Genomic DNA, 229,031 nt, shown 5'->3' with positions numbered 1-229,031 from the left:
GCTGAAAAATGATTACGTCACCGCCGCCCGCGCCCGCGGTCAAAGCGAGCGGCGCATTTTCTGGCGCCATGTCCTGCCTAACTCGCTGGTGCCCACGGTGAATCTGCTGGCGGTCAATATCGGCTGGCTGATCGGCAGCACGGTGGTGATCGAAAGCGTGTTCGCCATTCCGGGAATGGGACAACTGTTGGTAAAGGCTATTTTCAGCCGCGACTATATGGTGGTGCAGGGCGTGGTCATGGTCTTCGCGCTGGCTACGGTGACGGTGAATCTGCTGGCGGATTTACTCACCGTGGCGCTGGATCCGAGGGTAAAACAATGAGCCTGACCCCGGTCGTCCATCGCGTTCGTTACCGCTGGCTGCCGCGGCGGCATACCCTGACGGCAGGCGTGCTGATACTGGGGAACTGGCTATTGCTGGCGCTGCTGGCGCCGTGGATTGCCCCTTACGATCCGATTGCTCAACATCTGGAGGCCAGTCTGCTTCCGCCTGGCTTACCTCATCTGTTCGGCACCGATAATTTCGGACGCGATATCTTCTCGCGGGTGATCTGGGGGGCCAGAGTCGATCTGCAAATCTGCGTAATGGGGGTGATTTTCCCGTTTGTCATCGGCACGGCGATCGGCGCGCTCTCCGGCTATATCGGCGGGACGGTGGATGCTGTTGTGATGCGCGGCATTGATATTGTGCTGGCGTTTCCCTTTCTGGTGCTGATGCTGGCCATCATCGCCATTCTCGGCCCCGGCCTGAGCAGCTTTTATATCGCGATGGCGATGGTGGGATGGGTTTCCTATGCCCGGCTGGTGCGCGCCCAGGTCCTGACGCTGAAGCAGCGTGATTTTATGTTGGCGGCGCGCAGCCTGGGCTATAACCATGCCCGGATCCTGTTTATTCACCTGTTGCCCAATGCGCTGACCGGCTCGGTGGTGTTCGCCATGTCCGACTGCGTACTGGTGCTGCTCAACGGCGCCGCGGTAAGTTATCTGGGGCTGGGGGTTCAGCCACCGCTGGCGGAGTGGGGCGTGATGGTGGCGGAAGGACAAAGTTTTATTACCACCGCCTGGTGGATCACCGCCTTTCCCGGCCTGGCGATTGTGCTGCTGGCGATGGGCTTCAGCCTGCTGGCTGACGGACTGGGCGACAAGCTGGGAGAACGGCCATGACGCTATTGACGGTGTCGCAGTTAACCGTTGAAAATCCGCAGGGCATCGCGCTGGTCGATCGCGTCTCGCTGACGCTCGAACAGGGGGAAATTCTCGGTCTGGTGGGCGAAAGCGGATCCGGTAAAACCATTACCTGCCGGGCGCTGATGCGCCTGCTGCCCGGCGACGGGCTGCGTATCGCCGGAGGCGATATCCTGCTGTGCGATAAGTCGCTGCTGACGCTGAATGAACGGCAGATGACGGCCATGCGCGGACGGCAAATCGGCATGATTTTCCAGAACCCCGCCAGCCATCTCAATCCGGTGATGACCATCGGTCAGCAGATCGCCGAGAGCCGCCGCCTGCACTTTGCGGCCGGCCGTAGTGAAGCCCGAGAGCAGGCGGTGGCGCTGTTGCGCCAGGTCGGTATTGCCGATCCGCAGCGGCGGGTGGATAACTATCCCCATGAATTTTCCGGCGGCATGCGCCAGCGGGCGATGATCGCCGTGGCGCTGGCCTGCGAACCCGCCGTGCTGATTGCCGATGAACCGACGACGGCGCTGGACGTCACGGTACAAATGCAGATCCTACGCTTGCTGAACGAACTGCGCGATCGGCTGGGCATCGCGATTATCCTGATCACCCACGATCTGGGCGTGGTGGCGCAAACCTGCGATCGCATCGCCGTTATGTACGGCGGGCGGTTATGTGAAATCGGTGATAAGCGTCAGCTGCTGGCCGGGCCGTTACATCCGTATACCCGCGGACTGATTGACTGCCAGCCGGTCAGCGAAGGGGGCTATGGGCGGCTGCGGACCATTGCGGGGCAGCCGCCGCTCGCCGAGCGTTTCCCCTCCGGCTGCCGTTTTCACCCGCGTTGCCAGTACGCTCAAGGGGATTGTCGCTTCACGCAGCCGCCGATGCGGGCACAGCAGACGGCGCACGCCCACGGGGCTGCCTGTCACCATCCCTTGCCGCCCGGCATGCAGGCATGCGACGGGAGGGATAATGGTCAGTAAATCCCACCCGTTACTGGATATTGACGACCTGTCGGTCACGTTCCCCGTTTCCGGCGGCTTCGGCCTGCGAAAACGCCGTTTACAGGCGGTGAATCACGTCTCTTTGCATATCCATGCCGGGGAAACCTTTGGTCTGGTCGGCGAGTCCGGCAGCGGCAAGAGCACGCTGGGACGGGCGATCCTGCATCTGGAAACGCCCAGCGCGGGTCGGGTGCGCTTTGACGGACACCTGATTACCGGCGGTCTGAAAAGCGATATTGCCCGGCTGCGCCGACAAACGGCGATGATTTTTCAGGATCCGTTCTCATCGCTGAATCCGCGCCAGACCATCGGCGAGAGCATCGCCGAAGTCTTGCGGGTGCATCGAAAGGTCCCGCCGTCGGCCGTGGCCGCACGGGTAAGCGAACTGCTGACGCTGGTGGGGTTGCGGCCTGAACAGGCGGATCGGCGTCCGCAGGGACTAAGCGGCGGCCAGTGCCAGCGGGCGGGGATTGCGCGCGCGCTGGCGCTGGAGCCGCGGCTGATCGTCGCCGATGAATGCGTGGCGGCGCTGGATGTTTCCATTCAGGGACAGATTATCAATCTGCTGATGGATCTGCGCGAAAAAATGGGGCTGGCCGTCTTGTTTATCGCCCACGATCTGGCGATTGTGCGCCGCCTGTGCGATCGGGTGGCGGTGATGTATCTGGGGCGGATTGTGGAGGAGGGGCCGACCGAAGCCGTCTTTACCCTGCCGCTTCACCCCTATACCGCCGCGCTGGTGGCGGCCATACCTGAGATCGACCCCGAACGGCCGCTGCCCGTCAACCCGTTGCCGGGGGAGCCGCCGAGTCCCGTCGCGCTGCCGGCCGGCTGCGCCTTTCATCCCCGCTGCCCCTATGCCCTACCGTCGTGCCGTCAGGGCGCGGCGCCTGAAATGCGGCATTGTGCCGAGCATGCCTTCGCCTGCACGCTGAATCGGCGTGATGGCGTCTGGGTTTATCCGTAGACTGAGGGAAAACGAAATGAAGCAAAAACATTATAATATTGCCGCTGCCGGGCTGCTGCTGGCGCTAAGCGCCGTCGGTGAAATGGCGCAGGCGGCGGGGATCCTGACCATCGGCCGCCGTGAGGACAGCACCACTTTCGATCCGATCAAGTCGGCGCAGAACGCCGATAACTGGGTATTCTCAAATGTATTCGATCCGCTGGTGCGGGTGGATAGGAGCGGGACCAAACTGGAGCCAGGACTGGCGGAAAGCTGGACCGTGTCTGACGATGGCAAGGTATACACCCTGAAAATCCGCGATGCCAAATTCTCCGACGGTACGCCGGTCAGCGCCGGCGATGCGGCCTTCAGCCTGCTGCGCATCCGTGATAACGGCGAGTCGCTGTGGCGCGATTCCTACAGTATTATCGAGAAAGCCGAAGCGACCGATCCGCATACGCTGACGATCACGCTGAAGTCACCTTCGGCGCCATTTCTATCGCAACTGGCGCTGCCCAATGCGTCGGTTATTTCAGAGAAAGCGTTGATGGCGGAAGGCGAAGAGGCCTTTGCGGAAAAACCCGTGGGGTCCGGCGCCTTCAGCGTCAAGGAGTGGACGCGCGGCGAGAAAGTGGTGCTGGTGAAGAACCCTCACTTCTGGCAGGCCGACAGCGTCAGCCTGGATGGCGTGGAGTGGCTGACGCTGCCGGATGACAATACCCGGATGCTCAAAGTACAGGCCGGCGAACTGGATGCCGCGCTGTCGGTACCGTTTTCACGCATTGCCTCGTTGCAGAAGGATCCTAACCTGACCGTCGAACTGGATCGCTCCACGCGGGAAGATCACCTGCTGATAAATCATACCCGCGGCGCGCTGGCGAAAGCGGAAGTGCGCCAGGCGCTGGATTTCGCCATTGATAAGGATGCCATCGTCAAGACGGTGACGTTCGGCTATGGCAGCGTGGCGAACTCTTATATTCCGGCCGGCGCGCTTTATCACTATGCCGATAATCTGCGCCGCCCTTACGATCCTGAAAAGGCGAAAAAGATGCTGGCGGACGCCGGCGCCGGCGGACTCTCGCTGAACTACGTGGTGAACGCCGGTGACGAGGTCGATGAGCAGATAGCTATCCTATTGCAACAGCAATTGGCCCAGGCCGGGATAACGGTCAGGTTGCAAAAGGTCGATCCAAGCCAGAGCTGGGATATGCTGGTGGCGGGTGAATACGACATCTCCGTGATGTACTGGACCAACGATATTCTCGACCCCGATCAGAAAACCACCTTTGTGCTGGGGCATGACGCCAATAACAACTACATGACCCACTACCGTAATGACAAGGTGAAAGCGTTGGTGGCGGCGGCCCGCATCGAGATGGACCCGAAGAAACGCGAACAGATGTATATCGATTTGCAGAAAACGGCCAAGGCCGACGTTAACTGGATCGATCTCTACTACAGCCCCTACCGCAACGTCAGCCGGAAGAATATCAAAGGGTTTTATCAGAATCCGCTTGGTCGCTTCTTCCTGGAGGACACGGTAAAAGAGTGATAGATCGCTGTCTGAGGGATACCGGATAGGCGGTGAACGCTATCCGGTTTTCCCTGTTTTTCAGGTTTTCAGACCGCTGAAACGCCGCTCGACGGCCGCCATTTCCTCGCTCAGCCAGTCGCGGAACGCCTGATAGCGGCGATCGCCGTCGATAGGGCGGGCCGACAGAAGAATGTACTGACTGCCGTCCGGCTGAAATGGCGCCAGCGTCGCCAGTCGGCCATCGGTTAATTCCTGTTCCACCATAAACAGCGAGGCGATGGCGACGCCCAGCCCGCTTTCGGCCGCCTGCAACGTCAGATAAAAATGTTCAAAATAGCGATGCTGCCCAGCCTGATGCGCCCGCGGCAGCGACGTCCGCGCCTGCCAGATTTTCCAGGCGTCGGGACGCGATGCGGTATGCAAACAGGTGCTCAGCCTTTCACTATGCTCCCGGCGTATCGAACAGACGGGGGCGGTATATTCCGCAATAATCCGCTGTGAAAAATAGTGCTCGTCAAAGACGAAATCATCCCGCCGCAGCGCCATATCGACCCGGCTCTGCCCCAGGTCGATATTGCCTCCGGCCGCCAGCAGATGAATATCGATGTCCGGGTGGGCCTGCTTAAAAGCCGGCAGGCGGGGAATAAGGAAGCGCATGCACAGCGTTGGTTCGCAGGAAACCGTCAGCGGCGCATCGGGTTGCGACGATAGTTTGCCGATGGCGGCGGAAATCAGCGCCACGGCGCTGCTGCACGCCGGGTGCAGTTCACGGCCTTTCGCCGTCAGGCGGATGCCTCTGCCGTCGCGTTCAATCAAAGGGAAACCCAGATGCGCCTCCAGCGCTTTAATCTGTTTACTGATCGCGCCGTGGGTAAGGTGCAAATCCCGCGCGGCATCGGTCATGCTCAGGCGTTTGCCCACCACGTCAAAGGTATGCAACAGATTGAGCGGCGGGAGTTTTTTCGTCATTGGTGAGCGCTCGTCACAGGTGGATGTGAGTTATTATCGATTTTCCTGCGCGCCGTTTCCACTTATTACTTTATCTCCGCGTTATGAATAACTGACTGAGGATAACGGACGATATGGTTGAATTTTTAGCGGTGATGGCGATTACCTGTCTGGCGGTGATCAGCCCGGGGGCGGATTTCGCCATGGTGACGCGCAACAGTTTAACCGGCGGAAGAAAGGCGGGCATACTGACGGCGTCGGGCATTGCCGTGGGCGTACTGCTGCACGTCGCCTATACCCTGTTGGGGGTGGCGGCCATCATGAGCCAGACGCCGCAACTCTATACGCTGATCAAATATCTTGGCGCCGCCTATCTGCTGTATCTTGGCTATAAAACTTTTACCGCCACCCGACCGGGCAGGGACAGCGCCGGTATAACCAATCAGACGCTCGGCGGCTGGCGTTATTTTCGGCAGGGATTTTTTACTAACGCGTTAAACCCGAAAACCACCCTGTTTGTATTAAGCACTTTTTTGCAGCTGGTCAACCCGCAAACGCCGTTACTATATCAACTGGGCTACGGCGCTTTTATGTCGCTGGCGCATTTTGCCTGGTTCGGTTTGGTGGCGTTATTCCTGACCACGCCCGCGCTTCAGGAAAAGATCGACCGCGGTTACGCCTGGATTAATCGCGCGGTCGGCAGCGGGTTAATGATCCTGGCGGGTATGATGATACTGCACTGAGAGGTATTATGCGCCTCAGGTGTTTTACCCTGAGTAACTGAATATTATGGAAAACTATCTGCTTATTATCCGCCATACCCCTTCCTGGGTGTGGATTGTGCTGGCCTATCTGCTTTATGCCGGGATGAAAGCCCGCCGACCGAGGCAGCAGTCCCTGAGCCGCCTGCTGGTGCTGCCGCTGGTTTTTCTGTGCTGGGGCGTCGCCGCGCTTTTCCATACTTTGGCGATGGTTGAGGCCGCGGCCGGCGGCTTTTTGCTGGCGCTGATAATCGGCTTGGGCCTGGGATGGCGGTTGGGGAAAAACGCCGGCGTTTACCGGGAGGAGATCCGCCGCTTCGAGCGCGCCGGGTCGTCTGTGCCGCTGGCGTTAATGCTGTTGACCTTTGGTCTGCGGTTCTATTTTTCCATGCAACTGGCAAGATTCCCGGAACTGGCGAACAGCGTCCTGTTCTGTACGCTGTCCGGCGCCGCCGGGGGAATAACGGCGGGGATCTTCTGCGGCATCAGTATTCGTCTGCTAAATCAGATGCGCAACGTGCAGGTTCGCCACTGTTAAAGGAGAGAGCCAGCGGGCTTGTTAAACTTTGTCACAAAGCTTTTTCCGTTGCCTGAGTGCGCGGCGAACGGCGGTAAATTATAATTCGCCGGTCTCTCTCTTTTCATTTAACAGGATACTGTTTAAGCAGTTGAATAATGAATAAAAAATTCAAGCTCTCTTGGTTTGGTATGCTGTTGTTGTCAACCAATATGCTGGTTATCCCGCCGGTAACGGCGCAATCTCCCGCCAAAGCGGCGATTGCCGCGCATCAGGAAATCGCCTCCGGCAGCGCCATGGTGGTGGATTTACGCGATAACCGCGTACTCTATTCCAGTAATCCGGACGTGGTGGTCCCCATCGCCTCGGTGACCAAACTGATGACGGCGCTGGTGGTGCTGGACGCCAATCAGCCGTTGGACGAGGTGCTCGCCGTTGACATCAGCCAGACGGAGGAAATGAAAGGGGTTTATTCGCGCGTGCGTCTGAACAGCGAAATCAGCCGGCGCGATATGCTGCTGCTGGCGCTGATGTCGTCGGAAAACCGCGCCGCCGCCAGCCTGGCGCACCACTATCCGGGCGGTTATCGCGCCTTTATCGCCGCCATGAACGCCAAGGCGCGGGCATTGGGTATGAAACATACGCGCTATGTGGAGCCTACCGGGTTGTCCATTCATAACGTTTCCACCGCGCGCGACCTCACCCGGTTGCTTATCGCCAGCAAACAGTACCCTTTGCTCAGCCAGCTCAGCACCACCCATGAGAAAATGGTGACGTTTTCCCATCCGGCGTACGTCCTGCCGTTCCGTAATACCAATCACCTGGTGTATAAGGCGGACTGGAATATTCAGCTGACCAAAACGGGATTCACTAATCAGGCCGGGCACTGCCTGGTGATGCGCACCCTGATTAATCAGCGTCCGGTGGCGCTGGTGGTGCTGGACGCGTTTGGCAAATACACCCATTTCGCCGACGCCAGCCGGCTGCGCAAATGGATGGAAACCGGCAAGGTCAGCGCGGTTCCCACCGCCGCATTAAGCTACAAAAAACAGAAAGCGCTGGCTTCGCGGCAGCCTCAGACCATGGCCAGCGCCGATAGCGCGGGGATAGAGTAGCCGCCGGAGCGGCGGCGGTGAGATTTGCAGGCCCTGGCTCAGGGCCTCAGACCATTGACAAAGTAGCCATTGGTGATAGCAAATCCAAATCCGTCATTCCTGCGTAGGCAGGAATCTTCCTGATATCAACGCACTAGCTGAAAGCAGATCCCCGCCTACGCGGGGATGACTATGGCGGAGTGGGTTTGTCAGCAATCTGAGGCCCTGGCTCAGGGCCTTATTCGTCAGCCAGCGGCCCGTAAATCCTCGATAATCTCCCCGGCGCGGGCGACATCCTCTTCATGCTCCGGCTCACGCCAGGTTTCCGCCAGCGCATCTTCCAGCCAGCGCCGCATGGCCGGCTGGGCGAGCATATGCTGGCAGTAGGCTTCGGCTTGCGGCTCCACCGGCAACTGGTAGGTGCGAATGCGAAATACTACCGGGGCAAAAAAGGCGTCCGCGGCGGAAAAATCCTTCCCCGCCAGAAACGGGCCGCCGAAGCGGGTTAGGCCCTCCAGCCACAGCTCGTTAAGCCGTTTTAAATCGTTGCTCAACGCCGGGGGGATATCTTTTATTTTGACTTTTACGCCGCAGCTCATGGCGCAGCTGCTGCGCAGGGCGTTAAAGCCGGAATGCATTTCCGCCGCGGCGCAGCGCGCCCAGGCGCGGGCTTTGGCATCGGCGGGCCACACTTCCTTATGCCGCTCGGCAAGGTATTCGGTTATCGCCAGGGAGTCCCAGACGGTGGTGTCGCCGTCAATCAGGCAGGGCACTTTCGCCGAAGGGGAAAAGGCTTTAAAGGCGGGATTCGCCCCGGCGGAGACGAACGTCACCAGTTTCTCGGCAAAGGGAATGGACAGCGCCTGCAGCAATACCCAGGGGCGAAGCGACCAGGAGGAGTAGTTTTTATTGGCGATATACAGCTGATACATGTCTTATGCTCCTTATGCAAACAGAGCATTAGCATTAGCACGAAATACGCTGGAAATCATCCGGCGCGCCGAATCCATGGGAAGAATGTATATCCTGCGCAACGAATCGCATTATTTTTACAGTTTTTACTCAATCAAAGGTAAATAAATACACTATGATTACGCGCTGTGTATCCAAGTGCGTTGGCGTTGTCGGTGAATGCCGGGATCGGCGGTCATCATCCTGCCAGAGGTTATGGCGCAGCGGCTGACTTATCTACAAACCCGTCCTGATGCCGGGATTGACGAGATCCGTATAAAGAATGAAATGGCTTACTTCACTGACTATCGCTATTGGACTTGCCTGTAACCCGCTATTCGCTCAGGAAACCACCTCCGCTTCGCCATATGTTACACCGTCACACCAGCAGCGTAATGCCTTTGTCTCTGATTTAATAGAGAAAATGACGCTGAACGAAAAAATCGGCCAGCTCAGGCTGATCAGCGTCGGGGCGGATAATCCGAAAGAGGCCATTCGCGAGATGATCAGGAACGGTCAGGTCGGGGCGATTTTTAATACCGTCACGCGGCCCGATATCCGCGCCATGCAGGATCAGGTGATGCAGCTTAGCCGCCTGAAAATCCCTCTGTTTTTCGCCTACGACGTGGTGCACGGCCAGCGCACCATTTTCCCTATCGCGCTGGGGCTGGCATCCAGCTGGGATATGGACGCCATCGCCCTGAGCGGGCGTATCGCCGCCTATGAGGCCACGGAAGACGGCCTGAATATGACCTGGGCGCCGATGGTGGATATTACCCGCGACCCGCGCTGGGGGCGGGTATCCGAAGGCTTTGGCGAGGATACCTGGCTAACCAGTAAAATAGCCGGCGTGGTGGTAAAGGCTTTCCAGGGCGACGACCCGACGGCGCGCCATTCCCTGATGACCAGCGTGAAGCATTACGCGCTTTACGGCGCGGTGGAAGGCGGGCGCGACTACAACACCGTGGATATGAGCCTGCAGCGTATGTTTCAGGATTATATGCCGCCTTATAAAGCGGCGATCGATGCGGGCAGCGGCGGGGTGATGGTGGCGCTGAATTCGATTAACGGTACGCCGGCGACGAGCAACAGCTGGCTGCTGAAAGATATTCTGCGCGACCAGTGGCAATTTAAAGGGATCACCATTACCGATCACGGGGCGATTAAGGAGCTGATTAAGCACGGCGTGGCCGGCAACCCGCGCGATGCTTCCCTTCTGGCCCTGAAATCCGGCGTCGGCATGAGCATGAGCGATGAATATTTTATTCGCTATCTGCCCGAACTGGTCAAAAGCGGCGCGGTGAGCGAGCGGGAAATCGATGAGGCCTGCCGCCAGGTGCTGAACGTTAAATATGATATGGGGCTGTTCCAGGACCCATATCGCCATCTGGGGCCGGCGGACGCCGATCCGGTCGATACCAACGCGGAAAGCCGCTTACACCGGCTGGAAGCGCGTGAAGTGGCGCGCAAAAGCCTGGTGCTGCTGAAAAACCGCTTGCAGACGCTGCCGCTGAAAAAGCAGGGGACGATCGCCGTGGTCGGGCCGCTGGCCGACAGCAAGCGCGATACCATGGGAAGCTGGTCCGCCGCCGGCGTTACCCGGCAGACCATCACGGTTTATCAGGGCATCAGGAACGCGGTGGGCGGCAACGCCAGGGTTTTGTATGCCAAAGGCGCCAATATCAGCAATCATCAGGGGATTATTGATTTCCTCAATCTGTATGAAGAGGCGGTTCAGGTGGATAAACGCCCGCCGCAGGTGATCATTGACGAAGCGGTGCGGGCGGCGCGGCAGGCCGACGTGGTGGTGGCGGTGGTGGGGGAAGCGGCGGGCATGGCGCACGAAGCCTCCAGCCGTTCCAATATCGACCTGCCGCAAAGTCAGCGTGACCTGATCGCGGCACTGAAAGCCACCGGCAAGCCGCTGGTGCTGGTGCTGATGAACGGCCGCCCGCTGGCGCTGGTGCGTGAGGATCAACAGGCGGATGCGCTGCTGGAAACCTGGTTCAGCGGAACGGAAGGGGGCAACGCGATTGCGGACGTGCTGTTCGGCGACTATAACCCGTCCGGCAAACTGCCGATGTCTTTCCCGCGCTCCGTCGGTCAAATTCCCATTTACTATAACTATTTGCCCTCTGGCCGTCCCTATACGCCGGAAAATCCCGGCAAGTACACCTCGCACTATTATGACGAAGCCAACGGGCCGCTCTATCCGTTTGGCTACGGCCTGAGCTATACCACTTTCAGCGTATCGGACGTGCTCTTATCCAGCCGGACCATGCCGCGCAACGGCGTGGTAACGGCCAGCGTTACGGTGAAAAACACCGGCGAGCGGGCCGGCGAGACCGTGGTGCAGATGTATTTGCATGATGTGGTGGCATCCGTCAGCCGTCCGGTGAAAGAGCTGCGCGGTTTCCAAAAAGTGATGCTGCGGCCGGGAGAAGCGCGCACCCTCAGTTTCCCTATCGATCGGGACGCGCTGACATTCTACAATGCCCGTATGCAGCAGGTCGTCGAACCCGGTGAATACGATGTGTTTATCGGTCTGGATTCGCAGCGGGTTAAAAGCCGGCGTTTTACTATGCTATAACTGAACGTCGCGCCGCCGATGCGCCGTCGGCGGCGAATCAGGCCGTGTATGGCAATTGCCGAGGGAGGAAGTATGCCGTTGACGGAAGTCATTCTGGTTGATGAAAACGACAGGCCGACGGGCGTGATGGAAAAGCAGCAGGCGCACGTACAAGGCGCGTTGCATCGGGCGATAACCGTTTATATTTTCAATTCGCAACGGCAGCTATTGCTGCAGCGGCGAGCCAGGGCGAAATATCACAGCGGCGGGCTATGGAGCAATACCTGCTGTAGCCATCCGGCTCCGGGCGAGGAGACGCTTCAGGCGGCGCACCGCCGCCTGTATCAGGAAATGGGGCTGCGCTGCGCGCTCACGCCGATGTTTACGCTGAGTTACCGATTGCCGCTGAGCAATGGCTTGATTGAACACGAGTTCGGACACGTCTATTTCGGCATCACCGATGACATCCCTCAGCTCAATCCCGATGAAGCGGAGGAGTATCAGTATCTGTCGCTGGAGCAGATCGAACGGCGTATGGTTGCCTCGCCGGAGCTATTCACATCCTGGTTCAAACTGACATTCTCGCGTATCCCGGCTTACTGGTCGCAATTTCACGCGGCGCAGCGCCAGGGATAGCCTATCCTGCGGGGGACGATTAACCGCCGCGCACGATAATAATGTAACCCACCAGCATCACGCCGCCGACGCCGCCGATGGCGCACAGGGCAAACAGCCCGATAATGCCTGCTTTGCTTAAAGTCATCAGGTTATCCTTTGGTTAATTGCCCTGAATTATAAAGCCTCCGGCGCCTTAAACAAGGCGGGAATGGCATTCAGCGGTGAAACAGCAAGATTAAGCCGAAGACGAGCAAAATGACGCCGGCGCCGCGTTCGATAGGGGTCAGATAGCGCTCAAGCCGCCGCTGTACCAGCGGCAGCGTCATCAGCGCGGCCACCAGCAGATCCCAGCCAAGCACCACGGAGAACATCCATCCGCCGCTGACCATCTGCTGGGTTAGGGTGACGTGCGGACCGAGGATCGTGGTCATCAGGCTGATATAAAACAGCATATTCTTGGGGTTCAGCAGCGCGGATCCCAGCCCCAGCAGAATTTGCCGGGCAAAGGACGGGCGGCCGTCCGCCTGCTGCGCGGCCGCTAGCCGATGCGCTGCGCGGCTTTTCAGTAGTTGATAACCGATCCACAGCAGATAGCACGCGCCGCCCAGTTCCATAAGGGTAAACAGCCGCGTTGAGTGCTGTATGCCCGCCCAGCCGATGGCCGCCAGCAGAATATAAACGCCGTTTCCCAGCGCAATGCCCAGACAGATCCCGGCGCTGCCGCGTAAACGGTAACGGATGGCGTAAGCGGTCAACAGGAAGAAGTCTGGGCCGGGGCTAAGCAGAGCCACAAAATGAGCCAGCGCCAGCGCGGGAAAATTGGCGGGAAAAAATGTACCGATCGACATAACGATGACCTCGAAAAATGAACGGGGTCAGTCTAGGCCGTTGATGCCGCTATTTATTGTCAAATATTGATCGCCCCTGACGATACTGTCCGGGCGTTGCCGCCGTGTATCGTACGAAGATTTTATGGAAGTGGCTTTGATCGCAAAATCCGCTCTGATAGCCGGCATCGGCCAGCGGGACGCCTTTTTTCAGCAGGGTTTTGGCGTATTCAATCCGCGCATTATTAAGAAAAGCCATCGGCGTGATGCCGGTATCCTGGCGAAATCGCCGCACGATGGTTTCCCGCCGCACGTTCAACTCTTGCGCCAGGGTTTCCAGCGACGGCGCTTGCTGCAGGTTGCTCAACAGGCGCTGGCGCACGTGGCGCGTGGCAGGCTGAGCGGGCAAGGGGGCGGGCGGCGCGGGCGGGGAACAGTATCGCAGCAATAGCGGGGTAATCAACTGGTCCAGCGTTTGTCCGGCCGCCGCCTCCCCGCGATGCAACTGGCCTATCAGCCGTTGATAGCGGGCGAACAGCGCCGGGTCGCGCAGGGTGACGCAGCGGCAGTGCAGCGACGTAACCGGATATCCGCAGCCTTCGGACAGCCGTTTCAGGCACCACTCCGTGTCCAGATACAGCATATGATAGCTGCGGGTCTGGCCGGGCAGGGGATTACAGCTGTGCGGCTGGCGCGGGTCGATAAAAATCAGGTCGCCCGCCCGTAGCCGGCGTATCTCCCCGCGGTAGTGGCAGAGCGTCGAACCCTGTTCGATGGCGCCGATGGAGAACTGTTCATGGCTGTGGGTTTTATAGCCATGGCCGCTGCGCCAGGTCGAGCGGCTCTCCACGTGCGGCAGCAGCGGTGAAAACCAGTATGCTTGATCGATAGTATGAACGGATGACATGGTGAACGGCCCGCTATCAAAATAGACAGTTACCCTAATCGGCGCGCGGAAATTTGTCGAGCGGCGATATCGGCTGACCTTATGCCCGGTCTGTGGGACAATGGCGGTCGGATTGACTGAATACAGAGAATGCATGGCGCTGTCCCCCGCAATAAAACTGCAGATCGGCCAATGGTATAAGGCCCTGCAACAGCAGATCCCGGATTTTATTCCCCGCATACCCCAACGACAGATGATTGCCGAAGTGGCGAAAACGCTGGCGGGCGACTATCCGCGTCATTTGGCTATCGAAGCCCCGACCGGGGTGGGCAAAACGCTGTCATATTTGATCCCCGGCATCGCGGTCGGACGGGCGCAAGAAAAAACGCTGGTGGTCAGCACGGCGAACGTGGCCTTGCAGGATCAGATCTTCAGTAAGGATTTACCGCTGTTGCGCAAGTTTATCCCCGAACTGACCTTCACCGCGGCATTTGGCCGCGGGCGCTATGTGTGCCCGCGCAATCTGGCGATGCTGGCGACGGACGCTGATGCGCAGGGCGATTTAACCCTCTATCTGGGCGATGAGTTAGCGCCGTCCAGCCGCGAGGAGCAGGGCAAGTGCGCGCGTATCGCCAAAGCGTTGCAAGGCCATGCCTGGGACGGCCTGCGCGATCACTATCAGGAATCCATCGCCGACGGCCTGTGGCGCAAACTCAGCACCGACAAGGCCAATTGCCTGGGCCATAACTGCCATTATTTCCGCGAGTGCCCGTTTTTCATCGCCCGGCGCGAGATTGAAAACGCCGATGTGGTGGTGACCAACCACGCGCTGGTGATGGCGGCGATGGAAAGCGAATCGGTATTGCCGAACCCGAAACATATGCTGCTGGTGCTGGATGAAGGGCACCATATTCCCGACGTCGCCCGCGATACGCTGGAAATGTCCGGCGACGTTACGCCCGCCGCCATCACCGTACAGCTGGAACAGCTGGTGCAGCAGATTGGGCTGTGTATGGCGCAGTTTGCGCCGAAGTCGCCGCCGCGCCTGGCGCACGGCGAACGGCTGACCGCCCATTGCGAGGAGCTGCGCGACGCGGCGCAGTCGTTTGCTCAGCTGTGCGGGCTATTTTTGCCGCCGGAGAGCGCGGAAACCGAGTACCGCTTTCCGCTGGGAAAGATGCCGGAGGAGATGCGCGAAAACTGCATCCGCCTGTTTAAACTTACCGATAGTCTGCGCGGGCTGACGGAGTATATGCTCAACGACCTCAGCGAGAAAACCGGCAAACACGACGTGGTGCGTCTACACCAGACGCTGCTGAAAATGAGCCGGCTGCTGGGCTATCTGGAGTCGCTGAGCAAGCTGTGGCGTCTGGCGACGATGGAAAAATCCTCCAATGCGCCGGTATCCAAATGGCTCACCCGCGATATCCGCGAGGGACAAGGGCATCTGTTGCTGCACTGCGCCGGCATCCGCGTGTGCGACCAGTTGGAAAAGCTGTTGTGGAACAATGTGCCGCACGTGGTGATGACCTCGGCGACGCTACGGTCGCTGAACAGTTTCTCTCGTTTACAGGAGCTGTCCGGTCTGAATGAGCCGGCCGGCGACCGCTTCCTGGCGCTGGATTCGCCGTTTAATCACCGTGAACAGGGGCGTCTGGTGATCCCGAAAATGCGCCACGAACCGCTGCTGAAAAGCGAACCGCAGCATATCGCCGAAATGGCGTGCTTTTTCCGCGCCGAGCTGCAACGGGGCAAACATCGCGGCCTGTTGATGCTGTTCGCCAGCCAGCGCGCCATGCAGCTTTTTCTGACGCAGGTCGCCGACCTGCGGCTGATGTTGCTGGTTCAGGGCGATAAACCGCGCTATCGGCTGGTTGAGCTTCACCGCCAGCGGGTGAAGGAAGGACAGACCAGCGTACTTATCGGTTTGCAGTCTTTTGCCGAAGGACTGGATCTGAAAGGCGAACTGCTTTCCCAGGTGCATATCCATAAAATCGCCTTCCCGCCGATTGACAGCCCGATCATTCTGACGGAAGGTGAATGGCTGAAAAGCCTGAAACGTCAGCCGTTCGTGGTGCAAAGCCTCCCCAGCGCCTCATTCAGCCTTATTCAGCAGGTGGGGCGACTGATCCGCAGCCATGAGTGCTTCGGCGAAATCGTTATTTACGATCGCCGCCTGCTGACCAAAGGCTATGGCGGCCAGCTGCTTGCCGCGCTGCCCGTGTTTCCCATTGAGGAAAGGGAGATGCCATAATCTCTTTTTTGAGCGCGGTATCGACAAGATTGGCCGGTTCTTTTTGACTACACTTTATTTTCATCAGGATCAGGATAGTGACGCCGCCAGGAGAATATGACCCAACTGCCCCGGTATTTTTCGTTGAAAGTGCTCACCATTAACACCCATAAAGGCTTCACGGCGTTTAATCGCCGCTTTATTTTGCCTGAGCTGCGTGACGCGGTACGCACCGTCCGCGCGGATATCGTCTGTTTGCAGGAAGTGATGGGCGCCCATCAAGTTCATCCCTTGCACATAGAAAACTGGCCGGACACCACGCACTACGAATTCCTTGCCGACACCATCTGGAGCGACTACGCATACGGGCGCAACGCGGTCTATCCCGAAGGTCACCACGGTAATGCGGTATTGTCGCGCTTTCCCATTGCGCATTATGAAAATCACGATGTCTCAGTGGGTGAAAGCGAGAAGCGCGGGCTGCTGTATTGCCGGATTGCGCCGCCGGAGCTGGTTTTTCCCATTCATGTCGCCTCGGTGCATCTTGGCCTGTGGGAATCGCATCGCCGGGCGCAGCTAATGATGATGGCGAAATGGGTCAATTCACTGCCCGAAGGCGAACCGGTGGTGGTGGCGGGCGATTTCAACGACTGGCGCCAGCGCGCCAACCCTCTTTTGCAGGTCGAGGCCGGACTCGAGGAGATCTTCACCCGCACGCGCGGCAGACCCGCGCGCACTTTCCCGGTGGGCTTTCCCCTGTTGCGCCTCGATCGGATTTACGTGAAGAACGCTTATGCCAGTAGCCCGAGCGCGCTGGCTTTGCGCAACTGGCGTCATCTGTCCGACCATGCCCCTTTAAGTGCGGAAATACACTTATGAAATGTTCATGGCGAGAAGGAAATCGGATCACATTACTGGAAAATGGCGATGGTTATTATCCGGCGGTGTTTAACGCCATCGGCAATGCACGGAGTAAAGTCATCCTCGAAACCTTTATCTGGTTTGAAGATAACGTGGGCCGTCAGCTTCACGAGGTGGTATTGCACGCCGCACGACGCGGCGTGAAGGTGGAGGTGTTACTCGACGGTTACGGCTCGGCGGATTTGAGCGAAACGTTCGTCAATGAACTCACCTCTGCCGGCGTGGTGTTTCGTTACTACGATCCGCGTCCTCGCCTGTTTGGCATGCGCACCAATGTATTCCGGCGGCTGCACCGCAAAATTGTGGTGGTGGATGAAAGGGTGGCGTTTGTCGGCGGAATTAACTATTCCGACGAGCATATGTCCGACTACGGCCCGCAGGCCAAGCAGGATTACGCCGTGCAGGTTGAAGGACCGGTGGTGCGCGACATTTTGCTGTTTGAGCTGGAAAGCCTGTCCGGCCAGGCCGCCGCGCGCCGCTGGTGGGCGCGTCATCATCGCCCGCAAGAGAACCCGAAGCCCGGCGAAGCGCAGGCGTTGTTCGTCTGGCGCGACAATGAAGCGCATCGCGATGATATTGAGCGTCACTATCTGAAGATGCTGGCTAATGCAAAGCGCGAGGTGATTGTCGCCAACGCCTATTTCTTCCCCGGCTATCGCTTTCTGCATGCCATGCGCAACGCGGCGCGGCGCGGCGTGCGGGTGAAGCTTATCGTGCAGGGCGAGCCGGATATGCCGATCGTCAAAGTCGGCGCGAGTCTGCTGTACCGCTATCTGATGAAAGGCGGCGTGCGGATTTATGAATATCGCCGCCGCCCGCTGCACGGCAAAGTGGCGCTGATGGATGGGCACTGGGCGACGGTCGGCTCCAGCAATCTCGATCCTCTCAGTCTGTCGCTCAATCTGGAAGCCAACCTGATCATTCACGATCGCGCCTTTAACCAGACGCTGCGCGACAATCTCAACCATATTATCGCCAATGACTGCGTATGCGTGGATGAGTCGATGGTGCCGAAACGCACCTGGTGGAACCTGACCCAAAGCGTTGTGGTGTTCCACTTCCTGCGTTATTTCCCGGCATTGCTCGGCTGGCTGCCCGCCCATACGCCGAAGCTGGCGCAGGTGCCGCCCCCGGTGCAGCCGGAGATTGAAACCCAGGATCGCGTTAAAGCGGAAACCCAGGAGTGAAACCCTGATGTCAAAATCCCACCCGCGCCGGCGTCTGGCAATTGCCCGGCATGGGTCATTCTTTACATTATTAATCACAAAGCGAAGCATGCTATTTTCAAGAGATAAGCACCCAACGACGTCGCCGTTAACGAGAGGCCAGCATGGATTACACCAAGGTTATTAAAGAGGTCGGACGCGGTAAGAACCATGCCCGAGATTTGGATCAGGCAACCGCCTATGAACTTTACCGCCGTATGCTGGATGGGGACGTGCCGGAGCTTGAGCTGGGCGGGTTGCTGATCGCCTTTCGCATCAAAGGCGAATCTGAATCCGAGATGCTCGGTTTTTATCAGGCGATGAGCGAGCGGGTTCTGCGCCTGCGGCCGCCGGAGAAGGGGCCGATGCCGGTGGTGATCCCCAGCTATAACGGGGCGAGAAGACAGGCCAATCTGACGCCGCTGCTGGCGCTTCTGCTGGCGAAACTGGGTTATCCGGTGGTGGTACACGGCGTGAGCGACGATCCCACTCGCGTCACCAGCGCCGAGATATTGCACAATCTGGGGATCTCGGCGGTTGAAAGCGCCGAACAGGCGCAACGGCTGCTGGATAAGGGCGAGCCGCTGTTTATTCCCATCTCGTTGCTGTGTCCGCCAATCGACCGGCAGTTGCAGCTGCGCTGGCGTATGGGGGTGCGCAACAGCAGCCATACCCTGGCCAAGCTGGCCACGCCCTTTGCCGAAAGCGGCGCGCTGCGGCTCGCCAGCGTATCGCACCCCGAATATATCGCCCGCGTCGCCACGTTCTTTCGCGATATTGACGGGCGGGCGTTACTGATGCCCGGCACCGAGGGTGAAGTGTACGCCAGCCCGCAGCGCTGCCCGGAAATTCACTTTATACATCGGCAGAAAACGCAGGTTCTGCAACTGCGTCAGGATATCGCGCCGGCGCCGGACGGTTTGCCGATTGCCAAAGATGCGGCGACAACGGCGCGCTGGACGGCGCAATGTCTGGCGGGGGAGATAGCGTTGCCGCAGGCGATTCGTCTGCAACTGGCCAGCTGTTTGGTGGCCGGCGGCGACGCGCCGTCGATGGAGCAGGCGGTGGCAAGCATCAGAAAACGTCTGGGTTAAGAGAGAGGGAAAGCAATCATGCAACAGGCTGTAGATTATTTTAATGCGCTGAACCGTGACTATCTTGCGGTTCACCAAACCAAAGAAGATCTGTTCTGGCAGCTGTATATGGGAACCGGGGACGAGGAGGTATCGGCCCGCTTTTCCGCGGCGGAAAGCGCTTATAAACGTTTTATCGCCCAGCCGCAGCGACTGGTTGAGCTACGGCATCATCTTGCCGCGGTGGAAAATAGCCCGGCGAATGACGACCAGCGGGCGTTGCTGCACGGCCTGCGCGGGTGGTATCGATTTTTTGACTGCAACGTGATTGAAGATCCCAAGGCTCAGGCGCTGATGGATGAAATCATCGCGGCGGAAAGCGCGCTGTACGCCAGGCGTAAAAGCTATGAAATGACGCATCTGGATGCCAACGGCGAGCGGGTCGCGGCATCATTGGGCGAACTGCTGACCAACCAGGCGACGAATGATACCGAAGCGTATCGGCAGAGCTCGCAACAGGCGCTGCGCGACCTGGAACAATGGCTGCTGCGTAACGGTTTCCCTGAGCTGATCGGCCTGCGCAACCGCTTTGCCCGCCAGATGGGATACCGCAACTATTTCGATTACAAGGTGAATAAAACCGAGCGCATGACCCCGGAACAGCTTTTCGCCATTCTCGATCCTTTCGAAAAGCAAACCTGGGAGGCGAACGCCCGCAGCCTGAAGGAGTTGGCCGCCGCAAAGGGGCCGCAGGCATTGCAGCCGTGGAATATTCGCTATGCCAGCGCCGGCGACGTAACCCGTCAGCTCGATCCCTATTTCCCGTTCTCCGCCTCGCTGGAACGCTGGATAAACAGTTTCAAGCGTCTGCATATTGGCTTTAACGGGGCGGAAATGCAGCTCGACCTGTTGGTGCGCAAGGGCAAGTACGAAAATGGCTTTATGCACGGCCCGGTGCCGCCGTTTTATCAGCAGGGAGAGTGGATCCCGGCGCGGATTAATTTTACCAGCCTGGCGAAGCCGGATCAGGTCGGCAGCGGCGCCAGCGGCATCAATACCCTGTTCCATGAGGGCGGACACGCCGCGCATTTCGCCAATATTCGCCAGAACGCCCCCTGTTTTTCACAGGAGTTTCCGCCGACCTCCATGGCTTATGCGGAGACGCAGTCCATGTTCTGCGACAGCCTGCTGCACGATGCCGACTGGCTGAAACGCTATGCGAAAAACCGGCAGGGGGAGGTTATTCCCGATGAGCTGATCCGCGCCGATATCCGCACGCGCCAGCCGATGCGCGCCTTTAACGATCGCCATATTCTGCTGGTGCCCTATTTTGAATGGGAACTCTATTCCTGGAGCGACGAGCAGCGCACGCCGGAGGCGATAACCAAACTGGCGCGGGATATTGAACAGCGAATTCTGGGGATTGGCGGCAGCCCGCGGCCCACGCTGGCGATCCCCCATCTGCTGTCGATGGAGTCGGCCTGTTCCTATCAGGGATATCTGCTGGCGCTGATGGCGGTGGAGCAAACGCGGCATTACTTCCTGCAGCGGGACGGTTATCTGAGCGACAACGCGGCGATCGGCCCCGATCTGGCGCGGCATTACTGGCTGCCGGGCAATAGCGTCAGCCATGATGATACTTTGCGCAGTCTGACGGGCGAAGGTTTCAATCCCGCTTATCTGGCGCAGGCGTGTAACCTGACGGTGGAAGAAGCCTGGCAGCGAGCGGAAGCGGCCATCGCGCAGGCGTCGCAGCGCCCGCAGCCCGCGGCGGATTTCGACCTGGCCGCCCGCATTCGGATTGTCGACGGCAGCCGGGTGATTGCCGATAATCAACGGGGCGACGAGGTGATATGCCGGGATTTCGCCGCGTTTATCGAACGGGAATATGGTCGGTAGCAGGGATGGAAAGGGGGGATTCCCCCCTTTCAGGCCAGTGACAAAGTTCGATATTAGGGAGAGCGTGGCGAGGGGTCGTAGCGGCGTAAGCCGCCGGAGCGCCCCTCGGTACGGTCGGCCCGTGTATCTCAGGTTCACAGACGAGTTTGTCAGCAACCTCTTTTTGTCAGGATACGTGCTGTAAAAACTCGCGCAGGCGATCGCTCGGCGGGTTGCCAATCAGCGTTTCCGGGTCGCCATCTTCGGCGATGCGGCCTTTATCGATAAAGATCAGGCGCGAAGCCACCTTATGCGCAAACCCCACCTCGTGGGTAACGATAACCATAGTCATCCCTTCTTCCGCCAAATCCTTCATCACCGTCAGCACCTCATGGCGCAACTCAGGATCCAGCGCCGAGGTCGGTTCATCGAACAGCATCAGCTTAGGTTTCACGGCCAGGGCGCGCGCAATGGCGACGCGCTGCTGCTGACCGCCGGAAAGTTCGGACGGGTAGTGATGCGCCCTTTCAGAGAGTCCCACTTTCTCCAGCAGTTCCCGCGCCAGCTTTTCCGCCTGCGCTTTACTGGCGCCGCGTACCCGGATAGGGCCGAACGCCACGTTTTCCAGCGCGGTAAGATGCGGAAACAGGTAGAACTGCTGAAATACCATCCCGGCTTCCTGACGGATCAGACGCTCGTCAACCCGCGGATCGTTAACGCTCAGGCCGTCGACAATCAGCTCTCCGCTGGTAATCTCTTCCAGCTTGTTGATACAGCGCAACAGCGTGGATTTACCGGAGCCGGAAGGGCCGATAATCACTACCACTTCACCCTGATTAATCTTCAGATCGATGTCGTGTAAAACTTTGGTTTGACCAAAGTGTTTGGAAACATTTTTAAATTCAATCATATAATCTTAAGTCTTCTTTCCAGACGACGCAGGATAAAGCTGAGCACCAGCGTGATAAACAGATAAATCACCGCTACCGCGCTCCAGATTTCCAGCGCGCGGAAATTGCCGGCGATGATTTCCTGACCGGAACGGGTCAGTTCCGCCACGCCGATAACGATAAACAGCGAGGTGTCTTTGATGCTGATGATCCACTGATTGCCCAGCGGAGGCAGCATACGGCGCAGCGCCAGCGGCGCGATGACATGGCGCAGCGTATCCCGGCGGGACAATCCCAGCGCCAGTCCGGCCTCGCGGAAGCCATTGTGAATCGACAGCACTGAGCCGCGGGTGATTTCCGCGATGTAGGCGCCGGAGTTGATCATGATGGTGACCACGGCGGCGGCGAACGGATCGATGCGTACGGAGGTGAAAATCATCGGCAGGGCGAAATAAATAAACATCACCTGCACAACGATCGGCGTACCGCGGATGATTTCAATAAACACCAGTGCGATACGGCTGGAAAACCAGCCGCCGTAAGCGCGGGCAAAGCCCGCGAGAACACCGATAACCAAGCCGCCCAGCAGACCCAATACCGAGATCAGCAGGGTCATTTTCGCCCCTTCCAACAAAAGAGGCAGAGAAGGCCAGATGGCGCTCCAGTCAAACTGCATGGAATATCTCCAGATTAAAGCGGCGATTACTTAGGTTCAACGCCAAACCACTTTTTGTAGATCTCAGCATAGGTGCCGTTTTCCTGCAGTGTTTTCAGCGCGCCGTTGACTTTGTCGCGCAGGTCGCTGCCTTTCGGGAAAGCGATGCCGTATTGCTGTGCCTTGATGGAGTCGCCCACGGCTTTGAACTGGCCGTTACCGGCGGTTTTAATGAAGTAGAGGATGTTCGGCGTATCGTGCAGCACGGCGTCGGCGCGGTTGGTGCCTAATTCCATATAGGCGTTGTCAATGTTCGGGAACTGGCGCAGAGCTTTGGTCTTGATATTCGCTTTGGCGTAATCAACCGAACCGGTGCCGCCTTTTACCGCCAGCACTTTTCCCGCCAGATCTTGCTCGCTCTTGATGTCGTTGTTATCGGCCTTCACCATCACCAGCAGGCCGCTATTGTAATAACCGTCGGAGAAGTCGATGGCCTTTTTGCGCTCTTCGGTGATGGTGATGCCCGCCAACGCCAGATCCACATTACGGGTTTGCAGCGCGGGGATGATGCCGCCGAAATCCATCGGCTTCAGGGTATAGGTGACATTGAGCTGTTTGGCGATGGCGTCCCACAGGTCGATGTCAAAACCGACGTACTTGTCGCCCTGCTTGAATTCAAAGGGAACAAAGGCGGTGTCGGTGGCGACGATAAGTTGTTTCTCCGCCCCGTAGCTGGAAATACTCAGGGTCAGCGTCAACGCAGCCAAAGAGGCTTTCAGTAGTGATTTCATTAAATCCTTCCTAGTGTATCCGTTGTGAGAAATTTTTGGCAGACAGGTCATATATCAATAATACTATGAAATAAAAAACCTGTTAGAACAGAAGGTTGTTTACAGAATGCTGTGTTTCACCCGCTATATCCGCTTAATGACCGAGCCAACGGCACGGCTTATCGCCCATGTCGTTTATGCACGGCGTGGATATGATTAACCAATTTGTGCGGCGGATACAACCGATGTTTGGCGTCGTGGCGGATTATTGGGGGGGGGGCGTTAATTTTTTGAACGTCGGTTCGGGGATGGTACGCCAGTCGCTTGCGACGGCCTGAAAGGTGGCGGGCACGACGCCCGCCATAAAAAAAGGGCCGCATACGCGGCCCCGGTCTATCTTTTTTGGCTTAAAAGCGAAACTTACTCGATATTGGATTCGATAAACCACAGGAATTTATCCAGATCGCGCGATGCGGCGGTCAGGATATCGGCGCTATCTTCATCCTCGGTTTGGCCGATGCCTTTACGCACCGCGTTAGCGACGACGGCATAACGTTCCGCCAGCGCTTTAAGGTGATCTTGCACGCTGTGGATATTCGTCGGATAGCTTTTCAGATCGGTCTTTTCGTTAACGGCCTGCACCGTGCCCAGCGCGACACCGCCTAACTGAACGATACGTTCCGCCACGGTATCCTGATGGTCGGTAATGGCGGTACGGAAGCCGTCAAGCATTTCATGAACGGCGATAAAATTAGCGCCGCGCAGGTTCCAGTGCGCCTGCTTGGTGATCAGGGAAAGATCGATCAGATCCACTACCAGCTGACTTAACAGCTTGATAGTAGAGGTCTTGACTTCGTCATCCAAATCATTACGCGTGTAGATAAGATCGGAAGATGCGGGGTTTACCAGTTTAGCGGTACGCATAATATTTTCCTCATTATTTAATTGTTCGTAATCTTACTGTTCAACGGGGTTTATTATAGCAGCAATAAAGCAAAATTTTAAAAAGAATCACCTATTGAATAAATAGCTATGGCGAATATAAAATAACTTTTTATTATCAGGCTCTTTTAATGGCGTGCTTTTGGCTATAACTACTCGCGGTATCTATTGATGTCAATATCGACGTAAATGATAATTATTTAGGATAGGATATAATCGCATAGGTTGTCATTTATATTATATATCACAACGGCTGAAATAGCGCGGCAATGGGACCAGAATGAAAATCAACGTGGTGGGCACCAGCGGTAGCGGAAAATCGACCATCGCCAGAGGCCTGGCGCAGCGGCTGGGGGTTCCTTATATAGAAATGGATGCCTTGTTCTGGCGGGAAAACTGGCGGGAAAGCCCGGACAGCGAGTTTTTTCCGCGCCTTGAAACGGTATTGGCGGCGCAAAGCTGGGTGCTTGACGGCAACTATAACCGCACCCGCGATATCAAATGGCGCAACGTGGATGTTGTGGTCTGGGTGGACTATGGCTTTAGCCGTACGCTTTTTCAGGCGGTTTCCCGCGCCTGGCGGCGTTCATGGCGCAAAGAGGAGTTATGGGCGGGAACGGGAAACCGGGAATCATTTATGCGCAGTTTTTTCAGCCGCGACTCAATTATCATCTGGACGATAAAAACCTATTCTACGAATCGTAAACGCTATCTGGCGGATCTGTCCGACGCTCGTTACCGCCATATTCGTTTTATACCGTTACGCTCTCCACGGGAGAGCGAGGCGTTTTTGCGTCACTTTCCGCAGCGTGTCGGCCATTATAACGGGGAGTGATCAGGTTCTTTGTCGGCGAGTTCCGCCGGTTTAATGGTCAGGGTGGCGCCAATCGAGGCGGTGATAATAAAAATCAGCGCCATCCATTGGGTAAATGATAAATGTTCGCTGAGAAATAACAGGCCGGAAACGGCGGCGATCGCCGGCTCCATACTCATCAGGGTACTGAACGTTCTGGCCGGCAGGCGAGTTAACGCGACCATCTCGAGAGAATAGGGCAGCGCGGTGGAAAGAATAGCCACGGCAATACCCACTGGTAATATGGCGGATGAAAATAACGTCGCATCGGAATAGATCACGCCGATGGGGCAAAATACCGCCGCCGCAATGAAAGAGCCGACGGCAACGGTGCCGGGGCCGTGAATAGAGCCCGCTTTCTGTCCGAAAAGAATATATAGCGCCCAGCAGGCCCCCGCGCCAAGGGCGCATAGCGCACCCGGCATATCGACATTGCCGATATTATTTCCGAGCGGCAATAAGAACCATAATCCCAGAACGGCCAGAATAACCCATAAAAAATCAATCACCCTGCGTGATGATAACATGGCGACGGCAAGCGGGCCGGTAAATTCGAGGGCGACGGCGATACCCAGCGGGACGGTACGCAGTGAGAGGTAAAATAAAAAATTCATGCCTCCCAGGGTAATGCCGTAAATTAACAGCGGTAGGCGGTTGCTGCCAAAACGCATGCGCCACGGTTTAAAAATAAGGCACAGGATTAACGCGCCGATGCCCAGGCGTAGTGCGGTTACCCCGGAGGCGCCGATCAGCGGAAACACGCTCTTGGCCAGTGCCGCGCCGCTTTGTATCGATACCATCGACACAATAATGAGCAAAACGGGAAGCAACGCTGATAGACGGGGAGAAGGTAAGGTCATTTTTACGGCCTTGATAAAATGTAGAAAGAACGGCTGATATCAAAACCCGGTGCCGCCAGACTAACCAATTGTAAAGGATTTGCCGCGCTTATGCTTACTTTTATTGACCTTTATTTACGCTATATTTAATCGATTTGTTTTTTGACAAATCTCTTTGCATGCAAACTGAACGGAAAATTAAGAATATTCTGTTTTATTGACATGTTTTGAATTATTTTTTATTCTGGCTGTCAACTAAGAAAAGCTATTATAATTAGTGTACTAGGGCTACTTGAAAATATTTGTTACATCTAAGTTATGATTGAAAAATATTTATCAGGCGGCAAGTTCACTTTTTTTTTGTTATATTTACAGCGTTAGGTGTTCTTTCCAATAAAATAAATTCGAGGCTGTATATATGAAAAAAATCGCGTGTCTTTCAGCTCTGGCTTGTGTATTAGCCGTTAGCGCAGGTTCTGCATTGGCTGGTCAGAGTACCGTATCGGCAGGTTATGCTCAGGGTGATGCCCAGGGCGTAGTCAACAAGGCAAAAGGTTTTAACCTGAAATACCGTTACGAGTGGGATAATAGCCCGCTGGGCGCCATCGGTTCTTTCACCTATCTGGAAGATAGCAGCAGTGATGCTGATAGATACTATAACAAAGGTCAATATATCGGTATTACCGCCGGTCCCGCTTATCGTCTGAATGACTGGGCAAGCATTTACGGTGTTATCGGTTTAGGCCACGGCAAATATACCTATAACGGCGACAACGGTTCTGACAACAACAAGAATGACGATTATGGCTTCACCTACGGTGCCGGTCTGCAGTTCAACCCGATTGAGAACGTGGCGCTGGATTTGGGTTACGAGCAAAGCCGTATCCGCAGCGTTGACGTCGGTACCTGGGCCGTTGGCGTAGGTTATCGTTTCTAATCCATAGCTTCAGGCATTAGCCCTCAAGTTTGGTTGTTAAGAGTGTGTCTGCAAAATCCGCCTTCAGGGGCGGATTTTTTTTTACTGGTTTTGTCAGCGCGATCGGTGTAGTGTGCCGCGCCGATCGGCGGCATTGCTTTGACGCTGTCGCCCGGATGTAATCCAAACCTGAAATAACTTGCTGAGGTTTTTATATGGTTGTGGCATCACCACGCCGGACCCGCGTATTTATATTTATTACCGTCATCTTGCTGGGGCTAAATCTGCGGCCGGTGCTGGCGGGAATCGGACCGTTGCTGACGCAGATCCAGGCCGCCACGGGATTAAACGACACCATGGCCGGGCTGCTGACCACGTTGCCGGTATTTGCCATGGGATGGTGCGCGCTGTATGGCGGTCGGCTACAGTCGCGTCTCGGGGAATATCGCGGAATCGCCCTGGGGATTATGATTATCGCCATTGCGTGCAGCATGCGCTGGTGGATCAATAGCGCTGCGGGATTGCTGCTGACCGCGGCGCTAGCCGGAATCGGCATCGCCGTGATCCAGGCGCTGGTGCCGTCGTTTATCAAGCACCATTTCAATCGCCACAGTAGCCTGCTTATGGGGCTTTACACCACGGCGATAATGGGGGGCGCGGCCATTGCCGCTTCTTCCGTCTCTCCATTGGCGAATGCGTGGGGCTGGAAGAGCGCGCTGGCGTGCTGGGGAGTCATGGCGCTGATTGCGGCGGCGGCCTGGAAAATCATACCCCGGGCGTATAGGGAGAAAAACGAGGCTGTGACGGTCTCAACCGCGCATCGAACCTCAATGGACTGGCTGTTAATGGCGTTTTTCGGTATCGGCACCGGCGCTTATACGCTGGTTCTGGCATGGCTGCCCCCTTACTATATCCAACTGGGTTTGAGTTCGACGCAAAGCGGTTTAATGCTGGGCGGGCTGACGTTGACCGAAGTATCCGCAGGGCTGCTGGTATCGGCCTGCATCAACTATTTCCCCGATCGCCGCCGGTTGCTGTTGCCGGTACTCGCCATTCTGCTGGCGGGAATGATCGGATTGATCGTCGCTCCCCTGACGCTGACCTATGCCATCATCATTATGATAGGAATTGGCATCGGCGCATTGTTTCCTTTGTCGTTGATCGTTGCCCTGGATCAGGTTACCGATTCGCATAAGGCCGGGGCCTTGATGGGGTTTGTTCAAGGCGGGGGATATATTCTTGCCAGCCTGATGCCGCTTCTCGCCGGATTTATACGTCAACATACCGCGGGGTTGCAGCAGGCCTGGTTGATTATGGCGGTGGGCGTGGTGGTATTAATGATTATCGCCACCCGCTTCGCGCCGCTAAAACGGCGCTATGCCTGAGCGGGAGATATTTCCGCGCAAAGAGAAATAACGGACGAACGCCGACCAATTGACGATAAGCGGGGAAATGCGCTTATCGTCACGGCGTCTCTTGAGGACGGTAGCGCCACAGCCAGCGTCCGCTTTCCATCCGGCGGTAAAAAAGCACGCCGCGGACAACCCAGTCGAAACACATGCCCATCCACACGCCAATAACCCCAAATCCGAGAATAACGCCAAGAATATAGCCGGCGATAACCCGGCACCCCCACATGCCGGCCATGGCCACCCACATGGTATAGCTGGCGTCTTTCGCCCCTTTCAATCCGGCCGGCAGCACCCATGATGCCGCCCAGATCGGCGTAAAGAGCGCATTGAGCCAAATAAGATGTTTAACCACGCCAATAACTTCCGGTTCATTGGTGTAGAACGATGCCAGAAATCCGGCGCTGGGGATGGAAAATAGCGCCAGGAGGCACGAACCGATATTCGAAAGCCAGAAAATATAGTTCAACTGCCGGGTGGATTGCATGATTTGCCCTTTGCCTAACCGAGTACCCACAATAATGGTGGCGGCGGAGCCCAGCGAATTGCCGGGAAGGTTAATCAATCCCACAATTGAAAAGGCGATAAAATTCCCGGCAATGACTTCGGTGCCCATTCCGGCGACAAAACGTTGGGTTATCAGTTTACCGACGTTGAACATCACGGATTCAATGCTGGCGGGGATGCCAATACTGAGCACCTCATACAAAATGGCGGCGGTAAAAGGGGCGAAATAGGATTTGAACGGTATCCTGAGCGCGCCCTTAAAGCCGTGCATCAGCGTCAGGATAACGCACAGCGCACCGATATAACGGGCGAGGGTAATCCCGATGCCGGCGCCGATAAAACCGAGTCCGTCCCAGGCAGAAAAGCCATAAATCAACAGGCTGCTGATGACAATATTGAGGATATTCATCCCGATATTAATAACCATCGGCAATTTGGTATTACCCGCCCCGCGCAGCGCCCCGCATCCTACCAGCGTAATGGCCAGGGCAGGGTAGCCCCACACCGTCCAGCGCAGGAAGGTCAGGGCCAGGCTTTTGACATTGTCATTGGCCTGGCCGGCAATCAGATCGATAATCACCGCGCCGAAAAACTCGACCAATACCACCAGCAGGAACGACACCAAAACGAGCAGGGAGATGGATTGACTCGAAGCCGACCGGGCCTGCTTTCTGTTGCGTTGGCCCAGACTGAATGCCACGACGACGGCGGTACCCAGCGCGACAGCGGTAAAAAAAGCAATAATCAGCATATTAAAGCTATCGGCCAGACCGACGGCCGCCATCGCTTCTTTGCCCAGCCAGCTCACCAGAAAAGTGCTGAATACCCCCATCAGAACCACGCACAGGCCCTCGATAAAGATGGGAAAAGCAAGCGGCGAGATCTCTCGCCAGAACAGCACACGGTTTGAATATCGTTTCTTATACCAGTTTGTATCTGTTAGTTTTTTCATGAAACGGTCTTGGTTATACCCCGACTTTCCCTCGCCGAACGTTAATAACGGCAGCGTAGTACGCCCGCCATTCAGCAAATGGTGTTATTAATGCAAATGGGTTATCCGTGCGGCAAAAGGCGACCAATCAGGCCGCCCGAAAGCTAAAGCAGCGTAGTGTGCGATGGCCTGACGGTCGAATCCGCATTGCGTCATCTACTTACGATAAAATACGGATGATGTCGTCGGGTACACACCATCATTTTTTTGAAAAGTTCGATATTTATGCAACAGAGTATCAGCAGCAGGATCGATGCTCCAGTCGGATTTGATTATCGCCGATGAAATTGTGCATCCGACCAATAGTCCCGTCTGAATTGCACTAACCGTGCTGATTTTATTTTTTATGAATCACCACTTAAACGCCGATGAGTATGGAAAACAAATAACATGAGAGAAATTGAATTTATAGCGTAACTTGATGTTTTTGTTGCTTTCGTTATGAATTTATTTTTGTTCATATGACTAAACGTATAACTAAAGCGAAAAGTCATCCTGAGAAATAGTCTGTGCGTATCAGTCGAGTATCGTTTGATACGCTGATTTTTAGCGCTGGCCGTGTTGTAAATTTAACTTCGCTTGACGACGCGCCAACACCATCATTTTCCGGGTGTGTTGCCATAGAATGCCATCTAGCAACATAAACTCACGCCACTCGGCTGTACCAAAAGAAAGAGCGCTGCGCATCAATTCGCCCACACGTTCGGCAAGGAGCAGGTTTCTGACGCGCAGTAACTCCAGCGGTGTGAATTGCCCATGGTCACCAGCAAAAGGAAAGAATGCCTGGCGGCTGCGTTCTCCATGTTTCACCGTGGTTGTTCACCATTTTGACGGTAAACGCCTGTGCGTATGAAAGACGCGTAGAATCTGGATCATATTATTTTTCACGCGGTAGGGGATGATGTAGGGATAGTGCGTTAACACCAGTTCACGCGTTCCTGGCACACGACCAGGTCTTCCCATTGCTGGTTGTTGGGGTAATAATTTCGTTACCCTTTGAACTTCATCTGCAAACTGGCTGGCAGCCTGTAGATCGTCTTGAGCTATATAGAGGTACTCGGCTTCTAAATTGGCCGCGGCTTTACGCAGCCATTTAGTTTCCATGTCTTGCCGTTCCTAGCTTTTTAAAGATATTGTTCATCTCATCTGATGAGACAAAATCACCTGCATCGGCTTCTTTAATGGCTTGCTCGATCTCTGCAATCTGCCAGGCTTCTCGCGCAAGATAGTCTTCAATGGCTTGCCCGGCCAGAAAAGAGCGAGTACGTCCCGTGGCTTTAGCCAGAGCATCAAGCTGCGCGGTTGTTTCATCATTCAATCGAACGGACATAACACCCATACTTCCCCCCCAGTGAATTGTGTATTTTGTATACATTGTAGTTAGTTGGACTTGATGAGGCAAGCTACCTCTAGATGGTATCTAGTCCTTTGCATGAGAATTTATTTGTTTTCTAGTAGGTTGTGACGTTCAGGAACGAGATAAGATTTATTCTGTGGTTATACAACATACGCAGACTAACTCCTTTGACGGTTTCCTGTTTGCCGTTGGCCGGTATCGGTTCCAGCGCGTTGATGAAGTGGTAGGCGGTGAGTTGGGTGTGATTGGCATGATTCCAATGAACGGGAACATGTATTTTTCCAGCGAACGCAAGATATCATTAATGGTATTCCCGGCCAACGGTTGGGATTTTTTCACCTCGTACCAGTCAGTGGCAACTTTTTGAAAACGAAGCAAACCGCTAGATAACAGGCAACAAAAAACCCGCAAACTCAAAGAGAATGCGGGTTTCTGTGGGGTTTCCGGTAGTAAAGGATACTAACCGAAGATGTATTTGGTCGGCACGAGAGGATTTGAACCTCCGACCCCCGACACCCCATGACGGTGCGCTACCAGGCTGCGCTACGTGCCGATGCTATGGGCGCTTATACTACCTTTTATTGTCATGATTGCAATAGCTAAACCGAACGACTGCTTTAGATTTAGGCAGTTAGTTGGCAATAAAGCGTCTTTCATTGGTTAGCACCTGTAAAAGCAGGGCAAGCTGGGGTTTTTCATCATTCAGCTTACGTCCTTCCCGGTCGTAGGCGCGATAGCTGCCGTTACTTTCCAGCATAATGATTTGCTCCGGCGTGGTAATGGTTAAATCGCCGCCATCGCCATTCGCCAGCCAGTTATTGCTCCGCTGCGCCGAGAACAAATCCTCTCCCTGGGAATAATCGTCCGCGGCGTTTTTAACGTGCAGCAATCGTTGCATCAGGGTAGTCATGACGTCTTTGTTATCCGTCATTTTGCTAATCGTCTGCGCCGGCGTTCCCGGCCAGTGGACGATTAGCGGAATTTGCCATTGCGCGCGCTGGAAAATTTTTGCCCTATCTTGTTCGCCGAGATTTTTCTGCCTGGAGGTAATAATAACCACGGTTTTATCCAGTACATCCTTTTCCTGTAATGTGCTGATAATCCGGTCGATCTGTTGATCGGTATTCTGACGGTTCGTGGCAGTGCGCCGGGATTGTTCCGTCGCGGAGAGCTTTGCGGTTTCCCCGTCCTGTGAGGCACTGCCCAGCTCGATATAAGAGAACCAGGGCGCGGTGTTGCTATCGTGGTTCAGCCATTGCTGCCACTGCGCGGTAATCGCTGCGTCGCTCTGTTTCTGCGGCGCCGGCAAAGAGAAGTCGGACAGCAGCGCCTGGCGATAAAGCGGATTATCAAAGCCGTTGGTGGAGAACAGACCAAACTGATAACCCTGCTGACTTAACGCGGTCATCAGCGAGGAAGGTTTACGGGCGCTCAGAATGCCGTCCATATACGTCGTCGAGATCCCGTAGAACAGGTTAAATAACCCGGCATTCGGCTGGGTGCCCGAGTCGTAATGATCGCTAAAGCGGATATTCTGCTCGGCAAAGCGCGCCAAGCCCGGCATGCCGTGCTGGATAGCGTCGCTTTCGGCGTCGTCTATCACAATCATCAGCAGGTTATATCCGCTGCCGCTATCACGGAAGGCGATGTCGTTCAGCGGGTATTCCACCGTCATCGCTTCAGGGTTGCCTTGCTGCGCCAGACGGCGCTGATATTCCTGCGCGTCAAGCAGGCCGTGTTTTTCCAGAAAACGGCGTGCCGTCATGGGGTAGGAGAGCGGCAGGTTGGCGCGCTGCATGGTAATCGGACGGTAGAAATTGGCGTCCGCCCAGATGTACATCAGGTGCGAAGCGACAAACGCCGAGATAAAAACGCCCGCCAGGGGTTTGCCAAAGCTCTGGCGATTCAGGCTGCGCAGCTTTTGCCAGCACCAGGTGCCGAACAGCATTTCCACCATGAAAATAAGCGGGATACCGATAAACATCAGCTGCCAGTCGCGGGCAAGCTCGCTTTGATCCGGGTTGACCACCAACTCCCAGACGGTGGTGTTGAGATGAAGATGGAAGCGCGTGAAAACTTCAATATCAACCAGCAGCAGCGTCAGCCCCGTCGTCGCCAGCGCAGCGGAAAGAAAGCGCAGCAGACGCTGCGACATGACGATAAACGTCAGCGGGAAAACTATCAGCAGATAGGCGGCAAACCCGATAAAGCTGAAATGCCCGAGCCAGCTTACCAGTGCATAAATGCGGCCAAACAGCGAGGAGGGCCAATCGACAACAAACAGATACCGGCTACCCAGCCCCAGACTGAGCAAAATATTAAACAATGCGAACCAGTGTCCCCAACTGATCATCTGGGAAACTTTTTCACGGTAGCGCTGACGGTTGGTTACCATAAGTTGGTCAAAAATTAGTGAGCTTTATCTGCTTTTTTAATCGAAGCCTGTAATGCCTCGGCGAAAGAACCGGCCAGGACCTGACGTTGAGCCGGGGCAACGCTGGTATTAATCAGGTTGGTCACCATATTGCCCAGCACCATTAAAGCAAGATCGGTTGGCGCATGGTGCTTTTCCAGAACATTGACCAGTTCGGAGAGCAGTTGTTCAACGTGTTCGTCACTGTAACGGGATGATTGTGGCATAAGATGGTGTTTCTCCGGCGGTTAAAGTCGGATATCTTACCGTATAGGCTAGTCCTTTTCCGCACTTTTATCATTCTATACCGCATGCGTATATACAACAGGCTAAGCGAGGCTTTTCGGTTGCAGCCACCGCGCTTCGGTGTTTGAATACGCTCCTTGCCAAAAGGAGAGTTTATCATGAGTCTGGATATCGGCCAGATTGCCCTGCATCAGCTAATCAAACGCGACGAGCAAACGCTGGAAATGGTGTTGCGCGATTCCTTGTTGTCGACCAATGCGACAGTGGAAGAGATGATGGCTGAATTGCATCGCGTCTATAGCGCCAAGAATAAAGCTTACGGCTTGTTTAATGAGCAAAGTGAACTGGCGGACGCGCTTCGGGCCTGTCGTAAAGGGGATGAGGATTTTCTGGGCTTCACGCGGGCGGCTACCGGGCGCTTGCGCGATGAACTGGCCAAATACCCTTTTGCCGAGGGCGGCATTGTGCTGTTTTGCCAGTATCGTTATCTGGCCGTTGAATATTTGCTGATCGCGGTTCTCAATAGCTGCAACAGCATGCGGGTCAATGAGCAGCTTGATATCAGCAGTACGCATTATCTGGATATCAATCATGCGGATATTGTCGCGCGCATCGATTTGACCGAATGGGAAACCAACCCCGAGTCCACGCGTTACCTGACCTTTCTAAAAGGACGGGTAGGGCGGAAAGTCTCTGATTTTTTCATGGATTTTCTGGCGGCGGCGGAAGGGCTGGACACCAAAGCGCAAAACCGCGGCCTGCTGAAGGCGGTGGATGAGTACTGCGCCGATGCGCAGTTGGATAAAAACGAGCGTCAGAACTATCGTCAGCAGGTGTACAGCTATTGCAACGAGCAGTTGCAGTCGGGTGAGGAAATTCAGTTGCAGGCGCTATCGCAGGAGTTGGCGCCGCTGGGCGATAAAACGTTCCAGCAATTCTCAACCGAGCAGGGATATGAGCTGGAAGAGAGTTTCCCCGCCGATCGCAGTACGCTGCGGCAACTGACAAAATTTTCCGGCAGCGGCGGCGGCATCAGTTTGAATTTCGATGCGTTATTGCTGGGCGAGCGCATTTTCTGGGATCCGGCAACGGATACCTTGACCATCAAAGGTACGCCGCCGAATCTGCGCGACCAATTGCAGCGTCGTTTAACCGGCGGCAATCAGTAACCCTGCGGGCTGGCGTTGGATAAAAAGCCCTGGCGTCGGCGGGATTGACTCGCGCCCTCCATGGCGCTCGCCCTGCGGGCCGCCGTTGGCGGTCCAAAACGGCAGTCCTGCCGTTTTGTCGAACCCTGGCGAGGCTTCTCGTCAGTCCCATCAACATATAAAAGAAAACGCCCTTAGCTTTCGCTAAGGGCGTTTTCTTTTATATGGCGGTGAGGGAGGGATTCGAACCCTCGATACGTTTTCACGTATACACACTTTCCAGGCGTGCTCCTTCAGCCTCTCGGACACCTCACCGGGGGTTGCCGTACAGGTGGCAACGGGGCGCTACTATAGGCAGTCGCTCTACTTCGGTCAAGCAGTATTTGCTGGTTTCAGCTCATCTGGTCAAGCATTGAACTCCGGGGGATGACGGCGACCCGATATAAAGGATATTTATGCATTTTATTGTATAAAACATAAATCAACGGCCGAAAAAAACCACAGCGCAAATCAGCTGTGGTCTTGTCTCGTTGACTTTGGGTGCTGCTAAGCCAGCAGCCCCTTAATGTAACCGCTTAGCGCTTCATCTTTGCTGTTGGCGAAGAAGTATTCCTGGAATTTTGGACCGCTGATGGCGCCTTTGAGCAGATCCTGATCGATCCCTTTCAGAATGGTGATCAGATCCTTGTAGGCTACGGCCTTGACCGCATCCAGAATCTTCTTGTTGCGCTGTTCCGGAATAACGCGGTCGCGCGGATAACCCTGACCGCCTTCGCATTCGAACAGTTTTTCGAAGATATATTGCAGGTTCAGCTCCGCGCCCCAGCCAAAACCTTTGGCGAACGGCAGGGAGATGGCGTTACCGTCGTTGATCTGAGCAAACATATAGCCATCGGAGGGATCAACCACCAGACCGCAGATCACGCCAGGAAAAGAGTTACAGGCCAGCATCGCGCCAGCGCCGGTGCCACAGCCGGTTACCACGTAATCAGCGGCGCCGGCGTTGAGCAGAATCGCAGCCAGAATGCCGTTCTGCACATAAGTCAGCGGTGCGGCATCTTCGGCAGAATATTGACCGTAGTTGAAAACAGTGTGCCCCAGCGGCTCGACAACCTTGGTCAAGGTAGCGGCAATCAGTTCATTCTTGGCAGCCTGGCTGTTCTCATTAATAAGAGCAATTTTCATGTTCGTTCCTTTTTTGTGACAGACAACTACATTTTTTAAAACTGCATTTCAATTTATTGGATTCAGTATACCGTTTCAAAAATAAAGCGCAAATCATCGCAGCAAAGAATGCGCGGACGATAATGAAAGGGTCTTATACTTTTCATTGATATACATAACCTGACAAAAAAACGTCTGCCAGGTTTTACTATGGCATTGCAGCGTGTATATCTGTAACACGATTTCCTTGAGGTGGAAAAATGAATAAGTGGATACAACAGATTCAGGGGCTATTAGGCTCCGGCGGCCCTAAGCCGGGTAATCATCATCAGGGCGGCAGGAATGGCAATCTGGGCGATATGCTGAAGCCAGCCGCACTAGGGGGACTGGCCGGCGTGTTGTTATCGAATAAATCGGCCCGGAAAATAATGGGTTCCCTGGGTAAGAACGCATTGATTATCGGGGGCAGCGCCGCGGCTGGCGTTGTGCTATGGAATCAGTATAAAAAGCGGGTTCGGGATACGCATCAGGACGATCCGCAATTTGGCGTGCAGTCATCACCGGACAATATACGAGCCCGGCGTCTGATTCAGGCGCTGGTGTTTGCGGCCAAGAGCGACGGCCATATCGATGACGCCGAAAAACAGCGGATTGATGAAAATATCCGCCAACTGCAACTGGGCAGCGAAGCTCAGCAGTGGGTACAGGAGGCTATAGCGCAACCGCTCGATCCGGAGCTGTTAGCCAGAGATATCAAGAATGAGGAAGAAGCGCTGGAAGTCTATTTTCTGAGCAGCGCGGTGATTGATGTCGACCATTTTATGGAGAAAAGCTATCTGGACGCCTTGGCCGCGTCGTTGAAGATCCCTCAGGATGTCCGTCAGTCGATCGCCAATGAAATGAATAATCAGCAACAGCCGGGCCAGCAATAATAGCTCGGAACACGGCCTTGGTTACCGCGGGCGAACGGCCAGATGGCTTTTCGCCCGCGCATACATTCAGAAGGCGCTTGTGTCTTTGAACAGGCCGACTTTCAGCTCATTTGCCGTATAGATTAGGTGGCCGTCTACCAGCACTTCACCATCGGCAATACCCATAACCAGACGGCGGTTGATGACGCGTTTGAAATGAATACGATAGGTGACTTTTTTAGCGCTAGGCAAAACCTGCCCGGTGAATTTTACTTCACCTACGCCCAGCGCGCGTCCTTTCCCTTCGCCGCCCAGCCAACCCAGATAGAAGCCGACCAACTGCCACATGGCATCCAGACCCAGACAGCCGGGCATCACCGGATCGCCGATAAAATGGCAACCAAAGAACCACTGCTCAGGGTTGATATCCAGCTCCGCTTCCACGTAGCCTTTGCCATGAATGCCGCCGTCTTCGGTCATTTTTACCACACGGTCCATCATCAGCATATTGGGCGCCGGCAGCTGTGGTCCTTGCGGGCCAAACAGTTCACCGCGGCTGGAGGCAAGAAGGTCTTCTTTTGTATAGGATTCGCGTTTATCTACCATGTTCTCTGTAAGCCTTGTTTTAGTGAAGCACGCAGGTTAGCGTACAGATGTACGCTGAGCAAGTCCGTTACGTCTGGTTAAACCAGTTTGCTTAACGGAAAAACCACGGGAAACGCCGTCGTTCCTGCGGGTTGAGTTGGCCGATTCTTTCACGGATAGCGGCCAGCAAATTGGGCTGGTGAGTATCGTCGTAAGCCAGGTTTGTCAGTAATGATATCGCCTCCGGCGCGTTTTCCACCGGGAAGAGATGGAACTGGCCTTCGCGAACGGCGGCTACGACCTCTTCTTGCAGACATAAGTGACGCAGATTGGCCGCAGGTAGAATTACCCCCTGTTGCCCGGTTAAACCGCGACGCTGGCAAACTTCAAAGAAGCCTTCAATTTTTTCATTTACCCCGCCGATAGGCTGCACATGCCCGAATTGATCAACCGAACCGGTTACGGCAATCTGCTGATTAATCGGCTGCATGGCGAGGGCGCTGATCAGCGCGCTCAGTTCCGCCAGCGAAGCGCTATCGCCGTCAACTTCGCCATAGGATTGTTCAAAAACAATGGAGGCGGAGAAGGGAAGCTGTTGGTCGAGCTCTAATTCGGATATCAGGAACGCCTGCATAATCATCATGCCTTTGGCATGCAGATTTCCGCCAAGTTCGGCCTTGCGCTCAACATCGGTGAATTCGCCGTCACCGGGATGGACCACGCAACTGATGCGAGTCGGTTCGCCAAACGTCAGCGGGTAACCAGGATATTCCAGTACGGAAAGCCCGTTGACCTGCCCGATAACATAACCATCCGTTTCAATCAGGATTTGGCCCAGTTCAATTTCATCCTGCATACGTTCGCGCAGATAGCCCTCGCGCCAGCGGCGGGCGGTTACCGCGTCGATAAGCGTCTGAGCATTGATTTCCTGGCTTTGCGTATATAGAGCGGCATGCTTAAGCTCGTGGGTCAGCCATAGCGGACATAATGGCAGGCTACCTTGATCGCCGCTGTAGCGTACGGCCAGCTTAAAGAATTCAGGCCATGCATCGGCAGTCAGCATGGGCAGATGATTTTCCCGGCACAGTGAATTGATATAGGCGCACCAGCGCGCCATATCGTCGCTTTCAATCAGCTGTAGCTGTGTTTCAAATTCACCGTATACGGACACCGAGCCCAATTCCGGCTCCATGTCATGGATATCGCCTAAACTTTCCCGATCGCCGAGAATGATTAAGCGAATATCCATCGGCATGGGCGGAATATCGACGGGCAGCGGTTTGCGTTCATCAGGGGAAAGCCAGCGATATACCCTTTCGGCAATAATTTGCTTCAGGCGTAACCACATTAACGGCTGTGCCAGCAATGCCCTGGCGGAAAGAATCAGCGTGCCGCCGTTTACCTGATGGATCAATCCTGGATGGAGGGTGACTTCATCGCGAAAATAACGCACACATCCAAATAGTTGCTCTGCTTCAATCCATTCCTGACTGCAACAGGTGCTCTGTGAGGCAAAATTGTCACTAGCCTGGGTTGCCGACCGTATCTGAATATCGCTGCCTGCTACGATGTATTGACTGCCGTACAACGCGTCGGATTCAGGTCGGATGGCTTTCACGGCTCGTTCAATCAGCGCTATGTATTCGCTATTCTCCTGGGCTTTCAGCAGCATAAAGCGCGAAGGCGCGCGCGGGTGGCAAAAAAGCATCAAACTGTCGGCCAAACGCGGTTGGATAGCGGAAAATTCAGCAGAAGTAAGCTGTGCGGCCTGGTTGAATAACGTTTGATAAGGCGTATGGTTGGGCAGCAAATGCTGCCATGCGAGTCGGTTACTGGTCAAAGTGTCAAATATAATCGTCTAAAGGAAAAGCGTGATTATACAAGAATAATGCGGGCTGCACATGCGAAGCGTCATATGATAAAAAATGACCGCGCTCAATTAGCCAGATTTGGGCAAAAAACAGTCTTAAAAATAGCCAGAGAGTGGTGAAAGGCGGAAAAAAACTGCTATGCTAAGGCCAACGTTACGCGGTCACTGAAGACATATAGTATGAAATATCAACAATTAGAAAATCTTGAGTGCGGATGGAAATGGAAATACCTGGTTAAGAAGCACCGGGAAGGTGAGCAGATTAGCCGTTTCCTGGAGCTTAGCGCTGCTGAGGAGTCGGTGAATTTACTGCTGAAACTGGAAAATCAGCCGGTAAAGGTATTGGAATGGATCGAACAGTGTATGAATCCTGCGCTGGAAAACCGCATGAAGCAAACTATTCGTGCGCGGCGTAAACGTCATTTTGATGCCGAGCATCAGCATACCCGTAAGAAATCGATCGATTTGGAATATCTTGTCTGGCAACGTCTGGCGGGACTGGCGCAAAGGCGGGGTAGCACGTTATCGGATACCATTGTGCAACTGATTGAGGATGCCGAGCATAAAGAAAAATATGCCAGCCAGATGTCGCTGTTGAAACAGGATCTCAAGGCGATTCTGAATAAAGAAAGCGACTAGCTAAATACGGTTATTTGCTTATAAATTAAAAAAACCTCGCCGAAGCGAGGTTTTTTTCAGCGATAACAATTAAGCCTGAGGCTGAGTTACCACGTCTTTGATGCCTTTAACTTCGATCTCTACACGGCGATCCGGTGCCAGGCAGTCGATCAGCGCAGCGCGAGGTTTCACGTTGTCGCAGGTAGAACCGGTAACCGGGTCTGCTTCACCGTGGCCGCGAGCGGAGATTTTGTCTGCCGGGATACCTTTGGAAATCAGGTAATCGACAACGCTCTGTGCGCGTTTTTCAGACAGCGCCTGGTTGTACTGGTCGGAACCAATACGGTCAGTGAAGCCCAGAACGACAACGGAGCCGTCTTTCGGATCCAGAGAACTCAACTGGGAGTACAGCTGATCCAGTGATTGCTGGCCTTCCGCTTTCAGCGTGGATTTGTTGAAGTTGAACAGTACGTCAGACTTCAGGGTGAAACGCTTGGTTTCAACCACTGGAGCCGGTGCCGGGGCCGGAGCCGGGGCTACGTAGTTGTCATCTTGACCGAAACGGTAAGAAACACCAACGCTCAACAGGCCATTGTCAGGACGGCCGCCAACGGTAGCTGCATCGCCGATGTTGTTAACCCATTGGTATTCCAGACGAGTTGCCCAGTTTTTGTCGATGGCATATTCCAAACCGGCGGCAGCCAGCGGAGATACGCCGGTGTCGTTGTTGCTGTGCCCGACGTCATCACTGCTATCGACACGCCAAATGAAACCACCCAGACGGGTATAAACGTCCAGATCGGTGGCGACCGGATAGCTCAGTTTAGCCGCCAGTTGAACGCCTTGCGCTCTGAAGTCGCCGTGGTTGGCGCCGGTATATTTCATACGGCCCAGCCAGTCATAACCCAGTTCAAAGCCTAAATACTGATTGGCCTGGTAACCGAGGAACGCACCAGCACCCAGTTGGCTTTCATCCGGGTTGTTGGTTACTCGATAACCATTGCCATACAGAGCGGTATCGTGGTACTGGGACCAGCCCAGTTTACCACCGGTGTACCAGGTATTATCTTTAGGTGCGGCTTGAGCTACGGTAGCGAAGCCCGCCAGTGCCACTGCAATTGCGATAGCTGTTTTTTTCATTTTACGCCTCATTATCATCCAAACCGGCAATTAACGCGGAAGGTTAATAGACCTTTGGTTAAAATCCTTTAACAGGAGACCTTGCTCTTATTTATTACTCACTGCCAAATAGATTGGCGTTATAAAAGAGCAACTCCAGCGTGTTAAAGTCTACAACGTGATGAGAAACTTACAAGTATGATGTGATGAGCATCATGGAAAAATTAACGCTTCATACACATTTACTAACAAATAGTAGACGATTTTGACAGATATGGCCGGTTTTCGAATGAGTGAAAATACCAGAGAACCCCCGGAATGCGAGGGTTGCCGGGTAATATTCTAATTTTGCGCCAAACCGCATGAGAATATTCTTAATTTACTTAATGATACAATGTTGAGTGAATTTTCAGACTGGGAAGCAGTCTATAGGCGTCAAAATTTGTCTTTTCCGGACGCATGATGAAGCCATAAGAGTTTCCTGACAGGGCTGCCTGGCGCAATCTTACCTTCTCTTTTTCAGTCAAATCGTCGGGCAACCAGCACAGCACCGCACTGTAATTTCCCGTCAGCAGTGCCTTTTCCATGGCATCAACCGTCAATAGGGGGTTGATATGATTTAGCTGAACGATTTTATCCAGCGGCAGTCCAGACTGCTGCAACCAGGGGCGGCTAAGCTTCTGTTGGGGAGACAGCCAAAGCAGCCAGCGTGATTGCGCGCCTAACTGTTGCAAGAGCGGCAGCAGCAAATAGGTAACTATGGGTTGATCGGCATTGTAGACGATTTCGCTGATCATTCCACCGTTAGCCACAGAAGACGCCGTGGCCGATTGGTTACCGGAAAAGGGCGACGGTTGATCGTTGTAAGAACTGAGTGATTGAGTTCGCATAATTGAGTTCCACCCATAGCATTACTGTATGCACATACAGTATCTCCTGTATGGATGAAAATCAACCTGATTTTTTCAAAGCGCCTCGCATATTCAGCATGCAACGCTCGACAAGCCTATTTTATGTTTGAAGCTGCCTTTGCCCTGTGATTAATTACATGTTCCTGTAATTGATAATCCAATCTGACAGGGACAGATTATTTCAATACTAAGGATTACAGTAATGAAACAGTTAAGCGAAAAAAGGATTTTACAGTCTAAATGTCATTTTGCGTCTTTGGGGGAGATCACCTCGCGCTCCCAGTTTGGCGGCTACAGCATCGCAGCAAATAAAATTATTTTTGGGGTTGTGTCGGGGGGCGAACTCTATCTGCGCGCCGGCAAGAACGATGAAAAGCATTTTCGCGACCGCAATATGCCTCATCTGGTTTATACCAAGCGCGGAATGCCGTTTCCGTTGAATTATTACCTTGTCGATGAATCGCTATGGGAAAACCATGCGCAGCTGTTGCACTTTGCCGGTATGTCCCTGGCGGGCGCGCAATATGACAAGGCGGCTCAGAGCAGAGGCGGGCGCTTGAAGGATTTGCCCAATCTCAATCACGATCTTGAACGTCTGCTCTGGAAGGCGGGTATAAAGAACATCGATGAGTTACAGCAATACGGCGCCAAAACCAGCTATCTGAAATTGCGCAAAGTCAGAGCCAATCTGAGCGTCAATATATTGCTGGCGCTTGCCGGCGCGATATGCGGTACCCATCAGGCGGCATTGCCGAAAGGTATCCGCAAAGAGCTGCTGGAATGGTACGAGCGCCATGCGTCATCCTCGTTTAAAGGGCACGATCGTTGAGGCGCGGCGCTTATTCGTTGACTATTTTTTACCGCTTAACCATCTCATTTTTCAATTGAGTAAGCTTGGGCAATAGTTCAATGAGTAGACCAATCTGCTGAATAACCAAGAGCGCTTTGCTGTCTGGTTCCGGCGACAGGGATTGGATGCGGTCGGCTATGGCATCCAGTTCCTGGTTTATACGCGGGGTTTCCGTCTCATGATGATGCAACGCATCGTCAACGTAACCAACGGTATCATCAAGTAATTTAAGTATTTCCGCCGACGAAATTTTTTCTCGATGCGCGCCTAAGGTGGAGATATAACTCAGCAAGGTATGATTAAGGCACATCAAGCGAAAAGCACCGTCCATTTTCTGTTTGATGTGATGCGGTTCCGACGACATGTTGGAAACCACGGACGCTAATTCCGCATCGCAGTTGTGAGCATCCCGGCGGGCAATGCGGTATGCCAGGCTATTATCTTTACCCTGGCGGTATTGCGCCATCACCGCGGCAAGATATCGGCAATTGGCATCCAGCGTTTTATTGATAACGGCAGGTAGCCCGCGAAAGCGCCAGTCCGGCCAGATAAAGCTTACCGCCGCCCAGGCGATGGCGCACCCGATCAGGGTATCGATGACGCGCGGCGCCGCAACCTCAAAGCCTTCGCCCAGCAGATTGAAGCACAACAGCACCAATAGCGTAATAAACATGGTGGCGTGCGCATACTGCACGTGGCGAAAAGCAAAAAACAGCACGCCGCTGATCACGATAAGCGTCAGTTGCCCTTCAAGGGAGGGAACGAAGTATAAAATGGGCAGGCCGAGCAAAATACCTGTCAACGTACCGATGATTCTCAGGGCCAGCCGCCGTCGCGTTGCATTATAGTTGGGCTGACAAACAAACAGGCTCGTCAGCAGGATCCAATATCCATGCTGCATGCCGGTAATCTGAATAAAGGCATAGCCGCTGCAAAGCAACACCGACATGCGAACGGCATGACGAAACAGCGCCGACTGCGGCGTCAGATGGCGACCGAACCTTAGCCGAATATCGCTCCAACCGGTAATCTTGTCATCCGCCAGCGTATTTTCCGGATTGTTTTCCTGTTCGATGGTTTGTTCCGATTCAATGGTCGCCAGCTGCGCGTCGATGGCCCGCAAATTATTCAGAAGGTACTGTAACGCCTTGATTTGCGAGGCGTCGGCACCCTGGCTTGCAGTAATACGCGCCAGCGCTGATTCAAGATGGACGAAGGCGCGTTCAATACGGCTATCATGCTGATATTTTTGATGGAATAAGATAGACTGCGCCAGTTGCTGGCAGGCGCGGGCCTGCATTGAGAGTAAGCGCTGAAAACGAAACAGCACATCGCTATAGCGGAATTTTTCCCGCAGCTGCGGGTAATTGACATGCGACGAGCTGGCTCGCTCATGAATGTCCTGCGCGACGAAGTAGTAGTGCAGCGTGCGCCGGGTGCTTCTCTGGCCGCGGTCGCCCCGCAGACGCGTCAGCAATGACGATTTGGTCTGGTTCAGGGTCGCCACCACCTGACTGTTGATCATGGTGACTTCAATCAGCGGTTCGTCCGACTCTTCTTCAACATCGGGATCGAACAGATTGGCTTTGGCATCGAGATAGCGCGCAAGCTGCTGATAACACTGCGCCAGGTTCTCCTGTAGCGGGCGGATCGGGAAGATCAGGTGTCCGAACAGGGTGAGCAGGTTGTACCATAGCGCGCCTATCAGCAGCATGATGGGTTGTTGATACCAGGTGTCGTAAAGCGAAATCCCCAGCATGGTATATACCGCGATCAGCAGAGCGCCGAAGGCGATGGTGGCATAACGTTGTCCCAGAGCGCCGAGCAGGATAAAACCCCAGGTAGATAACGCCAGGCCGATGCCGAATAGCCAGGGATAGGGGAATAGCAGCTCTATCGAAACCGAGGCGATAAAGAAGCAGAGCAGGGTAATAAACAGGTTGCGCAGGCGTCCGGTCAGGCTATCGTCGAGATCGGCCAGCGCGGCGGCAACCACGCCCAGCGTCAGCGGGATTGTCGCCGTCGGCTGATCGAGCCACCAGGGAACGGCCGACGCGCCGGCAAGCGCGATAAATATACGGATGTTATACAGCCAGCTGCTGTTATAGACATAGCGGCGGATCCCGGGCGTGAATGCGAGCAACGATATATCCTCAGGCTCAGTTAACGATAGTGGCGACGGGCGTTTTCTTCTCTGGCTGCCTGGGCCATCTCCACTGATACCACGCGGCGACCGACCGGCCACAGCGCGATGGCGGCGATTTTAAAGTTGGCGATGCCAACCGGAATGCCGATGATGGTAATACATTGCGCAATGCCCGTAACGATATGCGACAGGCATAGCCACCAGCCAAAGAAAATAAACCAGAAGATGTTCAGCACGGCGCCGCCGGTGTTTAAAATGGCATTCCTGCCATCCGGGCGTAGTTCGTCAACGTGAACGGCCTCGTTGCCATAGGGCAACAGCGACAGCTTGGTGATCTCCCAGCATGAGCGCGTCAGCGGCAGCGTGAAGATCAGCAGGACGCTGACCACCGTAGCAAGAAGCCAGGATAAGGTGGTGAAAAAACCTCCCAGCACGAAATTAAGGATATTCAATACGGTGCGCATAGGTACTCCTGTATTCCCGAAACGACCAAACTCTATGATGATAAACGAATTATTACATTAACTGGCAAGATATCCTAACCTGTTTTTAGCGCTGGAGCCTAAATGCGGATAGCGGGTAAACTATGGCGATGGACGATAAAAATCTCACAATATTCATGGCGCAAAGATAATGGAACTTAAATCAACGGCTTTAGGTAAACATTTGGCGCAACACCCTTATAACCGGGTGAGGATGCTTAATGCGGGCGTCGAAGTGAGCGGCGATAGACATGAATACGTGCTCCCGTTCAACCAACTGCTCGATATTCATTGTAAAAGAGGGTTGGTATGGGGAGAGCTGGAGTTTGAATTGGCTGCCGGCAAAGTTGTGCGTTTACATGGCACGGAGTGGCAGGAAACGCAGGCGTTTTACCGTTATTTGGTTAAATCCTGGCAGGCGTGGAGCGAGGAAATGAGCCTGGTGAGCGCCGATGTGTTGCAAAAACAGGCGGACGAAATCCACGCGCTGGAACAGCAGGACGACTGGTTCGGCCGCAAGGCGCTGGAGCAGCTGCAGCAGAATATCCGCACCACGTTGGCCTCGCTTCCGCTGCCGGTTGCCCGGCTGGAATCATTTGAAATTTGCCGGGATAACCATCAGCTTTGCCAGCAGTGGCTTGAGCACGGAGCCAGGAAACGTACGGAATGCAATCAGCAGTGGATGGAGCGTTCGCTGGTGTCGCAGCAGGAATTTTTTCAATCGGTGGAAGCTACGGCGCTGAACGTCGCCCAGTGCAAGGCGGTAATGAATGGTGAAGATGCCGTTCTGGTGCTGGCGGGCGCCGGCAGTGGTAAAACGTCGGTGCTGGTGGCGCGCGCCGCCTGGTTGATGCATCGCGGGGACGCCGTTCCCGAACAGATTCTGCTGCTGGCGTTTGGGCGCAAGGCGGCGGAAGAAATGAATGAGCGAATTCATGCCCGGCTGCACACGGAAGATATTCAGGCGAAAACGTTTCATGCCCTGGCGTTGCATATCATCGAGCAGTCCAGCCGAAAAATTCCCCAGATTAGCCAACTGGAAAGCAATGGTAAAAAGCGCCGCGAATTACTGATACGCCACTGGCAGCAACAGTGCTCGGAGAAAAAGACGCAGGCCAAAGGCTGGCGGCAATGGCTGACGGAGGAACTGGCGTGGCCGATTCCCGAGGGGGACTTCTGGCGCGATCCGGCATTGGCCGAACGCCTGGCCGGTCGCCTGGAGCGCTGGATTGGTCTGATGCGCATGCACGGCGGCAGCCAGAGCGAGATGATTGAACAGGCGCCGGAAGCGCTTCGTTCGTCGTTTCAGCAGCGGATCCGACTGATGTCGCCTTTATTGAAAGCCTGGAAGAAGGCGCTGAAAGATGAAAATGCCGTAGACTTTTCCGGTTTGATCCATCAGGCGGTCAACCTGCTGGATAACGGGCGTTTTATCAGCCCGTGGAAACATATCCTGGTGGATGAGTTTCAGGATATCTCCCCTCAGCGCGCCCGTCTGTTATCCGCACTGCGCAGGAAAAACAGCAGAACATGCCTGTTTGCCGTGGGGGATGACTGGCAGGCCATCTATCGCTTCAGCGGGGCGGAACTGTCGCTGACAACCGCATTTGAACAAAACTTCGGCGTCAGTGAACAGTGCGCGCTGGATACGACCTATCGCTTTAATGAGCGTATCGGCGAAATCGCCAACCAGTTTATTCAGCAGAATCCTTATCAGCTGAAAAAACCGCTTAATAGCCTGAGTAAAGGGGATAAAAAGGCGGTGACGATCCTGCCTCAGGAACAGTTGGAACCGTTGCTGGATAAATTAAGCGGTTTCGTTAAGCCGGACGAGCGGGTGCTGCTTTTGGCCCGTTATCACCATTTACGTCCTCAGGTGTTGCAGAAAGCGGCGACAAAATGGCCGAATTTGCCTATCGACTTTATGACGGTTCATGCCAGTAAAGGTCAGCAGGCGGAATATGTGATTATAGTCGGTCTGCACGACGGTAAAGATGGTTTCCCCGCCCCCGCGCGCGAGTCCGTTCTTGAACAGGTGCTATTGCCCGAGCCTGAGGACTTTCCAGATGCGGAAGAGCGTCGTTTGCTGTATGTGGCGTTAACCAGGGCCAAGCACCGGGTCTGGTTGTTGCAGGATAGTAAAAATCCGTCGGTATTTATCGAACAGCTGCGCAAGCTGGGAGTGCCATCGCAGCGCAAACCCTGAAGCGCGGGGAATAAACAGGCCGGCGATGCGGCTGCGGCCTGCCGCTGCGAAAAGGCGTTATTTTAACCGCTCCTGAAGATATCGCTGATAGTCGGGGATGGCGATTTCGACAGGCTGTCTGAACAGCGCCGAGTTGATGAGAAAGTCAGCCGTCGAACGGTTGGTCGCCACCGGAATATTCCACACCGTGGCCAGCCGCAGCAGCGCTTTAACATCCGGATCGTGCGGCACGGCGTTGAGCGGATCCCAAAAGAAAATCATCAAATCTATTTTCCCTTCCGAGATCAGCGCACCGACCTGCTGGTCGCCCCCCATCGGCCCGCTCAGCATGCTCTTGACGGGAAGGCCGGTATTTATCTGGATCAGATTGCCGGTTGTCCCTGTCGCATAAAGCTGATGCTCGCTAAGCACGGCTTTATTGGTATCTACCCAGTTCAACAGCGATTGCTTACAGTGATCGTGCGCGACCAAAGCGATATGTTTATGCGCTGCAATGGTGCGGGTGGTGTACTCCATGGTTACGTCCTTCAGTCGGTAGGGTAAAACTGTCGATATGGCAAGACAGATTACGGAAACGCTGTTTCAGAGCAAAGCGATAAAAAGAAAAAATGCGAGCCGCCGCCGCAAATCCACGGTAACTGCGCGTAAAATCATCACTTTGCCGGCGTAATGGGTATTTGGGCAACGCCTCTCGCCGGGGGAAATATAGGATACACTATAAAGAGTGGCGTAAAAGAGGCAGAGCATGATGAAAGACAGCGATATTGAATCCGTACTGAAAACCGTAAAAACCATTGCGCTTGTCGGGGCCAGCGAGAAAACGACCCGGGCAAGTTACGGCGTCATGGCCTATCTGCTTGAGCAAGGTTATGAGGTGATACCGGTAAGCCCGAAACTGGCGGGGCAGACGTTGCAAGGGCAAAAAGTTTATGCCAGTTTGAGCGACATTCCCCAACCTGTTGATATGGTCGACGTGTTTCGTCAGCCGGAAGCGGCTTATGATATCGCCAAAGAGACGATAGCCATCGGGGCTAAAGTGTTATGGTTACAGCTCGGGGTGATAAATGAAGCGGCCGCCGTTCTGTCAAAAGATGCGGGCTTGCAGGTGGTCATGGACCGTTGCCCTAAAATTGAAATTCCCCGTCTGGGCCTGGAGAAATAAGCGCGGTATTTAACGCCGTTAGCGCCGCAACGGATAAATGCCGCCTGACCGGCCATACCGGCGCCAATCAGTGGCGCAGTTGCGGCGCTCGGCTCTGAATGACTTTAGCCAATTCATCCAATGAGGGATGATCGCCCAGGTAGGATTCTTCCTTGATCAACTGGGCTTCTGCCAGATAGGTATGAATAGGCTGCCCTGCGCCATCCTCCATTACCACATGATACCAAGGGGCCGTGCGCAGAGTGTCCTGAGCATCCAGTTCCTCCCACGCGGGGGCTTCCAGTGAATATTCGGGGTCGATATCGATAACCACACCCGGATACCCCAGCAGCTTATGACGAATCTGTTGTCCGATACCAAATTTACAGACGATCATATAACCTCCTGATAAATCTCTGACACACTCTAAATGGGGGATCGGTGGTTTTTTTCAAGTAGAGCGGGCGGCGGATAAGCTTGTTTTTGGCCCGGAATGCGACGGCTGAATACTATAATAATAGCATGACGACATTTTTCAGAAGATGCTATCAGGCCGTTTAATGAATGGCTGCATTACATAGAGAGGAGAGGGAGAATGCCGACAGTATCTATAGCCGCCTATGTTTACGGCGTGGTTCAAGGGGTTGGTTTTCGTTACAGTACCCAGCATCGGGCCGCGCAGTTGGGGCTTAGCGGCTATGTTCGCAACAGCAGCGACGGCAGCGTGGAAGTTATCGCCTGCGGGGAACATCAGGCGGTTGAACAATTGGTTGAATGGTTGAAACAGGGCGGCCCGCGCAGTGCCAGCGTGGAAAAAGTCCTCACCGAGCCGCACGATAAATTCGATTATAAAGGATTCAGCATTCGTTACTAAATGCTATATGCATTTCACCGGCTTGGGCAGGCCGGCAATCTTGGTCGCTTGCTTGGCGGGGCCTTTGGGGAACAGCCGATACAGATAACGGCTATTGCCTTTTTCTTCCCCATATTTTTGCGCCATCGCCTTCACCAACATGCGAATGGCCGGTGAGGTATTGAATTCCAGATAAAACGCCCGCACAAATCTAACCACCTCCCAGTGCGCATCCGTCAGTGGAATGCCTTCGCGCTCGGCCAATGCCGCGGCCAGGGCTTCGCTCCAGTCGGCGCTCTCCATCAGATATCCTTGCGCATCCGTTTCAATGATACGGCCTTCAAACTCCAACATATTTCCTCAAATACAATGTGACTTCGCGTCAGTTTAACAAAAATTTCTTTGGTCAAGAATATAGCGGCAATAAAACAAAGGCCCCGCATAAGCGAGGCCTGAGGTTGATATCGGGCGACGGTTAATCGTTACGCATAATGCCCAGAATGCTTAACAGGCTGACGAAAATATTATATATCGACACATACAGGCCGACGGTAGCCCGAATGTAGTTGGTTTCACCGCCGTGGATGATGTTGCTGGTTTCCCAGAGAATCGCACCGGCGGAGAACAGAATAAACAGCGAGCTGATAGCCAGATGCAGCGCCGGGATTTGCAGGAACAGGTTGGCAATCACCGCGACCACCAGTACCACGAAACCGGTCATCAACATCCCGGACAGGAAAGACATATCCTTGCGGGTGGTTAATACATAGGCCGAACAGCAGAAAAAGACCAGCGCCGTGCCGCCGAGGGCGAGCATGATAATATCGCCCGAGCCGGAAGATATCAGCGTGCTTAATAGCGGGCCCAGCGTGTAGCCCATAAAGCCCGTCAGCGCAAAGGCCGCCAGAATGCCGGCGGGACTATTCGCCAGCTTGTGGGTCAGAAACATCAAGCCATAAAAGCCGACCAGCATTAACAGCAATCCAGGCGCCGGCAGGTTAAGTACCGTACTGGCCGTGGCGGTGACGGCGGAAAAGCCTAATGTCAGCGATAGCAGGAAATAGGTATTACGCAGCACTTTATGGGTGCTGAGCAACGAGCTTTCGCGGGTTGATGAAACAACAATACGATCCATAGCAGCGACTCTCTCTTTAAGGGGGCCATATCCAACCCCAAAGAGTAAATAGTTACCGTACGTTATTAAAGGTGTTTTACCCTTCTTTACGCTGTAAATCGCTATATTTATGAACGTTATGGCGGTTTTGCGTCCGCCTGAATCACAAGAGATTATTTTTCAGGCAATTGAACGCAATGATGCTTTACAAGACCCAGCACTCTGTTTATAGTGCGCGTCATTGCGGAGGAGTGGCCGAGTGGTTGAAGGCACCGGTCTTGAAAACCGGCGACGCGAAAGCGTTCTAGAGTTCGAATCTCTACTCCTCCGCCAAACAATTCAACGGGTTAGCTTAGGCTAGCCCGCTTTCGTTTGGCTGTTGCCAGCATATCATCGTAGAATATCTTTCCTGATTGGCGGCCTATCCGGCGTCGGGTCGCCTTCGTTTCCCCATCGTAAATCAGTACCTGACCATCTAACTACTTCCTTTAATTACCAGCTTTAACCCAGATAGTTAAAAAATATTGTAGAATACCAGCCGCAATATATAAAAAATAAAAGGGTTATGGAATGCTTGAACTGTTTGATGTTAGCTACGATGAGCTGACTGGTAAGCACTCTGATGAGCTTTACCGGCTGAGGAAAAAAACCTTCAGCGATCGTCTCGGATGGGATGTGGTGTGCAGTTACGATATGGAATTCGATGAGTTCGATAATCCCGCCACGCGCTATATACTTGGACTGTGTGAAGGGCAGCTGATTTGCAGCGTGCGTTTTATCGGTCTTGACCGGCCGAATATGATAACTCACACTTTCCAGGAATGTTTCGGCGACGTAACGTTGCCGGCCTCAGGCGTTGAGTCAAGCCGGTTTTTTGTCGACAAGACTCGCGCACGACAGTTGCCTGGCTTACGTTATCCGGTAAGCCAGGCGCTGTTTCTCGCCATGATCAATTGGGCCCGTAGCCACGAGCGCAGCGCTATTCACACCATTGTGAGCCGGCCGATGCTGACTATCCTGAAGCGTTCGGGTTGGCGGATCAGGCCGCTCAAAGAGGCGTTTCTCAATGAGCGTGAGCGCATCTACCTGGTGTATCTCCCGACCGGTTCCGAAGACCAGGAAAGGATGGCGTCCGGGTTCGCCGCCTTGCCCGGATGTTCGCCCCAGTCCGTTATCACCTGGCCGCTGTCGCTGCCGGCATAATCAGATCCAGTTCAACGCCTAATCGGATGGCTTGACGGGCGTTGCTGACGCCCAGCTTGATGACGACATTTCCCATATGAAACTTTACCGTACTGACGGAGATGCCTGCGATTGCCGCAATATCCGCGTAGGTTTTTCCCATACTGGCCCAGTAAAGCACCTCATTTTCGCGCGGGGTAAAGATGGCTTTATTCTTGCTCTCGTCATTCTGTTGTCTGTCGGATGACGCCGAGCGGGCAAGCCGGTACATCTGCTCGTTAATATCAATCAGTAACGTCTGCAAAACCCCTCGTTCGGAAGAGAGATACTCTTCCAGCTCCCCCTGTTCGCGGCTGCCAATAATGACGGACAACAGAGCCAGATTGTTGAAATGGTCGTGCAGCACAAAGGTAAAGCCGTTGACGATGTTGTACTGTCGGGATAGAGAAAAGATTTTGGTGAACTTCAGATCGGACATCAGCGTGATATTTTCGTCCCATGCGAATGCCGAAGAGCGCTTAAAGGCCGTGAGTATAACCGGATCGATGAGTTGGAAATTATTCAGGCGATAAAGTTCGACCCATTCGTCAGGATAATTGGAAATTATAAGGATCTCTGACGGATTTTTTTTGCTGACGACCGTATAGGCGTATTTCGAACTGCCGGGCAGGGACAGTTTTCTGTCGATGTAGTCTCTGAGTGTATCTGTTACTATCTGATTTTTATCAAAAATTGAAAACATGCTGGCTCCCTGAAGGTCCAATTTTCCCTGGGGGTATAGGGAACTGTACTAAAGTCTAGGGCAGGTGAGTACTTAAGTACAGCTTACGGATCTTGATTCGCCCTATATAATAAATCTCGTTGTGTTGGAGAAAAAAAACCTGACCGCGACGGTCAGGCTGCCAATTCGGCCAACACCAGGGAAAAACTTTCCGGCCAGACGGGACATATAAAAAGTTACCGATGGCCGGTATTCACATTCTACACAACTGAATCCGCTAATCCTATCCATTCAGTGGACGTGTCGCTAAGCGAGTCTATCCGAACAGGCGCTGGAAATGCGCTGCCTTAAAGCCAAAATTGCTGAACCGGAAGAGGTTGCTCAATGTTGATTATCAACCAAAGCGTAGTAAGCGAGCGACACACTCTCATTGTGCAGATAAATTAACGTTATAGCGTGGCGGGTATCAGCTAAAGCGATTTTCTGCGCAGGGCAGGCAGCGCGTTGAGCCGGCTGTTGGGAAATTTTTCGCCCAACGGTCACCGGGCAAGGGGTTATGGCGCGGTTGGTTTTGCGTATAGAGCAGGGAAACATTGCTTATGCTTTGTTGGTTCGAGGCTCCTTTGGCAGAAAAAAGTGACCGCACTTGGGGCAGATAAGCGTGGTGTTGTTACGTATTTTGCTCCGTAGCTGCATAGTAACAAAAGAGCATTCCGGGCACGTGACGTTAACGGATGTGCTGCTGAACGTCTTTAGGGCATCAAAGATAGACATACCTTTCACCAATTCGATGTACGGGTAAACATTCTAACACTTAATATGTTTTCCTGATGAAGTTTTGTTGTTCCCCCTGAAATACAGTGCATTTAATCTAATTGGGGCTGCTAATTTAGCGTATTGTTTGTTTTTTATCACTATTCCGCTTTTTACAATGAGCAATATTAAAAGCAAGCGATGCCCGCAACGGTGATCCGCAGCTGAACTGCTCAAGGAAATATAAAAATATCTCTCTCGATCAGTTTATGCTTTTGACTTTGATCGTGATGCAAGGTAGGTGAAACCGTTGGTTGTAAATTGCCTAACCGGGTTTCTTAACAACGGATGAATTAATCAAGTATAAAAGTGGATCGCCTGTTGGGTGGTTTTCAAATCGCTATTCGGAGTCAGAGCATCCTTCCGTGGTGCTCTGATTAGACCAGAAAATCATCCTGTGTCTTATGGACGACCAGTTCCAGCAGGGCGCGGTACCTGTCCAAAACGGCTATATTGGTTTCGTTCTCAATCTTGCTAACTAACTTTGAAATGATAGATTTGTTGGTAACTGCATGACCGGAATGGATTATTTCATCAACGATATTGCCCAGTAATTCCATCTCGCTCATTGGAACCGCAGCCTTATAATAATCAGAAGTCTCTTTATCGGTTTGTGGGGAATCTGTATGCATTTATTTTTCCTTCTCAAATGGAATACGCCATATTACGAGGTTAAGTAAATATGGATGAAATTTTTTGAATAAAAAAGATGACGACCACGCGCCAGTTGCAGCACGACGCATTAACTTTAGTTCACCATTGCACATAACACCAGAAAGTATAAAAAATAAAAATTGGAAGATAAATCAATCTCTGTAAACCTGAAAAGCCGGCATGATAAATATGTAGTGGGTGATATTTACCTTATTACAGTTATGTGGAGCGTACCTGCCGCTTGGAGGATATGATAAAATCGTTGATAACCTGATATTTTATAAGGGGCGAAAAGATGCAGGTTCTGGTGGTTATTGATATGCAAAATGCCGTGTTTGAGACGCCGCGTTACCATAAGGAACTGATTGTTTCCCGCATCAACCAGCTTTCAGCTGCCGCACAGCGTACCGTTTTTATCCGGCATGAGGGCGAAGAGATACCGGCGGGGAGTAAAGGCTGGCAGATATTGCCTGAATTGAATCAGCCGCAAGGGAGTTTGTTTGTTAGCAAAACGGCCTGCGATGCATTTTATCGCACATCGTTTGCAGAGCTGCTCGAAGAGTTGGGCGCCAACCACCTGACGGTTTGCGGATGTGCGACTGACTACTGCGTCGATGCGACGGTTAAAAATGCCGCCAGCCGTGGCTATGCGCTGACTATCGCTTCTGACGCCCATACTACCGCCGATCGCGGCGCGTTGCGGGCTGAGCAATTGATCGCCCACTATAATGACGTATGGCATAATTTCATCATTCCTGGTAACACCATTCGTGTGAAAACAACCCGGGAAATTTTGACGGACTGGCAAGGCGGTTAAGCAATACGCGAGCGGCTTTGCTGGTCCTTACCGCACAAAGGTGAACAAGATCATGTTACTTGCCGGTAGGGCGAGCTACCCTTTGTATAATGGTTCACATAGGTAAGGAGCTATCATGTATACGACCATTTTAGTGCCGGTTGATATTGAAGAAGATGAATTGACCAGCAATGCGCTTGTCCATGTGGTAAGGCTGGCAAAAATATCCGGGGCGACGGTGCATCTTTTTCATGCGCTTCCGGATGCGTCGGCATTTTTGTCCGCCTATTCTTTCGGCATAAAAGAGTTTGAAAATGAGGCGGTAGTTAAAGCCAACGACAAACTGAAAGCCCTTGCTAAAACTATTGATCTTCCTTCATCCCGTTTGTCATTCAGCGTGAGTTTTGGTACGCCAAGAGATGAAGTGCTGCAGTTGGCTGAGGAAATCAATGCCGATCTGATCGTCGTGGGCTCACGTCGGCCCGATGTCAAAACCTATCTTCTTGGTTCGAATGCCGCGGCTATTGTGCGGCATGCTAAAACATCCGTATTGGTTGTTCGCTAGGCAGAGCCTTGCGGCTTATTCCCGTTACCCGGAATAAGCCGCGCTGGGTTATCTCAGCTGACTGTCTTTACTGCCGCGCCGGTTATAACCGCTGTTCTGCGAGTTTTTTTTATCGATTTCTTCCTGACACTGGATGCAATACCGCACGCCGGGTAAGGCCTGGCGACGGGCCTCCGGAATTGGAACGCCACATTCATCACAGTAGCGCGCGCTTTCCCCGTTATTTAACCGACTGCGGGCGCGTGCGACGGCATCATCCACGGTAGCGTCGATTTGATCTTGAACCGCCCCGTCATTTGCCCAGCCACTCGCCATCATTACCTCCAGAGAATAGTGAACCTTTGCTTAGTATTGGGGATATTTTGGCCGATTCAAGGCCGTACGGCCAGGTGTGGAGCAAGTTATCTTCGGCGAACGCCGCAGCGGCTAGAAAATGGAGAACAGCAAAACGACGGGAAAGCTCAGCGGCCAGGTGAGCCCTATCAGCAAAGAGGTCAGGAGCCGGATAGCCAGCGACTTATCCTTGCTTAGCAGGAACGTAATCACGAGCGAAATAGCAAAACCGATGAAGTAAATGAGTTTGATTAACTCCCACGGGGTTTGAGGCGGCACGTTTATTTCCTTTTTTTCTTATGCACCGCATATTCTATGCCGTTAATATTTCATGATCAATTAGTTAACCCGGAGATTGGGCAAACCGGAATTTAAAAATAGATAACGAGCCGCCGCCGGCGTTTACATGACGAAAATATTAAATTTTTGTTACGCTATGGACATTGTCTGAGGACTATCATAGCTTGGTGTTTTATCCGATGAGAAAGGTAATAAAATGAGTGAGATATCTAGCCTGTCGTTGAAAATCCCCTTGGATTTGAAAGAGAAGATTAAAGCCGCGGCACTGGAAAATGAGGTTTCAATCAGTGCTGAAGTGACCACACGGCTGCTGCGAAGTTTTGATAAGGGCAACAAGGCGCCCGCGTCGACAGCGGTTGATAACCAACATACCGAAGAGGCGGTTGAGGACCGGTTGACTGAGAAAGAAATAAAGAAAATCAGAGCATTACTTAAAGATAAGGCCAAAGGCAGCTCCAGGAAAAAATAGCGCCCGTCTTTACAGCATGTTATGTCACAACGATCGTGGCGTTAACGAATTGTGATATGGCAATGCTATTTGCCGTTAGCTAACGGCAAAATCTGCGATATTGATATTGATCAGTAAGGTTTCTCATATTTTTGCCGATAATGATTATACATATCATTTAAGGAGGCAATTATGTTAATGGGAACTCTTAAGGAAACGCTGGTTTTTGTACAAGATGATGATGATAGACTTCATCGGTATGAGATCTACAAGAGTGACCATAAAGGTGGGTATTTTGCTGTTATCTATACTCAGCAAACCGTCTTTTCTCATGATGTCGCCGTGGTCACCTGGGTCATTGATAATCCATACTGGCGTTTAAAATCACATTATATTCCCAATGCCCGTATGGAATGCGAAGCTCATTGGAAGGAAACATACCTGACTTTAATTGCCTGATATAAAAAAGAATGACATAGGTTATTATGTCATTCTTTTTTATCTTTTAATAATATTTACCTTTCTGAATTCTACTTTAATTATTATATTTCCATCAAACACAGATGCTTTTTTTTAATTATTTATAAATTTACTCTTTATTATTTCCTCTTTTATTTTATAGTAAATAACCCTACCTATCTTTTAAATGGGTAAGTTATAAAAAACCGATCGATTAAATAGATATGCAAGCCATGCAATATAGACGGGGAAGATATAAAGATTATTGTCTGAGTGCCGATACACTTTTGGGTGACATTAGGATTATGGCGATTAGCAGTTTGCTCTGACCGGTCCCGCTTCCTGTTTTCACCGTTACAAGCGTTGTTCGACGGTATCGCATCCTGGCGTATTTTTTAGATTTATCATTGGCTAATAAATACTCTGTCCAGGATTCATGCCTTTTTAAATATGAGAAGTAAATTGGAACTATCGGTATTTGGGCTTGATTATATTTTGCTCGGTCTTGCGTGAGACCGAGTGGCGTCTATTGTTCCAAATGCAGATGGAAAGGATGAATAAAGGAGATTTTAATGAGTTTATCCAACTGGCGTATAGGATATCGATTAGGGGCGGGGTTTGCTTTCCTGGTTTTAATGCTGCTGATTGTGGGAAGCGTTGCTATAACCATGCTGACTGATTTTAATAATAAAATGGATGATATTGTCACGCGGGATTATCCATTGACGGTGAAAAGCAATCAGCTGATTGATGAGTTAAACGCCTTTCTTAATAATCAACAGTTGCTGCTATTGCTGAAGTCAGAAGCAGAGGTTAACCAGCAACTGGAACTTACCAAAGCGAGTTCAGTAAAAGTATCTCAATTAATGGAATATCTGCACAAACATGTGGATGACGCAAGGTCGCTGGCGATATTGAGCTCCATCGGAGACATTCGCAGAGACTTCCTCGCCTCGGCCAATAAGCTGTCGGGGTTTGCCGTTGCGGGCGATCAGACCGGCGCAACGGCCGAGTATTTCAATGTTACCCGCGTCGTCCAGCAGAAGTACAAGGATAAGATTGCCGAGTTGATTGAATCGCAAGATGCCAAAATGGCGGCGTCGGCGCAGGATGTTGCTGAAAGCTACCGGGAAACCCGCACTCTTATGGCAATCGTCATCATTGCCAGCATCATCGCCGGGCTGATTATTGCCTCGCTGATCACCCGCAGCGTTACGCATCCGATACAGGAAGCGTTGGCGATCGCGGAGAATGTCTCTAAAGGCGATTTAACCTCGCAAATCCGTGTCACCCGTAAAGATGAAGCCGGGATGTTGCTGACGGCGTTGCATAATATGAATATCAGCCTGCGGCAAATCGTCAGCCAGGTGCGGGACGGCGCGGAGACGATTTCCAGCGCGGCATCGCAGATTGCGGCCGGTAACCAGGATCTTTCCGCCAGAACGGAGGAGCAGGCCAGTTCGCTGGAGGAAACGGCGTCGTCGATGGAACAGTTGACGTCGACGATAAAAAATACCGCCGACAATACGCTGCAGGCCACCGAGCTGGCCGCCGACACCTCGGAAACCGTGAAGAAAAGCGGCGCAATGATGGAGAAAGTGACGCAGGAAATGCGCGGCATCCGGGATTCGTCGCAGCGCATGGCCGAAATTATCGGCGTGATTGACGGCATCGCTTTCCAGACGAATATCCTGGCACTGAATGCCGCGGTAGAGGCGGCGAGGGCGGGCGAGCAGGGGCGGGGATTCGCCGTCGTCGCCAGCGAGGTTCGCGCCTTGGCGCAAAGAAGCGCTACCGCCGCCAAAGAGATTAAAGAGTTGATCGATGATTCCTTCAAGAAGGTTCAGGACGGTATGGGGCTGGTAGAGGACACCGGCGTCACGATGAATTCACTGGTGACCAATGTTCAGGGCGTTAACGGCATCATCAGTGAAATTGCTCAGGCGAGTCGTGAACAGAGCGACGGCATTAACCAGATTAACCTGGCCGTGGGGCAGATTGACACCACGACCCAGCAAAACGCGGCATTAGTTGAAGAATCCGCCGCCGCGGCGCTCTCTCTACAGGATCAGGCGCATAGCCTTACCCAAACGGTCAGCGTGTTTAAACTGGGTTCGGCGTATACGGGAGCGGCATCAGACAGAAAAGCGGCAACGGCGGTTCTGCCCTCCCCGGAAGAGACCGTTCCCGCGAAAGAGAAGAAAGCGGGAGAACTGGCGGATTGGGCGGCGTTTTAAGCTAATCCGGCATTATTCCTTACCATTTCTGCCCGCCATTGCCTAATCCAATGGCGGGCTTTTCCTGCCTGCCGCCTTTCAGGCGCTCGCCGGCGACGCTTAAAAGCGCATCCGTCGCTTTTTAATCAAGCGCCGTCTGACGCGTTACCGTTCGACTCCGCTGCCAGCGAATAACGTCAATCAATATAAAGAGCAGCAAACTGACGCCCATCACCGGCAGGCATATCGCCAGCAGGCAACTGACGGCTACCAGCAGTACCCTGGAGAAAAAATTCACCTGCAAGAGCGCGCCGGTCAGCGTTTTAACCGGATTATTGCCGTCGCCGTGCCGTGGCCGCCGCAGCCACCACATCCGGTATCCCCAGACAATCATGGTACAGAGGCCGAGACCGAAAGCGGCCAACAGAATCTGATTCGGCAGGCCGAACAATACGCCCATATGCGCATCAACCCCCCAGCGGGTCAGTTTGGCGGCCAGCGGAAAGGTGGTGAAATCCGTTTTGTCGACGATCTCCAGCGTCGCGGGATTAATGGCAACCGCATCAACCTGCGTCGGCCAGGCGCGGTCAATTTCTGAAACTGTCCACGCCTGGCCGGGTCTGGACGCGGGTTTTATTTCGATTTTTTTGGCATCAATGCCCGCGTCTCTGGCTATGGCCAATACCCGATCAAACATTTCAGGGGGATTATCGACAGCCTGAGGCATCGGCATCGGGGCGTGATGCTCCGCATGTTCATCCGCGGGCATATCCGCGGGCATAGTAGGGTGGCTATCGGCGCCATGGTGATGGGCCGATAGCGTCGCAGGTTCGCCGATAAGCTGGGTTTTCACCGCCGGGGTTTGCCAGCCTAACAGGCTACGCGCCACCGAAATATTGCTGCCGGCCCATTTTGACCAGGTCAGGCCGGTGGCGGAAAAAAACAGCAGGCCAAGCAGCAGGCATAGTCCCATAACGGTATGCCAGCGGCGCAAACGCCGCTTTTGCGCCGCCGGCGTCCGCGGCGCTTTTTTATTACGCCGTCTGCCCGTGGTCGCCGAATGCCGGGTGGCTCCCCAGATTAGCACCCCGCCCAACGCAGCGACCCATAGCCAGGAGGCGGCAAGTTCACTGTAATTTCGCCCGATATCACCGAGCAATAATCCCCGATGCAGGTAATCAAGCCAGGTACGGAAAGGCAGGATACCGCTGGTGCCATAGACGGTTTCATCGCCGCGAATTTCCAGCGATGCGGGATCGATAAAGATAGCCCTGCTTTCCGACGGCCCCAGTTCAGGAGAGGCGAACATCACCCTGGTGGTTTCGCCCGGTGCGGCCGCGGGGCGCAGCGCGGTTAATTGCGCCTTATGGCGATGTCCCAGCGCCGTCTGGGCGGCCAGGATCTGCGCTTCCAGCGATTGGGGCGCGCCATGACTTTGGGTAAAAAGCTGATGAGCGTAAAGCCGGTTTTCAATTTGCGGCGTCAGTACGTATAGCGTACCGGTAAGCGCGGCAATGAAAATAAAAGGCCCGACAAAAATACCGATATAAAAATGAAGACGGATAAATAAGGCGATCATCGCGGCACGTGGTGATACGGCGTCTGACGGCATTATCCCGGATAACGCGGCCGCGGGCGGCGATGCCTGAGTTTTGGAATGCGGCATAAAACACCTTCTGAAGTCGGTTGGCAGGAAAATGACCAGAACCAACGCCATACCTGTAAAAGGTATCGTTGTCTGGTTTGCTGGAGAAATGCCCGTAGGCTTACTGATATATATTCAGTAAGGGGGCGCGCGCGGCGCGGGCGAGACAAATCGCGTTAGCGGGATGATGCGGGAGGAGAAGGCTATCGCCCGGGTACGGGATAGAGTCGGCGTTAGTGCAAGGATAATGCCGCCGACGTCAGCCAACGCCGGGGTGTAAGAAAAGAGAACGCAATAGCCGCAGGCCGCATGATCCATCATTGATACGGGCTGGGGGTGAGAAGAAGGGGGCGTTTGACCATGACGCGCGCCGGAAATTTGATGTCCGGCGTGATGATGCTCTGCTGAAGCCGTTGCTATGCTTAAGGTTTGACTGATAGCGCGATCGTGGTGCGCCAGCGTTTGTGAAATCACTGGCGCAATGAAAATGGTCAGCGTGGCGAAGATAGCGAGCCAGGCTGGAAAACGTCGTCGTCGCAACAGGGACAAAAGCATAGCGAGATGATGTAAGCCGTATCGAATTCAGTGACGGATACTGTACCTTATCCGTGCGGTTTTCGTTATACAAATGTTTGTTTACCACATGTTTCCTGTGAATAAACGGCATCACGTGTTATTACATAAATACGGCCCGTCGCGTTCCATGCGTGGTGCGGATGGATAAATTACCCGGTTCGATAAACGGAATATTCCTGCAGCCAGATAGTACGGATATCCGATATTTTATGGATAGGTATGCTTAAAAATTATTAAGATTTTTCTTAGTTGGTCTTTTGGGGAGTAATTTTCAATTTTTTCAAACAATAAAGTCTTACTGATGCTGTCCGGATTGAGGGATGGGTTGCTCTTTGCGTAAACGCGGGACCGGTTTATCATCTATTGGCGCTCTCGTTGCTCAAACGCTGACCTATTATGATGAACCATACCTTTATCAAGTTGTCGGAAAGCTAACTTATCCATTACTATGGATTTAATTTGAAGCACACGTACAGGGGGAGTTGTGCTGGTTAATAAATGTGGATTTAAAAAGCGGGCCGTCGGCCTTCGCTGGCTTTCAGCGGTCGTCGTGTTGTCGTTAAGCGCCGCGCCGGCTTGGGCATTTTCGATTGACGATGTTGCTCAACAGGCGGAGAAGTTGGCGGCGAAAAGTTTTGAAGCGCCGAAGAGCAATCTTCCGGCACCGCTGCGTGATATGAAATTTGCCGACTATCAGCAAATTGTATTCAATCACGAAAAATCATACTGGAATACGTTGCAGACGCCGTTCAAATTACAGTTCTATCATCAGGGGATGTATTTTGATACGCCGGTAAAAATTAATGAAGTGACTGCCACAACGGTAAACGAGATTAAATATTCGGCAGATTACTTTAATTTTGGCTCGGTCAATCACGATCCCGAAACGGTGAAAAACCTTGGTTTCGCCGGTTTTAAAGTTCTCTATCCGATTAATATAGCGGATAAAGACGATGAAATTGTCAGTATGCTGGGCGCCAGTTATTTCCGTGTGGTCGGTAAAGGCCAGGTTTACGGCCTGTCCGCTCGCGGGCTGGCTATTGATACCGCGCTGCCTTCCGGTGAAGAGTTTCCGCGCTTTCGCGAGTTCTGGATCGAACAGCCGAAACCGAACGATAAACACCTGGTGATCTACGCATTGCTTGATTCGCCGCGCGCGACGGGCGCCTATCGCTTTGTGGTCTATCCGGGGGGCGACAGCGTTATTGACGTTCAGGCCAAAGTCTTCCTGCGGGACAAGGTCGGTAAGCTGGGCGTGGCGCCGCTTACCAGTATGTATTTGTTCGGGCCGAATCAGCCCACTTCAACGCAGAACTACCGCCCGGCGCTGCATGATTCAAACGGCTTGTCGATTCACGCCGGCAACGGCGAGTGGATTTGGCGGCCCTTGAATAATCCCCGGCATCTGGCGGTGAGTACCTATGCGGTGGAAAATCCGCAAGGATTTGGTTTGCTGCAGCGCGGCCGCGCTTTCTCCGCTTATGAAGATCTTGACGATCGCTACGATCTGCGTCCCAGCGGCTGGATTGAACCGAAAGGCGAGTGGGGCAAAGGTAAGGTCGAGCTGGTTGAAATTCCGACGGCGGATGAAACCAACGACAATATCGTCGCTTTCTGGACCCCGGACGTGTTGCCTGAAACCGGCAAGCCTCTGGAGCTGAAATATCGCCTGCGTTTCACCCGCGATGAAGAGAAACTGCATTCACCAGATGTCGCCTATGTTCAGCAGACCCGTCGCTCCACCGGGGATGTTAAACAGTCGAACCTGATCCGTCAGCCCGATGGCACTATTGCTTTTATCGTGGACTTTGTCGGACCGACGCTAAAAGCGCTGGATGAGGCAACCCCCGTTGCCTCTCAGGTCAGTATCGGCGAAAACGGCGAGATTGTTGAAAGCAGCGTTCGCTATAACCCGGTGACCCACGGCTGGCGTTTGACGCTGCGTTTGCGCGTGAAAGACACGAAACAGCCAACGGAAATGCGGGCTGCGCTGATTAATGGTGAAACAACATTGACTGAAACCTGGAGTTATCAGCTACCTGCCAATGAATAAGTCAACTTCCTCTCTCGATTACATCGAGAAATTGCCCTTGCCTGCCGAGCAGGCGAGGGTTCTGCGTGAAAAGCTCTCACCGTCAGAGATTATCGATCAATCGGCATTGCATCAGGCATTGGCCGGCGACGACCAGGTCCAGGCTCAGGCGGAAGAAGATGCCGCGCTGAGTTCGGTTCAGGCTCGTCTGGAAATGGCCTGGCCCGACGGCCTGAATAACGGCGCTCAACTGGGCAAGGATACGCAAGGGCGGACCGCATTGAAGGCGATGCCGACGATCGCGCGTTCCTCCATGTTTCCCGATGTCTGGCGTACTAATCCGCTGGTTCGCTGGTGGGAAAGTTTACTGGGCCGGACGGTGCCGCCTCGCCATCACACTACCCCAGAAGAGACCATCGCTGAAAACCGATGGCGCTTAGTGGGGACGGTACGGCGTTATATCCTGCTGATTCTGACGCTTTTTCAGACGGCGATTGCCACCTGGTATATGAAAACCATCCTGCCTTATCAAGGCTGGGCGCTGATCGATCCGTTTGAAATGGCCGGTCAGCCGTTGATGCAATCTTTCCTGCAACTGCTGCCGTATGTGTTGCAGAGCGGCATTCTTGTGCTGTTCGCGGTGCTGTTCTGCTGGGTTTCCGCCGGTTTCTGGACCGCCCTGATGGGGTTTCTGCAACTGCTGATCGGACGGGATAAGTACAGCATCTCTTCCACCACGGTTGGCGATGAGCCGCTCAATCCGGAACATCGTACCGCGCTTATCATGCCTATCTGCAACGAGGATGTCGCGCGGGTTTTTGCCGGCCTGCGCGCCACCTATGAATCCGTGGCCGCCACCGGGATGCTCGATCACTTCGATATCTATGTGTTGAGCGACAGTAACGATGCGGATACCTGCGTCGCCGAGCAGAAAGCCTGGATGGAGCTTTGCCGGGATGTGGGCGGGGCGGGACGAATCTTTTATCGCCGCCGCCGCCGCCGGGTAAAACGCAAGAGCGGCAACATTGATGATTTCTGCCGCCGTTGGGGCAGCCAGTACAGCTATATGGTTATTCTGGATGCGGACAGCGTCATGAGCGGCGAATGTCTGACCTCTCTCGTCCGGCTGATGGAAGCGAATCCGAACGCGGGGATTATCCAGTCCTCGCCGAAAGCGTCGGGCATGGATACGCTGTATGCGCGTTGTCAACAGTTCGCCACCCGCGTCTACGGTCCGTTATTTACCGCCGGGCTGCATTTTTGGCAACTGGGCGAATCCCATTACTGGGGCCACAACGCCATTATCCGGGTGAAACCCTTTATCGAGCACTGCGCGCTGGCGCCGTTGCCGGGCGAGGGTTCGTTCGCCGGCGCCATCCTTTCCCATGACTTTGTCGAAGCGGCATTGATGCGCCGTGCCGGATGGGGGGTGTGGATCGCCTATGACCTGCCGGGCAGCTATGAAGAGTTGCCGCCTAACCTGCTGGATGAGCTGAAACGCGATCGCCGCTGGTGTCACGGCAACCTGATGAACTTCCGGCTGTTCCTGGTTAAAGGCATGCACCCGGTTCACAGGGCGGTATTTCTGACCGGGGTGATGTCTTACCTGTCGGCGCCGCTATGGTTTATGTTCCTGATGCTGTCGACGGCTTTGCAGGTGGTGCATACCCTGATGGAACCGCAGTACTTTCTGCAGCCCAGACAGCTATTTCCGGTATGGCCGCAGTGGCGTCCGGAGTTGGCTATCGCGCTATTCTCCACCACGCTGGTGCTGCTGTTTTTACCGAAATTATTAAGCGTGATTCTGATTTGCGCCAAAGGCGCGAAGGCCTATGGCGGCGCTTTCCGGCTGTTTATTTCCCTGCTGATAGAGATGCTGTTCTCCGTGCTGCTGGCGCCGGTCAGAATGCTGTTTCATACCGTCTTTGTGGTTAGCGCTTTCCTTGGGTGGTCGGTACAGTGGAAATCGCCGCAGCGTGACGACGACGCCACCCCCTGGAAGGAAGCCTTTATTCGCCACGGTTCCCAATTAACCCTGGGGCTGGTTTGGGCGATAGGGATGGCGTGGCTGGATCTGCGTTTCCTGTGGTGGCTTTCGCCGATCGTCTTCTCATTGATTCTTTCGCCGTTTGTCTCGGTTTATTCCAGCCGCGCCACGCTGGGGCTGGCTTGTAAACGCGCCAAACTGTTGCTGATCCCTGAGGAATACGAACCGCCGCGCGAACTCGTGGCCACCGATGAGTATTGCCGGTTGAATCGTCAGCGCAAACTGGAGCATGGCTTTATTCAGGCGGTTTTTGATCCGTCGATCAATGCGCTGGCCAGCGCGATGGCCACTGCCCGTCATCGTTTCAGCCAGGCGATTGAAGCGGTACGCGAGCAGAACGTCAACGGTGCGCTGGGGCGCACACCGCAAGAGGTCGACAATAACCAGCGCCTGGCGCTGTTAAGCGATCCGGTGACGATATCCCGTCTCCATTACCGCTTATGGCAGCAGCCGGAACGGTACGCGGCGTGGTCCGACTATTACCGCGAATTACCGCCGCCGGTTATCAAGGGTTAATCGCTTTTAGGTTGATGACCCCCTCCCAGCCTCCCCCTTGCCAGGGGGAGGAGCTACAATCGTTGCTCCCTCCCCTGCGAAGGGGAGGGTTGGGGTGGGGTTAGCCGCCGATGGGATAACAACGCCCGGCCTGGCGGATTAATCCCCCGGCAGCTCAATTCTTTAGGAACGGCGCTGTAAACTTCGCCAGGAGTAAATCACGTTGAGCAGCACAACCAGCGCGGTAACGATAAACACCGCCCGGAAACCGTAGGTCGCGGAGATGGATGCGCCGATCAGCGGGCCCGCCACATTGCCCACATCGCGGAACGACTGGTTATAGCTGAATATCCGTCCGGCGACCTGGTTGGATGAATGATAAATCAGCAATGTCTGCACCGCCGGCAGTAACGCCCCGTCCGCCGCCCCCAGCAGGAAACGAAGCACGCCCAACTGCCAGGGTGTCTGAACAAAGGCCATTGGAATCAACAATAAAACCGATATAACCAGCATGGCGATCAGAATGCGCTCCGGGCCGATTCTGTCGCCCAACTTTCCCAATCTCGGCGCGCTGATAAGCGCGGATACGCCGGGAATGGCGGCGATCATACCGCTGATAAAGGCCAAATTTTGCGTATGCCCGGCTAAATCGCGAACGAATAGCGTGAGTATCGGCGACACCGATCCCGTGGCGACCTGAATAATCAACGTGGTAATAAACAGACTTAATACCAGCTTGGGGTTTTTCAGCGACGTCATCACCTGACGGCCGCTGAGCATGTCTTTTTTACGGATGGTGGTAAAACGTTCCCGAACGTAGATCAGGGTGATCAGAAAGCAGATAAACAGCACCGCGGCGGTGATGAAAAATACCGGGCGTAAGCCATAGGTATCCGCCAGATAGCCGCCGATCAGAGGGCCGATAAGCGCACCGCTCACGGCGCCGGTTGACAGCGTTCCCAGCGCCCATCCGCTTTTATTGCGCGGAACCTGAGTGGCGATTAATGCATTGGCGTTGGGAACAAACCCGCCCAGAATACCGAGGGCGGCGCGCAGGAACAGGAATTGCCATATATTTTGCGCCAGGCCCATAAGTATCATCACGATGCACATACCCAGCGCGGAGCGTAACAGCATCAGCTTACGGCCCTTGCGGTCGGCGAGTCGTCCCCAAAAAGGGGAGGCGATGGCGGAGAAGAGAAAGGTAATGCTGAAAACCACGCCGGACCACATATTCAGCGCTTCGTGACCGGTGACGCCAAGCTGTTCAACGTAGAGCGGAAGAAACGGCATGACCAGGCTGAATGCGGCTCCAGTGAAAAAACAGCCTAACCAGGCAACATAAAGATTACGCTTCCAATCAATAGGCTCCGCTTCTGGTGTCATAAGTTTCCGTTAACGTATTGCTGTTTTTATGGGTGAGGGCAGGCAAAAAGGTAAAAATCAGTTATTGCATAACAGGCTATCTATTAAGTATGAGCCGCTTAAATGATATCGGCAAGATAATCATCATAAGCCGGAGTCAGGCTGAAGACCATCCACGGCGCGCCGTGGATGGTCGCTTTATCAGGGTTAATAGAGCGATGCTTCGCCGTCCGGGCGGGTTTTAAAACGGCGATGCAACCACATATACTGATCGGGCGCCAACAGGATATTTCGCTCGACAATCTTATTCATCCAGGTCGCGGCGGCGGCTTCGCTGGCGAGAGGAATGCCCGTCTCAACCGGCTGAATCAGCAGCTCATAGCCCCTGCCTCGCGGCAGGCGGCGCGGCACAAAAGGCACAATGGCCGGCTTGGCCGCTTTGGCCAGCATATAGCTTCCCACCGTGGTGGCGGCTTTATCAACGGCAAACAGCGGTACGAATACGCTGCTGCGCGGACCATAATCATGATCGGGCGCGTACCAGATAATTTCACCCTGTCTAAGCGCCCGGATCATGCCTTTCAGATCCTTCCGGTCGAGCATCGATTTGTTGGAGCGCATTCTTCCCCAGGTCTGCAGCCAGTCAATCACTTTATTATCGTTAGGACGATAGACGCCAATGCCGGCATTATGAATACCGAAGATGCGAGCGCCCAGTTCCAGCGTCAGAAAATGCAGACCGATCAGCAAGATACCCTGATTTTCCTCACGTAACCGCCGGATATGCTCAAGTCCTTTTACCGTAAACCAGCGTTCTATACGCCAGTCGGGCCAGAACCAGGCCATGCCGGTTTCAAGTATCCCCATCCCAACGGCCTCAAAGTTTTTTCTGACCAATTCCTTGCGCTCGGCGGGCGGCATATCCGGAAAACATAGCTCAAGATTGCGGGTGGTGATTTCAACACGACGCGGCAGCAGGCGTACCGACAGATGACCGAGACCGGTGCCGATACGATACAGCAGGGGATAAGGTAGAAATACCACCAGATAAAGCATGCCGACGCCCAGCCAGGTTAACCAATAACGCGGGTGCAATAGTGAACGATTAAAAACAGGGATTTGTGTCATGGTCTCAGTATCAAATTCTGGTGCGTGCAGGCACTCGACTTGCAAAAGAATAAATGGAATCTCCACTCGACAGGATAGAGTATTGCGGCACTTTCATGGGAAAACAAATTTGTGAGGCGCTATAGCCCGATTTTTATACAAAAAACAAGTGAATATATAATAACATCAACAACCGGCGGTTGGTAATCGTTGCCGGCATCAGGATGGATAGGTCCGGCCAGCCGCTGATGCCGGGCCTCGTATCCAGACGGTCGCTTTGCTCGATCTTTTACTATAAGCATTCATATCCCGCCATCAATTTCACCTCCTGACAGCGATTGCGCTATCAGGTATGATGCCGGGCCGTTGCGCCGATCAGGATAAATCCGGCGCTGAGCGGTAACGATTAACCTCAATGAAGACAGGAAAGTACACCATGCCAGTGTTACATAACCGGGTTTCCAATGAGGAGCTGAAAGCGCGCATGCTGGCTGAAACCGAGCCGCGTACTACAGTCTCTTTCTATAAATATTTCACGCTAGACGATCCCAGGGCGTTCCGCGATCGTCTGTATACCCAGTTTGCGCCACTCAAGGTATTTGGCCGCATCTATATTGCGGCGGAAGGTATCAATGCGCAGATCAGCGTGCCGAATAATCGGTTCGCCGCCTTTAAAAACGTACTGTTCGCCGCCCATCCCGCGCTTGACCAGGTGCGGCTGAATATTGCGCTGGACGATGACGGCAAATCATTCTGGGTTCTGCGCATGAAAGTTCGCGACCGCATTGTGGCCGACGGCATTGATGACCCAACCTTTAATCCGGCGCACGTCGGGCAGTATCTGCAGGCCGAACAGGTCAACGCCATGGCGGACGACCCCGATACGCTATTCGTCGATATGCGTAATCATTATGAGTACGAGGTCGGACACTTTGAGAACGCGCTGGAAATCCCCTCGGATACCTTCCGCGAGCAGCTGCCGATGGCGGTGGAGATGCTCGATCATCAGCGGGATAAAAATATCGTCATGTACTGTACCGGGGGGATCCGCTGTGAGAAGGCGAGCGCTTATATGCTCCATCACGGTTTTAAACATGTTTACCATGTTGAGGGCGGCATTATCGAGTATGCCCGTCAGGCAAAAGCTCAAGGGCTGCCGCTGAAATTTATCGGCAAAAACTTTGTTTTTGATGAACGGCTGGGCGAACGCATTTCCGATGAGGTGATCGCCCATTGTCATCAGTGCGGCGCCGCTTGCGACAGCCATACCAACTGCCGTAATGAAGGCTGCCATCTGTTGTTTATCCAGTGCCCGGCGTGCGCGGAAAAATATGCCGGCTGCTGTAGCGCGGCCTGCCAGCAAGAGCGGCAATTGCCGCTGGAAGAGCAACGCGCCCGCCGCAGCGGCCGTGAAAACGGCATGAAGATTTTTAATAAATCGAAGGGATTATTGCAATCCACATTAGGTATTCCTTCATCGCCCGCGGAGGGGAAGGCAAAGGAATGATATTAAAAAGCCCTTTCATATAACTGAAAGGGCTTTAATCGCACGTGGCGCCAGGCGTTTATTTCTGACGCACGCCTTCGACGGAAATGATCAATTCAACCTCTTGAGACGCGGGTCCCAGGTCGGTGGTGATATTAAAGTCTTTCAGCTTGATGGTTCCTTCCGCTTCAAAGCCGGCGCGATAGTTTCCCCAGGGGTCGCTACCCTGGCCGATCAGTTTTGCGTCCAGCTTAACCGGTTTGGTTACGCCGTTTAAGGTCAGGTCGCCGGTGATATCGTACTCATCTCCGTCTTTTTTCACTTCCGTGGAGGTGAAGGTGGCTTGCGGGAACTTGGACACATTCAGGAAGTCCGCGCTGCGGATATGCTTGTCGCGCTCGGCGTGGTTGGTATCGACGCTGTTGGTGTTGATGGTGACATTCACCTTATCAGCCGCGGGGTTCTTTTCATCAAAAGTAAAACCCCCGTCAAAATCGTTAAAGCCGCCATAAATCCAGCTATAGCCCAGATGGTTGATGCGGAATTGAATAAACGCGTGCTGACCTTCCTTGTCGAACTTGTAATCGGCGGCCAGGGCCGCTCCGGCGGAAGCCAGCAGGGAAAAGGCGGTCAGGCCCAGTAGTGTTTTCTTCAGCATTGGTATTTCTCCATAAATCCAGAAAGTTAAGGGATGTGGCGACCCAACATCCGTTTCAACGTCGTATCACCATCTATAAAGTGGTGCTTTAATGCGGCCAAACCGTGCAGTACTGACAGAGCTACCACCACCCAGGCAAGATAAAGATGCACGGTGCCGGCAATATCGGCCTGATCCGTCAGGCCGCTTACTGTAGCCGGAATAGAAAACCAGCCAAAAACTGAAATCGGTTGTCCCTCTGCCGTGGATATCAGATAACCGCTGATAAGTATCGCAAACAGCACGACGTAGAGGGTAAGGTGCGCCAGCGTGGCGCTGATGCGGGTAAAGGTGGAATAACTGCTTAGCGGTCGTGGCGGGGGAGAAATGAAACGCCAGATAACCCGGAAGATCATCACGGCGAAAAGCAACATTCCGATGCTTTTATGGATTTCGGGCGCGCGGTGATACCACACATCATAATATCCCAACGTTACCATCCACAGCCCTAGCGCAAACATGCCATAAATGGTCAGCGCGGATGCCCAATGGAGAAGAATGCTGATATGACCGTAACGCGACGAGGTATTACGCCAAAGCATGTTGATGACTCCTTATCAGGTAACGTGAATACTGGGGCAAAACTAAACAGCTAGAAACACAAAATCAATATAAAATTGCCAATCATAACAATAACGCAACCTTGAACAGTTTTTTTGAATTTAAATTCATATCTTATTCAATCTAATTATTGCAATTAAGAAAGAAAATAAAACCGGCAGGGCCTGACTTTTCAAAAGCGATAGCGCGCGGGATAGCGGCGGACAGAAATATCAACGTTCACCCTCTATCTTATTCGCTGAATAATTATGTAACGGGTCACTATCGGCGGCGAGCCTGAGCTCTGGCTTTCAATGAACGGCGAGGGCGAAGAAAGGGAAAATGGCGGCTGGCGTTTAAAATAACAACACCGTCATAAAGACGGTGTTGTTATGGGCGGTTGTGAAGCAAAAAATCGATAAATCTGGTATAAAATAATATTAACAGCAATATCAATGGTTAATGCTTGCGATAATCAAGCGTCTGACAGTCTGTTGATTCAATCTTGGCAATGCCGGCTTCAAGTATATGTATAAGCTGTCTGGCTACATCCGTCGTTAACCATAACGTCCGGTCAACTTGCGCTTCATCTGGAGCCTGATCCGAGGTGGATAAATAGTGTAAACGGATCATCATGGCGTCATAACTGTCAACGGTACTGATGTCCCAACCTACAAGAGGATGTGTCTGAATAACTTCATTTTTTCTATCCATAAATACCCCTTATTGACTAGTTACCAACATGAGTGACTAACGAGGTTTAAGGTGGCTCCTTATTTAGAAGAGCTTTATTAGTATATCGCCGCTTATTTGATTTATGGGAAATATTTTCAAAAAAACTGCAAAAAAAAGCGTTGGGCGATAATTAAACAGTCTGGAGCGCGCATTTATTTGTCCCAGACTGGGGCGAGGAATAGGGAGAGATAACAGCGCTATTCGCTATTTAAACCGGCGTTTTTCTCCAGCGTGGCGGCGAAGTGGGCAAGATGTTTTTTCATCAAGGGATCCCGATTCTCATTTTGCGATTCCAGCTTCAGATTGTGGATCAGCAACTGGTTTGCTTTTTCATCAAGACAGAAGACCAGAGATGAAAAGGCAAGCTCCAATGCGTCAATTTTCCGCTGCTGTGCCCCGATCAACTCCAGCAGCTCACCGAATGTCATTGCTTCTTCTGGTTTTTCTACTGCCATAATCGCTATCCTCAGTCATAACTAACACGGTGGTGAAATGCCCGGTACCAATGGTTGTTACCGCGTATAACCAAATTTTTCAATAGACTACACAACATGCCAGAACGCGACGCATAAAGCGAGAGCCAGTCTTGCGGTGCATGGCATGAAATATGCCGACGCGATTATTCAGGTATAAACCAGTCGTCCGCGCTTTCCCAGGTTTCTTGCAGAATTTCGGATATACGCTCTTTGTCATCTTTGCCGGCGCCCAGCACGGTAAGGCTATTGCCCGCCGCGTAACGAACCTGAACCGGGATATCGGGGTACTGCACATGAATACGCCGTCCCAGTTCATTGGTCAGCGCCTCAATGGCGCCTGCCGGCAAAGGGGATGACTTCGCTATGGTAATGTCTACACGCATAATTGCCTCCGGTGTTTAACTGTTTATTTATACAGTTATTAAGCAGGGAGGACAAGCGGTGAAGAAAAATTCATCGCTGACTGAATCAGGTTATCACCTAAGCGTTGCGAACGGACCAGCCAAGGCGTTGTCCCGCGAGAAAGGGAATCAATGATTCATTCCCCAGTGAAATTTCCTCCGGGAAGGTCACCGGACTGCGGTAGAGTTCGATCCAGTCCTCATTCACCGGCAAACCATAAAAATGCGGGCCGTTCAATGAACAAAACGCCGCCAGTTTGTCCAACGCATTGATCTCATCAAAAACGGTCGCGTAGGCGCTTAATGCCGCCTGCGCATTAAACACCCCGGCACAGCCGCAGGCGGATTCTTTACGGTGTCTGGCATGGGGAGCGGAGTCGGTGCCGAGAAAAAGCCGGTTACAGCCGCTGGCGACGGCATCACGCAGCGCCTGCTGATGAGTATTCCTTTTCAGGATGGGCAGGCAGAACAGATGTGGGCGAATTCCGCCAACCAGCATATGGTTGCGGTTGAACATTAAATGCTGGGGGGTAATGGTGGCGGCAAGATACTCATTACCGGAGACGACATACTGCGCGGCTTCTTTGGTGGTAATGTGCTCGAAGACCACTTTCAACTCGGGAAACCGTCGACGCAGCGGCTCCATCACGGACTCGATAAACCGGGCTTCGCGATCAAAAATATCTACCGCGGGATCGGTCACTTCGCCATGAACCAACAGCGGCATGCCGATATTTTGCATCTTTTCCAGTATCGGGTGGATAGTGGCGATGTCGGTTACGCCGTGACTGGAGTTGGTGGTGGCATTGGCCGGATATAATTTTGCGGCGGTGAAAACGCCTTGCTCAAAGCCGCCGGCGATCTCGGCGGCGTCCAGCGAGTCGGTCAGGTAGCAGGTCATCAACGGCTGAAAATTATCCCCCTCGGGGATTGCAGCAAGAATGCGCCGCCGATAGGCGATGGCGCTCGCCACGCTGGTGATGGGCGGCGTCAGATTGGGCATCACGATGGCTCGGCCGAAAAAACGGCTGGTGTACGGAAGAACGGTTTCCAGCATCCGATCGTCGCGTAAATGAAGGTGCCAGTCGTCAGGGCGGGGGATTTTCAGCGTCTCGGGCAGTGCGGTCATGAAATGTGGCTCCGGCGGTCAGTGGGTTTCGGGACTGATACGGCGGGGAATAAGAATAAGGGCAAAGCTTGTTGAATGCATCCGTTTGTTGATGAATGCTTGAAATTAACCACGGATAGGCATTTCATACCTTATCTTTTGTAAATTAAATAAGGACTACCATGGAAATCCGCATCGTTGCCAGTTTACAGGCTAAAGCCGAGTTTATTGAAGAGGTTGGCGCCGCAGTGAAGCAAGTTGTGGCGCCCAGCCGTCAGGAGCCGGGCAACTTGCAATACGATCTGCATGAAGAGATCGGCAAGCCGGGAGCCTTTGTCTTTTTTGAGCGCTGGAAAAGTCAGGCGCTGCTGGACGAGCATGAACAGAGCGAGCACTTTCAGCATCTGGTGTCCCAGCTTGCAGGGAAAACCACCGCGATGGAGATAAAGCTGCTGCAATATCTGGACTGATAAAAAGGGAGCAGAGTTCAGCTCGCTGTCAGCAAGTCATAATAAAACACCCGCCGATTGGCGGGTGTTTTGTGCTATTGGCAACGCGGCGGATTATTCGCTTACCGCCGGCGGTTTGGTCGCCGGCGCCGTAGCCTGGTTAACTGCCGCGTGGCCGCCGGCGGCGCCTTTGCCGGCAAACTGATACTCAGGACGCCGCCAGTCGCTTTGACGCGCCGGTTCCGGCTGATAGTCCGGGGCCGGGGCTTTCGTCATCGGCGCCGCCGCGTGAAGCTTATAGCGAGGCGCAGCGGAAGCGCCGGCGTCGACCTGAGTTGGCTGAACGGCCGCCTCGGCAGGCGACTCGACCGCGGGGCTTGCCGCCGCCGTATCGCGCGCCGGGGAACCTGCCTCAGCTTCAGCCGCCGGCGTTTTTTCCTCCTCGACCGCCTGCGGCAGAGAAATCACTGCATCCGCCGGCGTCTCCGAGGCTGTTTCGACAGCCGCATCCGCCGGCGTCTCCGAGACCGTTTCAACAGCGATATCGGCCGGCGTCTCCAAGGCTGTTTCGACAGCAACATCGGCCGGTGTCTCTAAGGCTGTTTCAACGGCCGCGCTAGCGTCAATCGGCGCCTCTGCAGCAGAAATTTCCTCGGTTGCGTCGGTTGCCGCAACGGTGGCGTCATCCAGCGCCGCCGTCTCACTAACCGCGGCTTCATCCGCCGGCGTGTCCGTTTGGTCCGCGGCCGATGGTTCTTCCACGGCCAGAGGCGCGGGCTCTTGCGCTGCTGGCGGCACGACTTCTTCAGCCTGCTCCGCTTTAGCCGCCGCGGTAATCGTCTCATCCGCTGCGCTCGCCGGCTCCGCTTCTACCGTCGGCGTTTGCTGTGTTACGGTCTCGATAACCGGGACGGCGGCATCCACCACGGCCGGCAGCAGAGGCGTGGCGGCAGAAACGATATTCTCTTCCGCTGCCTGCTCCTCGGCCTGCTCCAACTGCGGGGATTGCGCGACAGGATAGCTAATCCATACTTTACCCGACGCGATTTCCGGCGAAGCGGAGGCGTATTCCAAGGATATCGGCGACTGCAATGGATAACGCTCATCACGGTAACGACGACGACGCTGACCGCTAACGCGCAGATGGCGCGGTGAACGGCGCGAGCGGCGCGGCATTCCACCGTTTTCGGCGTTGGCGCCGCGGTTGGCGTCAAAGGCCGAGGTATTTTCCGCCTCGTCATTGTCAGTGACAATCTGTTCATCGACGGGATTGGACTGCACCGGCGTCGTTTCAACCGCCAGTGCCGGCGTCACCTCTTCAACCGCGTCATCGCTTGCGGATTGCACGCGGATCTTCTGCGTCAGATGGCGACGCTGACGGCGCGGCATAACCTGCGCGGGCTTATCCTGTTCGTCGATGCTCTCTTCCGGTGCGTCGACCGCGGCCTCGATAACCGCGTTTTGCGCCTTCACTTCCTGCTGCTGGCGTTTTTCATCCGGACGACGACGCTGACGCTCCGCGCGCGGTTCACGACGCGGCTGTTCGTCGACGGCGGCTTTTTCAGTTACTTCTACCGCCGGTGTTTCAGCGACGACTTCGCTATGCTGCTGGCGTTTGTTGCGGCGTTGATCTTCGCGTGGTTCACGATTGTCGCGTGACCCGCGATCGCGGCGGTTATTGCCTTGACGGCGCGAATGACGACGTTCCTGACGTGGCGCATCACCGGCGTTCGCCGGCTCGTTTTTCTTCTCATCCGCGGTATCTACGGTTTCCACCGTCGGTTCGGCGGCGAAAATGCCTTTCAGGGCGCCGAGGAAACGGCTGACGATCCCCGACTGGGCAGGAGCCGCCTGGGCAGGCGCAGCGGCTTTTTCCACCGCCGGCGCTTTCTCTTCCGCCGGCATGTCAGGCATGGTGAAGGTGGCCAGCGCCGGCTGTTCGGGCAGTTTACGTTCTGCCGTCTGTTCTTCCTGCAATTGCTGCGCTTCGGTTTCCAGCAGCTGCGGCAACAGATAGCTGAGCGTGGGTTTCTCTTCGCCCTTGCGCACGCGCACCACGGAATAGTGCGGCGTTTGCATACCGTCATGGGGAACGATGATGGCGCGAACGCCGCCCTGACGGGTTTCGATGGCGTTGACCGCATCACGCTTCTCGTTCAGCAGATAGGAGGCAATCTGCACCGGGACGATGGCGTGAACTTCTTTGGTGTTTTCCTTCAGCGCTTCTTCTTCAATCAGACGCAGAATCGACAGCGAAAGCGATTCATTATCGCGCACGGTGCCGGTGCCGCCGCAGCGCGGGCAGACGTGATGGCTTGATTCGCCCAGCGACGGGCTGAGGCGCTGGCGGGACATCTCCAGCAGGCCGAAACGTGAAATCCGGCCGATTTGAATGCGGGCGCGATCCTGGCGTACGGAATCCCGCAGGCGGTTTTCCACTTCGCGCTGGTGGCGCACCGGCGTCATATCGATAAAGTCGATCACGATCAGTCCGCCCAGGTCGCGCAGCCGCAGCTGGCGGGCGATTTCATCCGCCGCTTCCAGGTTGGTATTGAACGCCGTCTCTTCAATATCGCCGCCGCGCGTCGCGCGCGCCGAGTTGATATCGATCGCCGTCAGGGCTTCCGTGGTATCGATAACGATGGAGCCGCCTGAAGGCAGGCGCACTTCGCGCTGGAAGGCGGATTCAATCTGGGACTCAATCTGATAGTGGCTGAACAGCGGGATTTCACCGCTGTAAAGTTTGATTTTACTGCTGAAGTCGGGGCGGCCCAGTGCGGCGATATGCTCTTTGGCGCGCTCGAGGATCTTGGGGTTGTCGATCAGAATTTCACCGATATCCGGACGCAAATAGTCGCGGAAAGCGCGCACAATCACGTTGCTTTCCTGGTGAATAAGGAACGGAGCCGGACGGCCTTCCGCCGCTTTCTTGATGGCTTCCCAGTGTTTCAGACGGAAAGCCAGATCCCATTGCAGCGCCTCGGCGGATTTACCCACGCCGGCGGTACGCACAATCAGCCCCATGCCGTCGGGCAACTGTAAAGAGCCCAGCGCCTCTTTCAGTTCGGTTCGATCGTCCCCCTCGATACGGCGTGAAATACCGCCGGCGCGAGGGTTGTTCGGCATCAGAACCAGATAGCTGCCGGCCAGGCTGATAAAGGTCGTCAGCGCCGCGCCTTTGTTGCCTCGCTCTTCTTTATCTACCTGAACAATGACTTCCTGACCTTCGCGCAAGACATCTTTGATGTTGGGACGACCGTGAGAGGAGTAGTTGCTGGGAAAATATTCGCGAGCGATCTCTTTGAGAGGGAGAAAACCGTGTCTTTCGGCGCCATAATCAACAAAAGCGGCTTCAAGACTGGGTTCAATACGGGTGATTTTACCTTTGTAGATATTCGCTTTCTTCTGTTCATGACCGGGACTTTCGATGTCCAAATCGTACAGTCGTTGGCCATCAACCAAGGCGACACGCAACTCTTCCTGTTGAGTCGCGTTAATCAACATTCTCTTCATCTTTAACTTACTCGTTATTTTTACTTACATTATTGATAGAGCTGCGGACAAAAGAACCGCATGACCGGAGTGAACCGATGGCCTCGTGGCTTATCGCAGGGACGTCAACCTCCCGGTTGTCGCCTGCATGGAGGCGCATTTTTCGGTAGCCTGTATTTCCTGATGGAAAACAGCGCGTTTACTGAGGGAACAGCTTCTGAATAATGTCGCCAGATCTGATTCCATTTGCCGGCCAAGCTGCAATCCGCAGCCCGCTAACTGCTTGATATCACATTACGTCTTACGCCATTGCTGCGTGTCTGCGTCATCAGGCAAACTTATTAATTCCGCAATTTTCCTTGTTTAACTGCAAATCAGCACGGAAAACGCGAAAAGCATTATTCCATTGCTGACACCGTTATAGCAAGGTGACTTTGCCCGCCAGTATAAAGATAGTGCGCGAACCGGTGGCGGCTGAGAGCAATTTCAGACAAACCTGTGGGTGCAACGCTATCTTCAACGGTCAGACTGACAGTTAAGCACAGAAAAAGAAGTGGCGCTATCCAAGCGCTCTATTTAGAATCGCGCATCATGAAAACAGACAACCCCACAGTACAATTCGTGACGATATCCGCCGATGAGGCCGGACAACGCATTGATAACTTTCTGCATACCCGCTTAAAAGGTGTGCCTAAAAGCATGGTTTATCGCATCCTGCGCAAAGGCGAGGTGCGGGTAAATAAAAAAAGGGTCAAGCCGGAATATAAGCTGCTGGGCGGGGATGAAATCCGCATTCCCCCGGTCAGACAGGCCGAACGCGACGATGCGCCAGTATCGGCCAGCCTGGGGAAAGTCGCCGCCCTGGCCGATTGCGTCCTCTATGAGGATGACCATCTGCTGGTGCTCAACAAGCCTTCCGGCACCGCGGTTCACGGCGGCAGCGGGCTGAGCTTCGGCGTGATTGAAGGGCTGCGCGCCCTGCGCCCGGAAGCGCGTTTTTTGGAGCTGGTTCACCGCCTCGATCGCGATACGTCCGGGGTGCTGCTGGTGGCCAAAAAGCGTTCGGCGCTGCGTTCGCTGCATGAACAACTGCGCCTTAAAGGGATGCAGAAAGACTATCTGGCGCTGGTGCGTGGTCAGTGGCAGTCCCATTGCAAGGTAGTACAGGCGCCGCTGCTTAAGAATATTCTGCAAAGCGGCGAGCGTATCGTGCGGGTCAATAGCGAAGGCAAGCCTTCCGAGACGCGCTTTAAGGTAGAAGAGCGTTTTGAGATGGCGACGTTGGTCCGCGCCAGTCCGGTCACCGGCAGAACCCATCAGATCCGGGTGCATACCCTGCATGCGGGTCATCCGATAGCCTTTGACGACCGTTACGGCGATCGCGACTTTGACCGTCAACTGGCGGGAACGGGGCTGAAACGCCTGTTTTTGCACGCTCAGGCGCTGCGTTTCGCACATCCCAATACGGGGGAAACGCTGCGTATCGAGGCGCCCCTGGACAATCAGCTGCGCCACTGCCTGCAAATACTGCGCAAGTCAAAGGCGTAGCGGGGCGATCCTTTGCGGGATAGCGGACCCGCCGCTATCCCGTTCGCGGGTTATATCGTCAGCGGATTAATCCCTTCAACCCGCAGCATCTGCGTCAGCGCGATTAAAGGAAGGCCGACCAGCGTATTGGGATCGCGCCCCGATAATTTATCGAACAGCGTAATGCCCAGCCCCTCGCTTTTAAAACTGCCGGCGCAGTTCCAGGGCCGCTCTTTTTCCAGATAGCCCTCTATTTCCTGCGGCGTCAGAGTTCGAAAATGGACCTCAAAGGGTTCGACCACCTGCTGTATCCGCTGGCTGGCGCTATTGAGCAGCGCCAAACCGGTAAAAAAAGTGACGCGCCGTCCGCTGGCCTGCTGTAGTTGCCGCACGGCGTTGGCCTTGTTATGCGGCTTTCCGGTAATCGCGTCATTTAAAACGCAAATCTGATCGGCGCCGATAATCAGGTGATTGGGGTAGCGCGCCGCCAGCGCGCGCGCCTTGCTTGCGGCCAGCCGGGCAACCAGTGTGACGGCGTCTTCGCCGGGGTACGGGGTTTCATCCACCTCGGGGGCCGCGCAGGTAAAAGGTAGATTGAGTTTTTCCAGCAGCGACCTACGGTAGGCCGAGGTTGACGCGAGAACGATCTGATACATAATTTTTTTATAAACCGTAGCGTAATGATGAAAGGCATTTTAAACTGTGCGCCGCTCCGGAAGCGAATATTGGTGAAAGGTGGTGCTTCACTGCCTTTTTCTTTGACTCTATGCCGTTACGACGTTAATATGCGCGCCCTATGCAAAAGGTAAAATTACCCCTAACCCTTGATGCGGTTCGCACTGCTCAAAAGCGTTTAGATTATGTCGGTATCTATACGTCCGAACAGGTGATGCGTGTTGCCGAGTCAGTGGTGAGTGTGGACGGTGATGTTCAGGCGTCTTTGTCTTTCAATATCGATAATCAACGCCTGGCGGTGATTGACGGTAGCGCGGATGTTAATGTCACATTAATGTGCCAGCGCTGCGGAAAGCCATTTGAGCATCAGGTTCATGCGACGTTTTGTTTTAGCCCGGTCATCAATGATGAACAGGCCGAAGCTTTACCGGAAGCGTACGAGCCGATCGAAGTCGATGAGTTTGGCGAAGTCGATCTGCTGGCAATGATTGAAGATGAAATCATCCTGACCTTGCCTATCGCTCCGGTACATGATTCTGAACACTGTGAAGTGTCCGAAGCGGACATGGTGTTCGGCGAGCTGCCTGCAGAGGCGGAAAAGCCGAATCCATTTTCCGTATTAGCCAGTTTAAAGCGTAAGTAATTTAAGGAGTAAGGTCCATGGCCGTACAACAAAACAAACCTAGCCGTTCCAAACGTGGTATGCGTCGTGCTCACGATGCGCTGACCACTTCTTCCGTATCCGTAGATAAAGTTTCCGGCGAAACTCACCTGCGTCACCACATCACTGCGGACGGTTACTACCGCGGTCGCAAGGTCATTGCCAAGTAATTCTTGCGAATTATCAGCAAGGCAATACCTTGACACGCCTAACTCTGGCGTTAGATGCGATGGGCGGGGATTTCGGTCCCTGCGTAACAGTGCCTGCTGCATTGCAGGCACTGGCTTCTAATCCAAATCTCAAGCTGATACTCGTTGGCGATCCTGCTGCGATTACTCCATTACTTGCCAAAGTCGATTCTGATTTGCTCTCCCGGTTAGAGATTATTCCGGCCGAATCGGTTATTGCCAGTGATGCACGGCCGTCGCAGGCCATCCGCGCCAGCCGCGGAACGTCGATGCGCATCGCGCTTGAACTGATTAAAGACGGAAAAGCGCAGGCTTGCGTCAGCGCGGGCAATACCGGCGCGCTGATGGGGCTGGCGAAGCTGCTTATCAAACCGCTTGACGGCATTGAACGGCCCGCGCTGGTTTCCGTACTGCCTCATCAGCAGCATGGCAAAACCGTGGTGCTGGATTTAGGCGCCAACGTCGTATGCGACAGCACCATGCTGGTCCAATTCGCGGTTATGGGGTCGGTAATGGCGGAGGAAGTGCTCGGGCTGCAAAACCCGCGGGTGGCGTTGCTGAACATCGGCGAAGAAGAGAGCAAAGGTTTGGATAACATCCGCGATGCGGCGGCCAAATTAAGAAATACGCCGGCGATTAACTATATTGGTTATCTTGAAGGTAACGAATTGCTGACCGGGAAAACGGATGTCATGGTCTGTGACGGTTTTGTGGGCAATGTCACGTTAAAGACCATGGAGGGTGTGGTCAGAATGTTTCTGTCGCTATTGAAACCCTCCTCTTCCGGCGCCGGGCGCGGGAAAAAGCAGTCCTGGTGGTTACGATGGCTGGGACGTTTGTTACAAAAACGTCTGGCCAGACGTTTCGGTCATTTGAACCCTGACCAATATAATGGTGCTTGTCTGTTAGGATTACGGGGAACCGTAATTAAAAGTCACGGGGCCGCAAACCAACGGGCGTTTGCGGTCGCCATCGCACAGGCGGCGCAGGCGGTACAACGGCAACTTCCCGAGCAAATTGCCGTCCGCTTGAAGGCTGTATTACCTAAGAGTGATTAAGCGTACATGTATACAAAAATAATCGGAACGGGCAGCTATCTGCCCGGGCAAATCAGGACCAACGCTGATTTAGAGAAGATGGTGGATACGTCCGACGAGTGGATCGTCACGCGGACCGGGATCCGTGAGCGGCGCATCGCCGCGCCGGATGAAAATGTGGCGACGATGGGTTACCATGCCGCGCAAAAAGCGCTGGAAATGGCGGACATTGATAAAGAGCAGGTCGGTTTGCTGATCGTGGCCACCACCTCCGCGACGCACGCTTTCCCCAGCGCGGCCTGCGAGGTTCAGCGGCTGCTCGGAATTAAAGATACCATCGCCTTTGATCTGGCCGCGGCCTGCGCGGGTTTTACCTACGCGCTCAGCGTTGCCGATCAGTACATCAAAAATGGCGCGGTGGATTATGCTTTGGTCATCGGTTCTGATACCTTATCGCGCACGCTGGACCCTGAAGATCGCGGTACGCTGATTCTGTTCGGCGACGGCGCGGGCGCCGTTTTACTGTCCGCGTCCGAGCAGCCAGGAATTTTGTCCACCCATCTGCATGCGGATGGGCGCTACGGCGAGCTGTTGACGCTGCCGCACCTGGATCGCAGCCATCCGGAAAATCCGGCCTATCTGACGATGGCCGGCAATGAAGTGTTTAAGGTCGCCGTGACCGAGCTGGCGCATATCGTTGAAGAAACGCTGCGCGCGTCTCAACTGGAGAAAAGCGAGCTGGACTGGCTGGTGCCTCATCAGGCTAATCTGCGCATTATCAGCGCCACGGCCAAAAAATTAGGCATGGGAATGGACAAGGTTGTGGTGACGCTGGATCGTCATGGCAATACGTCGGCGGCTTCCGTTCCCGCCGCGCTGGATGAAGCGGTGCGCGACGGTCGGATTAAACCGGGGCAGCTGGTTCTGCTGGAAGCATTCGGCGGCGGTTTTACCTGGGGCTCCGCGCTGGTTCGTTTTTGATTAAACAGGATTTTTAAAATGACGCAATTTGCAATGGTATTCCCGGGCCAGGGATCGCAAACCGTTGGCATGCTGGCCGAACTGGCGGCGGAATACCCGGTGATTACCGAGACGTTTGCCCAGGCCTCCGCCGTTTTAGGCTATGATCTGTGGCAGCTTACCCAGCAGGGGCCGGTTGAAGAACTGAATAAAACCTGGCAGACCCAGCCCGCGCTGTTGACGGCGTCCGTCGCCATCTGGCGCGTCTGGCAACAGCAGGGCGGGAAAACGCCCGCGCTGCTGGCCGGCCATAGTCTCGGCGAGTACTCCGCGCTGGTTTGCGCCGGCGTGCTGGATTTCCAGCAGGCGGTTCGCCTGGTTGAATTGCGCGGCAAACTTATGCAGGAAGCGGTGCCGGAAGGCGCCGGGGCGATGTACGCGATCATCGGTCTGGATAATGACGCCATCGTTAAAGCCTGTGACGAATCCGCGCAAGGGCAGGTGGTGTCGCCGGTAAACTTTAATTCCCCGGGACAGGTAGTGATCGCCGGGAACAAAGAGGCGGTCGAACGCGCCGGCGCGGCCTGTAAAGCGGCGGGCGCCAAACGCGCGCTGCCTTTGCCGGTAAGCGTTCCGTCGCACTGCGCGTTGATGGAGCCGGCGGCGAAAAAGCTGGCGGTCGCGCTTGAGTCCGTTGATTTCCATGAGCCGACCATCCCCGTGGTCAATAACGTCGATGCGCGGATTGAAACCTCGCCGGAAGCGATCCGCAGCGCGCTGGTGCGCCAGCTTCACCGTCCGGTGCGCTGGACCGAGTGCGTCGAATTTATCGCCTCCCAGGGCGTTGAATCGCTATTGGAAATCGGGCCGGGTAAAGTGCTTACCGGCTTGACTAAACGAATCGTTGCTACCCTGACAGCGGCCGCGGTGAACGATCCTGCTTCTCTGTCGGCGGCGCTTGAAAAATAACCATGGAGAAGACAATGGGTTTTGAAGGAAAAATTGCGCTGGTAACGGGCGCAAGCCGCGGAATAGGGCGGGCTATCGCAGAGACGCTAGTCGCTCGCGGGGCAAAAGTCATTGGTACTGCAACCAGCGATAAGGGTGCGGAAGCAATCAGCGCCTGGCTGGGCGAGAACGGTAAGGGTTATCGACTGAACGTCGCCGATGTGGCTTCAGTGGAAGAAACGCTGGCGCAGATTCGCGCCGAGTTTGGCGAAATCGATATTTTGATTAATAACGCCGGTATTACCCGCGATAATCTGCTGATGCGGATGAAAGAAGACGAATGGCAGGATATTCTGGATACCAATTTGACATCGGTATTCCGACTGTCTAAAGCTGTAATGCGCGCTATGATGAAAAAACGTTTTGGCCGTATCATTACCATCGGCTCGGTGGTCGGAACGATGGGTAATGCCGGGCAGGCAAACTACGCGGCGGCAAAGGCCGGGCTGATTGGTTTCAGCAAGTCCCTTGCGCGTGAAGTCGCCTCCCGTGGCATTACGGTTAACGTTGTTGCGCCTGGTTTTATTGAAACAGATATGACTCAGACGTTGACAGAAGAACAGCGAGCAGGCATTTTGAGCCAGGTTCCCGCTAACCGGCTTGGTGCCGCTAAAGAAATCGCCAGTGCTGTTGCATTTTTAGCCTCTGATGAGGCGGGTTACATTACCGGCGAAACATTGCATGTCAATGGCGGCATGTATATGATCTAAAAAGCACGACAATTATTTGCGTTATTTGCGGTGATAACCGCAAAATAGCACAAAATCGTGGTTCGACCAGCCGGGATTTTGTTGCATCTTTTTCAACATTTTATACACTACGAAAACCATCGCGAAAGCGAGTTTTGATAGGAAATTTAAGAGTATGAGCACTATCGAAGAACGCGTTAAGAAAATCATCGTTGAACAGCTTGGTGTTAAGCAGGAAGAAGTCGTAAACAATGCTTCTTTCGTTGACGACCTCGGCGCTGATTCTCTTGACACCGTTGAGCTGGTAATGGCGCTGGAAGAAGAATTTGATACAGAAATTCCAGACGAAGAAGCTGAAAAAATCACGACTGTTCAGGCAGCCATTGATTTTATTCAGGCTAACCAGCAGTAAGCGAACATATCTAGGCGGTCATTCGACCGCCTAAGTTTTTTGTCCCGCGGCGTCATATTTTCCCTCCCTGGAGGACAAGCGTGTCTAAGCGTCGAGTAGTTGTGACCGGACTGGGCATGTTATCTCCTGTCGGCAATACAGTTGAGTCCACCTGGAGTGCTCTTCTTGCCGGTCAGAGTGGCATCAGCCCGATCGACCATTTCGATACCAGTGCCTATGCAACCCGTTTTGCCGGGCTGGTAAAGGATTTTAACTGTGAGGAATTCATTTCGCGCAAAGAAGCGCGCAAGATGGATGCCTTTATCCAATACGGCATCGCCGCCGGCATTCAGGCCATGCGCGATTCCGGTCTTGAAGTAACGGAAGAGAACGCGCCGCGCATCGGTGCGGCGATCGGTTCCGGCATTGGCGGTCTGGGTCTTATTGAAGAGAACCACAGTTCGCTGGTGAAGGGCGGTCCGCGTAAAATCAGTCCGTTCTTCGTGCCTTCAACCATCGTCAACATGGTTGCCGGGCATCTCACCATCATGTACGGATTACGCGGTCCGAGCATTTCCATCGCCACCGCCTGTACCTCGGGCGTGCATAACATCGGCCATGCGGCGCGTATCATTGCCTATAACGACGCCGACGTCATGGTCGCCGGCGGCGCGGAAAAAGCCAGTACGCCGCTCGGCGTGGGTGGTTTTGGCGCGGCGCGCGCGCTATCGACCCGTAACGATAACCCGCAGGCGGCAAGCCGTCCGTGGGATAAAGACCGCGACGGTTTCGTGCTGGGAGACGGCGCCGGTATCATGGTGCTGGAAGAGTTCGAACACGCCAAAAAACGCGGCGCCAAGATTTATGCGGAAATCGTCGGGTTTGGCATGAGCAGCGACGCCTATCATATGACGTCGCCGCCGGCGGACGGCGCCGGAGCGGCGTTGGCGATGGAAAATACGCTGCGCGACGCGGGCATCGCGGCGTCGCAAATCGGTTATATCAACGCGCACGGCACGTCCACCTCCGCGGGTGACCGGGCTGAGACGCAGGCGGTCAAAGCCGTGTTCGGCGCAGATGCCGGTCGGGTATTGGTCAGCTCGACGAAATCGATGACCGGTCATTTGCTGGGCGCGGCCGGGGCGATAGAGTCGATCTTCAGCATCCTGGCGCTGCGCGATCAGGCGATCCCCCCGACAATCAATCTGGACAACCCGGATGAAGGCTGCGATCTGGATTTCGTGCCCCACGAGGCGCGTCAGGTGAGCAATCTGGAGTACACGTTGTGTAACTCCTTCGGTTTCGGCGGCACCAACGGTTCGCTATTATTCCGTAAGCTGTGATCGTCAACGTCTTGTAAAAAACCCGGTTTCCGGGTTTGAGGTTGCTGACAAACCCACTCCGCCATAGTCATCCCCGCGCAGGCGGGGATCTGCTTTCAGCTAATGCGTTGATATCAGGAAGATTCCTGCCTACGCAGGAATGACGGATTTGGATTCGCTATTACCGATGGCTACTTTGTCAATGGTCTGAAACCCGGTTTCCGGGTTTTTTTTGTGTTGTGACGAACCATTCGTGGTTGCCCCCCTACTTGCGCAAAATCGGACTGGGTGACTTGTGTGCCCCTCCCGTTTGCTGGCAAGCTGACGGCACGTAGCCGAAGGGAAGAGATAGATGCAGTGGATTAATGGTCGCATACAGGAACAGTTAGCGGTGTCGGATCGCGGCACCCAGTTTGGCGACGGGTGTTTTACCACCGCCCGAGTGCGCGATGGCGAGATCGTATGGCTTGACAGGCATCTGGCTCGCTTACGGCAGGCGGCGGAACGTTTGATGCTGCCCGCCATTGACTGGCCGTCATTGCGGCAGGAGATGAACCTGGCGGCGCAAGGTCGCAGTGAAGGCATCGTTAAGGTCATGCTTACCCGGGGAGCGGGCGGACGGGGATATGGCATTCAGGGCTGCGATAGCCCGACGCGGATCGTGATGCAGGCGGACTATCCCGGTCATTATGCCCATTGGCGCGAGCGGGGTATCAGCCTGCGCCTCAGTTCGGTTGCATTAGCCAGAAGCCGGTTGCTGGCGGGTATAAAGCATCTGAATCGCCTGGAACAGGTTCTGATTCGTATCGATCTAGAACAGCGCGCGGCCGATGAGGTCCTGGTGCTTGACACCGCCGGGACGCTGGTGGAATGCTGTGCGGCTAATTTGTTCTGGCGCAAGGGAAATCGCGTGTATACGCCGGATTTATCCTATGCCGGGGTGGATGGCGTAGCCAGACAACACATCATTTCACTGCTGGCGGGTTCTGATTTTGAACTGCGTATTGTTGCCGAGCCGGTAGACACGCTGGCGGATGCGGATGAGGTGATTATCTGTAACGCATTAATGCCGATTGTTCCCGTAAACCAGGCCGAGACCTGGCGTTATCGCTCCAGAGATCTGTACCGGTTTCTGAGCCCTGACCGTTAGCCGTTGGTTGATTTATGAACAAAAAGAAGATTGTTATTCTGCTGCCGGCGCTATTGTTGCTGGCCCTGTTGTTGCTGTGGCAGAGAGTACAGCAGTTTGCCGCTTCGCCGCTGGTCATCAAACAGGAAACCATTTTTACCCTCCCGGCCGGCACCGGCCGTGACGGATTGGAGAAATTACTGCTGGACCAGCAGGTGATCGCCGACGGAGCCCTGTTTCCCTGGCTGCTGCGCATTGAGCCGGAACTGGCGAACTTCAAGGCGGGAACCTACCGCTTTACGCCGGCGATGACGGTGCGCGAGATGCTGGCGCTGTTATCCAGCGGCAAAGAGGCGCAGTTCGCTATTCGCTTTGTTGAAGGCTCCCGCTTGAAGGAATGGCTCGAAACGCTGCGTCAGTCTCCCTATATTAAACATACGCTGGCGGATAAAAGCGTGCGTGAGATTGCCGAACAGTTGGGGATAAAGGATAAACCCAATCCGGAAGGGTGGTTCTATCCCGATACCTATATGTACACCGCCGATACCGCCGACAGCGCCTTGCTGCAACGCGCCCATCAGCGCATGAAGAAAACGGTGGACGAGGTATGGAAAGGGCGTGAGGATGGGTTACCCTATAAAACGCCCGATGAACTGTTAACCATGGCATCGGTGATCGAGAAAGAGACGGCGGTCAGCGCAGAACGCCCGCAGGTGGCGTCCGTTTTCGTCAACCGCCTGCGCGTCGGTATGCGGTTGCAAACCGATCCGACGGTTATTTACGGCATGGGTGACGCCTATACGGGCGTGATTACCCGCAAGGCGCTGGATACGCCGACGCCCTACAATACCTACGTGATTTCCGGTTTGCCGCCGACGCCGATAGCCATGCCGGGAAAAGCGTCGCTGGATGCGGCCGCGCATCCGGCTAAAACGTCGTACCTATACTTTGTGGCCGACGGCAAAGGCGGACACAGCTTCACCACCAACCTTGCAGACCATAATCGTGCTGTAAGGCAATACCGCTCAGCGTTAAAGGAACGGGATGGACAACAGTAAATTTATCGTCTTGGAAGGTTTGGAAGGCGCGGGGAAAACCAGCGCGCGCAACGTGGTGGTCGAGACGCTGGGCGAGTACGGCGTTGATAGGGTGATTTTTACCCGTGAACCCGGCGGCACGCCGCTGGCGGAAAAGCTGCGTGAGCTGATCAAGCAGGGGACGGCCGACGAGAAGGTGACGGATAAAGCCGAAATTCTGATGCTGTATGCCGCCCGCGTCCAACTGGTGGAAAATGTGATTAAACCGGCGCTGGCTCAGGGAAACTGGGTGATTGGCGACCGTCACGACCTCTCCTCCCAGGCCTATCAGGGAGGCGGGCGCGGCATCGACCCGCAGTTGCTGCTGTCGCTGCGCGACGCGGTGCTGGGGGATTTCCGCCCGGATCTGACGCTGTATCTCGACTTGCCGCCGGCGCTGGGGCTGCAACGCGCCCGTCAGCGCGGGGAACTGGACCGCATCGAGCAGGAGTCGTTCGCCTTTTTTGAGCGAACCCGCGCGCGCTATCAGGCGTTGGCGGCGCAGGATCGCAGCATCATCACCATCGATGCGTCGCAGCCGATGGCGAACGTCCGCGCCGACATTCAGGCGGTATTACGCCAGTGGCTGCGCGACCGGGGATTACACCCGCAGGAATACGCCTGATGGACTGGTATCCCTGGCTTAATGCGTCATACCGTCATCTGATCGGCCAATACCAGGCGGGGCGGGGGCACCACGCCATATTGCTGCATGCATTATCCGGCATGGGGGAGGACTCGCTGGTGTATGCGCTGAGCCGCTGGCTGATGTGCCTGCACCCGGAAGGGATGAAAAGTTGCGGCAAGTGCCATTCCTGTCATCTGATGATCGCCGGGACGCATCCTGACTGGTATGTGCTGAGCCCGGAAAAAGGCAAACAGAGCCTGGGGATCGACCCGGTGCGGGAAGTGCAGGATAAACTGTATCAGCACGCCCGACAGGGCGGATCGAAAGTGATATGGCTGCCGGCGGCGGAGCTGCTCACCGAAGCGGCGGCCAATGCGCTGCTTAAAACGCTGGAGGAACCGCCGCAGGGAACCTATTTTTTGTTTGGCTGCCGTGAGCCCGCTCGTCTGTTGGCGACGCTGCGCAGCCGCTGCCTGTATCATTATCTGGGCGTTCCGGATGAAACGCACAGCATCCTGTGGCTGAATTCGCGCCATCAGCATGATACGCAGGCGCTGCGCACCGCGTTAAGATTGCAGGCCGGCGCCCCGCTGGCGGCGGAGAAACTGTTGCAAGCGGAACGATGGCGGCAGCGTACGGCGCTATGCCAGGCCTTCTTCGCCGCGCTCTCCTCGCACGATCTGCTGTCGCTGACGCCGCAGCTTAATCATGATGATGCCGCCGAGCGTATTCACTGGCTGGCATCGCTGCTGCTGGATGCGCTGAAGTGGCAGCAGGGGGCGGGAGATCATCTGGTGAATCTGGATCAGGCGGCGTTGATTGAACGTCTGGCCAATGAATCCGCCAATCCTCAGCTACAGTACGAACTGCATCAATGGCTGGCCTGCCGGCAAAAATTACTGACGATAGCCGCGGTGAACCGTGAGCTATTATTAACCGAGCGCTTGCTTGACGGCGAACAGAGCCTGTCCACGCCTCTCCAGCGGCGCTTTAACCCCTTTTCCGCATAATCGATTTCGAGTAAATAGCATGTTGTTAGTTGATTCCCATTGCCATCTTGACGGGCTGGATTATCAGTCATTGCATAAAAACGTCGCCGACGTACTGGATAAAGCCAAACGGCGCGACGTTGGCTTCATCCTGGCGGTTGCCACTACGCTTCCCGGATTCCGCGCCATGACGCAGCTGATCGGCGAGCGGGATAACGTCGCCTTCTCCTGCGGCGTTCATCCGTTAAATCAGGATGCGCCCTACGATTACGCCGAGCTGCGCCGGCTTGCCGCGTCCGATAGCGTCGTGGCGCTGGGGGAGACGGGGCTGGATTACCACTATCAGGAAGAGACGAAAGCGCAGCAGCAGGCATCGTTTCGCGAGCACATTCGTATCGGCAATCAGCTGGACAAGCCGGTTATCGTCCATACCCGCGAGGCGCGGGAAGATACGCTGGCGATTCTGCAAGAAGAGCAGGCGGAGAAGTGCGGCGGCGTGCTGCACTGTTTTACCGAAGATTTAGCCACGGCGAAGACCCTGTTGGATATGGGGTTCTATATTTCGTTTTCCGGCATTGTCACATTCCGCACTGCGGAAGCGCTGCGCGAGGTGGCGCGCTATGTGCCGCTGGATCGGATGCTGATTGAAACGGATTCCCCCTGGCTGGCGCCGGTTCCTTATCGGGGACAGGAGAATCAGCCCGCCTATGTCCGTGATGTGGCGGAGTATTTGTCCGTATTGAAAGGCGTAACGCTGGAGAGTCTGGCGGCGGCCACCACCGAGAATTTTTCCCGTCTGTTCCATATCGATTCGGCACGGTTGACCACCGGGTAATAGTGGTTGAGAATAGCCGAGTTTTTTTGGGCTGTGTAATTAATAGCGCTAAATACGCACTCTGGATAAGGCTTTGCTCTCCGGGGGTGGGTGTTTTTTAGTCATATGTCATTAATAAGCTTAATTTATGCGCTTTTAAGACTTGCCGGCTTGTTGAAACGTGATAGCAGTCAAACACTGCCGGCGCTATTTATTTTACTCTGCGTAAAAATTAAAGGGGGCTAAGACACCCCGATAGGTAAAGGGTCTTTCCCCACCTTTACGCATATGAAGCATCAAGCAGTAAAAGTACTATTACTCAGGAGCACACTCAATTATGTTCAAGAATGCATTCGCAAACCTGCAAAAAGTAGGTAAGTCGCTAATGCTGCCGGTATCCGTATTGCCTATCGCAGGTATCCTGCTGGGCGTCGGGGCGGCAAATTTCAGCTGGCTACCTGCCGTTGTTTCTCACGTTATGGCGGAGGCCGGCGGGTCGGTTTTCGCCAATATGCCGCTGATTTTCGCTATTGGCGTGGCGCTGGGCTTCACCAATAACGACGGCGTATCGGCGCTGGCAGCGGTGGTGGCCTATGGCATCATGGTGAAAACCATGGCGGTGGTCGCCCCTCTGGTTCTGCATCTGTCGGCGGCGGAGATTGAATCCCAGCACCTGGCGGACACCGGGGTGCTAGGCGGTATCATCGCCGGCTCCATCGCGGCTTATATGTTTAACCGCTTTTATCGTATTCAACTGCCGGAATACCTCGGCTTCTTCGCCGGCAAACGTTTTGTGCCGATCATTTCCGGTCTGGCGGCGATCGTCCTGGGTATTGTGCTGTCATTTATCTGGCCGCCGGTGGGACGCGCCATTCAGGCGTTCTCCCAATGGGGCGCCTATCAGAACCCGGTGGTGGCGTTCGGCCTGTACGGCCTTGTTGAACGCTCGCTGGTGCCTTTCGGTCTGCACCACATCTGGAACGTGCCTTTCCAGATGCAGATTGGCGAATTCACCAACGCCGCCGGCCAGGTGTTCCACGGCGATATTCCGCGTTATATGGCGGGCGACCCGACCGCGGGTAAATTATCCGGCGGCTTCCTGTTCAAAATGTACGGTCTGCCGGCCGCCGCCATTGCCATCTGGCACTCCGCCAAACCGGAGAATCGTGCCAAAGTGGGCGGTATCATGATCTCCGCGGCGCTGACCTCTTTCCTTACCGGGATCACCGAGCCTATCGAGTTCTCGTTCCTGTTCGTGGCGCCGATTCTGTATGCGATCCATGCGATTCTGGCCGGTCTGGCGTTCCCGATTTGTATCCTGCTGGATATGCGTGACGGCACCAGCTTCTCGCACGGCCTGATCGACTTTGTGGTGCTGAGCGGCAACGGCAGCAATCTGTGGCTGTTCCCGATCGTCGGTCTGGGCTATGCGTTGATTTACTACACGGTGTTCCGCGTGCTGATTGCCAAGCTGAACCTGAAAACGCCCGGTCGCGAAGACTCGTCCTCCGAACAGGTCGCTCAGGGAAGCAGCGAAAGGGCGGCGGCGCTGGTTAGCGCGTTCGGCGGCAAAGAAAACATCACCAACCTGGATGCCTGCATTACTCGTCTGCGTGTGAGCGTGGCCGATGTATCAAAAGTCGATCAGGCTGGCTTGAAACAGTTGGGCGCGGCTGGCGTGGTAGTGGCCGGTTCTGGCGTTCAGGCGATTTTCGGCACCAAGTCCGATAACCTGAAAACCGATATGGACGAGTTCATTCGTAATAGCTAATTAGTTAGTTGGAAAGATTCAACAGGGCGAAAGCCTGTTAATGCCGGACGCTTAAGGTGTCCGGCGTTTTTTTAATGGATATGCAGCATACATCCTTGATTTTTTAGGGACAATCCCCGTCCCATCTCCGCATTAATACCGAGCGGCACGCCCACTTCCCCTGCCGCGCCATTTCCGGCTTTGACCTAAGAAAGTTAGATTAATACATTAAATCATTTAATGTTATTCGGTGGAAATCAGCAGAAAAACGCCCCCAATGGCCGCACGGCGTACTGTCTCTATTGCCGAAAAAATCGCACAGAAACGCGGATTATAGCAAAAAGAGGCCGTTTTATGATGCTATATGAAGTTAGCCATTCATATCAATATAACTTAAGTTAACGTCTGGGTTGATTCAGATCAATCCAGACCGGGCTTCCATTTGATTTAAGTGCATTAAAATAATTATAGTTTTTTTAAAATTTTTTTATAAAAAGGGAATGATTCATGTCTAGCCATCGCTCAATATCTTCGCCCAAGAAATTCATCATCGCAAAAGATCTTCTGCTGGACCCCAGCGCATATATTAAAGACTTTGGTCATCAGGCCCTTATTATCTGCGACGTTTTTTTTCTGGAGACGGTCAATTCAACCACTAAATTCAATCTGCAAAAAAACCATGTCGGTGGGGTCATTGAGAAATTCGCGGGCGAATGCACACAAAAAGAAGTCGACCGCCTGTGTCAAATAAGAGAAAAAAAAGGTTGTGACGTCATCGTTGGCATCGGCGGTGGCAAAACATTGGATGCGGCTAAAGCCGTGGCTTACCAACATAAAAAACCTGTCGTCATTGTTCCAACCATTGCTTCTACCGATGCCCCTTGTACCGCCCTGTCCGTCCTGTACAAAGAAAACGGTGAATTTGATAAGTACCTGTTCCTGCTGGAAAATCCGGATACCGTATTAGCCGATCCAAACGTCCTGGTGAAAGCGCCGGCGCGCTTTTTCTCCGCGGGCATCGGCGATGCGTTAGCCACCTACTTTGAAGCCCGCGCCTGCTACGGCGCTGACGGCCTGAACCTGATTTTAAGAAAACCATCGGTAACCGGTATGGCCATCGCCAAACTGTGCTTTGAGCAACTGAAAGCCAACGTCGAACTGGCAATGATTTCTGTGGAAAATAAAGTCAGTTCGCCGGCCTTCGAAGCCTGCCTGGAAGCCACCATTTATAACAGCGGCGTGGGCGCGGAGTCCGGCGGTTTGGCTGCGGCCCATGCGGTGAACAACGGCATGTCCGTGGTGCCGGAACTGCACAGGGCACAGCACGGTGAAAAGGTGGTCTTCGGTCTTTTAACGCAATTGGTGCTGGAAAATGCGCCGCAAGAAGAGCTGGAAGAGGTCATCAAAATAATCAAGATCGCCAAACTGCCGCTGTGTCTGGAAGACTTTGGTCTGATGGAATGGAAAGAAAAAGATTGGCGCGCCGTTGCTGAAGTTGCCTGCGCTGAAGGCGACACGATGAGCAACATGGTAAAAAAAGTTACGGCGAACGATGTCTATGACGCCATGAAGATTGCAGATTCGCTGGGTAAATACTATCGCGATAAATAAGCGGCCCTGTGGTTAACGTCGCTCGTTTAAAGGGCGTGATAGTGTAAAAAAGGTTCATGACTTTCATGGACCTTTTTTATGGCGTCGCTGGCGAAATATCCAGTTGCGACACAAATAGACGAAGAAGGTTGAAAGAAATGGAATATGTCACTCATACTGCCTACACGACTTTGATCCGCTCTGGTTTTAAAAAGGAAATCAATCATGGCTGAAGAAACCATTTTTAGTAAAATTATCCGCCGGGAAATTCCCGCCGATATCGTCTATCAGGATGAACTGGTGACCGCCTTTCGCGACATTTCGCCACGCACGCCGACCCATATTCTTATCGTGCCCAACGTATTGATCCCCACGGTTAATGACGCGACGGCCGAGCATGAAGCCGCGCTGGGGCGGATGATTACGGTTGCCGGGAAAATCGCCCGCCAGGAGGGGATTGCGGATGACGGCTATCGCCTGATTATCAACTGCAACCGGCACGGCGGGCAGGAGGTTTACCATGTCCATCTGCACCTGCTCGGCGGCCGCCCGTTAGGGCCTTTGCTGGCCGAGCGGACGTAATCGCCGATGCGCAATCCGCTGAGTCAATGTCTGTCGGTACTGTTGATGCTGGGGGTGCTGGCCGGTTGCGGCGCGCCCAGGGTGCTCACCATAAATGAACGCCAGACGCTGGTGCTGGATGCGCCGCTATTGTCGGCGGGGATTACCGCCGGGAATCCTTCACTGGCTAGGGTGAATGGTGAAAAACGCGCGTCTTCCGTCGTCAGCAATAGTACGCGCCGGCCGGTCACCGTACATTATCGTTTCTATTGGTATGACGACAAAGGCCTGGACGTATTGCCTTATGAAGCAGCCCGAACCGTGGTGATCCCGCCCGAGGCGGAGATCAGCGTGGTTTCGACGCGCGGCAACCCTGACGTGCGCCAGGTTCGCCTTCATCTGTTTTTATAATGGTGTGTTGAGAGAGGAAACATGAAAAAGTATCTATGGGTAGTGCTGGCGGCGCTGGTGTTGACGGGGTGTCCCAGCCGACCGCCGGAGCCCACGGAGCCGCCCGCGACGATTGAACCGGTAGAGCCGGAAGTCCCGATAACGCCGCCGCCGGGCGAGCAGGTTCCGCCGCCGCCCAAAATCCAGACGCTGAATTGGGATGCCAGCATTAATCCGCTGGTCGCCCAGATGTTGCAGGCGGGCGGCGTGGCGCCGGGCAGCATCCTGTTGCTGGACAGCGTAAAAAACAACACCAACGGGGCGTTGCCGACGGCGAAAGCCAATAGCGCGCTGTATAATGCGCTGTCGGCCAGCAATACCTTTACGCTGGTGCCGCGGGAACAGGTGAACGCCGCCAAGCAAACGCTGGGGCTGTCGGTTGACGATAGCCTGGGATCGCGCAGCAAGGCGATCGGCCTGGCCCGTTATGTCAGCGCGCAGTATGTGCTGTACAGCGACGTGAGCGGCGATGTGAAATCACCGGCGCTGGATATGCAACTGATGCTGGTGCAGACCGGCGAAATCGTCTGGTCGGGAAATGGTGAAGTCCAACGTTGAACAACGGCTTACCGCGGTTATCAGTAAGCACTTTCCGGCGGCCGAGTCCGCCGGTTTTCATTTATCTCCCGTCGGCGGATTAAGCAGCGAAAGCTGGCGTATCCGCTCGGCGCAATTCGATGGGCTGGCGCGTCCGCAGTCGGCGTCCGGGCGCCTGTCGGGCAGCGATCGGCAGCGCGAGTTTCGTCTGCTGCGGCAGATGGCGCGCGTGGGGCTGGCGCCGCGTCCGCTGTTGTGGCGGGACGGCTGGCTGATTATCGAGTGGGCGGCAGGGCGCGCGGCGACGGAAGCGGAGTTTTCCGCCGCGCTGAGCGATGGCGAATTGGCCGGTTATCTCGCCCAGATTCATCAGCGGCCGCCCAGCGGCTATTCGCTGGCCCTGAAGCCGCTGTTCGCCAGCCACTGGCAGCAGATGGACCATCGCCGCCGTTCACCGGCGCTGTTGCGGCTTCATCGCTATTTTCAGCACCGGGCGCTCCCCAAGCCGCTGGCGATTGCGCCGCTGCATCTGGACGTGCATGCGGACAACCTGTTGCTGAGCGATAAGCGGATGATGCTTATCGATTGGGAGTATGCGGCGGATGGCGACATCGCGCTGGAGCTGGCATTTATTGTGCGCGCCAATCAGCTGGACGACGAAACGCAGCGGCGTTTCCTGCAGCGCTATCACCAGCGGCGCCCGGGATTTTCCGTCGCGCGCCTGCAACGGCATACGGCGCAGTGGCTGCCGTGGGTCGATTATCTGGTGCTGATGTGGTTCGAAATCCGCTGGCGGCAGACCAGGCAGGAGAGGTTCCTGCAAGCGCTGGCGCCGCTGCGCCGGCGCCTGGGAATAGGCGAATAACGGCGCGCGAGTACAATATCGGCCCGATAGCGCATCAGGCCGGCATATCAATCAAATCAAGTAATCAATGAGGTTTTCCTTGGGTCCGGTAATGTTAGATGTCGCCAGCTATGAGCTGGATGCTGAAGATCGCGACGTATTAGCCCATCCGCTGGTTGGCGGCGTCATTTTATTCAGCCGAAATTTTCATGATGCGCAACAGCTGCGTGAACTGGTGCGGCAAATCCGTGCGGCGTCGCGTGAGCGTCTGGTGGTGGCGGTGGATCAGGAGGGCGGCCGGGTGCAGCGTTTCCGAGAGGGATTCACCTCCTTGCCGGCGGCCCAGGCGTTTGCCGCGTTGAACGCCGAGCCGGAAGCGTGCCGGCTGGCGCAAGAGGCCGGCTGGGTGATGGCGTCGGAGATGATCGCCATGGATATTGATATCAGCTTTGCGCCGGTGCTGGATATCGGCCACCAGAGCGCGGCGATAGGCGAGCGTTCGTTTCATGCGCAGCCGGAAAAAGCGCTGCAGATGGCGCAGCGCTTTATCGCCGGCATGCACGAAGCGGGAATGAAGGCGACGGGGAAACATTTTCCCGGCCACGGCGCGGTCAGCGCGGACTCGCATAAAGAGACGCCGCGCGATCCCCGGTCGCTGGATGAAATCCGCGCCCGTGATATGCTGATCTTCAGGGAATTGATTCAGCACCGGCGGTTGGACGCGATAATGCCCGCCCACGTTATTTATAGCGCGGCCGACCCGCGGCCGGCCAGCGGATCGCCGTTCTGGCTCAGGCAGGTGCTGCGCCAGGAGCTGGGGTTTGACGGGATCATCTTTTCTGATGACCTGTCGATGGAGGGGGCGGCGGTGATGGGAAGTTATCCGCAACGCGCGCAGGCGTCGCTGGATGCCGGGTGCGACATGATTCTGGTGTGTAATCACCGCGATGGGGCGGTAAGCATTTTGGATAACCTGTCTGCGGTCACGGCGGATCGACTGACCAGCTTATATCATCGGGGTTCTTTCTCCCGAGAACAGTTGCTGGCGTCGCCGCGCTGGAAGCAGGCCAATCAGGCCCTTACCGCGCTCAGCGCCCGCTGGCAGGCGCATAAAGAGAGCGGGAAATAGCGTCTTCCGCTACGCCGTGCGCGACGCGGCGTAGCAAAACAGGGTGAGGATAGCGATGATTATCTATTTGCATGGTTTTGATTCGACCAGTCCCGGCAACCATGAGAAGGTGCTGCAGCTGGAGTTTATTGATGATGACGTCCGGCTGCTGAGCTATAGCACGCTGCACCCGCGTCATGATATGCAACACCTGCTGAAGCAGGTAGATAAAATGATTCGGCAGGCCGACGATGAGCGTCCGCTGATATGCGGCGTCGGGCTGGGCGGCTTCTGGGCGGAGCGGGTTGGTTTCCTGTGCAATATCCGCCAGGTGATTTTCAATCCCAATCTATATCCGCATGAAAATATGGGCGGTAAAATCGATCGCCCGGAAGAGTATCTGGATATTGCGAACAAATGCGTCGCCAATTTCCGCGAGAAAAACCGCCGGCGCTGCCTGGCGATATTATCCCGCGAGGATGAAATGCTCGACAGCCGGCGCAGTGCGCAGGTACTGGGTGACTATTATGACATTATCTGGGATGAGGCGCAGACGCACAAATTCAAGAATATCTCTCCCCATCTGCAACGGATAAAATTATTTAAACTGCTGGATTGAACGCCAATCGGCCATTTCCCGTGCGTCGCCGCGGCAGGCTTGCTCTGGTGACGTTGTCACTATTTTTTCTCTTCTGCTACTACTAATTAGCTGAAATAAAAATGAAATTTCAGGCGGACAGACCCCTGAACTGAAAAAAAATTGATATATATCAATTTTGGTATGACCATATGACCCGGCATGCTATTCTTGCAGCAGATAGCCTATTTAACTTATGCGAACCCTATGTAATATAAGGATATTATTATTTTACCCTTTATTAACCATTGGTTCACAATTTAGGGGGTCATTTTGACAGTACCAAGCAAAAAAATCGTTATTGTCGGCGGGGGAGCCGGCGGACTTGAATTGGCGACCAGTCTGGGTCACAAGCTGGGCCGCAAGAAAAAAGCGCAGGTTACGCTGGTCGACCGCAATCACAGCCATCTGTGGAAACCGCTGCTGCATGAGGTCGCCACCGGATCGCTGGATGACGATATGGACGCGCTGAGCTATCTGGCTCACGCCCGCCATCATTATTTCCAGTTTCAACTGGGCATGCTGACGGATATCGATCGCCAGCAGCAGCATATCCAACTGGCTGAAATCTGCGACGAGCAGGGCGAGGTGCTGGTCGCCGCCCGCAAAATTCCTTATGACATTCTGGTTATCGCATTAGGCAGCACCTCCAATGACTTCGGTACGCCGGGGGTAAAAGAGCACTGCATTTTCCTGGATAACCCGAAACAGGCGCGGCGTTTTCATAATGAAATGCTGAACCTGTTCCTGAAGTTCACCGCCCGGACGGATGAAAAAGAGCGGGTCAATATCGCCATCGTGGGCGGCGGCGCCACCGGGGTGGAACTGTCCGCGGAGCTGCACAACGCGGTGAAACAGCTGCACAGCTACGGCTTTGACGGCCTGGATAAAGAGACGCTGAATGTGACGCTGGTGGAAGCGGGCGAGCGTATTCTGCCGGCATTGCCCGCGCGAATTTCCGCGGCCGCCCATCAGGAGCTGAGCAATATCGGCGTCAGGGTGCTGACCAACACGATGGTGACCAGCGCCGACGCAGGCGGGTTGAATACCAAAGGCGGCGAGTTTATCGAAGCCGATCTGATGGTATGGGCCGCCGGGATCAAGGCGCCTGACGCGATGAAAGAGATCGCCGGTCTGGAAACCAACCGCATCAATCAGCTGGTGGTGGAGCCGACCTTGCAGACCACCCGCGACGCCAATATTTTCGCCATTGGCGACTGCGCCTCCTGTCCGCAGGAAGGCGGCGGTTTTGTTCCGCCGCGGGCGCAGGCCGCTCACCAGATGGCATCGCGCTGCCATAGCAATATCCTGGCGCTATTGAACGGCCAGACGCTAAAACCGTACGTGTATAAAGATCACGGCTCGCTGGTTTCGCTGTCCAAATTCAGTACGGTCGGCAGCCTGATGGGCAATCTGATGCGCGGTTCGGTCATGATAGAAGGGCGCATTGCCCGTTTCGTCTATATCTCGCTCTACCGTATGCACCAGATTGCGTTGCACGGCTATGTTAAAACCGGCCTGATGATGCTGGTGGGCGGTATCAACCGGGTTATTCGTCCGCGCCTTAAATTGCACTGATACGGTAATTCTCCGCCGCCCGCCTTCCGCGGGCGGTTTTATTTCGTAGCGTCCGCCCGCCCTGCCATTCAGTATAAAATATCGCCTATTAATCATTCCCATTAAGATAATTCTTAAATGATGGTTTTTTGTTATCAAAAAAACATATTTGGTTAATAAGTCTTATTGCGGGAGTCAGAAACATTGTGCAGACTTCCCACTGTTTACAGGCGGCGTAGCACGCACGTCGCACATCCTGAATGCGGATCATTCACATTCGGGAGGAACCATCGGGCTCATCGCGTGAAACGCGAGTTGTACTGAATACAGGGCCGCAGATGGGGAATGCGTGGAAATATATTCGGGAGGTATCCTGTGAACAAATCAATGTTAGCGGGTGTGGGTATCGGTGTGGCTGCTGCATTGGGTGTGGCGGCGGTGGCGAGTATGGATGTGTTCTCATCCAAACCGCAATTCGCGCAGGTGCTTACGGCAACACCAATAAAAGAAACGGTAAAAACTCCTCGCCAGGAGTGTCGTAACGTTACCGTCACCAATCGTCGTCCGGTTCAGGATGAACATAAAATTACCGGCTCGGTGCTGGGCGCCGTGGCGGGCGGGGTGCTGGGACACCAGTTCGGCGGCGGTCGCGGCAAAGACGTGGCGACGGTCGCCGGTGCTTTGGCGGGCGGCTATGCCGGTAATAAAGTTCAGGGCAGTATGCAGGAAAACGATACCTACGCGACGACACAGCAGCGTTGTCAGACCGTGTACGACAAATCACAGAAAGTGCTGGGTTATGACGTCACCTATAAAATTGGCGATCAGCAGGGAAAAATCCGTATGGACCGCGATCCCGGAACGCAGATCCCGGTGGATAAAAACGGCCAGCTGATCCTTAACCAACAGAGCTGATCGCTTCAGCCCGGCTAATCTGTCTTTACGCTGCCCTGATAGCGCAATTCTCCGGGCAGCGTTTTTCTTTTATCACTCCCGACTTTGTTTGGCCTTGCGGTCCTGTGCGCGGTGACACTCGATTACAGAATGCGATCGTTCGGCGTTTTAAACAGCGCCTGCATATCGTCGGACATGGCAAAATTCATATTGATGTTTTTGGGCGGGATGGGCTGGGTAAACCAGCGCTGATACCATTTTTCCGCCTCGCCCGAGGTTTGCGCCTGCGCGATAGTCTCATCCATTAGCTTTTTAAAGGCGGGGTCGTTTTTGCGCAGCATGCAGCCATAGGCTTCGTGCGACTGCGGCGTACCGACGATTTCCCATTGATCGGGCTTCTTCGCCTTGGCGCGCTCACCGGCCAGCAGCGGGTCATCCATATAAAAAGCGACCGCGCGTCCGCTTTCCAGCGTGCGGAAGGCGTCGCTGTGATCCTTGGACGAGATGATGCGCATCTGCAGCTTGTTTTTATCATTCAACTGGTTGAGCAGAATTTCGTTGGTGGTGCCGGCGGTGGTGGTGACCGGTTTTCCTGACAGATCCTGAAAGTCATTGACACCGCTTCCCTTTTTGACCAGCAATTTTCCCCCGACGATAAAGATGGAGTTGGAGAAAGCGACCTGTTTCTGCCGTTCCGCATTATTGGTGGTGGAGCCGCATTCAAAATCAATGGTGCCGTTTTGCAACAGCGGAATACGCGTCTGTGAGGTAATGGGCAGCATTTTCACCGTCAGATTGGGCTCGTTAAGCTGTTTTTTCACCGCCTCGACGATCGCATTGGCATACTCCTGCGAGTAGCCGACGACTTTCTGCTGGTTATCGTAATAGGAGAAGGGCACGGAAGATTCACGATGCCCGACGACAATGGTACCGCTGTCCTTGATTTTTTTGAGCGTGTCGGCCGGAATCACTCCGTTTTCGCTGCCGGCGTCCGCGCCATAGGCCGTGTGGCAGACAAGTCCGATCAGAACCAGTGATACCCGTGTTGCTATTTTCATTATGTTCTCCGTGGTGATGTTTGAATTGTAGCCCTGGTGTGCGGCGAATGCGGTAGCGCCTAAATGGGGCCGCGGGATTTCAGGGTTATAAAGCAATATTAGTGCCATATGTCGGGCCCGGACAGGCGGCGACGGCATATCCCTGGCGATGGGCGGCGAAAGGCGGGCGCGGTATCGCCATAACGGCGGGAACATGAGGTCGGATAGAGGGAGGATAAGGGCCGAGCCCTGCGCTGCACTATCAGGGAGCGCTGATATGCACCATACGCCGGGAGAATACCGCCGGAGGGGCATCCCAGGGATAGCCTTATCCGGCACGAATGGGTTAATCGCGCGACAGAATTTCCGCCCAGCGGGCCAGTCCGGCGGTGACCGAGCCGAAGTCGTCGCCGCTGGCGAGGGGGATGCCGGGCAGCAACTGCGCGATGGCCTGGCGCAGCAGCGGCGAACGGGCGCTGCCGCCGGTCAGATAGATAACCTGCGGGCGGGTTTGGCTGCGGTGCAGCGCCAGTTCGATCTGCTGCTGAATACGCTGCAACGGCTGAGCGATGGCCGCACTTAGCTGGCTATTGTCGATGGCGGCGGTGACGCCCGGCTCGACAAAGTGCAGGTCGGCGCCGGCGAGTTCGGCGTCGGACAAGATGATTTTGCTCTCTTCCGCCAGTTGCACCAGACGATAGCCCAGCCGCTGGCGCCACACGGTCAGCAAACGTTTTACCGCCTCGGGCCGGCGGGCGTCGCGTATCATTTCGTTGATTAGCGTGCGGCACGCCGGGCTGTAAAAGTCTTTCTGCGCGGGGATATCGTTAATCGCCACCGCATTCCACCAGGGCTGCGCGGGAAGGGGGATGCCTTTCTCCGTGAGGCCGTTCAGTCCCAGCAGCGGCATTAGTTGCTTGAAGGCCAGCATGATATCCAGATCGTTGCCGCCCACCCGGCAGCCGCTGTGCCCCAACAGACTTTGCTGCCGGTCGCGCCGCCGATGCCACGCGGGGCCCATAAGCAGCATCGAGCAGTCGGTGGTGCCGCCGCCGATATCCACCACCAGCACGCGGGTCTCTTTATCGAGTCTGGCTTCAAAATCCAGCCCGGCGGCAACCGGTTCAAACTGGAACACCACCTGTTGAAAACCGGCGCGCCGCGCGGCGCGTTGCAGAATACCCAGCGCCTGCCGGTTAGCCTCTTCTCCGCCGCTGCTCTGGAAGTTAACCGGACGGCCGATCACCGCCCGAGTGACGGGTTGCGCGAGCTGCCGCTCGGCCTGCTGGCGAATATGCAACATCATGGCGCAGACCAGATCTTCGAACAGGGCGATCTGCTGAGGCTTCAGGCCGCTGGCGCCAAGAAAGGACTTGGGTGACTTAACGAACCAGGTTTCCTGCGGATCGGCGATATAGTGCTGCAATGCGGCCCGCCCGAACTTCACGCTTTCAGGCTGAACGCGGATATCCTCGTCGCGGTTATAGCCGATGGCGCGCCGCAGCAAGAGGGCGTTTTCGCCGCTGGTTTCGACCTGATGATGGCGCCACAGCCATTCGCTGACGGCTTCGCGCGTCGGGGCGCAGAGCAGCGAGGATAAATACGGGGAGTCGTTTTCCAGCGGCAGCAGCCGTGGCGCGCCGTCTTGCACCACCGCCACGGAACAATTGGCCGTGCCATAGTCAAAACCGATAAACATCCTGAATTACCCATGCCAAGGAAAAAGGGTGGGGACTTTACTGCGTTACTCTGCGGGTTGTAAAGGGGGATGTGTGCATCGCCCATCGGCGGCCAGATTTAAAGAATGAAAAAATCGTTCTATAATCAAAAAAGTCTAATACCATCGGTTATATTTTATGTAAAAAATAGAAACGATTATAATCCAGATGATGATAAGTGGGACTGAATAGTTCGGGATGAAATTAAGAATAAGATAAGCTCCAAGTACTATAAATGCAACAGGAATAAGATATATAAAAGATTGCAATAGCCATAATATAACAGCTTTCATTTTTTCAAAATCTCATATAGCGCATCCATGATTTTTTCTTCATTATTATCGCCGGATTTTACTTGATAAATAATTTTAGACATGTAAGGTTCGATTAGAAAATAGAGCATTTCAATGTTTTCTTTGTAGAGAGTCTGGTAATAATCAGCATCCTGATACTGAAGCTTTCTTGCTGCAGATGCCGCTACCTGAGCTTTAGCGTAAAGATTTGTCCCCGTAACAAACCATGAGGCAAAATTGTTAACCATTTTTACATGTGATTCATTGAAGTCTCTTGAACTCATTATGATTTTGGCGATGGTTATAGATAATGCCAATTTACTCGCTTTACCAGAAGAATATGCAGCAGCTTTACCCAGTAACCGTTCTATTTGGGATGAGATATTCTCAACGCCCTGCGGGCCAATGCGGGTTAATACTTTACGGAAGTATATTTCAACCATGTCCAAAACAACGTCGTTGCGATGATAAATCTCTCCCAACGCCATAACCAGTCGGGTATCTTCCCGCCACATATTCCGGCATGAACTACGGTAATATTCGTCTGGCATAAGACAGGAGCCATAGTTAACAAGGCGCTGGCTACCGGACTTAACATTGTATATAGTAGTCATCAGATTCGAATGTATGTCCTTTAATGTTTTTGTTAATGCCATTGCCAGTTTCTTGTTTGATTGCATTTGCAACTGCAAATATGTTTGGGACATTGTACGGTTCCTTGTATCATTCGGCTAAAATAGTGATCGATTATAGCGACCTCAAAGGATAAGCTCAAACATGTCCAGAGTAAAAATTGCCCTGATATACATTCTTACCGCAATTGTTTACTTCCTAATAATTCCTGACGTAATTATTCGTTCAATATCTTCTGAGCGTTTGGCCCAGCTTAGTGATGCGTTAAGCATTGGGGGATTTTTCAGCCCGCTTCTTTCACTTCTCATTTTCTTGGGAGCGATATCAATTCTACTGGCCTTTTTATCAGTATTCTTTTTTAGGAAGGTTCTTGTCGTTTTCCTGAAAAAATAAGATATCGAAATTAGATCGTATACGCCTTCGCATTTCAGTACCTTCCATATTTTCTTCGTACATGCGCGATCCCTCTGGCGGAGGTCCGGCATAGCCGGCCGCCCCGAGCATTCGGGCGGCCGGCTATGGAGTTACCGCGCGGTAGCCCGCTCGGAGGCGGAGCGCTCCTCTCGCCGGCAGGACGGCACGGCGTCGCAGTAGCGCGCCATCAGCTTCAGCGTGACCCCCGTTGGTCCAGCCGAAGCCGTCTTGCAGCGCATATTCGCCGCCGCCATGGAACAATTGGCCGTGCCATAGTCAAAACCGATAAACATCCTGAATTACCCATGCCAAGGAAAAAGGGTGGGGACTTTACTGCGTTACTCTGCGGGTTGTAAAGGGGGATATCAAGTATGGAGCAGGCCAGCGGTGAACAAAGGTACAGATTGATTTGCTTGGTTGGCTAATTCTTATAATAAATTATTATCATGCAAATTATTAATTTTATAATAATGGCGAATGTCCATGATAATTGTATATTAATTTAGGATTAGTCGATATTGACAGAATTAATGACTACAGTAGCATGTCCAAATTATTAACTGCTAACTGGTTGAAAATGTGGCAATACATGGAAAGTTTGAAGTCAATAACGCAGATTTCTCTCCGCTAACCCTGAATGGCGTAGGAGCGTTCATGGCGTTTTCTGGTGACGGGAATTATCGTAATCGCGGTGGTTGTACTTTGATACCTGACGCTGGCCCGATCCCTGCGGGTATGTACTGGATAGTGGATAGGCCTACCGGTGGATTAAAATCGATGGCCTATTCAGCACTGAAAGATCTTTATAACACCGCGGTTAAGTTAAATCCCAGCAATCATTTCGAATGGTTTGCATTGTACCGTGATGATGGTCAGATTGATGATTACACGTGGATAGAAGGTGTCAGCCGTGGGAATTTCCGCTTGCATCCGGTAGGGGGCGGCAACTTATCATTAGGATGCATCACGCTACAAAGAAAAACAGATTTTGCCATGTTGCGTAACGTTCTATTGAATACACAAAAAATACCGGTAAACAATAGTACTAAATTGATGGCGTATGGATCTATTGAGGTAATTACGCATGGCAAAACATGTGATGTATAAAATAGGTAAGGCAGCGATATTTATCGCCATCTTTTTTCTTGCGGCATGGACACTGCCCTATCCTGATTTATCGACAACTGAACAACAGCAAGCACTTATAGAACTCTCAAGAAAAATAGGTGCCCATGATTATGAAATGGTTTATATGGTTGCACATATATGCATCAATTTGATAGTTACTGTCATTATCTATGCCGTAGTGATTAATATATTCAAGCTATATAAGTCCCGTCAATGATAAACACCTCAAGGATTACAACGACAACGCCGTAATCCTTTTTATTCCACAGCACTAACAGGGTTACCGCGCGGCAGTCCCCTCGGAGGCGGAGCGTTCCTCTCGCCGGCAGGACGGCACGGCGTCGCAGTAGCGCGCCATCAGCTTCAGCGTGACCCCGTTGGTCCAGCCGAAGCCGTCTTGCAGCGCATATTCGCCGCCGCCACCGCCGCTGCCGAACCCTGCGCCCTCCACAACATATTTTTCCACCAGCTTATGCTCGGCGTCATACAGCTTTTGCACATTGGCCAGAAAGCGGGTGCCGATGGCCTGCGCCAGCGCGTCCTGGCCGTAGCGGCTGAAGCCCTCGACCGCGACCCATTGCAGCGGCGCCCATCCGTTCGGCGCGTCCCACTGCTGGCCGGTATTGACGGTGGTGGTGGTCAACCCGCCTTCTTTCAGCAGCTGATTGCGCACCGCCTCGCCGGTGGCCGCCGCCCGATCGCGCGGCGCGATGCCGACATACAGCGGAAATACCGCGGCCGCGGTGATCGGCTGCGTTATCTCCTGCCGGCGCCAGTCATAGTCGCTATAGTAGCCGTCCTGTTGATTCCACAGATAGCGGTTGACGGCCTGCCTGCGCTCATCGGCGACGCGCAGGAAGTGCTCCGCTTCCGCCTGATTGCCGGCGGCTTCGGCGCCGCGCGCCAGCGTCTGCTCCAGATGAAACAGCAGCGAGTTCAGGTCCACCGGAATAATATCGGTGGTGTGGATGGTGGAGAGATCGCGGGGATCGCGCAGCCAGCGCGAACTGAAGTCCCATCCCGACGCGGCGCCTGCGCGCAGATGGCGATAAACCTCGGCCGCCGGGCGATCCGCCGCCTGGGAGGCGGTGGTAATGTCTTCCATATAGGATTCGGTGCGCGGCGTATCGCGCTCATCCCAGTAGCGGTTCAGCACGCTGCCGTCGTCAAGGCGCACCACGCGATCGCCGGCCTGCCCGTTCGACAGCCCCAGACTTCCGCGCATCCAGTAGTGGTACTCTTTTTTCAACTGCGGCAGATAGCGGGCGTAGATCTTATCTCCCTGGTGCTGCGCCAGCAGTTCCACCATAAACGAGAAGAAGGGCGGCTGGGAACGACTGAGATAGTAGGTGCGGTTGCCGTTGGGAATATGGCCGTAGCGGTCGATTTCGTGGGCGAAGTTATCGGTCATATTGCGCACCAGCGTCCAGTTGCCGCTTTCCGCCAGACCCAGCATGGTGAAATAACTGTCCCAATAGTAAATCTCGCGAAAACGTCCGCCTGGCACCACATAGCTATGGGGCAGCGGCAGCAGCGAGTCGTATGGTTTCACCTGCCGGGTGGTGCGCGTCAGCACGCCCCACAGGCCGTCGATATGCTGACGCAGCATCTGCCCGGCGGGCGGGACGTAGGCTTCGCCTTCTTGCGGCAGGGTAAAATTGCTCTCGACGAAGCGTTGCAAATCGAAGCCGGGCGACGGTTTCTGCCGCGTATAGGCATCGAGGATGGCGACCGGGTCCCGGTTCGGCACGGCGTCGGCAAAGGTTTTCTGATCGGGGAACAGCTTGGCCCTTTGCACGTCGCTGAACAGCGGCCCCAGCAGCACATCGGGCGGCTGAGGAGCCGCAACCGTCGCGCCGGGCAGGCTGATTGTCGTCGCTTGTTGCGTCGCCGGCGCAGCGAGCGCGGAAAATGAAATGCCAAGGCTTAGCGCCAGAGCAAGGGGCGGCAGAGAGGTTTTTATTCCATGCGGGAAAGCGGAAAACATACGCAGATCTCCTTGTTTACGGCCGGTACGGCGGAACGCTGCATTCGGCTGTGAAATGCAACTTACTGAATAATTAAGCGTAGTCGGTCAGTGGCGGCGATTGCCGCCGACGGCGGTAAAAGTGAGGCGCAGTTCAAATTTTTCGCGGATAGCGGAGGATGGAGCCGGACGGCGGTGTGGCATTGGGCGTCGCCGCCCAATGCCACGGGAGGAGAGGAGAAAGCTATGCCGCCAGCGTATGCTGCGCCATATTGCTTAACAGCGCCTGGATAAACTCGATGCGCTGCGTCCGGGCGCTTAAATCCTTGATAAATTTCAGCCGCGTCGGCCCATCCAGACGATAAACGCCGGGGTTATGCTGCAGCAGACCGATCAGATGGGTCGGATCGACGCGGTTCTGTTCGCTGAATTCGATAAATCCGCCTTTTTCATGGCCTTCGATGCGTTTAATCCCCAGCGATTGCGCCTGCTGGCGCAGCGCCGCCACCTGCAACAGATGGCGCGCGGCGTCCGGCAACAGGCCGAAGCGGTCGATAAGCTCCACTTTCAGCTCTTCCAGCTCGGGCGGCCGTTTGGCGCTGGCGATGCGTTTGTAGAAAGAGAGCCGGGTATTGACGTCAGGAATAAAATCTTCCGGCAGCAGGGCGGGCAGGCGCAGCTCCACCTCGGTCTGGCTGCTGATCAGGTCTTCCAGCGAGGGTTCGCGGCCGGCCTTCAGGGCCTCGACGGCGCTCTCCAGCAGCTCCATATACAGCGAGAAGCCGACGCTGGTCATCTGCCCGCTCTGATCTTCGCCCAGCAGTTCGCCCGCCCCGCGAATTTCCAGATCGTGGGTGGCGAGGGCGAAGCCCGCCCCCAGATCTTCCAGCGAAGCGATCGCTTCCAGGCGCTTATGGGCGTCGCCGCTCATCGCCTTGGGATGCGGCGTCAGCAGGTAGGCATAGGCCTGATGATGGGAGCGCCCGACGCGGCCGCGCAGCTGGTGGAGCTGCGCCAGCCCGAAGTGGTCGGCCCGTTCAATGATAATGGTATTGGCGCTGGGAATATCGATGCCGGTTTCGATGATGGTGGTGCACACCAGCACGTTGAAGCGCTGGTGATGGAAATCGTTCATCACCCGTTCCAGATCCCGTTCGCGCATCTGGCCGTGGCCGATGGTAATGCGCGCCTCCGGCACCAGCTCCGCCAGACGCTGGGTGGCCTTTTCGATGTTTTCCACATCGTTGTAGAGGTAATAAACCTGGCCGCCGCGCAGGATTTCACGCAGGATGGCCTCGCGCACCACCAGATGGTCGTATTCGCGCACAAAGGTTTTCACCACCAGGCGGCGCGCCGGCGGGGTGGCGATAATCGACAGATCGCGCATGCCGCTCATGGCCATATTCAGCGTGCGGGGGATCGGCGTGGCGGTCAGGGTGAGAATATCCACGTTGGCGCGCATCGCCTTGATGCGTTCCTTGTGGCGCACGCCAAAGCGGTGTTCCTCATCCACCACCAGCAGCCCCAGATCGCGCCAGCGCACATCGCTCTGCAACAGCTTATGGGTGCCGATCAGAATATCGACCTTGCCTTCCTGGGTTTCTTGCAGAATCTGCGTCTGTTCGCGCGCGCTGCGGAAACGGGAGATCATCTCGATTTTGACCGGCCAGTTGGCGAAGCGATCGCGGAAATTGTCGTAGTGCTGCTGCGCCAGCAGGGTGGTGGGCACCAGCACCGCCACCTGTTTATGGTTTTCCACCGCCAGAAAGGCGGCGCGCATCGCGACTTCGGTTTTACCGAAACCCACGTCGCCGCACACCAGGCGATCCATCGCCAGCGGCCGGCACATATCGCTCAGCACCGCATTGATGGCCTGAGCCTGATCGGGGGTGGTTTCGAAAGGGAAGCTCTGGCAGAAAAGCTGATACTGCCCTTTGTCATGCCGGAAGGCGAAACCGCTTTTGACGGCGCGCTGGGCGTAGACGTCCAGCAGCTCGGCCGCCACGTCGCGCACTTTTTCCGCCGCCTTCTGCCGGGCGCGCGACCAGGCGTCGCCGCCCAGTTTGTGCAGCGGCGCGCTGTCGTCCGCGCCGCCGGCGTAACGGCTGATCAAATGCAGCGAGGAGACCGGCACGTAAAGCTTATCTTCCCCGGCATAGGTAAGAATCAGGTATTCGGCCTTAATGCCGCCCGCTTCCAGGGTGGTCAGGCCGGCATAGCGTCCCACGCCGTGTTCCAGATGCACCACCGGCTGGCCCGGCCGCAGCTCCGCCAGATTACGGATCAGGGTGTCGGTGTTTATCGCCCGGCGGCTATCCTGGCGCCGCCGGCTGACGCGCTCGCCCAGCAGATCGCTTTCGCAAATCAGCGCCCGCTGGCGCAGCGTATCGATAAAACCGTGCTCGCTGGCGCCGATAAGCAGCGAGGCGCGCTGCTCTTTGGCCTGTTCCAGACTCTCAATCGGTAGGGGATTAAGCTTGATGCGCGCCAGCAGTTCCTGCAGCGTTTCGCGCCGGCCCTCGCTTTCCACGGAAAAGATCACCGGCCCGTCAAATTGTTCGATAAAACGGCGCAGGGTATCCAGCGGGGCTTTGTGCTGCGGCTGGATGGCCAGATCGGGCAGCGGCAGATAGCCAAGATTCACATTGGCGACTTTATCCGCCAGGGTATCGGTGCGCAGCTGCACCCGCGGCCAGGCTTTCAGTTCGGCAAACAGGCTGTCGACCCGCAGCCACAGCGACTCTGGCGGCAGCAGCGGCCGCATCGGATCGACCCGGCGGCTCTCGAAGCGCTGCTGGATATCCTGCCAGAAGCGTTCGGCGCCCTGTTCGATATCGCCGGTGTTGACCACCAGCGTGTCGGCGGGAAAGTAGCTGAACAGCGAGGGCAGCGGCTGATTGAAAAACAGCGGCTGCCAGTATTCGATACCGGCGGGCCAGCTGCTTTTACTTACCTGCTGGTAAATGTGTTCCGCATCGCGACGCACCTCGAACTGCTCGCGCCACTGGCTGCGGAACAGTTCGATGGCGTTTTTGTCGGTGGGGAATTCGTGAGCGGGCAACAGATTGATCTGCGGCACCTCATTTAACGTGCGCTGGGTGTCGACGTCGAAAAGCCGCAGACTGTCGATTTCATCGTCAAAGAAATCAATCCGATAGGGCTCTTCGCTCCCCATGGGGAACAGGTCGAGCAGCGCGCCGCGCGTGGCGTACTCCCCGTGCGCCATCACCTGGTCGACGCTGCGGTAGCCCGCCTGCTCCAACTGGGAACGCAGCCTGTCGCGCGACAGACGCTGGCCTTTTTGCAGTATCAGCGCATGGCCGTGCAGGAAAGTATGCGGGCATACCCGCTGCATCAGGGTGTTGACCGGCAGGATCAGCACGCCGCGCTCCATCAGGGGCAAGCGGTACAGGGTGGAAAGACGGTTGGAGATAATTTCCTGATGGGGAGAAAAACTGTCGTAAGGCAGGGTTTCCCAATCCGGCAATGCCGTAACGGTCTGGGCGGTAAATTGCTGAATTTCATCGCGCAGGCGTAAGGCATTCTGCATATCGGGGGCGATAAGCACCACCAGTCCGGCATGGCGGTCAATAATCTCCGCGCATTCCACGGCGCAGGCGGCGCCGGTTAATTGTCCCAGCAGGCGTTGCTCGCCCGATTTGCGCGGCAAAGAATAACGGTATTTTTCAGGCATAATCTGATTATCAGGTCTCTACCCCGGCGTCCGCTAAGAAAAAGCCGGAGAGTGAGGGTGTTAGGGTTCCATAAAGCGGTACTACCCTTTATTATCCTTGATCACTTTGCTTTGGCAACCATATCCAGACGGATTTCATGTATCAACCTGTCGCATTATTTATTGGCCTGCGTTATATGCGCGGCCGCGCATCAGACCGCTTCGGGCGGTTTGTCTCCTGGTTATCGGCCATTGGCATCACCCTCGGGGTGATGGCGCTGGTAACCGTACTGTCGGTTATGAACGGTTTTGAGCGCGAACTGGAGGAGAATATCCTGGGGCTGATGCCGCAGGCGTTGATTACCAGCGCGCAGGGATCGCTCGATCCGCAAACTTATCCCGCATCGTCGCTGGATGCGCTTCAGGGCGTTAACCGCACGGCGCCCCTGACCACCGGCGAGGTGGTGCTGCAAAGCGCCCGCAGCGTCGCCGTGGGGGTTATGCTGGGCATCAACCCCGACGAAGCGGAGCCGCTGTCGCGCCATCTGGTGAACGTGCGGCAACAGCAGCTCCAGCCGGGGCAATATCAGGTTATTCTCGGTGAGCAGCTGGCGTCGCAGCTGGGGATAAAGCGCGGCGAACAGCTGCGCCTGATGGTGCCCAGCGCCAGCCAGCTCACGCCGATGGGGCGCATCCCCAGCCAGCGGCTGTTTACCGTGGCGGGCACCTTTTCCGCCGGCAGCGAGGTCGACGGTTATCAACTGCTGGTCAATCAGCAGGACGCCTCCCGGCTGATGCGCTATCCGGCGGGCAATATCACCGGCTGGCGTCTGTGGCTCGACCAGCCGCTGGCGGTGGATACCCTGAGCCGCCAGACATTGCCGGACGGGCTGGTGTGGAAAGACTGGCGCGAGCGCAAGGGCGAGTTGTTCCAGGCGGTGCGGATGGAAAAAAACATGATGGGACTGCTGCTGAGCCTGATTATCGCCGTCGCCGCCTTCAATATTATTACCTCACTGGGTCTGCTGGTGATGGAAAAACAGGGCGAGGTCGCCATTCTGCAAACGCAGGGGCTGACCCAACGTCAGATTATGACGGTGTTTATGGTGCAGGGGGGCAGCGCCGGGATCGTCGGGGCCTTATTAGGCGCGCTGCTGGGCGCGCTGTTGGCCAGCCAGCTCAATACGCTGATGCCGATGCTGGGATTATTGCTGGACGGCGCGGCGTTGCCGGTGGCGATAGAACCGCTGCAGGTGGTCGCCATCGCGCTGACCGCCATGGTCATTGCCCTGTTATCCACGCTGTATCCGTCGTGGCGCGCCGCCGCCGTTCAACCCGCTGAGGCTTTACGTTATGAATGATTTACTGCTGTTGCAGTGCAATGACCTGTGCAAGCGCTATCAGGAAGGCAAACTGTCGACGGATGTGCTGCGCAACGTCTCCTTTGAGATGCGCAGCGGGGAAATGATGGCGATTGTCGGCAGCTCGGGTTCCGGAAAAAGTACCTTATTGCATCTCTTGGGCGGGCTGGACTCGCCCACCTCCGGCGAGGTGATTTTTAAAGGCCAGCAGATGAGCCGGCTTTCCGCGGCGGAGAAGTCCGCGCTGCGCAACCGCGAACTGGGATTTATTTACCAGTTCCACCACCTGTTGCCGGATTTCACCGCGCTGGAAAATGTCGCCATGCCGCTGTTGATCGGCCATGTGCCGGCGGCGCAGGCGCAGGAAAAAGCGCGCGAAATGCTGGCGGCGGTCGGTCTGGAGACGCGCAGCCACCACCGGTCGGCGGAGCTGTCCGGCGGGGAACGGCAGCGCGTCGCCATCGCCCGCGCGCTGGTGAACAGCCCGTCGCTGGTGCTGGCGGACGAGCCGACCGGCAACCTCGATCAGCGCACGGCGGATACGATTTTTGAACTGCTGGGCGAACTGAACGCGCGCCAGGGAACGGCGTTTCTGGTGGTTACCCATGATTTACAGCTGGCGGGCCGCCTGAACCGCCAGTTGGAAATGCGCGACGGCCGGTTGCAGCAGGAAGTGACGCTGATGGGAGTGCCGCAATGACCTTTCCTCCGCTTTCCCTGCTGATCGGCCTGCGTTTCAGCCGCGGCCGGCGGCGCGGCGGCATGGTTTCGCTGATTTCGGTGATTTCGACGGTGGGTATCGCCCTGGGCGTGGCGGTGCTGATCGTCGGCTTAAGCGCGATGAACGGTTTCGAGCGCGAGTTGAAGGAGCGTATTCTGGCGGTGGTCCCTCACGGCGAAATCGAACCGGTTAACCAACCCTTTGACGGCTGGCGGTCGATTCTGCCCAAAATCGAGCAGGTGCCGGGCGTGGCGGCGGCGGCGCCCTATATCAATTTTACCGGTCTGCTGGAAAACGGCGCCAATCTGCGGGCCATTCAGGTGAAAGGCGTCGACCCGCAGCAGGAGAGCCGCCTCAGCGCCTTACCCCGGTTTGTGATGAACAACGCCTGGGCAAATTTTCGCGCCGGGGAACAGCAGGTGATTATCGGCCAGGGCGTGGCCAAGGCGCTGAACGTCAATGAGGGCGACTGGGTGACGGTAATGATCCCCAACAGCGACCCGCAGATGAAGCTGATGCAGCCAAAGCGTATCCGGCTGCAGGTCAGCGGCATTCTGCAGCTCAGCGGCCAGCTCGACCACAGCCTGGCGCTGGTGCCGCTGGCGGACGCGCAGCGCTATCTGGATATGGGGGAGAGCGTAACGGGGATCGCCATTAAAGCCGTGGACGTTTTCAGCGCCAATAAGCTGGTGCGCGATGCGGGCGAGGTCAGCAACGCCTACGTCTACATCCGCAGCTGGATCGGCACCTACGGCTATATGTACCGCGATATCCAGATGGTGCGCACCATTATGTATCTGGCGATGGTGCTGGTGATCGGCGTGGCCTGCTTCAATATCGTTTCCACGCTGGTGATGGCGGTGAAAGATAAAAGCGGCGATATCGCGGTGTTGCGCACCCTGGGCGCCACGGACGGGCTTATCCGCGCTATATTTGTCTGGTATGGCTTGCTCGCCGGGCTGCTGGGCAGCGTGCTCGGCGTGGCCGTGGGGGTGATCGCGACGCTGCAGCTGACCAATATCATTCGCGCCATCGAATCGATAACCGGTCATCGCTTTCTGTCGGGCGACATCTATTTTATTGATTTTCTGCCGTCGGAGCTGCACGTTATCGACGTTGTCAGCGTGCTGGCGACGGCGCTGGTGCTGAGTCTGATCGCCAGCTGGTATCCGGCGCGGCGCGCCAGCCGGATCGATCCCGCGCGGGTATTGAGCGGGCAGTAACCTGTAATACCCACACTCGGCGCCGTGCGGTGTGGGAATGAGCCATCAACCAGTAAGGGGCGGTCATGTACTACTACGGTTTTGACATGGGCGGTACAAAGATCGCGCTGGGCGTATTCGATGCCGAACTGAACCAGATTTGGCACAAGCGGGTCGCCACGCCGCGCAACAGTTATGAAACCCTGCTGAATACCCTGGTTGAGCTGACCAGGGAGGCCGACGCGCAGACCGGAACGGAAGGTAAAATCGGCATCGGCGTGCCGGGCATGCAGACCGGCAATAACGGCGCCCTGTTTACCGCCAATCTGCCGGCGACCATGGGACGGCCGTTAGGGCAGGATCTGAGTCATCTATTACAGCGCGAGATCCGCATCAACAACGACGCCAACTGCTTTGTCCTCTCCGAGGCCTGGAATGCGGAATTCCGCGCCTACCCGGTGGTGCTGGGGATGATCCTGGGCACCGGCGTCGGCGGCGGCCTGGTGGTGAACGGCCGCCCGGCGGACGGGCGCAACGGCATCACCGGCGAGCTCGGCCATTTCCGCCTGCCGTGCGACGCGCTGGATATTCTCGGTGAAGACATCCCGCGCGTGAAATGCGGCTGCGGACAGTCCGGCTGCATTGAAAACTATATTTCAGGCCGCGGCTTCGAGTGGCTGTACGCCCACTATTATCAACAGCCGTTGCCGGCCGTAACCATTATCCGCCACTATCGCGCCGGCGATGCCAATGCGCTGGCGTTCGTCGATCGCTTTATGGATCTGCTGGCGGCCTGTTTAGGCAATCTGTTGACCCTTATCGATCCCCACCTGCTGGTGCTGGGCGGCGGATTATCGAATTTCGATGAAATATATCAGATATTGCCCACGCGTTTGCCCGCGCGACTATTGCCGATCGCCAAACCGCCGCGCATCGAAAAGGCGCGCTATGGCGATGCGGGCGGCATTCGCGGCGCGGCTTTGCTACACTTAATGAATCAATAGCAGGAGCAGTTATGCATACGCATCAACGATTAGGACGCTTTCACAAAGGGAAACGTATGCGTCAGCAGCGTCTGCGTGCACGTATTTTTCATCGAGACTATCTGGCGGCAACCGAAGTGAAAAAACCACGAGTCGTTGTGTTAACCGGGGCGGGCGTTTCCGCGGAATCAGGCATCCGAACCTTTCGCGCGGCCGACGGCCTGTGGGAAGAGCACCGGGTTGAGGATGTCGCCACCCCGGAAGGTTTTCAGCGCAACCCCGAGCTGGTGCAGGCATTTTACAATGCCCGCCGTCGCCAGCTGCAGCAGCCGGAAATCGTGCCCAATGCGGCGCATCGGGCGCTGGCTAATCTGGAAACGCTGTTGGGGGATAATTTTTTACTTATCACGCAGAATATCGACAACCTGCACGAGCGCGCCGGCAGCCAGAGGATTATTCATATGCACGGCGAGTTGCTGAAGGTGCGTTGCTGCCAGAGCGGGCAGATTTTTGACTGGCCGGGCGATCTCTCCGCCGACGAACGCTGTCACTGCTGCCAGTTTCCCGCGCCATTGCGCCCGCATATCGTCTGGTTTGGCGAAATGCCGTTGGAAATGGAGCGGATTTATCAGGCGCTGGCGCAGGCCGACTATTTTATCGCCATCGGCACCTCGGGGCACGTCTATCCCGCCGCCGGGTTTGTGCATGAAGCGCATGCGCACGGCGCTTATACCATTGAGCTGAATCTTGAACCTAGCCAGGTGGAAAGCCAGTTCGATGAAAAAATCTATGGCCCGGCCGGCACGGTGGTGCCCGAATTCGTCAGCGCCTGGCTGACGCGACGGAAAAATATAGCATTTTAATGATTACGTTTTCGTTGCCCCGCCTTTTATTCGATTAGCGAATAACTAATAAACTTTATATTCTTTCCTTACAATGGCTGGCTCGGTAGGATCCCTCCGAGCCAGGTCATTAACACATTCTTTTGCGGCCGGATAGGATCATGTGACGATATCGGTGCACTGAGTTTATTGTAAGGTGTGATTTAACTCCTTAATAGTTGAGGAATAAAAATAATAATGGGATGTGCTTCATAATGATTACTCTCTCGAATGTCTCGAAAGTATTCGATAGTTCCACTGGCTCCATCCGCGCGGTTGAAGACGTTAGCCTGAGCGTTGAAACCGGGCAGATTTACGGCATCATCGGTTACAGCGGCGCCGGAAAAAGTACCCTGATCCGCCTGTTGAACGGTCTTGAAACCCCCACCAGCGGTTCGATCGTGGTCGACGGGCAGGATATCGCCAAAGCCAACGGCGCACAGCTGCGCGCGGCGCGTTTGCGCATCAGCATGGTTTTCCAGCACTTTAATTTGCTGTGGTCGCGAACGGTAAGTGAAAATATCGCCTTTTCGATGCAAATCGCCGGGGTCAAAAAAGCGCAAATCAAGGCTCGAGTGGCGGAACTGGTCGCCCTGGTGGGGCTGCAGGGCAGAGAAAACGCCTATCCTTCCCAGCTAAGCGGCGGACAAAAGCAGCGGGTGGGGATCGCCCGCGCATTGGCGAACAATCCTGTGGTGCTGCTGTGCGACGAAGCGACGTCCGCGCTCGATCCGCAAACCACCGACGCTATTCTTGATTTGCTGCTGGATATCAACCGCAAGCTGAATCTGACCATCGTGCTGATCACCCATGAGATGCACGTGGTACGCAAAATTTGTCAGCGCGTGGCGGTGATGGAAAACGGCCGCATCGTGGAGGAGGGCGCGGTGCTGGATGTCTTTACCCATCCTCAGCAGGCGATTACCCAGCAGTTTGTCAGGCAGGTGACGCAGTATGAAGAGACGCAGGAGAGCTTTAATCCGCTGCTGGTGGAGTCGCTGTCCGGCGCGGTGGTCAAACTGACCTTTGTCGGCGTACAAACCCAGCAGCCGGTGATTTCGGAATTGATCCAGCGTTACGGGCTGACCGTCAATATTTTGCACGGAAAAATAACCCAGACGTTAAATGGCGCATTTGGCGAACTCTATGTTCAGGTTGCAGGGAATCAACAGCAGCTGGAAAAAATGCTGGAATTGGTACAGGAAAAGAACATTACGGCCGAGGTGATTAAACATGCTTGAGAGACTGTTCCCTCACCTGCAGGTCGACCGCCTGCTTGCTGCGACCTATGAAACGATTTACATGACGGCCATCGCCGGGCTGGCGACCTTTGTGCTGGGGGTGATACTGGGCGTGCTGCTATTTCTCACCTCCCGCGGGCAACTGCTGCAAAATCGTCTGGTGTATTCGCTGGTTTCGGTGGTGGTCAACGTATTCCGTTCCATCCCGTTTATTATTTTGATTGTGCTGCTGATCCCCTTTACCCGGGTTATCGTCGGCACCATTTTAGGCGCTAACGCGGCCCTGCCGGCATTGATTATCGGCGCGGCGCCGTTTTACGCCCGCCTGGTGGAAATCGGCCTGCGCGAAGTGGATAAAGGGGTAATTGAAGCGGCCCGCTCGATGGGGGCCAGAATCAGTACCATCATTTTCAGGGTGCTATTGCCCGAGTCTTCACCGGCGCTGGTTTCCGGTATTACGGTCACGCTAATCGCGCTGGTGAGTTATACCGCTATGGCGGGTGTTATTGGGGCCGGAGGGCTGGGAAATCTGGCTTATCTGGAGGGTTTTCAACGCAATCACGGCGATGTGACGCTGGTGGCGACGATAATGATCCTGTTGCTGGTTTTCATTATCCAGTTTATCGGCGATACCGTAACGGCAATTCTTGATAAACGTTAATACCATAAAGGAATGATGATGATGAAGACGCGTAAAATTTTAATGCTGGCTTATGCCTCTCTGACCGCACTGAGTCTGACCGCGTTTTCAGCGGTCGCGGACACTAAACTGGTGGTGGGAGCGTCGAACGTTCCGCACGCCGAAATTCTTGAACAGGCGAAACCGATTCTGGCGAAAGAGGGCGTCGACCTCCAGATCCAGCGCTTTCAGGACTATATTCTGCCCAATACGGCGCTAGCCAGCCGTGATATCGACGCCAACTATTTCCAGCATGTTCCCTATCTGGAGAGCGTACTGAAAGATCACGCCGGCGATAAGAGCTACGATTTCGTCAATGCGGGAGCGATCCATATCGAACCGATCGGTATTTATTCCAAAAAGCACAAGAGCCTGCAGGATCTGCCGGAAAACGGCAAGATCATTCTCGGCGACGCGGTGGCTGAAGAAGGGCGTATCCTGTCCATCTTCGAAAAGGCGGGGGTGATTAAACTGAAACCGGAGGTCAAGCGCGTTGACGCCCGTATCAGCGATATCGTCGAGAACCCGAAAAAGCTGCAATTTCTGCCGAGCGTAGAGCGCGGCCTGTTGCCGCAGGTTTATGCCAATAACGAAGGGGATGCGGTGGTTATCAACGCCAACTACGCCATCGATGCGGGTCTGAATCCGACCAAAGATCCCATCGCGGTAGAGAGCGGTGAAGATAACCCGTATGCCAATATCATCACCGTTCATCGCGGCGACGAAAACAAACCGGAGATTAAAGCGCTGGTCAAGGTTCTGCACTCCAAGGAGATCCAGGACTTTATCAACCAGAAATATGCCGGCGCGGTTATTCCGGTAAATCAATAATCCCTTCTTTGCTCCCTCCCCTGAGAAGGGGAGGGTTGTGCCGCAGTACCATCCGCACATTCATTGATCTGATCAACGGCGAACGTGGCCGCGTGGTTAAAGAAACAGAACTCGCATTCATCGCAGCGGGCGTGCGCGGCGGCGGCTGATGGCGGGATATCGCGGGAACGCGATAGCCGTTGGATGGCACTGCGCAAAATCGTCAACATGGTCCTGGATCCTCGCTGAAGCCTGTCGGGACGGTCGCCGGTCATCAATAAATGAGAGCTGTTCTCATACGACTAATGTTAGCCGATATTTTGTCAAGCGCGGAATGGCGAATGTCAACGTGCGTCAACGGGCGCAGCGCGACAATCAGGCGCGGAAGCGGCCGCCAAAATCGGTTACCATAGCGCAGGCGCCTGTCGGGATGGGCGTCTTTCCTTTGTCGCGGATGGATTATGCAGCCTTTAAATTCGGGATATACCCGGTTAAAACAGCGGCAGCGCGTGCGGGATCGCCAGCGGTTAATCCTGCTGTTCCTGCTGACGCTGTCGACGCTGACCCTCGGCCTGTGCGCCGGCGAACGCTGGATTTGGCCGTTACACTGGCTGGATGAAAGCCAGCGCATCTTCGTCTGGCAGCTGCGTTTACCCAGAACCCTGGCGGTGATGCTGGTGGGGGCGAGTCTGGCGATGTGCGGCGCGGTGATGCAGGCTATTTTTGACAACCCGCTGGCCGAACCGGGGCTGCTGGGCGTCGCCAACGGCGCGGGGGTGGCGCTGGTGCTCAGCGTACTGCTGGGACAGGGCATGCTGCCGGTATGGGCGCTAAGCCTGAGCGCCATCGCCGGCGCGCTATTGATTACCTTTCTGCTGCTGCGCTTCGCCCGCCGGCACGTATCCAACGCCCGCCTGCTGCTGATTGGCGTGGCGCTGGGCATTATCTGCAGCGCGGTCATGACCTGGGCGGTCTATTTCAGCACCAGTCTGGATTTGCGTCAGCTGATGTACTGGATGATGGGCGGATTCAGCGGCATCGACTGGCGGCACGGCTGGCTGATGCTGGCCCTGTTGCCGCTGATCCTGTGGCTGAGCCGCCGGGGAGAGGTGCTGAACGGGCTGGCGCTGGGGGAGATAGCGGCGCGCCAACTGGGCGTGTCGGTCTACCGCTGGCGCAATCTGCTGGTGTGGGTGGTCGGCGCGCTGGTCGGGCTAAGCGTGGCGCTGGCGGGGGTGATCGGCTTTATCGGTTTGATTATTCCCCATATGCTGCGCCTGTGCGGGTTAACCGATCAGCGCTATCTATTAACCGGCTGCGCGCTGGCCGGCGGCTCGATTCTGATGCTGGCGGATACGCTGGCGCGTATCGCGCTGGCTTCCGCCGAGTTGCCGATTGGCGTAGTTACCGCTACGCTGGGAGCACCGTGGTTTATCTGGCTGTTGCTGCGCAACAGACTTTAGCGCTTCGCCACGCGGACAAAAATAAGTGATGACCTCCCATCTCGCAGGATAAAAAGGAACAAGACGATGAGTAATGAAATCTATGCTATTCCGCTGAAAACCATTACCGGGCAAGAGACGACGCTTGAGCCCTATCAGGGTAAGGTGGCGTTAATCGTCAACGTTGCCTCAAAGTGCGGGTTGACCAAACAGTACGACGCGCTGGAAAAAGTCTACCAAACCTATCGCGATAAGGGATTCGTGGTGCTGGGATTCCCGTCGAACGAATTCGCCGGGCAGGAGCCGGGCAGCGAGGAAGAGATTCAGGAATTTTGCCGCACGAACTTTGGCGTACAGTTCCCGCTGTTCAGCAAGATCGAAGTCAACGGCGCCGGCCGTCATCCGCTGTACCAGCTTTTGATCCGCGAGCAGCCGGAAGCCGAGGGTTCGCTGCTGAGCCCTTTTTACGCTCGCCTGGTCAATAAAGGCCGCAAACCGGCAAATCCGGAAGATATCTTATGGAATTTTGAAAAATTCCTGGTTGCCCGCGATGGCCGCGCGATCGCGCGTTTCTCCCCCGATATCGCCCCCGACGACGCGGTGATTATCAAGGCCATCGAAGCGGCGCTGGCGAAATAGTTGGCGCCGCACTCCGCACCCTTGCTGCAACTGCGGCAGGCGGGGGTTTTTCCCCGCCTGTCTCCGGTTGACGCCGCCTGCGGTTCCGGCCGGTTGCTGCACGTTATCGGCCCCAACGGCGCGGGGAAAAGCACCCTACTGGCCAGGATAGCGGGCATGCTTGCCGGCGAGGGGACGGTCTGTCTCTCCGGCCGGCCGCTGGAGGCGTGGTCCGCCCGGGATCTGGCGCTGCACCGGGCTTACCTTGCCCAGCAGCAGCCCCCGGTATCGATGATGCCGGTGTTCCAATACTTACGCCTGCACCAGCCGTCGCCGGCCGACGAGACGATTATCGAACGGGCCGTCGATTTTCTGGCCGACCGGCTGATGCTGGCCGACAAACTGACCCGCCCGCTGACCCGGCTTTCCGGCGGGGAGTGGCAGCGCGTCCGGCTGGCCGCCACGCTATTGCAGATCTGGCCGCAGGCCAATCCCCACGGCCGCCTGCTGCTGCTGGATGAACCCGCCAACAGCCTGGATGTGGCGCAGCAGGTCGCGCTGGACGATCTGCTGCGGCTGCTGTGCCGGTCGGGACTGACGGTGATTGTCTGCGCCCACGATCTGAACCACAGTCTGCACCATGCCGACGATATCTGGCTGATGTCCGGCGGGAAGCTGGTCGCCGCGGGAGAGACCGCGCAGGTTATGCAGCCGCAGACGCTGTCGTCCGTGTTCGGCGTCGATTTCCAGCGCTGCCTGGTTGACGGCCGCCACTGGCTGATACCCCGTCGCGCCTGACGTTCGGCGGCGGGAAACATCGCCTTTACTTGCCAGTTACGCCCTTTCAACGCTAAATTACATGCATATCATTCAGATAGTTATTCTCCGCCGGTTTTCTGCATCAATCCGCGGATTTTCAGGTAAAAAAGCATGATACGTCTAAAGCAGCTATTGATGTTGGCAAGCCTGATACTGGCGGGGTGCAGCAGTCATCGCAATCCGCCGCCGGATGCGCGCCTGAGCGATTCGATAATGGTGGTGGCGCAGTTGAACGATCAGCTGAATCAATGGTATCGCACGCCTTACCGCTATGGCGGTCTGAATCGTAACGGTATCGATTGTTCCGGCTTTGTCTACCTCACCTTCCGCGATCGCTTCGGCATCCGCCTGCCGCGCAGCACCGATGCGCAAACGGAAATAGGGGAACCCGTGGATCGCGACAGCCTGATGCCGGGCGATCTGCTGTTTTTCAAAACCGGCAGCGGCGGCAACGGGCTGCACGTGGGCATCTACGATAAAGACGACCAGTTTATCCACGCCTCCACCAGTCAGGGAGTCATCCGCTCATCGCTGGATAACGTCTATTGGAAGCGGGCATACTGGCAGGCCCGCCGTATCTGATTCGCCCTTGAGGGCGTCTATGGAGTCTTATGTCTTCTCTGCGTCTATTGCTCTCCGACTCTTTCGACCCGTGGTTTAATCTGGCGGTTGAGGAGTGCATCTTTCGGCAGATGCCGACCACGCAGCGGGTGCTGTTTTTATGGCGCAATGCGGAAACCGTGGTTATTGGCCGGGCGCAGAATCCGTGGAAAGAGTGTAATACGCGCCGCATGGCGCAGGACGGCATCAAACTGGCGCGGCGCAGCAGCGGGGGCGGGGCGGTATTTCACGATTTGGGCAATACCTGTTTCACCTTTATGGCGGGCAAGCCGGCATACGATAAAAGCGTTTCAACTCAAATCATCCTCAACGCTCTGGCGGCGCAGGGGATTAACGCCAGCGCCTCCGGCCGTAACGATCTGGTTATCGATACCGACGGCGGCCCGCGGAAAATATCGGGTTCCGCACACCGGGAAACCAAAGATCGCGGTTTTCATCATGGCACCCTGCTGTTGAACGCCGACCTGAGCCGTTTAGCGGATTATCTTAATCCCGATGTGAAAAAATTACAGGCGAAGGGAATTACCTCGGTGCGTTCGCGGGTCGCCAATCTGATTGAGCTATTACCGTCGATCGATCATCAGCAAATATGCCGGTCGGTGATAGCGTCCTTTTTTGATTATTACGCCGAACGCTGCGAGCCGGAAATTATTTCCCCCGCCGCCTTTCCGGATCTGCCGGGATTCAGCGAGCAGTTTGCCTGCCAGAGCAGCTGGCAGTGGAATTTCGGACAGGCGCCGGATTTTACCCATTTGCTGGATAAGCGCTTTGACTGGGGAGGCGTTGAATTACATTTTGACGTAGAGCGCGGCGTAATCGTCCGCAGCCAGATTTTTACCGACAGTTTACATCCGGCTCCGCTGGAAGCCCTGGCGGTGGCCCTGCGCGGCACGGCGTACCGGCCGGAAAATATGGCGGGTATTTGTCAGCAATTAAGCGTGGAATTTCCGCAACAGCACCACGAATTACAGCAAATGGCCGCGTGGCTGGCGGAAAGTATTGAGTAATATAAAATTAGTTTTATTTACATAAGCATACCGTTTTTTTAGAAAAACATTAAGGGGGTTTATATTATTTTTTACTTTAATGAAATTGTCTTTCTTGGTTTCGAAATTGTTTTTTAGTTATATATATTTTTCTTATCTTCAGAATCTTTATTTTTTAGCATTAATACAACACATAGTCGTATCATCAATACACTAATGGTGGCACAAGCGAGAGATTTGTATTTGCAGTGTTTCAAATTTTGTATGCTCGTAATAATGCTGTATAGTGTCGTTTATATTTCATGAATCTTGCATTCCTGATGTATTAACACAACGAGTTAGAACTTTTTGCTTTAAAAAATTGTGTAATATATAAAAAGAATGACAAGTGACATTAGTATAATTGAGATAATTAAATGTGCTTTTGCGTTAAATAAACAATGAATTGCAATAATAAGAGATACAGATATAGAAATATGAGCTATATACAGGAAAGTCCTTACCATCCTAATTATTATCTCTCTAGCAATGCTGGATAACTCCAGTGATTATACATTGGTTTAGGATTAGTGGACATTGACAATACATGGCGTATTTATATAATGTCGACACATCATATATTAACTGGTTGAAAATATGGCAATACATGGAAAGTTTGAAGTCAATAATGCTGATTTCTCCCCGCTAACCATGAATGGAGTAGGAACATTCATGGCGTTTTCTGGTAATGACAAGTACAGGAATAAGGGGGGATGTGTTCTCGTTCCAAATAATGGTCCTATTCCTGCAGGTAGGTACTGGATAGTTGATAGACCTACCGGTGGATTAAAATCAATTGCAAAATCTCTTGCAAAGGATCTCTGGAATTCAGTGGCTAAACAAAACCCATCAAACCATTTTGAATGGTTTGCACTATACCGTGATGATGGTCAAATTGATGACTACACATGGATAGAAGGGGTAAGTCGTGGAAATTTTAGACTTCATCCTATTGGTGGGGCTGGTTTATCATTAGGATGCATCACGTTACAAAGAAAAACAGATTTTTCCATGTTACGTAACATTTTATTGAATACACAAAAAATACCTGTAAATAATAGTGCTAAATTAATGGCATATGGATCTATTGAGGTAATTACTCATGGCAAAAACTGTGATGTATAAAATATATAAAACGATATTATTCATAGTGCTGTTTGTTGTCATTGCTAGGATGATTCCATATCCATCGCCACTATCATTTGAGCATCAACGGATGTTGATTAAGTTTTCAGAAAAGGTAGGATCGGATGATCCTGAGTTTGTTTACGTGTTATTATCTTCCGGCTTCAATCTAATCATTACAATAATCATTTATGTTGCAGTGATGAAGATAGCCAAACTATACCCTAAATAATTCGAGTTGCAGGAAGGCGGCGACGCAGCGAATCCCCAGGAGCTTATACCAGTAAGTGACTGGGGTGAGCGAGGAAAGCCAACGCGCATGCAGCTTGAAGTATGACGGGTATATGCCCTAAATAATTCGAGTTGCAGTATGACTACTCAGATTGAACTTTCGGAACCTCCGTCCGCAGATCGGCGCATCGTGCATAAAATCCCACCTACCAGCATTGATTCAGTTGTTCCGGTTTTGCCGGTTGTAGCGGATTAGGTACCGGAAGACGTTGCTTTCCCTTACGCCTGAAGTTCAGTTTCAACAGACAGTAAATCCAGTGCAGTCTCTTATGGGACGCATTCAGTAGTAGACGGCGTTTTTGTTTTTCAGTTTCCTCTGAGTGAAAAACATACAGCCCTGGTCTATAAAGTGGGGTAGTTAATTTTATAGGCTTTAGCTGCTGTATGCTTATCCGGCTGGAAGTGGACTATGTTAATGAGTATGTTTTCTGGCCTATTTATAGCCTGGAAGGGCGATTATTGGCCGTTGAAATGATCAGCCGGTTTAATAGCCGGTCCGGAAATCTGAGTATCCCGCCTGATATTCTTTTCAATATGCTGAATAAATCGCAAAAGCATGATTTTATTAAAGAACAGCTGGTTTTTATAAAAAATAATGCCGACTGGTTTATTGATAAGCGTATTCTGCTGGCGCTGAAAGTTGACGCTGAGACGGTGGATTTTCTGTTAACGTCAAAAACGGTGCGTAATGATATTAACGACCTGCCGTTCATTCAGTTGGAAATTAATGAGCTCTTTCCTGATTTGGCGCAGGGAAAAGAAAATGCCCGTCTTTTGAGATTGAGCAAATCATTTAATCTGTGGCTGGATAACTTTGGTTCGGGAAAAAACAACCTGAAACCGTTGCATGACGGCCTGCTTAATACGCTGAAAATGGATCAGCATCTGGTGGAGCATCTATTATCCCGAGCGGCGAACACGTTGATTATGGAGCCGTTATTACGGATCATTAAAAACTATTATCCGGGCGTGAGGGTTATTGTCAAAGGCATCGACACCCCGGATTGTCTGGCTAAAGTCAGGAATCTGAATATTGATGCGCTACAGGGCAATCTTTGGCCGGCGGTTCACTTCGATGAGCTGAAAACGCAGGTTGATTTTTCTCGATAAGCCTTGTTTTTACCCCCTGGTTATTCGGCGCTGCGGAATATCCCCACACTTGGCCGGGTGTTAATTCCGTAATGGCCGCTCTACACTTTCCCTTACAGGGGAGAAAACATGCCGCAGAAACTATCGTTCGTTAATCACTATTTCCATCAGCTGCCGGGGTTCTACACCGAGCTGCAGCCGACGCCGCTGCAGGGCGCGCGTCTGCTCTATTACAGCGGCGGACTGGCGGATGAGCTGGGGCTATCCGCACAATGGTTTACCCGCCGGCATGACGCGGTGTGGCGCGGCGAAGCGCTGTTGCCGGGCATGAAGCCGCTGGCCCAGGCGTACAGCGGCCATCAGTTCGGCATGTGGGCGGGGCAACTGGGCGACGGGCGCGGCATTCTGCTGGGCGAACAGCAGTTGGCGGACGGCCGCAGTATGGACTGGCATCTTAAAGGCGCCGGGCTGACGCCCTATTCCCGCATGGGGGACGGGCGCGCGGTGCTGCGCTCGGTTATCCGCGAGTTTCTGGCGTCCGAAGCCCTGCATCATCTGGGCATCCCGACGACGCGGGCGCTGACCATTGTCACCAGCGAGCAGGCGATAGCGCGCGAACGGGAAGAGCCGGGGGCGATGCTGCTGCGCGTAGCGGAAAGCCACGTGCGTTTCGGCCACTTCGAACATTTCTATTATCGCCGCGAAGGCGATAAGGTCCGCCAGTTGGCGGATTTCGTCATCGCCCGCCACTGGCCGCAGTGGCGGGATGAGCCGCTGCGCTATGCCTTATGGTTCGGCGATGTGGTGGAGCGCACGGCGCGGCTGATTGCCCACTGGCAGAGCGTCGGCTTTGCCCACGGCGTGTTGAATACCGACAATATGTCCATCCTCGGTTTAACCATTGATTACGGGCCGTTCGGCTTTCTGGATGATTACCAGCCGGACTATATCTGCAACCACTCCGACCATCAGGGGCGTTACGCCTTTGATAATCAACCGGCGGTCGGGCTGTGGAATCTGCATCGTCTGGCGCAGTCGCTGTCGGGGCTGATGGACACCGACGAGCTGGAAACGGCGCTGGCGCGTTACGAGCCGGCGCTGATGCAAAAATATGGCGAGCTGATGCGCGCCAAGCTGGGGCTGTTTACCGCGGATGCGGAAGACAACGCGATTCTGGTGGAGTTATTGCGCCTGATGCGGCAGGAGCGGCGCGACTATACCCGCACCTTCCGTCTGCTGGCCGACGGCGAACAAAGCGACGCGCTTTCGCCGCTGCGCGATGAGTTTATCGATCGTCCGGCGTTCGATAGCTGGTTTGCGGCTTACCGCAAACGCCTGGCGCGGGAACCGCAGCATGACGCCGCGCGCCGGCAGCGGATGAAGGCCGCCAATCCCAAATATATTCTGCGCAACTATCTGGCGCAGCAGGCCATCGAACGGGCGGAAAAAGAGGATATCAGCGTGCTGGCCCGCCTGCATCAGGCGCTTTGCCGGCCCTATGAGGAGCAGCCGGAGATGGACGATCTGGCGGCGTCGCCGCCGGAGTGGGGCAAGCATCTCGAGATATCCTGCTCCAGCTGACAGCCGGCCCGCTCCCTGACCGGCCGGCATTGGGCTACCGGCGCAGATGCACCTGCGGAATCGGGTAGTCGGGGTGCAGGCCGACGTTGAGATCGGCCTGATACCAGCGGGTCAGTATCTCCGTTTGCAGCACCTGATGCGGCGAGCCTTGCGCCACCAGTTTCCCCTGGTGCAGCAGCAGGATCCGGTCGGCGTACAGCGCGGCCAGATTCAGATCGTGCAGCACGCAGCAAACGGCCAGCGGCTGCTGCCGGGTCAGCTGTTTTAACAGGCGTAGCAGATGTTGCTGATGGTAGAGATCCAGCGCCGAGGTGGGTTCGTCAAGAAACAGCCAGCCCGGCGTCGGCTGCGGGTGCCACAGCTGTGCCAGCACGCGTGCCAGCTGTACGCGCTGCTGTTCGCCGCCGGAGAGGTGACTGTAATCGCGATTCGCCAGATCCAAACAGCCGGTCTGCTCCATCACCCGGCGGATAACGTCGTCATTCCGCCGGTCGCGTCCGTAAGGGGAGCGGCCCATGGCGACCACGTCGCGTACGCTGAAGGAGAAAGCCAGCCCACTGTGCTGACGCATCACCGCGCGGGTTTTCGCCAGCGCCTCCGGCACCCAATGGGAAAGCGGCTTACCGGCCAACAGACACTCCCCCTGATGCGGCGTCAAATAGCCGGTCAACAGGCGCAGCAGCGTGGACTTGCCCGCGCCGTTGGGACCGATAATCGCCACGATTTCGCCGCAGTTCACCTCCAGCGAAACCTCCTCGGTGAGGTAGCGTCCGCCGATATGGTAACTCAGATTATGGGCCACCAAGGCGTTATCCGGCCCGGCGTTATTCATTTCCGCGTCCTTTATGCTGCACGATCAGCCATAAAAAATAGGGGCCGCCGATCAGGCTGGTTAATAGCCCGACGGGCATCTCCGCCGGAGACAGCAACGTACGCGCCAGGGTGTCCGCCACCAGCAGCAGGCAGGCGCCCCCCAGTACCGAACCGGGAATAAGCCAGCGGTGGTCGGCGCCCAGATGCATGCGGATCAGATGAGGAACCACCAGCCCGATAAAGCCGATCACCCCGCTGACGGCAACCGCCACGCCCACCAGCAGCGAGCTTAGCAGCAACAGCGTATATTTGGTGCGCTTCACGTTAACGCCCAGATAGTGCGCCTCTTCGTCCCCCAGCTGTAACAGGTTTAAGCGGCGGGTCTGATACAGAGTGATCGCCATGGCGGGCAGCGCCAGCGTGGCCGCCACCAGTAGCATCGGCCACTGCGCCTGTCCCAGACTGCCCATGCCCCACAGAGAAAACTGACGCAGCTGCTGGTCGTTGCTGATATAGGTCAGCACGCCAACCGCCGCGCCGCACAGGGCGTTAAGGGCGATGCCGGCCAGCAAGAGCCGCGTCAGTCCGCCCTGTTCGCCGCGGCTAAGGATAAAAATGATCGCGGTAATCGCCAGACTGCCGACGAAGGCCGCCAGCATCGGGCTGTAAAGCGACATCAAGGGCGGCAGGCCGAGCGGCAGAACAATGGTCAGCGCCACGCACAGCGCCGCGCCGCTGCTGATCCCCAGCAGGCCGGGGTCGGCCAGCGGATTGCGAAACAGCCCCTGCATGATGCCCCCTGAACAGGCCAGCGCGCTGCCGACCAGAACGGCCAGCAGCACGCGGGGCAGGCGGATATGCAGCCAGATATGCCATAGCGGATCGTCCAGGGACGTCTGCCACAGCGTGTGAAACGATAGGTTGAGCGCGCCCAGGTTAGCCGCGCATATCATCAGCGCCAGCAGCAGCAACAGCAGCCCCGCCAGCCAATAACCGGGATGTAGCCGTGGCGTCATTTTATCTGTTCTGCGGCCTGGCGCAGCGTGGCCATCAGCGCCGGCGTCTCCAGCGTAAAGCCGAGTATCGCCATGTCGTCAACCACCAGCAGGCGGTTGTTTTTCCCCGCCGGCGTCAATGCCAGGCCCGGCAATTTCCAGATTTGCGCTTCGCCGCCCAGGCTCTTCAGCCCCTGGGTGGATATCACAATCAGGTCGGGAGCGCTGGCTATCACCCCTTCCTGCGATAACGGCTGATAGCGTTGGCTGCCCTGCATGGCATTGTGTAACCCGACGCTGCGGAAAATGGTATCGGCGGGGGTATTCTGTCCGGCCGCCATGGCCGTCATCCCGCCGTGGCTGAGGATAAAAAGCGCCTTGACCGGCAGCGGGGTGTCGGCGACCTTGTCCAACTGCCGGCGGTAAGCGTCAGTCAGCGCCTTGCCTTGCGCCTCTTTATCTAACGCCTGGGCAATGACGTTAATCTTTTGCGGCACGGTTTCCAGCGCCGGTTTGGCCGGCACATTGATCACCCGGGTGCCGCTTTCCGCCACCTGCTGCAACACCAGCGAGGGCTGCGACAGTTCGCTGGCAATCACCAGCGAGGGCTTCATCGCCAGAATGCCCTCGGTATTCAACTGGCGCATATAGCCCACGTCGGGAAGTCTTGTGGCGGCATCAGGATGCAGACTGGTGCTGTCTCTGGCGACCAGATCTTTTTCCGCGCCCAGCGCGTAGATGATTTCGGTAACGTCGCCGCCGACGGAGACAATGCGTTCCGCGGCCGAAACGCTGAGCGGCAGGAGCGTCAACAACGGCAATAGCCAGTTTTTCATGCGGCAAGATCCTTACGTGGTTTCAGCGCGGCTACCTGTTCGCGCCACTGCTGCTGTTCGGCGGTGCCTTCGGTGCGCTGGCCGAATAATTGCGCGATTTGCGTACCGTCCGCGGCATACAGTTCCAGACTGGTCACGATACCGTCGGCGGTCGGTTTGCGCGTGACCCAGCTCTCGGCGATGGCGTTCTCAATCAGATGCAGCGTGAAATCCTGATTAAAGATATTAATCCATTCGGCATGCTGCTCCACCCGTTCCACGCGTTCGATTTTACCGGTAAAAATCTGTACGCAGCCGCGGTTGCCAACAAATACCATAATTTCATTCTGCGCGTCTTTGGCGGCGAACAGGATCTGCGATAACGCGTGGTTATCGACCTGATAAGCCAGGTCGTCGCTGACGGCGCGGAACGCCTGCTGGCGGGTGAGATTGTAGCGCTTCAGCAGAATAAAGAACTGGTGAACGTCGGTCATCGCCCGCCAGTCGGCTTCGAATGCCGGGTTATGCTGCGCCGCCGGGGCGTCGGCCGCGTCGGCGACCGGCGGGCGGATAAGCAGCGCGGGGTTTTCGCCGCCGGCGAACGTCTCGATAAACTGCCGCCAGGCCTGGCTATCGGTGTCGTCGGTGGGGTAAACTTTCAGAATGGCGTCGCCCTGATGGTCGAAAAACTGAATGCTTTCACGCTCTCCGCGCGGCGTGGTTTCCCGCAGGAAGAAAGCGGAAGCCCAGGAGTGCAGAAATAGGCGTAAATCCAGCTCGCGCGGATTCAGGATCAGGCCGGCGTGGCCGTCCAGATGCTGATTGCGGTAATAACCGACGTGCTCGTGAACGGCGTACTCATTGCGCGTAATCGACTTGGTCTTGCCAACCTGCTCCAGCGCGCCGAGCCAGCTTTTGGCGTCCCCTTGCAGGCGCTGCGCGTCATGCCCGACGCGTGCGTGCGTCAATTCCGCTTCGCTGATGCCGAGCAGGCCGGCCAGATCGCGGGCGTATTTACGCGGATGCGCCGTTTTAGCCTCGAGGTATTGTTGGTAAAGTGAAGTCTGCATCATCGCTTCCTTATTCTTTGTCATAGTCACAGCATAGCCAGAAATTAATGAGAATCATTTTCATGTAACAAAAAAGTTACATCAAGTGAAATTTTCTTAATCCGTATGAAATGAAACCGCGGCCGTGGGATGGGGGAAAGGCAGGCTGACGGCGACGCGTTGTCCGGGCGTAAGCGCCGGGCGCGTCAGAGGACGAAGAGGATGGCCGCTTATAAAGCTAAACCGGACGGCCTTGCACGGGCCGTCCGGTTAGGGTTTCATCGACCGGATGGCGGATTAATTCAGTTGATAAATACCTGACTGCCAGGGCTGGAGTTCAAGTTTGCCGGCATTGGGCGGCACCTGTTCTTTTATGCCGCTTTCCAGCAGGGTTTTCTTGATTGAGAACGACTCAGGCAGCGCATAGCTGACGGGCTGTTCCCTGAAATTCACCACGATAAGATATTTCTCGCCGTCCAGAATACGGGTATAGGCATAGACGTCGTTATCATCGGGATCGAGATCCTGATAAGCGCCGTAGATTAATGCCGGGGTGGCGTGTCTGAGCGCAATCAATTGACGATAGAAGCTGTAAACGGAATGCGGATCTTTGCTCTGATCCGCGGCGTTGATTTCCTTATAGTTCGGGTTGACTTGGAACCACGGCGTGCCGGTGGTAAAGCCGGCATTGGCGGCGTCGCTCCACTGGAATGGCGTGCGGCTGTTGGCCCGGTTGGTTTTCTTGACGTTTTCCAGAAACTCTTGCGGCGACACTTTCCCGCTGGCGACCACCTCCTGCCAGTAGCCTTTAACGCCAAGATCGTTGAAATCTTCGATCGTTTGGAAAGGGTAGTTGGTCATCGCCAGTTCGTCCCCCTGATAAATAAAGGGCGTGGCCCGCTGGGTTAACGCCATCGTGGCCAGTGCCTTGGCGGAAAGTACGCGCCACTGCGGACGATCGTCCCCGAAGTGCGACACCAGGCGGGGATTATCGTGATTGTTCAGGAAAAAGGTATTCCAGCCATATTCCCCGGTCATGTTATTCAGACGGTTATTGATCTGACGGAATTGCGATAATCGCCAGGTTTTCTTGCGCCATCTCTCCTCTGACGAGCGGTCAACGCGGATCAGATCGAATAAAAAGGCCATATCCAATTCTTTGCGGCGTTGATCAATATATAGCGGAGCCTGCTCTATCGGCACCCCGAAGGTTTCTCCCACCGAGACGACGCCGTATTTGGCGAATACCTGCTGGTACATTTCCCGTAGATAGCGGTGCAGATTAGGCCCCTGGGTATAGGCCGCGGCGAAATTTTTCTGCTGATCAGGGGTTAAATCCGGGAAATCGGGAATTTTAGACAGCGTGGCAACCGTATCAATGCGCAGGCAGGTTACCCCCTTGTCGATCCAGAAGCGCATAATGTCATAGGCTTGTTGCCGTACCCGGGGATTATCCCAATTAAGGTCGGGCTGGGTGACGCCGAAATAATGCAGATAGTACTGACCGGTGGCGTCGTCTTTCCGCCAGGCGGAACCGCCAAAAAACGAAGGATAGTTATTGGGCGGGTTTCCCTCTTTGCCGTCACGCCAGAAGTAGTAGTCGCGATAAGGATTATCCCTGGATTTTTTACTTTCCACGAACCATTGATTCTGGTCGCTGCTATGGTTAACCACCACGTCGATCATCATATGCATGTCGCGTTTTTTCATTTCGGCTATCAGCAGCTCGAAATCTTCCATCGTGCCGTATTCGCGCATTATTTTGCGGTAGTCGCGGATATCGTAACCATTATCCACATTCGGCGAGTCATAGTGCGGATTAATCCAGATGCCGTTAACGCCGAGCTCTTTTAAATAATCCAGTTTTTCGATAATCCCTTTTAAGTCGCCAATGCCGTCGCCATTGCTGTCTTTAAATGAACGCGGATAAACCTGATAAAATACCGCCTCTTTCCACCACGCAGGATGGACCGACGTGCCATCGTTAATTGCCACAACGGATGAACTATCTATACTGTTATCCTGAGAAAATGCGCTGCATAAACCGGAGAAAGTCAAACTTGCCAGTAATATGGCGCTGAGTGTTAAACGTTTTTTTAGCATTATCATATAATAAATTTAATTACTTATAACTGGTTGTTTTTATGATGCTTAAATTATTAAGCGCCATGCCGTTTCACATAGGATATCAGGTACGGAGATAAAGTTAATTGCTATAAAAACTCTATAACGCAACCGCAATAAATCATATGTCTTGACTTTGAATTGCGCACTTTACCGGGTAATTAATGATGGTCAACTTATAGTTTAGTTCGGTAATCAGCGTATGCGGGAAAGGGTATGCCGGAGAATAGCGGAAAATAAAAAATTAGCGGGATGATAATATTAAATTTATTGTTAATCCAAGGTGATAAAAAGCGCTCAAATAATAATTTGAGCTTTAGGTGACGGCGTCACATTTAGTACATGCGACGACTCATGCCAAGAATATCAATGACTTTGGCGGAAATTTCCTCGACCGAATAATTGGTGGTATTGATGTATTTAATCTGGTGTTTGCGAAACAGCGCCTCGACCTCGTTCAACTCCATACGGCATTGGCGCAGGGAAGCATAGCGGCTGTTGCCCATCCGTTCTTCACGAATGGCCGCCAGCCGTTCGGCGTCGATGGTCAGCCCGAACAGCTTGTGCTGGAAAGGTTTTAACGCCTCAGGCAGCCGCAGGTTATCCATATCGTCGGCAATAAAAGGATAATTGGCGGCGCGAATACCGAACTGCATCGCCAGATAGAGGCTGGTGGGCGTTTTGCCGCAGCGCGATACGCCAAGCAGGATGACCTGAGCCTGATCGAGATTGCGCAGTGAAATACCGTCGTCATGAGCCAGCGTATAATCTATTGCGGCAATGCGCGCGTCATATTTACCCAGATTGTTGGCCGTCAGCCCATGGGTGCGGTTGGCGATCGGGGTGGGCGGAATATTGAGTTCTTCCTGTAAGGGGGCCACCAGCGCCTGCACGATATCCTGGCAGAACCCTTCGCTGCCGGTAATAATATTGCGCACCGTCGGGGTGACGATAGAATAAAAAACCAGCGGCCGCACGCCGCTCTGGTGATACAGGGTATTGATCTGCTCGCAAACGGCTTTGGCCCGCGCTTCACTCTCGACGAAAGGCAAGGTATAGCTGACGGTGTTCACCGGGAATTGCGACAGCACCGCATGGCCGAGCACTTCGGCGGTAATCGCCGTACCGTCCGAGACATAAAATACGCTTCTTTCCACCGGAACTCCTTATATGATTTTTGCCGCACGGCTCGTCAAAAAATATATTTTATAAATACTTTTATTAAAACGCTATTTCATTATATCAATGATAAAGATAATGAACTTTTACCCTATTGGATTTTTAGCTCATTAATCAATTCTGAGCCACGAAATGGTTTTTTTTACCCTGGTTGATCGATTCACCTGTCAATACTTTATAAATCGCTATGCTACGCTGATTACGTTGAGACCGATTCTTGACTGAATATTTCCATACCCTAAATTGTATGCAGAAAGGATTTTTCCGATGTCCAATAACGGCCCTGATTTGCGTAATGTCCTCTGGTATAACCAGCTTGGTATGCACGACGTTGAGCGGGTGGGGGGCAAAAATGCCTCTCTGGGTGAGATGATCACCAACCTTTCCGAACTTGGCGTTGCCGTTCCCAATGGTTTTGCGACAACGGCACAGGCGTTTAACGATTTTCTTAACCAAAGCGGTATCAACCAGCGTATCTATGAATTGCTGGATGATACCGACATTGACGATGTGAACCAACTGGCGAAGGCGGGTACGCAAATCCGCCAGTGGATTATCGATACGCCATTCCAGCCCGCGCTGGAGCAGGCGATCCGCACCGCGTACCAGCAGCTGGCCGAAGGGGAAAAAGATGCGTCCTTTGCCGTGCGCTCTTCCGCCACCGCGGAAGATATGCCGGATGCGTCCTTTGCCGGACAGCAGGAAACCTTCCTCAACGTTCAGGGCATCGAGGCGGTGATGACCGCGGTGAAGCACGTCTTTGCCTCTCTGTTTAACGATCGCGCCATTTCCTATCGCGTCCATCAGGGATACGACCACCGCGGCGTCGCGCTGTCGGCGGGGGTTCAGCGCATGGTGCGCTCCGATCTGGCCTCCGCCGGGGTGATGTTCACCATTGATACGGAATCCGGCTTTGATCAGGTGGTGTTTATTACCTCCGCCTATGGCCTGGGCGAGATGGTGGTGCAGGGGGCGGTGAACCCGGATGAGTTTTATGTGCATAAACCCACCCTGCGCGACAACCGGCCGGCCATTGTGCGCCGTAATATGGGGTCGAAGAAAATCCGCATGGTGTATGCCGACAGCCAGGAGCACGGCAAGCAGGTGCAGATCGAGGATGTGCCCGAGCAGCAGCGCGCCCGCTTCAGCCTGAGCGATGATGAAGTCCAGGCGTTGGCGCGCCAGGCGCTGCTGATTGAGCAACACTACGGCCGGCCGATGGATATCGAATGGGCGAAGGACGGTCACAGCGGCAAGCTGTATATCGTTCAGGCGCGTCCGGAAACCGTGCGTTCCAACGGTCAGGTGATGGAGCGCTATCATCTGCCGGCAGGGGGCGAGGTGCTGGTGGAGGGCCGGGCCATTGGTCATCGCATCGGCGCCGGCGAGGTGAAAGTCATTCAGAGTATCAGCGAAATGCACCTCATCAATGCCGGCGACGTGCTGGTTACCGACATGACCGACCCCGACTGGGAACCGATCATGAAGAAAGCGGCCGCCATCGTGACCAACCGCGGCGGGCGTACCTGCCATGCGGCGATTATTGCCCGCGAGCTGGGGATCCCGGCGGTGGTGGGCTGCGGGGACGCCACCGAACGGCTGAAAAACGCCCAGAAGGTGACCGTCTCCTGCGCGGAGGGCGATACCGGCTATGTTTATCGCGACCTGCTGGATTTCACGGTGAAAAGCTCGCAGATTGATGCGATGCCGGACCTGCCGCTGAAAATCATGATGAACGTCGGTAATCCCGATCGCGCGTTCGATTTCGCCTGTTTGCCGAACGAGGGCGTCGGGCTGGCCCGCCTGGAATTTATCATCAACCGGATGATTGGCGTGCATCCGCGCGCGCTGCTGGAGTTTGACCAGCAGACCCCGGAGCTGCAACGTGAAATCAAAGCGCTGATGAACGGCTATGACGATCCGGTGGAATTCTATATCGGCCGGCTGACGGAAGGCATTGCGACCCTGGGCGCGGCGTTCTCGCCGAAACGGGTGATCGTACGGCTGTCCGATTTTAAATCCAACGAGTACGCCAACCTGGTGGGCGGCGCGCACTACGAACCGGAAGAGGAAAATCCGATGCTGGGCTTCCGCGGGGCGGGGCGTTATGTTTCCCCGGATTTCAAAGCGTGCTTTGCGCTGGAATGCGCGGCGGTGAAGCGCGTCCGCAACGATATGGGGCTGAAGAACGTGGAGATTATGATCCCGTTCGTGCGCACCGTGGCGCAGGCGGAAGCGGTAATCGACGAACTGGCGCGCCAGGGGCTGCGGCGCGGCGAAGACGGACTGAAAATCATCATGATGTGCGAGATCCCCTCCAACTCGCTGTTGGCGGAGCAGTTTCTGGAGCACTTTGACGGCTTCTCCATCGGTTCCAACGACATGACCCAGCTGGCGCTGGGGCTGGATCGGGATTCCGGCGTGGTCTCCGAGCTGTTCGACGAACGCAACGACGCCGTCAAGGCATTGCTGTCAATGGCGATCAAGGCGGCGAAGAAACAGGGTAAATACGTGGGTATCTGCGGTCAGGGTCCTTCGGACCATGAAGATTTCGCCCTCTGGCTGATGGAGCAGGGCATCGACAGCCTGTCCCTTAACCCGGATACCGTGGTGCAGACCTGGCTGAATCTGGCCGAACACCAGTAACCCGGTAACATAAAACGCCCGGTAACCAAGCGTTACCGGGCGTTTTTTTAGCGGGCGATAAGAAAAGATTTGAACTGCGGCGTCATTACGGCGCTGAAGCCTTGATCGGTTTTGGTGATCAAGTAAACCGCCAGTCCCTGCCGCTCCGCCAGCTTTAACGCCTTTTCCGTGCCCAGCACCATTAACCCGGTGTCCCAGCCGTCGGCCTCCAGCGCCGTTGGCGCGATAACGGTAACCGAAACCAGCTGATGGGTGATGGGTTTGCCGCTCGCCGGATCGATGACGTGGGAATAGCGCTTGCCGTCCTGCTCAAAATAATTGCGGTAGCTGCCGGAGGTGCTGATGGCGTATCCCTGTAAATCCACCGCCGCCTGAATGGCGTTTTCCCGATCGGTCGGTTTCTGGATCGCCACGCGCCAGGGTACGCCTTCGGCATTGACCCCCCGGCTGGATATCGCGCCGCCCACGGAAACCAGATAGTTGCTGATGCCTTTGCGCAGCATCAACTGCGCCAGAACGTCGGCGCCGTAGCCTTCCCCCAGCGTCGACAGATCGACATAGAGGTCGGGGAGATCTTTTTGCAGCCATTCGCCGCGTTGATCGCTGAGCAGCCGAAGATGGCTTAGCCCGACGTTCTGCCGGGCCCGATCGATCTGCTGCTGGCTGGGGATGTGCGTCGGCTGTTTTTGCGGACCGAATCCCCACAGATTGACCAGCGGCCCGACGGTAATATCCATGGCGCCGTCGGTTGCTCTGCCGATACGCTGCGCCGCCAGAATAATGTCCGCCATGCCTTTGCTGACGGGTTGGGGCTCGCCGCCGCGATATTGATTGAATCGCGATAGCGTCGAGTCGTTGCGGTAGGTGGAAATCTCGTCATTGGCCTGCTCAAGCAAACCATCGATCTCCTGCTGCAGCCGTTCCTTGCTTTCCGCCACTTCGCCGCTGATTTTGACGCTATAGAAGGTGCCCATGGTTTTTCCCTCAATGGTCAGCAGCGGACGAGGGGCGGCGGCATGGGGGGCGCTATCGCAGGCCGCAAGCAGGCAGAGCAAACAACCAAGTAGTAATCCCCTGGCGAGAGTAGTCATGAAAAAAAACTCCTAGAAATAAAGCAAGGTGCTAACAAATAAAGCAAAGTGCGAGAAATGCAAATAGGAGATTAACAAAAACCTGGCCGACCGCAATTTATGGCGAGAAAAGCGATGGCGCGGCCTGAAGGGGAGATAAAAAAAAAGCCCACCTCAGGGGATGGGCAAAGACTACACACAGCAATTCGTTACTAACTCTGACGAGGAGGAAACCTCATTGGCAAACAGTAGGTTAAAGCTAGCTTTCAAATCTATGCTAGAGATTATGCTTAGCCGAGTCATTAAGAATCATCCTAATGGTTAATTGTTTTTTAAGAGTAGAGAAACGGTGTGGGGGGTTGCTGCCATAAAATTGCGGCGATAAATTATGATAAGCAAAATTTTTAGGAATAATCCCGAAAAAAATAGGCTAAATCATTAGTTTTGTTTATTTATTATAGGGCGGCGGCCGCGGAAGAACTCTTCCGTGGCCGCCGCTATTGCATGATGCCGCTTACTCTTTGCCGGTGTCCTGCTCAAGGGGAACAATTTTCCCCGGTTCGGGAATTTCCCTCATCCAGGCGAAAATCAGCCGGTAGGATACGGCAAGCACCACCGGTCCGATAAACAACCCGATCATGCCGAAGGCCAGCAATCCGCCGATTACGCCGCACAGAATTAACAGCAGCGGCAGGTCGGCTCCCAGGCGAATCAGCACCGGGCGGATAAAGTTATCAATGGTGCCGACCACGCAGCTCAGGACCAGCAGTACCGTTCCCCAGGTGGTGTCTCCGCTCCAGTAGAGCCAGATAATGGCCGGGATCAGTACCGGGAGCGGGCCCAACTGCACCAGGCAGAACAGAAACATCAGCACCGTCAGCAAGGTGGTGTACGGAATGCCGGAGATAAACAGCCCAAGGCCGCCCAGCAGCGACTGAACGATGGCGGTCACCACCACGCCCAGCGCCACGGCGCGAATGGACTGCGCCGCCAGGATCACCGCGGTATCGCCACGCTCCTGCCCGAGGCGGATAGCGAAATGGCGCACCGCTTTGGCGACGGCTTCCCCTTTATAGTAAAGCAGCGCGCTGAATAACAGCATCAGGGCGCAGTGCACCAGGAAGCGGCCGACGTGCGCGGCCTGCGCCACCAGCCAGGTGGCGGTTTTGCCCGCATAGGGCTGAATTTTGGAAAACAGGCCGCTGCCGCTGCTTTGCAGCAAGGTTTGCCAACCGCTGAAGAGCTTGTCTCCCACCAGCGGAATGGAGGTCAGCCACTCCAACTGCGGCAGTGAGAAGTTTTCCTGGCTGGCTCCCCAGCGCATCAGCGCCGAACTGTTGTCGATAGCGCTACTGACCAGTACGGCAATCGGCAATACGAACAGCAGAATCAGCAGCAACGTCATGGCAAGAACGGCCAGGGAACGTCGCCCCCATAGCAGATGTTGCAGTTTAATCATTAGCGGCCAGGTCGCGATGACCACCATAGAGGCCCAGGCAAAGCCCAGAATAAAGGGTTGCACCACCCAAAAGCAGGCGATGATCATAATGGCAATAAACAGCAGGCTAAATAATATTCTGGCCAGGTCGAAACGCTGTTGTTGAGATTTTCTTATCAATGAATAGTACCTCGGTAAATAGACATAATGTCTGAAAGCAAGGCCGCTTTGGCAAGGCGATGAAAGCGGCAATGATTTATCATGAGATATTTCCGTCGTTTTTAACAGTCCGTTGAACAGATTGTTGGTCAACGGGTGTAAACCCGCTACGCCATGTGTTTTTTATCGATTCAGCGGCGCGGCCGCGTGAAATATGATAAAACGTGGTAAGTCTGATGGTCGGATAAACGGACGGTTGGATTACAGGGATAGTTGGCGCAAATCGTTTCATCACAGACACCTAACGTCATATTGGCAAACATTTCTTGTACGGACAGGGTCAAAAAATAATGATCCCACAGATCTCTCAGTCACCCGGGCTGGTTCAGCCGGTGCTTAACTTTTTGGAAGCATTGAAACACAGTGGATTTACCGGCGATACGGCGACAAACTACGCCGATCGCCTGACGATGGCGACAGATAATAGTATCTATCAGCTGTTGCCGGATGCGGTGGTGTTTCCCCGCTCCACCGCCGACGTGGCGATTCTGGCGCGTCTGGCCGGGGAGGAACGCTTTCTCAGCCTGGCGTTCACGCCGCGCGGCGGCGGCACCGGAACCAACGGCCAGGCCCTGAATAAGGGCATCGTGGTGGATATGTCGCGCTATATGAACCGCATCCTGGAGATCAATCCGGAACAGGGGTGGGTCAGGGTCGAGGCCGGCGTGATCAAGGACCAGCTTAACCAGTATCTTAAACCGTTCGGCTACTTTTTCGCCCCGGAATTATCCACCAGCAACCGCGCCACGCTGGGCGGCATGATCAACACCGATGCCTCGGGACAAGGGTCGCTGGTGTACGGTAAAACCTCCGATCATGTGCTGGGCCTGCGCGCGCTGCTGCTCGGCGGTGAAATGCTGGATACGCAGGCTATGCCCGTGGCGCTGGCGGAGCAGCTGGCGCGGGAATCCTCGGCGGTCGGGCGGATTTATCATACGGTGCTGCACCGTTGCCGCGAGCAGCGCCAGCTGATTGTCGAAAAATTCCCCAAATTGAACCGCTTTCTTACCGGGTACGATTTGCGCCATGTTTTCAGCGATGATCTGCAAACCTTTGACCTGACGCGCATTCTTACCGGGGCCGAAGGAACGCTGGCGTTTATTACCGAAGCCAAGCTCGATATTACGCCGCTGCCGAAAGTGCGGCGGCTGGTGAACGTCAAATACGACTCTTTCAACTCGGCCCTGCGCAATGCGCCCTTTATGGTGGAAGCGCAGGCGCTGTCGGTGGAAACCGTGGACTCCAGCGTATTGAATCTGGCGCGCGAGGATATTGTCTGGCACTCCGTCAGCGAACTGATTACCGATGTGCCTGACCAGGAGATGCTGGGGCTGAATATCGTGGAGTTCGCCGGCGATGACGAAGCCTTGATCAACGAGCGGGTGCGCCAGCTGTGCCAACGGCTGGATGAGCTGCTGGCAAGCGGGGAGGCCGGGGTTATCGGCTATCAGACCTGTAACGATCTGGCGGACATTGAACGCATTTATGGCATGCGCAAAAAAGCGGTCGGTTTGCTGGGAAACAGTAAAGGGCAGGCGAAACCGATCCCGTTTGCCGAGGATACCTGCGTGCCGCCGCAGCATCTGGCGAATTATATCGCCGAATTTCGCGAACTGCTGGACAGCCACAATCTGACCTACGGCATGTTCGGCCACGTGGATGCGGGGGTGCTGCACGTGCGCCCGGCGCTGGATATGTGCGATCCGCAGCAGGAAATGCTGATGAAGCAGCTTTCCGATAAAATTGTGGCATTAACCGCGAAATACGGCGGTCTGCTATGGGGAGAGCACGGCAAAGGGTTCCGAGCCGAGTACAGCCCGGCGTTTTTCGGCCCCGAGCTGTATGCCGAGCTGCGGCGCATCAAAGCCGCGTTCGATCCCGATAACCGGCTCAATCCCGGTAAAATCTGCGCCCCGCTGGACCTGGATGCGCCGATGATGAAAGTGGACGCCGTCAAACGCGGCACCCACGATCGCACCATCCCGCTGGCGGTGCGTAGCTCTTTTCGCGGCGCGCTGGACTGTAACGGCAATGGCTTATGCTTCAATTTTGATGCCCGCAGCCCGATGTGCCCTTCGATGAAAATCACCGGCAACCGCATTCATTCGCCGAAAGGCCGGGCGACGCTGGTGCGCGAATGGCTGCGTTTGCTGGCGGAGCAGGGGGTAGATCCGCTGGAGCTGGAGCAACGGCTGCCGCAGCAGAAACTCAGCCTGAATACCCTGATTCAGAAAACCCGCAATAGCTGGTATGCCCGGCAGGGCGAGTATGATTTTTCCCATGAAGTGAAAGAGGCGATGTCGGGGTGCCTGGCCTGTAAAGCCTGCTCGACGCAGTGTCCGATCAAGATTGACGTACCCGGTTTTCGCTCCCGTTTCCTGCAGCTGTATCACACCCGCTATTTACGTCCGGCTCGGGATTATCTGGTGGCCGGGGTGGAAAGCTATGCGCCGCTGATGGCGCGCAGCCCCAGGACCTTCAACTTCTTTTTGAAAATGCCGTGGGTGAATGCGCTGAGCCGTCGGCAGATCGGCATGGTCGATCTGCCGTTGCTCTCTTCTCCCTCGCTGCGCCAGCAGTTCGCCGATCACCGCGCCGGTAAAACCACGCTGGAACAGCTGGAAAAATTGTCCGCGCAGGAGCGCCGGCAATATGTATTAATCGTCCAGGATCCCTTTACCAGCTATTATGATGCGCAGGTGGTGGCCGATTTTGTGCATCTGGTGGAAAAATTGCGCCTGAAACCGGTGCTGCTGCCGTTTTCTCCGAACGGCAAGGCGCAACATATTAAAGGCTTTTTGCAGCGCTTTGCCAAAACCGCGGCGAAAACCGCCGATTTCCTTAATCGCGTCGCCAGACTGGAGATACCGATGGTCGGCGTCGATCCGGCGCTGGTGTTGTGCTATCGCGACGAATACCGGGAGATCCTGGGGGATAAACGGGGCGACTTTAAGGTGCAGCTGGTGCACGAGTGGCTGATGACCTCGCTGGCGGGAAAAACCGCGCAGGCCGTCGCCGGCGAATGCTGGTATCTGTTCGGACACTGCACGGAAACCACCGCGTTGCCCGCCAGTACCCAACAGTGGGTGGATATTTTCTCCCGCTTCGGCGCCCGGCTGGAAAACGTCAGCGTCGGTTGTTGCGGCATGGCGGGAACCTACGGCCATGAAAGCAGCAATCTGGCGAACTCGCAGGGTATTTATGCGCTCTCCTGGCAACAGGCCCTGCAGAAGTTGCCGCAACGGCGCTGTCTGACCACCGGCTACTCCTGCCGCAGTCAGGTGAAACGGATGGAGGGGAGCGGGCTGCGTCATCCTCTACAGGCCTTGCTGGAGATTATCTGAATGCTATGGAAAAGACAGGTTACCCTCGAACAGCTTAATCAGCAGAGTCGGGGGTGTATGATTGGCTTCCTGGGGATCCGCTACACCCGGATAACGGACGATTGCCTGGAAGGGATGATGCCGGTGGAGGACCGTACCCGCCAGCCGTTCGGCCTGCTGCACGGCGGGGCGTCGGTGGTGCTGGCCGAGTCCCTCGGTTCGGTGGCCGGCTATCTGTGCACCGAAGGGGATCAACAGGTGGTGGGTATGGAGGTCAACGCCAATCATCTGCGCGCGGTGGTTGACGGCGAGGTGCGCGGCGTGTGCCGCGCTCTGCACGCCGGACGGCGCAATCAGGTATGGCAGATAGATATTTTCGATAGCCGGGATCGCCTGTGCTGCACCTCGCGCCTGACGACCGCGATAATTACGCCGTAGCCCTGACCGACAACCGCGCCGGCCGCATTTTGCCGTCCGCTGCGGTTGGTTGTCAGGTCGCGGCGCGCGCTATGGCCTATCAGGGCAAAAAGGGAACCCGCTTGACGAAATCGCTCTGGAAAGCGGTGGCTTTATCCCACGAGCCCTGCATGCTCAACTGGTGGCAGATGGTCTTTAGCGTATTGCGGGCGAAGTAGTAGCTCTGGACCCGGAACAGGTGACAGCGCTCCTCATTATTTATTTCTTTAATCAGCCGGTTATGCAATTTTACCAGGGCGTGTAGATAGCTGGCGTCGTCGCCGTTTCTCAGACACAGATCGACCATATCCATGCAGGCGTTATGATAGCGTCTCAAATGATCGATATGGCTTCCCGGCCGATTCAGGCGCGCCTCCGCCATATAGAAATCCACGGTGGCGTCGCGGATTTGGAATTTATATTCGTCAATCTGATGTTGCAGCCAGGCATTCACGGAAAGCATGGGATCTCAACCCTGAATATCAAATGATAATCATTATCATATTTATAAAAATAGTCGGGATCAATGGCTAAACGGACGGCTGATGAAATTAAATCATCATTTACTTTCCCTGTTTTATAAATAGGTATCCTCGATGAATGTTATACTAATGATAATAAATTGATAATTTTTCCCTGGGCGCGGCCGGCAAGGTGCATAATTTAGTCTTTATTTATCAATGGATTAACCTGAAATTTACCGGGCGATTTTCGCCGTGCAGGGCGATGCGCGCGGGCGGCGGCGGCCGCGTAAAAGCAAATGTTACGAATAGCCCTGCGAAACAAGAGGTTGAAGCTATATCCATTATCACTAACATTAGGGGAAACCAGCCTGAAACTGGTACCACACGTAATGAGGTATGCCTTATGCAAACGGAAAATGTAGGAACGTTTTCACTGGATGAAAATATCTGGCAGGGACTGACGCTGACGGACAGCGCGGCACGACAGATAACCAATTTAACGCGGCAGGATGGCGCGCTAATAGGTTTACGGCTTGGCGTCAAACAATCCGGCTGCGCCGGGTTTGGCTATGTACTGGATCTGGTGCGCGAGCCCGAACCGGATGACCTGGTATTCGAACGCGACGGCGCAAGACTTTACGTACCGCTAAAGGCGATGCCTTTTATTGATGGCACCGAGCTCGATTTTGTCCGTGAAGGGCTGAATCAGGTGTTCAAGTTTAATAATCCCAAAGCTCAGCATGCCTGCGGATGTGGCGAGAGCTTCGGCATTTAAGTGATGAAAATTATGGCACGTAGCACAGTAGATGTACCTGATGATGTCCAGATCTGGATGGGGGACGGCCGTTACAAAGAGGGCTTCTTCACCGAACTGGCGACGGATGAACTGGCACGCGGGATTAACGAAGACGTGGTCCGGGCGATTTCAGCCAAACGCAATGAACCGGAGTGGATGCTGGAGTTCCGCCTCAACGCCTTTCGGGCGTGGCAGGAAATGGAAGAGCCGCACTGGCTGAAAGCGCATTATGCCAAGCTCGACTATCAGGACTATAGCTATTATTCGGCGCCGTCCTGCGGTCACTGCGACGACACCTGCGACTCCCAGCCGGGCGCCACCCAGCAGTCCGGCATTGCCGAGGTCAATAATTACCTGACCAGCGAGGTTGAAAACGCCTTTAACCAGCTGGGCGTCCCGGTTCGCGAAGGCAAGTCGGTCGCGGTGGACGCCATTTTCGACTCCGTTTCCGTGGCGACGACCTACCGTCATGAACTGGCCGAGCAGGGCATCATTTTCTGTTCGTTCAGCGAGGCGATTCAGGAACACCCGGATCTGGTTCGCCAGTACCTCGGTACGGTGGTGCCTTCGAACGACAACTTCTTCGCCGCCTTGAACGCCGCGGTCGCCTCCGACGGCACCTTCGTCTATATCCCGAAAGGCGTGCGCTGTCCGATGGAGCTGTCCACCTATTTCCGCATTAACGCCGCTAAAACCGGGCAGTTTGAGCGCACCATCCTGATCGCCGACGACGACAGCTACGTCAGCTATATCGAGGGGTGCTCGGCGCCGGTGCGCGACAGCTATCAGCTGCATGCGGCGGTCGTCGAGGTGATCGTCAATAAAAACGCCGAAGTGAAATATTCCACCGTGCAAAACTGGTTTGCCGGTCAGGACGCCGAAGGCGGGATTCTGAACTTTGTCACCAAGCGGGCGCTGTGCGCCGGCGAGTATGCGAAAATGTCATGGACGCAATCGGAAACCGGTTCGGCCATTACCTGGAAATACCCCAGCGTGATTTTGCGCGGCGACAATTCGGTGGGCGAGTTTTTCTCCGTGGCGCTCACCAACGGTCGCCAGCAGGCGGATACCGGCACCAAGATGATTCATATCGGTAAAAACACCCGCTCGACCATTATCTCCAAAGGGATTTCCGCCGGACACAGCGAAAATACCTATCGCGGGCTGGTGAAAATCATGCCGAGCGCCACTAACGCGCGTAATTTTACCCAGTGCGACTCGATGCTGATCGGCAGCGACTGCGGCGCGCATACCTTCCCGTACGTGGAAGTGCGCAACAACACCGCGCAGTTGGAGCACGAGGCGACCACCTCGAAGATTGGCGACGATCAGCTGTTTTACTGCCTGCAGCGCGGCATCAGCGAAGATGACGCCATCTCGATGATCGTCAACGGCTTCTGCAAGGACGTTTTCTCTGAGCTGCCGCTGGAGTTTGCGGTCGAGGCGCAAAAGTTACTGGCGATTAGTCTGGAACATAGCGTGGGTTAATTCGTCGGTTGCCGATGTTTCTTATCATCGGTCACAAAAATGATGAGCGTCACCAGATGTAAGACGCCGGAAGGATAGAGCATGTTAAGTATTGAAAATCTGAAAGTCAGCGTAGAAGGCAAAGAAATCATTCAGGGGCTGAATCTCCAGGTCAAGCCGGGTGAGGTTCATGCCATTATGGGGCCGAACGGCTCCGGGAAAAGCACCCTCTCCGCGACGCTGGCCGGGCGCGAAGAGTATGAAGTGACCGACGGCACGGTGAGTTTTAAAGGCAAGGACCTGCTGGAGCTGGATCCGGAGGACCGGGCCGGCGAAGGCATCTTTATGGCGTTTCAGTATCCGGTGGAAATTCCCGGCGTCAGCAACCAGTTCTTCCTGCAAACCGCGGTCAACGCCGTGCGCAAATACCGCCAGTTGGAGCCTCTGGACCGGTTTGACTTCGCCGACTTTATCGAAGACAAAATCAAGCTGTTGAATATGCCGGAGGATTTGCTGACCCGTTCGGTGAACGTCGGTTTCTCCGGCGGCGAGAAGAAGCGTAACGACATTCTGCAAATGGCGGCGCTTGAGCCGGAGTTGTGCATTCTGGATGAAACCGATTCCGGCCTGGATATCGATGCGCTGAAAATTGTCGCCAACGGCGTGAATTCGCTGCGCGACCAGCAGCGCGCATTTATTATCGTCACGCACTACCAGCGCATTCTGGATTATATCCGGCCGGATTACGTTCACGTTCTGTATCAGGGGCGCATCGTTAAATCCGGGGATTTCTCGCTGGTGAAACAGTTGGAGGAGCAAGGCTATGGCTGGCTTACCGACCAACAATAAAACCAATACGCAGCGCAAACAGGAACAGGCCTTGCAGCAGTGGCATAACCTGTTTGAAACCTATAGCGCCCGGCGCTCGGCGGAGGCGCATCGGCACTGGCAGGAAGTGCAGCGCCTGGGGTTGCCGCAGCGTAAGCACGAGCACTGGAAATATACCCCGCTCGACGGGCTGCTGGCGCACGAGTTTGTGATCCCCGAGGCGTCGCGAGTCGACAGGGCGGCGCTGGATGCGCTGGCGCTGCCGGTTGACTGCTGGCGTCTGGTGTTTATTGACGGCGTATTCAACGAGCAGCTCAGCGATACCCAGTGGGGGCCTTACCAGGTTGATATCAACGCATCGCGCGCTCAGGGCGAACTGCCTGCCGCCATCCAGCCCGAGGTGTTTCTGCACCTGACGGAAAGCCTGGCCGCCGCCAGCACGCTGATCCGCCTGCCCGCCGGGCAGCAGGCGGAGAAACCGCTCTATTTGCTGCATATCAGCAGCGGCCGGGAGCAGGACTCCGCGCTGAACACCGTACACCACCGCCATCACCTGAACGTGGAGCGCGGCGCCGGCGCGCAGATTATCGAACACTACGTCAGCCTGGATGAGCAGGCGCACTTTACCGGCGCGCGCCTGACGATCAACGCCGGGGAAAACAGCCGGGTCGGCCATATCAAGCTGGCGTTTGAGGCGGCGGCCGGCTATCACTTTTCCCATAACGATCTGGCGCTGGCGCGTGACGCCCAGGTGCGCAGCCACAGCTTCCTGCTGGGCGCGGGGCTGACTCGTCACCACACCAGCGCGCAGTTGAACGGCGAAGGCGCCAATCTGGCGATTAACAGCCTTATCATGCCCGTCGGCAGCGAGGTTTGCGATACCCGCACCTATCTGGAGCATAACGACGGCTACGGCGAGAGCCGCCAGTTGCATAAAACCATTGTCAACGACCGCGCCAAGGCGGTGTTTAACGGTATGATCAAGGTCGCTCCCCGCGCGCTGAAAACCGACGGTCAGATGACCAACAATAACCTGCTGCTGGGGCGGTTAGCCGAAGTGGATACCAAGCCGCAGTTGGAAATCTATGCCGACGACGTGAAATGCAGCCACGGCGCCACCATCGGCCGCATGGACGAGGAGCAGCTGTTTTACCTGCGTTCACGCGGCATAACCCGACAGGACGCGCACCAGATGATCATCTTCGCTTTTGCCGCCGAACTGACGGAAGCCATTGCCGATGAGTCATTAAGGGATGTGATATTAAAACGTATTGCGCTGCGCCTGCCGAACGCACAGGCGGATTTATTGAAGGCTGAGCTATGACTTATCCAATCGAACGGGTCCGGGCCGATTTCCCGCTGCTGGCGACGGAAGTGAACGGACACCCCCTGGCTTATCTGGACAGCGCCGCCAGCGCACAAAAACCGCAGGCGGTGATTGACCGTGAAGCGGCGTTTTACCAGCATGAATACGCCGCCGTACATCGCGGCATTCATACCCTGAGCGCGCGGGCCACCAGCGCCATGGAGGGCGTGCGCGAACAGGTCGCCGCCTTTATCAATGCCGCATCGGCGGAAGAGATCGTCTTTGTGCGCGGCACCACGGAAGCCATTAACCTGGTGGCCAACAGCTACGGACATACCTTCCTCCAGCCCGGCGACAACCTGATCATTACCGAGATGGAGCATCACGCGAATATCGTTCCCTGGCAGATGCTGGCGCAGGCCAGGGGAATTGAAATCCGCGTAGTGCCGTTGGCGGCGGACGGAACGCTGGATCTTACCCGGCTTCCCGCCTTGCTGGACGAACGCACCCGGCTGGTGGCGGTGACGCATATTTCAAACGTGCTGGGCACCCTGAATCCGGTGAAAGAGATTATCGCGCAGGCAAAAGCCGCCGGGGCGGTGGTTCTGGTGGACGGCGCGCAGTCGATTATGCACCAGCCCGTCGACATGCGGGATCTGGATTGTGATTTCTTCGTCTTTTCCGGGCATAAAATCTACGGCCCGTCGGGGATCGGCGTGCTGTATGGCAAAAGCGCGCTGCTGCAGGCGATGCCGCCGTGGGAAGGCGGCGGGGCGATGATCCGCGAAGTCAGCCTGAGCGCCGGCACCACCTATGCCGATGCGCCATGGCGTTTTGAGGCCGGTTCGCCGAATACCGCCGGCATCATGGGGCTGGGCGCGGCGCTAAGCTATGTTACGGCGCTGGGACGCGAGGCGATCCAGCGCTATGAGTCCGCGCTGATGAGCTATGCGCTGGAGGCGCTGGCCCAGGTTCCTGATTTGACGCTGTACGGCCCGGCGGAGAGAAAGGGCGTTATCGCCTTTAACCTCGGGCAGCACCATGCCTATGATGTCGGCAGTTTCCTCGACCAGTATGGAATTGCGATTCGCACCGGTCACCACTGCGCGATGCCGCTGATGGAGCACTATGCCGTCTCCAGTATGTGCCGCGCCTCGCTGGCCGTTTATACTACCCGCGAAGAAGTAGACCGGCTGGTTGCCGGGTTGCAACGTATCCATCGATTACTGGGCAACTAAGCGCCGCTTTGCTGCCTGGGGAGGAAAAAATGGCAAGTCTGCCGGATCCGCAGAAATTGGCGCGTAATTTTTCGCGCTGTCATAACTGGGAAGAAAAATATCTTTATATTATTGAACTGGGCGCGCGGCTGGAGCCGCTGCCCGAGGCATGGCGCCGGCCGGAAAACCTGATTGCCGGTTGCCAGAGTCAGGTGTGGATAGTGATGCAGCCTGACGATCGGGGGCGGGTGACCCTGCATGGCGACAGCGACGCGGCCATCGTCAAAGGGCTGATCGCCGTGGTGTTCAGCCTGTATCAGGGGCTGAGCGCGCAGGAAATCGTTGCGCTGGACGTGCGTCCCTTCTTTCAGGAGCTGGCGCTGACCCAGCATCTGACGCCATCCCGCTCCCAGGGGTTGGAAGCCATGCTGCGGGCCATTCGCGCGCGCGCGGCGGGGTTGTCCTAAGCGTCCGCCCTTTATTTCTTATTTCCGCGAAAAAAACGCCCGGCCGTCAATGCGGGCGATTTTTTAATTGTGAAATATTATCCTGCTGATATTTCAGAATTAGTCCCGTAGATTTATCCCCCGCCAAAATTTATTCTGAAACGGATATTTGTAAAGAATTGAATATCAATCCCTTGATTTTCAAATAAAAGATAATTTTGTTACCACAATGCTAATATTGCATAAGCATGATACCGGTTGCTGAATAAAGAACCGGACATCGTTTATAAACCTGCATAAATCAGTGACGTAGGGAAATTTGTATGAAACGCGCGTTAACTTTACTTGGTCTGGTATTCGCCACGTATCTGGCAGGCAGCGGCGCGGCCGGCGCCACGGAATATCCGTTGCCGCCGCCGGGCAGCCGCCTTATCGGCGAGAACATCGCCTATACCGTCCCCGATGATGGCCGTCCGCTGGAAGCTATCGCCGCTGATTTCAAGATTGGCCTATTAGGGATGCTGGAAGCGAATCCCGGAACCGACCCCTATCTGCCGCAGGCCGGTTCGACCTTAACCATCCCCACGCAGATGCTGCTGCCGGATACGCCGCGTGAGGGCATAGTGGTCAACCTTGCGGAACTGCGGCTTTACTATTATCCGAAAGGCAAGAATACCGTCATCGTCTATCCCATCGGCATTGGTCAACTGGGACGCAAAACCCCGCTGATGGTCACCTCGATTTCGGAAAAGCGGGCTAATCCGACCTGGACGCCAACGGCGAATATCCGCAAGCATTATCTGGAAGAGCAGGGCATCACGCTGCCGGTGGTGGTGCCCGCCGGGCCGGATAACCCGATGGGGCTGTTCGCGTTACGCCTGGCGGCGCATGGCGGCGTGTACCTGATTCATGGCACCAATGCGAATTTTGGTATCGGCATGCGCGTCAGTTCCGGCTGCATCCGCTTGCGGCCCGAGGATATCGAAGCGTTGTTTAACGCCGTTCCGGTCGGTACGCGGGTGCAAATCGTCAATGATGCGATTAAAACATCGGTCGAGCCGGACGGAAAACGTTACGTAGAGGTTCATCAACCCTTGTCCAAAACCGATCAGGATGACCCGCAGACCATGCCGATCGGCATCAATAAAAAGACCAAGAAATTTATTGATGACGACGATACCGACGCCAAAACCGTTGCGGACGCCATCGTACGGCGTTCCGGTATGCCGGTGCTGGTCAATGTCGGTCAGGATATCAATACCTATCAGGAGCCTATTCAGTCGGCCGCTGAGGACGCAGAGACGCCGTCAGGCGCGCCGATCACCTCTGTCAGCGCCTCCCGGTAAGGTAACGCGCATAACCCGGCTGCGGACGTTCTGGAGCCGGGTTTGAAAGGGGCGCCCCGGCAAGCGAAAGCCGGTGAAGCGAAAAATGCAGACAAAAAAATGGCGCACACTGTGCGCCATTTTTACTACTTAACCAGTTCGATTACTTTTTGTAAGTGCGAACTTGGTTGTCCAGACGCTGGTTAGCACGAGCTGCGTCGTCTTTAGCAGCCTGTACGTCAGAGCGGATTGCGTTCACGTCGTTGCTCAGTTGGTCAACTTTAGCGTTCAGAGTCTGAACGTCAGAAGACAGCTGGTCAATTTTAGCGTTGCTGGAGCAACCAGCCAGCAGAGTAGAACCCAGAATTACCGCGCCCAGTACCAGTTTAGTACGATTCATTATTAATACCCTCTAGATTGAGTTAATCTCCATGTAGCGTTACAAGTATTACACAAACTTTTTTCTAATGAGAATAAATTTTTGATGAGAACATGCTTAATTTTGATCGTTCGCTCAAAGAAGCAGCGGGTTTTGCGGGGCAATGAAAAAAGTAAAGAAAACAGCGTCATTTCCATCGGAATAGTCCGAGCTTTGCGCTATTAAAGTTGTCTGTTAAATAAAAGGTATTAATTTAGCGCGCGGCGGATAAGCATGATAACCGCAGAATATAAAAAAGCGCCGTGAAAGGCGCTTTTTTAATATGTGAAAGCGTAACGGATTTACAGACGGTGCACCGACGCGGTATTGGTGGTGCCGCTTGGCACCAGCGCGCCGGAAACCATCACCACCACATCGCCGGCCTGCGCGTGGCCGCTGTTCAGCGCCGCTTCCTTACCTATACGGTAGAAATCATCGGTGGAGGCGATTTCTTTTACCAGCAGCGTATCCACGCCTTTGCTCAGCAGCAGCTGACGGGCGGTGATTTCATTGGTCGTCAGCGCCAGGATGCGGGCGTTGGGGAAGTATTTACGGATCGACTTGGCCGACTTGCCGCCGCTGGTCGCCACGACGATAAGCGGCGCATCCAGTTTCTCAGCCGTTTCAACCGCGCCGCGGCATACGGCTTCGGTGATACGCAGTTTGCCCACCGTCTTGATGGTATCCAGACGGGCTTTCATCACGGTGTCGGTACGACGGCAAATGGTCGCCATAATAGTAACGGACTCGAGCGGGTATTTCCCTTTGGCGCTTTCGCCGGACAGCATCACCGCATCGGTGCCGTCAATGATGGCGTTGGCGACGTCACCGGCTTCCGCGCGGGTAGGACGCGGGTTTTTAATCATCGAATCCAGCATCTGCGTCGCCGTGATAACGACTTTACGGGCCTGGTTACATTTCTCAATCATCATCTTTTGGGCGAAAATCACTTCTTCAACCGGAATTTCGACCCCGAGATCGCCGCGGGCAACCATAATGCCGTCGGACGCATCGAGAATTTCGTCAAAGTTGTTCAGACCTTCCTGGTTTTCGATCTTGGAAATGATCTGGATGTGTTCGCCGCCGTGCTGTTGCAGGTGCGCGCGAATTTCTTCAACATCGGAGCGTTTGCGGATAAAGGAAGCGGCAACGAAGTCGACGCCTTGTTCGCAGCCGAAAATCAGGTCGCGTTTGTCTTTTTCCGCCAGAGCCGGCAGCTGGATAGAGACGCCCGGCAGGTTAACGCCTTTGTTTTCGCCCAGATCGCCATTGTTGAGGACTTTACAAACGACTTCATTGCCGTTGATGGCGGTCACTTCCATGCCGATCAGGCCGTCATCCACCAGAACGGTGTTGCCGACGCTCAGATCTTCAGGGAAGCCGGTATAGGTCACCGCAACGCGCTGGCTATTGCCGATCACGCTCGCGTCGGTGGTGAAGGTGAACGTCTGGCCCGCGGTCAGTGAAACGTCGGCGCCGTTTTCCAGCTTCATGGTGCGGATTTCCGGTCCTTTGGTGTCGAGCAGAATAGCGGCCTGCTTACCGGTTTTTGCCAGCACGGCGCGCAGGTTTTTGATGCGCTGACCGTGTTCAGCGTAATCCCCGTGCGAGAAGTTCAGGCGCATAACATTCATGCCGGCGTTCAGCAGGTTGCTCAGCATTTCTTCTGATTCTGTTTTGGGCCCGATGGTGCAAACAATTTTTGTCTTTTTCATACGATAGCTTCTACAAGTTGTGATGGATAAAAAACGAGTGAACCGGCAGTGGTGATGCAGCGACTCCCGGAAAGAATGCGTTTGGCGACGGCCAGGAAGAAATAAGTATAGTTGATGAAGCGCGTAACCGATTACCGCGTTTGAGCAACGGGATAAGGGTAAACAATGCCTTTGATAACGATTTTAATGATAGTGGCACGTCGATTAGCTGAAACCATTCACTTGAAACAACGTTCCGTATTATAGTTATTAGTCAATGAGAAACAAGGTGGTAGAGGGCCTCAAGTCGCATATTTTAACCCGTTTACGCAAAAAAACGGTCGATTTGTGGTTTTTGCCAAGCTTTGTTGCGCAACTGCCCGTGTTCGGCCCCGTGCAATCGATAAGCGGAGGCGTCATCGCGTTGTACAATAATGTGTTCTCGATCACTTTTTTCCGCAAAAAAGAAAAGGATATGTAAACAGAATGTTTTCTTCCGATCGATATCACGTTTCTGTTCAGCCGGAGTTGAGAAGATTAGAAATAGTGGTAGCTTGTCCACCATTAAGGATTGTTACTGCGCAAGCAGGCAAGACCAGATATCCGCTTTCCCCGCGGGTGTCTGGTTTTTTTGTTTTCAGGGTATGAATAATGAAAATTGCCAAGATACTCAACAATAACGTCGTAACGGTTATCGACGAAAACAATAATGAGTCGGTTGTGATGGGCCGTGGGCTGGGTTTCAAGAAGCATACCGGCGATCGCCTTGATGAGTCTCTGGTCGAAAGAGTGTTCGTCATGAAAAGCGGGGAGTTGACGTCACGCCTGGAAGCGCTGCTTTCGGAGATCCCGCTGGAGGTGATCACCACCGCGGATAAAATTATTTCGCTGGCGAAAGAACGCCTGCCGGGAAAGTTGCAAAACAGCATCTATATCTCTTTGACCGATCACTGCCACTTTGCGATTGAACGGCACAAGCAAGGGGTCAATATCCGTAACGTGCTGCTATGGGAGATAAAGCGCCTCTATCCGAAAGAGTTCATGGTCGGCGTGGAGGCGCTGGACATTATCGAACGGCGCCTGTCGGTGCGGTTACCGGAAGATGAAGCCGGCTTTATTGCCTTGCATCTGGTGAATGCGCAGTTGGATAGCGAAATGCCGGAAGTGATTCATATCACCAAAATCATGCAGGAAATCCTGAATATCGTTAAATACCAGCTCAACCTGGATTATGATGAACAATCATTAAGCTATCATCGCTTCGTTACCCATCTCAAGTTTTTTGCCCAACGGCTGATTGGAAAAAATACGGTATCCAGCGATGACGAATCATTGCATGACGTCGTGAAGGAAAAATATCGCCTTGCCTATGGCTGCGCCGAAAAAATATCGACTTATATCGACCAGCAGTATCGGTACAGTTTGACTAAAGAGGAGTTGATGTTTCTGACAATTCATATTGAACGGGTAAGAACGGAGCTGTTGGGAAAAACCTAGATCGTAATATAAATAACAAGAAAATTTGCTGTTTATCACATAATGGTAATAAACGAAAATAAATTACTTGCATAGGAATTATGTTGGATAATAGAATTCAGGTATCGGTAGTTTTTAGAAAATCAGGATTGTAACTGTACGACTGAAATCCAGTAATACAGGCAAAACCTAAACCGTTTTTTCCTTGAGCCATTATGGTCAGGAGAGAATAACGGTTTAGGTTTTTTTTCGTCCGGAATAGTGATAAAAGTTAAAAATTTATTATTTATCATGTGGTTATTTAGTTTTAAGGATAGGCAATGAAATACAAGACATTAGCCAGTGAGATACTTGACGGGGTTGGCGGTAGTAGTAATGTTAATAGCGTATTACATTGCGCAACGCGACTGCGTTTTAAATTAAAGGATAGAAGCAGGGCGGATATTAATGCGCTTAAGGATAATCCCGGCATTATTATGGTTGTCGAAAGCGGCGGTCAGTTTCAGGTGGTCGTCGGTAACCATGTCAGTGAGGTTTATCAGGACCTGCTTGATGTGTCTGGTATAAGCGAAGACGCTAATTCAGAAGGTCAGGAAGGCAGTAATAATAATGAAAATATTCTTTCACGGCTTATTGATATTATTGCCGGTATTTTTACCCCGCTGATGGGGATTATGGCGGCCTCTGGTATTCTGAAGGGATTTTTAGCCCTGAGTCTGGCCTGCGGCTGGCTGGTGGAAAGTAGCGGAACCTATAAACTTTTATTTTCCGCCAGCGATTCATTATTCTATTTCTTCCCGATTATTCTCGGTTATACCGCCGGGAAAAAATTTGGCGGCAATCCTTTTGTGACCATGGCGATTGGCGGCGCGCTGGTGCATCCGACAATGTTGGCCGAGTTTAATGCCATGGCTGCGGCGGACTACCAGCCGCTGCATTTCCTCGGTATTCCCATCACCTTTATCAACTACGCGTCGTCGGTTATCCCGATTATCTTCGCCGCCTGGGTGTCCTGCCGGCTGGAAAAACCGCTGAACGCCTTTTTGCACGCCAATATCCGCAACTTTTTCACCCCGGCGCTATGCCTGATCATCACCGTGCCGCTGACGTTTTTAGCCATCGGACCGGTGACCACCTGGCTGAGCTTCCAGTTGGCGCACGGCTATCAGATCATTTATGGCTCCAGCTCGACCATCGCCGGCGGCTTTATGGGCGGCCTGTGGCAGGTGTTCGTGATGTTCGGCCTGCACTGGGGATTTGTGCCGCTGATGATCAACAACTTCAGCGCCCTGGGGCATGACACCCTGATCGCGGTGCTGACTCCGGCGGTGATGGCGCAGGCGGGCGCGGCGCTGGGCGTGTCCCTGCGCACCCGGGACGCGAAGCTGAAAGGCATCGCCGGCTCGGCGTTCCCGGCGGGGATTTTCGGTATCACCGAACCGGCCATCTATGGCGTCAACCTGCCCCTGCGCCGTCCGTTTATCTTCGGCTGCGTCGGCGGGGCGCTTGGCGGCGCCGTCGCCGGCTATTTCGGCACCACGCAGTACTCTTTCGGACTGCCCAGTATCTTCGCCTTTACGCAAATTATTCCTTCTACCGGGATGGATATGACCGTCTGGGGGGGCATTATCGGCACGGTAGTCGCTTTTGGGTTCGCTGCGCTGGCCAGCTATCTGTTTGGCATCAAAAAAGAACTCGTGCCTGAAGCCCCGGCGGTCGAGGCCGCGGCGGCACGCACGGCGTCAGCGCGCCGGCAGGCGGTGGGCAGTCCTATCAGCGGTGAGATCCTGCCATTGGAACAGGTTAACGATCAGACCTTTGCCAGCGGGCTGATGGGCAAAGGCATTGCCATCAAGCCGCAGGTCGGGCGGGTGGTTTCACCGGTCAACGGCACCGTCGCCTCGCTGTTTAAAACCAACCATGCGATAGGCCTGGAGTCTGATGACGGCGCCGAAGTGTTGATTCACATCGGGATCGATACGGTAAAACTGAACGGCCAGTATTTTACTCCCCACGTTAAAACCGGCGATACGGTCAGGCAGGGCGATTTGCTGGTGGAGTTTGATTATCAGGCCATTGAGGCGGCGGGGTATGACACCACCACGCCCGTCATTATTACCAACAGCGACGACTACGTTGATGTGCTGCCTGTGGCGGAAAATTCCGTACAGGAACAGGCGCCCTTATTAACGTTGATACGCTGACATAGCAACATTTCACACCCGAATTGGGAAGGAGATTAAAAATGAGCCACCGTTTTCCTGACGATTTTTTGTGGGGCGGCGCGATTGCGGCAAATCAGGTTGAAGGCGCTTATTTGACCGACGGCAAGGGGCTATCGACATCGGATTTGCAGCCCCATGGCATTTTTGGCGAGACAGTGGAAAGAACCGCCGGCGATAGCGGAATAAAGGACGTGGCAATCGATTTTTATCATCGCTACCCCGAAGATATCGCGCTGTTTGCCGAAATGGGCTTTAAGACTTTACGCACATCGATCGCCTGGACGCGTATTTTCCCACAGGGCGATGAAGCAACGCCGAACGAAGCCGGACTGGCATTTTACGATCGCCTGTTTGATGAAATGGCAAAATACGATATTAAGCCATTAGTGACGTTGTCACACTATGAAATGCCCTACGGATTGGTGCGCAACTACGGCGGCTGGGGCAGCCGCGACACCATAACCTTCTTTGAACGCTATGCGCGCACGGTATTTGAACGCTATCGGCATAAGGTAAAACACTGGCTGACGTTTAATGAAATCAACTGCGCGCTGCACGCGCCCTTTACCGGCGTCGGCCTGCCGTCGAATAGCAGCAAGCAGGCGATCTATCAGGCGATCCATCATCAGTTGGTGGCCAGCGCCAAAGCGGTGAAAGCCTGCCATGAGATCATTCCCGACGCCAAAATCGGCAATATGCTGCTGGGTTCAATGTTTTACCCATTAACCTGCAAACCTGCCGACGTTCTTAAAACCATGCAGCAAAACCGTGACTGGCTGTTTTTCGGCGATGTTCAGGTCAGAGGATACTACCCGGCCTATATGACGCGTTTCTTTAAAGAGCACGGCATTGATATCACCATCACCGGAGATGACCGGCAGGCGCTGCAGGAAACCATCGATTTCATTTCCTTTAGCTACTACATGACCGGCTGCGTCACCGCCGATGAAGAGCTGAATCGTCAAGCGCGCGGCAACATTTTGCAAATGGTGCCGAACCCGCATCTGGAAAGTTCCGAGTGGGGCTGGCAAATCGATCCTGAGGGTCTGCGTTATCTGCTGAACGAACTATACGACCGCTATCAGAAGCCGCTGTTTATCGTGGAGAACGGACTGGGAGCCAAGGATAAGGTGGAGGCGGACGGCAGCATTAACGACGACTACCGCATCAAGTACCTGAACGATCATCTGTATCAGGTGGGGGAAGCGCTGGCGGACGGCGTCGAGGTGCTGGGGTATACCTGCTGGGGACCCATCGACCTGGTGAGCGCCTCGAAGGCCGAGATGTCCAAGCGCTACGGTTTCATCCATGTCGATCGCGACGACCAGGGCAACGGCACTTTGGAACGCCGGCGCAAGAAGAGCTTTTACTGGTATCGGGACGTTATCAGCAGCAATGGGGATGCGCTGAAATAGCTGCGGCGTTTCCGTTTTCGCCGACGCGGCCTGCAGCGCGTCGGCTATCGATTTATCTCTGTTGGGCGGATATTGGCATGAATAGACGAGAATTACTGATAAAAGCCGCTGCGGTCGCTTCTTGTATCAAAGTCTTGCCGATTCAGGGGGCGCAGGCGAAAACCGACTCGCCGAGTAGGGCGAACATCGCTGACGCCGCGATGACGCCGGCTCAGCGTTATCTGCAACTGGCTGAATCCCTAAGGCCGGCGTTGCCGGAGGTGCCTTATCCGCCGCTGTCGGTGGTAGAGCCGAAAGCGGATAAAAGTCACATGCTGGGGTATGTCATGCAGAAAACCGCCAGCATCGATGCGTTGGCGCGGCGCGCTTTTAAAACGGGAGACAGCGTGATTGTCGATTTCGGCGATCATTACACGGGATTCTTAACGTTCGTTTTAGGTTGGAAGGACGTTTCCTGTGATTCTCCGGCACGTTTACGCCTGACCTTCGGCGAAGTGGTCACTGATGTTGCGGAACCCCTTTATCCTTATAACGGTTGGATTAGCGCGGCCTGGCTGCCGGAAGAGATCGTTAATGTCGATTTTCTGCCCGCGCCGGTAAGGATTGCCCGCCGGCAATCTTTTCGCTATGTGAAAATTGACGTGATTGCCACCTCGTCCAACTTTAGCGTCACATTTGATGATATCCAGGTTCAGGCGGTGTCATCGGCCGGCGAGGATAAGCACCTTCCGGCGCAGTATGACGGCGCATTGTGGCGGGATATCGATAAAGCCAGTATCAGGACGCTGCATGAATGTATGCAGACGGTTTTCGAAGATGGTCCGAAACGGGATCGCCGCCTATGGCTGGGCGATCTGCGCCTGCAGGCATTGGCTAACTATGTCAGTTTCAACAATACGGATTTGGTGCGCCGCTGTCTTTATCTGTTTGCCGGCCTGCAACGCGATGACGGTTATGTCACGGCATGTGTTTATGAAAAGCCCACGCCCAGAATAGGCGAAGTGGTATTGCTTGATTATGCCGCGCTGTTTGGCTGCGTTTTGCTGGATTATTTCCGTGCCAGTCAGGATAAAGCCACCGCCGTTGAACTGTGGCCGATAGCGAAAAAGCAAATCGATTTGCTGTTGCAACATGTTAATCAGCAAGGCGTTTTTATTGCGCCGGACAAAGATTATGTTTTTATCGACTGGAATAGCGGAGAGGATCAGGCCGCCGCAACACAAGGAATGGATAAACAGGCTGCCATGCAGGGGTTGCTGATTTATAGTTGTCGGCGTTTGGTGGAGCTGGCAGCGGCGATTCTCCCGACGGAAAATATGGACGGAGTAATTGAAAAAATAACAAAAATGACTGTTGCCGCCAAAAACGTATTTTATGATCCGACATTACAGCTATTTATTAGCGGGAAAAATCGACAAGTATCCTGGGCTTCCCAAATATGGATGGCATTGGCTAATGTATTGCCACAGCATGAAAGCGCCGTTTCCTTACGGAAAGTAATGGCGATGCCTGAGGCAATTCGGCCGCTGACTCCTTATTTATATCATCATATGGTTGATGCGCTGGTGCAAAGTGGGTTAACGGCACAGGCTAAAGAATTGGTCGAAAACTATTGGGGAGGAATGATAAAAGCGGGGACGGATACCTTCTGGGAAGCCTTTGATCCAAAGGATCCTCAAGCTTCGCCATATGGCAGTAAACAAATTAACAGTTATTGTCACGCGTGGAGTTGTACGCCATGTTATTTTATCCGAGATAAATTTAGGAAATAGAAAAACAGATATTACACAGGTACGGCTACCGCACGGCGGCTTTTTATTATAAATCGTTCATGGATGCTATTGATGGCATCACGGGTTATTTTTTTTATTTTAACTCTGTATTTTATTTGGAAAATATTATGCGTAAAAAACACTACCCTCTGAAACTTATTGTATTATTAATATCTTCAGCGATTTTATCTAATAGTGCGATAGCGGTAACGTTAACGATAGAAGAACGATTGGCCTTATTGGAAAAACAATTAGCAGAGAATAATCAAGAATTACAATCGACAAAAAAAGAACTACGAGAGTATAAAGCGCTAGCCGAACGCCGGCAGACGGCGGTCGCCGCCGGTAGTATTGAAAAACCGACGGGTCAGGAACGTATTGTCACCGAAGTAGTCCAGACACAGCCGGCGGGAACACCGCAGTCGGCGGCCGTGACGGAACAAAAATCGCTGACGCTGCATGAACTCAGCAAATTCATCAAAGATGATATTGGCTTCAACTATCGGGGATATTTCCGTTCAGGATGGGCGACCGGTACGCGCGGCGCGCCGAAGTCTTACGCGATCGGTTCGGTGGGGCGTTTCGGTAACGAAAACGGCGCCTGGTTCGATCTGGAATTGTCGCAGAAAGTCTATGATCAGAATGGAAAAACGGCTAAAGCCGTGGTTATGCTGGATGGTAATGTCGGTTTGCAATACAACGGCGGATGGTTTGACAAGGATTCGGAAAATGTACTGGCATTTTCAGATATTTATTTGACCACTAAGGGCTTTCTGCCATTCGCGCCGGAAGCGGATTTCTGGGTGGGCAAACACAATATGCCGGTCTATGAAATCCAGATGCTGGACTGGAAGAGTCACCGCACCAACGCGGGGGCCGGCGTCGGTATCGAAAATTGGCAGGTTGGGCCGGGTAAGGTGAATGTAGCGCTGACGCGTCAGGATCTTAACGCCCATGCGGTGGATTACGCGACGTCAGGTAATTCGCAGCAGGTCAATACCAACTCTATTGACTTGCGCTATAAAGAGCTTCCACTGTGGGATAAAGCTACGCTGGAGGTATTTGGCAGATATGCGATGGCTAACCATAACGACACCACGCGTAGCAAGGAAAATGACGGCAGCTATTACAGCGTGAAAGATTCCTGGCATGCCGGCGTTATTTTAAGGCAGAACTTCACTGACGGAGGGTTTAATGAGTTAACCCTGCAAGGGGCGGATAATTCCATCGCCAGCGGTTTTGCACTTATTTCCGACGCCAACCCGTCCTATGGTTATAATGACGACTATTATGGCGAGCACAGCTATGGAAAAGCGTTTCGCTTAATCTCTCAGGGTGAAAATTATTTACATCCTAAAGTTATCATGGCTAACGCTTTAGTCTATTCTCGCGGCAGTGATATATATAGTTATGATACCGGATCGCATACCTATTTTGAAAGTTTTCGCGCGGTTCTTCGTCCTGCATATATATGGGAAAACAATAATCAAACCGGTATTGAATTGGGATGGTTTGATCAGAAGAATAAACAGGGCGGTGCGGAATATCATGAATCTGGTTATAAAACCACGTTATTTCATACCATCAAAGTGGACACCAGTATGCTGAATTCTCGTCCTGAAATTCGTTTCTATGGCACTTATTTGAAGGCGTTGGATAATGAAATTAGTCAATTCCAGTTTGCAGATAGTAAGAGCGATCAATTTACCTTAGGCGTACAGGCGGAAGTCTGGTGGTAATAAGCGGCTGTTTAAATAACCGCCATTGGTGAGGTGATTGTCGGCGTCATTGGTGCAATATCTCATCAGCATATTTGAGAACATCCAGACATTGAATAAAGAGAGGGATATCTGGATGTCAATATAGAGAAGGGTTAATAATGAATAAACACAGTTTAATGAAGGTGAGACTTCGCGGCGTTGTTAGTCTATTTTTGTTCATGCTTCTGGGAGCGCCTGCGCTTGTTATCGCGCAGCCTCTCTTTGATGTCGTCGAACGCAAACAGGTACGGGTCATCATCAGCAGCGACGCCAAAAACGAGGCCGACGACGACTTCGCCGTGGCCCACGCGCTGCTGACGCCCACCTTTATCGTGAAAGGCGTGATCGCCGCGCACTACGCCAATACCGCCCCTTTGATGCGGCGCGACGCCGCCGGCAGCATGCAGGAGAGCTATCAGGAGCTGCAGCGGCTGACGCGGGTGATGGGCAAAACGGAGGTTCCCCTTTATCGCGGGGCGACGGCGGCGCTGAAAAAAGACGGCGTCAGCCCGGCGCTGAGCGAGGGGGCGCAGACGCTGATCCGCGAAGCGCTGCGTGCAGACGACAAGCCGCTGTTCGTACTGGTGCTGGGTCCGATCACCGACGTGGCGGCCGCGTTGCGGGCCGAACCGCGCATTGCTTCCAGGATGACGGTGGTATGGATCGGCGGCATGCCTTACCCGCAAGGCGGCTGGGAATACAATATGTTCAACGACCCTGTCGCCGCGAATGAGGTCTTTACGTCGCAGGTGGCGCTGTGGCAAGTGCCGCACAATGTCTATATGTCGGTCCGCGTCTCGCTGGCGGAGCTGGCCGCGCGCGTCAAACCGCAAGGTGAAACAGGGGAATATCTGTGGCGGCAGTTGGTTGATTTCAACAAGATGATTTCTGACGTTATCAAAGACATGCCCTGGCCGAAAAGCGAGGTATGGGTACTGGGGGACAACCCGGCCGTCTCTCTGCTGCTCGACGAGCATGAATACAACTATTCCCTGCGCGATGCGCCACGGCTCAACGACGATCTCACCTACGCGCCGCAGCCCGGCGCGCGCCAGATTCGCGTATATAACGCCGTTGACGCCCGTTTCACGCTGGAGGATTTCTACGCCAAGCTGGCGCTAACCTATGGGGATAAAAAATGAGCAACTCTACCCGCGCAGCGCTGAAGTACGCTCTGCTTGCCGGCGCGCTGCTCCCGTTGCCGGGCAATGCGGAGAATCAGGCCGTCGGCGATCAATTACTTTACGGGGTGGCCTATTACGACGAGTACATGCCCTACGATCGCCTGGACGCCGATATCAAGATGATGAAAGAGGCGGGCATTAACGTGGTGCGCATCGCCGAATCGACCTGGAGTTCGCTGGAAGTCGAAGAGGGCGTATTCAATTTCAGCCATATCGACCGTGTGTTGAACGCCATGGGGAAAGCGGGAATAAAAGTGATCGTCGGGACGCCGACCTATGCGGTGCCGAGTTGGCTGGTAAAAAAATACCCGGATATTCTGGCGGTAACCCCCCAGGGACAATATAAGTTCGGTCCGCGGCAGAATATGGATATCACCAACCCGGACTTTCGCCGTCACGCGGAAAACGTCATTCGAAAACTGATGCAGCATGTAAAAGATCACCCGGCGGTGATCGGCTATCAGGTCGACAATGAAACCAAGCATTATGATAGCAGCGGTCCCAATGTACAGGCGATGTTCGTCAAACATCTGCAACGGAAATTCCCGGATATCGCGGCGTTTAATCGTGATTTCGGCATGGATTACTGGAGCCACCGCATTAATAAATGGGACGATCTGTTATCGGTCGATGGAACCGTGAATGCCAGCATCGGCTCCGAGTTTTCGCTGTTCCAGCGCCAACTGGTGACGGATTACCTTAACTGGCAGATTAGCCTGGTGAAGGAGTACGCTCGCCCCGGGCAGTTTGTTACGCAGAATTTCGATCTGGACTGGCGCGGCTATTCCTATGGCATTCAGCCGCGGGTCGATCAGTTCAGCGCCGCGAAAAATCTGGATGTCGCGGGCGTGGATATCTATCACCCCACGCAGGATAAGCTTACCGGGGAGGAGATTGCCTTCGGCGGCGACCTGACTCGTTCAATGAAGCAGGGGAAAAACTACTACGTTATCGAAACGCAGGCGCAGGGATTTCCTGAATGGACGCCTTACCCCGGTCAGCTGCGCCTGCAGGCTTTCAGCCATATCGCCTCCGGCGCCAACATGGTGGCTTACTGGCACTGGAGCACCACGGCGAACTCGATAGAAACCTACTGGCGCGGGCTGCTGAATCAGGATTTTCAACCGAATGAAACCTATCGGGAGGCCAAAACCATCGGCGCGGATTTTGCCCGGCTGAGCCCGCAGCTGGTTAATCTGCAAAAAGATAACAAGGTGGCGCTGTATTTCAGCAATCAGGCGCTAACGGCGTTTAACTGGTTTAAATTCGGCTGGACGTCCACCATAGAATATAACGATGTGCTGCGGCCTTTTTATAATGCGCTGTACCGCATGAACGTGGGAACGGATTTCGTTGATTCGTCAACCGACGATCTCAGCCGCTATTCCATGCTGGTGGTTCCGGCGCTCTATTCGGCTTCGGACGCGGAACTGCGGCGTCTGAACGAGTATGTCAAACAGGGCGGTCATATCGTTTACACCTTCAAGAGCGGTTTTTCCGACCAGCATGTGAAAGTTCGCGCCACGCAACAGCCCGGTATTATCGCGCCGGCGGCGGGAATCGAATACAGCCAGGTGACTATCCCGGAAAATGTGGGGCTAAAGGACAACCCTTATCAGGTGACTGCGGAAGAGAATCAGGCGCGCTGGTGGATGGAGCTGATCAAACCGACAACGGCGAAAGTGCTGGCCAGCTACGATCATCCGGTATGGGGCCAATATGCCGCGGTAACCCGGAATCAGTACGGCAAGGGCGAGGCGACCTATATCGGGTTTATGCCCTCGGACGCGGTGATAGCAAAAATCATGGCGGACGCGGTGAAAAACGCCGGATTATGGGGACAAGATCAGCAGCTGACCTTCCCGCAGATCGTCCGGCACAGCACCAATCAGCAGGGAAAAGCGCTGCATTTTCTGTTTAACTACTCGGCCGCCGCCGCCCAGGTGACGTATCACTGGGAGGAGGGGAAAGAGCTGCTGAGCGATAAGCCGGTGAAGAAAAACCAATCGCTCACCCTGCCGGCCTGGGGAGTGAGTATTATCGAAGAAAATACCGTCCGGCGGTGATATTTTCACCTGGCGAACAGGCATGCCGTCGGCGTGCCTGTTTGCATCCGCTGGGGCTGGCGGGACTATGGCGGGACTACGGCAACGATTATTTTGCCATATCAGACCGCCTGAGCTGTAGCACCACGGAAAAACGTTCTTCCGGATGCACCGTCACCGAAATGACGAATGCCCGTCCGGTAACATCCAGATAATGCCGCACGATCTTCAGCGCGGCGGCGCCGGTTTTCAGCCGCAGCGCTTTCGCCATCGCGCCATTCGTCACGGTGCAGGCGCGGATCTCCTGCCGGACGCCCGCCACGCGTCGCCCAAAACGGTTCTCGATCAGCGAGCAGACCAGCGTGCCCGGCTGCCGGTGCACGTCCGCCACGATTTCCGCATAGTCCGGCTCGATATAGATATCGGTCCAGCCGATCGGCAGGCGCCCGCCTTCCTGCAGCCTCATGCCCGAAATGCGCAGCCACAGCCTGTCCGGGGAACAGGAAAGCTCTTTGGCCAGCTCGCCCGTCACTTGAATGGGGCCGATGCTCTGGACTGCGCGAATATGTTCCTTACCGAATTGGATCAGCTCATCAAGCGACGCCAGCGTCGGTTGAAAATCGTTGCGTACCTGAGTGGCGGTAACCCGTGTGCCGACATTTTTCCGGCGCGTAACCAGGCCGAGCTGTTGCAGCTCATTAAGGGCGGCACGCACGGTGTGGCGGCTGGTGCCATAGAGTTCGCACAGCTGGAGCTCGGTAGGCAACAGCGAACCCAGCGGAAAACCTCCCTGCGTAATACCTTCCATTAACTGGCGCGCCAGTTGGGTGTAGTTGAGTTTGCCCATTTTTATAACCGTTAAGCCATTTAAAATAATTATAAAACTAAGTGAATACGCGGTGCGTCACAGAATGTGAAAACGACTACTGTCCCGTAACAAAGAAACACATTATTTTCAAAATGTACGAACATATCGATACAAACAAGTTCGGACATATCGAGTGAGGGCTGCCGATGGTTCCCCATCTCAGGGTCCTCTGGTTACTTCTTTTTTTCTAAATCATGGGGGATACAAAACGCAATGAATACTTCCCATGTCACATCAGGCACAGCTAAACGGATACCTTGGTATCGCCGTCTGGGAACCCAGGTTTTCATCTCACTCATTCTGGGGATTGTCGTCGGCTTTATTTTTCCGTCATTCGCCACGCAATTCAAGCTGCTGGGCGATATGTTCCTCAATCTGATCAAGGCCGGCGTCGCGCCGCTGGTCTTCCTGACCATCGTTCACGGCATCGCCTCCGCGGGCGACGCCCGCAGCGCCGGGCGGGTAGGCTGGCGCGCTTTCGTCTACTTCGAAGTGGTGTCGACCTTCGCCCTGCTCCTGGGGCTGATCGCGGGTAATGTCATCAAGATCGGCAGCGGCATGTCGCCGCCGGAAAACGGCGCTCCCGCGCTGGATATCCAGGCGGCGACCACGCCCGGTTTCGGCGAATTTTTGCTGCATATCGTACCTGACAATTTCATCGGCGCCTTTGCCAAAGGGGAACTGTTACAGGTGGTGGTGCTGGCGGTAATGGTGGGTATCGGCATCCTCGCCATCCCGCTCGATCGGCGTAAGCGGGTCAACGACAGCCTGGATATGATCTCCGAAGTGCTGTTCGCGTTTATCAATCTGGTGATGAAGCTCGCGCCGCTGGGCACCTTCGGCGCGGTGGCCTACTCGGTGGGGAGCAACGGCTCCTCCGTACTGCTGGCCCTGGCGGAACTGGTGCTGGTGTTTTACGCGGTGATTGCGCTTTTCGTTATCCTCGGTATGGGGCTAATCGCCCGGCTGGCGGGATTTAGCATCTGGCGCTTCCTGCGCTATATCAAGGATGAGCTGATCATCGTCCTCGGCACCGCCTCCTCCGAAAGCGTTTTGCCGCGCATGCTGATCAAGCTCGAACGCCTGGGCTGCGCCAAGCAGACCGTGGGGCTGGTGCTGCCGACGGGCTACGCCTTTAACCTTGACGGCACATCCATCTTTATGTCCATGGGCGTGATGTTTATCTCCCATGCCTACGGCATTCCGCTGTCGCTGGAAACTCAGATCGGCATCCTGCTGCTGATGCTGCTGACCTCCAAAGGGGCCGCGACGGTTTCCGGCGGCTCGTTCGTGGTATTTGCCGCCACCGTGACATCGACCGGCATCCTGCCCGTTGAGGGGCTGGCGCTGATTTTCGGCGTCTACCGCTTTATGTCGATGGCGATCGCCACCTGCAACACCGTCGGCAACGGCGTGGCGACCGTGGTGGTCGCCAAATGGTCCGACACTTTCGACGCCAGGCAGGCCGAACGGCATCTCTACCCGGAGCTTTACCCGGACACGGCGCAGGAAGACGAAGCGTTGGATAATGGCGAAATGCTGCCCGAACATCAGGAGCCGGAGCAGTCATCGCCGCGGCCCTGAACGGCGCCGGCCGTATTCCCGGATAATGATGGAATATGGCCGCTGCGGCATAGTGATAGGCTAGATAACATGATGACAACGATAATCACATATTTCGCATATCGTTTGCAGGCAGCATAATCAGTATAAAAAGGCTTGTCGCCGCAGATAATTGAAAAACAACCGGCAGGCTCCAGCGCTCAGCCAGAAGACCGGCAATCGGGGGGGAAATCAACTGTCCGGCCGATATGAGGAAAAAAGTGATGCCGAATCCCACGGACGGCGAGTTTTGAAAGCAGGCGACGCTCCAGATCCCGTAAAGCGCGGTTATAAGAATGAAGGTTGCTCCGAAAGCCGTCGCCGAAAGCAATGTCGCGGCCGTGTTGGTTCCCCAGGCGAAGGCGGGCAGCGCAATGGCGGCAGCGATAGCGATCGTTGACCATTTTAATGTTTTTTTGAGTCCGTAACGGGTGACAAGATCGCCTGCGGCTCCGCCCATGATGCCCGCGATGCCGATGACGATCCAAAATAGCACGCCGTTGAGCGATGCTGTCCGCCCGCCGGCCGTAATAAGGTCGACCGAGAAAATCCAATAGACTGAGGTTGCAATGCCGAAAAGTAGGGCGCTTATAAATAGACGTCTAACCGATGGCTCCGTCAGTTTTTCTTTTACCAAATCAGCAATGGCCGTCCGATTAGACGCAGCCGCGTCCTTTGGCGTACCAGCCAACTCTTTTTTTGCCGCCGGCATGACAAAGAAACTCCATAAGGTGGCGGCGAAAGCGATGGCAGCGAAAAGAAGCCAGGCAGATTGCCAGCCTGTTCCGACAGTCAGCGCCAAGGGGCCCGATATCATAATGCCGAAACTTGTCCCGGAGTTGATTAAGGCATAGACGCGATTTTGGAACCTGGCCTGGCATAATTGTTTGATGGCGTCCGCCAGCGGAGGATAAGCGAGCCCTGGGCTACAGCCGGCAAGCATGACGCCGAGAGCAAGAACGGCGGATGAATTCGCCAAGGCGACAATTGTCATGCCGCTTGCCGCCGCCAATCCACCCAGAACGACCGGCAGTCGAACCCCCGCATAGCGCGAAAGCATCGGACTAAACAGCGTAGCCAAAAGATAACCGATGTATGAGCAACTGCCGATTGTACCGATAGCGACTTGTGAAAGGCCGAACTCCGATTTGATCGCCGGAACGAATAACCCGTAGCTATATCGTGCAAATCCGTAGGTCGAAGCAACGATCAGGAGTCCCGCGCCCACCAATTGAAATACTGGCGTATTTTGAGTGGTTTTGGAGCTATCCATTAAAGACGAACCGATAGCTGATAGACCACAGTCCGATCGCCACTGATGAATTCATATCATCCCCCGGCAAGATACTGGTTCACAAGATATTGCGCAGTCAGTTCAGCGGCCCGAAGAGGCCATTCGTCCATCAGGCTTTGAGCTTGAATAATCGCGCTGTCGAAAAGGCAATAGATCCCATTGGCTAATGCGTTGAAATGTTCTTGAGACAATAGCGGACGGTACACTCCCAACGCTTCTTCAGAAATTAAAACCCGTAACCGGTTTTTGTGTTCACGAACGCGTTCACGAATCGGACTGCGTTCGTCAGCGAACTCGCCGGCCGTATTGTTGAATCCACATCCACGGAAACCTTCCGTATTGATTTGGCTGCGCCACATGCTGAAAAGGGCGGATACTCGCCGTTGAGGCGTATCTGCGTCCATCAAACGCCGGCGTAATTCCGTGAGCCATAAGCTTTCACGCTCATTGAGCCAGGCTAAAATTAATAGTTCTTTGGAAGGAAAATGCTCATAAAAACTGGCCTTGGCGACGTTTGATTGCGCGATTATTTTATTGATGCCAACGGCGCGACATCCGTATTGGAAGAATAATTGCGATGCTGTGGCAAGAATGCGCTCTCGCGGTCCAGGGACATTTGAACGAATAGCCATAACGATATTCTCAAAACAGACAGACTTGTCTGATTGTGCATTTGAACATCGGCTATGTCAACGCCGCCGTCCCTATAGAAATAGCGGACTTACTGACGTCTCGCATTCACGATCATTTTGCCGGAACGCGACTACGGTCGGTGATGAATGCCAACAGCGATACCTTGATCGGGGGTCGATATAACACTTGAAAAGGCAAGGATGCCTATTTGCTCTCGACGCGGCCGAGTGGGTGGGGGGCCTGGTTCAACTCCGCGCAAGCGGCACGCCAGGCGGGATCTGCGGGATAGAGTGCCGTGCGCAAGTAAGCCCAGGTGAGCCGCCGAACCATAGCCACACGATCAGGATTCTCATCCGTTGTTTCCGTCACCAGATACCCGGAAATTCCCCCAAGCATATGCTCTGCTTCGTACAAGGTGAGTAGCCAATCGGCTCCAGGACTCAGGGTGTACGCATCGGTGAACCAATCTGGACCGCGAACCGTCAGCGGTGACCGATCGCGATCGCCGGCCACCACCAGCGTGGGCGTCGTCATCTCATCATAGTTGATATTTAGATACGGAAAATGCTCGGCGGCGAACGGGCTGAGATCGGCGCCGCCGCGCCCACCTGCGGCAAGCAGCACGCCGGCTTTGATCCGAGCGTCGGACAGCGCCTCATACTGCTTTCCGTCAGGATGCATCACCCTTGCCCCCAGCAGAACCCCCACGGTATGGGCGCCGAATGAATGGCCGACTGCGGCGATCCGCTCTCGGCCTAGGCGGCCTTCAAGCCCTGGAACCGCGCCCTCTATGACGTCGAGCTGGTCGAGAATGCGCTTCATATCCGCAATGCGAATTCGCCAGATCAACGGCCAGCGGGGGTCATCCGGCTTGAAGCCCAATCGCTTTGAGTCGGGAAAAGTGGGTTGAATGACGACGAAGCCGTGAGCCGCCCAGTAGTCCGCCAGGGGGGCATAGCCGTCCATTGAACTACCGAAGCCGTGCGCAAAGAGGATGATCGGAAGCTCGCGTCCGGTAACCGGGGCGGAAACCCGCAACTGCAATCGCTCACCGCGATCGGGCGCGGCCAGTACGACGGGGCAGACGGAAACAACGGCAGCAGGCGTATCAATAACACCGCCTGTGGTCGCAAAAGTCGCTTCGTTCGATTGCGCTGTGACCATACATCCTCCCTGGTTACTATTGAATACCTACATGATGATATGAGATTGAAGAAATGAGAAGTAGGCAGTTTCGCCGCACTAGCTAACATTGAGGTAACTATGAAAAAAGGGCAGAAGACGACGAAGAGTTCCGTCCCCATGATGTGCCAGAACGAAGAGTCGGAAGTGATGCGTCAGTTCCTGTCGAAGGTCGGGGATAAATGGAGCATTCTGCTGGTGGTGATGCTGGCCAGAACCCCAGACAATCGCGCGCGATTTTCCGAGTTGCAAAGGATGGTGGAAGGCATTTCCCAGCGGATGCTGACAACGACGCTTCGCAACCTGGAACGTGACGGCTTTCTGTCGCGGGAAGTATTTCCGCAGGTGCCGCCGCGAGTGGAATATGAACTTACCGAGCTTGGCCTCAGCCTGCTGGAACCGATGCAGCACCTGGTGCAGTGGATTGGCAGCAACTGGGATGCCATCAAAACAGCCAGACAGCGCTTTGATACGCGGCAGCATTAGCCAAAAGCGCCGCGATCGTCGATGCTGATTACTGGTCAGCGCGGGCTGGTGTCAGCGTACTTCCTTTCCGCAAGATCTGTAGCCACATCAATCTACTGGGACAAGTTCTAAGCTTTTCCAATATGCGCATTTCCTCTCACTCCGCCCATTTGTTAATAGTGTGTGTCTTTTAGTTTAATGATTTAGGGAGACTGCATGGAAATATACTGGTACCTCACGGCGCCAGACGGCCCGCAGCCGTGGACCTCATCGGGCAGTCGTCAGGTCAACTACGCCTACTTTCAGCAGATCGCCCGCGCCGTCGATCATCTGGGTTTTACCGGCGCGTTGCTTGCCACCGGCGCACACGATCCCTGGATTCTGGGCGCTGCGCTGATCCCCTACACCGAACGGATGAAGTTTCTAATCGCCATTCAGCCAGGTTTAATTTCACCGACGCTGCTGGCCAAGATGGCCGTTACTTTCAACCAGTTTTCCAAAGGCCGAGTGCTGCTGAATGTGGTGAGCGGGGATAAAAATACGCTCGGCGCCTACGGCCTGCACCTCGACCACGACGAACGCTACGACCTGAGCGACGAATTTCTTCAGGTGCTGCGTCCGCTGCTGGACGAAGAAACCGTCACCTTCGAGGGGCGGCATTTGCATATCGATAACGCCCGGCTGGCCTTGACCAATGGCGGCTACGCGCCGCCGCCGCTGTGGTTCGGCGGCTCGTCTGAAGCGGCGCAGGAAGTCGCCGCGAAGCACATCGATACCTATCTATCGTGGGGCGAAACGCCGCCGCAGGCGGCAGAGAAAATCGCCCAGGTAAAGGCGCGCGCTGAAAAGCACGGACGCCGCTTGCGATTTGGCATTCGCCTTTACGTCATCGTGCGCGAAACCGATGAACTCGCCTGGCAGGCCGTCGACGCGCTCTATGCCACCATGGACGACAAGGCTATCGAGGCGCGGCAACGGCTCGCCGGCGGCTCCGACTCCGTCGGCCAGTCGCGCATGAGCGCGCTGCACAACGACCGAAAACCCGCCGATCCGCGCGAGCTGGAGATTTATAGCGGCCTGTGGGCCGGCATCGGCCTGGTGCGGCCGGGGCCGGGCACCGCCATCGTCGGCAGTCCGGAAACCGTCGAACGCACGCTGCGCGCCTATCAGGACGCGGGCGTCGAGGTGTTTATTCTCTCGGGTTTTCCCCTGCTGGAAGAAGCCTATCGTTTCAGCGAACTGGTGTTGCCGCGCCTGGCGCTCGCCCCGGCGTCGGATAACGCCGATAACGCCTTCACCTGGAGCAACCTGTGGGATCGTCCGATCGACGCAGAGGGCAAGGCGCAATGAAAATACGTCTTGGCAGCCATCCCAATAACTTATCGCTATTTATCCTGCGTCACCGCGGCGCGATCGAACCACTGGCGGCGGCACGCGGCTGGCAGGTGGAGTGGCTGGATTATCAGCAGGGGGCGCGCAGCGGCGAGTGGCTGGCCGAAAACCGCGTCGATGTGGTCGGCACCGGTTCGACCCCGCCCATCACCGCGCAGACGGCGGGTCTGGCGGTGGCCTATCTCGCCAGTTCGCCGCCGCGCGACGCCAGTTGCGCATTACTGGCGCGCGCGGGGCAGGATCTCACCTCGCTGCGGGGGAAGCGACTGGCGGGGATGGTGGGCTCTTTTACCGATCACTTCCTTGCCCGCCTGCTGCAAAAGCAGGGCCTGCTGCGCGATGACGTTCAATTGCTGGACATTCAGGGCCAGTCGGCGCTGGATGCGCTGCTCGGCGGTGAAATCGACGGCTGGCTGGCGATTGACCCCTGGCTCACCCGCGCCCGCGCCGCGCCCGGTATCGTGACGCTGGCGTCGGTGGGTGACGAGATCGTCAATCGCTCGGTGTTCTGGACACGTCAGGCGTGGCTGAATCGCCATCCCGCCGCCGCCGCATGGGTGGTGCAAATACTGGGGGAAAACGATCGCTGGATTGTGCAGAATACTGACATCGCCGCGCGCCTGCTGGCCCGGCATCTCAATCCCGCCATTCGGACAACGGAGTGGCGACAGAGTCTGGCGGCGCGTCCGTGGGGGATTACTCCCGCTGACGACGCGCTAATCGCCGAACAGCAGCGGCAGGCGGACGACCTTTTTGCGGTGGGATTCATTCCTTCCGCCTTAACGCTTTTACATCGGAGAACAGCATGACATCCCGGATGACTCGCATCGCGCTTGGCGCGCTGCTGCTTTGCGCCGGCGCGGCCCACGCCGCCGAAACCATCACGTTGCGCATCGGCTTCCTGCACGGCCCCACCGATCTGGCGCTGGCAAAAGAGAAAGGCACGCTGGAAAAAGCGTTGGCGGCCCATCAGGTCAAGGTGGTGTGGGCGGGGCCTTTCTCCGCCGCCGCGCCCGCCTATGAGGCGTTGAATGCCGGTTCGATCGACCTCACCACCGGCAGTTCCACGGCGTTTGTCACCGCCATTGCCGCCGGTTCGCCGCTGCGCTTCTTCGCGTATCAGGCGATGCCCGCCGACGGCGAAGGCATTGTGGTGCGAAATGCCAGCGATATCCGTTCGCTTAACGACCTGCGCGGTAAAAAAGTGGCGGTGAATAAAGGCGGCACCGGCGAATATCTGCTATCTCGGGCGCTAAGCAGCGCCGGCATTGCGGAAAACGAGGTGCAAAAATCCTATCTTAGCCCGTCGGATACGGGCAGCGCCTTTGTCGGCGGCCACGTTGACGCCTGGGCGGTCTGGGATCCCTTCCTGTCGCTGGCGCAGCAGAGCTACGACGCGCGGTTGTTGAGCAACGGTAGGGAAGTGGGCTCGGAAAACGCCGCCGGCTACTTTGTCAGCGAGGCATTTTATCGCGCCCATCCGCAAGTACTGGCGTGGATCTATGAGGTGTTGCAGCAGGAGAACGCCTGGGCCAAGGCCCATCCGCTGGAGGCGGGCAAAATCTGGGCGGCGCAATTGGGACAGTTGGGGAATGGGCTGGCGGAACAGCTCGGCCGCGTCAACACGGTGCCGGTTACGCCGGTGGATGACGACGCCATCGCCCACATCGAGCATATCGCCGACTGGTATCTGCAACAGGGTCTTATCGCCAAGCGCCCGGATATTCGTCAGCACGTCGTCACCCTCGCGCCCTGAGGACTTACGGAGGCCCGCTCGCTGATAAAAGCGACGCGGGCCGTCGCCGAGCGTCGCTAAAAAGTTACTTTCCCGGCGATACGTCGCATCGCCGACGCTATCACCGCTCACATCCCGGCTAAAGCCGGGGAAAATCTGCTGTGAGCATCTCAATTTACCCATTCTATACATATTTTTAGCATAAAGAATTCGTTCTGGTTTCCATTCAGATGCCCTACGTTGTCCTGCGAAGGTAGGATGCAGATACCGAATCCGTGAATCGGCGCCGCGTTTGCCATATCCAATGCGCGCTTTATGCGCTCATCGTTCAACCCTCAGTTCCAGAGCCTGAGCCCGGCGAATTAGATTTATCGATAATCCGCCGGCGCTTGCCGTCTCTGCTTTTTTTAGCCAGGGAGTCCATCATGCGTTTGAAACCTGTTTTGCTGTTCCTCACGTTTGCCTGTGTCGGCGCTGGTCAGGCGCAGGCGCTTGACGATGTCACCGTTGCGTTAGCCATTCCTCCAGCGGTGCATGATGGCGCGCCCTATGCGGCGGCGGAAGAGTTGGGCCTGTTCAGGGAACAGGATTTGTCCGTGAAGCTGATTGTCTTTCAGGGCGCGGGGGCGCTGCTGCCGCAGGTCGCCAGTAAACGCGTCACCTTCGGTTATCCGGTATCGGAACCCGTGATTTCGAGCTATTTCAGCGGCAAAGATCCTTTGCCGGTGCGCTACTTTTATAATGGCGTGCCAAGCCAAACGATGGAATATACGGTTCTGGAGACGTCGCCTGTCAAAACGCTGGCCGACCTGAAAGATAAAACCATCGGCGTCGGGGCGTTGACCTGGGGAACCTTGCCCAATAGTCGCGCCGCGCTGCGGGTGGCGGGACTGGAGCCGGGAAAAAATGTTGAATTCGTGGCGGTCGGCGCGCTTGGCTCGGGTTTTCAGGCGTTGCGCGGTAAACAGGTGGACGCGCTCAATTTCAATAGCAGTTGGGGCGACATCCTTGAGTTCACGGGAACCCGTATCCGCCGGATAGCCTATCCCGCGGTGTTTCAGGAAACGCCGGGTAATGGCTTCATCGCCCATAACGATACGTTCAGAGACAACCCCGATCTGATACGTCGTTTCGGCCGGGCCTATACGCAGGCGCAATTCGTTTGCGAAATCAACCCGACGTTCTGCGTACAGGCGTTTTGGCGCCGCAACCCGGAAAGCCGACCCGCCGATGCCGAAGGAAAAGGTCTGGATGAGGCGGTAACGCTGCTGTCCAGACGTCTGCAACGCACGTTATACCGTGAGGACGGCAGCCGGCGTCAACCCGGTGAGTATGACCTCGGCGCCATTCGGCGCGCGATTGCGGCCATGGCGCAGGCGGGCGAGTTTCCACGTGCGGATGTGCCGGTGGAAAAGATATTTTCCAATGCGTTTGTCACGGCCTTCGATGATTTTGACAAGCATGCCCTGCGCCAACGGGCCGAGGCGGCGAAATGAGCGTTGTATGGGATATCGACATGATTGACGGGCCGATCGACCAGGTCAGAAAGATGCGTATCAGCGGGCTGGCGCCTGGGATCGCCCGGTTGTCGGCATCGCTGGCGCATCCGGACGGTAGCCTCTGGCGCAGCGAGGCGACGTTCAGTATCGCCGGGGACGGCCCCCATCCCGTGGCGATAGTCCTCAGCGGTTCCGGCGGCGGCGCGCCCGAACAGCGGGCCGCTCTGCTGGCGGCGCAAGAGGCCCGGGCATGAGCGCCGCATTGGAACTACGCCGGGTCGGCCTGACCTATGCGACCCGCAGAGGAGAGATTGACGCGCTGGACGGCATCGATCTGCGCGTGGCGCAGGGCGAATTCGTGGCGCTGCTGGGGCCGTCGGGATGCGGCAAGTCCACCGTGCTCAAACTGGCCGCCGGGCTGCTGTCGGCCACCAAAGGCGAGGTGTCGCTCTCGGGACAGGCGGTGACGGGGCCGGGCAGACACGCGGGCGTCGTGTTTCAGAAACCCAATCTTCTGCCCTGGAAAAGCGTGCTCGACAATGTACTGCTGCCTGCGCGCACCTTAGGTTTACCCGTCGCTCCGGCCCGTAAGCGCGCCCAGGATCTGCTTGAACTGGTGGGTCTGGCGGATTTTGCCGACGATTATCCTTTTGAACTATCGGGCGGTATGCAGCAGCGCGTAGGCATTGCGCGCATGCTGTTGCACGATCCGGAACTGTTGTTGATGGATGAGCCGTTTGCCGCGCTGGATGCGCTGTCGCGCGAAGCCCTGACGCTGGAACTACAGCGTATCTGGGGACAGCAGCAAAAATCGGTGCTGTTCATTACCCACAGTATCCAGGAAGCCGTATTCCTCGCCGACAGGGTGCTGGTGATGTCGCCGCGGCCGGGGAAGATAGTCGAAGATCTGGCGATTGGGTTACCGCGTCCGCGTAGCCTGGATACGCTGGCCGACGCCGAATTTACGGCATTATGTCAGCACCTACGGAGGCATTTCACCCATGCATAGGCTTCTGCCGTTATTGTATCCCCTGACCAGCCTGGCGTTGCTGGTGCTGATCTGGGATTTGGCCGTTCGTTTCTTCTCCATCCCGGATTATCTGCTGCCGCCGCCTGCCGCGGTATACCGGGCGTTGGCCGATGGTTTTAGCGATCGCAGCCTGTGGCCGCATATTGCGACGACGCTGGGCGAAACGCTAACCGGTTATGCGACTGGCAGCCTGCTGGCGGTGTTACTGGGCGTGGCGCTGGCCGAATCCCAAACCTTTGAACGGTTTGTCTACCCGCTGTTAATCGCTCTGCAAGCTACGCCAAAGGTTGCGCTGGGGCCGATTATCCTGGTCTGGTTCGGCTACGGAGCGGCGTCGAAGATCGTACTGGTTACGTTAGTGTGCTTTTTCCCGCTATTCGTCAATACCGTCAATGGCATCCGCCGTGCGGATACCGACCTGCTGGATGCCTGCCGCGCCTTCTCCGCATCGCGTTTATATCTGCTTTTTCACGTGAAACTTCCGTCGGCCGCCGGCGAGGTGTTTTCGGGGTTGCAGATTGGCGTGGCGCTGGCTCTGATTGGCGCGGTGGTCGCCGAGTTTCTGTCGGCCCAGCGCGGGCTGGGCTATCTGATCGCCTCCAGTTCCGTCAGCATGAATCTGTCCACCATGTTCGCGGGCGTTATCCTGTTGGCGCTGATCGGATTATGCGGCGCGCAGACCGTGCGCTGGCTGCAACGGCGGGTAATATTCTGGCAGCCGGACGCGGTACGGCGGCGCAGGCGCTGATTGATCGTCGCCTGCCAGATAGAGGGCCATAACGATTCTCTGGTCGAAGCTGCCCGTAGGGTAGCCGGCACGCTATGGTCCGCGGCCAGCGGTCATTAGTCTATTTTGGGATCTCGGCTGCGCTGCGGTTCGGCATCCCGCAGGGAACGCAGGACAGGGCGCGAGATAGGTAGAACGGTGCTTTGTGGGGTTCGTACCGCGCTTTTTTTTCCGTTAAGGCATTTGTAGGGCTGTGTGTTTAATTCGCAAAATCTGTACAACGAGCCGTGTTTCCAGCACGCGGTAAAAAATGACGTAATGTTTGTGAACGACTAATTCCCGCACATAATCCGGCAGACCGGGACGCGCTGGGTGGCCGAGCCAGGGATTATGTGCAAGCGGTAAAGTTTTACTGCGCAACGAGTTGCCGAATTCTGCAGCCCGGATCGGGTTATCTTGTGCGATATAATCGACAATGTTCTGTAAATCGGCTTCAGCTACAGGACGCCACACGATGGTGTAAATCTTTTCTGTCATCGATTAATCAGCCTGGTCTTTTTTATGCCGGGCTATCCGGGCTTCCATGCGGGCCATTACTTGCTCATGCGGAATGTCCGACCGAGGGTCATCGATGGCGTCTTGAATTTCTGACGCTAACCATCCTGCGTACGCTGCGGCCTGATGCGCTTTGCGCATTGCTTCAGATCTCCCTCGATTTCCCGGCGTACTGTTTTTTTCCTCCGGGTTCCACTCGCTGGCATCGAAATTACCCGTGGTGATCCCAACGTTGCGAAGCGTGTTTAACGCAGAGATCGGATTACCAAACCGGCGAGGCTCGCTGTTGCGTGCCGTAACTAATACTGCGCTGGCGCCGTTGCGCGTAGCGACGTGAACGATGAACGAACCGCCTTGTCCTTTCAGAGTCACGCCGGCAATGCCGCCAGCGCTATTTGCAACCCGTAATTGTTCAATCGTCATGCTTTGCATAATCGCCTCTCATAAAAGAACAAGAAAGAATCAAAGTTATGTTTGCACGTTTTATAGGAAACGTATAGTCAATGTTTAAAGTTTGCTGTACGTATAATGTGCAGCAGAGGTAGGGTAGAAAAGGATTATTCTCCGCAAGCGCTTTTGGTAGGATTTCACTGGAACGCGAGAGGGGGCATCTCGCCTATTTTCAGAGACCTATAGACGTTGTTGTATGTCTAAGGAGGAGAAATTGGTACGACCGAGTGGACTCGAACCACCGACCCCCACCATGTCAAGGTGGTGCTCTAACCAACTGAGCTACGGTCGTACAGGAGATGGCGCATTTTAATCACTGCTAACTAAATGTCTAACCGTTTGATTAAAATGCTTTTTTCATTCCAGCCTGTGGAATGGACGCTATTATGGCCTGCTCGGGGATGGATGGCAAGACCTTTGTCCATCCATCTATATCAGATGCTGAATGTTTAGCCGCTTTCGCCGCCTTAGTCGTCAAGGCGGCGAAAGCGGGCCGAAGTCAGCGCTGCATCCCCCAGCGTTTGATGGTGATGCGTTCGATGGTGGCGAAAATCAGCGTTTCCACCAGCAGACCGATAATGATCACCGATGCCAGACCGGCGAAAACCCGATCGGTATAGAGTTCGTTACGGTTCTGGAAAATATACCAGCCCAAACCCCCCTGGCCGCTGGAGGCGCCGAACACCAGTTCGGCGGCGATCAGCGTTCGCCAGGCAAAGGCCCAGCCGATCTTCAGGCCGGAAAGAATGGACGGCAACGCCGCCGGCATCAGGATGTGCCACACGTAGCGCAGTCCGCTTAATCCGTAGTTGCGTCCGGTCATGCGCAGCGTTTCGGATACCCCGAGGAAACCGGAGTAGGTGTTGAGCGCCATCGGCCACAATACGGAATGGATCAGCACGAAAATCAGGCTGTTGGTGCCAAGTCCGAACCACAGCAGAGCCAGCGGCAGCAGCGCGATGGCCGGCAGCGGATTTAGCATCGAGGTGAGCGTGGAAAGCAGGTCGCGTCCCAGCCGGGTGGAGACGGCCAGGGCGCTGAGCGCCAGAGCCAGCAGGGTGCCGATAATATAGCCTTTGACCAGCGTGCCGAGGGAGATGGCGATTTTCGCGGGCAGTTCGCCGCTGCGCATATCGTCGACAAACGCCGCGGCCGCCTGGGTGAAGGTGGGCAGCAGCAAATCGTTATCCTGCCAGCGCGCCGCGCCTTCCCACAGCAGCGCCAGCAGGATCAGCAGCAGGGTCTTGCGCACCCCGCTCAGGTTCCACAGGCGATTGAGCAACGGCAGCGGTTGGGCGACCTTGACGTCGGTCAGCGGAGCCAGATCTTTCAGATATTCCGGTCTGACGGGTGGAAGTTGACTCATGGTAAAACCTTTTCTATCTCATTATTAAACGGGGATCAGCGGGTATGCTGTCCGGCCAGTGAACGGAGCGGGGCGCTGTCCCCAGAGATCGCGGCCGGTTCCGGCTCCACCGGCTGGCCGGCGGGAAACAGCAGATCGTGAATGCGCCGCGCCGCCGTCTGGAACTCGCTGCCGCCTTCGCTATTATGGGCGAACTGATGGCTGTTGAGTTCGGCGCGCACCCGCCCCGGATGCGGCGAAAGCAACAGAATGCGGTTGCCCACCACCAGCGCTTCCTCTATGGAATGGGTGACGAACATCAGGGTGAAACGGACTTCATCCCACAGTTCCAGCAATTCTTGCTGCATTTTCCGGCGGGTCAGCGCATCCAGCGCGGCGAACGGCTCATCCATCAGCAGTACCTTCGGTTTCATCGCCAGCGCGCGGGCGATGGCCACGCGCTGCTTCATCCCGCCGGACAGAGTGTGCGGCCAGGCATTGGCGAAATCCGCCAGGCCGACCTTCTCCAGATAATAGAGCGCCTGATCCCGCGCTTCGGCGGCGGACAGCTTGCCGGTGACCCGCAGCGGGAACTGGGTGTTTTCCAGCACGGTTTTCCACGGCGGCAGTTGATCGAACTCCTGAAACACCATCATCCGGTCCGGGCCGGGTTTGGTGATTTCCTCTCCCTCCAGCAGGATACGGCCGTCGACCGGAGGCAGGAATCCGCCCACCGCTTTCAGCAGGCTGGACTTGCCGCAGCCCGAGGGACCGAGCAGGATAAAACGCTCGGCGGGAAAGATATCGAAACTGACGTCGTGGGTAGCGCGTACCCGACGTTCGCGGGTGGCGTATTCCAGACTGACCCCCTCCACCTGCAACAGCGGTGTCGTGGGGGGCGGCGATGACTGAAAAGGCATGATTTCCCCTCTCGTTATTATTCAGTATCCAGCGTGACGGACCGGCCGGCGCCGAGGCGGCCGACGGTTATCGTCACATCTGATGTGCATATTCCGCCGGGTCGATGGCGGCGTCTATTAATGTGAAATGCCGGCTGGCGACGGCTTCGCGCAGGGCGCGGTCGAACTCGTCGATATCGTTCACCCGTATGCCCCGCGCTCCCAGCGCTTGCGCCACGCCGGCGAAATCGGCGGCGCGGTAGCCTACGCCGCGCTCCGCCAGGCCGCTTTGGGACTGCTTCAGGCGGATCAGCGATAGCGCGGCGTCGTTAAGCACCACCACCACCAGCGGCAGATCCCGTTCGCCGGCCAGCGTCAACTCCCCCAGCGTCATCAGCAGGCCGCCATCCCCGGTCACGGCGACGACCGGCCGCTGCGGATATAGCGTCTGGGCGGCGATGGCCGCCGGCAGGCTGTAACCCATGCAGCAAAATCCGTTAGACTGCAGCAGCTGGTTGGGGCGGCGGCAGCGCAGGATATGGTTGGCCAGTATCCGGTGCGCGCCAACGTCCAGCGTCACCAGCCACTCATCGGTCATCTGAGCGTCGAGTACGCCGAAAAGCGCCGCCGGGCTGATGTCCCGATGGCTGACGCCTGGGGACAGCAGCTGCGCGATACGGGCGCGGTGCCGTTGGAAATCGGTCGCCTGCTCCGGCGGACGCGGATCGGGATCGCGCTCCCACGCCTGACGCAACCCTTGCAGGTTGCCGTGCAGATTGCCGTAGTACTCGAGACCGGCGGGAAACATCCGCTGATCCAGCGGCGCCCAGTCCAGAGTGAGTACCGATTTTTCGGCCGGCCAGGCATCCAGCCAGGCGTTGCGCAGTTCAATCGGATCGAATCCTATCAGCAGCAGCACGTCGGCGGCGTTGATGGCGTCGCGCTGCACCGCGTCCACCACCGGACTCAGCCCCAGCGCCCCGAGACAATGGGGATGGTATTCGCTGACGATGCCTTTGGCTTTGTAAGTGGTCAGGAACGGCAGTCCGCTGGCGTGAATAAAATCGCTCACCGCCTGCGGGCGCGGCCCGTACAGGGTGCCCTGACCAATCAGCGCCAGAGGGCGTCTGGCCTGCCGCAGCAGGGTGAGGATATGGTCGCGATCCTCTGACGACAGATAGCCGCCGGCGTGGCGCGCCTGCGGCGCATAGGCCGCTTCGTCGCTGGTAGCGCGGCTTACATCCGCCGCCACGTCGAGAAAAACCGGCCCCGGCGGATAGCGGGTGGCGATATCCAGCGCCTTGGCCGCCTGCTGCGCCGCGCGCGCCGGATTGAGCGTATCGGCATACAGGGTGATGGGCCGCATCAGAGCCAGCTGATCGATGATCTGATGGCTGTAAATGCCGCCCACATTCCGCTCGGCGCTGCCGCCAAGCACCAATAGCGCGCTGCGATCCTGCAATGCGCCGGCGATGCCCGACGCCATATTGGCCAATCCCGGCCCCAGCGCCGGCAGCACCACGCCGGGCGTGCCGGTCAGCCGATAGACCGCGTCGGCCATAAAGGCGCAGGACGGTTCCGAGCGGGCGAGCAGATAACGGATATCCCGCTCCTCGCAGGCGCGCATCAGTTCCAGTACGTCGTTGCCCGGAATACCGAAGACGAATCTGGCGCCGAAGTTGGCCAGCGTTTCGGCGACGGCGTCCGCCACCTTGCGGATGGCGGCAGGGCCGCCGATGCCCGCCGCGTTACCGGAGGATGGCTCGGCCGCCGCGCCGGTGCCGAAATCCAGCGACATCAATCAGCTCCCTGAGGCCACATGCGGATCGTCAAAGAAGTAATCCTTCACCGATTCGGGTTTGTTTTTGATGGCCCCCACGCGGTGCAGGAACTGCCCCAGCTGCAAGGTATTCTGCGGGGTGATGCTGAATTTCGACTCGGGACTTTTGAGGATATCCAGCAACAGTTTACGGTCGATTTTGGATTTGGTGATGCGGATAAAAGCATCGGCCGCTTCTTCAGGATTCTGCTCGGCAAATTCCGCCGCTTCGGCCAGGGCATTGACGAATACGCGGTAAGTGCGAGGATTTTCCTTGCGGAATTTTTCCGTGGTGTAAAGCACTACCGGGGAAGTAGGACCGCCCTGCACGTCATAAGAGTTCAGTACGATATGGGCGTTGGGGTTGCCGGCCAACTCCTGTTCCTGGAAAGGGGCGTTGCCGAAGTGGGCGGTGATTTCGGTGCCGGCGCTGATAATGGCCGCCGTGGCGTCGGGATGCGGCAGCGCCACCTGTAGTTTATCGAGGCGGTTGAATTCTTTATCTCCCCACAGTTTCGCCGAGGCCTGCTGCAGATAGCGCGACTGAACCGATACGCCTACCGCCGGCACCGCGATGCGATCCTTGTCGGTGAAGTCGGCGATGGTTTTCACGTTGGGATTGGTGCTGATCAGGTAGTAAGGAAACTGGCCGGTCGCCAGCACGGCCCGCACGTTCTGACGGTTTTTGGTGCGGTCCCACAGGGTAAACAGCGGGCCGATGCCGGCGCCGGCGATATCCACCGAGCCGGACAGCAGCGCATCGTTGACCGCCGCGCCGCCGGAAAGCTGCAGATAATCCACTTTGACTTCCAGCCCGTCGGCCTTGGCGTGCTTCTCAATCAGCTGTTTATCCTGCGCCACGTTAAGCAGCAGATAGACGATGCCGAACTGCTGCGCGATGCGCAACTGGCCTTCCGCATATGCCTGCGTCGGCAGGGCCAGGGCCGATGCCAGCAGGCTGACGGCCGAAGTCAGGCCGATCAGTTTGCGGGAAAAACGGCCGGTCGGACTCACCGCGCGATTTATTTTTTTCATACCCAGTACCCATTGGAAAGTGTGATAGACAAATTGGCCGATCAAAAGCGTTCGACGTCGAACGGGGAAATCTGCGTAAAATCTCGGGTCCGGGATTTATCTAACAAAATAGAAACAAAATTAAAAAATTTCCGGAGCCAGACATTTTAGCCAGATCATGAACTTGGCCAGGTTGATGATTAAATAAATATTATTTATTACATTAGTTAATATATTCCTGCGTTAAAGGAATATGAGGAGAAGCATAAGTTAACCCGCCGTTTCTGATAAAGCGCATTTTGTAATAAGCTATGTGTAATCGTTATTTCATTAGGTAAAATTAATACCCTCACAGAAAAAATGGATAAGTATCGGCTAGCTAATAACACGTTTCCCGTTTAGTGGCGAGTTTTTTATTATTGGCCTGCGCGCTGCGCCATCCGGGATAAATAAAAGAATGCTTCCATTATTGATAAGTGGGTAAATTTATCTTTTATTTTAGTTGGTTAGGTTGTTTTCCCGCGTGATGGCGGTTAAGCGAGCGCCGTCTGAGACGGTTTTTTGTCTTTTGCGAATTTTAGCTTTGCTTATTCATATTAATTGTTAGGATATTTAACCCTGTTAATTATAGTGTTTTATTGCGGCGGGTTTTTATCATCTATCTCGACGATGGTCTGACGGCGGTATTTTCTTACGGCGGTAGGATTAATTATTGCCGTTATTTGTTCTCGATAAATCGGCCGGCGGCAATTATCGTCGGCGATATCCATTCATAATATATAAGCGAAGGATTGGGGCCGGCGGAGCGTTTTTGGCCCGGATCATGCGGTGAGTCAAAAAAATAAATGGCTAACGAACAAAACACACTACGGGTAAAAATCGCCCGCGGCGGGCCGGGTGTCAGGCATGCGGTCTATTCGGTGCCCCGGCGGGATAATCAAACGGTGCTGGACGTGGTTACGGAAATCCAGCAGCGGCAGGATCCCACGCTGTCCTACCGTTTTTCATGCCGGGTCGGGGTGTGCGGCTCCTGCGCCGTGATGGTCAACGGCACCCCGCGCTGGGCCTGCCGCACGCACGTCAGCCGGGTGGCCGACAAGGGCGAACTGGTGCTGGAGCCGTTGCGCAATCTGCCGCCGATCAAGGATCTGGTGGTGGATATGCGCGAGTTTTTCACCAAGTGGCAACAGGCCGGCGGCGAGTTCAGCTCCGGCCGCAGCCGCGAGCAGGATCCGGCGCGAGTCGATCCGCAGGGTGCCCGGCGGCGCCTCGCCAGCGAGGCGATTGAATGCATCAACTGCGGCATTTGCTACGCCGCCTGCGACGTGGTGGCCTGGGATAAGCGCTACCTCGGTCCGGCCGCGCTGAATCGCGCCTGGACGCTGATCAATGATGAGCGGCACGAAGCGCACGCCGAAGTGAAAGCGCGCGTCGCCGAGGCCGGCGGCGTCAGCGCCTGCCATATGCAGGGAAATTGTATGGCCTGTTGTCCGGTGGGGCTGAGTCCGACCCGCAGCATCGCCGGTCTGAAACGGATTTCGCTGTGGCAATGGTTCGGTAAGGCGTGACCTATGGAAAGTAAACTGTTCCTTATTCAGCGCCTCAGTACCTTGCTGCTTATCCCTTTCGTACTGGTGCATGTGGGCGTGATGATCTACGCGACGCACAGCGGCCTGAGCGCCGGCGCCATCCTGGGGCGCACCCAGGGCAGCGTCGGCTGGCTGCTGTTCTATTCAACTTTCGTCCTCTGCGTCGCCGTGCATGCGCCGCTGGGCGTGCGCGCGGTGCTGAACGAGTGGACCGGCATCGGTTACCGCGCCGCGGACGGCATCAGCCTGGGGCTGGCGCTTCTGCTATTGATTCTTGGCATTCGGGCGGTTATCGCCGTGGGAGGGTTATGAACGCGTTACGCCGTCAAAAAGGCTATCTGGCGTTTATCGGCCACCGGCTGTCCGGGCTGGCGCTGACGCTGTTTCTACCGCTGCATTTTCTGGCGCTCGGCCTGGCGCTGGAGGGGGAAGCCGGACTGGAGCGCGTGATCCGCTTTAGCGATCTGCCGCTGGTGAAAGCGGCGGAGTGGGGGCTGGTGGTGGCGCTCTGTCTGCATGCCAGTTTCGGGCTGCGCCTGCTGGCGCTGGAAATACTGAACTGGAGTGATATCCGCCAGGCGCGCCTGGGCTGGATTGGCTGGGGCGCCGGCTTTTCCCTTATCGTCGGCACCGTCTTTATTATGGGGGTGCTCTAGCCGTGCAGTTTGAGAATCTGAAAACCGACATTCTGATCCTGGGTTCCGGCGGCGCCGGTCTGTTTGCCGCGCTGCACGCGCGCCGGGCGGATCCCTCGCTGGAAGTGACCGTCGCCACCAAGGGACTGCTGGGGAAAAGCGGCTGTACCCGGATGGTGCAGGGCGGTTATAACGTGGCGCTGGCGGCCGGCGATTCGATCGAGCGGCACGTGATGGACACCCTTAACGGCGGCAAATGGCTGCCCCGTCAGGATCTGGTGTGGCGGCTGGTGGAGGGCGCCATAGAGCGGGTGCGCGAACTGGAAAACGAAGTCGGCTGCTTTTTTGACCGCAACCCCGACGGCACCCTGCATCAGAAAGCTTTTGCCGGTCAGACCTTCGATCGCACGGTGCACAAGTCCGATCTGACGGGTATCGAGATCATCAACCGGCTGATGGAGAAGGTGCGCGGCGCGGGCGTGCGCGAGTTGGAAGAGCACCGCGCCATCGAGCTGATCCCGGCGGCGGACGGCGACGGCATCGCCGCGGTGCTGTTTATCGATCTGCGCAGCGGCGTCTACCGGCTGGTGCGTGCCAGGGCGGTGCTGCTGGCCACCGGCGCCGGCCCCACCATGTTTCGCTACCATACCCCTTCCGGCGAGAAAACCTGCGACGGTCTGGCGATGGCGCTGCGCTACGGTCTCAAACTGCGCGATATGGAGATGGTGCAGTTTCATCCCACCGGACTGCTGGGCGGGCCGGACACGCGCATGACCGGCACGGTGCTGGAAGAGGGGCTGCGCGGCGCCGGCGGCTATCTGCTCAACGGGCTGGGCGAGCGCTTTATGCAGCGCTACGATCCGCGCGGCGAACGCGCCACGCGCGATGTGGTCAGCCGGGGGATTTATGCCGAAATGCGCGCCGGGCGCACCGGCCCGATGGGCGGCATATTTATCCAGATGAAACATCTGGGCGAGGAGAAAGTGCGCCGGCTGTTTCCCGGCATGGTGTCCCGCTGCGCCGACTGCGGCTTCGATCTGGCGGGCGGACTGGTGGAAGTGGTGCCCACCGCGCACTATCTGATGGGCGGCGTGGAGTTCGACGCGGACTGCTCCACCGCCTCTCCCGGCCTGTATGTCGCCGGGGAGGATAGCGGCGGCGTACACGGCGCCAACCGGCTGGGAGGCAACGGCGTGGCCTGTTCCACGGTATTCGGCGGCATCGCCGGCGACGCCATGGCGGCCTACCTGCGGCAGGACGCGGGCTGGCGGGAACCGGATCGCGCACGCATCGAGGCGGGCATCGCCCGCGCCGAACGCGCTTTCGCCGCGCCGCCGGGACCGCTGGCCCCGCTGCGCGAGACGCTGGCGCAGACCATGTGGGATCGCGTGGGGGTGATGCGCACCCGGCAGGGCATCGAACGGGGCGCGGCGGCGCTGGAACAGTATGGGCGCGAACTGGCGGCTATCGGCGTGCGCGACGGCGAACGCCGCTACAACCTGAGCTGGCACGACTGGCTGAATACGGACAGCCAGCTGCTGATCGCCCGGACCATCGCCACGGCGGCGCTGGCGCGCAACGACAGCCGCGGGGCGCATTTTCGCGAAGACTTTCCCGCCGCCGGCGATCTCAACGCCAGCCGCTACACGCGCATCAGCAGCGTAGACGAGGGCGCGACGCTGACGCTGGAACAGGTGCCGGTGGCGTTTGATATCGTCACGCCGGGGGAAACCCTGCTGACGGAACCGCCCGTGCGGGAGGCGATATGACGCCGTTCAATCAGGAGAGGACATTATGAGCGTTGCCATCCAGCGGGTGGAGCAGGCCGCCTACGAGATCATGAAGCTGGCGGCCATCGATATCCCGGCGGATTATCGCGACAAAATCAAGTCCATGCGGCGCGAGGAGAGCGGCGCGCTGTCGCGTTTCGTGCTGGATACGATGATCGAAAACTGGCAGGCCGCCGGCGAGGATCGCCGGCCGATGTGCGCCGACACCGGGCTGCCGCGCTATTACGTCAAGTGGGGCAATAATGCGGCGGTGGATAGCGGCTTTATCGGCGTGGAGCGCGCGCTGCGCCGCGCCACCGCCCGGGCGACCCAGGATATTCCCCTGCGCCCCAACCGGGTTCATCCTTTATGGCGCACCGAGTTCAACAATAATGTGGGCATCAATGCGCCGGAAATCGAGTGGTCGTTCGAGCCGGACGCCGACTGGGTGGATATTACCACCGTGCATAAGGGCGGGCTGTTCGGCACCGACTACCGCATGCTGTTCCCCGGAGACGGCATCGACGGCATCAAGCGTTTCGCGCTGGACACCCTGATCGCCTTCGGCAAGCGCGGGCTGGCCTGCCAGCCGGCCATCGTCGGCATCGGCATCGGCGGCTCCAAGGATACCTGCATGCAGCTAGGCAAGCAGGCCGCCTGCCTGCGGGTGGTGGGCGACCGTAACCCGGACCCGCGCATCGCCGAACTGGAGCTGGAGATTCTGGCGCTGGGTAATTCGCTTGGCATGGGCGCCATGGGGCTGGCGGGGCGCTCGATGGTGGCGGATTGCCATATTGAAGTGGGCTATACCCATACCGGCGGCATGCCGGTCAGCCTGCATACCTTTTGTCTCGCTTCACGCCGCGCCACGGCGCGGGTTCATGCCGACGGCTCGGTCAGCTATCGCACCGACCCCGTCTGGTTCACCCCTTACCTACGACGCGAGAGTGTGGAATGGCCGGAAAATCTGACGAGTTGAAAGTGGTCGAGCTGACCTTGCCGGTCTCCGCTCAGGCGCTCGCCCAACTGGAAATCGGCACCGTGGTGTATCTGCGCGGCAATGTCTACACCGCCCGGGAAGGCGTCTACCGCATGATCCTCGATGAGGGGCGGCCGCTGCCGCTGGATCTGCGCGCGCTCAGCCTGGTGAATTTCCACTGTTCGCCCGCGGCGGCGCCGGACGGCGACGGCGGCTACCAGGTGGGCGCGGTTACCGCCACCGCCAGTTTCCGCTTTGCCCGCTGGATGGAGCGCTGGCTGTCGCTTAGCGGCAGCAATATCATTCTCGGCAAAGGGGGCATGCCGCTGGAGCAGTACCGTCAGGTGCTGGTGCCGGCCGGCGCCGTCTACCTGACCACGGTGGGCTATGGCACCGGCGCGCTGCTGGGGCGCGGCATCAAGCGGGTGATTGACGTGCACTGGCTGGAAGAGCTGGGCATCGCCCAGGCGATGTGGCTGTTTGAGGTGGAGCGCTTCGGCCCGTTTATCGTCGAGAGCGATTTGCGCGGCAACTCGCTGTTCGAACAGCACAATCAGATCATCAATGCCGGCATCGACGCCCTCTACCAGGGGCTGAAGCCGCCGACGCTGCACCGCTACGGCGAAACCGACGATCGCCGGCAGGAACTGATGTGAAAAAGCGGCGCCGCAGCGGCCCGCGCCGGGATTGCCGGCGCCGATGCCGCCCCGTGCGGTTCGCCGATCGGCGCAACGGTGGAATGATAATCTAAAATAAGTATTTATATAATCAGGTTGGCTATGGCTAAATAGCACACCTTTTCATTGAGTTAACCTGTTTATGTCGAACCTATTTCATTTCTCTCTTGCTTTGGTGGTTATCCTGGCGCTGGCTCTGCTGGTGAGCTACGACCGTAAAAAAATCCGCGTCCTCCGTCTGGTTCAGCTTATCGTGCTGGAAGCGGCGCTGGCGTTCTTCCTGCTGCATGCGCAAAGCGGGCTTTTCGTGGTGCGCAAGGTGGCGGGCTTTTTTGAAGCCCTGCTTGGCTATGCGGCGCAGGGCACGGATTTTGTCTTTGGCGGAATGAGTCAGCAGGGGCTGGCGTTTGTTTTCCTCGGCGTGCTGTGCCCGATTATTTTTATTTCGGCGCTGATCGGCATCCTGCAACACTGGCGCATTCTTCCGCTGCTGATCCGGGGAGTGGGCACCGTGCTGTCGAAAATCAACGGCATGGGCAAGCTGGAGTCGTTTAATGCGGTAAGCTCGCTGGCGCTGGGGCAGTCGGAAAATTTTATCGCCTACAAAGGCATTCTGGCCGACCTCTCGCCGCGGCGTCTCTACTCCATGACCGCCACGGCGATGTCGACGGTTTCCCTGTCCATCGTCGGGGCGTACATGACGCTTATCGATGCGCAATACGTGGTGGCGGCGCTGATACTGAACATGTTCAGCACCTTTATTATCCTGTCGGTCATCAATCCTTCCGCCCCCGGCGACGAGCCGGAAGTGCGGCTGGAAAAATTACATGAGTCGCAGACCTTCTTTGAAATGCTCGGCGAGTACATTCTGGCGGGATTCCGGGTGGCGATGATTATTCTGGCGATGCTGATTGGCTTTATCGCCCTGATCGGCGCCATTAACGCCGTCTTTTCCATGTTATTCGGCATGAGCTTCCAGCAGCTGCTCGGCTATGCATTCTATCCTTTGGCCTGGCTGGTGGGGATCCCGGCGCAGGACGCGTTCAAGGCGGGCGCCATTATGGCGACCAAAGTGGTCTCAACCGAGTTCATCGCCATGATCGAGCTGAAAAAAATCGTCGCCGAGATGTCGGCGCGCGGCGTGGGGATCCTGTCCGTCTTTCTGGTGTCGTTCGCCAACTTCGCGTCCATCGGCATTATCGCCGGTTCGATTAAAGGCTTGAACGAGCAGCAGGGCAATACGGTTTCCCGCTTCGGGTTGAAGCTGCTGTATGGCTCAACGCTGGTGAGCCTGCTGTCCGCGGCGTTCGCCGGGCTGGTTCTGTGAACGGCCATAGGGGATAAAGGCGGCAACCCCTGGCTTATTGATATTTCATGGATGATATCCGCCGGTATAACCATCTCGCATCGAGATAGGTCATCCTGAAATAAGGTAAGCGGGGGTTTTATTGTGAGCAATCAAGAAGAAGATAAAGCAGAACGTCCACATGGTCACGATCGCCTGCAACAGCGGCATAACCATGGGGAAGGGCGCGCGGCGGAACATGTTCATCCGCATGAACATCATCATGGGGAAGGACATCACTCTCATGAGCATAGCCATGGTGATGTGAAGGATTATCTGAAAGCGGTGGCCGAATACCGCAAATCCTTCCCTTCCAAGGCCGATGTCATACGGCTGACGCCCGATAACGCCGTCCGTGAGCTGCTGCAACATCTGGAACTGCGCGGCGTGGAAACGGTATTTGACCGTTTCGATAGCCAGAAGCCGCAGTGCCACTACGGCATTGCCGGTTCCTGCTGCCGTAATTGCATTATGGGGCCGTGCCGTATCACCAAAAAGTCGCCGCGCGGCGTGTGCGGCGCCGATGCGGATCTTATCGTGGCGCGTAACCTGCTGCGCATGATAGCGGCCGGCGTGGCGGCGCACGGCGCCAGAGGCCGCGAGGTGATGCTGGCGCTGAAAGCGGCGGCGGAGGGAACGCTGGACAAACCGATTATCGGCAGCGAAAAAGTGAAAAAATCCGCCGCGCTGCTGGGCATTGAAACCCACGATCGGCCGCTTAACGCGATAGCGCTGGAGCTGGCTAATCTGCTGCTGGAGGATTTATCCCGCACCGTTCCCGATAAACATAAAATGCTGGCGGCGTTCGCCGCCGGCGAGCGCCAGGAGGTCTGGCGCGAACAGGGGATCCTGCCGGTCAGCGCGATGCACGAAGTCTTTGAGTCCTTTCACCGCACCACCACCGGCACGGACGGCGACTGGGAAAATGTGATGAAACAGTTTCAGCGCTGCGGGCTGGCCTTTGCCTGGAGCAGCGTACTGGGGTCATCCATTGCGATGGATAGCCTTTTCGGCCTGCCGCAGCGCGGTACGGTGAAATGCAACGTCGGGGCGCTTAAAGCCAACCATGTCAATATCGCGCTGCACGGACATTCGCCGGTGCTGGTAAGCGAAATTGTAAAACAGGGAAGAGGCGAGCATTTTATCCGGCAGGCCAGGGCGCATGGCGCCGAGGGGATCGCTTTCTATGGCATCTGCTGCTCCGGCCTTTCCGCCATGTACCGCTACGGCGAGGTTATTCCGTTATCCAATGCGGTTGGCGCGGAGCTGATATTGGGAACGGGAGCGCTCGACCTCTGGGTGGCGGATGTGCAGGACGTTTTCCCCACCATCATGGAGGTGGCGCGCTGCTATCAGACCACCGTGGTGACCACCAGCGACTCGGCGCGGCTGCCCGGGGCCGAGTTTTACGGATATGACCATGAACATGCCAACTTCCATGAAACCGAACATCTTGCGCAGAAAATTGTTACCCGGGCGATAGAAAGTTTTGCTGCACGCCGCGATGTCCCGCGCAATATCCCGCAGTATGAAGTGGAGGCGGAAATCGGCTTTTCCGTTGAAAACATCACCGCCGGTTTCGGTTCGCTTTCTCCGTTGCTTGAAGCCCTGAAAAGCGGCGAGGTCGCCGGTATCGTTAATCTGGTGGGCTGCAGCAATCCCCGCGTGATTTATGAGAAGGCGGTGTACGACGTCGCGCAGAAGCTGATTGAGAATAACGTTCTGGTGCTGACCAACGGATGCGCTTCTTTTCCGCTGCTCAAATTGGGGCTGTGTCGCGGTCAGGCGCGTGAACTGGCGGGCGAGGGGTTAAGGCGTTTCCTGGCGCCCGACCTGCCGCCCGTCTGGCACATGGGAGAATGCCTGGATAACGCCCGCGCTTCCGCGCTGTTTAAAGGGCTGGCGGATGGGGCCGGACGCGCCCTCAAGGAGATGCCTTTCGCCTTTGCCAGTCCAGAGTGGTCCAATGAAAAAGGGCTGGCCGCGGCGGCCAGTTTCCGCTTACTCGGCATTAACTCCTATCATTGCGTCAAGGCGCCGATAGAGGCGTCGGAAAAGGTGCGGCGTTATCTGACGGAGGATTGCCAGATCCGTTTTGGCTCCACGATGGTGGTTGATGTGGACCCCGGGCGGCTGGCGGCTAAAATCGTCGCGGATCTGGCGCAGCGGCGTGAAAAATGGCTGGGCGGCATTGCGCTTTCCGACGCTTCCGCTTAGCGCTGTATGTCCGTTTTGGCGACGGCCGAGGAGCAGGCATCGGCTATTTATCCGCCTCGGGAAATTCATAGGGTTCTGTCGGCGACGCTTGTTCGCCGTCCGCCCCGGCGATTTTCCCCAGCGTAGGCTCCCGGCTCAGGCGCTCGGCCAGAAAGTGGATCAGCACGCTGAGTTTGGGCGGCAAATGGCGCGTCGGGGGATACAGTATCCACAGTTCGCCGCTGTAGTGGGTGAGGAATTGCCACTCCGGCAGCACCTGAACCACGCGCCCCTGCCGCAGGGCATGTCTGGCCGTGAAATAGGGCAGACTGCCGATGCCGATATGATGCAATACCGCATCCAGCCTGACGCCGGTGTGGTTGGCGGCGTAGCGCCCCTGAACGTTGACGCTGACATTTTTGCTTCCCTGACGAAATTTCCACCGCGAGTCCCCCGGCTCTTCGCCGAGGTAGATGCAGCTATGCGTCTTCAGGTCATGGGGATGGACGGGCGTGCCATGCCCGGCGAGGTATTGCGGCGTGGCGCACAGTAGATGGTCGATATCCAGCAGGCGCCGGCCCATCAGGCCCGGCGGCGGCCGGTCGGTGATGCGGATGGCGAGATCGACCCGATCGTCTATCAGGTCGACATAGCGGTCGTCCAGCAGCAGATTTACATCGACTTTCGGGTAACGGGCGAGGAAATCCGGCAGATGCGGATGGATCACGAAGCGTCCCACCGCTTTGGGCACGCTGAGCCGCACCGTTCCCTGTGGCTGGTTGCTGAATTGCCCGGATGTCGCCATCGCCGCCTGGGCGGCGTTCACCATATCCAGACAGTGGGCGTAAACCTCTCGGCCGCTGTCGCTCAGGCGCAGCTTGCGCGTCGTCCGTTGCAACAGCCGGGTACTCAGCGCTTTTTCCAGCCGGGCGACGGCGCGGCTGGCGGCAGACGGCGTCATCGCCAGCTGGCGCGCCGCTTCCGAGAAGCTGCCGGTCTCCACCACCTTGACAAAGACGGCCATCTCGCCCATCAGGTTCAGTATTTGATTTGTGCTCATCAGGCAAAAGTTATTTGGTTTTGCAACGGATTATCGCGATTAAAGATATTACATACAATAAAAAAATTAGCGTCGCCGGGGCGACTACTTATTGTATTGGAGCGGATATGTTGCATAACTACTGGAGCGAATTTCTGGGGCTGGCGTTGATTCACCTGCTGGTTGTGATCTCGCCGGGACCGGACTTTGCGGTGACGATTCGGCAAAGCGTGCGGTTTGGCCGGCTGGCCGGCATCTGCACGGCCATGGGGATCGGGGCGGGGATGTCGGTCCATGTGTTTTATACTCTGGTCGGCATCAGCGCGTTGCTGCACGCCACGCCCTGGCTGATGTCCGCGGCAACCTTGGCGGGCGGCGCTTATATCATCTATCTCGGCGTAAACTTCGTAAAGAGCAAACCGGCAGAGATGACATCGCTGGCCACAGACGATACCGCGCCGCTGGCGCAGGGAAAACGCCAGGCCTTTGTGATGGGGTTTATGACCAATGCGACCAACCCCAAGGCGACGCTGTTTTTTCTGGCGGTGTTCACCACCGTGGTGAGCAGCGCCACGCCGCTGTCAATACAGCTCTTTTACGGCGCGTGGATGTGCGCGGTCAATGCGGCATGGTTCGTGCTGGTGAGCGTCCTTTTCTCCACTCCGGCAATTCGCCGGCGGTTTGTGAGGCAGGGGCATTGGTTCGAGCGCTTTATGGGCGTGATGTTAATCGGCTATGCCGCCCGGCTGCTGTTTGTCAGTCTCTGAGCGCGCTAGCGCCAATCCGCCCGGATAATCAACCCTGCCGCATCGGCGCAGGCTCAGGCCGTTTGCGAAAACGACGGCGCGCGATAGTAGTTTTGCCGATCCAGCGCGCGGGCGAAGTCGCTGAGCGAGGCGGTCAGGCGGGCTTCCAGCGACGCGCTTAACAGCGGGGTGTGATCGTAGTGGGTAATCTGACTGTCTTCGGCGAAGACGCCGTGCAAGATTTCCTGCGCTTTCAGCGCATTCAGCACCGGTTTCAGGGCGTAATCCAGCGCCAGCATATGGTTGGACGATCCGCCGCTGGCCAGCGGCAAAATCACTTTATTTTCAAACGCCCGCTCCGGCAGCAGGTCAAGCAGGGTTTTCAGCGCCCCGGTAAAAGAGGCTTTGTACACCGGCGTGCTGATAATCACCCCGTCGGCGGCGGCCAACTGGTCGATAAAAACCTTTAACCCGGGGCTGTCGAATTTGGCGTACAGCAGATCTTCCGGATTAAAATTAAACAGGTTCCAGGGAATAACGTTAATACCCTTTTCTTCAAGCCATCGTTGGGAAAATGTCAGCAGCGCGCTTGAGCGGGAGGGAAAACGCGGACTGCCTGCCAGGGTAATAACGTTCATTCTATCTCCTAAAAATAACATCATGCTGAAGAGCGGCCGTAAGCCGCTCTATACTCATTAACGTGGTTTACAGTTGGTTAACTAATCTATTACCTGAGTGATAACAGTAGAAATATGATTTCCAGCTGTTTATATCTGGAATCCGCAAATAGCGGTTAAGAACGTCGCCGTGCCTGAGTGTTCCCCATAAATTGGAATATGTCACATTGGTGAATATTTCGTGCGCGATAAAGTCGCCATTTCTCTGTTACGACGTAGCACGCGCCCGACGCAGGGTGGTTCAAACGCCACCACACTACGAACCCGGGCTTGTGGCTGAAATCACGCCGCTGGCGCGGTTCCTTCGGCGGTCGCCCCCTTTCCCGAACCGCCAGTGACGGAATACTCGTCTCATCCCTGAGACTCGCCCTACCGGGCCAGCGCAAGCGCTGTTCAAAAACGCTCCCGGCGTTTTTGTCCGACGCGGCACTGGCTTGAGCAGCATCCATGCTGCTCATTCGCGGGGTCGTCCACCTCAGCGTAATTTCTTACGCCGTGGGGGGCGGGAACGATGTAAATACTGAGTTTGTACTTAATATCAGCAGGTTAAATATAGAGATATAAACAAGATATTTTTATGGGGAGCTATCAGCCCGACGGCGCTTAATATCTCCCGGAGCTATGCTCAGCATATAGCGGCGCCGACGGCGACGGCGAACCGGTGCGCCAAATGGCGTCGCGGATATTGATGGCGCGCGGCAGCAGGCCTAGGGCGAAAAAGCGATCGGCGATGATTTGCTGCTCGCGAATCACGTTGGTATTCATAAGCCGCGTTTTATTGCTGCGGCGCGACAGGGCCAGTTCCAGCGTGGCGCGCGGCAGGCCCAGTTCGGCCGAAAGCAGGGCGGTGGCTTCCGCCCGCTGATTGTCGATGTAATTCCCGGTTTTCTGCAATGCCGCGAACAGTTGCTGCAGGATATCCTCGGACCGTTCGGAAAACTGGCGCTGCGCCAGATAGAACTGCTGGTTCTGCACCCGCTGGCGGCCGTCGGCCAGCACCCGCAGATCGCCGTTGCGCTCGGCGTCGCTCAGCAGCGGGTCCCACATCAGCCAGGCGTCCACCGCCTGATAGTCGCTGGGCGCCAACGGGTATTTCGGCGGCGCGTAGATAATACGCACGTCCTGCAAGGTGAGCGCGTGTTCGTCGAGCAGTTGCAGCAACAGATAATGCACGTTGGAGCCTTTGTTGACGGCGATGCGTTTGCCGCGCAGCTCCGCGACGCTGGCGATGGGACTATCTTTGGTCACCAGCAGCGCCACGCTCTGCGGCGCCGGCGGCTCGTAGGCGACGTACACCAGCGGGCAGCCCTGGGACTGGGCGAAAATGGGGGGCACTTCGCCGGTGGTGCCGAAATCGATCTCGTCGCTGTGCAGCGCATGCAGCAGCTGCGGCCCCGCCGGGAATTCGCTCCACGACACGTTGATGCCCTGACCGGCGAACAGCGACTCCAGGCTTTGCCGCGCCTTCAGCACCCCCAGATTGCCGAACTTCTGATAGCCGATGCGCAGCTCGCGGTCGGGGGATGGCCCGGCGGCGGCGCAGCGCCGCGGCCAGTTCAGGCTCGACGCCGAACTCCGGCGCGGCTTGACCAGCCCCTGATGCGCCAGATGGGTGCGCAGGGTATTGCGGCTGATCCCCAGCATGGCCGCGGTCTGTAGCTGATTGCCGTTGCAGATGTCGAAAGCGTTGCGCACCAGCGATTGGGTAACCCGCTGGTAAATCTGCCCGACGTCGCTCTGCAGGTGGCGGCGGATAAAGCGGTCCAGCTCTTGCGTCTCCGTCGCGCCGGGTATTTCCGCGCTGCTGGTCAGGCGCAGCTGCTGGGGCGTGATCACCGATTCTTTGCTCAGCAGCACCGCGTTGTGCAGGGTATTTTCCAACTCGCGGATATTTCCCGGCCACGGGTAATCCATCAGCAGCTGATGCGCCTCCGCGGAGAGCTGGAGCTGCGGCCGCCCCAGGCGATGGGCGTACAGCGTGAGAAAATGCTCCGCCAGCAGCGGGATGTCCTCCTGGCGCTGACGCAGCGGCGGCAGGGTGACGGCCGCGACGTTAAGGCGATAGTAGAGATCTTCGCGGAAGCGTTTTTCGCGGATGGCGTGCGCCAAATCCACATGGGTGGCGGCAATCACCCGCACGTCGACCTTGATGGGCCGCCGCGAGCCGACGCGGGTGATCTCCCTCTCCTGCAACACCCGCAGCAGTTTAACCTGGAGCGACAGGCTAAGTTCGCCGATTTCATCCAGCAGCAGGGTGCCGCCTTCGGCCGCTTCAAACCATCCCTGGTGGGTTTCGGTCGCGCCGGTGAACGCGCCCTTCTGATGGCCGAACAGTTCCGCTTCCGCCAGGCTTTCATTCAGCGCGCCGCAGTTGACGGCCAGGAAAGGCCGCTGACGGCGCGGGCTGCTATGGTGCAGATAGCGGGCAACCACCTCTTTCCCGGTGCCGGTTTCACCAATGATCAGTACGGTGGCATCGGTGGGCGCCAGTTGATCCAGTACGTTCTGAAAGGCGATCGAGGCGGGATCGATCAGTACCGGCTTGTCCGAGGAAAAGGGGCGTGGGTTATGCATAAGTAGCTCCATGGTTGCAGCGGTGTGAAAATCCTATCCGAGTCGCTGGCAAAGGGCGAGAGCCTGGGGGGCGTAAAATGCTGCTTTTGCAGCAGCCGGGGTGGGGGATCTGTTGCAAATGCAGCAGGGGGTGGTCGAAGCCTGTTTTTTTAATCTATTGATTTTAATTGTTTTTATTTGATTTTAATCTTGGCATGCATCGTGCTGGCATCCTTTATAACGAAAGCCCGTTTTTCTATCTACAAATAAGACATATTGTTATATGGGAAATGCATAATGAGCCAACCGCTGAAACAAAATATCAACGTTTTTTGGTTTTTGCCCACTCACGGCGACGGCCGCTATCTGGGAACCACGGAAGGCGGCCGCGCGGTGGATCTGCCCTATCTGCAACAGGTGGCGCTGGCCGCCGACAACCTCGGCTATTACGGCGTGCTGATCCCGACGGGTAAAAGCTGCGAGGATTCGTGGCTTATCGCCTCGGCGCTGGCGCCCATTACCCGCCGCCTGCGTTATCTGGTGGCGGTGCGTCCGGGATTGCAGCCGCCGTCGCTGGCGGCGCGCATGGCCGCCACGCTGGATCGCTTATCCGCAGGCCGTCTGCTGATTAACGTGGTGACCGGCGGCGATCCGGTGGAAAACCGCGGCGACGGCATTTTTCTCAGCCACGCCGAGCGCTATGAGGTGACGCAGGAGTTCCTCACCGTCTATTCACGCTTGCTCAAAGGGGAGAAGGTCGACTTCACCGGCAAACATATCCGCGTCGAGGGGGCGGAGATTCTGTTTCCGCCGGTGCAGGAGAACGGCCCGCCGCTCTATTTCGGCGGATCTTCCCCGGAAGCGATCGACGTCGCCGCCAATCAGATCGACAGCTACCTCACCTGGGGAGAGCCGGTCGAGCAGGTGGCGGAGAAACTGGCGCTGGTGCGCGAGCGGGCGGCCGCAGCGGGACGGACGCTAAGCTACGGCATCCGTCTGCATGTGATCGTGCGCGAAACCGAGGAGGAAGCCTGGGCGGCGGCGGACCGGCTGATCGCCCATCTTGACGAGGAGACCATCGCCAGCGCGCAGAAAATATTCGCCCGCATGGACTCCACCGGACAGCAGCGCATGAGCGCCCTGCACGGCGGCTCGCGCGACAGCCTGCGTATCGGCCCCAATCTCTGGGCCGGTGTGGGGCTGGTACGCGGCGGCGCCGGCACCGCGCTGGTGGGCAATCCGCAGCAGGTTGCCGAGCGCATCCGCGAATATCAGGCGCTGGGAATTGAGAACTTTATTTTTTCCGGCTACCCGCACCTGGAGGAGGCGCACCGCTTCGCCGAGCTGGTGATGCCGCTGTTGCCGCTCTCCGAGGCGGCGGAGCGTCAGGCGCGTCAGGTGAATACCGGGCCGTTCGGCGAAACCATCGGCGGCGATAAACGGCCGGCTAATAAACAGGCCAGCGCCAGCTGAGCGCCGGCGTCATGGAGAGGGAGCAGCGCATGACTGAACGACGGATAGTGATTGTCGGCGGCGGCTATACCGGTACGGCGGTGGCGATTCATCTGGCGCGCGCCGCCCGGCCGGGGCTGGAGATAACCCTGGTGGAGCCGCGTGAGCAGGTGGGACAGGGCGTGGCCTATTCCACCGCCGACGGGGCGCACCGCCTGAACGTGCCGGTGGAAAGAATGTGGCTGTCGCGCGCGGAGCATGACAGTTTCGAGCGCTGGTTCGAGGAGAACGACGGCCTGCGCGACGACCCCGACGCCCTCTGGCGGGACGGCAAAATCTACCCGCGGCGCGGCGTGTTCGGCCGCTATATGGCGGAAAAATTCGCCCAGGCGGCGGGCGGAAATTTGCGTCATCTGCAAGACCGCGCCGTTGACTGGCGGGACGGATTTATCGTCACGGAACGGGGCGCCAGGCTGAGGGCCGACGGCGTGGCGCTGGCCGTCAGCCATCCGCAGCCGTCGCTGCCGCGCCCGTTGGCGCAGACGCTGGCGCATCATCCCGGCCTGATCGCCGACCCCTGGCGCCACGACGCGCTGGATGCGGTGGAGGAGAACGATCGGGTGGCGATTATCGGCAGCGGTTTAACCATGGCCGACGTGGTGGCGTCGTTGCAACGGCGGGGGCACCGCGGCGCCATCGTGGCGTTTTCCCGCCGCGGCCTGCTGTCCCGACCCAACGTCAGCGGCGACTTTCCCGACTGGACGCTGGAGATATCGCCGGCGCAGGCCGCCACGCCGCGCAGCCTGCTGCGGCATATCCGCCAGGAAATCCAGCGCGCCGCCCTCCAGCGGCAGCCGTGGCAAAAGGTGCTGGATGAGATTCGCGTCAACGGGCAGCAGCTATGGCAGCAGTGGCCGCTGGCCGAGCAGCAGCGTTTTCTGCGCCATCTGCGCGCCTACTGGGATGTGCACCGTTACCGCATCGCCCCGCAGGTCAGCGCGCTATTGGCGCAACAGCGCGCGCAGGGCAGCCTGCGGGTGCTGGCCGCGCGGCTGCAACGGGCGTCGATCGGCGACGACGATGCCATCGCGCTGCAGCTGCGAAAACGCGGCGGCGGCGCGGAAACCCTGCATGTCGACCGGCTGGTCGTCACCACCGGTCCGGCCCACGGCGCGCTGCTGGAGAGCAATCCGCTGTTTCATGCCCTGGCGCAGCGCGGGGAGCTGCGCGCCGACCCGCTCGGACTGGGACTGCTGGTCGATGAACACAGTCAGGCGATTGACCGGCACGGCCGGGCGAATCCGCGCCTGCTGGTGGCCGGTCCCGCGGCGCGCGGGCGTTTTGGCGAACTGATCGGTTTGCCGCAGGTCGCCGACCATGCCGAGGCCATCGCCCATCAGCTGCTGGCCGCCGTCACCTCCGGCGACGCGCAGCGATGTCCCGCGCCATCCTGAATCTTCTCTTCTGAGTTAACCCGATAACAATAACCCGGCCAAGACAGGGCACGGTCCGGGATCGCTATGGAGAAAACTATGTCATCGCAACGTGAAATCCGGCTTAACGCCTTTGATATGAACTGCGTCGGTCATCAGTCGCCCGGCCTGTGGGCGCACCCGCGCGACCGTTCCTGGCAGTACAAGGATCTGGAGTACTGGACCGATCTGGCGCGCCTGCTGGAGCGGGGCAAGTTCGACGGCCTGTTTATCGCCGACGTGCTGGGGATTTACGATGTGCTGAACGGCAACGGCGACGCGGCCATCCGCCAGGCGACGCAGGTGCCGGTCAACGATCCGCTGGCGCTGATCACCCCGATGGCGCTGGTCACCGAGCATCTGGGCTTCGGGCTGACCGCCTCGCTCTCCTTCGAGCATCCTTATCCCTTTGCCCGCCGGCTCTCCACCCTTGACCACCTCACCAAAGGGCGGGTCGGCTGGAATATCGTCACCTCCTATCTGGAAAGCGGCGCGCGCAATATCGGCCAGCAGAGCCAGACCGATCACGATGCGCGCTACGACTACGCCGACGAGTATCTGGAGGTGGTGTACAAACTGCTGGAGGGCAGTTGGGAAGAGGGGGCTGTTCTGCGCGATCGTGAGCGGCGCATTTTCAGCGATCCGAGCAAAATCCATCCCATCAACCATCAGGGCAACTTCTTTCAGGTGCCCGGCATTCATCTGTGCGAACCCTCGCCGCAGCGTACGCCGGTGCTGTATCAGGCCGGCGCCTCCAGTCGGGGCAAACAGTTCGCCGCGCAGCACGCCGAGTGCGTGTTCGTCGCCTCGCCCTCCAAGGTGCTGCTGAAAAAAACGGTGGCGGATATTCGCCGCCGCGCCGTCGAAGCCGGGCGTGACCCTTACGACATCAAAATTTTTAATTTGCAAACCGTTATCGTCGGCGAGACGGACAAGGAAGCGCAGGACAAATGGCGGGAATATAAGTCCTGGGTGAGCTATGAAGGCGCGCTGGCGCTGCTTTCCGGCTGGACGGGCATCGATTTCGGACAATACCGGCCGGATCAGGTGCTCAAGCATCTGCACACCAACGCCATCCAGTCGGCGGTGGAAACCTTCTCCACCGCCGATCCCAACCGCCAGTGGACGGTGCAGGGGCTGGCGGAGTGGGTGGGGATTGGCGGCTTTGGTCCGCTGCTGGTCGGCGGCGCGGCGACGGTGGCCGACGAGCTGCAGTCCTGGGTGGAAGAGACCGACGTCGACGGCTTCAATCTGGCGTATGCGGTCACCCATGAAACCTTCAGCGACGTGGTGGAGCTATTAGTCCCCGAGCTGCAGCGCCGCGGCGCGTTCAAACGCGACTACGCGCCCGGCACCCTGCGGGAAAAGCTATTCGGGCAGGGGGCGCGTCTCAGCGCGCCGCATCCGGGCGCCGCCTACCGGCGCGGGGCGGCGCTCAACCCGGCGACGCAGCAACCGGTGGGAGAGCGGCTGCCATGATCGATATTTCACAGCTGCATAAACATTATCGCGGGCGCCACGGCGAACCCGTCGAGGTGCTGAAAGGGGTGTCGTTGCAGGTGCCGGCCGGGTCGATTACCGCGGTGGTCGGCCCCAGCGGCGCCGGGAAATCGACGCTGGCCAAATGCATCAGCCTGCTGGAGCGGCCGAGCAGCGGCAGCATTCAGGTGAACGGACAGGATTTATCGCGCCTGTCCGGCGAGGCGCTGCGCCGCGAACGGCGGGCCATCGGCACGGTATTTCAGTCTTCGGCGCTGCTGCAGCGCAAAACCGCGTGGCAAAACGTCGCGCTGCCGCTGGAGTATCTGGGGGTGATCCCCGCCGAAATCGAACGGCGCGTGGGCCATCTGCTGGAGAGCGTCGGGCTGAGCGATAAGGCGGCGAGCTACCCGGCGCAGCTTTCCGGCGGCCAGCGCCAGCGCGTCGGCATCGCACGGGCGCTGGCGCTCAACCCGTCGGTGCTGCTGGCCGACGAGGCCACTTCCGGGCTCGATCCGGCGTCGACGCGCGCCATTCTGACGCTGCTCAAGCGGCTGCGCGACGAATTCGGCCTGTCTATTATCCTGATTACCCATGAGATGGAGGCGGTGCGCAACGCCGCCGATGCGGTGGCGGAACTGCGCGACGGCGTGATCGTGCAGCAGGGGGCGGTGCGGGATTTACTGGCCGCGCCGGATTCGCTGCTCGGACGGCAGCTGTTCCCGCTGGAGGCCGTCGACGCCCAGGGGGATCTGCTGCTGCACGTCACCTATTCCGCCCGGCAGCCGGTGGCCGCCGACTGGATCAGCCACATCAGCCAACTGCGGCAGCTGCGCATCGACCTGCTCGGCGGTCATATCGAGCGCGTCGGCGGTCAACTGGCGGGACGGCTGCAGCTGGCGGTGCGCTTTCAGGGCGGCGCGGTGCCGCCCGAGGTGCTGGTGGAACAGCTGCGCGACTATGGGGTTATCGCCCAGGTGGTGGACGCGTCCCCGGCATGGCGGGAGGCGGTATGACGCAGGCGGCAAGCAACGTGATAAGCCAGGATACCCCCTGGGATCAGATTCATCGCCTGCTGCTGCCGGCCTACGGCGAAACCTGGCTGATGGTCGGCATCGTGATGCTGTTTGTGGTCGCCGTCGGCGGAGCGGTCGGGGTGGTATTGTTCAACACCTCGGCGCGCGGCCTGTTTCCCCGTCCTCTGGCGCACCGGACGTTGAGCTGGCTGGTGAATATGGGGCGATCGCTGCCGTTTCTGGTGCTGATGGCGGCGATTATCCCGTTTACCTTCTGGCTGACCGGCACCACCATCGGCATCCCGGCGGCGGTGATCCCGATGATTGTCGCCGGCGTGCCGTTCTTCGGCCGGCTGGTGGAGAACGCCCTGAACGAGCTGCCGCCGGAGGTGACCGCGGTCGGGCTGGTGTCCGGCGGCTCCCACTGGCAGATCATTACCCGCGCCCAGCTTAGCGAAGCGCTGCCGGCGCTGGTCTCCGCCATTACCCTCAACCTGATTTCGATGATCGAATACTCGGCGATCGCCGGCACCATCGGCGCCGGCGGCATCGGCTATCTGGCGGTGGTGTACGGCTATCAGCGTTTCGATCACCACATCATGATCGCCACCATTGTGGTGCTGATCGTCACCATTCAATTGATTCAGTTTCTCGGCGACCGGCTGGTTGCCGCACTACGTCACCCACAGGGAACGCATTAATTATGACCAATCACGCTTTCACATTACGTAAAAAACGGCGCTGGCCGTGGTGGCTGGCGCTGGCGGTTGTCGCGGCCATCGCCGTCGGCGTCGGGTATTTCGCCCAGCAGAAGGCGCAGACGGTGAACTTCGGCAGCACGCTGGAGGTGCATTTCGAACCGGCGATGGCCGGGGAGGAGCGGGTGATCCAGTACGTCGCCGAGCATATCGCGCCGGATTACGGCCTGACCCTGATTGCCAGCGGCTTGCAGGACCCGGTGCAGGCCAACCGGGCGGTGGCGGAGGGAAAATACGCCGCCACCATTTATCAGCACCAATGGTGGCTGAAACAGGTGGTGGACGCCAACGGATTCAAGCTGACCCCCACGCTGCCGGTGTTCCAGTGGGCGTTCGGCATCTATTCCGATCGTTATCGCTCCTTCGACGACCTGCCCGACGGCGCGGAAATCGTCATCCCCAACGACGGCGCCAATCAGGGGCAGGCGCTGTGGCTGTTGCAGCGGCTGAATGTGATCGGCCTCGACCCGGCGATAGAGCCGCGCACCGCCAAGTTAAAAGATATCAGGGAGAATCCGCGCCGCTTTAGCTTTAAGGAGCTGGATCTGCTCACCATGCCGCGCGCGTTGAATTCGGTGGACGCCGCCATTGGCTATGTTTCGCAATTCGACGCCGGCAAAGTGCCGCGTGAAAAAGGCATTTTATTTCCTCCGGCGCCGAAAACCTTCGCCTCGCAGTTGGTGATCGGCACCGATTATTTAAACAATGAAAATATCGTCAAATTGCAAAAAGCCTTTGCCGACGCAAGGGTGCAGCAGTGGTTAAGGGAAACCGACGATCCGCTGGTGAAAGGGGTTCTGGTGCCGGTTTCCGCCGAGTGAGTCACCTGCATAAAATAATCCATAGCGAGAGGGAATTATGAGTACATTAAATATCGATGATGGAATCGATCCGTCATTATCGGCGCCGGTGCGCTCGGCCGGCGACGTGGCGCGGCTGATTAACACCCGCACCGATAGCACCAGCTATGCGCGGATGATTGTGTTTTTGGCGCTGGGCGGGATATTTCTCGATGCCTACGACCTCACCACGCTCTCTTACGGCATCGACGATGTGGTGAAAGAGTTTTCGCTGACGCCGGTGGTCACCGGGCTGGTGACCTCGTCGATTATGATCGGCACCATTGTCGGCAACCTGATTGGCGGCTGGCTAACCGATAAATACGGGCGCTACTCGGTATTTATGGCCGACATGCTGTTTTTCGTGGTCTCGGCGATAGCCGCGGGGCTGGCGCCGAACGTCTGGGTATTGATCGGCGCGCGTTTCCTGATGGGGATCGGCGTGGGGATCGATCTCCCTGTGGCGATGGCCTATCTGGCGGAGTTTTCCAAATTCAGCGGCAAAGGCAACAAAGCCTCGCGTCTCGCCGCCTGGTGTCCGATGTGGTACGCCGCCTCATCAATGTGCTTTCTGATTATCTTCGGCCTCTACTTCCTGCTGCCGAAGGAACATATGGACTGGCTGTGGCGCGCCTCGCTGCTGTTCGGCGCGGTGCCGGCGCTGCTGATTATCGCGGTGCGGCGCAAATTTATGAATGAATCGCCGCTGTGGGCGGCCAATCAGGGGGATTTGAAAAGCGCGGTGCGCATCCTGCGCGACTCGTACGGCATTCACGCCCATGAAGCGGAGCCGGATCGGCCGGCGGAGGAGAGGCCCAAACCGCCCAAGGTCAGCTTCCGCGTGCTGTTTCAGAAACCCTACCGTGAGCGCACCGTGGTGGCTGGGGTAATGAATGTGTGTATCGCCTTCGAATATACCGCCATCGCCTTCTTTCTGCCCTCCATTCTGGCCCAGTTCCTCGGCGCCGGGGTGTTTGAAACCATCTCCGCCTCGCTGGGGCTGAACGCGCTGTTCGCCTTTACCGGCGGCCTGCTCGGCATGCGCCTGGCGTGGAAATATCCGTCGCGCCACGTGGCGATCGCCGGCTTCGCGCTGCAATTTATCGCCCTGATTGCGCTGGCGCTGATTGGTCAGCCGCAGGCGACCATCGGCGTGGTGCTGGCCATCAGCATGCTGGCGCTGTGGCTGTTTGCCGAAGGTTTCGGCCCGGGGGCGCAGCTGATGATCTACCCGGCGCTCTCTTATCCCACCTCCATTCGCGCCACCGGCGTCGGCTTCAGCCGCGCCCTGTCGGGGATAGGCAGCGCGCTGGCGCTGTTCGTGTTGCCCATTCTGCAGGCGCATTTCGGTACCGATATGTTCTGGCTGGTATCGCTTAGCGCCATTATCCCGATTATTTTCCTGCTGGCGGTGCGTCATGAGCCGACGAAACAGGATATTGACGATGACATTGATGAAAGGAGTGAAGCATGAGCGCAAATCCGCTGATTGCCACAGGCACCGATTACGCCCGGCTGGCCGCCCGGTTTCGTCCGATTTTTACCCGCATCGCCGCGGGAGCCCTGGAGCGGGAGCGCGCGCGCCAGCTGCCCGATGAGCCGCTGCGCTGGCTGAAGGAGGCCGGAATCGGCGCGGTGCGGGTTCCGCAAGAGCAAGGGGGCGACGGCGCCTCGCTGCCGCAGCTGTTGCAACTGCTGATTGAGCTGGCCGAGGCCGATCCCAACCTGCCGCAGGCGCTGCGCGGACACCTGGGCTTTGTGGAGGATCGCCTGAATGCGCCGGACAGCCCCGAGCGCGAGCGCTGGCTGCGGCGCTTTGTCGCCGGCGAGACCATCGGCAGCGCCTGGAGCGAAATCGGCGCGGCGAAGCTGGGGGAGGTCAACACACGGGTAACGCCCGCCGCCGACGGCTGGCGGCTGGACGGCGAGAAGTTTTACAGCACAGGTACGCTGTTCGCCGACTGGATTGACGTTTACGCCGAGCGCGCCGACAACGGCGGGTCGGTGATTGCGCTGGTCAACGCCGCGCAGGAAGGGGTGCAGCGCGAAGACGACTGGGACGGTTTCGGCCAGCGCCTGACCGGCAGCGGCACCACCCGCTTCAGGCAGGCGTACGTGGAGGCCGAGCACGTTTACGATTTCGCCGATCGCTTCCGCTACCAGACCGCCTTTTATCAGCTGGTGCTGCTGGCGGTGCAGGCGGGCATCGGCAGGGCGGTGACCCGCGATGCGGCGCAGGGCGTCGGCCGGCGCAAGCGTATCTACAGCCACGGCAACGGCGATCTGGTCAAGGACGACGTGCAGATTCAGCAGGTGGTCGGGCAGATATCGGCCTGGTCTTACGCGGTGGAAGCCACGGTTCTGCAGGCGGCGGCATCGTTGCAGCGCGCCTATGAGGCGCACTTCAGCGGCGACGAGGCGCTGGAGCTGGAGGCGAATATCGCCGCCGAAGTCGACGCGGCCAAAGCCCAGGCCATCGCCACGGAGCTGATTCCCAAAGCGGCGACGGAGCTGTTTAACGCGCTGGGCGCCTCCGATACCCGCGTGGATAAGGCGTTGGATCGCCACTGGCGCAACGCGCGCACGGTGGCGTCGCACAATCCGGTGATTTACAAATTGCGCAATATCGGCGCCTGGGAAATCAGCGCCACGCCGCCCACCTTTATCTGGCATATAGGGAATAGCCGCCGGGCGGATTAACTTCATTATTACGCCGGGCGGTTTGCCCGGCGTAAGGGTACCCTATCCCTGACAACGTTGCGTTGTTCGGACTCATTCCCGTCTTTTGCCGTTGGCCGGCATAATTTCAGCCGGAAGCCAGGGTTCTCAGGGCTGCGGCGATTGAGCGCCCTGAGTCGGGCGCGTGCTACGACGTGGCATAAAAATACCTCTCTTTTCGCGCACGAAATAACACTGCGCTTACATATATTGTCATATACCGTTATCAGTAAATTTGTGACTAAGAGGTAGTGCCAAGGGGGAGGCCGGGAGGGGGTTTTTACCAGACGTTATCAAAACGCACAGGCCGGGCAGTGTGCCCGGCCTGTATATCAAACGGCGTTGCCGAATCAAGAGAATAACCGGCGGCGATCAGTCGTCATTACCGTCGCAGGTACGCGGCGTAATATTCTTTTCCTTGGCGTAGGCGCTGGCCGACTTTTCGATAATCGGACGCAGCAGCGCCCAGTCCGGGGCGATCCAATCGCTGATCACCTTCCAGCTCGCGCCGTCCCACTGCTGGAACGTAACCCGCCCCTGGCCTTCATGATCCTCGCAGGTGACGTTGATGGAGTGAAACAGTCCTTTCGCCCCCAGCGCTTCCACCCGCGCCGGGTCAAGGCGCAGATGCTCAAGCCCCCAGCGGATTTCATCGCCGGTCAAGGTGCGATGGCCATATTTCTCCTGGGCGATGCGAATCGCTTCCACGTTCAAAATACCGTTGACGATGCCCAGATTATGATAGACGCTGCCGATGCGCTTGCGGTCCTGCAAGTTCCCTTTATTGGCGCCGTAGACGGCATCGACAATTTCTTTAACCACCGGATAGGACGCGCCCGACGCCTGGGTGGTCAGGGCGATATACCCTTTCGCCGCACTGCCCGCCGGGATCACGTCCTCCTCCGAGTTCGACCACACGTTGCCGATGATATGGTCGGCCGGGAATCCCACTTTCTGCGCGGTTTTCAACGCCACCGGATTCATCACGCCGAATCCGCGTAAAACCACGTAGTCCGGTTTGGCGCGGCGGATGGTAAGCCACTGCGACTGCTGTTCGTTGCCGGGGTGCGGCACTTCAATCTGTTGCAGTTCAAAGCCGTACTTTTCGGCCAGCAACTGATAAATCGGAATGGTTTCTTTGCCGTAGGGCGAGCCGTGATACAGCACGACGATCTTTTTGCCCCGCAGTTTTTCCACGCCGCCTACCTTGCCGCCGATAAAGCTGATAATGCCGGAGGTTTCACTGTAGGGGTTGAGCAGCAGCGGAAAGACGTAAGGGAAAACCCGGCCGTCCGTGGAGTCCGTTCTGCCGTGATCGATGGTGATCAGCGGCGTCTTGTCTCGGGTTACGTCGTCGATCATCGCATAGGCGATCCCCACGGAAAGCGGGTTCCATGCGGCCGCGCCGGGGCGATTTTTCTGGCGCTTATAGCACTCCACGCCGCGCTCGACCTCATATTGGGTTTCACACTCGTCCCAGCTCAGCTTGACGCCGTTAACGCCGCCGTCCCGCGTGTTAATCAGCGTCAGATAATCGATAAAGCCGCCGAAAAAGCCGCTTCCTGCCGCGGCGTAGGGACCAACGCGATAGCTCTGTAACGGGAAATACTGCTCGTCCGCCGCACTGGCGGTCTGCGTTAACTGCGCGCCCAGCAGTACGGTCCCGGCGATGATATTGACCAGCCATTTCACTGGCGATGCAGGTTTGACATGGGTTGTCTTCATGATAATGCCCTGTTTAATTTATTATTTTATTTGATGCGTCCGTGTCAGCTCCAGGCGTGCAGCGGGGGATTAACGCCGTTCAGGGCGTAATTGCCCAGAATGGCGTATTTCCAGCGCACCGGATCGTGAAGCGTATGGGTGCGGGCGTTGCGCCAGTGGCGATCGAGGTTGTGTTCCGCCAGCGTTGAGCGGGTGCCGGCCAGTTCGAACAGCCGGTTGGTGGCCTCGATGGCGATTTCGGTGCTCAGCACTTTGGCTTCGGCGACGGCGATCTGCGCGCGGGCGACGTTCTCCGCGCTGGGTTGCGCCACCGCGCGATCCACCGCCAGCCCGGCCTTTTCCTGTATGGCTTCCGAGGCGTGCAGCCGCAACGTCAGATCGCCGATGCGCTGAATGGTGTAGGGATCCTGCCAGGCATGGTCCAGGCCGCTGTCCACCCAGGGGCGCGATTTTTCGCGAATAAAGCGGATGGCGTCGTCGATGGCCGCCTGGGCGATGCCGTTATCGATGCCGACCTGAATGATCTGGAAGATGGCGCCGTCGGCGGTGGGCGATTTAAATCCTTTATAGGCGGGAACCAGATAGGACTTGGGCACTTTTACGTTTTCCACCAGTACGGTGCCGCTGGCGGTGGTGCGCTGGCCGAAAGAGGACCAGTCGTCGATCACCGTCAACCCCGGCGCGTCGCGCTCGGCGATGGCATACCAGGCGCGACCCTGATCGTCGAGCGCGACGATGGGCACCAGATGCGCCAGCAGCGCGCCGCTCGAATAGAATTTTTGGCCGTTGACCAGCACGTGGTCGCCGTTATCGACAAAAGAGGTCTGGAAATCCGCCGCGCGTTTGCTGTTGAATTCGGAAAAGGCGTTGCCGAAACGCACGCCTTGCAGCACCAGGCCGAACAGTTCCCGTTGCTGCGCCTCGTCGCTGACGGAACGGATGGCGGCGATGATGCCGAGGTGGTTTTGCGATATTTGCGAAATGGAGGGATCGGCGGCGGCGATAATCTGCACCACCTGGGTCAGGGTGGCGTAAGAGACCTCCGGCCCGCCGAAGCGCTTCGGCACGTTGATCGACCACAGCCCGCTTTGTGAAAACGCGTCCAGCTCGGCGCGCGGTAAAATGCGCTGACTGTCGCGTTCGGCGGCGCCGGCGGCGAATTGTTCCGCCAGCGCGCGGGCCACGTCGATGGCTTCCTCGTCGCTGCCGATGATATGGGCGGGTTTGTCGGGACGCGGATAACCCGGCACGCCCTGCGGCGCGCGTGGCGAAGCTGTCTCTTGCGTTTGAAGGTTACTCATATCGTTCTCCTTTAGGATGGGTGTCAGGCTGCAAAGCCGAGATAAATTTTCTGCACATCGTCACGCTGGCTGAGCTCCGCCGCCGGGCCGGAAAGGGCCACGCCGCCGTTATCGAGAACGTATGCCCGATGGGCATGCCGCAGCGCGACGGTGGAGTTCTGTTCCGCAACCAGAATCGACAGCCCCTGCTGCCGGTTAAGCCGCGTTAAAACGGTAAAAATCTCTTCGACGATCCTGGGGGCCAGCCCCATGGAGGGCTCGTCCAACAGCAACAGGCGCGGGCGCGACATCAGCGCTCTGCCGATGGCGGCCATCTGCTGCTCGCCGCCGGAGGCCAGACCGGCCTTCAGCGTGCGTTTTTCTTTCAGCCGCGGAAAAATGTCATAGACCTCCGCCAGGCTGCGGCGGATATCCGCCCGCGATGCGGCGCGGCCGAGCGCGCCGGTAATCAGGTTCTCCTCGATGGTCAGCGAAGGGAAACAGTGTCTTCCCTCCACCACCGGCACGATGCCGAGCCGCACCAGTTGATGCGGCGCCGCGTTGGTGATCTCCGCGCCGCCCCAGCGGATTTCCCCGGCGCTGACCTGCCCGCGCCGCGCGGGCAGCAAGTGCGAGATAGCCTGGAGAACGGTGGATTTTCCCGCGCCGTTACGCCCCAGCAGGGCGACGATTTCGCCTTCCTCAACCCTGAGGGAAATAGCCTCAAGGGCGATGATATGGCGTTGATAGCGTGCGCCGAGGTTCGATACCGTCAACGTATGCGGTGATTCAGGCGCCATGCTTCCTCCTATAAACGAACCGGCGGCCCAGCCGCTGCGTCAGCGCCGCCAGACCTTTAGGTTCGACGATCAGAAAGCCGATCAGCATCAGGCCCAGAATGATTTGCTGGAGCAACTCCAGCACCCCGGAGTCGACGCGCTGCCCCAGCAGCCACTCGCCGCCGCGCGACAGCAGCAGGGGAAATACCGTCAGCAGCGCGGCGCCGAGAAACGCGCCGCGCACCGTACCCAACCCGCCGATAATGATGATGAACAGGATCTGGAAAGAGCGGTCGAGATTAAAACCGGCGGGCTCGATATTGCGCAGATAGGTAAAGGACCACAGCACCCCGGCGATGCCGATAATGAATGAGGAAAAGCCGAAGGCGATCATTTTGGTGCGCAGGATGGGCACGCCAATCACCCGCGCCGCCAGCGGATTATCCCGCACGGAAATAAAGTCGCGGCCCACCGACGATGCCGCCAGTCTGACCACCAGCCAGGTCAGCAGGCTGACCACCAGCAGGGTGAAAAAATAGCGGCTCGCCGAACTCTCTATCACCCAGCCGCCCAAGCGCAACGGGGCCGCCGAAACCACGCCCGACGGGCTGTTATTGGAAAACCAACTGAAGTTATTCAGCGCCCACTGCACGAAAAACTGCGTCGCCAGCGTGGAGATCGCCAGATAAAAGCTGCTGAGCCGCAGGCTGGGTAAGCCGAAAACCAGCCCCAGCAGCGCGCTGATGGTTCCCGCCAGCAGCAGCACCGCCGGCAGCGGCAGAAAGGGGAGCCTCAGTATCAGGTTTAAGGCGGCGTAGGCGCCCACCGCCATAAAGGCCGCGCTGCCGAGCGAGACCTGACCGGTGTAGCCGGCGAGTATATTCAGGCCGAGAGCGGCCAGCGACAGCGCCAGAAACGGCGTCAGCACCGCATCGAACAGGTATTCGTTGGCGAACAGCGGAACCAGCGCGTAGGCGATGACCAGCAGCGCAATCAGCGCGGGGTTTAGCGCGCGCGGCAGGGCGCGGCGCAAAGCGGATGTCGGATGCGGCATGGTTATAGCCTCGCCAGGTGGCGGGAACCGAACAGCCCGGACGGTTTCACCAGCAGAAAGAGCAGGGCGACGGCGTAGGCGATCCAGCTCTCGATGCCGCCGCCGAGCAGCGGTCCGAGATAAACCGAGCCTATTTTCTCGATGGCGCCCACCAGCAGTCCGGCGATAATCACGCCGCCTATCGAATCGAATCCGCCCAGTACCAGCACCGGCAGGGCTTTCAGCACCACCAGAGATAGGGAAAACTGCACCCCGAGACGCGAGCCCCACAGCAGGCCGGCCACCAGCGCGACGATCCCGGCGGCGGCCCAGACCACGCCCCACAGGCGGCCGATATTCAGGCCGACGGCCAGTCCGGCAAAGGCGTCGTCGGCCACGGCGCGAAAAGCCAGCCCGGTATGGGTGTAGCGGAAGAACAGGCTTATCGCCAGCACCAGCAGGGCGGCCACGCCGGCGGCAAACAGATCGAAAATGCTGATCATCACGCCGAACGCCTCGAAGGGGAGGTCGTCGATGCCCAGATCCAGCGCGTGCACCTGGGTGCCCCAGATAAGCTGCGCCGCGCCTTCTATAACGTAGGAAACGCCCAGCGTGGCGACAAACAGGATGATCGGCGGCTGATTGACCAGCGGGCGCAGCACGGTGCGTTCGATCAGCATGCCGACCAGCGAGATGATCACCAGGGTAATCGCCAGCACCAGCCACACCGGCCAGCCGCGTTCCACCAGCGAGACGAACGTCAGCGCGGCGAACAGCAGCATGGCCCCCTGGGCAAAGTTGAATACGCCGGAACTTTTGTAGACCAGGACAAAACCCAGCGCCACCAGCGAGTACATCACGCCGGACAGCAGTCCGCCGATCAGCACTTCGATAAAAAAGAGTGCGTCAATCTCCATTATGGCGCTCCCGTCGCGGCAGCTTCGGTCGCCAGCCCCAGGTAAGCGGCGATGACCGCCGGATCCTGACGGATATCCTCTGGCAGTCCCTCGGCGATGCGGCGGCCGTGATCCAGCACCAGGATACGGTCGGACAAACTCATCACCACGCCGATATCGTGTTCAATCAATAAGATGGTGGTGCCGAAACGTTCGCGGATTTGGCGAATGGTTTGGGTCAGCCGCTGTTTGTCGGCCAGCGTCATGCCGGCCATCGGTTCGTCCAGCAGCAGCATTCTGGGGCGGGCGATCAGCGCCCGCGCCAGTTCCACCCGTTTTTGCAGTCCGTAGGAGAGGCTGGTTACCGGACTGTCCGCGACGTCCTCCAGCCCGAAAAAGCGCATCATCTCCTGCGCCTGGTCGCGGGCGTCGGCTTTTTCCCGGCGCGCCTTCGGCAGCCCGAACAGCTCGCTGAACAGCGAGGCTGCTTTACGGTGCGCCAGTCCCTGCAATACGTTATCCGTCACCGATAGCCCGCCGAACAGCGCCAGATTCTGGAAGGTGCGCGCCACGCCGGCGCGCGCCAGGCGCTGCGGAACCAGCGCGCGGTAGGCGCGCTTATCGAGGACGATTTCACCGGCATCCGGCCGATATAAGCCGGAAATAACATTGAGCAGTGAACTTTTACCGGCGCCGTTGGGACCGATAATCGCCAGAATGCCGCCGGGTTTGGCGTGCAGCGAGACATCGGTCAACGCCCTGACGCCGCCGAACGACAGCGATATGCCGTTCAGGGATAGCTCGGCGCCGCGCGTATCGCGCTCGGCATGGCCGGCTATCTCGCCATCCAGGCCCGCGTGCCGCAGTTGCTCAAAGCTCTGCATTGATGATGCATCAAAAACCATACTGACCTCCTCAACATAGCGACAATCAAGCGGCCGACGTCGCCGAGCGCTGATGTTGGCTTTCCAGTTCGCGAACCAGCGGGATAACCTCTTTGCCGAAGAACTCCACCTCTTCCTGAAAGTGCAGGAACGCCAGCAGCAGCAGGTCGACGCCGGCGTGTTTGAGTTCGATAATCCGCTCGGCGATTTGGCGCGGCGTGCCGATCAGGTTGGTTTTGAAACCGTCGTTGTACTGCACCAAATCCTCAAAGGTCGATTTTGCCCAGTTGCCTTCGCCCTCCGGCGAGGCGTTGCCGGCGTTTTTGACCTCATGCTGGAAGCCTTTTACCGCGTCGGGGTTGGCGTTATCGATAATCTCCTGCAACACCGCGCGCGCTTCCTCTTCGCTGTCGCGGGCGATAACAAAACCGTTTACGCCGATTTTGACCTGGTGCTGGTTTTCCGCCGCCTTGCGCTGAACGTCGTCCACCTGCTTTTTAATCTCCGTTACGCTATTGCCGTTGGTGAAATACCAGTCGGATACCCGCGCCGCCATATCGCGCGCGGCGCGCGAACTGCCGCCCTGAAAAATTTCGGGTAATGGCTGCAAGGGTTTGGGCTTCAGCGAATAGTCGCGATAGCGATAAAAATCGCCGGCGAAGGTGAAGCTGGTTTCGGTCCAGATGCCGCGCAGGCAGCGGATAAACTCTTCCGAGCGCAGATAGCGCTCTTCATGGTCGAGCCAGGGTTCGCCGATGGCTTTGAACTCGCCGCGGAACCAGCCGCTGACGATATTCACCGCGATACGCGCCTCGGAAAGATGGCTGATTGTCGCAATCTGTTTCGCCGCCAGCGTGGGGTTCCAGGGACCGGGCAACAGCGCCGCGATCACCTTGAGCTTTGTGGTTGAATCCAGCAGCGCCTGGGAGAACGAGACCGACTCGTGCTGATTATCGGCGCCATATCCGGCGGTAAAGCGGATTTGCGTCAGGGCATAATCAAAGCCGGCCTGTTCGGCGATTTGCGCCAGCTTGCGGTTATAGCCAATATCCCAACCGGTGCGCTGCGGTATGCGGCTGATAACCAGCCCGCCGGAAACATTGGGAACCCAGTAAGCGAACTGGATGGGTTTTTGGGGCGTTATGGGTGTCGACATAATGGCTCCTGTTAATTTATTGAAATATAATGAATATTTATTTGGCGACTGGCTGAAAAAAGTCCTTATAGAAAAATAAACACAAATGATTATCTATTTTTTATATAACGATTTGTTTCTCTATTAAAATAAAAGCGAGCTTTTACTTATAAGAGGAATAGCAGTAATCATGCCAATACGAATATTTAAATTAACGGTTTAAAATCATAGGATTATGTATATGAAGAAGAGGGGTGTGCTTCGTATGCAACATATTTGTTATTGAGGTGTTGCAAACGAAGCAGGGTGTGGATTACATCACGCGGCCGTCGTCCTGAATCAACGCGGCAGGCGAGGGAGTTCGCGGCGGAAGCCCAGTCCAATAATACGGCCGGTCAAACGCGGCAGCCAGGGTTGGCGGATTAGCCACATCACCAACGCCGGCGGACGTCGGGCGGCGGCGCGGGATGGTTTATCCCCTTTGCCGGTCATCGTTATTTGCAATCGCTGGATAAGCCGGGTGGGTAATTCGCGTCGGCGCTGCACGCGATTCAGGATGTTCAGGCCGACCGGGCCGCGCGCCAGGGGCGCGGCCAGAATATTGGCGGCGGCCACGGCATCCTGAACGGCCAGATTTACCCCTACGCCGCCGATGGGAGACATGGCGTGAGCCGCATCGCCGATGCACAAGACGCCCGCCGCCGCCCAGCGATCCAGCCGGTCGATGCGAATATCCAGCAATTTGACATGCTCCCAGTCCGGTACGGCGGACGACAGCCGCTCGGCGCCGACGGGCGATACCGCCGCGACCTGTTGCAGCAGCGCCGGCAAGCCGAGCTGCTTAATATGGGGAAGGGTGCCTTTGGCGATGCTGTAGCCGCATTGCCAATAATCGCCCCGATCCAGCATGATAAAGTTGTTTTTGGGGCCGCCGTGCCCGCTGGCCCAGTTTTCGTCGCCGACGGCCTTGGGCAGTTTCATCCACAATACATCCCGCGGCATGCCGAAGCTGCGGCCGGTCAGGCCCGCCGCCTTACGCACCACCGATTGGCGGCCGTCGGTGCCGATTACCAGACCGGCGCGGATCAGCAGCTTGACTCCGTTGGAATCCAGCGCTTCCACGCCGTTTACGCGGCCATTTTTCCGCATCAGTCCCACGACCTGAGTAGCGTGCAATAGCTGGAATCCCGGCAGCGATTGGCTCTGTTCAGCCAGAAAGTTGAGGAAATCCCACTGCGGCATCAACGCCATAAACCGGCAGCGGCACGGCAGATGGCTGAAGTCGGCCATGGCGATCTTCTCGCCGTTAAACTCGCCGATAAGCTTCTCCACCCGCTGATGGGGCAGGCGCAGTAATGGCTCCAGCAGCCCCAGACGTTCCATAATTTCCAACGTTGAAGGGTGGATGGTATCGCCACGGAAATCACGCAAAAAGTCGGCATGCTTTTCCAGCACCAGAACGGGGATCCCGGCGCGAGCCAGCAGATAGCCAAGCATCAGCCCGGCCGGCCCTCCGCCGACAATACAGCAGGGCGTTTCCAGGATCTTATCGGTCATAGGCATATCGTCGGACAGGGGAAAATCTAATGATAGAAGCTCGGCATCAAGTTGCAAATAATTCTCATTAACCTGGCGGGCGCGTATGCGTGTCCGATGTCGAGGTGCGCTATGCCATCAGCGGCGCTCTGCTTCATCGGCAGCAACGACGGCCGCCCCCAACAGGGCTCCCAGCGACAGCGGCTGCCGGGGAGCGGGAACGACGGCGAAATGGCGCTGCACCAACCATAGCGTCAACAGGCCCGGCGGCAGATTCACCCAGAAGATCAGCCGCCATTCAATATGGGTCAGCACGCCGCCGAGAAACACGCCGGCCACCAGTCCCGCCGGCCGGCGGTGAGCACCACCAGCAATTTTTTAAGCAATTGGCTGGGCCGCTCCAGCCCGGCGGTTTACTGCAGACAAAAAGCTTATGGCGAGGATAAGCACGATTTCGACACCGCCAGCGTTCGGGCGCTGAATTAGTCCGATATAACCGATAACCTGCCATCCTTTTCAGATAATGAGAAAGAGGCGATATAGTTTCGTCCAACAGGCGTACGCTTTTTCTCCGCCTTCTCTTTTGAAAAAGTTTCTACAAGAATTCCGTAATCATGTCCAACTTCAAATTTGTACCCATAATCGGGAACGCACTATCAGGCGACAGCAGGACAGGTTCTTTATCCGCAATACTGAAGTGTTTACGAAATCTTTTCTGTTCACTTCCCGCTTCGTTAAATTCGAGGCCATTAAGATATTCACCGCTTTCAGCAGGGGCTAAAACACATACTTTATCGTTCACAGTAGTGATTGTGGCACGATATGTTTTAGGCCTGGGATCATTTGATTCGCAACCGACCATAAAAAAAACGACAAGCAGTAAAGAAAAGATTTTCACTCGTTCACCTTTTCGGTAAAAAATCAGACAGTGTATTTTTATAAAAGGATAAAAGCGTGTTCCCCCGGACATTCCCCGTATATGAAACCAAACGCAGGTTAATCCTTTGGTACTCCCATTCGCCATAACCATAGGTTGTTAAGACGAAATAGTCCGCTATTATTTGGGCCTGTTGTTCTAATGAATAGTCCGTTAATTTTTTTCTTTCATCTAAATCGTAGGTATAGTCTGCCGCCCAACTGAAAGCACCTCGCAGCCTAACCCATCGCCCATGCAAATGGCATATAGCTGTCACAATGAATCCAAACTCTTGCATACGTAATAGAACCACCAAATACGCGGTGAGCTAAAGCGATTTCATTAAGCGTTAATAGCCTGAGCGTTCCTTCTTTCTCATCCTGCATCTATCCCATAGCAAAAATCCTTTTAACTTTTCTAGTGGCTGGGAAACCATATGGTAATACTTTAGCGACAGTTTATTATTGGGATTAATCTTAGGCGCCGTCATCAGTAGCGGTCCTTGCGATCGCGATATGCGTCCTTGCTGGCGCCTTTGGCGATGCCGTGCAACTGCTCCAGCTCAGGCACCGGCATCACCAGTACGCCTTTACCCTTGGGGATGAACACGAACTCCTGACCTGCCTCCCAGCGCTGCTCTTCGCGCACGGACTTGGGAATGGAGATCTGGAACTTATTGGACAATGTGGCGGTAGCGGTCATTTTCGTACCCTCTCGACATCGAACATGATTCGGTAAGAATATATCATCCCGCCTCAAGGGACTAGCCGCCGATCGCGGGAGAGCTGACGACGGCGCCCGACAGGGACGGTTAGCCGGGATTAACGGGATCGCGCCCCATTGAGCGCGGTCTGTAATAACGTGCCTCAAGCCAGTTGCTCGACGTCGCAGTGGCTCACCATGCGCCAGTTTCCGTGCAATACCCGCGTCTCACCGGTTACCCTGACCGTCGAGGCGCTGCGAATATCCCCGCTGGAGGCGCCGACCAGAATGTCAAAGTCGCCCGGTTCCACCACGCGCCGGCCGTCTCGACGGGTAAAGTTCAGCATGTCGGTCGGCACGCTAAAGGTGAGACGCGCGCTGGCGCCGGCGGCCAGATGCACGCGCTGAAAGGCTTTTAGCTCTTTCACCGGACGAACCATTGACGCGACTTTATCATGCACGTAGAGCTGCACCACCTCGCTGCCCGCCGCCTGGCCGCAATTGGTGACGGTTACGCTCACCCGTACGGCGCCATCCTTTCCGGGCACGCTATGCTTTTCCAACTGCAGCGGGCCGTAATCAAAGGTCGTCCAGCTTTTGCCATAGCCGAACGGATAGCGCGAACCGAAGTGAAACGCAATGGGCGTGCCGCCGCTCTTCAGCTTGTGATTGTAATAGTAGGGCATCGCGCCGGCGTTTTTCGGCACCGAGAGCACCAGACGTCCGGCGGGTTCGGCTTTCCCCGTCAGCACATCGGCAATCGCATTGCCGCCTTCCTGCCCTGGCGCCCAGGCCATCAGCCATGCCGCGACGGAGTCTTCCTGGCCGCCGAGGTTGTAGGGGCGTCCGCCGGTCATGACCACAACCACCGGTTTACCCGTCGCGACCAGGGCATCCAGCAGCCGTTGCTGTACGCCGGGAAGGGTAAGGGAGTCCGTATCCGAGCCTTCCCCCACGGTGCCGCTTTGGAATAACCCGGAGAGGTCGCCCACGCAAAGCACCACGACGTCGCTCTGACCGGCGATGCGTACCGCCTCCGGGATCAGGCCGGTATCCTGCGAGACGGGCGACTGCTGCAGCGGTTTATCGCCGCTGTCGCCGGGGAAGACCGGCGCGCCCGCCATGCGTTTTTCGATAATGTGGCACCCTTTGGCGTAGCGCACACGGTCGTTCCCCAACTGCGCCCGCAGCGCTTGCAGCGGCGTGATGACCTGCGTGGTCTGTGCATGGATATCGCTGATAATCAGGTGGATCGGGAAACTGTAACCGCTGAGCAGCGCCAGAGGATCGTCGGCGGTAGGGCCGATGACCGCCACCGTCGGCCGGCCTTGCAGCGGCAGCGTGCCGTCGTTTTCCAGTAGCGTAATGGAGCCCGTCGCCGCCTCGCGCGCCAGCTTTTTGCTTTGGTCGCTTTGCAGTATCACCTGATTTTCATCGGCATAGGGTTTTTCAAACAGACCCAGGCGGAATTTTTCCCGCAGCACGCGGGAAACGATCTCATCGATCTTTTCCATGGCGATCAGGCGGCGGGCAACGGCGTCGGCCAGGTAGCGGGCGCAGTCGTCTTTGGGCAGTTCGATATCTAATCCGGCGTTAAACGCCAGCGCGGCGGACTCGGCGGCGTCGTGCGAAACGCCATGGTGCTCATGAAGCAGGCTTACGCCCGCGTAGTCGGCGACGATCAGACCGTCGAATCCCCATTGTTCCCGCAGCACCGTGGTTAACAGAAAGCGATCCGAATGCCCCGGCTGGTTGTCGATATCATGATAGGCGGGCATCACGGACCCGGCGTTGGCCAGTTTGACCGCCATTTCAAACGGCAGCAGAAAAGTATCGTTCAGTTCGCAAAAACCAAGGTGCACCGGAGCGTGGTTACGCCCGCCTTCGCTGTACGAATGTCCCACATAGTGTTTCAGGGTCGCCAGCATATCGCGTTTTTCACCCTGCAGCCCTTTGACGAAATGCGTGGCCATCAGGCCGACCAGCCAGGGATCTTCCCCAAAGGTTTCTTCCGTCCGTCCCCAGCGCACATCGCGCGAGACGTCCAGCACCGGCGCCAGCCCCTGCCGGCAACCCGTGGCGCGCGCCTCCGCGCCGATGGCCTGCGCCACGCGCTCAATCAGCTGCGGATCCCAGGTGGAGCCATAGTTGAGCGGCGAGGGGAAAAGCGTCGCGCCTTTGCACAGCAACCCCACCAGGCACTCCTCATGAAACAGCGCCGGGATGCCGAGGCGCGTCTCCTCCACCAGGGTTTTTTGCAGCCGATTCGCCGCCTTTACCCCTTCCGCGGCGTCAACGATATGCGTGCCCATCGGTCGGGTAATCTGACCGATACCGAACGTTATCCGTTCCGCCAGCGCTTTTTGCTTACCGGTACTGGAAAACTCGTTGTTCGGCTCATCCCGCTCCCGGTGATTGCCGTCGCTGGATAATATCAGCCACCAGGCGTGGAGCTGGGCGAATTTTTCTTCCGGCGTCATGCGGGCCAGCAGGTCGGCGACCCGTTCGTCGATGGGGCGATTTGCATCTTTATAAAGGGCGGTCATGTGCTACTCCTGGGTAAAGAGGGAATAATTGCCGATGCTTCAAAACGAACGTCTCGCCGCCAGTTCACTGGCAATATCCGCGACCCGGCGGCTGCTTAATTTGTAAGCGAACAGCAGCAGCGCCATGGCGAGAAACAGCACCGAGGGAATCAGGGTAAATAAAATGTTGATGGTAGTCAGTACGCTGGCGGGCTGCGCGCTTTCATTAGGCAGATAATGGGCCAGTCCCAGCCCCCAGCCGACCACCGCGCCGCCCAGCGCCAGTCCGAATTTGATGGCGAACAGCGCGGTGGAAAAGACCAGACCGTCCAGACGGCGGCCGGTGCGGTGTTCCTCGTAGTCGACCACATCGGACAGCATGGTCCATTGCAGCGGCGTGGTCAGATTCTGCATAAAATTGAAAATCAGATTCAGCGCGAAAATAAGCCACAGCGCCTGGGGAGGAATAAAGAAAATTAACGCCGCCAGCAGCGCAAAACCGACGAGCGTCCACTGATAAGAGCGTACCCGATCGAATTTCCCCAGTAATCGTTCGGAAAATAAGGCGCCAAGCAGCGATGCGACCATGCCGGAAACGATAAAGGCGAACACCAGGTCCGGGCGTAATAATACATATTTGGCGTAATATATCGTCGCCGACCCGCGAATTACGCCGGCCACCAATAATAATATGTTGAACAGAAATACCAGGCGCCACTGGTCGTTAAGCGCCAGTAATTTTAAATCCCCCCACATGGAGCCCGAGGTGTCATTGTGCGGCGAATAACGCTCTTTGGTCATGGAGAAGCAACAGAAAAACAGTATTACGCCCAGTAATCCCATCAGGCTCATGGCATAAAAATAGCCCTGCCGCAGGTCGCCTTTGCCCAGCCAATCCACTAGCGGCAGCGCAATAACCGTGACCACCAGTCCACCGGTGAACGACAATGCAAAGCGCCAGGACTGAAGCGAATGGCGCTCCCGGGGATCAATCGTCAGCGCCCCCGGCATCGCGCAATAGGGGACGTTAATGGCCGAATAAACGATGCTTAACAGGGAATAGGTCACGCAGGCATAGACAATTTTCAGCGTGGGGCCGACGTCCGGCACGTAAAAGGTAATCAGGCAACAGACGCCGAATGGGATCGCGAACCATAATAGCCACGGACGGAAACGACCGTGTCTGGTCTGCGTGCGATCAACCAGCGCGCCGATACAGGGATCGATAAAGGCATCCATGGTGCGGACGACTAAAAACATGGTGCCCATAATCGCGGCGGGCAGGCCGAATACATCGGTATAAAAATAGGCCAGAAATAGGGCGGCGGTCTGCCAGACCAGGGCGCTGGCCATATCACCCAGACCGTAGCCAATTTTATCCTTGACCGTAAGAACAGAGGCGGTATTCATTATTATTGACCTTATTTATCGGGTACAAAATAGCGAAATCATCCGCTCTGATAGACGCGGGCGTTATTTTTCCCGCCCAGTATTGGTTATTTTTCTCCGCGCAAACAATTGCCTAAACTCGCAGCTAAATTACGTTTTTTTGTTTTTTACCATAAATGTGATGGAGGGCAAGTATATGGCCGCAGATATTAAATGTGCCGTCGCTATTTAATTGCCAGCCTAATAATTATCAGGTTGGATAATATCATTGCTAATAATTTTACTTAAGGGGCATTGTGCGCGAATGGCGATGATTATACGCCCTGGCGGCGCCATTTCCGTTCGTGCTCGAGCAGCCAGCGTTTGCGCTCCAGCCCGACGGCGGCAAGATCCCCGTCGAAATACGCCTGCATGGCCAGGCGTAACTCGGCGTCGGCCGGCCTCTCCTGCAACAGGGTCTGCACGCCGCGATACTGGCGCCGCAGCAGGGTATGCAGACGCTCTTCATAACCCTGCCAGTCCAGGGCGTGCAGTTGCCGCTGTTCATCGACGACCATCAGCATTTCGCCCAATGGCGTTGCCATACGTTGCAGGAAAAAGCGTTGCGATTTCATGTTGTTCCACTAAAAGTTCGGGGCAGGTCATACCCGCGATTAAGGGATGCTCAAAATTATCACAGGGCGCGGGTAATTGCTCTCCGCGCTTTATGTGATTTCCGGATTTTCTAATGATTAATTGAGCGTGTTTTTTAAGGGGGTATACGCGTAAGGTTTTTCCGCGTAGTAGCCGTATAGATAGCTTTATCAGACCGGGGTTTAAGACACAGGACATAAACGAATGAAAATAAAAATAGCGATTGCGGCGCTGCTGGCGTTTTTTATGGGAACGGCCGGCGCGGCGCAAAAATTAACCATCGCCGATCAGTATGGCTTGCCTTATTTATTATTTACCGTCGCCAAGGAAAAAAAACTTATCGAAAGCCAGGCCAGGGCAGCGGGCGTCGAACTGGATATCGAATGGCGGCAGGTTCCCGGCGGGCCGGAAATCATGGCGGCGATACTGTCAGGCTCCATCGATATCGGCGCCGGCGGCATCTCGCCGGTATTGACGATGTGGGATAAAACCAGCGGCCTGGATAATATTCGGGCGATTATCGCCTTGAGCGCGGCGCCGTCTCTTTTAGTGGCGAACAGAGCGGATATCAAAACGGTCGAAGACTTTAAACCGACCGATCGTATCGCGGTGCCGGGAGTAAAGGTATCCGGGCAGGCGCGTTATTTGCAAATGGCCGCGGTTAAAGCATTTGGTAAAAACAACTGGCAGAAGCTGGATGATTTGACGGTGTCGATGCCGCATCCCGAGGCCGCCAATGCGCTGATATCCGGGAAAACCGAAATCGTGGCGCATATGTCCAGCGCGCCGTTTCAGAATGAGGAATTGAATCATCCGCATACGCATATCGTATTCAGTTCCTATGACGTGCTGGGCGCAGGCGCCACTTCCGCCGTCGCCTTTACCTCGCAGCGCTTCCGTACGGAAAACCCCATCGTTTACGCGGCGTTTGTGACGGCAATCATTCAGGCGTCGGAGTTTGTAAAAAATAATCCGACGGAGGCGGCGACCATATTCAGAACGGCAACCAAGTCGCGGCTGAGCACGGATGAGATTCTGAATATCATCGACGATAAAGACTATAACTTTGATACCAGGCCGTCTCACACTTTCGAACTGGCGTCATTCCTGCACGAGATCGGCGCCATAGCCAAGAAGCCGTCGTCGGATCGCGACTACTTTTTCGACCCGGTTCAATAGATACGGGGCACGGCCGGGCGCGCCGTTTTCGCTCCCCGCCCGCCGCTTAAGCTGATTCAACCGGCTCAGGAAGACAGATATGACGGAAGTAAGCGCCCAGGCGCTGGGCGCCAGCGACGTGCTGATCGTGGGCGGCGGGCTGCAGGGGTTGTCCAGCGCTTTACAGCTGGCGCGCCGCGGTCATCGGGTACGGGTGCTTGAGGCCGACTACTGCGGCCGTCATGCTTCCGGCGTCAATGCCGGCGGCGTGCGTACGCTGGGACGCCACGTGGCGGAAATTCCGCTGGCGCTGGCGGCGCGCGATCGGTTCTGGCATCGCCTGCCGGAGTTTATCGGCGCGGAGTGCGGTTTCGTGGCCAGCGGTCAGCTCAAGATCGCTGAAAACGAGGCCGAGTCGTCCGCGGCGCAGGCCCGCATCGCGCAGTTGAACGCGCTGGGTTTTACCCACGAACGCTGGGTCGGGCGCGAGGAAGCGCGCGAACTTGTCCCGCGTCTTGCGCCGCACGTCGCGGGCGGCATCTGGAGCGCGGGCGACGGCTATGCGGTGCCGTATAAGGTCGTCACCGCCTTCCGCCGGGCGGCGCAGGCGGCCGGCGCGCATATCCACGAAGCCACGTCGGCCACGCGCATCGAGCGCAGGAGCGGCGTCTGGCGGATATATACGCGCGGCGGCTATTATCAGGCTCCCAGCCTGGTGAACGCCGCCGGGGGATGGGCCGACGAGATTGCCCGCCAGACGGGGGATCCCGTGCCGCTGAGCGCCGAGGGTCTGATGCTGATGGTCACCCAGCGCGTGCCGCCTTTTATCCGGCCGGTGCTCGGCGCCATGGGGCGGCCGCTGTCATTCAAACAGTTCGACAACGGTACGGTGGTGATCGGCGGCGGCCTGCGCGGCAGGGCGGATACCGTCGCGCGGCGCGCCACCGTCGAGACATCCGCCATGAAGCGCAGCGCCCGCACCGTGCTGGAGCTGTTTCCCTTCCTGCGCGACGCGGCGATAGTGCGTTGCTGGGCCGGCGTGGAAGCGGTGACGCCGGATCAGCTCCCCGTTATCGGAACGGGCAGGGAAGGCGCCGGCATCGTCCACGCCTTCGGTTTTTCCGGGCACGGCTTTGAATTGAGTCCCATCGTCGGATGCATTGTGGCCGACCTGATCGAACACGGCCGCACCCCATGGCCCATCGCGCCTTTCGCCATCGACCGTTTCGCCGCCGACTAACGTGCCGGCGGCGTTTACCCGTCGGCGGACGCAGTTATGGCAACGGTCAGGCGCCTGATGCAGCCGATGCGCCGCGCTCAGACAAGCAGTAGTACGCTGGCGGTCAGCAGCGATGCGGCAAGGACCAGCGCCTCTTTCAACCACCGCGGCGATTGAGGGCGGCGCGGCGCTTCGTCCTTTTCAGGTCGCCGGAACAGCACCGCGCGCAGCCTGCGCAGGATGACCCTGATATCCGGCTGCGCCAGCAGCCAGGCGCCGGCGCAGCCCGTCGCCAGTATGAGTCCAGTCAGGAAAATCGCATCGGAGACGCTTTCCCGGGTGAAGGAGCCGTCCGGCAGCAGCAGCGCGGCGAGCAGCAGACAGCCGACGGCGCCGTAAAGTACGCTGCGCCTAGACATTCTTTATCCTGCCAAACGCCGCCTGGTATTCCGCGTAGCGCTCGTCCGGGGCGAGGATAAAGTGATCCTCGCCGAGCCGGCGGATTACGCCCTCGGTATCTTGCGGCTGGCGCTGGTAGGCCAGCCGCCTGCGCGTGCGCTCCGTCAGCGGATCGGCTATCGGCGCGGCGGAGAGCAGGCTGCGGGTGTAGGGATGCATCGGATAACGGTAGATCTCCTCCGTGGCGCCCATCTCGACGATTTTCCCCGCGTACATCACGGCGACCCGGTCGCTGATATGGCGCACCATCGACAGATCGTGGGCAATAAACAGATAGGTAAGGTTGCGTTCGCGCTGTAGCCGCTTTAGCAGGTTGACGATCTGGGCCTGAATGGAGACATCCAGCGCGGATATCGGTTCGTCGCAGATAAGCAGCCGCGGCTCGACGGCCAGCGCCCGGGCAATGCCGATACGCTGGCGCTGGCCGCCGGAGAACTCGTGGGGATAGCGCAGGGCATGCTCTGGATTGAGTCCGACGACGGCGAGCAGTTCGCGGACCCTGGCCATCCTCTGCGCGCGCGTCGAGGCGAGGCGGTGCACGTCGATGCCCTCGCCGATGATGTCCGCCACCTTGGTTTTCGGGTCGAGCGAGGCGTAGGGATCCTGGAATATCATCTGCACCTGCTTGCGGAAGCCGAGCCACTGCCGGCGCGTGTCGAGCGTGGCGATATCGGTGCCGTCGAAGACGATCCTGCCGCCGGTGGGGGCGTAGAGGCGGATAATGGTTCTGCCGGTGGTGGTTTTGCCGCAGCCGGACTCGCCGACCAGGCTGAAAGTCTCTCCGCGTTGGATGTCGAAGGAGACGCCGTCCACCGCCCGCGATTCGTTGCCGCGCCCGGCGTTAAAATAGCGGCGCAGATCCTGGACGGCGAGAAGCGGTTTTTCCGCGTTACGGGCGCTCATTGCCGCTCCTCCCCGGGCGTTGCGCCCTGCGCGCGCAGTTGCTCGAAGATGGCGCGGCGCTTTTGTATCGCCGGCGGCGGCTCTACCCGCGGCGCGCGCGCGTCCAGCAGCCAGGTGGCGGCGAAGTGGGTCGGCGACAGCTGAAACAGCGGCGGCGCCAGATGCCGGTCGATCTCCAGCCCATAGGCGTTGCGCGGCAGGAAGCTGTCTCCCGGCGGCGGATCGGTCAGGTCGGGCGGCGAGCCGGGGATCGCGTAGAGCCCGGCGTCGGGGGCGTTCCTGTCGGGAATCGACTGCAGCAGTCCCCAGGTGTACGGGTGGCGGGGATCGTAGAATATCTCCAGTGCGGTGCCGATCTCGACGATCCTGCCGGCGTACATCACCGCGATGCGGTCGGCGACCTTCGCCACCACGCCCAGGTCGTGGGTAATAAAGATAATCGAGGTGTCCGACCGCTGCTGGATGTCCCGCAGCAGGTCGAGGATCTGCGCCTGAATGGTGACGTCGAGGGCCGTGGTCGGCTCGTCGGCGATCAGGATTTTCGGCCGGCAGGCGAGCGCGATGGCGATGACGATGCGCTGCCGTTGCCCGCCGGAAAATTGGTGCGGATAGTGTGCGAAACGCTTGCGGCCGTCCGGAATGCCGACCCGATCGAGCAGCCCGATGGCCCGCTCGCGCGCCTCCCGCGCGCTGACCCGGCGGTGCTGGGTGACCGCCTCGACGATCTGGCGTCCGATGGTCATCGTCGGATTCAGCGACGTCATCGGGTCCTGAAAAATCATGGCGATATCGTTGCCGCGGATCGCGCGCAGCTCTCTGGCGCTCAGACGGGTGAGGTCGCGCCCGGCGAATTCGACGGCGCCGCGGGTGATGCGGGCGTTGTTG

214 protein-coding genes, 4 tRNA genes, 1 other RNA gene and 5 pseudogenes (2 of these 224 cut by a window edge) are annotated in these 229,031 nt (G+C 56.2%); 125 read left to right on the top strand and 99 right to left on the bottom strand.

Annotation, left to right across the window (positions count from 1 at the left end; all coding sequences use genetic code 11):
* The 5 genes in view from MFP24_RS15145 to MFP24_RS15125 are tightly spaced (at most 16 nt apart) and all read left to right on the top strand, a layout consistent with a single transcriptional unit that may run on beyond the window.
* Positions 1-322 carry the 3' end of an ABC transporter permease gene (locus tag MFP24_RS15145; RefSeq protein ID WP_249230912.1) on the top strand. It extends 617 nt beyond the left edge of the window, so the window shows 322 of its 939 coding nt (coding positions 618-939); the start codon falls outside the window, past its left edge; the stop codon is at positions 320-322.
* Positions 319-1,164 (top strand): ABC transporter permease, encoded by an 846-nt coding sequence (locus MFP24_RS15140; protein WP_249230913.1) that lies wholly within the window; start codon positions 319-321, stop codon positions 1,162-1,164. The genes MFP24_RS15145 and MFP24_RS15140 overlap by 4 nt, the downstream gene beginning before the upstream one ends.
* Complete coding sequence (locus MFP24_RS15135; protein ID WP_249230914.1) at positions 1,161-2,162, top strand: ABC transporter ATP-binding protein; 1,002 nt, start codon at positions 1,161-1,163, stop codon at positions 2,160-2,162. The genes MFP24_RS15140 and MFP24_RS15135 overlap by 4 nt, the downstream gene beginning before the upstream one ends.
* Entirely contained in the window at positions 2,152-3,150 is a 999-nt protein-coding gene (locus MFP24_RS15130) for an ABC transporter ATP-binding protein (protein ID WP_249230915.1), read from the top strand. Before MFP24_RS15135 ends, MFP24_RS15130 begins: the two co-directional genes overlap by 11 nt.
* 16 nt (positions 3,151-3,166) lie before the next feature.
* Positions 3,167-4,681, top strand: coding sequence for an ABC transporter substrate-binding protein (locus tag MFP24_RS15125; RefSeq protein WP_249230916.1), 1,515 nt, complete (start codon positions 3,167-3,169; stop codon positions 4,679-4,681).
* Between the two features lie 60 nt (positions 4,682-4,741).
* On the opposite strand, the gene MFP24_RS15120 is transcribed toward MFP24_RS15125, so the two are convergent.
* A complete protein-coding gene (locus tag MFP24_RS15120; RefSeq protein WP_249230917.1) occupies positions 4,742-5,632 on the bottom strand; it encodes a LysR substrate-binding domain-containing protein in 891 nt (296 codons plus the stop codon).
* A gap of 113 nt (positions 5,633-5,745) precedes the next feature.
* On the opposite strand from MFP24_RS15120, the gene MFP24_RS15115 reads away from it, so the two are divergent.
* The 3 genes from MFP24_RS15115 to pbpG all read left to right on the top strand — a co-directional run bounded on the left by MFP24_RS15115 (position 5,746) and on the right by pbpG (position 8,004).
* A complete protein-coding gene (locus MFP24_RS15115; RefSeq protein WP_249230918.1) occupies positions 5,746-6,354 on the top strand; it encodes a LysE family translocator in 609 nt (202 codons plus the stop codon).
* 46 nt (positions 6,355-6,400) lie between these two features.
* Positions 6,401-6,910 carry a DUF6622 family protein gene (locus tag MFP24_RS15110; RefSeq protein ID WP_249230919.1) on the top strand — a complete coding sequence of 170 codons (510 nt, stop codon included), beginning with the start codon at positions 6,401-6,403 and terminating at the stop codon, positions 6,908-6,910.
* 137 nt (positions 6,911-7,047) lie between these two features.
* On the top strand, positions 7,048-8,004 hold the full coding sequence (gene pbpG, locus MFP24_RS15105) for a D-alanyl-D-alanine endopeptidase (RefSeq protein WP_249230920.1): 957 nt from the start codon (positions 7,048-7,050) through the stop codon (positions 8,002-8,004).
* Positions 8,005-8,228: 224 nt separating this feature from the next.
* Here the strand turns inward: pbpG and MFP24_RS15100 are convergent, their stop codons facing one another.
* Positions 8,229-8,915, bottom strand: a complete 687-nt coding sequence (locus MFP24_RS15100; RefSeq protein WP_249230921.1) for a glutathione S-transferase family protein — start codon at positions 8,913-8,915, stop codon at positions 8,229-8,231.
* A 302-nt stretch (positions 8,916-9,217) separates the two neighbouring features.
* Between MFP24_RS15100 and bglX the strand changes: the two genes are divergently transcribed.
* Positions 9,218-11,524, top strand: coding sequence for a beta-glucosidase BglX (gene bglX / locus MFP24_RS15095; protein WP_249230922.1), 2,307 nt, complete (start codon positions 9,218-9,220; stop codon positions 11,522-11,524).
* A 72-nt stretch (positions 11,525-11,596) separates the two neighbouring features.
* Entirely contained in the window at positions 11,597-12,139 is a 543-nt protein-coding gene (idi, locus tag MFP24_RS15090; RefSeq protein ID WP_249230923.1) for an isopentenyl-diphosphate Delta-isomerase, read from the top strand.
* Positions 12,140-12,158: 19 nt separating this feature from the next.
* Here idi and MFP24_RS15085 read toward each other — a convergent pair whose 3' ends face one another.
* The 3 genes from MFP24_RS15085 to MFP24_RS15075 form a co-directional block, all read right to left on the bottom strand.
* Complete coding sequence (locus tag MFP24_RS15085; protein ID WP_249230924.1) at positions 12,159-12,266, bottom strand: YohO family small membrane protein; 108 nt, start codon at positions 12,264-12,266, stop codon at positions 12,159-12,161.
* Positions 12,267-12,336: 70 nt separating this feature from the next.
* Complete coding sequence (locus MFP24_RS15080) at positions 12,337-12,969, bottom strand: LysE family translocator (RefSeq protein ID WP_249230925.1); 633 nt, start codon at positions 12,967-12,969, stop codon at positions 12,337-12,339.
* 49 nt (positions 12,970-13,018) lie between these two features.
* A complete protein-coding gene (locus MFP24_RS15075; RefSeq protein WP_249231152.1) occupies positions 13,019-13,855 on the bottom strand; it encodes an AraC family transcriptional regulator in 837 nt (278 codons plus the stop codon).
* A 133-nt stretch (positions 13,856-13,988) separates the two neighbouring features.
* Here MFP24_RS15075 and dinG point away from each other — a divergent pair, with 133 nt between their 5' ends.
* From dinG to MFP24_RS15050, 5 genes and pseudogenes are all read left to right on the top strand, one after another.
* The gene (dinG, locus tag MFP24_RS15070) at positions 13,989-16,088 is read left to right on the top strand and encodes an ATP-dependent DNA helicase DinG (RefSeq protein WP_249230926.1); all 2,100 of its coding nucleotides are present in this window, start codon (positions 13,989-13,991) and stop codon (positions 16,086-16,088) included.
* 96 nt (positions 16,089-16,184) lie between these two features.
* Positions 16,185-16,946 carry an endonuclease/exonuclease/phosphatase family protein gene (locus MFP24_RS15065; protein ID WP_249230927.1) on the top strand — a complete coding sequence of 254 codons (762 nt, stop codon included), beginning with the start codon at positions 16,185-16,187 and terminating at the stop codon, positions 16,944-16,946.
* Positions 16,943-18,183, top strand: a pseudogene (clsB, locus tag MFP24_RS15060) (cardiolipin synthase ClsB). The gene MFP24_RS15065 and the pseudogene clsB overlap by 4 nt, the downstream one beginning before the upstream one ends.
* A gap of 135 nt (positions 18,184-18,318) precedes the next feature.
* Complete coding sequence (gene ybiB, locus MFP24_RS15055) at positions 18,319-19,287, top strand: DNA-binding protein YbiB (RefSeq protein WP_249230929.1); 969 nt, start codon at positions 18,319-18,321, stop codon at positions 19,285-19,287.
* Between the two features lie 18 nt (positions 19,288-19,305).
* Positions 19,306-21,165 (top strand): M3 family metallopeptidase, encoded by a 1,860-nt coding sequence (locus MFP24_RS15050; RefSeq protein ID WP_249230930.1) that lies wholly within the window; start codon positions 19,306-19,308, stop codon positions 21,163-21,165.
* Positions 21,166-21,331: 166 nt separating this feature from the next.
* Here MFP24_RS15050 and glnQ read toward each other — a convergent pair whose 3' ends face one another.
* The 4 genes from glnQ to dps all read right to left on the bottom strand — a co-directional run bounded on the left by glnQ (position 21,332) and on the right by dps (position 24,383).
* The gene (gene glnQ, locus MFP24_RS15045; RefSeq protein WP_249230931.1) at positions 21,332-22,054 is read right to left on the bottom strand and encodes a glutamine ABC transporter ATP-binding protein GlnQ; all 723 of its coding nucleotides are present in this window, start codon (positions 22,052-22,054) and stop codon (positions 21,332-21,334) included.
* Positions 22,051-22,710, bottom strand: coding sequence for a glutamine ABC transporter permease GlnP (gene glnP, locus MFP24_RS15040; protein WP_009112276.1), 660 nt, complete (start codon positions 22,708-22,710; stop codon positions 22,051-22,053). Before glnP ends, glnQ begins: the two co-directional genes overlap by 4 nt.
* A gap of 26 nt (positions 22,711-22,736) precedes the next feature.
* Positions 22,737-23,480 carry a glutamine ABC transporter substrate-binding protein GlnH gene (glnH, locus tag MFP24_RS15035; RefSeq protein WP_249230932.1) on the bottom strand — a complete coding sequence of 248 codons (744 nt, stop codon included), beginning with the start codon at positions 23,478-23,480 and terminating at the stop codon, positions 22,737-22,739.
* A gap of 399 nt (positions 23,481-23,879) precedes the next feature.
* Positions 23,880-24,383 carry a DNA starvation/stationary phase protection protein Dps gene (gene dps, locus MFP24_RS15030; protein ID WP_136168075.1) on the bottom strand — a complete coding sequence of 168 codons (504 nt, stop codon included), beginning with the start codon at positions 24,381-24,383 and terminating at the stop codon, positions 23,880-23,882.
* Positions 24,384-24,681: 298 nt separating this feature from the next.
* On the opposite strand from dps, the gene MFP24_RS15025 reads away from it, so the two are divergent.
* Entirely contained in the window at positions 24,682-25,236 is a 555-nt protein-coding gene (locus tag MFP24_RS15025) for a shikimate kinase (protein ID WP_249230933.1), read from the top strand.
* Here MFP24_RS15025 and rhtA read toward each other — a convergent pair.
* A complete protein-coding gene (gene rhtA / locus MFP24_RS15020) occupies positions 25,221-26,114 on the bottom strand; it encodes a threonine/homoserine exporter RhtA (RefSeq protein WP_249230935.1) in 894 nt (297 codons plus the stop codon). The genes MFP24_RS15025 and rhtA overlap by 16 nt on opposite strands.
* A gap of 397 nt (positions 26,115-26,511) precedes the next feature.
* Here rhtA and ompX point away from each other — a divergent pair, with 397 nt between their 5' ends.
* Both ompX and MFP24_RS15010 read left to right on the top strand, forming a co-directional pair.
* On the top strand, positions 26,512-27,030 hold the full coding sequence (gene ompX / locus MFP24_RS15015; RefSeq protein WP_249230936.1) for an outer membrane protein OmpX: 519 nt from the start codon (positions 26,512-26,514) through the stop codon (positions 27,028-27,030).
* Positions 27,031-27,224: 194 nt separating this feature from the next.
* The gene (locus tag MFP24_RS15010) at positions 27,225-28,394 is read left to right on the top strand and encodes an MFS transporter (protein WP_249230937.1); all 1,170 of its coding nucleotides are present in this window, start codon (positions 27,225-27,227) and stop codon (positions 28,392-28,394) included.
* 79 nt (positions 28,395-28,473) lie between these two features.
* Here MFP24_RS15010 and MFP24_RS15005 read toward each other — a convergent pair whose 3' ends face one another.
* The 8 genes and pseudogenes from MFP24_RS15005 to MFP24_RS14970 form a co-directional block, all read right to left on the bottom strand.
* Positions 28,474-29,877, bottom strand: a complete 1,404-nt coding sequence (locus MFP24_RS15005) for an EmmdR/YeeO family multidrug/toxin efflux MATE transporter (RefSeq protein ID WP_249230938.1) — start codon at positions 29,875-29,877, stop codon at positions 28,474-28,476.
* A 585-nt stretch (positions 29,878-30,462) separates the two neighbouring features.
* A complete protein-coding gene (locus MFP24_RS15000; RefSeq protein WP_249230939.1) occupies positions 30,463-30,726 on the bottom strand; it encodes a hypothetical protein in 264 nt (87 codons plus the stop codon).
* Between the two features lie 9 nt (positions 30,727-30,735).
* Positions 30,736-31,020: a type II toxin-antitoxin system RelE/ParE family toxin gene (locus MFP24_RS14995; protein WP_249230940.1), complete on the bottom strand. Its 285-nt coding sequence runs from the start codon at positions 31,018-31,020 to the stop codon at positions 30,736-30,738.
* On the bottom strand, positions 31,010-31,255 hold the full coding sequence (gene relB, locus MFP24_RS14990) for a type II toxin-antitoxin system RelB family antitoxin (protein ID WP_249230941.1): 246 nt from the start codon (positions 31,253-31,255) through the stop codon (positions 31,010-31,012). Before relB ends, MFP24_RS14995 begins: the two co-directional genes overlap by 11 nt.
* Positions 31,256-31,421: 166 nt before the next feature.
* Positions 31,422-31,642: pseudogene (locus MFP24_RS14985) on the bottom strand (phage integrase central domain-containing protein); the annotation flags it as partial.
* A 107-nt stretch (positions 31,643-31,749) separates the two neighbouring features.
* Positions 31,750-31,826, bottom strand: a tRNA-Pro gene (locus MFP24_RS14980).
* A 78-nt stretch (positions 31,827-31,904) separates the two neighbouring features.
* The gene (yejM, locus tag MFP24_RS14975) at positions 31,905-33,668 is read right to left on the bottom strand and encodes an LPS biosynthesis-modulating metalloenzyme YejM (protein ID WP_249230942.1); all 1,764 of its coding nucleotides are present in this window, start codon (positions 33,666-33,668) and stop codon (positions 31,905-31,907) included.
* 14 nt (positions 33,669-33,682) lie between these two features.
* Positions 33,683-33,913, bottom strand: a complete 231-nt coding sequence (locus MFP24_RS14970) for a YejL family protein (protein WP_249230943.1) — start codon at positions 33,911-33,913, stop codon at positions 33,683-33,685.
* Positions 33,914-34,090: 177 nt separating this feature from the next.
* On the opposite strand from MFP24_RS14970, the gene yejK reads away from it, so the two are divergent.
* The gene (yejK, locus tag MFP24_RS14965; protein WP_249230944.1) at positions 34,091-35,101 is read left to right on the top strand and encodes a nucleoid-associated protein YejK; all 1,011 of its coding nucleotides are present in this window, start codon (positions 34,091-34,093) and stop codon (positions 35,099-35,101) included.
* Between the two features lie 204 nt (positions 35,102-35,305).
* On the opposite strand, the gene MFP24_RS14960 is transcribed toward yejK, so the two are convergent.
* Both MFP24_RS14960 and MFP24_RS14955 read right to left on the bottom strand, forming a co-directional pair.
* Positions 35,306-35,395 (bottom strand) — tRNA-Ser (locus MFP24_RS14960).
* A 231-nt stretch (positions 35,396-35,626) separates the two neighbouring features.
* The gene (locus tag MFP24_RS14955) at positions 35,627-36,265 is read right to left on the bottom strand and encodes an RpiB/LacA/LacB family sugar-phosphate isomerase (RefSeq protein WP_249230945.1); all 639 of its coding nucleotides are present in this window, start codon (positions 36,263-36,265) and stop codon (positions 35,627-35,629) included.
* Between the two features lie 239 nt (positions 36,266-36,504).
* On the opposite strand from MFP24_RS14955, the gene MFP24_RS14950 reads away from it, so the two are divergent.
* On the top strand, positions 36,505-37,176 hold the full coding sequence (locus MFP24_RS14950; RefSeq protein WP_249230946.1) for a tellurite resistance TerB family protein: 672 nt from the start codon (positions 36,505-36,507) through the stop codon (positions 37,174-37,176).
* A gap of 66 nt (positions 37,177-37,242) precedes the next feature.
* Here MFP24_RS14950 and fabA read toward each other — a convergent pair whose 3' ends face one another.
* A complete protein-coding gene (gene fabA, locus MFP24_RS14945; RefSeq protein ID WP_249230947.1) occupies positions 37,243-37,761 on the bottom strand; it encodes a bifunctional 3-hydroxydecanoyl-ACP dehydratase/trans-2-decenoyl-ACP isomerase in 519 nt (172 codons plus the stop codon).
* Positions 37,762-37,852: 91 nt separating this feature from the next.
* Positions 37,853-39,580, bottom strand: a complete 1,728-nt coding sequence (locus MFP24_RS14940; protein ID WP_249230948.1) for an AAA family ATPase — start codon at positions 39,578-39,580, stop codon at positions 37,853-37,855.
* 210 nt (positions 39,581-39,790) lie between these two features.
* Between MFP24_RS14940 and matP the strand changes: the two genes are divergently transcribed.
* Complete coding sequence (gene matP, locus MFP24_RS14935) at positions 39,791-40,249, top strand: macrodomain Ter protein MatP (protein ID WP_249230949.1); 459 nt, start codon at positions 39,791-39,793, stop codon at positions 40,247-40,249.
* A gap of 69 nt (positions 40,250-40,318) precedes the next feature.
* Here matP and ompA read toward each other — a convergent pair whose 3' ends face one another.
* On the bottom strand, positions 40,319-41,368 hold the full coding sequence (ompA, locus tag MFP24_RS14930) for a porin OmpA (RefSeq protein WP_136168061.1): 1,050 nt from the start codon (positions 41,366-41,368) through the stop codon (positions 40,319-40,321).
* Positions 41,369-41,730: 362 nt separating this feature from the next.
* A complete protein-coding gene (sulA, locus tag MFP24_RS14925) occupies positions 41,731-42,237 on the bottom strand; it encodes an SOS-induced cell division inhibitor SulA (RefSeq protein ID WP_249230950.1) in 507 nt (168 codons plus the stop codon).
* Positions 42,238-42,460: 223 nt separating this feature from the next.
* Between sulA and MFP24_RS14920 the strand changes: the two genes are divergently transcribed.
* Positions 42,461-43,087: a TfoX/Sxy family DNA transformation protein gene (locus MFP24_RS14920; RefSeq protein ID WP_249230951.1), complete on the top strand. Its 627-nt coding sequence runs from the start codon at positions 42,461-42,463 to the stop codon at positions 43,085-43,087.
* A 28-nt stretch (positions 43,088-43,115) separates the two neighbouring features.
* Here the strand turns inward: MFP24_RS14920 and yccS are convergent, their stop codons facing one another.
* Positions 43,116-45,251 (bottom strand): YccS family putative transporter, encoded by a 2,136-nt coding sequence (gene yccS / locus MFP24_RS14915; RefSeq protein WP_249230952.1) that lies wholly within the window; start codon positions 45,249-45,251, stop codon positions 43,116-43,118.
* A 20-nt stretch (positions 45,252-45,271) separates the two neighbouring features.
* The gene (locus MFP24_RS14910; protein WP_249230953.1) at positions 45,272-45,718 is read right to left on the bottom strand and encodes a YccF domain-containing protein; all 447 of its coding nucleotides are present in this window, start codon (positions 45,716-45,718) and stop codon (positions 45,272-45,274) included.
* Positions 45,719-45,887: 169 nt separating this feature from the next.
* Here MFP24_RS14910 and helD point away from each other — a divergent pair, with 169 nt between their 5' ends.
* Positions 45,888-47,942 carry a DNA helicase IV gene (gene helD / locus MFP24_RS14905; RefSeq protein ID WP_249230954.1) on the top strand — a complete coding sequence of 685 codons (2,055 nt, stop codon included), beginning with the start codon at positions 45,888-45,890 and terminating at the stop codon, positions 47,940-47,942.
* Between the two features lie 57 nt (positions 47,943-47,999).
* Here helD and MFP24_RS14900 read toward each other — a convergent pair whose 3' ends face one another.
* Positions 48,000-48,458 (bottom strand): methylglyoxal synthase, encoded by a 459-nt coding sequence (locus MFP24_RS14900; protein WP_249230955.1) that lies wholly within the window; start codon positions 48,456-48,458, stop codon positions 48,000-48,002.
* Positions 48,459-48,690: 232 nt separating this feature from the next.
* On the opposite strand from MFP24_RS14900, the gene MFP24_RS14895 reads away from it, so the two are divergent.
* A complete protein-coding gene (locus tag MFP24_RS14895) occupies positions 48,691-49,104 on the top strand; it encodes a CoA-binding protein (protein WP_249231153.1) in 414 nt (137 codons plus the stop codon).
* A gap of 67 nt (positions 49,105-49,171) precedes the next feature.
* Here the strand turns inward: MFP24_RS14895 and hspQ are convergent, their stop codons facing one another.
* Entirely contained in the window at positions 49,172-49,480 is a 309-nt protein-coding gene (gene hspQ, locus MFP24_RS14890) for a heat shock protein HspQ (protein WP_249230956.1), read from the bottom strand.
* Between the two features lie 198 nt (positions 49,481-49,678).
* Here hspQ and yccX point away from each other — a divergent pair, with 198 nt between their 5' ends.
* Complete coding sequence (gene yccX / locus MFP24_RS14885) at positions 49,679-49,957, top strand: acylphosphatase (RefSeq protein WP_249230957.1); 279 nt, start codon at positions 49,679-49,681, stop codon at positions 49,955-49,957.
* Positions 49,958-49,960: 3 nt separating this feature from the next.
* Here yccX and tusE read toward each other — a convergent pair whose 3' ends face one another.
* Positions 49,961-50,290 carry a sulfurtransferase TusE gene (gene tusE / locus MFP24_RS14880; RefSeq protein ID WP_249230958.1) on the bottom strand — a complete coding sequence of 110 codons (330 nt, stop codon included), beginning with the start codon at positions 50,288-50,290 and terminating at the stop codon, positions 49,961-49,963.
* A gap of 121 nt (positions 50,291-50,411) precedes the next feature.
* On the bottom strand, positions 50,412-51,071 hold the full coding sequence (yccA, locus tag MFP24_RS14875; RefSeq protein WP_136168051.1) for an FtsH protease modulator YccA: 660 nt from the start codon (positions 51,069-51,071) through the stop codon (positions 50,412-50,414).
* Positions 51,072-51,295: 224 nt separating this feature from the next.
* On the opposite strand from yccA, the gene MFP24_RS14870 reads away from it, so the two are divergent.
* Together MFP24_RS14870 and MFP24_RS14865 are read left to right on the top strand one after the other, a co-directional pair.
* Positions 51,296-51,383: transfer RNA gene (locus MFP24_RS14870), tRNA-Ser, on the top strand.
* 237 nt (positions 51,384-51,620) lie between these two features.
* Positions 51,621-52,253, top strand: a complete 633-nt coding sequence (locus MFP24_RS14865; protein ID WP_249230959.1) for an acyl-homoserine-lactone synthase — start codon at positions 51,621-51,623, stop codon at positions 52,251-52,253.
* Here the strand turns inward: MFP24_RS14865 and MFP24_RS14860 are convergent.
* The 3 genes from MFP24_RS14860 to MFP24_RS14850 form a co-directional block, all read right to left on the bottom strand.
* Positions 52,225-52,974 carry a LuxR family transcriptional regulator gene (locus MFP24_RS14860; protein WP_249230960.1) on the bottom strand — a complete coding sequence of 250 codons (750 nt, stop codon included), beginning with the start codon at positions 52,972-52,974 and terminating at the stop codon, positions 52,225-52,227. The genes MFP24_RS14865 and MFP24_RS14860 overlap by 29 nt on opposite strands.
* Positions 52,975-53,550: 576 nt before the next feature.
* On the bottom strand, positions 53,551-53,727 hold the full coding sequence (locus MFP24_RS14855; RefSeq protein ID WP_249230961.1) for a YnfU family zinc-binding protein: 177 nt from the start codon (positions 53,725-53,727) through the stop codon (positions 53,551-53,553).
* Between the two features lie 416 nt (positions 53,728-54,143).
* Entirely contained in the window at positions 54,144-54,398 is a 255-nt protein-coding gene (locus MFP24_RS14850; protein ID WP_249230962.1) for a biofilm/acid-resistance regulator YmgB/AriR, read from the bottom strand.
* 317 nt (positions 54,399-54,715) lie between these two features.
* Here MFP24_RS14850 and MFP24_RS14845 point away from each other — a divergent pair, with 317 nt between their 5' ends.
* Complete coding sequence (locus MFP24_RS14845; RefSeq protein WP_249230963.1) at positions 54,716-55,237, top strand: isochorismatase family protein; 522 nt, start codon at positions 54,716-54,718, stop codon at positions 55,235-55,237.
* A 115-nt stretch (positions 55,238-55,352) separates the two neighbouring features.
* On the top strand, positions 55,353-55,781 hold the full coding sequence (locus tag MFP24_RS14840; protein ID WP_249230964.1) for a universal stress protein: 429 nt from the start codon (positions 55,353-55,355) through the stop codon (positions 55,779-55,781).
* A 48-nt stretch (positions 55,782-55,829) separates the two neighbouring features.
* Here the strand turns inward: MFP24_RS14840 and MFP24_RS14835 are convergent, their stop codons facing one another.
* The gene (locus MFP24_RS14835; protein WP_249231154.1) at positions 55,830-56,096 is read right to left on the bottom strand and encodes a DksA/TraR family C4-type zinc finger protein; all 267 of its coding nucleotides are present in this window, start codon (positions 56,094-56,096) and stop codon (positions 55,830-55,832) included.
* Positions 56,097-56,207: 111 nt separating this feature from the next.
* Positions 56,208-56,393 (bottom strand): GhoT/OrtT family toxin, encoded by a 186-nt coding sequence (locus MFP24_RS14830; protein ID WP_249230965.1) that lies wholly within the window; start codon positions 56,391-56,393, stop codon positions 56,208-56,210.
* A gap of 217 nt (positions 56,394-56,610) precedes the next feature.
* Between MFP24_RS14830 and MFP24_RS14825 the strand changes: the two genes are divergently transcribed.
* The 3 genes from MFP24_RS14825 (at position 56,611) to MFP24_RS14815 (ending at position 59,558) form a co-directional block, all read left to right on the top strand.
* Positions 56,611-56,883 carry a hypothetical protein gene (locus MFP24_RS14825; protein WP_249230966.1) on the top strand — a complete coding sequence of 91 codons (273 nt, stop codon included), beginning with the start codon at positions 56,611-56,613 and terminating at the stop codon, positions 56,881-56,883.
* Between the two features lie 171 nt (positions 56,884-57,054).
* A complete protein-coding gene (locus MFP24_RS14820; protein WP_249230967.1) occupies positions 57,055-57,321 on the top strand; it encodes a hypothetical protein in 267 nt (88 codons plus the stop codon).
* A 572-nt stretch (positions 57,322-57,893) separates the two neighbouring features.
* Positions 57,894-59,558, top strand: coding sequence for a methyl-accepting chemotaxis protein (locus MFP24_RS14815; protein ID WP_249230968.1), 1,665 nt, complete (start codon positions 57,894-57,896; stop codon positions 59,556-59,558).
* 121 nt (positions 59,559-59,679) lie between these two features.
* Here the strand turns inward: MFP24_RS14815 and MFP24_RS14810 are convergent, their stop codons facing one another.
* Positions 59,680-61,149: a PepSY-associated TM helix domain-containing protein gene (locus MFP24_RS14810; RefSeq protein ID WP_407062011.1), complete on the bottom strand. Its 1,470-nt coding sequence runs from the start codon at positions 61,147-61,149 to the stop codon at positions 59,680-59,682.
* 168 nt (positions 61,150-61,317) lie between these two features.
* Positions 61,318-61,737: a DUF2946 domain-containing protein gene (locus tag MFP24_RS14805; protein WP_249230970.1), complete on the bottom strand. Its 420-nt coding sequence runs from the start codon at positions 61,735-61,737 to the stop codon at positions 61,318-61,320.
* A 505-nt stretch (positions 61,738-62,242) separates the two neighbouring features.
* Between MFP24_RS14805 and MFP24_RS14800 the strand changes: the two genes are divergently transcribed.
* Both MFP24_RS14800 and mdoH read left to right on the top strand, forming a co-directional pair.
* Entirely contained in the window at positions 62,243-63,811 is a 1,569-nt protein-coding gene (locus tag MFP24_RS14800) for a glucan biosynthesis protein G (RefSeq protein ID WP_249230971.1), read from the top strand.
* The gene (gene mdoH, locus MFP24_RS14795) at positions 63,804-66,353 is read left to right on the top strand and encodes a glucans biosynthesis glucosyltransferase MdoH (RefSeq protein WP_249230972.1); all 2,550 of its coding nucleotides are present in this window, start codon (positions 63,804-63,806) and stop codon (positions 66,351-66,353) included. Before MFP24_RS14800 ends, mdoH begins: the two co-directional genes overlap by 8 nt.
* 162 nt (positions 66,354-66,515) lie before the next feature.
* Here the strand turns inward: mdoH and mdtG are convergent, their stop codons facing one another.
* Positions 66,516-67,718, bottom strand: a complete 1,203-nt coding sequence (mdtG, locus tag MFP24_RS14790; RefSeq protein WP_249230973.1) for a multidrug efflux MFS transporter MdtG — start codon at positions 67,716-67,718, stop codon at positions 66,516-66,518.
* Positions 67,719-67,904: 186 nt separating this feature from the next.
* A complete protein-coding gene (locus MFP24_RS14785) occupies positions 67,905-68,825 on the bottom strand; it encodes a Kdo(2)-lipid IV(A) acyltransferase (protein WP_249230974.1) in 921 nt (306 codons plus the stop codon).
* Positions 68,826-69,240: 415 nt separating this feature from the next.
* Between MFP24_RS14785 and trhO the strand changes: the two genes are divergently transcribed.
* Positions 69,241-70,311 (top strand): oxygen-dependent tRNA uridine(34) hydroxylase TrhO, encoded by a 1,071-nt coding sequence (gene trhO, locus MFP24_RS14780; protein WP_249230975.1) that lies wholly within the window; start codon positions 69,241-69,243, stop codon positions 70,309-70,311.
* Positions 70,312-70,369: 58 nt separating this feature from the next.
* On the opposite strand, the gene MFP24_RS14775 is transcribed toward trhO, so the two are convergent.
* From MFP24_RS14775 to pyrC, 6 genes are all read right to left on the bottom strand, one after another.
* Positions 70,370-70,945: a YceI family protein gene (locus tag MFP24_RS14775; protein ID WP_249231155.1), complete on the bottom strand. Its 576-nt coding sequence runs from the start codon at positions 70,943-70,945 to the stop codon at positions 70,370-70,372.
* A gap of 29 nt (positions 70,946-70,974) precedes the next feature.
* Entirely contained in the window at positions 70,975-71,529 is a 555-nt protein-coding gene (locus MFP24_RS14770; protein ID WP_249230976.1) for a cytochrome b, read from the bottom strand.
* A 457-nt stretch (positions 71,530-71,986) separates the two neighbouring features.
* Positions 71,987-72,241, bottom strand: coding sequence for a biofilm formation regulator BssS (bssS, locus tag MFP24_RS14765; RefSeq protein ID WP_249230977.1), 255 nt, complete (start codon positions 72,239-72,241; stop codon positions 71,987-71,989).
* Positions 72,242-72,459: 218 nt separating this feature from the next.
* The gene (locus MFP24_RS14760) at positions 72,460-72,717 is read right to left on the bottom strand and encodes a hypothetical protein (RefSeq protein WP_136168031.1); all 258 of its coding nucleotides are present in this window, start codon (positions 72,715-72,717) and stop codon (positions 72,460-72,462) included.
* Positions 72,718-72,881: 164 nt separating this feature from the next.
* Positions 72,882-73,121: a DNA damage-inducible protein I gene (gene dinI, locus MFP24_RS14755; protein WP_249230978.1), complete on the bottom strand. Its 240-nt coding sequence runs from the start codon at positions 73,119-73,121 to the stop codon at positions 72,882-72,884.
* Positions 73,122-73,218: 97 nt separating this feature from the next.
* Entirely contained in the window at positions 73,219-74,268 is a 1,050-nt protein-coding gene (pyrC, locus tag MFP24_RS14750) for a dihydroorotase (RefSeq protein WP_249230979.1), read from the bottom strand.
* Between the two features lie 161 nt (positions 74,269-74,429).
* On the opposite strand from pyrC, the gene MFP24_RS14745 reads away from it, so the two are divergent.
* A complete protein-coding gene (locus MFP24_RS14745) occupies positions 74,430-74,717 on the top strand; it encodes a putative quinol monooxygenase (RefSeq protein ID WP_249230980.1) in 288 nt (95 codons plus the stop codon).
* 93 nt (positions 74,718-74,810) lie between these two features.
* Here the strand turns inward: MFP24_RS14745 and rne are convergent, their stop codons facing one another.
* Positions 74,811-78,209 carry a ribonuclease E gene (rne, locus tag MFP24_RS14740; protein WP_249230981.1) on the bottom strand — a complete coding sequence of 1,133 codons (3,399 nt, stop codon included), beginning with the start codon at positions 78,207-78,209 and terminating at the stop codon, positions 74,811-74,813.
* 570 nt (positions 78,210-78,779) lie between these two features.
* Here rne and rluC point away from each other — a divergent pair.
* Complete coding sequence (rluC, locus tag MFP24_RS14735; protein WP_249230982.1) at positions 78,780-79,736, top strand: 23S rRNA pseudouridine(955/2504/2580) synthase RluC; 957 nt, start codon at positions 78,780-78,782, stop codon at positions 79,734-79,736.
* A 50-nt stretch (positions 79,737-79,786) separates the two neighbouring features.
* Here the strand turns inward: rluC and MFP24_RS14730 are convergent, their stop codons facing one another.
* Entirely contained in the window at positions 79,787-80,371 is a 585-nt protein-coding gene (locus MFP24_RS14730) for a Maf family protein (RefSeq protein ID WP_249230983.1), read from the bottom strand.
* A 140-nt stretch (positions 80,372-80,511) separates the two neighbouring features.
* Here MFP24_RS14730 and yceD point away from each other — a divergent pair, with 140 nt between their 5' ends.
* The 23 genes from yceD to MFP24_RS14615 all read left to right on the top strand — a co-directional run bounded on the left by yceD (position 80,512) and on the right by MFP24_RS14615 (position 101,231).
* Positions 80,512-81,033: a 23S rRNA accumulation protein YceD gene (gene yceD, locus MFP24_RS14725; RefSeq protein WP_249230984.1), complete on the top strand. Its 522-nt coding sequence runs from the start codon at positions 80,512-80,514 to the stop codon at positions 81,031-81,033.
* A 17-nt stretch (positions 81,034-81,050) separates the two neighbouring features.
* Positions 81,051-81,221, top strand: coding sequence for a 50S ribosomal protein L32 (rpmF, locus tag MFP24_RS14720; RefSeq protein WP_009112338.1), 171 nt, complete (start codon positions 81,051-81,053; stop codon positions 81,219-81,221).
* A gap of 29 nt (positions 81,222-81,250) precedes the next feature.
* Entirely contained in the window at positions 81,251-82,297 is a 1,047-nt protein-coding gene (plsX, locus tag MFP24_RS14715) for a phosphate acyltransferase PlsX (protein WP_249230985.1), read from the top strand.
* 6 nt (positions 82,298-82,303) lie between these two features.
* Positions 82,304-83,257, top strand: a complete 954-nt coding sequence (locus MFP24_RS14710) for a beta-ketoacyl-ACP synthase III (protein ID WP_249230986.1) — start codon at positions 82,304-82,306, stop codon at positions 83,255-83,257.
* 18 nt (positions 83,258-83,275) lie between these two features.
* Positions 83,276-84,205 carry an ACP S-malonyltransferase gene (fabD, locus tag MFP24_RS14705; protein WP_249230987.1) on the top strand — a complete coding sequence of 310 codons (930 nt, stop codon included), beginning with the start codon at positions 83,276-83,278 and terminating at the stop codon, positions 84,203-84,205.
* A 14-nt stretch (positions 84,206-84,219) separates the two neighbouring features.
* Entirely contained in the window at positions 84,220-84,954 is a 735-nt protein-coding gene (gene fabG, locus MFP24_RS14700) for a 3-oxoacyl-ACP reductase FabG (RefSeq protein ID WP_136168020.1), read from the top strand.
* 154 nt (positions 84,955-85,108) lie between these two features.
* Positions 85,109-85,345, top strand: coding sequence for an acyl carrier protein (gene acpP / locus MFP24_RS14695; RefSeq protein WP_005970506.1), 237 nt, complete (start codon positions 85,109-85,111; stop codon positions 85,343-85,345).
* Between the two features lie 80 nt (positions 85,346-85,425).
* Positions 85,426-86,667 (top strand): beta-ketoacyl-ACP synthase II, encoded by a 1,242-nt coding sequence (gene fabF / locus MFP24_RS14690; protein WP_249230988.1) that lies wholly within the window; start codon positions 85,426-85,428, stop codon positions 86,665-86,667.
* Between the two features lie 331 nt (positions 86,668-86,998).
* On the top strand, positions 86,999-87,796 hold the full coding sequence (gene pabC / locus MFP24_RS14685; RefSeq protein ID WP_249230989.1) for an aminodeoxychorismate lyase: 798 nt from the start codon (positions 86,999-87,001) through the stop codon (positions 87,794-87,796).
* A 14-nt stretch (positions 87,797-87,810) separates the two neighbouring features.
* On the top strand, positions 87,811-88,833 hold the full coding sequence (gene mltG / locus MFP24_RS14680) for an endolytic transglycosylase MltG (RefSeq protein ID WP_249230990.1): 1,023 nt from the start codon (positions 87,811-87,813) through the stop codon (positions 88,831-88,833).
* Entirely contained in the window at positions 88,820-89,476 is a 657-nt protein-coding gene (gene tmk, locus MFP24_RS14675) for a dTMP kinase (RefSeq protein ID WP_249230991.1), read from the top strand. Before mltG ends, tmk begins: the two co-directional genes overlap by 14 nt.
* On the top strand, positions 89,476-90,489 hold the full coding sequence (holB, locus tag MFP24_RS14670; RefSeq protein WP_249230992.1) for a DNA polymerase III subunit delta': 1,014 nt from the start codon (positions 89,476-89,478) through the stop codon (positions 90,487-90,489). The genes tmk and holB overlap by 1 nt, the downstream gene beginning before the upstream one ends.
* Positions 90,490-90,508: 19 nt before the next feature.
* A complete protein-coding gene (locus MFP24_RS14665) occupies positions 90,509-91,303 on the top strand; it encodes a metal-dependent hydrolase (RefSeq protein WP_249230993.1) in 795 nt (264 codons plus the stop codon).
* 316 nt (positions 91,304-91,619) lie between these two features.
* Positions 91,620-93,053, top strand: a complete 1,434-nt coding sequence (gene ptsG / locus MFP24_RS14660; protein ID WP_249230994.1) for a PTS glucose transporter subunit IIBC — start codon at positions 91,620-91,622, stop codon at positions 93,051-93,053.
* Positions 93,054-93,539: 486 nt separating this feature from the next.
* Complete coding sequence (locus MFP24_RS14655; protein WP_249230995.1) at positions 93,540-94,643, top strand: glycerol dehydrogenase; 1,104 nt, start codon at positions 93,540-93,542, stop codon at positions 94,641-94,643.
* A 204-nt stretch (positions 94,644-94,847) separates the two neighbouring features.
* Positions 94,848-95,204, top strand: a complete 357-nt coding sequence (hinT, locus tag MFP24_RS14650; RefSeq protein ID WP_249230996.1) for a purine nucleoside phosphoramidase — start codon at positions 94,848-94,850, stop codon at positions 95,202-95,204.
* Between the two features lie 6 nt (positions 95,205-95,210).
* Positions 95,211-95,594 carry a YcfL family putative periplasmic lipoprotein gene (locus tag MFP24_RS14645; RefSeq protein WP_249230997.1) on the top strand — a complete coding sequence of 128 codons (384 nt, stop codon included), beginning with the start codon at positions 95,211-95,213 and terminating at the stop codon, positions 95,592-95,594.
* A 21-nt stretch (positions 95,595-95,615) separates the two neighbouring features.
* Positions 95,616-96,191, top strand: a complete 576-nt coding sequence (gene lpoB / locus MFP24_RS14640; protein ID WP_249230998.1) for a penicillin-binding protein activator LpoB — start codon at positions 95,616-95,618, stop codon at positions 96,189-96,191.
* Positions 96,172-97,035 carry a phosphotransferase gene (locus MFP24_RS14635; protein WP_249230999.1) on the top strand — a complete coding sequence of 288 codons (864 nt, stop codon included), beginning with the start codon at positions 96,172-96,174 and terminating at the stop codon, positions 97,033-97,035. Before lpoB ends, MFP24_RS14635 begins: the two co-directional genes overlap by 20 nt.
* A 79-nt stretch (positions 97,036-97,114) precedes the next feature.
* The gene (nagZ, locus tag MFP24_RS14630; RefSeq protein ID WP_249231156.1) at positions 97,115-98,143 is read left to right on the top strand and encodes a beta-N-acetylhexosaminidase; all 1,029 of its coding nucleotides are present in this window, start codon (positions 97,115-97,117) and stop codon (positions 98,141-98,143) included.
* Between the two features lie 55 nt (positions 98,144-98,198).
* The gene (gene ycfP, locus MFP24_RS14625; RefSeq protein WP_249231000.1) at positions 98,199-98,741 is read left to right on the top strand and encodes an alpha/beta hydrolase YcfP; all 543 of its coding nucleotides are present in this window, start codon (positions 98,199-98,201) and stop codon (positions 98,739-98,741) included.
* A 291-nt stretch (positions 98,742-99,032) separates the two neighbouring features.
* Positions 99,033-100,337 (top strand): NAD(P)/FAD-dependent oxidoreductase, encoded by a 1,305-nt coding sequence (locus MFP24_RS14620; RefSeq protein WP_249231001.1) that lies wholly within the window; start codon positions 99,033-99,035, stop codon positions 100,335-100,337.
* A 354-nt stretch (positions 100,338-100,691) separates the two neighbouring features.
* Entirely contained in the window at positions 100,692-101,231 is a 540-nt protein-coding gene (locus MFP24_RS14615) for a glycine zipper 2TM domain-containing protein (RefSeq protein WP_249231002.1), read from the top strand.
* 122 nt (positions 101,232-101,353) lie between these two features.
* On the opposite strand, the gene MFP24_RS14610 is transcribed toward MFP24_RS14615, so the two are convergent.
* The 3 genes from MFP24_RS14610 to MFP24_RS14600 form a co-directional block, all read right to left on the bottom strand.
* Positions 101,354-102,268 carry a glutamate/aspartate ABC transporter substrate-binding protein gene (locus MFP24_RS14610; RefSeq protein WP_249231003.1) on the bottom strand — a complete coding sequence of 305 codons (915 nt, stop codon included), beginning with the start codon at positions 102,266-102,268 and terminating at the stop codon, positions 101,354-101,356.
* Positions 102,269-102,593: 325 nt separating this feature from the next.
* Complete coding sequence (yegD, locus tag MFP24_RS14605; RefSeq protein ID WP_249231004.1) at positions 102,594-103,946, bottom strand: molecular chaperone; 1,353 nt, start codon at positions 103,944-103,946, stop codon at positions 102,594-102,596.
* Between the two features lie 308 nt (positions 103,947-104,254).
* On the bottom strand, positions 104,255-104,965 hold the full coding sequence (locus tag MFP24_RS14600) for a hypothetical protein (RefSeq protein WP_249231005.1): 711 nt from the start codon (positions 104,963-104,965) through the stop codon (positions 104,255-104,257).
* Between the two features lie 70 nt (positions 104,966-105,035).
* Between MFP24_RS14600 and MFP24_RS14595 the strand changes: the two genes are divergently transcribed.
* Entirely contained in the window at positions 105,036-105,284 is a 249-nt protein-coding gene (locus tag MFP24_RS14595) for a hypothetical protein (RefSeq protein WP_249231006.1), read from the top strand.
* A gap of 131 nt (positions 105,285-105,415) precedes the next feature.
* Here MFP24_RS14595 and MFP24_RS24020 read toward each other — a convergent pair.
* A pseudogene (locus MFP24_RS24020) lies at positions 105,416-105,557 on the bottom strand (trehalase family glycosidase); the annotation flags it as partial.
* A gap of 327 nt (positions 105,558-105,884) precedes the next feature.
* Between MFP24_RS24020 and MFP24_RS14590 the strand changes: the two are divergent.
* Together MFP24_RS14590 and MFP24_RS14585 are read left to right on the top strand one after the other, a co-directional pair.
* Entirely contained in the window at positions 105,885-106,412 is a 528-nt protein-coding gene (locus MFP24_RS14590; protein ID WP_249231007.1) for a DUF2778 domain-containing protein, read from the top strand.
* Positions 106,390-106,650 carry a hypothetical protein gene (locus MFP24_RS14585; RefSeq protein WP_249231008.1) on the top strand — a complete coding sequence of 87 codons (261 nt, stop codon included), beginning with the start codon at positions 106,390-106,392 and terminating at the stop codon, positions 106,648-106,650. The genes MFP24_RS14590 and MFP24_RS14585 overlap by 23 nt, the downstream gene beginning before the upstream one ends.
* 63 nt (positions 106,651-106,713) lie before the next feature.
* Here MFP24_RS14585 and treA read toward each other — a convergent pair whose 3' ends face one another.
* Positions 106,714-108,420, bottom strand: coding sequence for an alpha,alpha-trehalase TreA (treA, locus tag MFP24_RS14580; RefSeq protein WP_249231009.1), 1,707 nt, complete (start codon positions 108,418-108,420; stop codon positions 106,714-106,716).
* 223 nt (positions 108,421-108,643) lie between these two features.
* Positions 108,644-112,093, bottom strand: coding sequence for a transcription-repair coupling factor (gene mfd, locus MFP24_RS14575; RefSeq protein ID WP_249231010.1), 3,450 nt, complete (start codon positions 112,091-112,093; stop codon positions 108,644-108,646).
* 137 nt (positions 112,094-112,230) lie between these two features.
* Between mfd and lolC the strand changes: the two genes are divergently transcribed.
* From lolC to MFP24_RS14505, 14 genes are all read left to right on the top strand, one after another.
* Positions 112,231-113,433, top strand: coding sequence for a lipoprotein-releasing ABC transporter permease subunit LolC (gene lolC, locus MFP24_RS14570; protein ID WP_249231011.1), 1,203 nt, complete (start codon positions 112,231-112,233; stop codon positions 113,431-113,433).
* Positions 113,426-114,133 (top strand): lipoprotein-releasing ABC transporter ATP-binding protein LolD, encoded by a 708-nt coding sequence (lolD, locus tag MFP24_RS14565; RefSeq protein WP_249231012.1) that lies wholly within the window; start codon positions 113,426-113,428, stop codon positions 114,131-114,133. The genes lolC and lolD overlap by 8 nt, the downstream gene beginning before the upstream one ends.
* A complete protein-coding gene (gene lolE / locus MFP24_RS14560; protein WP_249231013.1) occupies positions 114,130-115,377 on the top strand; it encodes a lipoprotein-releasing ABC transporter permease subunit LolE in 1,248 nt (415 codons plus the stop codon). The genes lolD and lolE overlap by 4 nt, the downstream gene beginning before the upstream one ends.
* A gap of 65 nt (positions 115,378-115,442) precedes the next feature.
* Positions 115,443-116,360 carry an N-acetylglucosamine kinase gene (gene nagK / locus MFP24_RS14555; protein ID WP_009112365.1) on the top strand — a complete coding sequence of 306 codons (918 nt, stop codon included), beginning with the start codon at positions 115,443-115,445 and terminating at the stop codon, positions 116,358-116,360.
* Positions 116,361-116,371: 11 nt separating this feature from the next.
* Entirely contained in the window at positions 116,372-117,202 is an 831-nt protein-coding gene (gene cobB / locus MFP24_RS14550; RefSeq protein WP_249231014.1) for a Sir2 family NAD+-dependent deacetylase, read from the top strand.
* A gap of 233 nt (positions 117,203-117,435) precedes the next feature.
* A complete protein-coding gene (locus MFP24_RS14545; RefSeq protein WP_249231015.1) occupies positions 117,436-118,461 on the top strand; it encodes a methionine ABC transporter ATP-binding protein in 1,026 nt (341 codons plus the stop codon).
* Positions 118,454-119,122 (top strand): methionine ABC transporter permease, encoded by a 669-nt coding sequence (locus tag MFP24_RS14540; RefSeq protein ID WP_249231016.1) that lies wholly within the window; start codon positions 118,454-118,456, stop codon positions 119,120-119,122. The genes MFP24_RS14545 and MFP24_RS14540 overlap by 8 nt, the downstream gene beginning before the upstream one ends.
* Before the next feature lie 42 nt (positions 119,123-119,164).
* On the top strand, positions 119,165-119,971 hold the full coding sequence (locus tag MFP24_RS14535; RefSeq protein ID WP_407062012.1) for a MetQ/NlpA family ABC transporter substrate-binding protein: 807 nt from the start codon (positions 119,165-119,167) through the stop codon (positions 119,969-119,971).
* A gap of 440 nt (positions 119,972-120,411) precedes the next feature.
* Complete coding sequence (gene btuC / locus MFP24_RS14530) at positions 120,412-121,413, top strand: vitamin B12 ABC transporter permease BtuC (RefSeq protein WP_249231018.1); 1,002 nt, start codon at positions 120,412-120,414, stop codon at positions 121,411-121,413.
* A gap of 66 nt (positions 121,414-121,479) precedes the next feature.
* Positions 121,480-122,031, top strand: coding sequence for a glutathione peroxidase (locus MFP24_RS14525; protein WP_249231019.1), 552 nt, complete (start codon positions 121,480-121,482; stop codon positions 122,029-122,031).
* 21 nt (positions 122,032-122,052) lie between these two features.
* Entirely contained in the window at positions 122,053-122,808 is a 756-nt protein-coding gene (gene btuD / locus MFP24_RS14520) for a vitamin B12 ABC transporter ATP-binding protein BtuD (protein WP_249231157.1), read from the top strand.
* 132 nt (positions 122,809-122,940) lie between these two features.
* Positions 122,941-123,411 carry a C40 family peptidase gene (locus tag MFP24_RS14515; protein ID WP_263458509.1) on the top strand — a complete coding sequence of 157 codons (471 nt, stop codon included), beginning with the start codon at positions 122,941-122,943 and terminating at the stop codon, positions 123,409-123,411.
* A 29-nt stretch (positions 123,412-123,440) separates the two neighbouring features.
* Positions 123,441-124,457, top strand: a complete 1,017-nt coding sequence (gene lplA / locus MFP24_RS14510; protein WP_249231020.1) for a lipoate--protein ligase — start codon at positions 123,441-123,443, stop codon at positions 124,455-124,457.
* Between the two features lie 615 nt (positions 124,458-125,072).
* Positions 125,073-125,600 carry a DUF2778 domain-containing protein gene (locus tag MFP24_RS14505; protein WP_249231021.1) on the top strand — a complete coding sequence of 176 codons (528 nt, stop codon included), beginning with the start codon at positions 125,073-125,075 and terminating at the stop codon, positions 125,598-125,600.
* Between the two features lie 379 nt (positions 125,601-125,979).
* Here MFP24_RS14505 and MFP24_RS14500 read toward each other — a convergent pair.
* Positions 125,980-126,166 (bottom strand): annotated as a pseudogene (locus MFP24_RS14500) (IS3 family transposase); the annotation flags it as partial.
* A gap of 109 nt (positions 126,167-126,275) precedes the next feature.
* Here MFP24_RS14500 and MFP24_RS14495 point away from each other — a divergent pair.
* Together MFP24_RS14495 and MFP24_RS14490 are read left to right on the top strand one after the other, a co-directional pair.
* A complete protein-coding gene (locus MFP24_RS14495; RefSeq protein WP_249231022.1) occupies positions 126,276-127,001 on the top strand; it encodes an EAL domain-containing protein in 726 nt (241 codons plus the stop codon).
* A gap of 108 nt (positions 127,002-127,109) precedes the next feature.
* The gene (locus MFP24_RS14490) at positions 127,110-128,561 is read left to right on the top strand and encodes a protein adenylyltransferase SelO (protein ID WP_249231023.1); all 1,452 of its coding nucleotides are present in this window, start codon (positions 127,110-127,112) and stop codon (positions 128,559-128,561) included.
* A gap of 34 nt (positions 128,562-128,595) precedes the next feature.
* On the opposite strand, the gene MFP24_RS14485 is transcribed toward MFP24_RS14490, so the two are convergent.
* The 6 genes from MFP24_RS14485 to ppsR all read right to left on the bottom strand — a co-directional run bounded on the left by MFP24_RS14485 (position 128,596) and on the right by ppsR (position 135,514).
* Positions 128,596-129,393 (bottom strand): heme ABC transporter ATP-binding protein, encoded by a 798-nt coding sequence (locus MFP24_RS14485; RefSeq protein ID WP_249231024.1) that lies wholly within the window; start codon positions 129,391-129,393, stop codon positions 128,596-128,598.
* Positions 129,386-130,390, bottom strand: coding sequence for a FecCD family ABC transporter permease (locus tag MFP24_RS14480; protein WP_249231025.1), 1,005 nt, complete (start codon positions 130,388-130,390; stop codon positions 129,386-129,388). Before MFP24_RS14480 ends, MFP24_RS14485 begins: the two co-directional genes overlap by 8 nt.
* Complete coding sequence (locus MFP24_RS14475) at positions 130,387-131,205, bottom strand: heme/hemin ABC transporter substrate-binding protein (protein ID WP_249231026.1); 819 nt, start codon at positions 131,203-131,205, stop codon at positions 130,387-130,389. Before MFP24_RS14475 ends, MFP24_RS14480 begins: the two co-directional genes overlap by 4 nt.
* A complete protein-coding gene (locus MFP24_RS14470; RefSeq protein WP_249231027.1) occupies positions 131,202-132,254 on the bottom strand; it encodes a hemin-degrading factor in 1,053 nt (350 codons plus the stop codon). Before MFP24_RS14470 ends, MFP24_RS14475 begins: the two co-directional genes overlap by 4 nt.
* Before the next feature lie 276 nt (positions 132,255-132,530).
* Positions 132,531-134,336 carry a glycoside hydrolase family 13 protein gene (locus tag MFP24_RS14465; protein WP_249231028.1) on the bottom strand — a complete coding sequence of 602 codons (1,806 nt, stop codon included), beginning with the start codon at positions 134,334-134,336 and terminating at the stop codon, positions 132,531-132,533.
* Between the two features lie 356 nt (positions 134,337-134,692).
* The gene (ppsR, locus tag MFP24_RS14460) at positions 134,693-135,514 is read right to left on the bottom strand and encodes a posphoenolpyruvate synthetase regulatory kinase/phosphorylase PpsR (protein ID WP_249231029.1); all 822 of its coding nucleotides are present in this window, start codon (positions 135,512-135,514) and stop codon (positions 134,693-134,695) included.
* Positions 135,515-135,803: 289 nt separating this feature from the next.
* Here ppsR and ppsA point away from each other — a divergent pair, with 289 nt between their 5' ends.
* A complete protein-coding gene (ppsA, locus tag MFP24_RS14455) occupies positions 135,804-138,182 on the top strand; it encodes a phosphoenolpyruvate synthase (RefSeq protein WP_249231030.1) in 2,379 nt (792 codons plus the stop codon).
* Between the two features lie 47 nt (positions 138,183-138,229).
* Here the strand turns inward: ppsA and apbE are convergent, their stop codons facing one another.
* The 3 genes from apbE to ydiK all read right to left on the bottom strand — a co-directional run bounded on the left by apbE (position 138,230) and on the right by ydiK (position 140,870).
* Positions 138,230-139,273 (bottom strand): FAD:protein FMN transferase ApbE, encoded by a 1,044-nt coding sequence (gene apbE, locus MFP24_RS14450; protein ID WP_249231031.1) that lies wholly within the window; start codon positions 139,271-139,273, stop codon positions 138,230-138,232.
* 136 nt (positions 139,274-139,409) lie between these two features.
* Positions 139,410-139,515, bottom strand: an RNA gene (gene rprA / locus MFP24_RS14445) — antisense sRNA RprA.
* 251 nt (positions 139,516-139,766) lie between these two features.
* Positions 139,767-140,870, bottom strand: a complete 1,104-nt coding sequence (gene ydiK / locus MFP24_RS14440; protein WP_249231032.1) for an AI-2E family transporter YdiK — start codon at positions 140,868-140,870, stop codon at positions 139,767-139,769.
* 329 nt (positions 140,871-141,199) lie between these two features.
* On the opposite strand from ydiK, the gene ydiJ reads away from it, so the two are divergent.
* Positions 141,200-144,253 (top strand): D-2-hydroxyglutarate dehydrogenase YdiJ, encoded by a 3,054-nt coding sequence (ydiJ, locus tag MFP24_RS14435; RefSeq protein ID WP_249231033.1) that lies wholly within the window; start codon positions 141,200-141,202, stop codon positions 144,251-144,253.
* On the top strand, positions 144,254-144,670 hold the full coding sequence (gene menI, locus MFP24_RS14430) for a 1,4-dihydroxy-2-naphthoyl-CoA hydrolase (RefSeq protein ID WP_249231034.1): 417 nt from the start codon (positions 144,254-144,256) through the stop codon (positions 144,668-144,670).
* Positions 144,671-144,749: 79 nt separating this feature from the next.
* Here the strand turns inward: menI and MFP24_RS14425 are convergent, their stop codons facing one another.
* Positions 144,750-145,151 carry a hypothetical protein gene (locus MFP24_RS14425; protein WP_136168478.1) on the bottom strand — a complete coding sequence of 134 codons (402 nt, stop codon included), beginning with the start codon at positions 145,149-145,151 and terminating at the stop codon, positions 144,750-144,752.
* A 404-nt stretch (positions 145,152-145,555) separates the two neighbouring features.
* On the opposite strand from MFP24_RS14425, the gene sufA reads away from it, so the two are divergent.
* From sufA to MFP24_RS14390, 7 genes are all read left to right on the top strand, one after another.
* Positions 145,556-145,927, top strand: coding sequence for a Fe-S cluster assembly scaffold SufA (gene sufA, locus MFP24_RS14420; protein WP_249231035.1), 372 nt, complete (start codon positions 145,556-145,558; stop codon positions 145,925-145,927).
* Between the two features lie 12 nt (positions 145,928-145,939).
* Positions 145,940-147,436, top strand: a complete 1,497-nt coding sequence (gene sufB, locus MFP24_RS14415; RefSeq protein ID WP_249231036.1) for a Fe-S cluster assembly protein SufB — start codon at positions 145,940-145,942, stop codon at positions 147,434-147,436.
* Between the two features lie 81 nt (positions 147,437-147,517).
* Entirely contained in the window at positions 147,518-148,264 is a 747-nt protein-coding gene (sufC, locus tag MFP24_RS14410) for a Fe-S cluster assembly ATPase SufC (RefSeq protein WP_249231037.1), read from the top strand.
* Positions 148,239-149,567 carry a Fe-S cluster assembly protein SufD gene (gene sufD / locus MFP24_RS14405; RefSeq protein ID WP_249231038.1) on the top strand — a complete coding sequence of 443 codons (1,329 nt, stop codon included), beginning with the start codon at positions 148,239-148,241 and terminating at the stop codon, positions 149,565-149,567. Before sufC ends, sufD begins: the two co-directional genes overlap by 26 nt.
* Positions 149,564-150,787: a cysteine desulfurase SufS gene (gene sufS / locus MFP24_RS14400; protein WP_249231039.1), complete on the top strand. Its 1,224-nt coding sequence runs from the start codon at positions 149,564-149,566 to the stop codon at positions 150,785-150,787. The genes sufD and sufS overlap by 4 nt, the downstream gene beginning before the upstream one ends.
* A 29-nt stretch (positions 150,788-150,816) precedes the next feature.
* A complete protein-coding gene (sufE, locus tag MFP24_RS14395) occupies positions 150,817-151,233 on the top strand; it encodes a cysteine desulfuration protein SufE (RefSeq protein WP_249231040.1) in 417 nt (138 codons plus the stop codon).
* A 302-nt stretch (positions 151,234-151,535) separates the two neighbouring features.
* On the top strand, positions 151,536-152,558 hold the full coding sequence (locus MFP24_RS14390) for a L,D-transpeptidase family protein (protein ID WP_249231041.1): 1,023 nt from the start codon (positions 151,536-151,538) through the stop codon (positions 152,556-152,558).
* A gap of 142 nt (positions 152,559-152,700) precedes the next feature.
* Here MFP24_RS14390 and MFP24_RS14385 read toward each other — a convergent pair whose 3' ends face one another.
* Entirely contained in the window at positions 152,701-152,937 is a 237-nt protein-coding gene (locus MFP24_RS14385; protein WP_005970385.1) for a major outer membrane lipoprotein, read from the bottom strand.
* A 320-nt stretch (positions 152,938-153,257) separates the two neighbouring features.
* The gene (gene pykF / locus MFP24_RS14380; protein WP_249231042.1) at positions 153,258-154,670 is read right to left on the bottom strand and encodes a pyruvate kinase PykF; all 1,413 of its coding nucleotides are present in this window, start codon (positions 154,668-154,670) and stop codon (positions 153,258-153,260) included.
* Between the two features lie 268 nt (positions 154,671-154,938).
* Here pykF and MFP24_RS14375 point away from each other — a divergent pair, with 268 nt between their 5' ends.
* From MFP24_RS14375 to MFP24_RS14340, 8 genes are all read left to right on the top strand, one after another.
* Entirely contained in the window at positions 154,939-155,130 is a 192-nt protein-coding gene (locus MFP24_RS14375) for a hypothetical protein (protein ID WP_249231043.1), read from the top strand.
* Positions 155,131-155,300: 170 nt separating this feature from the next.
* A complete protein-coding gene (gene licT, locus MFP24_RS14370) occupies positions 155,301-156,146 on the top strand; it encodes a BglG family transcription antiterminator LicT (protein WP_249231044.1) in 846 nt (281 codons plus the stop codon).
* 299 nt (positions 156,147-156,445) lie between these two features.
* Positions 156,446-158,329, top strand: coding sequence for a PTS beta-glucoside transporter subunit IIABC (gene bglF / locus MFP24_RS14365; RefSeq protein WP_249231045.1), 1,884 nt, complete (start codon positions 156,446-156,448; stop codon positions 158,327-158,329).
* A gap of 41 nt (positions 158,330-158,370) precedes the next feature.
* On the top strand, positions 158,371-159,765 hold the full coding sequence (locus MFP24_RS14360) for a glycoside hydrolase family 1 protein (RefSeq protein WP_249231046.1): 1,395 nt from the start codon (positions 158,371-158,373) through the stop codon (positions 159,763-159,765).
* Between the two features lie 77 nt (positions 159,766-159,842).
* Positions 159,843-161,537: an alpha-L-rhamnosidase-related protein gene (locus tag MFP24_RS14355; protein ID WP_369075408.1), complete on the top strand. Its 1,695-nt coding sequence runs from the start codon at positions 159,843-159,845 to the stop codon at positions 161,535-161,537.
* A gap of 128 nt (positions 161,538-161,665) precedes the next feature.
* Positions 161,666-163,276, top strand: a complete 1,611-nt coding sequence (locus tag MFP24_RS14350; protein WP_249231159.1) for a carbohydrate porin — start codon at positions 161,666-161,668, stop codon at positions 163,274-163,276.
* A 200-nt stretch (positions 163,277-163,476) separates the two neighbouring features.
* A complete protein-coding gene (locus tag MFP24_RS14345; RefSeq protein ID WP_249246719.1) occupies positions 163,477-164,439 on the top strand; it encodes a nucleoside hydrolase in 963 nt (320 codons plus the stop codon).
* On the top strand, positions 164,436-166,547 hold the full coding sequence (locus tag MFP24_RS14340; RefSeq protein ID WP_263458508.1) for a beta-galactosidase: 2,112 nt from the start codon (positions 164,436-164,438) through the stop codon (positions 166,545-166,547). The genes MFP24_RS14345 and MFP24_RS14340 overlap by 4 nt, the downstream gene beginning before the upstream one ends.
* An 88-nt stretch (positions 166,548-166,635) precedes the next feature.
* Here the strand turns inward: MFP24_RS14340 and MFP24_RS14335 are convergent, their stop codons facing one another.
* On the bottom strand, positions 166,636-167,373 hold the full coding sequence (locus tag MFP24_RS14335) for a GntR family transcriptional regulator (RefSeq protein ID WP_249231049.1): 738 nt from the start codon (positions 167,371-167,373) through the stop codon (positions 166,636-166,638).
* 234 nt (positions 167,374-167,607) lie between these two features.
* On the opposite strand from MFP24_RS14335, the gene MFP24_RS14330 reads away from it, so the two are divergent.
* On the top strand, positions 167,608-168,978 hold the full coding sequence (locus MFP24_RS14330) for a cation:dicarboxylate symporter family transporter (RefSeq protein WP_249231050.1): 1,371 nt from the start codon (positions 167,608-167,610) through the stop codon (positions 168,976-168,978).
* 85 nt (positions 168,979-169,063) lie between these two features.
* On the opposite strand, the gene MFP24_RS14325 is transcribed toward MFP24_RS14330, so the two are convergent.
* The 3 genes from MFP24_RS14325 to MFP24_RS14315 form a co-directional block, all read right to left on the bottom strand.
* Positions 169,064-170,269 carry an MFS transporter gene (locus MFP24_RS14325; protein WP_249231051.1) on the bottom strand — a complete coding sequence of 402 codons (1,206 nt, stop codon included), beginning with the start codon at positions 170,267-170,269 and terminating at the stop codon, positions 169,064-169,066.
* 56 nt (positions 170,270-170,325) lie between these two features.
* A complete protein-coding gene (locus MFP24_RS14320; RefSeq protein WP_249231052.1) occupies positions 170,326-170,922 on the bottom strand; it encodes a TetR/AcrR family transcriptional regulator in 597 nt (198 codons plus the stop codon).
* Positions 170,923-171,127: 205 nt separating this feature from the next.
* The gene (locus MFP24_RS14315) at positions 171,128-172,087 is read right to left on the bottom strand and encodes an alpha/beta hydrolase family protein (RefSeq protein ID WP_249231053.1); all 960 of its coding nucleotides are present in this window, start codon (positions 172,085-172,087) and stop codon (positions 171,128-171,130) included.
* Positions 172,088-172,225: 138 nt separating this feature from the next.
* Here MFP24_RS14315 and MFP24_RS14310 point away from each other — a divergent pair, with 138 nt between their 5' ends.
* From MFP24_RS14310 to MFP24_RS14275, 8 genes are all read left to right on the top strand, one after another.
* Positions 172,226-172,591 (top strand): winged helix-turn-helix transcriptional regulator, encoded by a 366-nt coding sequence (locus tag MFP24_RS14310; RefSeq protein WP_249231054.1) that lies wholly within the window; start codon positions 172,226-172,228, stop codon positions 172,589-172,591.
* A 195-nt stretch (positions 172,592-172,786) separates the two neighbouring features.
* Positions 172,787-173,920 carry an LLM class flavin-dependent oxidoreductase gene (locus MFP24_RS14305; protein ID WP_249231055.1) on the top strand — a complete coding sequence of 378 codons (1,134 nt, stop codon included), beginning with the start codon at positions 172,787-172,789 and terminating at the stop codon, positions 173,918-173,920.
* Complete coding sequence (locus MFP24_RS14300; RefSeq protein ID WP_249231056.1) at positions 173,917-174,771, top strand: ABC transporter substrate-binding protein; 855 nt, start codon at positions 173,917-173,919, stop codon at positions 174,769-174,771. Before MFP24_RS14305 ends, MFP24_RS14300 begins: the two co-directional genes overlap by 4 nt.
* The gene (locus tag MFP24_RS14295) at positions 174,768-175,718 is read left to right on the top strand and encodes an aliphatic sulfonate ABC transporter substrate-binding protein (RefSeq protein ID WP_249231057.1); all 951 of its coding nucleotides are present in this window, start codon (positions 174,768-174,770) and stop codon (positions 175,716-175,718) included. Before MFP24_RS14300 ends, MFP24_RS14295 begins: the two co-directional genes overlap by 4 nt.
* Before the next feature lie 404 nt (positions 175,719-176,122).
* Positions 176,123-177,193: an ABC transporter substrate-binding protein gene (locus MFP24_RS14290; RefSeq protein ID WP_249231058.1), complete on the top strand. Its 1,071-nt coding sequence runs from the start codon at positions 176,123-176,125 to the stop codon at positions 177,191-177,193.
* Complete coding sequence (locus tag MFP24_RS14285) at positions 177,190-177,450, top strand: hypothetical protein (protein ID WP_249231059.1); 261 nt, start codon at positions 177,190-177,192, stop codon at positions 177,448-177,450. Before MFP24_RS14290 ends, MFP24_RS14285 begins: the two co-directional genes overlap by 4 nt.
* Complete coding sequence (locus tag MFP24_RS14280; RefSeq protein WP_249231060.1) at positions 177,447-178,205, top strand: ABC transporter ATP-binding protein; 759 nt, start codon at positions 177,447-177,449, stop codon at positions 178,203-178,205. Before MFP24_RS14285 ends, MFP24_RS14280 begins: the two co-directional genes overlap by 4 nt.
* Positions 178,198-178,974 carry an ABC transporter permease gene (locus tag MFP24_RS14275; RefSeq protein ID WP_249231061.1) on the top strand — a complete coding sequence of 259 codons (777 nt, stop codon included), beginning with the start codon at positions 178,198-178,200 and terminating at the stop codon, positions 178,972-178,974. Before MFP24_RS14280 ends, MFP24_RS14275 begins: the two co-directional genes overlap by 8 nt.
* 213 nt (positions 178,975-179,187) lie before the next feature.
* On the opposite strand, the gene MFP24_RS14270 is transcribed toward MFP24_RS14275, so the two are convergent.
* The 7 genes from MFP24_RS14270 to MFP24_RS14240 all read right to left on the bottom strand — a co-directional run bounded on the left by MFP24_RS14270 (position 179,188) and on the right by MFP24_RS14240 (position 185,056).
* Complete coding sequence (locus MFP24_RS14270) at positions 179,188-179,490, bottom strand: type II toxin-antitoxin system RelE/ParE family toxin (RefSeq protein ID WP_249231062.1); 303 nt, start codon at positions 179,488-179,490, stop codon at positions 179,188-179,190.
* 3 nt (positions 179,491-179,493) lie between these two features.
* Entirely contained in the window at positions 179,494-179,931 is a 438-nt protein-coding gene (locus MFP24_RS14265; RefSeq protein WP_249231063.1) for an antitoxin PaaA2 family protein, read from the bottom strand.
* A 242-nt stretch (positions 179,932-180,173) separates the two neighbouring features.
* Positions 180,174-180,250 (bottom strand) — tRNA-Val (locus tag MFP24_RS14260).
* 207 nt (positions 180,251-180,457) lie between these two features.
* Positions 180,458-181,324 carry an ABC transporter permease gene (locus tag MFP24_RS14255; protein ID WP_009112409.1) on the bottom strand — a complete coding sequence of 289 codons (867 nt, stop codon included), beginning with the start codon at positions 181,322-181,324 and terminating at the stop codon, positions 180,458-180,460.
* 35 nt (positions 181,325-181,359) lie between these two features.
* Positions 181,360-182,223 (bottom strand): ABC transporter ATP-binding protein, encoded by an 864-nt coding sequence (locus MFP24_RS14250; RefSeq protein WP_249231064.1) that lies wholly within the window; start codon positions 182,221-182,223, stop codon positions 181,360-181,362.
* Positions 182,224-182,296: 73 nt separating this feature from the next.
* On the bottom strand, positions 182,297-184,000 hold the full coding sequence (locus tag MFP24_RS14245; RefSeq protein ID WP_249231065.1) for a thiamine pyrophosphate-binding protein: 1,704 nt from the start codon (positions 183,998-184,000) through the stop codon (positions 182,297-182,299).
* Positions 184,001-184,003: 3 nt separating this feature from the next.
* Entirely contained in the window at positions 184,004-185,056 is a 1,053-nt protein-coding gene (locus tag MFP24_RS14240) for an ABC transporter substrate-binding protein (protein WP_249231066.1), read from the bottom strand.
* Between the two features lie 824 nt (positions 185,057-185,880).
* Between MFP24_RS14240 and MFP24_RS14235 the strand changes: the two genes are divergently transcribed.
* The 8 genes from MFP24_RS14235 (at position 185,881) to cooS (ending at position 194,246) form a co-directional block, all read left to right on the top strand.
* Positions 185,881-186,603, top strand: a complete 723-nt coding sequence (locus MFP24_RS14235) for a succinate dehydrogenase/fumarate reductase iron-sulfur subunit (RefSeq protein WP_249231067.1) — start codon at positions 185,881-185,883, stop codon at positions 186,601-186,603.
* Positions 186,604-186,606: 3 nt separating this feature from the next.
* The gene (locus MFP24_RS14230) at positions 186,607-186,936 is read left to right on the top strand and encodes a succinate dehydrogenase/fumarate reductase transmembrane subunit (protein ID WP_249231068.1); all 330 of its coding nucleotides are present in this window, start codon (positions 186,607-186,609) and stop codon (positions 186,934-186,936) included.
* Positions 186,933-187,280: a succinate dehydrogenase, cytochrome b556 subunit gene (gene sdhC / locus MFP24_RS14225; RefSeq protein ID WP_249231069.1), complete on the top strand. Its 348-nt coding sequence runs from the start codon at positions 186,933-186,935 to the stop codon at positions 187,278-187,280. The genes MFP24_RS14230 and sdhC overlap by 4 nt, the downstream gene beginning before the upstream one ends.
* A gap of 2 nt (positions 187,281-187,282) precedes the next feature.
* The gene (locus MFP24_RS14220) at positions 187,283-189,028 is read left to right on the top strand and encodes an L-aspartate oxidase (RefSeq protein ID WP_249231070.1); all 1,746 of its coding nucleotides are present in this window, start codon (positions 187,283-187,285) and stop codon (positions 189,026-189,028) included.
* Between the two features lie 25 nt (positions 189,029-189,053).
* Entirely contained in the window at positions 189,054-190,007 is a 954-nt protein-coding gene (locus MFP24_RS14215; RefSeq protein WP_249231071.1) for a fumarate hydratase, read from the top strand.
* On the top strand, positions 189,983-190,663 hold the full coding sequence (locus MFP24_RS14210) for a fumarate hydratase C-terminal domain-containing protein (protein WP_249231072.1): 681 nt from the start codon (positions 189,983-189,985) through the stop codon (positions 190,661-190,663). Before MFP24_RS14215 ends, MFP24_RS14210 begins: the two co-directional genes overlap by 25 nt.
* 163 nt (positions 190,664-190,826) lie before the next feature.
* Positions 190,827-192,011 (top strand): NupC/NupG family nucleoside CNT transporter, encoded by a 1,185-nt coding sequence (locus tag MFP24_RS14205; protein ID WP_249231073.1) that lies wholly within the window; start codon positions 190,827-190,829, stop codon positions 192,009-192,011.
* 123 nt (positions 192,012-192,134) lie between these two features.
* A complete protein-coding gene (cooS, locus tag MFP24_RS14200; protein ID WP_249231074.1) occupies positions 192,135-194,246 on the top strand; it encodes an anaerobic carbon-monoxide dehydrogenase catalytic subunit in 2,112 nt (703 codons plus the stop codon).
* A gap of 43 nt (positions 194,247-194,289) precedes the next feature.
* Here the strand turns inward: cooS and MFP24_RS14195 are convergent, their stop codons facing one another.
* Positions 194,290-195,285, bottom strand: coding sequence for a LysR family transcriptional regulator (locus tag MFP24_RS14195; RefSeq protein ID WP_249231075.1), 996 nt, complete (start codon positions 195,283-195,285; stop codon positions 194,290-194,292).
* A 107-nt stretch (positions 195,286-195,392) separates the two neighbouring features.
* Here MFP24_RS14195 and MFP24_RS14190 point away from each other — a divergent pair, with 107 nt between their 5' ends.
* On the top strand, positions 195,393-196,031 hold the full coding sequence (locus MFP24_RS14190) for a LysE family translocator (RefSeq protein WP_249231076.1): 639 nt from the start codon (positions 195,393-195,395) through the stop codon (positions 196,029-196,031).
* Positions 196,032-196,084: 53 nt separating this feature from the next.
* Here MFP24_RS14190 and ssuE read toward each other — a convergent pair whose 3' ends face one another.
* Complete coding sequence (gene ssuE, locus MFP24_RS14185) at positions 196,085-196,648, bottom strand: NADPH-dependent FMN reductase (RefSeq protein ID WP_249231077.1); 564 nt, start codon at positions 196,646-196,648, stop codon at positions 196,085-196,087.
* Between the two features lie 642 nt (positions 196,649-197,290).
* Positions 197,291-199,261, bottom strand: a complete 1,971-nt coding sequence (locus tag MFP24_RS14180; protein ID WP_249231078.1) for a sigma-54-dependent Fis family transcriptional regulator — start codon at positions 199,259-199,261, stop codon at positions 197,291-197,293.
* Between the two features lie 276 nt (positions 199,262-199,537).
* Between MFP24_RS14180 and ssuD the strand changes: the two genes are divergently transcribed.
* From ssuD to MFP24_RS14140, 8 genes are all read left to right on the top strand, one after another.
* Positions 199,538-200,713, top strand: coding sequence for an FMNH2-dependent alkanesulfonate monooxygenase (gene ssuD / locus MFP24_RS14175; RefSeq protein ID WP_249231079.1), 1,176 nt, complete (start codon positions 199,538-199,540; stop codon positions 200,711-200,713).
* 29 nt (positions 200,714-200,742) lie between these two features.
* On the top strand, positions 200,743-202,146 hold the full coding sequence (locus tag MFP24_RS14170; RefSeq protein ID WP_249231080.1) for an FAD/NAD(P)-binding protein: 1,404 nt from the start codon (positions 200,743-200,745) through the stop codon (positions 202,144-202,146).
* Positions 202,147-202,224: 78 nt separating this feature from the next.
* On the top strand, positions 202,225-203,643 hold the full coding sequence (locus MFP24_RS14165; protein ID WP_249231081.1) for an LLM class flavin-dependent oxidoreductase: 1,419 nt from the start codon (positions 202,225-202,227) through the stop codon (positions 203,641-203,643).
* Complete coding sequence (locus MFP24_RS14160) at positions 203,640-204,659, top strand: methionine ABC transporter ATP-binding protein (protein WP_249231082.1); 1,020 nt, start codon at positions 203,640-203,642, stop codon at positions 204,657-204,659. The genes MFP24_RS14165 and MFP24_RS14160 overlap by 4 nt, the downstream gene beginning before the upstream one ends.
* Entirely contained in the window at positions 204,656-205,360 is a 705-nt protein-coding gene (locus tag MFP24_RS14155; RefSeq protein ID WP_249231083.1) for a methionine ABC transporter permease, read from the top strand. The genes MFP24_RS14160 and MFP24_RS14155 overlap by 4 nt, the downstream gene beginning before the upstream one ends.
* Positions 205,361-205,362: 2 nt before the next feature.
* Complete coding sequence (locus tag MFP24_RS14150; RefSeq protein ID WP_249231084.1) at positions 205,363-206,238, top strand: MetQ/NlpA family ABC transporter substrate-binding protein; 876 nt, start codon at positions 205,363-205,365, stop codon at positions 206,236-206,238.
* Positions 206,239-206,275: 37 nt separating this feature from the next.
* On the top strand, positions 206,276-207,730 hold the full coding sequence (locus MFP24_RS14145) for an MFS transporter (protein ID WP_249231085.1): 1,455 nt from the start codon (positions 206,276-206,278) through the stop codon (positions 207,728-207,730).
* A complete protein-coding gene (locus tag MFP24_RS14140; protein ID WP_249231086.1) occupies positions 207,727-208,956 on the top strand; it encodes an acyl-CoA dehydrogenase family protein in 1,230 nt (409 codons plus the stop codon). Before MFP24_RS14145 ends, MFP24_RS14140 begins: the two co-directional genes overlap by 4 nt.
* Positions 208,957-209,346: 390 nt before the next feature.
* On the opposite strand, the gene MFP24_RS14135 is transcribed toward MFP24_RS14140, so the two are convergent.
* The 16 genes and pseudogenes from MFP24_RS14135 to MFP24_RS14065 form a co-directional block, all read right to left on the bottom strand.
* Positions 209,347-210,699, bottom strand: coding sequence for an ABC transporter substrate-binding protein (locus tag MFP24_RS14135; RefSeq protein ID WP_249231087.1), 1,353 nt, complete (start codon positions 210,697-210,699; stop codon positions 209,347-209,349).
* Positions 210,700-210,743: 44 nt separating this feature from the next.
* Positions 210,744-212,000: an SfnB family sulfur acquisition oxidoreductase gene (locus tag MFP24_RS14130; protein ID WP_249231088.1), complete on the bottom strand. Its 1,257-nt coding sequence runs from the start codon at positions 211,998-212,000 to the stop codon at positions 210,744-210,746.
* Between the two features lie 23 nt (positions 212,001-212,023).
* Complete coding sequence (locus MFP24_RS14125; protein ID WP_249231089.1) at positions 212,024-212,779, bottom strand: ABC transporter ATP-binding protein; 756 nt, start codon at positions 212,777-212,779, stop codon at positions 212,024-212,026.
* Positions 212,769-213,812: a branched-chain amino acid ABC transporter permease gene (locus MFP24_RS14120; RefSeq protein WP_249231090.1), complete on the bottom strand. Its 1,044-nt coding sequence runs from the start codon at positions 213,810-213,812 to the stop codon at positions 212,769-212,771. The genes MFP24_RS14125 and MFP24_RS14120 overlap by 11 nt, the downstream gene beginning before the upstream one ends.
* Positions 213,813-213,814: 2 nt before the next feature.
* On the bottom strand, positions 213,815-214,708 hold the full coding sequence (locus MFP24_RS14115) for a branched-chain amino acid ABC transporter permease (RefSeq protein WP_249231091.1): 894 nt from the start codon (positions 214,706-214,708) through the stop codon (positions 213,815-213,817).
* A complete protein-coding gene (locus tag MFP24_RS14110) occupies positions 214,708-215,592 on the bottom strand; it encodes an ABC transporter ATP-binding protein (RefSeq protein ID WP_249231092.1) in 885 nt (294 codons plus the stop codon). Before MFP24_RS14110 ends, MFP24_RS14115 begins: the two co-directional genes overlap by 1 nt.
* Before the next feature lie 25 nt (positions 215,593-215,617).
* Positions 215,618-216,727 carry a dimethylsulfone monooxygenase SfnG gene (gene sfnG, locus MFP24_RS14105; RefSeq protein ID WP_249231093.1) on the bottom strand — a complete coding sequence of 370 codons (1,110 nt, stop codon included), beginning with the start codon at positions 216,725-216,727 and terminating at the stop codon, positions 215,618-215,620.
* Between the two features lie 318 nt (positions 216,728-217,045).
* On the bottom strand, positions 217,046-218,263 hold the full coding sequence (locus tag MFP24_RS14100; RefSeq protein WP_249231094.1) for an FAD-dependent oxidoreductase: 1,218 nt from the start codon (positions 218,261-218,263) through the stop codon (positions 217,046-217,048).
* Positions 218,264-218,380: 117 nt separating this feature from the next.
* Complete coding sequence (locus MFP24_RS14095; RefSeq protein WP_249231095.1) at positions 218,381-218,581, bottom strand: hypothetical protein; 201 nt, start codon at positions 218,579-218,581, stop codon at positions 218,381-218,383.
* 143 nt (positions 218,582-218,724) lie between these two features.
* Positions 218,725-218,847 (bottom strand): hypothetical protein, encoded by a 123-nt coding sequence (locus MFP24_RS24410; RefSeq protein ID WP_438839187.1) that lies wholly within the window; start codon positions 218,845-218,847, stop codon positions 218,725-218,727.
* Positions 218,838-219,140 carry a putative T6SS immunity periplasmic lipoprotein gene (locus tag MFP24_RS14090; RefSeq protein ID WP_249231096.1) on the bottom strand — a complete coding sequence of 101 codons (303 nt, stop codon included), beginning with the start codon at positions 219,138-219,140 and terminating at the stop codon, positions 218,838-218,840. Before MFP24_RS14090 ends, MFP24_RS24410 begins: the two co-directional genes overlap by 10 nt.
* 4 nt (positions 219,141-219,144) lie before the next feature.
* A pseudogene (locus MFP24_RS14085) lies at positions 219,145-219,544 on the bottom strand (hypothetical protein).
* Positions 219,545-219,647: 103 nt separating this feature from the next.
* Complete coding sequence (locus tag MFP24_RS14080; protein ID WP_249231097.1) at positions 219,648-219,860, bottom strand: AbrB/MazE/SpoVT family DNA-binding domain-containing protein; 213 nt, start codon at positions 219,858-219,860, stop codon at positions 219,648-219,650.
* 164 nt (positions 219,861-220,024) lie between these two features.
* Positions 220,025-222,406 (bottom strand): glycoside hydrolase family 3 N-terminal domain-containing protein, encoded by a 2,382-nt coding sequence (locus tag MFP24_RS14075; protein WP_249231098.1) that lies wholly within the window; start codon positions 222,404-222,406, stop codon positions 220,025-220,027.
* Between the two features lie 39 nt (positions 222,407-222,445).
* Entirely contained in the window at positions 222,446-223,795 is a 1,350-nt protein-coding gene (locus tag MFP24_RS14070; RefSeq protein WP_249231099.1) for an MFS transporter, read from the bottom strand.
* Between the two features lie 293 nt (positions 223,796-224,088).
* Entirely contained in the window at positions 224,089-224,388 is a 300-nt protein-coding gene (locus MFP24_RS14065; protein WP_249231100.1) for a hypothetical protein, read from the bottom strand.
* 223 nt (positions 224,389-224,611) lie between these two features.
* On the opposite strand from MFP24_RS14065, the gene MFP24_RS14060 reads away from it, so the two are divergent.
* A complete protein-coding gene (locus MFP24_RS14060; RefSeq protein ID WP_249231101.1) occupies positions 224,612-225,586 on the top strand; it encodes an ABC transporter substrate-binding protein in 975 nt (324 codons plus the stop codon).
* 79 nt (positions 225,587-225,665) lie between these two features.
* Entirely contained in the window at positions 225,666-226,805 is a 1,140-nt protein-coding gene (locus MFP24_RS14055) for an NAD(P)/FAD-dependent oxidoreductase (protein WP_249231102.1), read from the top strand.
* Between the two features lie 77 nt (positions 226,806-226,882).
* Here MFP24_RS14055 and MFP24_RS14050 read toward each other — a convergent pair whose 3' ends face one another.
* The 3 genes in view from MFP24_RS14050 to MFP24_RS14040 are tightly spaced (each overlapping or abutting the next) and all read right to left on the bottom strand, a layout consistent with a single transcriptional unit that may run on beyond the window.
* Complete coding sequence (locus tag MFP24_RS14050; RefSeq protein WP_249231103.1) at positions 226,883-227,203, bottom strand: hypothetical protein; 321 nt, start codon at positions 227,201-227,203, stop codon at positions 226,883-226,885.
* The gene (locus MFP24_RS14045) at positions 227,196-228,146 is read right to left on the bottom strand and encodes an ABC transporter ATP-binding protein (protein ID WP_283164109.1); all 951 of its coding nucleotides are present in this window, start codon (positions 228,144-228,146) and stop codon (positions 227,196-227,198) included. The genes MFP24_RS14050 and MFP24_RS14045 overlap by 8 nt, the downstream gene beginning before the upstream one ends.
* Positions 228,143-229,031, bottom strand: the 3' portion of a protein-coding gene (locus tag MFP24_RS14040) for an ABC transporter ATP-binding protein (protein ID WP_249231104.1). Its footprint extends 182 nt past the window's final position; the window shows 889 of its 1,071 coding nt (coding positions 183-1,071); the start codon falls outside the window, past its right edge — the gene reads right to left on this strand; its stop codon occupies positions 228,143-228,145. The genes MFP24_RS14045 and MFP24_RS14040 overlap by 4 nt, the downstream gene beginning before the upstream one ends.

This window comes from Brenneria tiliae (genome assembly GCF_023347575.1).
In the GTDB taxonomy this organism is placed as follows: Bacteria; Pseudomonadota; Gammaproteobacteria; order Enterobacterales; family Enterobacteriaceae; genus Brenneria; species Brenneria corticis.
The sequence above is the reverse complement of the archived record's forward strand: the minus strand, read 5'-3'. Positions and strand labels throughout refer to the sequence as shown.

What these genes read in the sequence shown, in the direction of transcription:
- MFP24_RS14070 (WP_249231099.1), bottom strand. Translation starts at nt 223,795, where the DNA reads ATGAATACCGCCTCTGTTCTTACGGTCAAGGATAAAATTGGCTACGGT.
- MFP24_RS14895 (WP_249231153.1), top strand. Translation starts at nt 48,691, where the DNA reads ATGAAAGACAGCGATATTGAATCCGTACTGAAAACCGTAAAAACCATT.
- tusE (WP_249230958.1), bottom strand. Translation starts at nt 50,290, where the DNA reads ATGTTGGAGTTTGAAGGCCGTATCATTGAAACGGATGCGCAAGGATAT.
- sufB (WP_249231036.1), top strand. Translation starts at nt 145,940, where the DNA reads ATGGCACGTAGCACAGTAGATGTACCTGATGATGTCCAGATCTGGATG.
- MFP24_RS14485 (WP_249231024.1), bottom strand. Translation starts at nt 129,393, where the DNA reads ATGAATAACGCCGGGCCGGATAACGCCTTGGTGGCCCATAATCTGAGT.
- MFP24_RS14125 (WP_249231089.1), bottom strand. Translation starts at nt 212,779, where the DNA reads ATGGCGCCTGAATCACCGCATACGTTGACGGTATCGAACCTCGGCGCA.
- bssS (WP_249230977.1), bottom strand. Translation starts at nt 72,241, where the DNA reads ATGGATAGAAAAAATGAAGTTATTCAGACACATCCTCTTGTAGGTTGG.
- MFP24_RS14470 (WP_249231027.1), bottom strand. Translation starts at nt 132,254, where the DNA reads ATGCAGACTTCACTTTACCAACAATACCTCGAGGCTAAAACGGCGCAT.
- MFP24_RS14600 (WP_249231005.1), bottom strand. Translation starts at nt 104,965, where the DNA reads ATGTCCCAAACATATTTGCAGTTGCAAATGCAATCAAACAAGAAACTG.
- MFP24_RS14250 (WP_249231064.1), bottom strand. Translation starts at nt 182,223, where the DNA reads ATGCCTTTTCAGTCATCGCCGCCCCCCACGACACCGCTGTTGCAGGTG.
- rpmF (WP_009112338.1), top strand. Translation starts at nt 81,051, where the DNA reads ATGGCCGTACAACAAAACAAACCTAGCCGTTCCAAACGTGGTATGCGT.
- MFP24_RS14995 (WP_249230940.1), bottom strand. Translation starts at nt 31,020, where the DNA reads ATGGAAACTAAATGGCTGCGTAAAGCCGCGGCCAATTTAGAAGCCGAG.
- mdtG (WP_249230973.1), bottom strand. Translation starts at nt 67,718, where the DNA reads ATGACACCAGAAGCGGAGCCTATTGATTGGAAGCGTAATCTTTATGTT.
- MFP24_RS14290 (WP_249231058.1), top strand. Translation starts at nt 176,123, where the DNA reads ATGCGTTTGAAACCTGTTTTGCTGTTCCTCACGTTTGCCTGTGTCGGC.
- MFP24_RS14110 (WP_249231092.1), bottom strand. Translation starts at nt 215,592, where the DNA reads ATGGTTTTTGATGCATCATCAATGCAGAGCTTTGAGCAACTGCGGCAC.
- MFP24_RS14265 (WP_249231063.1), bottom strand. Translation starts at nt 179,931, where the DNA reads ATGACGATTGAACAATTACGGGTTGCAAATAGCGCTGGCGGCATTGCC.
- MFP24_RS14335 (WP_249231049.1), bottom strand. Translation starts at nt 167,373, where the DNA reads ATGGGCAAACTCAACTACACCCAACTGGCGCGCCAGTTAATGGAAGGT.
- MFP24_RS14075 (WP_249231098.1), bottom strand. Translation starts at nt 222,406, where the DNA reads ATGACCGCCCTTTATAAAGATGCAAATCGCCCCATCGACGAACGGGTC.
- glnQ (WP_249230931.1), bottom strand. Translation starts at nt 22,054, where the DNA reads ATGATTGAATTTAAAAATGTTTCCAAACACTTTGGTCAAACCAAAGTT.
- ssuE (WP_249231077.1), bottom strand. Translation starts at nt 196,648, where the DNA reads ATGAACGTTATTACCCTGGCAGGCAGTCCGCGTTTTCCCTCCCGCTCA.
- btuC (WP_249231018.1), top strand. Translation starts at nt 120,412, where the DNA reads ATGCAGCCTTTAAATTCGGGATATACCCGGTTAAAACAGCGGCAGCGC.
- yccX (WP_249230957.1), top strand. Translation starts at nt 49,679, where the DNA reads ATGCCGACAGTATCTATAGCCGCCTATGTTTACGGCGTGGTTCAAGGG.
- MFP24_RS14805 (WP_249230970.1), bottom strand. Translation starts at nt 61,737, where the DNA reads ATGCTTTTGTCCCTGTTGCGACGACGACGTTTTCCAGCCTGGCTCGCT.
- MFP24_RS14850 (WP_249230962.1), bottom strand. Translation starts at nt 54,398, where the DNA reads ATGCATACAGATTCCCCACAAACCGATAAAGAGACTTCTGATTATTAT.
- mltG (WP_249230990.1), top strand. Translation starts at nt 87,811, where the DNA reads ATGAACAAAAAGAAGATTGTTATTCTGCTGCCGGCGCTATTGTTGCTG.
- lplA (WP_249231020.1), top strand. Translation starts at nt 123,441, where the DNA reads ATGTCTTCTCTGCGTCTATTGCTCTCCGACTCTTTCGACCCGTGGTTT.
- MFP24_RS15115 (WP_249230918.1), top strand. Translation starts at nt 5,746, where the DNA reads ATGGTTGAATTTTTAGCGGTGATGGCGATTACCTGTCTGGCGGTGATC.
- MFP24_RS14855 (WP_249230961.1), bottom strand. Translation starts at nt 53,727, where the DNA reads ATGTCTATCTTTGATGCCCTAAAGACGTTCAGCAGCACATCCGTTAAC.
- MFP24_RS14760 (WP_136168031.1), bottom strand. Translation starts at nt 72,717, where the DNA reads ATGGCAGTAGAAAAACCAGAAGAAGCAATGACATTCGGTGAGCTGCTG.
- MFP24_RS14490 (WP_249231023.1), top strand. Translation starts at nt 127,110, where the DNA reads ATGCCGCAGAAACTATCGTTCGTTAATCACTATTTCCATCAGCTGCCG.
- MFP24_RS14770 (WP_249230976.1), bottom strand. Translation starts at nt 71,529, where the DNA reads ATGCTTTGGCGTAATACCTCGTCGCGTTACGGTCATATCAGCATTCTT.
- MFP24_RS14710 (WP_249230986.1), top strand. Translation starts at nt 82,304, where the DNA reads ATGTATACAAAAATAATCGGAACGGGCAGCTATCTGCCCGGGCAAATC.
- idi (WP_249230923.1), top strand. Translation starts at nt 11,597, where the DNA reads ATGCCGTTGACGGAAGTCATTCTGGTTGATGAAAACGACAGGCCGACG.
- MFP24_RS14910 (WP_249230953.1), bottom strand. Translation starts at nt 45,718, where the DNA reads ATGCGCACCGTATTGAATATCCTTAATTTCGTGCTGGGAGGTTTTTTC.
- pyrC (WP_249230979.1), bottom strand. Translation starts at nt 74,268, where the DNA reads ATGACCGCACTGCCCGAGACGCTGAAAATCCCCCGCCCTGACGACTGG.
- MFP24_RS14665 (WP_249230993.1), top strand. Translation starts at nt 90,509, where the DNA reads ATGTTGTTAGTTGATTCCCATTGCCATCTTGACGGGCTGGATTATCAG.
- MFP24_RS14955 (WP_249230945.1), bottom strand. Translation starts at nt 36,265, where the DNA reads ATGAAAATTGCTCTTATTAATGAGAACAGCCAGGCTGCCAAGAATGAA.
- MFP24_RS14115 (WP_249231091.1), bottom strand. Translation starts at nt 214,708, where the DNA reads ATGGAGATTGACGCACTCTTTTTTATCGAAGTGCTGATCGGCGGACTG.
- MFP24_RS14545 (WP_249231015.1), top strand. Translation starts at nt 117,436, where the DNA reads ATGATTACTCTCTCGAATGTCTCGAAAGTATTCGATAGTTCCACTGGC.
- mdoH (WP_249230972.1), top strand. Translation starts at nt 63,804, where the DNA reads ATGAATAAGTCAACTTCCTCTCTCGATTACATCGAGAAATTGCCCTTG.
- sufS (WP_249231039.1), top strand. Translation starts at nt 149,564, where the DNA reads ATGACTTATCCAATCGAACGGGTCCGGGCCGATTTCCCGCTGCTGGCG.
- MFP24_RS15050 (WP_249230930.1), top strand. Translation starts at nt 19,306, where the DNA reads ATGCAACAGGCTGTAGATTATTTTAATGCGCTGAACCGTGACTATCTT.
- MFP24_RS14140 (WP_249231086.1), top strand. Translation starts at nt 207,727, where the DNA reads ATGAGCGCAAATCCGCTGATTGCCACAGGCACCGATTACGCCCGGCTG.
- MFP24_RS14270 (WP_249231062.1), bottom strand. Translation starts at nt 179,490, where the DNA reads ATGACAGAAAAGATTTACACCATCGTGTGGCGTCCTGTAGCTGAAGCC.
- MFP24_RS14155 (WP_249231083.1), top strand. Translation starts at nt 204,656, where the DNA reads ATGACGCAGGCGGCAAGCAACGTGATAAGCCAGGATACCCCCTGGGAT.
- MFP24_RS14745 (WP_249230980.1), top strand. Translation starts at nt 74,430, where the DNA reads ATGGAAATCCGCATCGTTGCCAGTTTACAGGCTAAAGCCGAGTTTATT.
- treA (WP_249231009.1), bottom strand. Translation starts at nt 108,420, where the DNA reads ATGTTTTCCGCTTTCCCGCATGGAATAAAAACCTCTCTGCCGCCCCTT.
- MFP24_RS14475 (WP_249231026.1), bottom strand. Translation starts at nt 131,205, where the DNA reads ATGAAAAACTGGCTATTGCCGTTGTTGACGCTCCTGCCGCTCAGCGTT.
- MFP24_RS14195 (WP_249231075.1), bottom strand. Translation starts at nt 195,285, where the DNA reads ATGAGCACAAATCAAATACTGAACCTGATGGGCGAGATGGCCGTCTTT.
- MFP24_RS14505 (WP_249231021.1), top strand. Translation starts at nt 125,073, where the DNA reads ATGGCAATACATGGAAAGTTTGAAGTCAATAATGCTGATTTCTCCCCG.
- MFP24_RS15025 (WP_249230933.1), top strand. Translation starts at nt 24,682, where the DNA reads ATGAAAATCAACGTGGTGGGCACCAGCGGTAGCGGAAAATCGACCATC.
- MFP24_RS14835 (WP_249231154.1), bottom strand. Translation starts at nt 56,096, where the DNA reads ATGGCGAGTGGCTGGGCAAATGACGGGGCGGTTCAAGATCAAATCGAC.
- lpoB (WP_249230998.1), top strand. Translation starts at nt 95,616, where the DNA reads ATGAAAAAGTATCTATGGGTAGTGCTGGCGGCGCTGGTGTTGACGGGG.
- dinI (WP_249230978.1), bottom strand. Translation starts at nt 73,121, where the DNA reads ATGCGTGTAGACATTACCATAGCGAAGTCATCCCCTTTGCCGGCAGGC.
- MFP24_RS14825 (WP_249230966.1), top strand. Translation starts at nt 56,611, where the DNA reads ATGAGTGAGATATCTAGCCTGTCGTTGAAAATCCCCTTGGATTTGAAA.
- MFP24_RS15065 (WP_249230927.1), top strand. Translation starts at nt 16,185, where the DNA reads ATGACCCAACTGCCCCGGTATTTTTCGTTGAAAGTGCTCACCATTAAC.
- MFP24_RS14135 (WP_249231087.1), bottom strand. Translation starts at nt 210,699, where the DNA reads ATGAAGACAACCCATGTCAAACCTGCATCGCCAGTGAAATGGCTGGTC.
- rluC (WP_249230982.1), top strand. Translation starts at nt 78,780, where the DNA reads ATGAAAACAGACAACCCCACAGTACAATTCGTGACGATATCCGCCGAT.
- MFP24_RS14215 (WP_249231071.1), top strand. Translation starts at nt 189,054, where the DNA reads ATGAGCGTTGCCATCCAGCGGGTGGAGCAGGCCGCCTACGAGATCATG.
- MFP24_RS14120 (WP_249231090.1), bottom strand. Translation starts at nt 213,812, where the DNA reads ATGCCGCATCCGACATCCGCTTTGCGCCGCGCCCTGCCGCGCGCGCTA.
- MFP24_RS14160 (WP_249231082.1), top strand. Translation starts at nt 203,640, where the DNA reads ATGATCGATATTTCACAGCTGCATAAACATTATCGCGGGCGCCACGGC.
- MFP24_RS14325 (WP_249231051.1), bottom strand. Translation starts at nt 170,269, where the DNA reads ATGGATAGCTCCAAAACCACTCAAAATACGCCAGTATTTCAATTGGTG.
- sufD (WP_249231038.1), top strand. Translation starts at nt 148,239, where the DNA reads ATGGCTGGCTTACCGACCAACAATAAAACCAATACGCAGCGCAAACAG.
- MFP24_RS14295 (WP_249231057.1), top strand. Translation starts at nt 174,768, where the DNA reads ATGACATCCCGGATGACTCGCATCGCGCTTGGCGCGCTGCTGCTTTGC.
- MFP24_RS14060 (WP_249231101.1), top strand. Translation starts at nt 224,612, where the DNA reads ATGAAAATAAAAATAGCGATTGCGGCGCTGCTGGCGTTTTTTATGGGA.
- ompX (WP_249230936.1), top strand. Translation starts at nt 26,512, where the DNA reads ATGAAAAAAATCGCGTGTCTTTCAGCTCTGGCTTGTGTATTAGCCGTT.
- MFP24_RS14245 (WP_249231065.1), bottom strand. Translation starts at nt 184,000, where the DNA reads ATGTCGCTGGATTTCGGCACCGGCGCGGCGGCCGAGCCATCCTCCGGT.
- menI (WP_249231034.1), top strand. Translation starts at nt 144,254, where the DNA reads ATGCTATGGAAAAGACAGGTTACCCTCGAACAGCTTAATCAGCAGAGT.
- fabD (WP_249230987.1), top strand. Translation starts at nt 83,276, where the DNA reads ATGACGCAATTTGCAATGGTATTCCCGGGCCAGGGATCGCAAACCGTT.
- apbE (WP_249231031.1), bottom strand. Translation starts at nt 139,273, where the DNA reads ATGACTACTCTCGCCAGGGGATTACTACTTGGTTGTTTGCTCTGCCTG.
- nagK (WP_009112365.1), top strand. Translation starts at nt 115,443, where the DNA reads ATGTACTACTACGGTTTTGACATGGGCGGTACAAAGATCGCGCTGGGC.
- MFP24_RS14920 (WP_249230951.1), top strand. Translation starts at nt 42,461, where the DNA reads ATGAAACAGTTAAGCGAAAAAAGGATTTTACAGTCTAAATGTCATTTT.
- MFP24_RS14320 (WP_249231052.1), bottom strand. Translation starts at nt 170,922, where the DNA reads ATGGCTATTCGTTCAAATGTCCCTGGACCGCGAGAGCGCATTCTTGCC.
- ppsA (WP_249231030.1), top strand. Translation starts at nt 135,804, where the DNA reads ATGTCCAATAACGGCCCTGATTTGCGTAATGTCCTCTGGTATAACCAG.
- acpP (WP_005970506.1), top strand. Translation starts at nt 85,109, where the DNA reads ATGAGCACTATCGAAGAACGCGTTAAGAAAATCATCGTTGAACAGCTT.
- fabG (WP_136168020.1), top strand. Translation starts at nt 84,220, where the DNA reads ATGGGTTTTGAAGGAAAAATTGCGCTGGTAACGGGCGCAAGCCGCGGA.
- MFP24_RS14280 (WP_249231060.1), top strand. Translation starts at nt 177,447, where the DNA reads ATGAGCGCCGCATTGGAACTACGCCGGGTCGGCCTGACCTATGCGACC.
- matP (WP_249230949.1), top strand. Translation starts at nt 39,791, where the DNA reads ATGAAATATCAACAATTAGAAAATCTTGAGTGCGGATGGAAATGGAAA.
- MFP24_RS14865 (WP_249230959.1), top strand. Translation starts at nt 51,621, where the DNA reads ATGCTTGAACTGTTTGATGTTAGCTACGATGAGCTGACTGGTAAGCAC.
- ssuD (WP_249231079.1), top strand. Translation starts at nt 199,538, where the DNA reads ATGAGCCAACCGCTGAAACAAAATATCAACGTTTTTTGGTTTTTGCCC.
- rne (WP_249230981.1), bottom strand. Translation starts at nt 78,209, where the DNA reads ATGAAGAGAATGTTGATTAACGCGACTCAACAGGAAGAGTTGCGTGTC.
- MFP24_RS14785 (WP_249230974.1), bottom strand. Translation starts at nt 68,825, where the DNA reads ATGACACAAATCCCTGTTTTTAATCGTTCACTATTGCACCCGCGTTAT.
- ydiJ (WP_249231033.1), top strand. Translation starts at nt 141,200, where the DNA reads ATGATCCCACAGATCTCTCAGTCACCCGGGCTGGTTCAGCCGGTGCTT.
- ptsG (WP_249230994.1), top strand. Translation starts at nt 91,620, where the DNA reads ATGTTCAAGAATGCATTCGCAAACCTGCAAAAAGTAGGTAAGTCGCTA.
- MFP24_RS14465 (WP_249231028.1), bottom strand. Translation starts at nt 134,336, where the DNA reads ATGCTAAAAAAACGTTTAACACTCAGCGCCATATTACTGGCAAGTTTG.
- fabA (WP_249230947.1), bottom strand. Translation starts at nt 37,761, where the DNA reads ATGGTAGATAAACGCGAATCCTATACAAAAGAAGACCTTCTTGCCTCC.
- MFP24_RS14315 (WP_249231053.1), bottom strand. Translation starts at nt 172,087, where the DNA reads ATGGTCACAGCGCAATCGAACGAAGCGACTTTTGCGACCACAGGCGGT.
- MFP24_RS14180 (WP_249231078.1), bottom strand. Translation starts at nt 199,261, where the DNA reads ATGCATAACCCACGCCCCTTTTCCTCGGACAAGCCGGTACTGATCGAT.
- MFP24_RS14345 (WP_249246719.1), top strand. Translation starts at nt 163,477, where the DNA reads ATGCTTCTGGGAGCGCCTGCGCTTGTTATCGCGCAGCCTCTCTTTGAT.
- yccA (WP_136168051.1), bottom strand. Translation starts at nt 51,071, where the DNA reads ATGGATCGTATTGTTGTTTCATCAACCCGCGAAAGCTCGTTGCTCAGC.
- MFP24_RS14190 (WP_249231076.1), top strand. Translation starts at nt 195,393, where the DNA reads ATGTTGCATAACTACTGGAGCGAATTTCTGGGGCTGGCGTTGATTCAC.
- helD (WP_249230954.1), top strand. Translation starts at nt 45,888, where the DNA reads ATGGAACTTAAATCAACGGCTTTAGGTAAACATTTGGCGCAACACCCT.
- bglX (WP_249230922.1), top strand. Translation starts at nt 9,218, where the DNA reads ATGAAATGGCTTACTTCACTGACTATCGCTATTGGACTTGCCTGTAAC.
- rhtA (WP_249230935.1), bottom strand. Translation starts at nt 26,114, where the DNA reads ATGACCTTACCTTCTCCCCGTCTATCAGCGTTGCTTCCCGTTTTGCTC.
- lolD (WP_249231012.1), top strand. Translation starts at nt 113,426, where the DNA reads ATGAATGATTTACTGCTGTTGCAGTGCAATGACCTGTGCAAGCGCTAT.
- pbpG (WP_249230920.1), top strand. Translation starts at nt 7,048, where the DNA reads ATGAATAAAAAATTCAAGCTCTCTTGGTTTGGTATGCTGTTGTTGTCA.
- MFP24_RS15010 (WP_249230937.1), top strand. Translation starts at nt 27,225, where the DNA reads ATGGTTGTGGCATCACCACGCCGGACCCGCGTATTTATATTTATTACC.
- MFP24_RS14285 (WP_249231059.1), top strand. Translation starts at nt 177,190, where the DNA reads ATGAGCGTTGTATGGGATATCGACATGATTGACGGGCCGATCGACCAG.
- sufC (WP_249231037.1), top strand. Translation starts at nt 147,518, where the DNA reads ATGTTAAGTATTGAAAATCTGAAAGTCAGCGTAGAAGGCAAAGAAATC.
- MFP24_RS14840 (WP_249230964.1), top strand. Translation starts at nt 55,353, where the DNA reads ATGTATACGACCATTTTAGTGCCGGTTGATATTGAAGAAGATGAATTG.
- MFP24_RS15085 (WP_249230924.1), bottom strand. Translation starts at nt 12,266, where the DNA reads ATGACTTTAAGCAAAGCAGGCATTATCGGGCTGTTTGCCCTGTGCGCC.
- MFP24_RS14425 (WP_136168478.1), bottom strand. Translation starts at nt 145,151, where the DNA reads ATGCTTTCCGTGAATGCCTGGCTGCAACATCAGATTGACGAATATAAA.
- MFP24_RS14950 (WP_249230946.1), top strand. Translation starts at nt 36,505, where the DNA reads ATGAATAAGTGGATACAACAGATTCAGGGGCTATTAGGCTCCGGCGGC.
- MFP24_RS14390 (WP_249231041.1), top strand. Translation starts at nt 151,536, where the DNA reads ATGAAACGCGCGTTAACTTTACTTGGTCTGGTATTCGCCACGTATCTG.
- MFP24_RS14525 (WP_249231019.1), top strand. Translation starts at nt 121,480, where the DNA reads ATGAGTAATGAAATCTATGCTATTCCGCTGAAAACCATTACCGGGCAA.
- MFP24_RS14240 (WP_249231066.1), bottom strand. Translation starts at nt 185,056, where the DNA reads ATGAAAAAAATAAATCGCGCGGTGAGTCCGACCGGCCGTTTTTCCCGC.
- MFP24_RS14515 (WP_263458509.1), top strand. Translation starts at nt 122,941, where the DNA reads ATGATACGTCTAAAGCAGCTATTGATGTTGGCAAGCCTGATACTGGCG.
- MFP24_RS15130 (WP_249230915.1), top strand. Translation starts at nt 2,152, where the DNA reads ATGGTCAGTAAATCCCACCCGTTACTGGATATTGACGACCTGTCGGTC.
- MFP24_RS15075 (WP_249231152.1), bottom strand. Translation starts at nt 13,855, where the DNA reads ATGTCATCCGTTCATACTATCGATCAAGCATACTGGTTTTCACCGCTG.
- pabC (WP_249230989.1), top strand. Translation starts at nt 86,999, where the DNA reads ATGCAGTGGATTAATGGTCGCATACAGGAACAGTTAGCGGTGTCGGAT.
- MFP24_RS14540 (WP_249231016.1), top strand. Translation starts at nt 118,454, where the DNA reads ATGCTTGAGAGACTGTTCCCTCACCTGCAGGTCGACCGCCTGCTTGCT.
- MFP24_RS14300 (WP_249231056.1), top strand. Translation starts at nt 173,917, where the DNA reads ATGAAAATACGTCTTGGCAGCCATCCCAATAACTTATCGCTATTTATC.
- MFP24_RS14205 (WP_249231073.1), top strand. Translation starts at nt 190,827, where the DNA reads ATGTCGAACCTATTTCATTTCTCTCTTGCTTTGGTGGTTATCCTGGCG.
- MFP24_RS14610 (WP_249231003.1), bottom strand. Translation starts at nt 102,268, where the DNA reads ATGAAAATAGCAACACGGGTATCACTGGTTCTGATCGGACTTGTCTGC.
- licT (WP_249231044.1), top strand. Translation starts at nt 155,301, where the DNA reads ATGAAAATTGCCAAGATACTCAACAATAACGTCGTAACGGTTATCGAC.
- yejK (WP_249230944.1), top strand. Translation starts at nt 34,091, where the DNA reads ATGAGTCTGGATATCGGCCAGATTGCCCTGCATCAGCTAATCAAACGC.
- MFP24_RS14045 (WP_283164109.1), bottom strand. Translation starts at nt 228,146, where the DNA reads ATGAGCGCCCGTAACGCGGAAAAACCGCTTCTCGCCGTCCAGGATCTG.
- MFP24_RS14130 (WP_249231088.1), bottom strand. Translation starts at nt 212,000, where the DNA reads ATGAGTAACCTTCAAACGCAAGAGACAGCTTCGCCACGCGCGCCGCAG.
- MFP24_RS14535 (WP_407062012.1), top strand. Translation starts at nt 119,165, where the DNA reads ATGCTGGCTTATGCCTCTCTGACCGCACTGAGTCTGACCGCGTTTTCA.
- MFP24_RS15005 (WP_249230938.1), bottom strand. Translation starts at nt 29,877, where the DNA reads ATGAAAAAACTAACAGATACAAACTGGTATAAGAAACGATATTCAAAC.
- MFP24_RS14165 (WP_249231081.1), top strand. Translation starts at nt 202,225, where the DNA reads ATGTCATCGCAACGTGAAATCCGGCTTAACGCCTTTGATATGAACTGC.
- dinG (WP_249230926.1), top strand. Translation starts at nt 13,989, where the DNA reads ATGGCGCTGTCCCCCGCAATAAAACTGCAGATCGGCCAATGGTATAAG.
- MFP24_RS14355 (WP_369075408.1), top strand. Translation starts at nt 159,843, where the DNA reads ATGAATAGACGAGAATTACTGATAAAAGCCGCTGCGGTCGCTTCTTGT.
- sulA (WP_249230950.1), bottom strand. Translation starts at nt 42,237, where the DNA reads ATGCGAACTCAATCACTCAGTTCTTACAACGATCAACCGTCGCCCTTT.
- MFP24_RS14330 (WP_249231050.1), top strand. Translation starts at nt 167,608, where the DNA reads ATGAATACTTCCCATGTCACATCAGGCACAGCTAAACGGATACCTTGG.
- MFP24_RS14275 (WP_249231061.1), top strand. Translation starts at nt 178,198, where the DNA reads ATGCATAGGCTTCTGCCGTTATTGTATCCCCTGACCAGCCTGGCGTTG.
- MFP24_RS14820 (WP_249230967.1), top strand. Translation starts at nt 57,055, where the DNA reads ATGTTAATGGGAACTCTTAAGGAAACGCTGGTTTTTGTACAAGATGAT.
- yegD (WP_249231004.1), bottom strand. Translation starts at nt 103,946, where the DNA reads ATGTTTATCGGTTTTGACTATGGCACGGCCAATTGTTCCGTGGCGGTG.
- yceD (WP_249230984.1), top strand. Translation starts at nt 80,512, where the DNA reads ATGCAAAAGGTAAAATTACCCCTAACCCTTGATGCGGTTCGCACTGCT.
- mfd (WP_249231010.1), bottom strand. Translation starts at nt 112,093, where the DNA reads ATGCCTGAAAAATACCGTTATTCTTTGCCGCGCAAATCGGGCGAGCAA.
- MFP24_RS14495 (WP_249231022.1), top strand. Translation starts at nt 126,276, where the DNA reads ATGCTTATCCGGCTGGAAGTGGACTATGTTAATGAGTATGTTTTCTGG.
- MFP24_RS14350 (WP_249231159.1), top strand. Translation starts at nt 161,666, where the DNA reads ATGCGTAAAAAACACTACCCTCTGAAACTTATTGTATTATTAATATCT.
- MFP24_RS15110 (WP_249230919.1), top strand. Translation starts at nt 6,401, where the DNA reads ATGGAAAACTATCTGCTTATTATCCGCCATACCCCTTCCTGGGTGTGG.
- MFP24_RS14100 (WP_249231094.1), bottom strand. Translation starts at nt 218,263, where the DNA reads ATGACCGATAAGATCCTGGAAACGCCCTGCTGTATTGTCGGCGGAGGG.
- glnP (WP_009112276.1), bottom strand. Translation starts at nt 22,710, where the DNA reads ATGCAGTTTGACTGGAGCGCCATCTGGCCTTCTCTGCCTCTTTTGTTG.
- MFP24_RS14305 (WP_249231055.1), top strand. Translation starts at nt 172,787, where the DNA reads ATGGAAATATACTGGTACCTCACGGCGCCAGACGGCCCGCAGCCGTGG.
- yejM (WP_249230942.1), bottom strand. Translation starts at nt 33,668, where the DNA reads ATGGTAACCAACCGTCAGCGCTACCGTGAAAAAGTTTCCCAGATGATC.
- glnH (WP_249230932.1), bottom strand. Translation starts at nt 23,480, where the DNA reads ATGAAATCACTACTGAAAGCCTCTTTGGCTGCGTTGACGCTGACCCTG.
- tmk (WP_249230991.1), top strand. Translation starts at nt 88,820, where the DNA reads ATGGACAACAGTAAATTTATCGTCTTGGAAGGTTTGGAAGGCGCGGGG.
- sfnG (WP_249231093.1), bottom strand. Translation starts at nt 216,727, where the DNA reads ATGTCGACACCCATAACGCCCCAAAAACCCATCCAGTTCGCTTACTGG.
- MFP24_RS15080 (WP_249230925.1), bottom strand. Translation starts at nt 12,969, where the DNA reads ATGTCGATCGGTACATTTTTTCCCGCCAATTTTCCCGCGCTGGCGCTG.
- MFP24_RS14360 (WP_249231046.1), top strand. Translation starts at nt 158,371, where the DNA reads ATGAGCCACCGTTTTCCTGACGATTTTTTGTGGGGCGGCGCGATTGCG.
- MFP24_RS15100 (WP_249230921.1), bottom strand. Translation starts at nt 8,915, where the DNA reads ATGTATCAGCTGTATATCGCCAATAAAAACTACTCCTCCTGGTCGCTT.
- MFP24_RS15120 (WP_249230917.1), bottom strand. Translation starts at nt 5,632, where the DNA reads ATGACGAAAAAACTCCCGCCGCTCAATCTGTTGCATACCTTTGACGTG.
- MFP24_RS14845 (WP_249230963.1), top strand. Translation starts at nt 54,716, where the DNA reads ATGCAGGTTCTGGTGGTTATTGATATGCAAAATGCCGTGTTTGAGACG.
- MFP24_RS14145 (WP_249231085.1), top strand. Translation starts at nt 206,276, where the DNA reads ATGAGTACATTAAATATCGATGATGGAATCGATCCGTCATTATCGGCG.
- MFP24_RS15140 (WP_249230913.1), top strand. Translation starts at nt 319, where the DNA reads ATGAGCCTGACCCCGGTCGTCCATCGCGTTCGTTACCGCTGGCTGCCG.
- bglF (WP_249231045.1), top strand. Translation starts at nt 156,446, where the DNA reads ATGAAATACAAGACATTAGCCAGTGAGATACTTGACGGGGTTGGCGGT.
- MFP24_RS15135 (WP_249230914.1), top strand. Translation starts at nt 1,161, where the DNA reads ATGACGCTATTGACGGTGTCGCAGTTAACCGTTGAAAATCCGCAGGGC.
- MFP24_RS14235 (WP_249231067.1), top strand. Translation starts at nt 185,881, where the DNA reads ATGGCTAACGAACAAAACACACTACGGGTAAAAATCGCCCGCGGCGGG.
- MFP24_RS14635 (WP_249230999.1), top strand. Translation starts at nt 96,172, where the DNA reads ATGGTGAAGTCCAACGTTGAACAACGGCTTACCGCGGTTATCAGTAAG.
- MFP24_RS14815 (WP_249230968.1), top strand. Translation starts at nt 57,894, where the DNA reads ATGAGTTTATCCAACTGGCGTATAGGATATCGATTAGGGGCGGGGTTT.
- MFP24_RS15125 (WP_249230916.1), top strand. Translation starts at nt 3,167, where the DNA reads ATGAAGCAAAAACATTATAATATTGCCGCTGCCGGGCTGCTGCTGGCG.
- relB (WP_249230941.1), bottom strand. Translation starts at nt 31,255, where the DNA reads ATGGGTGTTATGTCCGTTCGATTGAATGATGAAACAACCGCGCAGCTT.
- MFP24_RS14150 (WP_249231084.1), top strand. Translation starts at nt 205,363, where the DNA reads ATGACCAATCACGCTTTCACATTACGTAAAAAACGGCGCTGGCCGTGG.
- lolE (WP_249231013.1), top strand. Translation starts at nt 114,130, where the DNA reads ATGACCTTTCCTCCGCTTTCCCTGCTGATCGGCCTGCGTTTCAGCCGC.
- MFP24_RS14230 (WP_249231068.1), top strand. Translation starts at nt 186,607, where the DNA reads ATGGAAAGTAAACTGTTCCTTATTCAGCGCCTCAGTACCTTGCTGCTT.
- MFP24_RS14050 (WP_249231103.1), bottom strand. Translation starts at nt 227,203, where the DNA reads ATGTCTAGGCGCAGCGTACTTTACGGCGCCGTCGGCTGTCTGCTGCTC.
- MFP24_RS14810 (WP_407062011.1), bottom strand. Translation starts at nt 61,149, where the DNA reads ATGCCGTCAGACGCCGTATCACCACGTGCCGCGATGATCGCCTTATTT.
- MFP24_RS14310 (WP_249231054.1), top strand. Translation starts at nt 172,226, where the DNA reads ATGATGTGCCAGAACGAAGAGTCGGAAGTGATGCGTCAGTTCCTGTCG.
- dps (WP_136168075.1), bottom strand. Translation starts at nt 24,383, where the DNA reads ATGCGTACCGCTAAACTGGTAAACCCCGCATCTTCCGATCTTATCTAC.
- ybiB (WP_249230929.1), top strand. Translation starts at nt 18,319, where the DNA reads ATGGATTACACCAAGGTTATTAAAGAGGTCGGACGCGGTAAGAACCAT.
- ycfP (WP_249231000.1), top strand. Translation starts at nt 98,199, where the DNA reads ATGATTATCTATTTGCATGGTTTTGATTCGACCAGTCCCGGCAACCAT.
- sufE (WP_249231040.1), top strand. Translation starts at nt 150,817, where the DNA reads ATGGCAAGTCTGCCGGATCCGCAGAAATTGGCGCGTAATTTTTCGCGC.
- MFP24_RS14080 (WP_249231097.1), bottom strand. Translation starts at nt 219,860, where the DNA reads ATGACCGCTACCGCCACATTGTCCAATAAGTTCCAGATCTCCATTCCC.
- MFP24_RS14065 (WP_249231100.1), bottom strand. Translation starts at nt 224,388, where the DNA reads ATGAAATCGCAACGCTTTTTCCTGCAACGTATGGCAACGCCATTGGGC.
- MFP24_RS14385 (WP_005970385.1), bottom strand. Translation starts at nt 152,937, where the DNA reads ATGAATCGTACTAAACTGGTACTGGGCGCGGTAATTCTGGGTTCTACT.
- cobB (WP_249231014.1), top strand. Translation starts at nt 116,372, where the DNA reads ATGCATACGCATCAACGATTAGGACGCTTTCACAAAGGGAAACGTATG.
- holB (WP_249230992.1), top strand. Translation starts at nt 89,476, where the DNA reads ATGGACTGGTATCCCTGGCTTAATGCGTCATACCGTCATCTGATCGGC.
- MFP24_RS14900 (WP_249230955.1), bottom strand. Translation starts at nt 48,458, where the DNA reads ATGGAGTACACCACCCGCACCATTGCAGCGCATAAACATATCGCTTTG.
- MFP24_RS14255 (WP_009112409.1), bottom strand. Translation starts at nt 181,324, where the DNA reads ATGAGTCAACTTCCACCCGTCAGACCGGAATATCTGAAAGATCTGGCT.
- MFP24_RS14585 (WP_249231008.1), top strand. Translation starts at nt 106,390, where the DNA reads ATGGCAAAACATGTGATGTATAAAATAGGTAAGGCAGCGATATTTATC.
- sufA (WP_249231035.1), top strand. Translation starts at nt 145,556, where the DNA reads ATGCAAACGGAAAATGTAGGAACGTTTTCACTGGATGAAAATATCTGG.
- MFP24_RS14055 (WP_249231102.1), top strand. Translation starts at nt 225,666, where the DNA reads ATGACGGAAGTAAGCGCCCAGGCGCTGGGCGCCAGCGACGTGCTGATC.
- trhO (WP_249230975.1), top strand. Translation starts at nt 69,241, where the DNA reads ATGCCAGTGTTACATAACCGGGTTTCCAATGAGGAGCTGAAAGCGCGC.
- MFP24_RS14170 (WP_249231080.1), top strand. Translation starts at nt 200,743, where the DNA reads ATGACTGAACGACGGATAGTGATTGTCGGCGGCGGCTATACCGGTACG.
- MFP24_RS14970 (WP_249230943.1), bottom strand. Translation starts at nt 33,913, where the DNA reads ATGCCACAATCATCCCGTTACAGTGACGAACACGTTGAACAACTGCTC.
- MFP24_RS14480 (WP_249231025.1), bottom strand. Translation starts at nt 130,390, where the DNA reads ATGACGCCACGGCTACATCCCGGTTATTGGCTGGCGGGGCTGCTGTTG.
- hinT (WP_249230996.1), top strand. Translation starts at nt 94,848, where the DNA reads ATGGCTGAAGAAACCATTTTTAGTAAAATTATCCGCCGGGAAATTCCC.
- MFP24_RS14730 (WP_249230983.1), bottom strand. Translation starts at nt 80,371, where the DNA reads ATGTATCAGATCGTTCTCGCGTCAACCTCGGCCTACCGTAGGTCGCTG.
- hspQ (WP_249230956.1), bottom strand. Translation starts at nt 49,480, where the DNA reads ATGATCGTCTGTAAATTTGGTATCGGACAACAGATTCGTCATAAGCTG.
- MFP24_RS14210 (WP_249231072.1), top strand. Translation starts at nt 189,983, where the DNA reads ATGGCCGGAAAATCTGACGAGTTGAAAGTGGTCGAGCTGACCTTGCCG.
- MFP24_RS14860 (WP_249230960.1), bottom strand. Translation starts at nt 52,974, where the DNA reads ATGTTTTCAATTTTTGATAAAAATCAGATAGTAACAGATACACTCAGA.
- ompA (WP_136168061.1), bottom strand. Translation starts at nt 41,368, where the DNA reads ATGAAAAAAACAGCTATCGCAATTGCAGTGGCACTGGCGGGCTTCGCT.
- sdhC (WP_249231069.1), top strand. Translation starts at nt 186,933, where the DNA reads ATGAACGCGTTACGCCGTCAAAAAGGCTATCTGGCGTTTATCGGCCAC.
- lolC (WP_249231011.1), top strand. Translation starts at nt 112,231, where the DNA reads ATGTATCAACCTGTCGCATTATTTATTGGCCTGCGTTATATGCGCGGC.
- MFP24_RS14655 (WP_249230995.1), top strand. Translation starts at nt 93,540, where the DNA reads ATGTCTAGCCATCGCTCAATATCTTCGCCCAAGAAATTCATCATCGCA.
- pykF (WP_249231042.1), bottom strand. Translation starts at nt 154,670, where the DNA reads ATGAAAAAGACAAAAATTGTTTGCACCATCGGGCCCAAAACAGAATCA.
- MFP24_RS14595 (WP_249231006.1), top strand. Translation starts at nt 105,036, where the DNA reads ATGTCCAGAGTAAAAATTGCCCTGATATACATTCTTACCGCAATTGTT.
- MFP24_RS14340 (WP_263458508.1), top strand. Translation starts at nt 164,436, where the DNA reads ATGAGCAACTCTACCCGCGCAGCGCTGAAGTACGCTCTGCTTGCCGGC.
- MFP24_RS14645 (WP_249230997.1), top strand. Translation starts at nt 95,211, where the DNA reads ATGCGCAATCCGCTGAGTCAATGTCTGTCGGTACTGTTGATGCTGGGG.